This window comes from Paracoccus suum, from assembly GCF_003324675.1.
In the GTDB taxonomy this organism is placed as follows: domain Bacteria; phylum Pseudomonadota; class Alphaproteobacteria; order Rhodobacterales; family Rhodobacteraceae; genus Paracoccus; species Paracoccus suum.
The window spans coordinates 533,877-759,737 of the sequence record NZ_CP030918.1 but is presented as its reverse complement, the minus strand read 5'-3'; the positions used below and the strand labels follow the sequence as shown (position 1 = coordinate 759,737).

The 225,861-nt window shown below is 67.8% G+C and carries 214 protein-coding genes, 1 tRNA gene, 1 pseudogene and 1 riboswitch (2 of these 217 running past the window's edge); of the genes and pseudogenes, 125 read left to right on the top strand and 91 right to left on the bottom strand.

Features of this window, described 5'->3' with window-relative positions:
* From DRW48_RS03635 to DRW48_RS03605, 7 genes are all read left to right on the top strand, one after another.
* Positions 1–447: the 3' portion of a nucleotidyltransferase family protein gene (locus DRW48_RS03635; RefSeq protein ID WP_241963363.1), read on the top strand. The gene continues 222 nt to the left of window position 1, outside the view; only the last 447 of its 669 coding nucleotides appear in the window; the start codon falls outside the window, past its left edge; its stop codon occupies positions 445–447.
* On the top strand, positions 444–3,374 hold the full coding sequence (locus tag DRW48_RS03630; RefSeq protein ID WP_114075227.1) for a PD-(D/E)XK nuclease family protein: 2,931 nt from the start codon (positions 444–446) through the stop codon (positions 3,372–3,374). Before DRW48_RS03635 ends, DRW48_RS03630 begins: the two co-directional genes overlap by 4 nt.
* Positions 3,367–6,837 carry a double-strand break repair helicase AddA gene (gene addA, locus DRW48_RS03625; RefSeq protein ID WP_114075226.1) on the top strand — a complete coding sequence of 1,157 codons (3,471 nt, stop codon included), beginning with the start codon at positions 3,367–3,369 and terminating at the stop codon, positions 6,835–6,837. Before DRW48_RS03630 ends, addA begins: the two co-directional genes overlap by 8 nt.
* A 57-nt stretch (positions 6,838–6,894) precedes the next feature.
* Entirely contained in the window at positions 6,895–7,215 is a 321-nt protein-coding gene (gene trxA / locus DRW48_RS03620) for a thioredoxin (RefSeq protein WP_114075225.1), read from the top strand.
* Between the two features lie 101 nt (positions 7,216–7,316).
* The gene (gene hslV / locus DRW48_RS03615; protein ID WP_114075224.1) at positions 7,317–7,877 is read left to right on the top strand and encodes an ATP-dependent protease subunit HslV; all 561 of its coding nucleotides are present in this window, start codon (positions 7,317–7,319) and stop codon (positions 7,875–7,877) included.
* A 51-nt stretch (positions 7,878–7,928) separates the two neighbouring features.
* Positions 7,929–9,236, top strand: coding sequence for an ATP-dependent protease ATPase subunit HslU (hslU, locus tag DRW48_RS03610; protein WP_114075223.1), 1,308 nt, complete (start codon positions 7,929–7,931; stop codon positions 9,234–9,236).
* A 60-nt stretch (positions 9,237–9,296) separates the two neighbouring features.
* Positions 9,297–9,494: a PLD nuclease N-terminal domain-containing protein gene (locus DRW48_RS03605; protein ID WP_114075222.1), complete on the top strand. Its 198-nt coding sequence runs from the start codon at positions 9,297–9,299 to the stop codon at positions 9,492–9,494.
* A 51-nt stretch (positions 9,495–9,545) separates the two neighbouring features.
* On the opposite strand, the gene DRW48_RS03600 is transcribed toward DRW48_RS03605, so the two are convergent.
* Positions 9,546–10,181 (bottom strand): Smr/MutS family protein, encoded by a 636-nt coding sequence (locus tag DRW48_RS03600; RefSeq protein WP_114075221.1) that lies wholly within the window; start codon positions 10,179–10,181, stop codon positions 9,546–9,548.
* A 9-nt stretch (positions 10,182–10,190) separates the two neighbouring features.
* A complete protein-coding gene (locus tag DRW48_RS03595; protein WP_114075220.1) occupies positions 10,191–10,847 on the bottom strand; it encodes a Tim44/TimA family putative adaptor protein in 657 nt (218 codons plus the stop codon).
* A 97-nt stretch (positions 10,848–10,944) separates the two neighbouring features.
* Here DRW48_RS03595 and DRW48_RS03590 point away from each other — a divergent pair, with 97 nt between their 5' ends.
* From DRW48_RS03590 to DRW48_RS03580, 3 genes are read left to right on the top strand one after another with little or no spacing between them, the layout of a single operon-like run.
* Entirely contained in the window at positions 10,945–11,484 is a 540-nt protein-coding gene (locus DRW48_RS03590; RefSeq protein ID WP_114075219.1) for an FxsA family protein, read from the top strand.
* 55 nt (positions 11,485–11,539) lie between these two features.
* Positions 11,540–12,106 carry a protein-export chaperone SecB gene (secB, locus tag DRW48_RS03585; protein WP_114075218.1) on the top strand — a complete coding sequence of 189 codons (567 nt, stop codon included), beginning with the start codon at positions 11,540–11,542 and terminating at the stop codon, positions 12,104–12,106.
* A 54-nt stretch (positions 12,107–12,160) separates the two neighbouring features.
* The gene (locus DRW48_RS03580; RefSeq protein WP_114075217.1) at positions 12,161–12,727 is read left to right on the top strand and encodes an HD domain-containing protein; all 567 of its coding nucleotides are present in this window, start codon (positions 12,161–12,163) and stop codon (positions 12,725–12,727) included.
* Positions 12,728–12,769: 42 nt separating this feature from the next.
* Here the strand turns inward: DRW48_RS03580 and DRW48_RS03575 are convergent, their stop codons facing one another.
* The 3 genes from DRW48_RS03575 to DRW48_RS03565 all read right to left on the bottom strand — a co-directional run bounded on the left by DRW48_RS03575 (position 12,770) and on the right by DRW48_RS03565 (position 20,820).
* Positions 12,770–17,926 (bottom strand): translocation/assembly module TamB domain-containing protein, encoded by a 5,157-nt coding sequence (locus DRW48_RS03575; RefSeq protein ID WP_114075216.1) that lies wholly within the window; start codon positions 17,924–17,926, stop codon positions 12,770–12,772.
* Positions 17,926–19,797, bottom strand: a complete 1,872-nt coding sequence (locus DRW48_RS03570) for an autotransporter assembly complex protein TamA (protein ID WP_114075215.1) — start codon at positions 19,795–19,797, stop codon at positions 17,926–17,928. The genes DRW48_RS03575 and DRW48_RS03570 overlap by 1 nt, the downstream gene beginning before the upstream one ends.
* A gap of 105 nt (positions 19,798–19,902) precedes the next feature.
* Positions 19,903–20,820: a glucokinase gene (locus tag DRW48_RS03565; protein WP_114075214.1), complete on the bottom strand. Its 918-nt coding sequence runs from the start codon at positions 20,818–20,820 to the stop codon at positions 19,903–19,905.
* Between the two features lie 187 nt (positions 20,821–21,007).
* Here DRW48_RS03565 and DRW48_RS03560 point away from each other — a divergent pair, with 187 nt between their 5' ends.
* From DRW48_RS03560 to ferA, 6 genes are all read left to right on the top strand, one after another.
* Positions 21,008–21,454, top strand: a complete 447-nt coding sequence (locus DRW48_RS03560; RefSeq protein WP_114075213.1) for a hypothetical protein — start codon at positions 21,008–21,010, stop codon at positions 21,452–21,454.
* 71 nt (positions 21,455–21,525) lie between these two features.
* Positions 21,526–22,917, top strand: a complete 1,392-nt coding sequence (ahcY, locus tag DRW48_RS03555; protein WP_114075212.1) for an adenosylhomocysteinase — start codon at positions 21,526–21,528, stop codon at positions 22,915–22,917.
* Positions 22,918–23,081: 164 nt separating this feature from the next.
* Entirely contained in the window at positions 23,082–24,845 is a 1,764-nt protein-coding gene (locus tag DRW48_RS03550; RefSeq protein WP_114075211.1) for a DUF2125 domain-containing protein, read from the top strand.
* Positions 24,846–24,947: 102 nt separating this feature from the next.
* On the top strand, positions 24,948–26,306 hold the full coding sequence (locus DRW48_RS03545) for a TldD/PmbA family protein (protein WP_241963362.1): 1,359 nt from the start codon (positions 24,948–24,950) through the stop codon (positions 26,304–26,306).
* Between the two features lie 14 nt (positions 26,307–26,320).
* Positions 26,321–27,130 (top strand): 3'(2'),5'-bisphosphate nucleotidase CysQ, encoded by an 810-nt coding sequence (locus tag DRW48_RS03540; RefSeq protein WP_114075210.1) that lies wholly within the window; start codon positions 26,321–26,323, stop codon positions 27,128–27,130.
* 3 nt (positions 27,131–27,133) lie between these two features.
* Positions 27,134–27,685 (top strand): flavin reductase FerA, encoded by a 552-nt coding sequence (gene ferA, locus DRW48_RS03535; RefSeq protein WP_114075209.1) that lies wholly within the window; start codon positions 27,134–27,136, stop codon positions 27,683–27,685.
* Here the strand turns inward: ferA and DRW48_RS03530 are convergent.
* Genes DRW48_RS03530 through DRW48_RS03515 form a run of 4 tightly spaced genes read right to left on the bottom strand, consistent with a single transcriptional unit; the run spans position 27,682 to position 32,232 of the window.
* Positions 27,682–28,353 (bottom strand): PqiC family protein, encoded by a 672-nt coding sequence (locus DRW48_RS03530; protein WP_114075208.1) that lies wholly within the window; start codon positions 28,351–28,353, stop codon positions 27,682–27,684. The genes ferA and DRW48_RS03530 overlap by 4 nt on opposite strands.
* Before the next feature lie 2 nt (positions 28,354–28,355).
* A complete protein-coding gene (locus DRW48_RS03525; RefSeq protein ID WP_114075207.1) occupies positions 28,356–30,857 on the bottom strand; it encodes an MlaD family protein in 2,502 nt (833 codons plus the stop codon).
* Positions 30,857–31,534, bottom strand: coding sequence for a paraquat-inducible protein A (locus tag DRW48_RS03520; RefSeq protein ID WP_114075206.1), 678 nt, complete (start codon positions 31,532–31,534; stop codon positions 30,857–30,859). The genes DRW48_RS03525 and DRW48_RS03520 overlap by 1 nt, the downstream gene beginning before the upstream one ends.
* Positions 31,531–32,232 carry a paraquat-inducible protein A gene (locus tag DRW48_RS03515; protein ID WP_114075205.1) on the bottom strand — a complete coding sequence of 234 codons (702 nt, stop codon included), beginning with the start codon at positions 32,230–32,232 and terminating at the stop codon, positions 31,531–31,533. Before DRW48_RS03515 ends, DRW48_RS03520 begins: the two co-directional genes overlap by 4 nt.
* Before the next feature lie 182 nt (positions 32,233–32,414).
* Between DRW48_RS03515 and DRW48_RS03510 the strand changes: the two genes are divergently transcribed.
* From DRW48_RS03510 to DRW48_RS03490, 5 genes are all read left to right on the top strand, one after another.
* On the top strand, positions 32,415–33,170 hold the full coding sequence (locus tag DRW48_RS03510; protein WP_114077335.1) for a flagellar motor protein MotB: 756 nt from the start codon (positions 32,415–32,417) through the stop codon (positions 33,168–33,170).
* Positions 33,171–33,262: 92 nt separating this feature from the next.
* Positions 33,263–34,612 (top strand): flagellar hook protein FlgE, encoded by a 1,350-nt coding sequence (locus DRW48_RS03505; RefSeq protein WP_114075204.1) that lies wholly within the window; start codon positions 33,263–33,265, stop codon positions 34,610–34,612.
* 25 nt (positions 34,613–34,637) lie between these two features.
* Positions 34,638–36,083: a flagellar hook-associated protein FlgK gene (gene flgK / locus DRW48_RS03500; RefSeq protein WP_114075203.1), complete on the top strand. Its 1,446-nt coding sequence runs from the start codon at positions 34,638–34,640 to the stop codon at positions 36,081–36,083.
* Position 36,084: 1 nt separating this feature from the next.
* On the top strand, positions 36,085–37,086 hold the full coding sequence (locus DRW48_RS03495) for a flagellin (protein WP_114075202.1): 1,002 nt from the start codon (positions 36,085–36,087) through the stop codon (positions 37,084–37,086).
* A gap of 8 nt (positions 37,087–37,094) precedes the next feature.
* Positions 37,095–38,198 carry a flagellar basal body P-ring protein FlgI gene (locus DRW48_RS03490; RefSeq protein ID WP_114077334.1) on the top strand — a complete coding sequence of 368 codons (1,104 nt, stop codon included), beginning with the start codon at positions 37,095–37,097 and terminating at the stop codon, positions 38,196–38,198.
* 85 nt (positions 38,199–38,283) lie between these two features.
* On the opposite strand, the gene DRW48_RS03485 is transcribed toward DRW48_RS03490, so the two are convergent.
* From DRW48_RS03485 to bglB, 10 genes are all read right to left on the bottom strand, one after another.
* On the bottom strand, positions 38,284–39,186 hold the full coding sequence (locus DRW48_RS03485) for an NAD-dependent epimerase/dehydratase family protein (protein ID WP_114075201.1): 903 nt from the start codon (positions 39,184–39,186) through the stop codon (positions 38,284–38,286).
* 303 nt (positions 39,187–39,489) lie between these two features.
* On the bottom strand, positions 39,490–40,317 hold the full coding sequence (locus DRW48_RS03480) for a glycosyltransferase (protein WP_114075200.1): 828 nt from the start codon (positions 40,315–40,317) through the stop codon (positions 39,490–39,492).
* Positions 40,317–41,534 carry an NAD-dependent epimerase/dehydratase family protein gene (locus DRW48_RS03475; RefSeq protein WP_114075199.1) on the bottom strand — a complete coding sequence of 406 codons (1,218 nt, stop codon included), beginning with the start codon at positions 41,532–41,534 and terminating at the stop codon, positions 40,317–40,319. The genes DRW48_RS03480 and DRW48_RS03475 overlap by 1 nt, the downstream gene beginning before the upstream one ends.
* 91 nt (positions 41,535–41,625) lie before the next feature.
* On the bottom strand, positions 41,626–42,624 hold the full coding sequence (locus tag DRW48_RS03470; protein WP_114075198.1) for an ABC transporter ATP-binding protein: 999 nt from the start codon (positions 42,622–42,624) through the stop codon (positions 41,626–41,628).
* A gap of 9 nt (positions 42,625–42,633) precedes the next feature.
* A complete protein-coding gene (locus DRW48_RS03465; RefSeq protein ID WP_114075197.1) occupies positions 42,634–43,680 on the bottom strand; it encodes a carbohydrate ABC transporter permease in 1,047 nt (348 codons plus the stop codon).
* Positions 43,677–44,561 (bottom strand): carbohydrate ABC transporter permease, encoded by an 885-nt coding sequence (locus DRW48_RS03460; protein ID WP_114075196.1) that lies wholly within the window; start codon positions 44,559–44,561, stop codon positions 43,677–43,679. Before DRW48_RS03460 ends, DRW48_RS03465 begins: the two co-directional genes overlap by 4 nt.
* A gap of 149 nt (positions 44,562–44,710) precedes the next feature.
* Positions 44,711–45,970, bottom strand: a complete 1,260-nt coding sequence (locus DRW48_RS03455; protein ID WP_114075195.1) for an ABC transporter substrate-binding protein — start codon at positions 45,968–45,970, stop codon at positions 44,711–44,713.
* Positions 45,967–48,429 carry a hypothetical protein gene (locus DRW48_RS03450; protein ID WP_114075194.1) on the bottom strand — a complete coding sequence of 821 codons (2,463 nt, stop codon included), beginning with the start codon at positions 48,427–48,429 and terminating at the stop codon, positions 45,967–45,969. The genes DRW48_RS03455 and DRW48_RS03450 overlap by 4 nt, the downstream gene beginning before the upstream one ends.
* Positions 48,426–49,262, bottom strand: coding sequence for a 5-dehydro-4-deoxy-D-glucuronate isomerase (kduI, locus tag DRW48_RS03445; protein WP_114075193.1), 837 nt, complete (start codon positions 49,260–49,262; stop codon positions 48,426–48,428). Before kduI ends, DRW48_RS03450 begins: the two co-directional genes overlap by 4 nt.
* Positions 49,259–50,344, bottom strand: a complete 1,086-nt coding sequence (bglB, locus tag DRW48_RS03440) for a beta-galactosidase BglB (protein ID WP_114075192.1) — start codon at positions 50,342–50,344, stop codon at positions 49,259–49,261. The genes kduI and bglB overlap by 4 nt, the downstream gene beginning before the upstream one ends.
* Positions 50,345–50,496: 152 nt before the next feature.
* Between bglB and DRW48_RS03435 the strand changes: the two genes are divergently transcribed.
* The gene (locus DRW48_RS03435; RefSeq protein WP_199286148.1) at positions 50,497–51,453 is read left to right on the top strand and encodes a LacI family DNA-binding transcriptional regulator; all 957 of its coding nucleotides are present in this window, start codon (positions 50,497–50,499) and stop codon (positions 51,451–51,453) included.
* On the opposite strand, the gene DRW48_RS03430 is transcribed toward DRW48_RS03435, so the two are convergent.
* Entirely contained in the window at positions 51,450–51,884 is a 435-nt protein-coding gene (locus DRW48_RS03430; RefSeq protein WP_114075190.1) for a MarR family winged helix-turn-helix transcriptional regulator, read from the bottom strand. The genes DRW48_RS03435 and DRW48_RS03430 overlap by 4 nt on opposite strands.
* A gap of 147 nt (positions 51,885–52,031) precedes the next feature.
* Between DRW48_RS03430 and fahA the strand changes: the two genes are divergently transcribed.
* Positions 52,032–53,237 (top strand): fumarylacetoacetase, encoded by a 1,206-nt coding sequence (gene fahA, locus DRW48_RS03425; RefSeq protein ID WP_114075189.1) that lies wholly within the window; start codon positions 52,032–52,034, stop codon positions 53,235–53,237.
* Between the two features lies 1 nt (position 53,238).
* Here the strand turns inward: fahA and DRW48_RS03420 are convergent, their stop codons facing one another.
* On the bottom strand, positions 53,239–54,465 hold the full coding sequence (locus tag DRW48_RS03420; RefSeq protein ID WP_114075188.1) for an FAD-dependent monooxygenase: 1,227 nt from the start codon (positions 54,463–54,465) through the stop codon (positions 53,239–53,241).
* A 149-nt stretch (positions 54,466–54,614) separates the two neighbouring features.
* Between DRW48_RS03420 and DRW48_RS03415 the strand changes: the two genes are divergently transcribed.
* A complete protein-coding gene (locus DRW48_RS03415; RefSeq protein ID WP_162784666.1) occupies positions 54,615–55,070 on the top strand; it encodes a hypothetical protein in 456 nt (151 codons plus the stop codon).
* A gap of 30 nt (positions 55,071–55,100) precedes the next feature.
* On the opposite strand, the gene betC is transcribed toward DRW48_RS03415, so the two are convergent.
* The 4 genes from betC to DRW48_RS03395 form a co-directional block, all read right to left on the bottom strand.
* Positions 55,101–56,639: a choline-sulfatase gene (gene betC / locus DRW48_RS03410; protein ID WP_199286147.1), complete on the bottom strand. Its 1,539-nt coding sequence runs from the start codon at positions 56,637–56,639 to the stop codon at positions 55,101–55,103.
* Positions 56,636–57,583 (bottom strand): choline ABC transporter substrate-binding protein, encoded by a 948-nt coding sequence (gene choX / locus DRW48_RS03405; protein ID WP_114075185.1) that lies wholly within the window; start codon positions 57,581–57,583, stop codon positions 56,636–56,638. Before choX (DRW48_RS03405) ends, betC begins: the two co-directional genes overlap by 4 nt.
* Positions 57,584–57,688: 105 nt before the next feature.
* A complete protein-coding gene (locus DRW48_RS03400) occupies positions 57,689–58,288 on the bottom strand; it encodes a LolA family protein (RefSeq protein ID WP_114077333.1) in 600 nt (199 codons plus the stop codon).
* 154 nt (positions 58,289–58,442) lie between these two features.
* Entirely contained in the window at positions 58,443–60,632 is a 2,190-nt protein-coding gene (locus tag DRW48_RS03395) for a catalase (protein WP_114075184.1), read from the bottom strand.
* A gap of 169 nt (positions 60,633–60,801) precedes the next feature.
* Here DRW48_RS03395 and DRW48_RS03390 point away from each other — a divergent pair, with 169 nt between their 5' ends.
* From DRW48_RS03390 to DRW48_RS03350, 9 genes and pseudogenes are all read left to right on the top strand, one after another.
* Positions 60,802–61,506, top strand: a complete 705-nt coding sequence (locus DRW48_RS03390) for a TerC family protein (RefSeq protein WP_241963361.1) — start codon at positions 60,802–60,804, stop codon at positions 61,504–61,506.
* An 81-nt stretch (positions 61,507–61,587) separates the two neighbouring features.
* Positions 61,588–65,046 carry a chromosome segregation protein SMC gene (gene smc / locus DRW48_RS03385; RefSeq protein ID WP_114075182.1) on the top strand — a complete coding sequence of 1,153 codons (3,459 nt, stop codon included), beginning with the start codon at positions 61,588–61,590 and terminating at the stop codon, positions 65,044–65,046.
* Between the two features lie 43 nt (positions 65,047–65,089).
* Positions 65,090–65,533, top strand: a complete 444-nt coding sequence (locus tag DRW48_RS03380; protein ID WP_114075181.1) for a RidA family protein — start codon at positions 65,090–65,092, stop codon at positions 65,531–65,533.
* The gene (locus DRW48_RS03375; RefSeq protein WP_114075180.1) at positions 65,530–66,327 is read left to right on the top strand and encodes a glycerophosphodiester phosphodiesterase family protein; all 798 of its coding nucleotides are present in this window, start codon (positions 65,530–65,532) and stop codon (positions 66,325–66,327) included. Before DRW48_RS03380 ends, DRW48_RS03375 begins: the two co-directional genes overlap by 4 nt.
* Positions 66,328–66,468: 141 nt before the next feature.
* Positions 66,469–67,242 (top strand): hypothetical protein, encoded by a 774-nt coding sequence (locus tag DRW48_RS03370; protein WP_114075179.1) that lies wholly within the window; start codon positions 66,469–66,471, stop codon positions 67,240–67,242.
* Entirely contained in the window at positions 67,232–68,311 is a 1,080-nt protein-coding gene (locus DRW48_RS03365; protein WP_114075178.1) for a hypothetical protein, read from the top strand. Before DRW48_RS03370 ends, DRW48_RS03365 begins: the two co-directional genes overlap by 11 nt.
* A 78-nt stretch (positions 68,312–68,389) precedes the next feature.
* Positions 68,390–69,613: a GNAT family N-acetyltransferase gene (locus tag DRW48_RS03360; RefSeq protein WP_114075177.1), complete on the top strand. Its 1,224-nt coding sequence runs from the start codon at positions 68,390–68,392 to the stop codon at positions 69,611–69,613.
* A gap of 96 nt (positions 69,614–69,709) precedes the next feature.
* A pseudogene (locus tag DRW48_RS03355) lies at positions 69,710–71,029 on the top strand (M16 family metallopeptidase); the annotation flags it as partial.
* A gap of 380 nt (positions 71,030–71,409) precedes the next feature.
* Positions 71,410–72,735, top strand: coding sequence for a M16 family metallopeptidase (locus tag DRW48_RS03350; RefSeq protein WP_114075175.1), 1,326 nt, complete (start codon positions 71,410–71,412; stop codon positions 72,733–72,735).
* A gap of 51 nt (positions 72,736–72,786) precedes the next feature.
* Here the strand turns inward: DRW48_RS03350 and DRW48_RS16080 are convergent, their stop codons facing one another.
* Positions 72,787–72,963, bottom strand: coding sequence for a hypothetical protein (locus DRW48_RS16080; protein ID WP_199286146.1), 177 nt, complete (start codon positions 72,961–72,963; stop codon positions 72,787–72,789).
* Between the two features lie 117 nt (positions 72,964–73,080).
* Between DRW48_RS16080 and mutL the strand changes: the two genes are divergently transcribed.
* Entirely contained in the window at positions 73,081–74,844 is a 1,764-nt protein-coding gene (gene mutL / locus DRW48_RS03345; protein WP_114075174.1) for a DNA mismatch repair endonuclease MutL, read from the top strand.
* Positions 74,845–74,888: 44 nt separating this feature from the next.
* Here the strand turns inward: mutL and DRW48_RS03340 are convergent, their stop codons facing one another.
* The 3 genes from DRW48_RS03340 to DRW48_RS03330 form a co-directional block, all read right to left on the bottom strand.
* Positions 74,889–76,079, bottom strand: coding sequence for a PQQ-dependent sugar dehydrogenase (locus DRW48_RS03340; RefSeq protein ID WP_241963360.1), 1,191 nt, complete (start codon positions 76,077–76,079; stop codon positions 74,889–74,891).
* 100 nt (positions 76,080–76,179) lie between these two features.
* Positions 76,180–77,892 (bottom strand): PAS-domain containing protein, encoded by a 1,713-nt coding sequence (locus DRW48_RS03335; protein WP_162784665.1) that lies wholly within the window; start codon positions 77,890–77,892, stop codon positions 76,180–76,182.
* A 101-nt stretch (positions 77,893–77,993) separates the two neighbouring features.
* On the bottom strand, positions 77,994–79,322 hold the full coding sequence (locus DRW48_RS03330) for an ActS/PrrB/RegB family redox-sensitive histidine kinase (RefSeq protein ID WP_114075171.1): 1,329 nt from the start codon (positions 79,320–79,322) through the stop codon (positions 77,994–77,996).
* 105 nt (positions 79,323–79,427) lie between these two features.
* Here DRW48_RS03330 and DRW48_RS03325 point away from each other — a divergent pair, with 105 nt between their 5' ends.
* The 3 genes from DRW48_RS03325 to DRW48_RS03315 all read left to right on the top strand — a co-directional run bounded on the left by DRW48_RS03325 (position 79,428) and on the right by DRW48_RS03315 (position 81,112).
* A complete protein-coding gene (locus DRW48_RS03325; RefSeq protein ID WP_241963359.1) occupies positions 79,428–80,063 on the top strand; it encodes an SCO family protein in 636 nt (211 codons plus the stop codon).
* Positions 80,064–80,121: 58 nt separating this feature from the next.
* Complete coding sequence (locus DRW48_RS03320) at positions 80,122–80,676, top strand: ActR/PrrA/RegA family redox response regulator transcription factor (protein WP_114075169.1); 555 nt, start codon at positions 80,122–80,124, stop codon at positions 80,674–80,676.
* An 82-nt stretch (positions 80,677–80,758) separates the two neighbouring features.
* Entirely contained in the window at positions 80,759–81,112 is a 354-nt protein-coding gene (locus DRW48_RS03315; protein ID WP_114075168.1) for an H-NS histone family protein, read from the top strand.
* Positions 81,113–81,189: 77 nt separating this feature from the next.
* On the opposite strand, the gene DRW48_RS03310 is transcribed toward DRW48_RS03315, so the two are convergent.
* Both DRW48_RS03310 and DRW48_RS03305 read right to left on the bottom strand, forming a co-directional pair.
* A complete protein-coding gene (locus tag DRW48_RS03310) occupies positions 81,190–81,645 on the bottom strand; it encodes a BLUF domain-containing protein (RefSeq protein WP_162784664.1) in 456 nt (151 codons plus the stop codon).
* Between the two features lie 113 nt (positions 81,646–81,758).
* Complete coding sequence (locus tag DRW48_RS03305; RefSeq protein WP_114075166.1) at positions 81,759–82,541, bottom strand: SDR family oxidoreductase; 783 nt, start codon at positions 82,539–82,541, stop codon at positions 81,759–81,761.
* Positions 82,542–82,679: 138 nt separating this feature from the next.
* Here DRW48_RS03305 and DRW48_RS03300 point away from each other — a divergent pair, with 138 nt between their 5' ends.
* The 9 genes from DRW48_RS03300 to DRW48_RS03260 all read left to right on the top strand — a co-directional run bounded on the left by DRW48_RS03300 (position 82,680) and on the right by DRW48_RS03260 (position 91,876).
* A complete protein-coding gene (locus DRW48_RS03300; protein ID WP_114075165.1) occupies positions 82,680–83,657 on the top strand; it encodes an NAD(P)H-dependent flavin oxidoreductase in 978 nt (325 codons plus the stop codon).
* Between the two features lie 74 nt (positions 83,658–83,731).
* On the top strand, positions 83,732–84,169 hold the full coding sequence (gene aroQ, locus DRW48_RS03295) for a type II 3-dehydroquinate dehydratase (RefSeq protein ID WP_114075164.1): 438 nt from the start codon (positions 83,732–83,734) through the stop codon (positions 84,167–84,169).
* Positions 84,170–84,243: 74 nt separating this feature from the next.
* Positions 84,244–85,557 carry an MFS transporter gene (locus DRW48_RS03290; protein WP_114075163.1) on the top strand — a complete coding sequence of 438 codons (1,314 nt, stop codon included), beginning with the start codon at positions 84,244–84,246 and terminating at the stop codon, positions 85,555–85,557.
* 3 nt (positions 85,558–85,560) lie between these two features.
* Entirely contained in the window at positions 85,561–86,472 is a 912-nt protein-coding gene (locus tag DRW48_RS03285; RefSeq protein WP_114075162.1) for a glycosyltransferase family 2 protein, read from the top strand.
* Between the two features lie 51 nt (positions 86,473–86,523).
* Positions 86,524–86,616: riboswitch (glycine riboswitch) on the top strand.
* 151 nt (positions 86,617–86,767) lie between these two features.
* Positions 86,768–87,895, top strand: a complete 1,128-nt coding sequence (gene gcvT, locus DRW48_RS03280; RefSeq protein ID WP_114075161.1) for a glycine cleavage system aminomethyltransferase GcvT — start codon at positions 86,768–86,770, stop codon at positions 87,893–87,895.
* Positions 87,896–87,903: 8 nt separating this feature from the next.
* Positions 87,904–88,263, top strand: a complete 360-nt coding sequence (gene gcvH / locus DRW48_RS03275) for a glycine cleavage system protein GcvH (protein ID WP_114075160.1) — start codon at positions 87,904–87,906, stop codon at positions 88,261–88,263.
* 3 nt (positions 88,264–88,266) lie between these two features.
* The gene (locus DRW48_RS03270) at positions 88,267–88,635 is read left to right on the top strand and encodes a VOC family protein (protein ID WP_114075159.1); all 369 of its coding nucleotides are present in this window, start codon (positions 88,267–88,269) and stop codon (positions 88,633–88,635) included.
* A gap of 4 nt (positions 88,636–88,639) precedes the next feature.
* Positions 88,640–91,477 carry an aminomethyl-transferring glycine dehydrogenase gene (gcvP, locus tag DRW48_RS03265; protein ID WP_114075158.1) on the top strand — a complete coding sequence of 946 codons (2,838 nt, stop codon included), beginning with the start codon at positions 88,640–88,642 and terminating at the stop codon, positions 91,475–91,477.
* Positions 91,478–91,567: 90 nt separating this feature from the next.
* The gene (locus DRW48_RS03260) at positions 91,568–91,876 is read left to right on the top strand and encodes an excalibur calcium-binding domain-containing protein (protein ID WP_114075157.1); all 309 of its coding nucleotides are present in this window, start codon (positions 91,568–91,570) and stop codon (positions 91,874–91,876) included.
* Positions 91,877–91,878: 2 nt separating this feature from the next.
* Here DRW48_RS03260 and DRW48_RS03255 read toward each other — a convergent pair whose 3' ends face one another.
* The gene (locus DRW48_RS03255) at positions 91,879–92,256 is read right to left on the bottom strand and encodes a hypothetical protein (protein ID WP_199286145.1); all 378 of its coding nucleotides are present in this window, start codon (positions 92,254–92,256) and stop codon (positions 91,879–91,881) included.
* A 274-nt stretch (positions 92,257–92,530) separates the two neighbouring features.
* Here DRW48_RS03255 and DRW48_RS03250 point away from each other — a divergent pair, with 274 nt between their 5' ends.
* From DRW48_RS03250 to choX (DRW48_RS03240), 3 genes are all read left to right on the top strand, one after another.
* Complete coding sequence (locus DRW48_RS03250) at positions 92,531–92,974, top strand: thioredoxin domain-containing protein (protein ID WP_114075156.1); 444 nt, start codon at positions 92,531–92,533, stop codon at positions 92,972–92,974.
* A gap of 37 nt (positions 92,975–93,011) precedes the next feature.
* Positions 93,012–93,087 (top strand) — tRNA-Ala (locus DRW48_RS03245).
* A 299-nt stretch (positions 93,088–93,386) separates the two neighbouring features.
* Positions 93,387–94,325 carry a choline ABC transporter substrate-binding protein gene (choX, locus tag DRW48_RS03240; RefSeq protein WP_114075155.1) on the top strand — a complete coding sequence of 313 codons (939 nt, stop codon included), beginning with the start codon at positions 93,387–93,389 and terminating at the stop codon, positions 94,323–94,325.
* On the opposite strand, the gene DRW48_RS03235 is transcribed toward choX (DRW48_RS03240), so the two are convergent.
* The 3 genes from DRW48_RS03235 to bcoG are packed head-to-tail and all read right to left on the bottom strand — an operon-like array spanning position 94,314 to position 97,634.
* Positions 94,314–95,282 carry a GlxA family transcriptional regulator gene (locus tag DRW48_RS03235; protein WP_241963358.1) on the bottom strand — a complete coding sequence of 323 codons (969 nt, stop codon included), beginning with the start codon at positions 95,280–95,282 and terminating at the stop codon, positions 94,314–94,316. The two genes, choX (DRW48_RS03240) and DRW48_RS03235, sit on opposite strands and share 12 nt — an antisense overlap.
* A 16-nt stretch (positions 95,283–95,298) precedes the next feature.
* Positions 95,299–96,714 (bottom strand): carnitine 3-dehydrogenase, encoded by a 1,416-nt coding sequence (locus tag DRW48_RS03230; RefSeq protein ID WP_114075153.1) that lies wholly within the window; start codon positions 96,712–96,714, stop codon positions 95,299–95,301.
* Positions 96,711–97,634: a 3-dehydrocarnitine:acetyl-CoA trimethylamine transferase BcoG gene (gene bcoG, locus DRW48_RS03225; protein ID WP_114075152.1), complete on the bottom strand. Its 924-nt coding sequence runs from the start codon at positions 97,632–97,634 to the stop codon at positions 96,711–96,713. Before bcoG ends, DRW48_RS03230 begins: the two co-directional genes overlap by 4 nt.
* 93 nt (positions 97,635–97,727) lie before the next feature.
* On the opposite strand from bcoG, the gene DRW48_RS03220 reads away from it, so the two are divergent.
* The 6 genes from DRW48_RS03220 to DRW48_RS03200 all read left to right on the top strand — a co-directional run bounded on the left by DRW48_RS03220 (position 97,728) and on the right by DRW48_RS03200 (position 105,561).
* Positions 97,728–98,669: a GlxA family transcriptional regulator gene (locus tag DRW48_RS03220; RefSeq protein ID WP_114075151.1), complete on the top strand. Its 942-nt coding sequence runs from the start codon at positions 97,728–97,730 to the stop codon at positions 98,667–98,669.
* 474 nt (positions 98,670–99,143) lie between these two features.
* On the top strand, positions 99,144–99,317 hold the full coding sequence (locus tag DRW48_RS15835) for a hypothetical protein (RefSeq protein WP_162784663.1): 174 nt from the start codon (positions 99,144–99,146) through the stop codon (positions 99,315–99,317).
* 126 nt (positions 99,318–99,443) lie between these two features.
* On the top strand, positions 99,444–100,769 hold the full coding sequence (locus DRW48_RS03215; RefSeq protein WP_114075150.1) for an amidase: 1,326 nt from the start codon (positions 99,444–99,446) through the stop codon (positions 100,767–100,769).
* 109 nt (positions 100,770–100,878) lie between these two features.
* Positions 100,879–102,075, top strand: a complete 1,197-nt coding sequence (locus DRW48_RS03210; protein ID WP_114077331.1) for an aminotransferase class I/II-fold pyridoxal phosphate-dependent enzyme — start codon at positions 100,879–100,881, stop codon at positions 102,073–102,075.
* A gap of 1 nt (position 102,076) precedes the next feature.
* Positions 102,077–104,719, top strand: coding sequence for a DNA translocase FtsK (locus DRW48_RS03205; RefSeq protein ID WP_114075149.1), 2,643 nt, complete (start codon positions 102,077–102,079; stop codon positions 104,717–104,719).
* The gene (locus tag DRW48_RS03200) at positions 104,719–105,561 is read left to right on the top strand and encodes a DUF2268 domain-containing putative Zn-dependent protease (RefSeq protein WP_114075148.1); all 843 of its coding nucleotides are present in this window, start codon (positions 104,719–104,721) and stop codon (positions 105,559–105,561) included. Before DRW48_RS03205 ends, DRW48_RS03200 begins: the two co-directional genes overlap by 1 nt.
* 57 nt (positions 105,562–105,618) lie before the next feature.
* Here DRW48_RS03200 and ccrA read toward each other — a convergent pair whose 3' ends face one another.
* From ccrA to DRW48_RS03185, 3 genes are all read right to left on the bottom strand, one after another.
* On the bottom strand, positions 105,619–106,923 hold the full coding sequence (ccrA, locus tag DRW48_RS03195; protein WP_422385745.1) for a crotonyl-CoA carboxylase/reductase: 1,305 nt from the start codon (positions 106,921–106,923) through the stop codon (positions 105,619–105,621).
* Between the two features lie 90 nt (positions 106,924–107,013).
* Positions 107,014–108,318: an OpgC domain-containing protein gene (opgC, locus tag DRW48_RS03190; RefSeq protein WP_241963357.1), complete on the bottom strand. Its 1,305-nt coding sequence runs from the start codon at positions 108,316–108,318 to the stop codon at positions 107,014–107,016.
* A gap of 167 nt (positions 108,319–108,485) precedes the next feature.
* On the bottom strand, positions 108,486–109,139 hold the full coding sequence (locus DRW48_RS03185) for a LysR substrate-binding domain-containing protein (protein ID WP_114075145.1): 654 nt from the start codon (positions 109,137–109,139) through the stop codon (positions 108,486–108,488).
* Positions 109,140–109,367: 228 nt separating this feature from the next.
* Between DRW48_RS03185 and ffh the strand changes: the two genes are divergently transcribed.
* The 11 genes from ffh (at position 109,368) to ligD (ending at position 118,849) form a co-directional block, all read left to right on the top strand.
* Positions 109,368–110,867 (top strand): signal recognition particle protein, encoded by a 1,500-nt coding sequence (gene ffh, locus DRW48_RS03180; RefSeq protein ID WP_114075144.1) that lies wholly within the window; start codon positions 109,368–109,370, stop codon positions 110,865–110,867.
* A complete protein-coding gene (locus DRW48_RS03175; protein ID WP_114075143.1) occupies positions 110,864–111,394 on the top strand; it encodes a GNAT family N-acetyltransferase in 531 nt (176 codons plus the stop codon). The genes ffh and DRW48_RS03175 overlap by 4 nt, the downstream gene beginning before the upstream one ends.
* Positions 111,391–111,696, top strand: coding sequence for a chorismate mutase (locus DRW48_RS03170; protein ID WP_114075142.1), 306 nt, complete (start codon positions 111,391–111,393; stop codon positions 111,694–111,696). Before DRW48_RS03175 ends, DRW48_RS03170 begins: the two co-directional genes overlap by 4 nt.
* A 26-nt stretch (positions 111,697–111,722) precedes the next feature.
* Positions 111,723–112,187, top strand: coding sequence for a 30S ribosomal protein S16 (gene rpsP, locus DRW48_RS03165; RefSeq protein WP_114075141.1), 465 nt, complete (start codon positions 111,723–111,725; stop codon positions 112,185–112,187).
* A gap of 135 nt (positions 112,188–112,322) precedes the next feature.
* The gene (gene rimM, locus DRW48_RS03160; RefSeq protein WP_114075140.1) at positions 112,323–112,838 is read left to right on the top strand and encodes a ribosome maturation factor RimM; all 516 of its coding nucleotides are present in this window, start codon (positions 112,323–112,325) and stop codon (positions 112,836–112,838) included.
* A 40-nt stretch (positions 112,839–112,878) separates the two neighbouring features.
* Positions 112,879–113,754, top strand: a complete 876-nt coding sequence (trmD, locus tag DRW48_RS03155) for a tRNA (guanosine(37)-N1)-methyltransferase TrmD (protein ID WP_114077330.1) — start codon at positions 112,879–112,881, stop codon at positions 113,752–113,754.
* Positions 113,755–113,761: 7 nt separating this feature from the next.
* Positions 113,762–114,154 (top strand): 50S ribosomal protein L19, encoded by a 393-nt coding sequence (gene rplS, locus DRW48_RS03150; RefSeq protein ID WP_114077329.1) that lies wholly within the window; start codon positions 113,762–113,764, stop codon positions 114,152–114,154.
* 10 nt (positions 114,155–114,164) lie between these two features.
* A complete protein-coding gene (gene rpmE, locus DRW48_RS03145) occupies positions 114,165–114,386 on the top strand; it encodes a 50S ribosomal protein L31 (protein WP_114075139.1) in 222 nt (73 codons plus the stop codon).
* Positions 114,387–114,587: 201 nt separating this feature from the next.
* Positions 114,588–115,370 carry a division plane positioning ATPase MipZ gene (locus DRW48_RS03140; RefSeq protein ID WP_114075138.1) on the top strand — a complete coding sequence of 261 codons (783 nt, stop codon included), beginning with the start codon at positions 114,588–114,590 and terminating at the stop codon, positions 115,368–115,370.
* A gap of 180 nt (positions 115,371–115,550) precedes the next feature.
* Complete coding sequence (gene ku / locus DRW48_RS03135) at positions 115,551–116,423, top strand: non-homologous end joining protein Ku (protein WP_114075137.1); 873 nt, start codon at positions 115,551–115,553, stop codon at positions 116,421–116,423.
* Positions 116,423–118,849 (top strand): DNA ligase D, encoded by a 2,427-nt coding sequence (gene ligD / locus DRW48_RS03130; RefSeq protein WP_114075136.1) that lies wholly within the window; start codon positions 116,423–116,425, stop codon positions 118,847–118,849. Before ku ends, ligD begins: the two co-directional genes overlap by 1 nt.
* A 33-nt stretch (positions 118,850–118,882) precedes the next feature.
* Here the strand turns inward: ligD and DRW48_RS03125 are convergent, their stop codons facing one another.
* Positions 118,883–119,473 (bottom strand): GcrA family cell cycle regulator, encoded by a 591-nt coding sequence (locus DRW48_RS03125; RefSeq protein ID WP_114075135.1) that lies wholly within the window; start codon positions 119,471–119,473, stop codon positions 118,883–118,885.
* A 115-nt stretch (positions 119,474–119,588) separates the two neighbouring features.
* Here DRW48_RS03125 and DRW48_RS03120 point away from each other — a divergent pair, with 115 nt between their 5' ends.
* The 4 genes from DRW48_RS03120 (at position 119,589) to DRW48_RS03105 (ending at position 123,941) form a co-directional block, all read left to right on the top strand.
* A complete protein-coding gene (locus DRW48_RS03120; protein WP_114075134.1) occupies positions 119,589–120,374 on the top strand; it encodes an ABC transporter permease in 786 nt (261 codons plus the stop codon).
* A 154-nt stretch (positions 120,375–120,528) separates the two neighbouring features.
* The gene (locus tag DRW48_RS03115) at positions 120,529–121,725 is read left to right on the top strand and encodes an aspartate aminotransferase family protein (RefSeq protein ID WP_114075133.1); all 1,197 of its coding nucleotides are present in this window, start codon (positions 120,529–120,531) and stop codon (positions 121,723–121,725) included.
* A gap of 103 nt (positions 121,726–121,828) precedes the next feature.
* Positions 121,829–122,755: an ornithine carbamoyltransferase gene (argF, locus tag DRW48_RS03110; RefSeq protein WP_114075132.1), complete on the top strand. Its 927-nt coding sequence runs from the start codon at positions 121,829–121,831 to the stop codon at positions 122,753–122,755.
* A 175-nt stretch (positions 122,756–122,930) separates the two neighbouring features.
* A complete protein-coding gene (locus DRW48_RS03105) occupies positions 122,931–123,941 on the top strand; it encodes a TRAP transporter substrate-binding protein (RefSeq protein WP_114075131.1) in 1,011 nt (336 codons plus the stop codon).
* A gap of 93 nt (positions 123,942–124,034) precedes the next feature.
* On the opposite strand, the gene DRW48_RS03100 is transcribed toward DRW48_RS03105, so the two are convergent.
* Both DRW48_RS03100 and DRW48_RS03095 read right to left on the bottom strand, forming a co-directional pair.
* Positions 124,035–125,534, bottom strand: coding sequence for a fumarate hydratase (locus tag DRW48_RS03100; RefSeq protein WP_114075130.1), 1,500 nt, complete (start codon positions 125,532–125,534; stop codon positions 124,035–124,037).
* A 14-nt stretch (positions 125,535–125,548) separates the two neighbouring features.
* Positions 125,549–126,508 (bottom strand): LysR family transcriptional regulator, encoded by a 960-nt coding sequence (locus tag DRW48_RS03095; protein WP_114075129.1) that lies wholly within the window; start codon positions 126,506–126,508, stop codon positions 125,549–125,551.
* 171 nt (positions 126,509–126,679) lie between these two features.
* On the opposite strand from DRW48_RS03095, the gene DRW48_RS03090 reads away from it, so the two are divergent.
* The 5 genes from DRW48_RS03090 to DRW48_RS03070 all read left to right on the top strand — a co-directional run bounded on the left by DRW48_RS03090 (position 126,680) and on the right by DRW48_RS03070 (position 132,037).
* Positions 126,680–128,035, top strand: a complete 1,356-nt coding sequence (locus DRW48_RS03090) for an MmgE/PrpD family protein (RefSeq protein ID WP_114077328.1) — start codon at positions 126,680–126,682, stop codon at positions 128,033–128,035.
* A 123-nt stretch (positions 128,036–128,158) separates the two neighbouring features.
* Positions 128,159–129,319 (top strand): acyl-CoA dehydrogenase family protein, encoded by a 1,161-nt coding sequence (locus DRW48_RS03085; RefSeq protein ID WP_114075128.1) that lies wholly within the window; start codon positions 128,159–128,161, stop codon positions 129,317–129,319.
* The gene (locus DRW48_RS03080; protein WP_114075127.1) at positions 129,319–130,419 is read left to right on the top strand and encodes a CaiB/BaiF CoA transferase family protein; all 1,101 of its coding nucleotides are present in this window, start codon (positions 129,319–129,321) and stop codon (positions 130,417–130,419) included. The genes DRW48_RS03085 and DRW48_RS03080 overlap by 1 nt, the downstream gene beginning before the upstream one ends.
* Entirely contained in the window at positions 130,416–131,246 is an 831-nt protein-coding gene (locus DRW48_RS03075; RefSeq protein WP_114075126.1) for an HTD2 family dehydratase, read from the top strand. Before DRW48_RS03080 ends, DRW48_RS03075 begins: the two co-directional genes overlap by 4 nt.
* Positions 131,240–132,037 carry an HpcH/HpaI aldolase/citrate lyase family protein gene (locus DRW48_RS03070; RefSeq protein WP_114075125.1) on the top strand — a complete coding sequence of 266 codons (798 nt, stop codon included), beginning with the start codon at positions 131,240–131,242 and terminating at the stop codon, positions 132,035–132,037. The genes DRW48_RS03075 and DRW48_RS03070 overlap by 7 nt, the downstream gene beginning before the upstream one ends.
* A gap of 91 nt (positions 132,038–132,128) precedes the next feature.
* On the opposite strand, the gene DRW48_RS03065 is transcribed toward DRW48_RS03070, so the two are convergent.
* Positions 132,129–133,388: an HlyD family type I secretion periplasmic adaptor subunit gene (locus tag DRW48_RS03065; protein WP_241963431.1), complete on the bottom strand. Its 1,260-nt coding sequence runs from the start codon at positions 133,386–133,388 to the stop codon at positions 132,129–132,131.
* A 548-nt stretch (positions 133,389–133,936) separates the two neighbouring features.
* Positions 133,937–135,679, bottom strand: a complete 1,743-nt coding sequence (locus DRW48_RS03060; RefSeq protein ID WP_114075123.1) for a type I secretion system permease/ATPase — start codon at positions 135,677–135,679, stop codon at positions 133,937–133,939.
* Between the two features lie 177 nt (positions 135,680–135,856).
* Between DRW48_RS03060 and DRW48_RS03055 the strand changes: the two genes are divergently transcribed.
* Both DRW48_RS03055 and DRW48_RS03050 read left to right on the top strand, forming a co-directional pair.
* Entirely contained in the window at positions 135,857–136,558 is a 702-nt protein-coding gene (locus tag DRW48_RS03055; RefSeq protein WP_114075122.1) for an MlaA family lipoprotein, read from the top strand.
* Positions 136,539–137,147: an MlaC/ttg2D family ABC transporter substrate-binding protein gene (locus DRW48_RS03050; RefSeq protein WP_241963356.1), complete on the top strand. Its 609-nt coding sequence runs from the start codon at positions 136,539–136,541 to the stop codon at positions 137,145–137,147. The genes DRW48_RS03055 and DRW48_RS03050 overlap by 20 nt, the downstream gene beginning before the upstream one ends.
* Positions 137,148–137,255: 108 nt before the next feature.
* Here DRW48_RS03050 and DRW48_RS03045 read toward each other — a convergent pair whose 3' ends face one another.
* Positions 137,256–139,538 (bottom strand): transglycosylase domain-containing protein, encoded by a 2,283-nt coding sequence (locus tag DRW48_RS03045; RefSeq protein WP_114075120.1) that lies wholly within the window; start codon positions 139,536–139,538, stop codon positions 137,256–137,258.
* Positions 139,539–139,782: 244 nt separating this feature from the next.
* Between DRW48_RS03045 and DRW48_RS03040 the strand changes: the two genes are divergently transcribed.
* On the top strand, positions 139,783–141,156 hold the full coding sequence (locus DRW48_RS03040; RefSeq protein WP_114075119.1) for an ammonium transporter: 1,374 nt from the start codon (positions 139,783–139,785) through the stop codon (positions 141,154–141,156).
* A 65-nt stretch (positions 141,157–141,221) separates the two neighbouring features.
* Here DRW48_RS03040 and DRW48_RS03035 read toward each other — a convergent pair whose 3' ends face one another.
* Positions 141,222–142,223, bottom strand: a complete 1,002-nt coding sequence (locus DRW48_RS03035; protein WP_241963355.1) for a polyprenyl synthetase family protein — start codon at positions 142,221–142,223, stop codon at positions 141,222–141,224.
* Positions 142,224–142,298: 75 nt separating this feature from the next.
* Here DRW48_RS03035 and DRW48_RS16235 point away from each other — a divergent pair, with 75 nt between their 5' ends.
* The 3 genes from DRW48_RS16235 to DRW48_RS03025 all read left to right on the top strand — a co-directional run bounded on the left by DRW48_RS16235 (position 142,299) and on the right by DRW48_RS03025 (position 143,480).
* Positions 142,299–142,511: a putative signal transducing protein gene (locus tag DRW48_RS16235; protein ID WP_241963354.1), complete on the top strand. Its 213-nt coding sequence runs from the start codon at positions 142,299–142,301 to the stop codon at positions 142,509–142,511.
* Positions 142,492–143,244 (top strand): tRNA1(Val) (adenine(37)-N6)-methyltransferase, encoded by a 753-nt coding sequence (locus DRW48_RS03030; RefSeq protein WP_114075118.1) that lies wholly within the window; start codon positions 142,492–142,494, stop codon positions 143,242–143,244. The genes DRW48_RS16235 and DRW48_RS03030 overlap by 20 nt, the downstream gene beginning before the upstream one ends.
* Before the next feature lie 71 nt (positions 143,245–143,315).
* A complete protein-coding gene (locus tag DRW48_RS03025) occupies positions 143,316–143,480 on the top strand; it encodes a YdcH family protein (protein WP_114077326.1) in 165 nt (54 codons plus the stop codon).
* 317 nt (positions 143,481–143,797) lie between these two features.
* Here DRW48_RS03025 and phbB read toward each other — a convergent pair whose 3' ends face one another.
* A complete protein-coding gene (phbB, locus tag DRW48_RS03020) occupies positions 143,798–144,523 on the bottom strand; it encodes an acetoacetyl-CoA reductase (RefSeq protein WP_114075117.1) in 726 nt (241 codons plus the stop codon).
* A gap of 109 nt (positions 144,524–144,632) precedes the next feature.
* A complete protein-coding gene (locus DRW48_RS03015; RefSeq protein WP_114075116.1) occupies positions 144,633–145,454 on the bottom strand; it encodes an EAL domain-containing protein in 822 nt (273 codons plus the stop codon).
* Positions 145,455–145,543: 89 nt separating this feature from the next.
* Between DRW48_RS03015 and DRW48_RS03010 the strand changes: the two genes are divergently transcribed.
* Entirely contained in the window at positions 145,544–146,116 is a 573-nt protein-coding gene (locus tag DRW48_RS03010) for a DNA-3-methyladenine glycosylase I (RefSeq protein ID WP_114075115.1), read from the top strand.
* On the opposite strand, the gene DRW48_RS03005 is transcribed toward DRW48_RS03010, so the two are convergent.
* Positions 146,094–146,654 (bottom strand): TlpA family protein disulfide reductase, encoded by a 561-nt coding sequence (locus DRW48_RS03005; protein WP_114075114.1) that lies wholly within the window; start codon positions 146,652–146,654, stop codon positions 146,094–146,096. The genes DRW48_RS03010 and DRW48_RS03005 overlap by 23 nt on opposite strands.
* A gap of 25 nt (positions 146,655–146,679) precedes the next feature.
* Here DRW48_RS03005 and argH point away from each other — a divergent pair, with 25 nt between their 5' ends.
* The 5 genes from argH to DRW48_RS02985 all read left to right on the top strand — a co-directional run bounded on the left by argH (position 146,680) and on the right by DRW48_RS02985 (position 152,544).
* Positions 146,680–148,098 carry an argininosuccinate lyase gene (argH, locus tag DRW48_RS03000; protein ID WP_114075113.1) on the top strand — a complete coding sequence of 473 codons (1,419 nt, stop codon included), beginning with the start codon at positions 146,680–146,682 and terminating at the stop codon, positions 148,096–148,098.
* Positions 148,095–148,250, top strand: coding sequence for a hypothetical protein (locus DRW48_RS16075; RefSeq protein WP_199286144.1), 156 nt, complete (start codon positions 148,095–148,097; stop codon positions 148,248–148,250). Before argH ends, DRW48_RS16075 begins: the two co-directional genes overlap by 4 nt.
* Complete coding sequence (locus DRW48_RS02995; RefSeq protein ID WP_114075112.1) at positions 148,240–148,503, top strand: DUF2834 domain-containing protein; 264 nt, start codon at positions 148,240–148,242, stop codon at positions 148,501–148,503. Before DRW48_RS16075 ends, DRW48_RS02995 begins: the two co-directional genes overlap by 11 nt.
* 28 nt (positions 148,504–148,531) lie before the next feature.
* Entirely contained in the window at positions 148,532–149,797 is a 1,266-nt protein-coding gene (gene lysA / locus DRW48_RS02990) for a diaminopimelate decarboxylase (RefSeq protein WP_114075111.1), read from the top strand.
* A 77-nt stretch (positions 149,798–149,874) separates the two neighbouring features.
* A complete protein-coding gene (locus DRW48_RS02985) occupies positions 149,875–152,544 on the top strand; it encodes a DUF4175 domain-containing protein (protein WP_241963353.1) in 2,670 nt (889 codons plus the stop codon).
* A 258-nt stretch (positions 152,545–152,802) separates the two neighbouring features.
* Here the strand turns inward: DRW48_RS02985 and DRW48_RS16070 are convergent, their stop codons facing one another.
* Positions 152,803–153,702: a zinc-ribbon domain-containing protein gene (locus DRW48_RS16070; protein WP_199286143.1), complete on the bottom strand. Its 900-nt coding sequence runs from the start codon at positions 153,700–153,702 to the stop codon at positions 152,803–152,805.
* A gap of 134 nt (positions 153,703–153,836) precedes the next feature.
* Here DRW48_RS16070 and DRW48_RS02975 point away from each other — a divergent pair, with 134 nt between their 5' ends.
* The 3 genes from DRW48_RS02975 to DRW48_RS02965 are packed head-to-tail and all read left to right on the top strand — an operon-like array spanning position 153,837 to position 156,273.
* On the top strand, positions 153,837–154,511 hold the full coding sequence (locus DRW48_RS02975) for a cell division ATP-binding protein FtsE (RefSeq protein ID WP_114075110.1): 675 nt from the start codon (positions 153,837–153,839) through the stop codon (positions 154,509–154,511).
* A gap of 41 nt (positions 154,512–154,552) precedes the next feature.
* Positions 154,553–155,485 (top strand): cell division protein FtsX, encoded by a 933-nt coding sequence (locus tag DRW48_RS02970; protein WP_422385759.1) that lies wholly within the window; start codon positions 154,553–154,555, stop codon positions 155,483–155,485.
* Complete coding sequence (locus DRW48_RS02965) at positions 155,482–156,273, top strand: lysophospholipid acyltransferase family protein (RefSeq protein WP_114075109.1); 792 nt, start codon at positions 155,482–155,484, stop codon at positions 156,271–156,273. The genes DRW48_RS02970 and DRW48_RS02965 overlap by 4 nt, the downstream gene beginning before the upstream one ends.
* Before the next feature lie 66 nt (positions 156,274–156,339).
* On the opposite strand, the gene DRW48_RS02960 is transcribed toward DRW48_RS02965, so the two are convergent.
* The 10 genes from DRW48_RS02960 to DRW48_RS02915 form a co-directional block, all read right to left on the bottom strand.
* Complete coding sequence (locus DRW48_RS02960) at positions 156,340–156,573, bottom strand: hypothetical protein (protein ID WP_114075108.1); 234 nt, start codon at positions 156,571–156,573, stop codon at positions 156,340–156,342.
* A gap of 367 nt (positions 156,574–156,940) precedes the next feature.
* Complete coding sequence (locus DRW48_RS02955; RefSeq protein ID WP_114075107.1) at positions 156,941–157,255, bottom strand: DMT family transporter; 315 nt, start codon at positions 157,253–157,255, stop codon at positions 156,941–156,943.
* A complete protein-coding gene (locus tag DRW48_RS02950; RefSeq protein ID WP_114075106.1) occupies positions 157,252–158,214 on the bottom strand; it encodes an acetyl-CoA carboxylase carboxyltransferase subunit alpha in 963 nt (320 codons plus the stop codon). The genes DRW48_RS02955 and DRW48_RS02950 overlap by 4 nt, the downstream gene beginning before the upstream one ends.
* A 94-nt stretch (positions 158,215–158,308) precedes the next feature.
* The gene (locus DRW48_RS02945; RefSeq protein ID WP_114075105.1) at positions 158,309–158,743 is read right to left on the bottom strand and encodes a molybdenum cofactor biosynthesis protein MoaE; all 435 of its coding nucleotides are present in this window, start codon (positions 158,741–158,743) and stop codon (positions 158,309–158,311) included.
* On the bottom strand, positions 158,740–158,991 hold the full coding sequence (gene moaD, locus DRW48_RS02940; protein WP_114075104.1) for a molybdopterin converting factor subunit 1: 252 nt from the start codon (positions 158,989–158,991) through the stop codon (positions 158,740–158,742). Before moaD ends, DRW48_RS02945 begins: the two co-directional genes overlap by 4 nt.
* Positions 158,988–159,611 carry a CDP-diacylglycerol--glycerol-3-phosphate 3-phosphatidyltransferase gene (gene pgsA, locus DRW48_RS02935; protein ID WP_114075103.1) on the bottom strand — a complete coding sequence of 208 codons (624 nt, stop codon included), beginning with the start codon at positions 159,609–159,611 and terminating at the stop codon, positions 158,988–158,990. The genes moaD and pgsA overlap by 4 nt, the downstream gene beginning before the upstream one ends.
* Before the next feature lie 106 nt (positions 159,612–159,717).
* Positions 159,718–161,493 (bottom strand): excinuclease ABC subunit UvrC, encoded by a 1,776-nt coding sequence (gene uvrC / locus DRW48_RS02930; protein WP_241963430.1) that lies wholly within the window; start codon positions 161,491–161,493, stop codon positions 159,718–159,720.
* Between the two features lie 499 nt (positions 161,494–161,992).
* Positions 161,993–162,772 carry an SDR family oxidoreductase gene (locus DRW48_RS02925; protein WP_422385758.1) on the bottom strand — a complete coding sequence of 260 codons (780 nt, stop codon included), beginning with the start codon at positions 162,770–162,772 and terminating at the stop codon, positions 161,993–161,995.
* A 10-nt stretch (positions 162,773–162,782) separates the two neighbouring features.
* Positions 162,783–162,980, bottom strand: coding sequence for a hypothetical protein (locus tag DRW48_RS02920; RefSeq protein WP_114075100.1), 198 nt, complete (start codon positions 162,978–162,980; stop codon positions 162,783–162,785).
* Complete coding sequence (locus DRW48_RS02915; protein WP_114077323.1) at positions 162,977–163,774, bottom strand: S49 family peptidase; 798 nt, start codon at positions 163,772–163,774, stop codon at positions 162,977–162,979. The genes DRW48_RS02920 and DRW48_RS02915 overlap by 4 nt, the downstream gene beginning before the upstream one ends.
* A 221-nt stretch (positions 163,775–163,995) precedes the next feature.
* Here DRW48_RS02915 and DRW48_RS02910 point away from each other — a divergent pair, with 221 nt between their 5' ends.
* From DRW48_RS02910 to DRW48_RS02900, 3 genes are read left to right on the top strand one after another with little or no spacing between them, the layout of a single operon-like run.
* Positions 163,996–164,592: a hypothetical protein gene (locus tag DRW48_RS02910; RefSeq protein WP_114075099.1), complete on the top strand. Its 597-nt coding sequence runs from the start codon at positions 163,996–163,998 to the stop codon at positions 164,590–164,592.
* A 60-nt stretch (positions 164,593–164,652) separates the two neighbouring features.
* Complete coding sequence (locus DRW48_RS02905) at positions 164,653–166,023, top strand: glutamate--cysteine ligase (protein WP_114075098.1); 1,371 nt, start codon at positions 164,653–164,655, stop codon at positions 166,021–166,023.
* Positions 166,024–166,077: 54 nt separating this feature from the next.
* Positions 166,078–166,452 carry a hypothetical protein gene (locus DRW48_RS02900; RefSeq protein ID WP_114075097.1) on the top strand — a complete coding sequence of 125 codons (375 nt, stop codon included), beginning with the start codon at positions 166,078–166,080 and terminating at the stop codon, positions 166,450–166,452.
* Here the strand turns inward: DRW48_RS02900 and DRW48_RS02895 are convergent.
* The 5 genes from DRW48_RS02895 to DRW48_RS02875 all read right to left on the bottom strand — a co-directional run bounded on the left by DRW48_RS02895 (position 166,427) and on the right by DRW48_RS02875 (position 170,498).
* A complete protein-coding gene (locus DRW48_RS02895) occupies positions 166,427–166,825 on the bottom strand; it encodes a (R)-mandelonitrile lyase (protein WP_114075096.1) in 399 nt (132 codons plus the stop codon). The genes DRW48_RS02900 and DRW48_RS02895 overlap by 26 nt on opposite strands.
* The gene (locus tag DRW48_RS02890; RefSeq protein ID WP_114075095.1) at positions 166,822–167,559 is read right to left on the bottom strand and encodes a dienelactone hydrolase family protein; all 738 of its coding nucleotides are present in this window, start codon (positions 167,557–167,559) and stop codon (positions 166,822–166,824) included. The genes DRW48_RS02895 and DRW48_RS02890 overlap by 4 nt, the downstream gene beginning before the upstream one ends.
* A gap of 58 nt (positions 167,560–167,617) precedes the next feature.
* A complete protein-coding gene (gene plsY, locus DRW48_RS02885; protein WP_114075094.1) occupies positions 167,618–168,220 on the bottom strand; it encodes a glycerol-3-phosphate 1-O-acyltransferase PlsY in 603 nt (200 codons plus the stop codon).
* Positions 168,207–169,466: a dihydroorotase gene (gene pyrC / locus DRW48_RS02880; protein ID WP_114075093.1), complete on the bottom strand. Its 1,260-nt coding sequence runs from the start codon at positions 169,464–169,466 to the stop codon at positions 168,207–168,209. The genes plsY and pyrC overlap by 14 nt, the downstream gene beginning before the upstream one ends.
* 63 nt (positions 169,467–169,529) lie before the next feature.
* Positions 169,530–170,498, bottom strand: coding sequence for an aspartate carbamoyltransferase catalytic subunit (locus tag DRW48_RS02875; RefSeq protein ID WP_114077322.1), 969 nt, complete (start codon positions 170,496–170,498; stop codon positions 169,530–169,532).
* A 109-nt stretch (positions 170,499–170,607) separates the two neighbouring features.
* Between DRW48_RS02875 and DRW48_RS02870 the strand changes: the two genes are divergently transcribed.
* Positions 170,608–171,432, top strand: a complete 825-nt coding sequence (locus DRW48_RS02870; RefSeq protein ID WP_114075092.1) for a uracil-DNA glycosylase — start codon at positions 170,608–170,610, stop codon at positions 171,430–171,432.
* Between the two features lie 10 nt (positions 171,433–171,442).
* On the opposite strand, the gene DRW48_RS02865 is transcribed toward DRW48_RS02870, so the two are convergent.
* Entirely contained in the window at positions 171,443–172,276 is an 834-nt protein-coding gene (locus DRW48_RS02865; protein ID WP_114075091.1) for a protein-disulfide reductase DsbD domain-containing protein, read from the bottom strand.
* A gap of 133 nt (positions 172,277–172,409) precedes the next feature.
* Between DRW48_RS02865 and DRW48_RS02860 the strand changes: the two genes are divergently transcribed.
* Positions 172,410–173,003, top strand: coding sequence for a YqgE/AlgH family protein (locus DRW48_RS02860; protein WP_114075090.1), 594 nt, complete (start codon positions 172,410–172,412; stop codon positions 173,001–173,003).
* 69 nt (positions 173,004–173,072) lie between these two features.
* On the opposite strand, the gene DRW48_RS02855 is transcribed toward DRW48_RS02860, so the two are convergent.
* Both DRW48_RS02855 and DRW48_RS02850 read right to left on the bottom strand, forming a co-directional pair.
* Complete coding sequence (locus tag DRW48_RS02855) at positions 173,073–174,215, bottom strand: saccharopine dehydrogenase family protein (protein ID WP_114075089.1); 1,143 nt, start codon at positions 174,213–174,215, stop codon at positions 173,073–173,075.
* Positions 174,212–175,273 (bottom strand): saccharopine dehydrogenase, encoded by a 1,062-nt coding sequence (locus tag DRW48_RS02850; protein ID WP_114075088.1) that lies wholly within the window; start codon positions 175,271–175,273, stop codon positions 174,212–174,214. Before DRW48_RS02850 ends, DRW48_RS02855 begins: the two co-directional genes overlap by 4 nt.
* 113 nt (positions 175,274–175,386) lie before the next feature.
* Here DRW48_RS02850 and DRW48_RS02845 point away from each other — a divergent pair, with 113 nt between their 5' ends.
* Positions 175,387–176,613: a putative DNA modification/repair radical SAM protein gene (locus tag DRW48_RS02845; RefSeq protein ID WP_114075087.1), complete on the top strand. Its 1,227-nt coding sequence runs from the start codon at positions 175,387–175,389 to the stop codon at positions 176,611–176,613.
* The gene (locus tag DRW48_RS02840) at positions 176,613–178,052 is read left to right on the top strand and encodes a UdgX family uracil-DNA binding protein (protein WP_162784662.1); all 1,440 of its coding nucleotides are present in this window, start codon (positions 176,613–176,615) and stop codon (positions 178,050–178,052) included. Before DRW48_RS02845 ends, DRW48_RS02840 begins: the two co-directional genes overlap by 1 nt.
* 25 nt (positions 178,053–178,077) lie before the next feature.
* Here DRW48_RS02840 and DRW48_RS02835 read toward each other — a convergent pair whose 3' ends face one another.
* Complete coding sequence (locus DRW48_RS02835) at positions 178,078–179,040, bottom strand: L-threonylcarbamoyladenylate synthase (RefSeq protein ID WP_114075086.1); 963 nt, start codon at positions 179,038–179,040, stop codon at positions 178,078–178,080.
* Positions 179,041–179,169: 129 nt separating this feature from the next.
* Here DRW48_RS02835 and DRW48_RS02830 point away from each other — a divergent pair, with 129 nt between their 5' ends.
* The 4 genes from DRW48_RS02830 (at position 179,170) to DRW48_RS02815 (ending at position 182,943) form a co-directional block, all read left to right on the top strand.
* The gene (locus DRW48_RS02830; protein ID WP_114077320.1) at positions 179,170–180,870 is read left to right on the top strand and encodes an acyl-CoA dehydrogenase; all 1,701 of its coding nucleotides are present in this window, start codon (positions 179,170–179,172) and stop codon (positions 180,868–180,870) included.
* 140 nt (positions 180,871–181,010) lie between these two features.
* Positions 181,011–182,024: an MBL fold metallo-hydrolase gene (locus DRW48_RS02825; RefSeq protein ID WP_241963429.1), complete on the top strand. Its 1,014-nt coding sequence runs from the start codon at positions 181,011–181,013 to the stop codon at positions 182,022–182,024.
* Positions 182,025–182,090: 66 nt separating this feature from the next.
* Entirely contained in the window at positions 182,091–182,291 is a 201-nt protein-coding gene (locus DRW48_RS02820; RefSeq protein WP_114075085.1) for an aa3-type cytochrome c oxidase subunit IV, read from the top strand.
* 22 nt (positions 182,292–182,313) lie between these two features.
* Positions 182,314–182,943 carry a hypothetical protein gene (locus DRW48_RS02815; RefSeq protein WP_114075084.1) on the top strand — a complete coding sequence of 210 codons (630 nt, stop codon included), beginning with the start codon at positions 182,314–182,316 and terminating at the stop codon, positions 182,941–182,943.
* Positions 182,944–182,946: 3 nt separating this feature from the next.
* Here the strand turns inward: DRW48_RS02815 and DRW48_RS02810 are convergent, their stop codons facing one another.
* From DRW48_RS02810 to prfA, 6 genes are all read right to left on the bottom strand, one after another.
* Positions 182,947–183,354, bottom strand: coding sequence for a bleomycin resistance protein (locus DRW48_RS02810; RefSeq protein ID WP_114075083.1), 408 nt, complete (start codon positions 183,352–183,354; stop codon positions 182,947–182,949).
* On the bottom strand, positions 183,351–183,692 hold the full coding sequence (locus tag DRW48_RS02805) for an AzlD domain-containing protein (RefSeq protein WP_114075082.1): 342 nt from the start codon (positions 183,690–183,692) through the stop codon (positions 183,351–183,353). The genes DRW48_RS02810 and DRW48_RS02805 overlap by 4 nt, the downstream gene beginning before the upstream one ends.
* Positions 183,689–184,468 carry an AzlC family ABC transporter permease gene (locus DRW48_RS02800; protein WP_114075081.1) on the bottom strand — a complete coding sequence of 260 codons (780 nt, stop codon included), beginning with the start codon at positions 184,466–184,468 and terminating at the stop codon, positions 183,689–183,691. Before DRW48_RS02800 ends, DRW48_RS02805 begins: the two co-directional genes overlap by 4 nt.
* A 142-nt stretch (positions 184,469–184,610) precedes the next feature.
* On the bottom strand, positions 184,611–185,600 hold the full coding sequence (locus DRW48_RS02795) for a hypothetical protein (protein WP_114075080.1): 990 nt from the start codon (positions 185,598–185,600) through the stop codon (positions 184,611–184,613).
* 19 nt (positions 185,601–185,619) lie between these two features.
* Positions 185,620–186,090: a transcription elongation factor GreA gene (greA, locus tag DRW48_RS02790; protein ID WP_114075079.1), complete on the bottom strand. Its 471-nt coding sequence runs from the start codon at positions 186,088–186,090 to the stop codon at positions 185,620–185,622.
* Between the two features lie 177 nt (positions 186,091–186,267).
* Complete coding sequence (gene prfA / locus DRW48_RS02785) at positions 186,268–187,323, bottom strand: peptide chain release factor 1 (protein ID WP_114075078.1); 1,056 nt, start codon at positions 187,321–187,323, stop codon at positions 186,268–186,270.
* A gap of 107 nt (positions 187,324–187,430) precedes the next feature.
* Between prfA and DRW48_RS02780 the strand changes: the two genes are divergently transcribed.
* The 10 genes from DRW48_RS02780 to DRW48_RS02735 all read left to right on the top strand — a co-directional run bounded on the left by DRW48_RS02780 (position 187,431) and on the right by DRW48_RS02735 (position 194,210).
* The gene (locus DRW48_RS02780) at positions 187,431–188,174 is read left to right on the top strand and encodes a pyridoxine 5'-phosphate synthase (RefSeq protein WP_114075077.1); all 744 of its coding nucleotides are present in this window, start codon (positions 187,431–187,433) and stop codon (positions 188,172–188,174) included.
* A complete protein-coding gene (locus DRW48_RS02775; RefSeq protein ID WP_114075076.1) occupies positions 188,171–188,629 on the top strand; it encodes a hypothetical protein in 459 nt (152 codons plus the stop codon). The genes DRW48_RS02780 and DRW48_RS02775 overlap by 4 nt, the downstream gene beginning before the upstream one ends.
* Complete coding sequence (locus DRW48_RS02770) at positions 188,626–189,432, top strand: hypothetical protein (protein ID WP_114075075.1); 807 nt, start codon at positions 188,626–188,628, stop codon at positions 189,430–189,432. Before DRW48_RS02775 ends, DRW48_RS02770 begins: the two co-directional genes overlap by 4 nt.
* Positions 189,429–189,857 carry a holo-ACP synthase gene (acpS, locus tag DRW48_RS02765; protein ID WP_114075074.1) on the top strand — a complete coding sequence of 143 codons (429 nt, stop codon included), beginning with the start codon at positions 189,429–189,431 and terminating at the stop codon, positions 189,855–189,857. The genes DRW48_RS02770 and acpS overlap by 4 nt, the downstream gene beginning before the upstream one ends.
* A 175-nt stretch (positions 189,858–190,032) precedes the next feature.
* Positions 190,033–190,536 carry a type III secretion system chaperone family protein gene (locus DRW48_RS02760; RefSeq protein ID WP_114075073.1) on the top strand — a complete coding sequence of 168 codons (504 nt, stop codon included), beginning with the start codon at positions 190,033–190,035 and terminating at the stop codon, positions 190,534–190,536.
* Between the two features lie 26 nt (positions 190,537–190,562).
* Entirely contained in the window at positions 190,563–191,372 is an 810-nt protein-coding gene (gene proC, locus DRW48_RS02755) for a pyrroline-5-carboxylate reductase (protein ID WP_114075072.1), read from the top strand.
* The gene (locus DRW48_RS02750; protein ID WP_114075071.1) at positions 191,369–191,707 is read left to right on the top strand and encodes a tRNA-binding protein; all 339 of its coding nucleotides are present in this window, start codon (positions 191,369–191,371) and stop codon (positions 191,705–191,707) included. The genes proC and DRW48_RS02750 overlap by 4 nt, the downstream gene beginning before the upstream one ends.
* Positions 191,707–192,663 carry a 2-hydroxyacid dehydrogenase gene (locus tag DRW48_RS02745; protein WP_114075070.1) on the top strand — a complete coding sequence of 319 codons (957 nt, stop codon included), beginning with the start codon at positions 191,707–191,709 and terminating at the stop codon, positions 192,661–192,663. The genes DRW48_RS02750 and DRW48_RS02745 overlap by 1 nt, the downstream gene beginning before the upstream one ends.
* Before the next feature lie 97 nt (positions 192,664–192,760).
* The gene (locus DRW48_RS02740) at positions 192,761–192,958 is read left to right on the top strand and encodes a CsbD family protein (protein ID WP_114075069.1); all 198 of its coding nucleotides are present in this window, start codon (positions 192,761–192,763) and stop codon (positions 192,956–192,958) included.
* A 148-nt stretch (positions 192,959–193,106) separates the two neighbouring features.
* Entirely contained in the window at positions 193,107–194,210 is a 1,104-nt protein-coding gene (locus DRW48_RS02735) for a pyridoxal phosphate-dependent aminotransferase (protein WP_114075068.1), read from the top strand.
* 58 nt (positions 194,211–194,268) lie between these two features.
* On the opposite strand, the gene DRW48_RS02730 is transcribed toward DRW48_RS02735, so the two are convergent.
* The 4 genes from DRW48_RS02730 to lepB form a co-directional block, all read right to left on the bottom strand.
* Positions 194,269–194,592: a DUF1491 family protein gene (locus DRW48_RS02730; protein WP_114075067.1), complete on the bottom strand. Its 324-nt coding sequence runs from the start codon at positions 194,590–194,592 to the stop codon at positions 194,269–194,271.
* A gap of 205 nt (positions 194,593–194,797) precedes the next feature.
* Positions 194,798–195,766, bottom strand: coding sequence for a GTPase Era (gene era / locus DRW48_RS02725; protein WP_114075066.1), 969 nt, complete (start codon positions 195,764–195,766; stop codon positions 194,798–194,800).
* Complete coding sequence (gene rnc, locus DRW48_RS02720; protein WP_114075065.1) at positions 195,763–196,461, bottom strand: ribonuclease III; 699 nt, start codon at positions 196,459–196,461, stop codon at positions 195,763–195,765. The genes era and rnc overlap by 4 nt, the downstream gene beginning before the upstream one ends.
* Positions 196,458–197,249, bottom strand: a complete 792-nt coding sequence (gene lepB / locus DRW48_RS02715; protein WP_114075064.1) for a signal peptidase I — start codon at positions 197,247–197,249, stop codon at positions 196,458–196,460. Before lepB ends, rnc begins: the two co-directional genes overlap by 4 nt.
* A gap of 81 nt (positions 197,250–197,330) precedes the next feature.
* Between lepB and DRW48_RS02710 the strand changes: the two genes are divergently transcribed.
* The gene (locus DRW48_RS02710) at positions 197,331–197,537 is read left to right on the top strand and encodes a KTSC domain-containing protein (RefSeq protein WP_114075063.1); all 207 of its coding nucleotides are present in this window, start codon (positions 197,331–197,333) and stop codon (positions 197,535–197,537) included.
* Positions 197,538–197,543: 6 nt separating this feature from the next.
* Here DRW48_RS02710 and DRW48_RS02705 read toward each other — a convergent pair whose 3' ends face one another.
* The 5 genes from DRW48_RS02705 to DRW48_RS02685 form a co-directional block, all read right to left on the bottom strand.
* A complete protein-coding gene (locus DRW48_RS02705; RefSeq protein ID WP_114075062.1) occupies positions 197,544–200,369 on the bottom strand; it encodes a valine--tRNA ligase in 2,826 nt (941 codons plus the stop codon).
* Between the two features lie 81 nt (positions 200,370–200,450).
* On the bottom strand, positions 200,451–201,101 hold the full coding sequence (locus DRW48_RS02700) for a glutathione S-transferase family protein (protein WP_114075061.1): 651 nt from the start codon (positions 201,099–201,101) through the stop codon (positions 200,451–200,453).
* Positions 201,102–201,104: 3 nt separating this feature from the next.
* Positions 201,105–201,872 carry a YceI family protein gene (locus DRW48_RS02695; RefSeq protein WP_241963350.1) on the bottom strand — a complete coding sequence of 256 codons (768 nt, stop codon included), beginning with the start codon at positions 201,870–201,872 and terminating at the stop codon, positions 201,105–201,107.
* Complete coding sequence (locus tag DRW48_RS02690) at positions 201,869–202,675, bottom strand: VOC family protein (RefSeq protein ID WP_114075060.1); 807 nt, start codon at positions 202,673–202,675, stop codon at positions 201,869–201,871. The genes DRW48_RS02695 and DRW48_RS02690 overlap by 4 nt, the downstream gene beginning before the upstream one ends.
* 8 nt (positions 202,676–202,683) lie before the next feature.
* Positions 202,684–203,397 (bottom strand): DUF1428 domain-containing protein, encoded by a 714-nt coding sequence (locus DRW48_RS02685; RefSeq protein WP_114075059.1) that lies wholly within the window; start codon positions 203,395–203,397, stop codon positions 202,684–202,686.
* 99 nt (positions 203,398–203,496) lie between these two features.
* Here DRW48_RS02685 and DRW48_RS02680 point away from each other — a divergent pair, with 99 nt between their 5' ends.
* Positions 203,497–204,153: a winged helix-turn-helix transcriptional regulator gene (locus tag DRW48_RS02680; protein ID WP_114075058.1), complete on the top strand. Its 657-nt coding sequence runs from the start codon at positions 203,497–203,499 to the stop codon at positions 204,151–204,153.
* Between the two features lie 10 nt (positions 204,154–204,163).
* Here the strand turns inward: DRW48_RS02680 and DRW48_RS02675 are convergent, their stop codons facing one another.
* Positions 204,164–204,595, bottom strand: coding sequence for an Lrp/AsnC family transcriptional regulator (locus DRW48_RS02675; RefSeq protein WP_114075057.1), 432 nt, complete (start codon positions 204,593–204,595; stop codon positions 204,164–204,166).
* 144 nt (positions 204,596–204,739) lie between these two features.
* Between DRW48_RS02675 and DRW48_RS02670 the strand changes: the two genes are divergently transcribed.
* Complete coding sequence (locus DRW48_RS02670; RefSeq protein ID WP_114075056.1) at positions 204,740–205,882, top strand: type III PLP-dependent enzyme; 1,143 nt, start codon at positions 204,740–204,742, stop codon at positions 205,880–205,882.
* A gap of 48 nt (positions 205,883–205,930) precedes the next feature.
* On the opposite strand, the gene metF is transcribed toward DRW48_RS02670, so the two are convergent.
* Entirely contained in the window at positions 205,931–206,800 is an 870-nt protein-coding gene (metF, locus tag DRW48_RS02665) for a methylenetetrahydrofolate reductase [NAD(P)H] (RefSeq protein WP_114075055.1), read from the bottom strand.
* Between the two features lie 85 nt (positions 206,801–206,885).
* Here metF and DRW48_RS02660 point away from each other — a divergent pair, with 85 nt between their 5' ends.
* Together DRW48_RS02660 and DRW48_RS02650 are read left to right on the top strand one after the other, a co-directional pair.
* Positions 206,886–207,794: a LysR family transcriptional regulator gene (locus DRW48_RS02660; protein ID WP_114075054.1), complete on the top strand. Its 909-nt coding sequence runs from the start codon at positions 206,886–206,888 to the stop codon at positions 207,792–207,794.
* 333 nt (positions 207,795–208,127) lie between these two features.
* Positions 208,128–208,916 (top strand): inositol monophosphatase family protein, encoded by a 789-nt coding sequence (locus DRW48_RS02650; RefSeq protein WP_114077317.1) that lies wholly within the window; start codon positions 208,128–208,130, stop codon positions 208,914–208,916.
* Between the two features lie 9 nt (positions 208,917–208,925).
* Here DRW48_RS02650 and DRW48_RS02645 read toward each other — a convergent pair whose 3' ends face one another.
* Both DRW48_RS02645 and DRW48_RS02640 read right to left on the bottom strand, forming a co-directional pair.
* Positions 208,926–209,996, bottom strand: a complete 1,071-nt coding sequence (locus tag DRW48_RS02645) for a DNA topoisomerase IB (RefSeq protein ID WP_114075052.1) — start codon at positions 209,994–209,996, stop codon at positions 208,926–208,928.
* A gap of 57 nt (positions 209,997–210,053) precedes the next feature.
* On the bottom strand, positions 210,054–210,779 hold the full coding sequence (locus DRW48_RS02640) for a rhomboid family intramembrane serine protease (RefSeq protein WP_114075051.1): 726 nt from the start codon (positions 210,777–210,779) through the stop codon (positions 210,054–210,056).
* Between the two features lie 143 nt (positions 210,780–210,922).
* Between DRW48_RS02640 and DRW48_RS02635 the strand changes: the two genes are divergently transcribed.
* The 8 genes from DRW48_RS02635 (at position 210,923) to recN (ending at position 221,534) form a co-directional block, all read left to right on the top strand.
* Positions 210,923–212,194, top strand: a complete 1,272-nt coding sequence (locus DRW48_RS02635; RefSeq protein ID WP_114075050.1) for a 4-aminobutyrate--2-oxoglutarate transaminase — start codon at positions 210,923–210,925, stop codon at positions 212,192–212,194.
* 271 nt (positions 212,195–212,465) lie between these two features.
* Positions 212,466–213,398, top strand: a complete 933-nt coding sequence (locus tag DRW48_RS02630; RefSeq protein ID WP_422385744.1) for a D-alanine--D-alanine ligase — start codon at positions 212,466–212,468, stop codon at positions 213,396–213,398.
* Positions 213,386–214,495, top strand: a complete 1,110-nt coding sequence (locus DRW48_RS02625) for a cell division protein FtsQ/DivIB (protein WP_114075048.1) — start codon at positions 213,386–213,388, stop codon at positions 214,493–214,495. Before DRW48_RS02630 ends, DRW48_RS02625 begins: the two co-directional genes overlap by 13 nt.
* Before the next feature lie 19 nt (positions 214,496–214,514).
* Positions 214,515–215,849 (top strand): cell division protein FtsA, encoded by a 1,335-nt coding sequence (gene ftsA / locus DRW48_RS02620; RefSeq protein WP_114075047.1) that lies wholly within the window; start codon positions 214,515–214,517, stop codon positions 215,847–215,849.
* 217 nt (positions 215,850–216,066) lie between these two features.
* Positions 216,067–217,719, top strand: a complete 1,653-nt coding sequence (gene ftsZ, locus DRW48_RS02615) for a cell division protein FtsZ (protein ID WP_114077316.1) — start codon at positions 216,067–216,069, stop codon at positions 217,717–217,719.
* 202 nt (positions 217,720–217,921) lie between these two features.
* Positions 217,922–218,866 carry a UDP-3-O-acyl-N-acetylglucosamine deacetylase gene (gene lpxC / locus DRW48_RS02610; protein WP_114075046.1) on the top strand — a complete coding sequence of 315 codons (945 nt, stop codon included), beginning with the start codon at positions 217,922–217,924 and terminating at the stop codon, positions 218,864–218,866.
* 149 nt (positions 218,867–219,015) lie between these two features.
* On the top strand, positions 219,016–219,870 hold the full coding sequence (locus tag DRW48_RS02605; protein ID WP_114077315.1) for an outer membrane protein assembly factor BamD: 855 nt from the start codon (positions 219,016–219,018) through the stop codon (positions 219,868–219,870).
* A gap of 11 nt (positions 219,871–219,881) precedes the next feature.
* Positions 219,882–221,534 carry a DNA repair protein RecN gene (gene recN / locus DRW48_RS02600; protein ID WP_114075045.1) on the top strand — a complete coding sequence of 551 codons (1,653 nt, stop codon included), beginning with the start codon at positions 219,882–219,884 and terminating at the stop codon, positions 221,532–221,534.
* A gap of 44 nt (positions 221,535–221,578) precedes the next feature.
* On the opposite strand, the gene DRW48_RS02595 is transcribed toward recN, so the two are convergent.
* From DRW48_RS02595 to DRW48_RS02580, 4 genes are all read right to left on the bottom strand, one after another.
* Positions 221,579–221,845: a hypothetical protein gene (locus DRW48_RS02595; RefSeq protein ID WP_162784661.1), complete on the bottom strand. Its 267-nt coding sequence runs from the start codon at positions 221,843–221,845 to the stop codon at positions 221,579–221,581.
* 93 nt (positions 221,846–221,938) lie between these two features.
* Positions 221,939–222,823 carry a 3-hydroxyisobutyrate dehydrogenase gene (mmsB, locus tag DRW48_RS02590; RefSeq protein WP_114075043.1) on the bottom strand — a complete coding sequence of 295 codons (885 nt, stop codon included), beginning with the start codon at positions 222,821–222,823 and terminating at the stop codon, positions 221,939–221,941.
* 5 nt (positions 222,824–222,828) lie between these two features.
* Positions 222,829–223,842: an enoyl-CoA hydratase/isomerase family protein gene (locus DRW48_RS02585; protein WP_114075042.1), complete on the bottom strand. Its 1,014-nt coding sequence runs from the start codon at positions 223,840–223,842 to the stop codon at positions 222,829–222,831.
* Positions 223,839–225,002: an acyl-CoA dehydrogenase family protein gene (locus DRW48_RS02580; RefSeq protein ID WP_114075041.1), complete on the bottom strand. Its 1,164-nt coding sequence runs from the start codon at positions 225,000–225,002 to the stop codon at positions 223,839–223,841. The genes DRW48_RS02585 and DRW48_RS02580 overlap by 4 nt, the downstream gene beginning before the upstream one ends.
* Before the next feature lie 160 nt (positions 225,003–225,162).
* Between DRW48_RS02580 and DRW48_RS02575 the strand changes: the two genes are divergently transcribed.
* Positions 225,163–225,861 carry the 5' portion of an NCS1 family nucleobase:cation symporter-1 gene (locus DRW48_RS02575; RefSeq protein WP_114075040.1) on the top strand. Its footprint extends 738 nt past the window's final position, so the window shows 699 of its 1,437 coding nt (coding positions 1–699); it begins with the start codon at positions 225,163–225,165; its stop codon lies beyond the right edge, outside the window.

Sequence of the window (225,861 nt, the reverse complement as noted above, 5' to 3'; positions counted from 1 at the left end):
CTGCTGGAAACCGGCGGCGGCTTGCGCCGGGCGCTGCCGCAACTGGGACCGGGGCCGGTGCTGACGCTGAACCCCGATGCCGTCTGGACCGGGCCGAACCCAGTCGCTGCTTTGCGCGCCGCCTGGGATGATGCCCGGATGGACGCGCTGCTGATGCTGGTTCCGCTCGACTGCGCGACCGGCCGGCAAGGCGGCGGCGATTTCAGCCTCGATCCAGAGGGGCGCCTGATCCGCGGCGGCCTGCTGGTCTATACCGGCGCCCAGATCATCCGCCCGGACCGCCTGCCCGAGGTCCCCGAGGCCGTGTTTTCGCTGAACCGCCTGTGGGACCTGCTGATCGCCGGGGATCGCGCCTACGGATTGTTGCACCCTGGCGGCTGGTGCGACGTTGGCCGCCCGGAGGGCATTGCGCTGGCCGAAGGATTGCTCAGGGAAGGAACGCCGTGAAGCTCGGCGGTCTTTACGCGCTGCCCCCGGGGGCGGATTTCGCGGCCGGCGTGGTAGATGGTCTGCTGAAGCGCAACGCCGGCCAGCCCCCCGAGACGCTGGCGCAGGTCACGATCCATGCCAACTCGCTGCGCACGATGAACGCGCTGCGGGCGGCGTTCGAGGCGCGCGGCCCGCTGCTGATGCCCCGCCTGCGCCTGATCGCCGACCTTGGCGACGGTCCGATCGCCGCGCCGCTGGGACGGCGGCTTGACCTCGGCGCGCTCATTTCCGGGCTGGTGGCGCGGCGCCCGGCGCTGGCAGGCGGCCAGGCGGTGCCGGAACTGGCCCGCTCGCTTGCCGGGCTGATGGCCGAGATGCAGTCCGAGGGTTGCCCGCCCGACGTGTTCGACCGCCTGGATGTCGGCGATCACGCCGAGCACTGGCGCCTGTCGCAGGATTTCCTGACGATTGCTGCGCGTTTTGCCCTGACAGGCGATGTGCGCGACCGCGAGGCCCGTCAGCGTGTGGCCGCGGAATGTCTCGCGGCCGATTGGGCCGCTGGCCGCAACCGTCCGGATGGCTCCGTGATTGTCGCGGGCTCGACCGGCTCGCATGGCGCGACCCAGCTGTTCCTGCGGGCGGTGGCCAGCCTGCCGCAGGGCGCGGTGATCCTGCCCGGCTTTGACATGACCCAGCCTCCGGCGGTCTGGTCGGCGCTGGCCGGCAGCGCGGGCGATCATCCGCAGTCCCGCTTCGCGCCCCTCTTGGCCGAGTTTGGCGCCCCTGCACCTTGGACGGATGCCGCGCCGGACCAGGGTCGCAACCGACTGATTTCGCTGGCCCTGCGTCCCGCGCCTGTTACCGACCAATGGATCGCCGAGGGGCCGCGCCTCGGCGATCTGCTGCCCCCCACCGCTGCGCTGACCCTCATCGAGGCGCGGACGCCGCAGGCGGAGGCCGAGGCCATCGCCATCGCCATCCGCGAGGCGGTAGAAGCCGGGCGCCGCGTCACCCTGATCGCTGCCGACCGGCTGCTGACCCGGCGGGTGGCCGCGGCTCTCGACCGTTGGGATCTGGTGGCGGACGACAGCGCCGGCCAGCCGTTGTCGCTGACCGCGCCGGGCATGTTCCTGCGACAGGTCGCGGCGCTGCACGGTCGGCCGCTGACGCTCGATTCCCTGCTGGCGCTGCTGAAAAGCCAGGTCACGGCCAGCGGCACCGGCGCGCCGGGCGACCATCTGCGACTGACGCGTGATCTGGAACTGCACCTGCGCCGCAACGGTCCGGCCTTCCCGACCGGCGATTTCCTGCGCGGCTGGGCCGCGACTGCGGGGCGCGAGGCGTGGGGCGGCTGGCTGGCCGATCTCCTCGACCGGATCGTGCCGCTCGGCACCGACCGTGAGCCCCTGCCGCTGCCGGACCGGCTGGCCCGGCACCGCGCGCTGGCCGAGGCGCTGGCGGCCGGGCCGGGGGGCGATGCTGCGCGCTCCTCGCTCTTTGCCCGCCAGGCGGGCGGGCTGGCGCGCGGCGTTCTCGACCACCTCACATCGCAGGCCGACACCTTGCACTGGCTGACCGCGCGTGATTTCGCCGCCTTGCTGGATGCCGAATTGCAGGCCCAAGCCGTCCGGGCCGAAACGCCGCCCCACCCCCTGATCCGCATCCGTGGCCCGCGCGAGGCGCGCACCGAGGCGACCGGCCTCGTCATCCTCGGCGGGCTGAACGAGGGTAGCTGGCCGCAGGCCCCCGCGCCCGATCCGTGGCTCAGCCGGCAGATGCGCGCGGCGGCCGGGCTGACCCTGCCGGAGCGCGCCATCGGCCTTGCCGCGCATGACTTTCAGCAGGCCGTCGCCGCTGAGGCGGTAATTCTGACGCGGGCCGCGCGCGATGCCGAGGCTGAAACCGTACCTTCGCGCTGGCTGAACCGGCTCGTGAACCTGATGAAGGGATTGCCCGGTCAGAACGGGCCCGCTGCGCTGAAGGCGATGCAGACGCGCGGCCAGCGGTATCTGTCTCTTGCCGAGGAACTGGCCCGCCCCGGGACCGCGATCCCGCCCGCGCCCCGTCCCGCGCCCCGCCCTCCCAGCCCAGCCTTTTCCAGCATCTCTGTCACCCAGGTCGCGACGCTGATCCGCGATCCCTATGCGATCTATGCCAGCGCAGTCCTGCGCCTGCGCCCCCTGCCGCCCCTGCGGCCAGAGGCCGACGCCAGCCTGCGCGGCACCGTATTGCACGAAATCACCCGCCGCTTTCTATCCCCCGCGCCGGCACCGGGAACGCCACCGGATGTGCTGGCGGCCCGCTTCATGGCAATCGCCGATGACGTCCTGGCCCAGCAGGTGCCTTGGCCCTCGGCGCGCGCCTTCTGGATGCACCGCCTTCGGCAGATCGCGCCGCAACTGATGGCGGACGAGGCCGTGCGCCTCGCCGAGGGCCAGCCGATCGTGATCGAGCGCAAGACCCTCTTTGCGGTCCCCCTGCCGGACCCGGCCCTGTCGCTGCGGCTGGTCGCGCAGCCCGACCGGATCGACCTGCTGCCAGGCGGGGCGGCCCGAGTCTATGACTACAAGACCGGCAGCCCGCCGAGCGCCAGGGATATCGAGAGCCACGACAAGCAACTGCCGCTGACGGCGGCGCTGCTGACACGGGGCGCGTTCGTGCCGCCCGGCGCCGCACAGGTCGAGGGCATGGCCTACATCCATCTCGGCGGCAAAGGTATGACAGAGGACCGCACCATGTCCGAGGACGCGGTTGCCGAGACCTGGGACCGCTTTGTCGCCCTGGCGATGCGCTATCTGACTGGGACTGCCGGCTTCACCGCGCGCCGGACCGCGGGCGGCCATGCCTCGGATTATGAGCATCTGTCGCGCGCCGGCGAGTGGGGGCCGGAGACGCTGCCGACCCAGATCGCCCTCGCCCACCCGCCGGGGGCCGCAAATGACTGATGACGCCACCCGCCACCAGATCGCGGCGGCCAATCCGCTCCACTCGATCTGGCTGACGGCCAACGCCGGATCGGGCAAGACGCGGGTTCTGACTGACCGCGTCGCTCGATTACTGCTGTCAGGCACCCCCCCAGAGCGGATCTTGTGCCTGACCTACACCAAGGCCGCGGCCAGCGAGATGCAGATCCGCCTGCTCTCGCGCCTCGGCGGCTGGGCGATGCTGCCGGACGCGCAACTGGTGGCCGAGTTGGAGGCCATGGGGGCGGATGCCAGCGGCGCCGATCTGGCCGAGGCGCGGCGCCTGTTTGCCCGCGCCATCGAGACGCCGGGCGGGTTGAAGGTGCAGACCATCCACGCCTTCTGCGCGGCCATCCTCCGCCGTTTTCCGCTGGAGGCCGGGGTGCCGGTCGGCTTTGCCGAACTGGACGAGCGCAGCGCCGCTCAACTGCGCGCCGATATCATCGAGGAGATGGCCGAGGAAGGCGCGCCCGAGATCGCCGATCTGGTCAGCCTGCATAGCGGGCACGAGCTGGACCGTTTCCTCGCCGCCGTCTCGCGGGCTGAGGCACGCCTGGACACCCCGCTGGACCCGGCGGAGCTGTGGGGCTTTGCCGGCCTGCCTTATCCGTTTGAGCCTGACCACCTGCTGGCCGCGGTGATGACGCCGGGCGATGCGCAATTGCTGGCCGAACTGCAGCCACTGCTGGCGGCCAGCGGCCCCAATGATGCGAAACTGGCAAAGGCGCTGGGGACCGTGGACTGGGACCAGCCCGACCTCGCCGCGCTTGCTGTGCTGGAACATCAGTTGCTGACCGGCAGTGGCGCGAATGAGCCTTTTGCGGCCAAGGTCGGCAAGATCCCGACCAAGGGTCTGCGCGACGGGGCCTGCGCGCATCTGGTGGACCGCTTCGACGACCTGATGCGCCGGGTCAAGGGCGCCCGCCCCCGCCGCCTCGCGCTGGAGTTCTGCCAGCGCACCGCCGCGCTGCACCGCTTCGCCCATGCCTTCACCGCCCGATATGCCGACGCCAAGCGGGCACAGGGCTGGCTGGATTTCGACGATCTGATCGCTCGGGTCGGGTTGCTGCTGTCCTCGGCCTCGATGGCGCAATGGGTCCTGTTCCGGTTGGATGGAGGGATCGACCATATTCTCGTGGACGAGGCGCAGGACACCAGCCCCGAGCAGTGGCTGGTGATCGAGCGTCTGATTGCCGAGTTCACCGCCGGGGAAGGTGCGCGCGAAGCCTCCGGGACCACCGGCCGCACGCTGTTCGTGGTCGGCGATCCCAAGCAGTCGATCTATTCCTTTCAAGGCGCCGACGTTCAGGTGTTTGCCGAGCGCCGCGCGCGCTTTACCCAGGACTTTGCGGCCATCCGGCGGCCGATGCAGCAATCGGCGCTGGAATATTCCTTCCGCTCGTCGCCCGCCGTCCTGGCCTTGGTCGACCGGGTGTTCGAGGGCGACGCGGGCCAGGGTCTCGGCGGCACGATGCGGCACCGGGCCTTCAACACCGGCCAGCCGGGCCGGGTCGATCTGTGGCCTGCCGTGCCGAAAGCCGAGGCGCCGGAGGCGCTGGAGTGGGACGACACCGCCCCCCAGCCTGAGCCGCAATCGGCCGTCGTGCGCCTCTCAGCCGCGATCGCCCGGCAGATCGAAGGGATGCTCGGCACGCCGCTGCGCCATCGGGACGGCTCGGTCCGTCCGATGGTGCCGGGCGATGTGCTGATCCTGGTGCAGCGCCGCAGCGAGGTGTTCCACGACCTGATCCGCGCGCTGAAGGCCGCGCGGCTGCCGGTCGCGGGTGCCGACCGCCTGAAGCTGGCGGCCGAACTGGCGGTGCGCGATCTGCGCGCGGTGCTGTCGGTGCTGGCCACGCCGGAGGACGACCTGTCGCTGGCGGCCGCCTTGCGCTCGCCCTTGTTCGATGTCGACGAGGTCGGGTTGTGGCGGCTGGCCGCTGGCCGGCCGGCGAGTCTGTGGCAGGCGCTGCGCGAGGCGCCGGACGATCTGGGGCCGGGCATCGCCGCGGCACGGGCGCTGATCTCGGACCTGATCGGGGTTTCCGGATTCATGCGCCCGCATGATCTGCTCTCGCGGATGCTGATCCGACACGGCGGGCGCGCCCGGCTGATCGCCCGCCTCGGCCCCGAGGCAGAGGACGGAATCGACGAATTGCTCAGCCAGTCGCTGGCTTACGAGCGCAGTGGTGTGCCAACCCTGACCGGCTTTCTGGTCTGGCTGGGCGAGGACGAGGTCGAGATCAAGCGCAGTCCGGCAAGCGGCGGGGGCGGCCTGATCCGGGTGATGACCGTGCATGGCGCCAAGGGTCTGGAAAGCCCGGTGGTGATCCTGCCGGACACGGCGATGCGCAGAAAGCCGTCGTCTGGAACCGTGCTGCCCTTGGCGAAGCGCCCGGCGGTCCTGCGCCTCAGCAAGGACAGCCGCCCCCCGGTGCTTGCCGAGGCCGTGGCGGCGCACGAGGCGCGCCAGGCCGAGGAGAGCCGGCGCCTGCTCTACGTCGCCCTGACACGTGCGGAAAGCTGGCTCATCATCGCGGCCGCCGGCGAGACGGGCGCGGACACCGACAGCTGGCATGCGATGGTCACGAACGGCTTTCAGGCGACCGCATCGGGGACAGAGGGCAACGCGGGCTTCGCCTGCACCGAACTGCCGGAGATGGTCGAGGGCACCGGCCCGGTTGCTCGCCTCGCCTTTGGTGACTGGCCGGCCGAGGTGACGAAACAGCAACAGGGGGACGCGTCCGATAGCCGCCCCGAGCCCGCGCCCGACTGGCTGCGCCGGCCGCCGCAGGCAACCCCCGCGGCCGATCGCGGGCCGATTGCGCCGACTGCCCTGGGCGGGGCCAAGATCGTTTTCGGGTCGGGGACCTCCGACGCACAGGATGCCGAGGCCGCGATGCTGGCGGGCACCCGCCTGCACCTGCTGCTGGAGCACCTGCCCGACTTCCCGCCCGACGATTGGCCGGACCGCGCGGACGCGCTGCTGGCCTCGGCCGAGGGCGGCCTGCCGACCCCCGAGGCCCGCGCCGACCTTCTGGCCGAGGTGGCCGCGATCCTGTCTGCGCCCGACCTGGCGGCGGTCTTCGCCCCCGCTCCCGGCGACACAGTGCTGCGCGAGGTTGACCTCAGCGCGCCGCTGCCGGGATTGGGCACGCTGTCGGGCAAAGTGGACCGGCTGATCGTCGGCCCCGATCGCATCGTCGTCATTGATTACAAATCGAATGTCGTGGTTCCTGACGCGGCCGAGGCCACCCCGCCCGGCATCCTGCGGCAGATGGCGGCCTATCGCGCGGCCCTGCGGCTGATCTGGCCGGACCGACCGGTCGAGGCGGCGGTCCTGTGGACGCGTGCCCGCCTGCTGGTGCGGCTCGACGATGCTCTGCTGGACCGCGCCATGACGGGCGCCGTTGCCGCCTTGGCCGCAGGTGGGCCGGTGGGTTGACCATGGTCAGGTCCGATCTTAGCTCTGACCCGAACGGATGATATCAGGAGAGTGCCGATGGCCACCCAAGCCGTGACCGATGCCCAATTTGACGCCGAAGTCCGCAAGTCCGCGACCCCCGTGGTCGTCGATTTCTGGGCGCCTTGGTGTGGACCCTGCCGTCAGATCGGCCCGGACCTCGAGGCGCTGTCCGATGAATATGGCGACCGCGTCAAGATCGTGAAGATCAACGTGGACGAGAACCCCGAGGCCCCGGCCGAGTTGGGCGTGCGCGGCATCCCCGCGCTCTTCGTCTTCAAGGACGGCCAGGTTGTCGGCAGCAAGACCGGCGCCGCGCCCAAGGCAGCGCTGAAAAGCTGGATCGACGGAGCAATCTGAGAACGCCAGTACAGACAGGGGCGCGGCATCACTTGGTGCCGCGCCCTTTTCCATGACGGCCGGGAAACCTAAGTCGGCGGGCAGGCAGAATGAGGACGGACATGGCCGAGGACAGGTTTCCGGGTTGGCACGGCACGACGATCATCGCCGTGCGCCGCGGCGGCAAGGTGGTGGTCGCGGGCGACGGGCAGGTCAGCGTCGGCCAGACAGTGATGAAGGGTACGGCCCGCAAGGTGCGCCGCCTCTCGCCCGGCGGGCACGAGGTCGTGGTCGGCTTTGCCGGCAGCACCGCCGATGCCTTCACCCTGCTGGAACGGCTGGAAAAGAAGCTTGAGGCAGCGCCCGGCCAGTTGCAGCGCGCCTGCGTCGAGTTGGCCAAGGACTGGCGCACCGACAAGTACCTGCGCAACCTCGAGGCGATGCTGCTGGTGACCGACGGCGCGCAACTCTACGTCGTCACCGGCGCCGGCGACGTACTGGAGCCGGAGCATGACGTGGCCGCCATCGGCTCGGGCGGGAACTTCGCCCTCGCCGCGGCGCGCGGACTGATGGAGGGCGAGGCCGATGCTGAGACCGTCGCACGCAAGGCGATGGCCATCGCGGCCGACATCTGCGTCTACACCAACGGCAATCTGACGGTCGAGGCGATCGGCGCGCCCTGACGCCAGCCGATCCCGCCCGCTGACCACCGGGCACCCACAACGGAGTTTTCGATGACCGACCTGACCCCGCGCGAGATCGTGTCAGAGCTTGACCGCTTCATCATCGGCCAGGCCGAGGCCAAGCGCGCCGTGGCCGTCGCCATGCGCAACCGCTGGCGCCGCCAGCAACTGGGCGACGACCTGCGCGACGAGGTTTATCCCAAGAATATCCTGATGATCGGCCCGACCGGCGTCGGCAAGACCGAGATCAGCCGCCGCCTCGCCAAGCTGGCGCGCGCGCCCTTCATCAAGGTGGAGGCGACCAAGTTCACCGAGGTCGGCTATGTCGGCCGCGATGTCGAGCAGATCGTGCGCGACCTGGCCGATGCCGCCATCGTCGAGACCCGCGAGCGGATGCGCGACGAGGTTCGCGCCCGCGCCCATGCCGCGGCGGAGGACCGCGTCCTCGCCGCCCTGACCGGCGAGAATGCGCGCGAGGGCACGCGCGAGATGTTCCGCAAGAAGCTGAAAAGCGGCGAGCTGGACGATACCGTGATCGAGCTGGAACTGGCCGACACCTCGAACCCGCTGCAGGGGCTGGACATGCCGGGGATGCCGGGCGGGCAGATCGGCGGCATGATGGACCTGTCGGGCCTGATGAAGGCTTTTGGCGGCCGGCGGGTCAAGCGTAAGGTCACGGTGTCCGAAAGCTATGATCTGCTGTTGGCCGAGGAAGCCGACAAGCTGCTGGATGACGATGCGATAAAGGCGGCCGCGCTGCAGGCGGTGCAGGAGAGCGGCATCGTCTTTATCGACGAGATCGACAAGGTCTGCGCCCGCGGCGATTCGCGGGGCGGCGAGATCAGCCGCGAGGGCGTGCAGCGCGACCTGCTGCCGCTGATCGAGGGCACCACGGTCAGCACCAAATACGGCCCGGTCAAGACCGACCACATCCTGTTCATTGCGTCAGGCGCGTTCCACGTCGCGAAACCCAGCGACCTGTTGCCCGAACTGCAGGGCCGCCTGCCGATCCGGGTCGAGCTGAAGCCGCTGACCGAGGGCGACTTCGTTCGCATCCTCACCGACACCGACAACGCCCTGACGCGCCAGTATACAGCGCTGATGCAGACCGAGGGCGTCACCGTCAGTTTCACCGCGGAGGGGATCGCCGCCCTGGCCCGCATCGCCGCCGAGGTAAACCGCAGCGTCGAGAACATCGGCGCCCGCCGCCTCTACACCGTTATCGAGCGCGTGTTCGAGGAGCTGAGCTTTACCGCCCCTGACCGTTCGGGCGAGGCGGTGACGCTCGATGCGGATTTCGTCGAAAAGCATCTGGGCGATCTCAGCCGGTCGGCGGATCTGTCCCGTTACGTGCTCTGAACGGAACCGCCGGGCAGGTGCGCGGTTGAGGCGCGAGCCATCGGATATAAAGGACTGACCATGTTCAATTCTTCCTGGGGCATCGGCGGGATCATCCTGTTTGCCCTTGATGTCTGGGCGATCGCCTCGATCATCAATTCCGACGCCGCCGGCCGCTCCAAGGTCATCTGGACGCTGGTGGTTGCGATCTTGCCGGTTGTTGGCCTGATCGCGTGGTGGCTGATGGGGCCGAAGGCAAACTATAACAACAGGGTCTGACCGCGATATTATGCGCGCCGATCTCAAAACCCCCGCCGGCGGCGGGGGTTTTCATTTGCGCAGGTAGACGTAGTAGGCGCCCTCGCCCCCGTGACGGAAATGCGCGGGTGTCACCTGCTGCACCACCCGCCCTAACGGCGCGCGGCCCAGCCACATCGGCACATGATGGCGCAGCGCGCCGGGCCGCACGGGCAGCGGCGCGTCTACACCTCCCGCCTTTCCCTTGCCGGTGATAACCAGCACCAGCCTGCGCCCGGCGCTGTGCTGGGCCAGAACGAAACGCTCCAACACCGGCTGGGCGATGGCCAAGGTCATGCCGTGCAGGTCGATCCGCGCCTCGGGGGCCAGTTTGCCGCGCGACATGCGTCGGTGGGTGCGGTGGTCCATCGCCACCGGCACCGAGGCGAGGGCCTCGGCCGGGGTCGGGGCCAGACTGGCGGTTGCGCGGGGCGGCTTGACGGCCTGGCCGATGCGGAACGGCTGCATCGAGAAGCGAGGCGCATCGGGGATGGGGAGGGCGGGTTTCGCCTGCCCCTGTGCCGGTAGAACCGCAGTCGGCTTGAGTTCGGACGCTGTTAGCGGCGCATAGTTGCGGCGGACCTGGCCCGGCAAGGGTGCAGCGCTCGCCGCCACCTGCGACCAAAGCCGGCGATCCTCGTCGCTGACGCCGCCGCGCCTGCGGGACAACGCCGCGCCTCAGCCGGTCGCGACGAGGCGCCAGTTCGGGTCGCTGGCCCCCATCGAGCGAGCAAAGGTCCAGGTGTCGCGCTGCTTGCGCGACGCCTTGGGATCGCCCTCGATCACCGTGCCTGAGGCGTCCTTGATCGCAACGATCATCTCGCCGACAAATCGGACCGTGATCTCGGCCTCGCCGCTGGCCTGGTCGAACTGGGCCGCAGCCAGCGAGGTCTCACGCGTGCCGAGGAACTGGGCGTCCACCGCCTCGCCGCGCTCGCGCCGGCCGTCGATCACCGACTGCAGCGCCTCGGCCACCGGCGGGGCCAGAAAGGGGCGCACCTCGGACAGATCGCCGCGCTCGAACGCCATCAGGATCATCTCATAGGCTTGGCGCGCCCCGGACAGGAAATCGCCGACCCCGAACGACGGCTCGGCACGCTTCATCGCGGCGAGGGCATCGGCGTTGGGCGTCCCGGCCTCGACGTGGTCGGACACGTCGCTGTCATCCTCGGTCGCGGTGCCTTCGATCACCTCGAAGCGGCGCGCGGCGGGCACTTGATCCGGCGCAGGGCTTTCGAAGCCGTCGCGGGTTCCCAGCACGCCGCGCAGCCGCAGGATCAAAAAGACTGCGATCCCGGCAAGAACGAGCAGTTGCAGCATCGGGCTGTTGAACATGACGGGTTCCTGGTCTGGCAAAGCTGGATCATCGCTTTATGTAGGTAGGACGCGGGTCCAAGTCCAGTTGCCCGCCGCCTGATGAAGGAGGGGCGCGATGCCGCTGCTGTTGATTTTCGTGATCCTGCCGCTGGTCGAGATCGCCTTGTTCGTGCAGGTCGGCGGCCTGATCGGCCTGTGGCCGACGCTCGCAATCGTCATCGGCAGCGCTTTTCTGGGCAGTTGGCTGCTGCGCCGACAGGGCGCCCGGGCCATGACCGATGTGCAGCGCGCCTTGGGCGAGATGCGCGATCCCTCGGCCCCGCTGGCGCATGGCGCGCTGACCATGCTGGCGGGGGTGCTGTTGATACTGCCGGGCTTTCTGACAGATACACTCGGCCTGCTTCTGCTGATCCCTCTCGTGCGCACGGCCATGATGCGGGCCATGGGCCGGCGCATCCGCGGCGGCCGAGCGCGCGCCGGTTTTCCCGGCGAGGCTGCGGTCCACCGCTATGGCCGCGGCGCGGTGATCGACGCCGAATATGTCGAGGAGGTGGACCCCGCCCCCACCGCCGGACCCCAAAGCCGCCCGAGCGGCACTGCCAGCACTCGTCCGCACGGGCCTTCGGGCTGGACCCGCGGACCCGAGGCGCATTGAAGCAGGCAGCGGCGCGGTCTAAAAGCGCCCAGACCGAAGGATCAGGAGCCGCGTGATGAGCGACGACAGCCAGCCCAAGAACAATGGCCCCCAGAACGACGGCCCGCAGAACGGGGGATCCGCCGCCAACGGCTCGGCCCCCGCGCAGGCCGACACGCAGGTGCGCCTGCAGATTCTCGCGCAGTACATCCGCGATCTCAGCTTCGAGAATGTGGTCGCGCAGCGCGGCGTTTCCAGCGCCGAGGTCACGCCCGAGATTACCGTTCAGGTCAGCCTCGACGCCCGCAAGCGCGAGGCCGAGCACCAGTACGAGGTGATCACCAAGTTCAAGATCAACTCGGCCAATGGCGCGGACAAGGGCGCACCGCTGTTCCTGTGCGAGGTCGACTACGGCGGCGTGTTCCATATCGAGGGCGTGCCCGAGGATCAGCTGCACCCGTTCCTGATGATCGAATGCCCGCGCCTGCTGTTCCCGTTCGTGCGGCGCATCATCTCGGATCTGACGCGCGATGGCGGCTTCCCGCCGTTCAACATGGACGTGGTGGATTTCGTCGCCCTCTACCGCCAGGAAATCGCCCGCCGCGCCCAGGCCGAGCGTCCCGCCGACCAGCCGTTGAGCTGACACTTGGCCGCCACGCGGACCGCTGCCAAGACCCCGCCACGGGCGTGGCAGCGGATGCTCTCCGGGCGGCGGCTCGACCTGCTCGACCCTTCGCCCCTGGATATCGAGGTCGCGGACATCGCCCACGGGCTGGCGTTCGTGGCCCGATGGAACGGGCAGACGCGCGGCGACTGGCCGTATTCCGTTGCCGAACATTCGCTGCTGGTCGAGGCGCTGTTGCAGCGCGCGCGGCCGAACTGGCCGGTCAGCTGGCGGCTGGCGGCGCTGCTGCATGATGCGCCGGAATATGTCTTGGGCGACATGATCTCGCCTGTGAAGTCCGCGATTGGTCCCAGCTATGCCGAGCTGGATGCGCGCCTCAGCGCCGCGGTTCACCGCCGCTTCGGTATCCCCGCGGCCCTGCCCGCCGAGGCGAAACGCGCCATCAAGCGCGCCGACCGCGTATCCGCCTGGCTTGAGGCGATGCAGATCGCGGGCTTTGCCCGGGCCGAGGCCGACCGGCTGTTCGGCCGCCCGCCACAAGGCTGGCTTGATGCCGAGACGACCATCACCCTGCGCCCCCCGGCAGAGGCGCGCGATGCCTATCTCGCCCGGTTCGAGACGCTGATCGCGTCGGACTGACTGCGGCGCGGCAATCCCTTGCCCCAGCGGGATTGCCGCGGCTCAGTAGTCCTTTTCGTAATACAGCCCCAGGGTGCTCTCGCCCTCGTTGTCGACCGAACCGCGCGCCGTCAGCGCCTTGGTCACGTCGAGGTTGAGGTTCAGCTTGGTCTTGCCGTCGCCGCCGACCGCGACATCGGTGTAGACCTTGTCGGTGATGTATTTTCCGGCACGGACGGTGACGTTGCCCTCGGCATCTGTGGCAAGGTCCAGGTCATCCAGCCCGATTTGGTTGCGCAGTTTGCTGACGATGCCCTCGCCGCCGCGCCCGGCCAGGACCGCGACCGCGTTCGCCAGTTGCGCTGCCTGCAGCGGGCTGATGTTGTCCAGCCCGCGGCCGAACAGCAGTTGCGATAGGACTTCTTCCTCCGGCATGTCCGGGATCGAGCTGAACTTGATCTTGGGATCGTTCGCTTCGCCCTCGATCGAGATGATGGTGGTGATGCTGTCCTGCTCGGTCTGGGCGATCAGGCGGATCACCGGCACCAAGCTGCCCTGCAACTCGACCAGACCCTCGGTCAGATCAAACCGCTTGCCCAACAGGTCGACGCGGCCCCGGATCAGCTGGAAAAAGCCGATCGGAACGACGTTGCGAGCGTTGCCGGTCAGCCGGATCGAGCCGCCGAACTCGGCATCGACACCGCGGCCGCGCAGGAACACCTGGTTTGGCGCGTCGATGGTGATGTCCAGCTTGGCGACGACCGTAGGCGGCGTCGCGGGCGGGCCGGCGAGTCCGGCCTCGCGGCTTTCTGCGCCAGGATAGGGGGTCAGGCCGGCCTTGGCGCGGGTTGCGCGGACCGGCGGGCGGTCGCCCAGATGGGTGATCTGCGGAATGCCCTTGGCCCCGCCGAGGCCGGTCGAAGGGATGCGGATCTCGGTCCGGTCCAGCGTCAGCCGACCGGCGATCAGCGGCCCGGCGGCGAGGTTGCCGCTGACCGTCAGCGTCCCGCTGGCCGCCGTCTGGTAGAGGTTCGGATCGCGGATCGCCGCGTCGTTCAGCCGGACCGTCAGGTTGATCGGGCGCGTGCCCTCCAGCCCGATGCGGCCATCGACTGCCAGCGAGCCGCCGTCGGCGAGGTTGCCGCCGCCGTCGATGCTGATGCCGCCACCGCCAAGTTCGGCGTTGAGGCGCAGCGCCTCGATCCGGACCCCGAGTTTGGGGTCGGACAGCCGCGCCGAAGGAAGGCTGATGCGGCCCGACAGCGCCTGCAACGAGGGCTTGCCGTTCAGGTGCAGGTCAAAGTTCACCGGCCCCTCGACCGAGCGCACGCGTAGGAAGGGGTTGGCGATAGCGGCGTCGCTGGTGCCGTTCGCGCGGATATCGACGGTCGAGAAATCCTGCGCGGCGGTACCGGCGATCTTGGCTTTCGTGCCGCCGGGGGCGGTCACGTCCAGATCGAGCCCGATCTGCGAGCCGTTCCGTCGCACCGTGCCGCGCGCCTCGGCCGCGCCCGGAAAGCCGGGTGCCAGCAGGGCGAGGTCGGCCAGCCGCGCATCGACCCGGATGCCCGAGGCAAGCGCGCCTTCGGCCGTCAGGCTCAGTTGCGGGTTGCGTGCGGTCAGGCGCTGGATCGTCAGGTTCTGTCCGGCCCGCGTCGCCGCCACGTCAAAGCTGGTGGTGCCGGCCAGCAGCGGGTCGGCCTTGGCATTGCCAATGGCAAGGCCGCGCCCCTCGCCCTTGGCCGTCAGGCTGAGGTTGGTGCCCTGCTGGCGGACGCTGCCCTCGGCATTGATGCCCCCGCGCAACCCGCGCCCGAGGAAGGCGAGGCTGTCGGCGCGCAAGTTGCCGGAAATATCCGTCGCGCCCCCGCCCACCGTGCCACTTGCATCGGCCTTTAGGCGCGGGTTGTCGATCACCGCACGCTCCAGCGTCACCACGCCGCTGCGCTCGACCCCGGCGATATCGAACCGGGTCTCGCCGCGCAGAGCGGCATCGACCTGGGTCTGGCCAAGCGACAGATCGCGGCCCGTTCCCTTGACGGTAAAGTTGCGGGCCCCCGTGTTGTCTTGTTTCAGGGTGGCGTCGGCTTCGATCGCGCCGCGATAGCCCGCACCCAGCGGCGCCAATGAGGGCATCGCAAGATGCGCCCGCGCGTCGGTGCCGGCCTTGCCGACGGTGCCCTCGGCTGTGACGCTGGCTTGCGGGTTCTTGATCTCGGCGTTCTCGATGGTGAAGAGGCCATCGCGCTCGACCGCCCGAACATCCACCGCGGTCTCGCCCTTCAGCGCGCCATCAAGCTGCGGCTGGCCAAAGGCGAGATCGCGCCCGGTGCCGGTGACCGCCAGCCGCCGCGCGCCGGTACCGTCGTCGCGAAAGCTGCCGTCGATGTTCGCGGAGCCGCCCCAGCCACGCCCGAACGGCGCCAGCGAGGCGATCTGCGCGTGGCCGGTCAGGTCGGTGCCGTCTGGCCCCAGATGGCCCTGCGCGGTGACCTGGGCCTGCTCGTTGATGATCTCGGCCTGCTGGATGGCGAATCCCTTGCCGTCCGCCTGCTGGTCGGCCTTCAACACCAGCCGCGTCGTCCCGGTCAGGGCGGCATCGGCCTGCGCCTGACCCAGCGACAGGTCTTGCCCGGTCCCGCTGATGTCGATGTGCCGGCCGCCCGCGCCATCATCGGAGACCTTGCCCGCCAGATCGAGCGACCCGCGCCAGCCCCGGCCAAAGGCGGCCAGCGACTTGATCGCCAGCTTGCCGTCCAGCGCCGTGCGGTCCTTGCCGATCGGGCCGGAGACATTGGCCGTCAACTGATCGTTCGCCACGTCCAGCCGGTCGACCTGAATTTGCTCGCCCGTTTGCGTTGCATCGAGGTCGAACCGGGTCGTCCCGGTCAGCGCCTCGCCCACATCCGCCGTGCCAAAGCGCAGCCCGTCGCCGGTGCCGTTCAGCGACAGCTTGCGGGTGCCGTCGGCCTCGGTCACGCGGCCCTTGGCGGCCAGGTTGCCCGCCCAGCCGGGCTGGATGTCGCCCAGGTTGGCGACGGTTACGTCCAGCGTCGCGTCCATCTGGCCCGGTGTCAGGTTGCCTTGGCCGGCGATCGTCAGCTGCGGGTTCGCCAGCCGCGCCGTCTTCAGCAGCATCGCGCCGTTTTCCTGATGCGCCAGCACCGCGACATCGGTCTTGCCCTTCAGCGCCCCGTCGAGGGCGGCGATCCCGGTCGACAGGTCCATCGCTTGCCCGTTCACCGTGACCTGGCGCGCGCCGGCCGGACCGGTCAGCGTCGCCTCGGCCTCGAGGCTGCCGCCAAAGGCGGGGTCGACCTCGGTCAGCGAGGTCAGGCGGACATTGGCCTTCACGTCGCTGGAGTTGGTGGCCAGCAGGCCGCGCGCATCAGCGGTCAGACGTTGGCCGCTGACCGTGAACTCGCGCAGGTTGATGCCGTTCTCGTCCCGGCGGGCGCTGGCAACGATGGTGGCATCGCCCGCCAGCAGCCGGTCCAACTGCGGCTGGCCGAGGTGCAGGTCGGTGCCGACCAGCCTGGCCGTCGCGTCAAAGCCGCGCCCGAGGACGGCGTATTGGCCGCTGACATGGCCGGTGGCCTTGCCCGTCATATCGCGCCCGGCAATGCCCGACAGGCGCGCGAGATCGTCATAGCGCGCGTCCAGCTCGGCCGCGACGGTGATGCCGGTCGCCAGACCGTTGATCGCCAGGTTGCCGTTCAGGCCGTAGTCGGCGCCGGCGATGTCGAGGTTGTCGAGTGTGACCGCCTGACCCGGGGACCAGTTGAAGTCGCTGACCCCCTTGAGGGTCGGGCCGATGGCGCTGGCAAGGCCGGGATCGGTCGGGGCGATACCCTGGGTGTCGAAGGTGATCTTGCCGCCCACCATTTTCAGCTCGCCGGCCGCGAGCGTCACGGTGCCCCCGCCATCCAGGTTGACCGCCGCGATGCTCAGCGCCTGCTGGGCGAAATCCTTGAGGTTGCCTTTCAGCGTCCAGCCCGAGCCCTTGGCCGCGTCATAACCCAACTGCAGCTGGCCGCCGTTGACGGTGATCGGCGTGCCGGTGGTCGGCAGACGTACCGGCAGTTGCGTGGCGCCGGCATCGGCCCCGAGCTTGAGTGTCAGGGCGGCCGTGGTCGGCGCGCCCTGGGCGTTCGCGGCGAAGGTGCCCGAGACGTCCAGCGCCTCGGTCTTGACCGATAGAACCGGCACGTTCAGCCTGCCGTCGTCGCCGCGCCAGCCTTCGGCCATCAGCTGCGATTTCGCGCCAAAGAAGGCGCGTTGGGCGGGCGGCACAAAGGCTGCGACATCGCCGCCGATGTTCACCTTGAAGCTGCGGCCGGACATGCCGTCGGCGGCAGCCTCGGCCTTGACGGCCACGGTGCCGGTGATGCGCGGCTGGCCGTCGCTCGCGAGGGCGATGTCCGCCGCGAAATCGGACAGCGGCCCCTCGCCCTTGATCTCGGCCTTGACCGCCGGGCGACCTTCCAGCTTGATAAGGTTGACGAAAATGCCGCCGGCGTCCTCGTCCAGCGTGGTGTCTATGCGCAGGACCTGCGTTTCGTTGGAATAGTTGGCATCAACGGCGAACACGCCGCGCTTGCCGTCCACGCGGTTGATGGCCAGCTTTGCCGCGCCCTCGCCGCCCTTCAGGCTCATGGCGCCGTCGATACTGATCGAGGCGGCCTCGCCCATCACTGGCGCCCCGATGTTCACACGTTGGGCGGCGATATGCTGGATGTCGACGCCGACCGGCAGTTTGGGCAGGCTGAAGCTGCGGGCCTCGGCCTTGGGGGCGTCCTCCTCGGCCTTGGGCAGGCGCGGCAGTTCGATGGTTTCGGCCGAAAGCTCGGCGATCTCGACCCGGCGGGCCAGCAGCGCGCTGCGGTTCCACTGGATGGCGCCGTTGTGCAGGGTCAGCCACACGCCATCGGCATCGGCGATGGTGATCTGATCGAAGGTCGCACGCGAGCTGAGGGCTCCGCGAAACCCCTCGAGACGCACCTCGCGGCCGGCGCCGCTGAGGTTGCGTTCCAGAAAGCGGGTGATGAAGCCGCCGTCGTCCGCGACCTCCTGGCTGATGGAGGCCGGGTCCCGCGGCGCGTCCTGCGCAGGGGTGGCAGGGACGGGGGCGCCTGGGGCGTTCTGGGCGGACGCGATGATCGGCTGAAGCGCCAGCAGGCAGATCATCGGCAGCAGGCGCAGGCGGTTGAGAATACGCATCAGAATGCCTGCCCGAGTCCAAGGTAAAGTTGCACGCCTTTGCCGGTGTCCGGCTCGCTCTTCAGCGGCGCCGCGACGTCGAGGCGGATCGGTCCGATGGGGGTCAGATAGCGCACGCCGACGCCGGCGCCCGACTGCCACCCACTGCTGCCCTTGAAGCTGCTGTCGGCCCAGACGCGACCGGCATCGGCAAAGGCGACGAGGCCGATCTTTTCGCGCACCTGGAAGCGGGTCTCGGCGTTGATGACGGCCAGCGACATGCCGCCGGTCTTGATAGGACCGTCGGGGCCGGGGATCACCTCGGCGCCGAGGGATTCGAACGGCTGCCCGCGGACCGTTCCGCCACCGCCGGAATAGAACAGGTAATCGCGCGGCGTCTCGGCAATCTCGGGGCCCAGGACAGTGCCGAGGCGCGCGCGCCCGGCAAACGTAAGCCGGTCGTCCTTGCCGACGCTGTAGTAGCTGCGCCCCTCGAGGACCGCCCGCAGGCCCGAGCCGGTGTCGCCCAGCCCGACAAAGGGCGTCAACTCGCCGCTGAGCCAGTAGCCTTTCTTCGGATCGGTATCGACGTCGCGCTTGTCATAGATGCCGGTGACCGGCAGGGCGATGGTGCGGAAATTCGTGGTCCCGCTGTCGTCCGTGACCTTCTGGAACCGGTATTCCAGGCGGATGCCGCCGGTCAGGTTGTCGTTGCGGTAGTAATCGAGGCCGATGCCGGCAAAGGCGCTGTCGCTGTCATAGTCTTCCTCGCGCATGCGGGCGACACCGGCGGCGACATATGCGGTCAGGTCGCGGGCGAAGGTTGCCGGCCGCTCAAGGCGGATGTTGGCTTGCGCGTCCTGGCCGCTGGTCCCCGAGCCGATGTCCGACACCTTGCCGTCGATCCGCAGCCGCTCTGCCCCGCCCCACAGGTTGCGGTGCATCCAGTAGCCCGAGATCGCGGCCCCGTCCTTGTTCGAGATCTCGGCCCCGCCGCCGATGCGGCGCGGTTTTTGCTCGACCACGGTCAGGTCAACATCCAGCGTGTTCCCGTCCCGGAGGCGGTCGACCTCGGCCAAGGTGATGGCCGAGAACACGCCCGAGCGGCGCAAGCGCTTGCGCACCGCCTCAAGGTCCTCGGGGTCGAACTGGTGGCCAGCGGGAAAGCCCGCAATCTCGCGCAAGCGCTTTTCGCGCAGGCGTTCGAGGCCGGAGACATTCATCTGGCCAAAGGTGACCAGCGGTCCCGGTGCCAGCGAGATGCGCGAATCGACCTTGCGGGCAGGGTGGTCGGCCGTGATGTCGGTTTCTTGCAGGTCGGCCTTGGCGTGGCCGGCATCCCGCCAGCCCGCGACCCCGGCGGTAGCGGCGGCCTTGATCGTGCCGGTGCCCGCAACCTCGCCCAGGCGGTATTCCGGCGGGATCTTGGTCTTGCCTTGCGCGATCGGGCCGATATCGGCGCGTGAGAAATGGAACTGCTGGCCGGGCGAGATGGCGACAACCACCTGCGCGACATTTTCGGGCGCGTCGAGCGGTGCGATCTGCGCCGCCTCGCGACCGTCCAAGGTTATGTTGATGACGGCGTCGTAATAGCCCTCGTCATACAGGTTTCCCAGCAAACGCGCGTAATCGGCGCGCGCCGCCGCCAGGATGTCCTGCCCGGTATAACGCTTGTCACGCAGCGAGCCGGTCAGCAGCGAGCCGTTGCGCAGCGTTTTCTCCAGCGTCTTGTCGTCGCCCGAGATGTTGAAGGTCAGCTTGACCGGGCTGCCCTCGCCCGCATCGCGGTCACCGAACAGGCCCGAAAACGGCGAGGAGGACTGCGACGCCGCAACGCCGCCCCAAGTCACCGCCGCAAGGGCAACTGCGCCCGCTGCAAGCCATCTGCCCATCCGCCTGCCCTCGTTTTCGCCCGTGTGCCCGCGCTTTGATTTGTTATCGCAGCATCACCAAGCAAAATAAAGCGGCGGGCGCAGATCGCGCCAGATCACCGGGCACTAAGGCGTGATCGCGCCGATGCATCCTTGCAACGCGGCCATGTCGTCCTCGATCAGCAACAGCGGCGTCGAAAGGGGAATATCGCGCATCAGCGGGTTGCCCAGCATGCCGGCGGCGATGCGGTCGGTCCGGGGCACCAGCGTTCGGGCGACGCTGCCGGCCAGCCAGATCCCTTCGCGCGGCATGAATCGCAGGGCCACTTCGCGCAGCATCAGGCCAAAGGCCTCTGCATATTGGGACAGGGTCTCGACCGCCGCGGCATCGCCGGCATTGGCGGCAGCGGCAATCGCCTCGCCGGGGACCGGCGCCACGCCGCTGCGCAGGGCGTGGAACCGGGCAAGGCCCCGGCCGGCGAACAGATGTTCGACCGAGGGAAAGGCCTCCGTCGCGTCCGCGCCCAATAGGTCGGTCAGTCGGCGGGCGATGGTCAGCGGCAACGCGGTGTGACCCTCCTCCGCCTCCAGCGGCAGAACGCCCCCACCGGGTAAGGCGCGGACCGCGCAGACATTGAAGCCCGTGCCTGCACCGACGACCAGCGCCTGACCGTTGTGGGGGCGGTCATCCGATGCGGATCGCAGCACCCGCGGTGTCAGGCTTGCGGTGGCATGGCCGAGTGCCGCGAGATCGTTGATCAGCAGTACCCGCCGGGCGCCGGTGACGCGGGCCAGGTCGTCCTCGCTGACCTGCCAGGTGCGGTTGGTCAAGCTGGCCCGGCCGTTGGCGACGGGACCCGCGACCGCGATGCATGCGGCGGTGATTGCGGGACCGCCTGCATCGGCCAGGAAGGTCGCGATCAACGCCTCGAGCCCGGCGACATCCGCGCCGCTGCTGCGCCGCGCGCTGCTGGCGACCAGCCGGCCGTCGTCCGCCAGCGCCAAGCGCACGTTGCTGCCACCGACATCACCGACAAGCTGCATTCCACCCTCACTGTGCCCCGCCAAACCGCTACGCATTGTGGCCGGGGCGCCGAGCTGACGAAAGAGCGCGCGACTGCCAGGGCACAGTCAAGCCTTCTGCCGCCAATCAACCCCTTGACATCCGAGCGCCAAGGAACCGCACGACAAATGGGGCGTTGGGGGGTCGAATCAGAAGCGAGCCGAGACCATGAAAGCCGCCCCCGCCCTCACCCTTGCCGCCGCAGCCCTTGCCTCCGCCTTTGTCGCTGTGCCAGCCCAGTCCTCGGTCGAGTTGCGCGACCGGCTGGAGACCCAGCCCCGCGCCTGGTCAGCCATCGCAGGTCAAGACGCCGCCTCGGTCATGGCGATGGCGAGCGCCCTCGCGTCCGGCGCCGACGCGTCTGTCGATGCGCCGTATTGCGACAGCAACCCGATGATCGCACACACCCTGAGCCATGATTTCGGCGAATCGCTGGTGGACGACGCCAAGGTCAACAAGGCCGACACCCAGCTTTGGGGCTCCGACGTGATGGGCACCTGGACCTTGGTCATGGCGCGCCCTGACAAGACCAGCTGCGTCATCGCCTCGGGGGTCGGCTACTCGGATACCACCAATCCGGACGTGTTCTATCACAAGGCCGGCCTGCGCAGCTGAGTGCGGTTCATTGAGCCTGCATCGCTGCAATGGTAAGGCGCCCCGGTCAAATCAGAACGGGGCGCCTTACCATGACTGAATCGATCATCCGCGACCTCGGGCTGGCAGACTACGATCGCAAGGAACTGGACATCGCCGAAACCGAGATGCCGGGCCTGATGGCCCTGCGCGAGGAATACGGCGAGGCAAAGCCGCTGGCCGGCGCCCGGATCGCGGGCAGCCTGCACATGACCATCCAGACCGCCGCCCTGATCGAGACGCTGGTCGCACTGGGCGCTGACGTGCGCTGGGCATCGTGCAACATCTATTCGACCCAAGACCATGCCGCCGCCGCCATTGCCGCGACCGGCGTGCCGGTGTTCGCCATCAAGGGCGAGACGCTGGCGGAATACTGGTCCTACACCGACCAGATCTTTCGCTTTGCCGAGGGCACGGCGAACATGATCCTCGACGATGGCGGCGATGCCACGATGTATGTCCTGCTCGGCGCGCGTGTGGAGGCTGGCGAGACCGGGCTGATCGACACCCCGACCTCGGAGGAGGAGGAGGCGCTGTTCGCCCAGATCCGCCGCCGCCTGGCCGAGGCGCCAGGCTGGTTCACCCGCCAGCGCGATGCCATCCGCGGCGTCAGCGAGGAAACCACGACTGGCGTGCATCGCCTTTATGACTTGCACCGCAAGGGGCTGCTGCCGTTCCCCGCGATCAACGTCAACGACAGCGTCACGAAGTCCAAGTTCGACAACAAATACGGCTGCAAGGAGTCGCTGGTCGATGGCATCCGCCGTGCCACCGACGTGATGATGGCCGGCAAGGTCGCCGTGGTGTGCGGCTATGGCGATGTCGGCAAGGGCAGCGCCGCCAGTCTTGCCGGGGCCGGCGCGCGCGTGAAGGTGACCGAGGTCGACCCCATCTGCGCCCTGCAGGCGGCGATGGACGGCTTCGAGGTCGTGCGGCTGGAGGATGTCGTGGACAGCGCCGACATCTTCATCAGCGCCACCGGTAACAAGGACGTCATCCGACTGGAGCATATGCGGGCCATGAAGGACATGGCGATCGTCGGCAACATCGGCCATTTCGACAACGAAATTCAGGTCGCGGCGCTGCGGAACCACAAGTGGATCAACGTCAAGGACCAGGTGGACCTGATCGAGATGCCGTCCGGCAACCGCATCATCCTGCTGTCTCAGGGACGGCTGCTGAACCTCGGCAATGCCACCGGCCATCCGTCCTTCGTGATGTCGGCCAGCTTTACCAACCAGGTGCTCGCCCAGATCGAGCTCTGGACCAAGGAGGGCGAATACGCTCCGGGCGTCTACATCCTGCCCAAGCACCTCGACGAGAAGGTGGCGCGCCTGCACCTAGACCGGATCGGCGTGCGGCTGAGCGAACTTTCGCCCGAGCAGGCCGACTATATCGGCGTGCCCGCGGAAGGTCCGTTCAAGTCAGACCTTTATCGTTACTGACGGCGCGGCCGGGTGCCGTCCGGGGCCGATGCCGGGCAGAAACCCGGGAAAAAGACAATCATCCTGCCCCTCCCGGGACAGTTGCCGCTTGGACCCCCAAGGCGGCTGTGGCACAAATCGGCAAGTTTGCCGCGTTAGTAAAAAATTTCCTGAGAGGTAGTGCGATGTTCCTGCGACTGACGAGCTCGGCCCTGGCGATCTGCCTCGTGACGGCGCCTGCTGCATTCTCGCTGACGCCCGACGAAGTCTGGGACGGCTGGGTCAAATATTACAGCTCAATGGGCTACAAGCTGGCCGAGGGCGCGCGCGAGCAGGCGGGCGAGACGCTGACGATCAAGGATGTCGTGCTGACGCAAGACAATCCGACCAGCAAGATCAACATGCAGCTCGGCCAACTGGTCCTGCAGGGCACGGGCGACGGTGGCGTTCGCACGACCATGCCGGACACGATCCCGGCCCATATCGAGGTGACGCAGGACAAGGAAAAGCCTGTTCTGCTGGATCTGACCATGAAGCTGCCGGGGGCCGAGATCCTCTCGACCGGCGATCTGGACAACCGCACTGACCGCATGACGCTGCCGACCGCGACGCTGACCTTCGACAAGGTCGAGCTGCCGGCGGAGAGCCGTACCATGAACAACGTCGCGAGCGTGACTGCCACGGACATGGTGAGCGAGACCGTGACCCGCGGCGGCACTGCCTATACTAGCAACAGCACCATCGCCAAGCTGGACTACACCCTCGACGTGGCCGAGGACCCCGGCGCCAATGCCGAGGGCGATCAGGGCTCGATCAAGGGCAAGGGCTCGCTGGAAAAGCTGGCGGTCGACGCGGAAGTGACGCTGCCCGCCGGCGGCAGCATCGCCAACCTCGAGGAAAACATCGCCAAGGCGCTGAACGACGGGCTGACCATCAAGGGCAAGCTGTCGGGCGGCGCGGGCACGCATTCGTTCGACTATACGTCCAAGCCCAAGGAAGGCACCGCGAGCAACGGCACCGTCGCTGCCACGGTCGGCAGCCTTGCCGCCAGCTTTGACATGGCCGCCAGCGGAATCGGCTACAAGGTCGAGGGCACCAACAGCGAGACCAGCATCACCGACAGCCAGCTGCCGGCGCCGATCACCTACAAGCTCGACAAAGGCGCGTTCGGTGTGATGGTGCCGATCAGCAAGTCGGACGCCCCGTCGCCGTTCAGCCTGACCTATCTGGTCAGCGGGCTGACGCTGGGCGACAGCCTGTGGGATCTTGCCGATCCTGCCAAAAAGCTGCCCCGTACCCCAGCTAATATCGATATCGACGTGTCGGGCCTGGCCAGGGTGACCGACGATCTGCTGGATCCCGCGGTGATGGACAAGGCGGCTGGCGGCGACGAATCCCATGCCGCGACCTCGACGGAAACGCCGGATGCGACCACCACGGAGGCGCCGGACGCCGCGACCCCGACCGACAAGCCGGCCGAGGATGCTGCGAAGCCCGAAACGGACACGTCCGCCGCGCCGGACGCTGCGACCGAAACCGCGCCGGACGCTGCAACGAATGGTGCAACCGATACCACCGCGGAAACCGCCTCGCCCGACGACGAGGAGCCGAGCGACAATCCGATGCCGTTCGATCCGGTCGAGCTGACCATCAACAAGTTCGCGGTTGATGCGCTCGGTGCGAAGATCTCGGCCGAAGGCGCACTGAAGGGCGCGGCCGGCGGCAGCCTCAAGACCCCGGTCGGCACGCTTCACGCCCGCATGGAAGGCATCAACAAGCTGATCGACACGCTGGTCGCCATGGGCGTCGTCAAGTCCGAGCAGGTGCAGGGCTATCGCATGATGCTGGCCATGTTCACCAAGACGACCGAAGGCTCGGACGTGATGACCTCGGATATCGAGTTCAAGGAAGACGGCTCGATCCTCGCGAACGGGCAGCAGATCAAGTAAGCGCCGGCGCAGGAACGGCAGACGGACTTGCGGGGCCGGGGGATTGTTCTCCGGCCCCGCGCCATGTCACGAAGGTGCCTTCAAAGCGAACCACGAAGGTTGATGATGATAGCGACCGAAACCCTGCGCGATCTGACCCAACGCCTGCTGGACGCCGCCCGCAAGGCCGGCGCGCCTGAGGCGGATGCCATCGCGGTGGGTGCGGATGCGGTTAGCATCGATGTCCGCGCCGGCCGGCTGGAGCAGGCCGAGCGGGCAAATGGGGTCGACATTGGTCTTCGGGTGCTTCTGAACGGACGGCAGGCCTGCGTGTCATCTTCGGACACCAGCCCCGCGACCTTGTTGGAAATGGCCGAGCGGGCGGTCGCCATGGCGCGCGAGGCGCCTCTGGACGACACCCTCGGGCTGGCCGACCCGTCGGCCCTGTCGGCCCGCCGCGACGCGGACGGGTTGGAGCTGGAAGATACCCAAACCTCCGACCCCACGCCGGCTGAGTTGCAGGACCGCGCCCTCGCGGCTGAGGCGGCCGCCCTGGCCCAGGCCGGGATCACCCAGACCGAGGCGGCGAGCGCGTCATTCGTGCGCCGCGGCGTGTGGATCGCGGCCAGCAACGGCTTCAGCGGCGGCTATCGGCGCAGCAGCCATGCCACGACCGCCATCGCGATTGCCGGGACCGGCACCGGAATGGAGCGTGACTGGGCCTCGGAATCGCGCGCCCATCCGGGCGATCTGCCCACGCCAGAGGAGATCGGCGTCCTCGCCGGGCAGCGCGCGGCCGAACGCATCGGCGCGCGCCGTCCGCCGACGGGCCCTGTGCCCATCCTGTTTGACGAGCGCGTCGCGGCCACGCTGATCGGCCATCTGCTGGGGGCGATCAACGGCACTGCCATCGCGCGCGGCGCCAGCTGGCTCCGAAATGCCGACGGCCAGCCCGTGCTGCCGCCCGGCATCAGCCTGATCGAGGACCCGCTGATCCCACGCCTCGCATCCTCGCGCCCGTTCGATGCCGAGGGGCTGGCCTGCGCCCGCCGTGCCCTGGTCGAGGATGGCGTGCTGGCCGGCTGGGTGCTGGACCTTGGCACCGGGCGTAAGCTTGGGCTGGAAAGCACCGCGAATGCTGCGCGCGGCACCTCGGCCCCGCCGCATCCGGCAACCTCGAACGTGATCCTGACCCAAGGTGCGGCCAGCCGCGATGCGCTGATCGCCGATATGGGGCGCGGGCTGCTGGTCACCTCGCTGCTGGGCGCCTCGATTAACCCTACCACCGGCGATTATTCGCGCGGCGCGGCAGGCTTCTGGGTCGAGGGCGGCCAGATCGCGTGGCCGGTGAACGAATGCACTATCGCCGGCAACCTGCGCGAGATGCTGATGCAGCTGACGCCCGCCAACGACGCAAAGCCCTGGCGCGTGCAGGCCGTTCCCAGCCTGCTGGTTCAGGGCATGACCGTGGCCGGCGCGTGAGCGAGGCTGGCCGGATGCCGCCGCTGGCAACGCCGGCGGACGATCTGGCGCTGCTGAGCCGCGCCGCGCGCGAGGCCGGCGACATCGCCCGTCGCTTCTGGCGGCAGGAGCCGCGCGCCTGGGACAAGGACGGGGGCGCCGGCCCGGTGACCGAGGCCGATCTGGCGGTCAACATCCACTTGCAGCAGATGCTGGGCGCCGCCCGCCCGAGCTATGGCTGGCTCAGCGAGGAAACCCCGGACGAGCCCGCGCGGCTGGATGCGGCGCGGACCTTTGTCGTCGATCCGATCGACGGCACACGCGCCTTCATCGATGGGCAGGAGGGGTTCTCGCACGCCCTCGCGGTGGTCGAGGGCGATCAGGTGATCGCTGGCGTGGTCTATCTGCCGATCCCGGACCTGATGTATGCCGCCCGTGCGGGCGGGCCGGCGACGCTGAACGGCGCAGTGATCGCGCCGTCGGCCGCAACCGCGCCGGACGGGGCGAGCGTGCTGACCGGCAAGGCTAGCTTTGCCCCGGTCCATTGGCGCGGGGGTTTGCCGCCCGAGATGCGGCGCATGTTTCGCCCCTCGATCGCGTGGCGCATGTGCCTCGTGGCCGAGGGTCAGTTCGACGCCGTCATGGCGCTGCGCGCCTCATGGGAATGGGATATCGCCGCCGGCAGCTTGATCGCAGAACGGGCCGGCTGTGTCGTGAGTGACCGGCGCGGCCGCGCGCTGCGGTTCAATCAGCCGCAACCGCTGGCCGATGGCTTGCTGCTGGCGCCGCCGGCCCTCCACGCTGCGCTGCTGGCGAGACTCGTCCCCAATGCGGGCGAGGACTGAGGCATGGACCCGCGAAACGCCAGCGAACGCAACAGCCGCTTGGCCGAGGCCATCAGCTTTCACCCCGCGACCGAGGAGGGGCGACGCTTTCGCGAGGCTTTGGGACGCTTCGCGACGGGCGTCACGGTGATTACAGCGACCGCGCCCGACAATCGTCCCATCGGCATGACCGTCAACAGTTTCACCAGCGTCTCGCTGGAGCCGCCGCTGTTGCTCTGGTGCCCGGCACGTTCGTCCAGCCGGCACGATGCTTTTGCCACCGCGAAGGGTTGGGCGATACATGTTCTGGGCGCCGAGCAGACCGACCTCAGCCTGCGTTTCACGCGCGGCGGTGCGGGATTCGACGGGCTCGCGCATGAGGTCTCGCCCGAGGGGGTACCTCTGCTGCCGGCGGCCGCGGCGCGGTTCGACTGCCGCGCCCATGCCTGCCATCCCGGCGGCGATCATTCGATCCTGGTGGGCGAGGTCGCGCGGGTGACCATCGCAGGGCCGGCCGATCACCCGCTGGTATTCGTCGCCGGCCGCTTTGCCAGCCTCGCCGCCGAGGCGGACTAGCTGCCGGGGTTGAGCGGCGGCAGCGGGTCAATAGGGTAAAGCGGCGGGATCGCATAGGGATCGCTGCTGGCCTTGGGCGTCGTCGTCTTGACCGAACGGCCGGGTCCGCCCAGCTCTGCGATCTGCCGCGCCAGCTGGCTGATGGCAGTGCTTTGCGCCGCCGCCACGCCCGAGGTGGTGCCCGCCGGCACGGGCACGGCGATGGAAAAGCTGCGCGCCTGGCTGGTGCCGTTGCCGCGCTCGTCCGAGACATAATAGCGGCCCGTCAGGCGGTAGAGGCCGTCGCGACTGGCCAGGGCCTTTTCGACCTCGACCTGGATCTTGTGCTGCGGCGGCTCGGTCAGCGGCCAGGGCGAGGCGATCACCGTCGCCCCCGACACGTCCGAGATCGAGCGCGCGAGGGCCACCGTAAAGGCCCGCTGCGGCTTGTCCGCCCAAAGCGCGCGCGGCCCCGACCGCACGGTTCCGTCGGCCGCCTGGAACGCGACCTCGTCCGCCGCCGCATACTCGGGCAGCGAGACATCGGACAGCTCGGCCGTGCCAAGGCGATCGCTCAGCTGCTTGCCGGTTTGCGGCGCGTCGATCAGGTGCCGCCCGGTTTTCAGCGGGTTCGAGCAGGCCGCCAGCAGGACCAGCAGCGCAAGGGTGAAAAACGGGCGGCTGTGCATGGTCAACGTCCCAAGATGAAGGCGCGGGGGTTGCGCTCGATGGTCGAGGCGAGGCTGCCAAAGGCGGCCGTGGCCCGGCGCAACTCGCGCAGCGCGCCGAGAAGCTCGACGTTGAAGGCCGAGCGGTTGCCATAAGTGGCAATCACCGCCTCGGCCCGCGCGGCCAGTTGCTCGTATCGCTGCGCGAGTTGGGGCAGGCGCTGGACGGAGGCGGCGATATTGTCGGTCGCAGTCCGGGCCGAGGCGAGAAGGGCGTTCAGGCTGCCAACGGCATTGCCGTCCCGCAGATCGTTAAGCAGGCCCGATGCCGCCTTGAGCGTATCGCTGAGGTTGCGCGGCAGCTGCGCCGCGTCCTCGGTCCCCAGCATCGCGCGCAGTTGCTGCACGATGCCCTTTGCCTCTGCGCTGATACCGGCGAAATCGAATGCCTCGACGGCGGTCGCCGTATCTTCGATTTTGGTGACCATGTCGGGCACCTCGGCCGCGGCCACCTTGACCGCCTCGGCGGCGGCAGTTGCCTCGTCGACCATCAGGCCCAGCTTTTCCACCGCCCGCGAATCCTTGAGCTGGGTCGTGACCGCGCGCAGCTCGTTGGCGGCCTTGTCAAAGCTTTCCAATGCGGTGCCAAGGCGCTTGGGCAACTCGCGCGCGGCGTCCGACGCGACGACGTCGCGCAGGGCAGTTGCAGCCTCGGTCGCGGCATCGCCCAGCTTCTTGAGATCGACGGTCGCGGCATTGTCGGCGACGACTCCGAGGCGCTCGACCACCTTGGGCACGCCCTCGACCGCGTCGGCCACGGCAGTGGCGGCACGTTGCGTCGCCGCAACCGCCTCGCCGGCTTGGTCCATGGCCCCGGATTTCCGCAGATCCTCGGCGATCTTGCGAATCTCGGCCAAGGTCTTTTGCGCCTCGTCCAGCGTCGCGCGGGCGTCGCGCGGCACGTTGCGCGTTTCCTCGGACGAGGCGAGTGCGGTCACGCTGTTCATCATGTCCTGCGCCGAGCGCAGCGTTTCCTGCAGCGGCAACTGGCCGACCTTGCTGATGAAGCCCTGGGCTGTGGCAGTGAAATCGCTGATATCGCCCGGCGCCGAAGGGATCAGCGGATAGGGTTTCGCGGCCAGGTCCAGCGTGGCCGGCGCGGCATTCGGAATCTGGATCATCTCGATCATCAGGGCCGTGCCGAGGAAGCCCGCGCTGGCAACGCGCGCGCGCAGGCCCTCGCGGACCCGGTCGGCGATAAACGCCAGCGTCTGGTCAGAGGTGCTGCCGGGGGGCAGGCCCATGCGTTCGGGCGAGAGGGCGATGGTCACCTCTTGCTGCACCTGGCGCGGCTGGTCGGGCGGGGTATCGGCCACCCGCAGCCCCAGATCGGTCACGCGCCCGACGGCGAGGCCCTGGAACTGGACGTCGGCGCCCTTGGCCAGTCCGCGCACGGCATTGTCGACCAGCACGGTAAGCCGCACCTCGCCCGCGGCATCGCCCGAGAACAGGCTGTTGCGGGCCGCATCCTCGTTCGGGTTCAGGCGAAAGACATGGCCCGGCGGGACAGGGGTTCCGCCCGAGGTCATCGTCTCGAACTGCACGCCGCCCTGCAGCAGCGAGGACAGCGAGCCGACATTCAGCGCCAGCCCCTGCGCCCCCAGCGACAGCGACAGCCCGGCCGTGTCCCAGAACACCGTCGCCGTGGTCAGGCGCTTGTCATGCGGCGCCTCGATGAAGACATCGGCAAGGACGCCTTCGTCGCGGTCCGACAGGCGAATATTTTCCATCCGGCCGACGGGCAGGCCGCGGTAGAGGACCGGAGCCCCCTCACTGAGGCCCTTGGCGGTGTCGGCGGCTAGAACCACCCATCTGCCCGGTTGGTTGGCGCGGGTCAGGGGCGCGCGCTCGAGCCCACGATGCGGCCCTTGTTGGGGAGGGCCGATCTGGGAATCCCAGTAACCCTCGATGAATACACCCGTCAGCACGGTATCGAGGCGCGAGATTCCGCTGGCCGAGACCTGCGGCCGCACGATCCAGAACTGGGAATCAGCATCGATGAAGCGCTCGACATCCTTGTCGACCCGGATGTCGAGGATCACCTCGCTCAGATCACCGCTGAAGCGTACGCCCTCGACCTTGCCGACGGTGACCTCGCGGAACTTCAGGACCGTCTCGCCCGGGGTGATGCCGGTGGCGTCGTTGAAGCTGACCTGGATCAGATCGCCTCGCTGGCTCCACGAGTTCCACGCCAGTCCGAGGATGGCGATCAGCGCGATGATCGGCACCAGCCAGATCAGCGAGACCCCGGCCAGCATGGCGTTTCGCGCCGTGCGCTGCACCGCCCGGACGCCCGGACGGCGCCCGGTCCCGTCCTCGGCCGGCGCGGCAGGCTGCCGGCCAAAGCCCGCAGGCTCTGTCAGTGGCCGCGGCGGCAGGCCTTCGGCGTCGGTTTGCTGCGGGGGGCTGCCGGTTGGCCCGGAGGGCGATTGCGGCCCGCGGGGCGGTAGGGTCGGGTCGGTCATCAGGCGGGCGTGTCCTTGCGACGGCGCAGCGGCAGACCGCGCCAGATCAGCCGTGGATCGAAGCTTTGCGCGGACAGCATGGTGAAGGCAACCGACAACGCAAATGACACCGCGGCCGGACCGGGGTGGATCGAGGCGACAAAGCCCAGTTGCACCAGGGCCGACAGGATCGCAACGACAAAGACGTCGATCATCGACCAACGTCCGATGAACTCGACTACCTCGAAGACGCGCAGGCGCTGGTGCGCCTCGGCAATGCTCGCAGGGCGGCCGGCGACGATGGCGAGCCAGCTGATCGCGATGAACTTGCCGATCGGGACCATGACCGAGGCGACGAAGATGATGATGGCGATGTCCCAGTTGCCGTAGCGCGCAAGCTCGATCACGCCGCCGATGATGGTGGCCTCGCTGTTGCCCTGCAGACCGCCGAGGGTCTGCGTCTTGAGCATCGGAAGCAAGTTCGCCGGGACATACAGGACCAGCCCGGCAGCGAGCCAGGCCCAGACGGCCTGAAGCCCACGGCGGTCGGGCGGGGCCAGGCCGGCGCCGCAGCGTCCGCAATCCAGCGTGTCCGCTGGCCAGACGCGACCGCAGCGCCGGCAGCCCAGCAGTCCGGCGCGATGCGCCGTCATGACATAGCCGTCGTCGCCCGCGGGGGCGGGGTGCGGCACGCTCATGACTGGATCCGGGCGGCTTCCGGGTCGGCCGGACCGCGAACCTCGCGTCCGTCGGTGCGATGGCCGGCATCCTCGATCGCGTCCCAGATTGTCGTTGCGCTCATGAAGACGCGGCTGGCGATATTCACCAGGATCAGCGCGCAAAAGGCCCAGAACGCCGGCCCGAGGCTGACGCTGGCCATGCCCGCCAGCTTGACCATGGCGACCGCGGTGCCAATCACAAAGATCTCGGCCATCGACCAGGGGCGCATCTCCTCGGACAGGCGAAAGGCGCGGGCGGCGTGGCGCGGCGGCGCGCGGCCCAAGGCCAGCGGGCCGACGACGTAAAGGATCAGCGCCGCCCTCAGCACCGGCAGACCGATGATGGTGGCCAGCAGGGCCAGCGTCAGCGGCAGCATGAAGCCATGCGAAAACGCCAGCGCCACGCCAAAGATCGAGGTCTGGTTGCCGAACCCCATCCGCGAAATCTCGAGGAACGGAAAGAATACCGCAGCCGCCATCAGCACGACCGATGTCACGGCCAGCGCGATCACATGCGACAGCGAACCAGCGCGCGAGGTGGCGAGGACCGCGTTGCACCGTTGGCAGCGCAGGCGCTGACCGGTCGCAGGTTCAGTTTCCTGATACAGGGCATCACAGCGCGGACAGGCGATGAGCCCGGCGCCTGTCGCCATATCGATCTGAACCCCGCCGCGCATGCCGGCACCCTAGGCGTGGCACCCGGATTTTCCAAGCTGCACGCGCGGACTTGATTGGACGCTCTCTTGGTTGTGTCGGCGGCCCGGTGCCCGGCAGTGGGGAATTATGGGGCATTTGATCCGTTAACTGGATCGAAATGGCTCGCCTCTAGATGGTTGCGCTGACTGTCAGGGATTTGCTCATGACCACACCCGCCAATCGAAACGCTGCGCCGATCATTATCCGCCGCATGGCGGGTAGCGAACATGCAGCCCATCACGGCGGCGCATGGAAGGTCGCTTATGCCGACTTCGTCACCGCAATGATGGCGTTTTTTCTGCTGATGTGGCTGCTGAATGCGACCACGGAAAAGCAGCGGGCCGGCCTCGCCGATTACTTCAATCCGACCGTCGTGCAGAGCAAATCGGGCGGGACGATGGCCTTCGAGGGCACTGACACCGCGACCGAGGCAGGAAAACCGCTGGCCCCGCCCGGCTTTGACGAACTGGCGCGGGATATCGCCACCCAGCTGTCGGGCAACGGCGCGGAATCGATGCAGCAGCGCAACCTGCTGCGCCACGTGGTCACCCGCGTCACCGACGAGGGGCTGGTGATCGAACTCAGCGATCTCGCCGGCGAGCCACTGTTTCAGGCCGATACCGCCCAGCCGACCCGCGTGATGGAGGAGTTGTCGGCCATCGTTGCCCGTGTCCTCGCCCATGTCCGCAACGAGGTCGCCTTTGCCGGCCATGTCCATGCCTTCCCCGAGACCCTGATCCACTCGCCTGTCTGGTCACTGTCAGAGTCGCGCGCTCAGACCGCGCGCCGACTGATCGAGGCTGCAGGCCTTGGCGCACGTCGCACCGCCCGCGTGACCGCCTTTGGCGATCGCCGCGCGCGATCCTCCAACCCGATGGATCCGGCCAACAACCGGGTCGAACTGATCCTGCTGAGATAATTTCCGAAATCGGCCGCGCGTTAGCCGGATGTTAAGCCCCGGCGCCGCAGTCTGACCCTCAACATGCGACTCGCATCAAGGACTGACGCAACATGTCGATCTCTTCTTCGCTCAATGCCGGTGTTGCCGGTCTGGCCGCCAACGCGACCCGGCTGTCGACCATTGCCGACAACATCTCGAACTCCGGCACCTATGGCTACAAGCGGGTGCAGACGGATTTCGAGGGCATGGTGATCAACCAGTCCCGCGGCGCCGGGGTCTATTCCGCCGGCGGCGTGCGCGCCTCGACCTCGCGCGTGATCGATCAGCGGGGTGCCATGATCTCCACCGCGCATCCGCTCGATATCGCCATTGCCGGCCGGGGCATGCTGCCTGTCACGACATCGGTGGCGATCAACAGCCAGTCGGGCGAAAAGCCGATCATGATGACGACCACCGGGGCGTTCCGCCCGGATGCCGATGGCGTGCTCCGCACCGACTCGGGACTGGTGCTGCTGGGCTGGCCGGCGAATTCGGACGGCACGATCCCGGTGATGCCGCGCGATACTTTGGGCGGGCTCGAACCGGTGGTGATCAACGCCAACCAGACCTCGTCTGACCCCACGACCGCGATGACGCTGGGCGTCAACCTGCCCGCGACTGATACCGAATTCGGCGCAAAGGTCGCGTCGCGCCCGCTGAAGGTCGAGTATTTCGGCAATCTCGGGACCTCTGAATCGCTGAACATCACCTTCAAGCCGACGGTCGCGACGACGCCGGGGACCGGCACCAACACCTGGACCATCGAAATCCGCGATTCGGCGACGCCCGACGACTCGGCCACGACCGGCGTCGACGAATCCCTGATCGGCACCTACGAAGTCGTGTTCAACGACACCAAGACCTCGGGCGGCACCATCGCCTCGGTGACCAATGCTGCAGGCTTCCCCGCATATGATCCGGCGACCGGCAAGGTTCGGCTGAACGTCCTGGGTGGCAAGGGGACCATCGATGTCGCCCTGGGCAAGGTGGGCGATCCGAACGGCCTGACCCAGCTGTCCGACAGCTTTGCCCCCACCAATATCAGCAAGGATGGCTCGCCCGTCGGTAACCTGACTGCCGTCGAGGTCGACGAGAACGGCTACCTTCGTGCCACCTATGACACCGGCTTCATCCGCACGATCTATCAGATCCCGCTAGTCGATGTGCCGAACCCCAACGGCCTGACGGCCCTGAACAACCAGACCTATCAGGTCTCGCCCGACTCGGGCTCGTTCTTCCTGTGGGACGCCGGCGACGGTCCAACGGGCGCCATCCGGGGCTACGCTCGTGAAGGTTCCACAACCGATGTCGCGGCCGAATTGACGGATCTGATCCAGACCCAGCGCGCCTACTCGTCCAACGCCAAGGTCATCCAGACCGTGGACGAGATGTTGCAGGAAACCACCAACATCAAGCGCTGAACCCACTGAGAACGAGGCCCCCGAGATGAGTATTGCATCCGCACTGTCCAGCGCTGCCTCGGGCCTCGCCGCAGTCACGCGCGGCACAGAGGTTGTTGCCGGCAACGTCGCCAATGCTCTCACGCCCGGCTATACGCGGCGCGAGATCGTGCTGGCAGGCCTTGCCGACGGGGGCGGCGTGCGCATCGCCGCGGTCGAGCGTATCGTCTCTGCCGCCTTGATCGGCGATCATCGGATCGCAGGGGCCGCGCAAGGTTTCAGCGGGACGGTCGCGACCTTCCGCTCGGCGATGGAGACGGCAATCGGCGTCCCTGGCGATGGCACGTCGCTGGTCGACAGGGTCAGCGACCTGGAGGCCGCGCTCCTCTCCGCCGCATCGCGTCCCGATAACGAGGTCCGCCTAGGCGCTGTCAGGCTGGCCGCAGGTGCGCTGGTCAGTGGGATCAATACTGCGGCAAGCGCTGTCGAAGACGCCCGGACCTCAGCTGATGAAGGAATCTCCGCCGATGTCACCCGCTTGCGCAGCGCGCTGAAAGACGTCGCGCGCCTCAACAGGTCGATCATCATCGATCGCGCAAACGGCCGCGACGCCGCGACGCTGATGGACGAACGCCAACGCACAATCGACTCCATCGCCGACATCGTCGCGATTCGCGAGGTGCCACGCGATAACGGCCGTATCGCCCTTTTCACGGCTGGGGGCGCCACGCTTCTCGACGGCGACGAACCGATCGACCTTCAGTTCAGCTCCGCCGGGCGTGTCACCGCCTTGATGGAGGTCGAAACCCCGCCCGTCGGCCGCCTGATGATGAACGGCGAGCCCGTGGGTGACAGCCTGATGTCGCTTTTCGCCGGCGGCTCGCTGCAGGCAAATTTCGCGATCCGCGACACGCTCGCCCCGGAGGTGCAGGCCGGTCTTGACGCCATGGCGCGCGACTTGGTCGAGCGGTTCGCTGATCCGGCTCTCGATCCAACCCTCGCTACTGACGACCCTGGCCTTTTTACTGACGCCGGTGCTGCCACGAGCTCTGCAAGCGAGCGCGGGCTGGCCAATCGCCTGTCTCTGACGGCTCAGCTAGCGGCGGATGGCAGCGGCGACTGGCGCCTCCGCGACGGGCTTGGCGCGACCATCGCGGGGGATGTCGGACGATCAACCCAGTTGTCAGCGCTGGCGGACCGCCTGATGGCCAGCAGGCAGACTGCCTCGACCGGGGTTTCACCAGGCAGCCGCAGCGTCGCCGCCTTTGCGTCCACCCTGTCTTCTCAGGCCTCCACCGCGCGTGTCCAGTCGGCCAATGCACAGGCCCGCGACGCCGCGCATGTGGACGCGCTGAATTCCGACCTCCTCGCCGATGGCGTCGACACGGACCAGGAGATGCAGCGTCTGCTCGGTCTGGAAAAGGCTTATGCCGCCAATGCCCGTGTGATCAGGGCCGCCGATGAAATGATCGCCCGAATATTGGAGATCTGAGATGCGCTTGACTCACGCCGGTGACTTGGCCCGCAGTTTTGGCCTCAACCAGGCCTATGCGAAAACCAAGACGCGTCTTGACGCACTGACCCGCGAAGTCGCGTCCGGCCAAAAGAACGACGTTGCCGGCAGTCTGCGGGGAGACACCCGTTCGCTGGCCAGCATCGAAAACAGCCTGCGCCGCCTCGATGCATTTGATCGAAATGCAGCGGAGGCCGAGATACGCCTGACGACCGGCCAACAAGCGTTGGACAGCATGCGTAAGCTCATCGACGGGATGGGCGGACCAATGGTGTCTGCGCCCTTGATGGAGGCATCGAGTGCGCACCTCGTCGCGGGGGCCGAGGAAAAACTCGAGGCGGCGCTGAGCCTGCTGAATACCGAGGCGGCAGGGCAGTTTCTGTTCGCCGGCGCGCGCTCGAACCAGCCAGCGGTCGCCACCAAAAGTGCTTTGCTGGCGCAAATTGATGCGGTCACAGCAGGCCTCAGCACGGCGGCAGAAATTACCCAGGCCGTTAGCGACTTTTTCGACGCCCCTTCGGGGAGCGATGGATACCTGAGCAATACCGTGACGGGCAGCATAACGGGCGCTGGCCCGCTGCCGCTCACGACTGGCGAAACGATGAGCAACAACCTGACGGCGGGCAATCCGGCGTTCCGCGACCTCTTGAAAGGCTTGGCCCTTGCGGTGATCGCCAAAAGCGGCCCCCCGGGCGAAGTGGAGCGCGGCAAACTGATCCAAGCCGCCGGCACTGTGATCATCAACGCTGATGCCGGTTTGATCTCCGCCCAGGCATCGCAAGGCGTTCTGGAGGAACGCGTCGAACTGGCCAGAACCAGAAACGCGGCCGAGCGCACAACATTGACCATCGCTCGCGGCAGTATAACGGCGGCGGATCCCTACGAGGCGTCCACGGCGCTGACCAATGCGCAGCTGCAACTAGAGACGCTTTACTCCATCACTGCGCGCCTGTCGCGGATGAGCCTGGCGGATCGCCTGTGATGACGTCGATGCTGGCTCGCCTTCTGATAGTCTGCATCGGCTTGGTTAGTGCTCCTGGTGCGGCGGGCGCGCAAGCGGTCCGCATCAAGGACCTTGCGACCTTCGACGGAATGCGGGGCAACGATCTGGTTGGTTACGGAATCGTGGTCGGCCTCGACGGTAGTGGCGACAGCCTGCGAAACGCGCCCTACACGGAGGAAATGCTGGTCGGGCTTTTAGAACGGCTCGGCGCCAATGTTGGTGATGAGCAAATTCGGCCCAAGAACGTGGCCGCCGTTCTGGTGACGGCGGCGCTCCCGCCCTTTGCGCGCACAGGGTCTCAGATCGACATCTCGGTTTCGGCAATCGGGGACGCGAAAAGCTTGCTCGGCGGAACCCTCATCATGACTCCCTTGAACGCGGCCGACGGCCAAATCTACGCCGTCGCGCAAGGTTCAGTCATCGCTGGGGGCGTAACGGCAGGCGACGACACGACCAAGGTTGTTCAAGGCGTTCCAACCTCCGGCTCCATCCCCTCGGGCGCCCGCGTCGAAAGGGAGGTTGCGTTCGACTTCCAGGCAATGGAGAGGTTTCGAATTGCACTTCGCACACCAGATTTCACCACCGCCGCGCGGATCGAGAGGGCGATCAACAATGATTTGGGGGACAAGGTCGCGGTGATGCGCGATGCGGGAACCGTGGATATCGATCCCTCAGCGCTGGGAAATCCCAATCCGGCACACCTGGTCAGCCGGATCGAAAATCTGGCGGTGACGCCTGAAACGCGTGCCCGGGTGGTGATTGACCACAAGTCCGGGACCGTGGTTATGGGTGAGGACGTGCGAATATCGCGCGTGGCGGTTTCGCAAGGAAGCCTCACATTGCGTGTCCGAGATGAAAGCTACGTGGTGCAGCCCAATCCGTTCAGCGAGGGTCAAACGGTTGTTGTGCCCCGTAGTACAGCGCAGATTGCGGAGAATCCTGGGATCGGATTGGCGGAGGTTCGTGGATCGTCGCTATCGGACGTCGTGACGGGGCTCAACGCACTGGGAGTACGCCCGCGCGATCTGATCGAAATCCTCAAGAACATTCATGCGGCGGGGGCTTTGCATGCAGATGTGGTTATCAACTGATCTGAGTGGTGACGGACGATCGCGGTCGTAACTTGGCGAACTGCCTCCGTCGTCTCTTGAGTGGAGGTAGTGCGGCGAGTTCAGATCATTGAGCGCCCGGGGATTTGACAGCCACATTTTCCAGCATCGTCGACAAGCGTGCAAGGCCGCCCGGCCTCCATCCGATTTCCTCGGTGCGCTGGCACCTAAGAATTTTTAGCCCCTGACGATCTTTCGCAGGCGGGAGGTTCTCTCCCGACAGACTATTTTTAGCGGCGTAGAGTTTCAGAAGCTCTCGTCTGTCCAACACCAGGTCCGAGACATTGAAATTGCGATTTGTGGGCCCTCGGGCGTCTTTCGCACCCGCGGTCAGGTCGTTTAGGGCCAGTAGCACCGCCGAAGCGAGGTCGCCTGCATGGACCTCGGTTGCGACGTGCGGCTCGATTTCCTGCCCGGCACGGAACTCGGCGAAGAGTTTTGCCCATTTATGCTGCGATCCGTCGAGGGGCATCCCATAGACGCCGGTTGGCCGGAGATTGGCGGTGCGGAACGTGGCGGAGGAAAGATCAGCGAGGGCGGACTCCGCCTCGGCCTTGACCCGGCCATAGAGTGTTGTTGGCAGCGGTGTCAGGTCTTCGGTGAGGCAGGTTCCGGGCGGGTAGCCATCGAATACCGCGCGTGATGACAAGAACAGGCAGGCTTCGAGACCTGCCGCTTTTGCAAATTCGAAAAGCGCGATGCTGCCACTGAGGTTGGTTTGAACGAAGCCCTCAGGGTCATTACCTTCGCCGCCGCGATAGCGTCCGGGGGCGTGGTGAAAGGCGGCATGTATGAGCGCGTCGTGGCCAGAGAGGTCGGGAATTTCGCCCAACAACCAAGAGTTGTGGGTCACCCCCGGGAGCAAGGGTCTGCTGCGTCCGAAGGATGTGACCTGATGGCCGGCGTCCATTGCGGCTTGCGTTATGTATTGGCCGACAAATCCGTTTGCGCCAGTTATCGCGATCTTCATTTGACCCCCGAGTGCTGGTGTTGCTCTCGCCCCGATATTGAAGACTTGGCCAGACCATCATGCTGGCCGATCAGCTCCAATTTCCACGTATCCGACCAAGGAAGCGTCAGGATCGTCAGAGAGGAGTTCTTGCGAACAAGAGCGGGCCCCAGCGGACCCAACGCTGCGCGCATCATATTTTTGCCGTCAATCTCGGAAATTCAGGTTTGTTTTTTTGTGGGAAGCAGATCGGTTACAATCCTGCGTCCTGGTAAGCCATCGCTGGTTGTCACAAGGTGACCATCACCGGTTCCACCCCCAGCGCTAACCCGGTCCCTTTAGCCCAGCTATGTCGGGCGCATCCCGCCCCTCCGCAAATCCCCGCCAAAGTTCAATCAGCGGGCGCACCCGGTCCGCCTTGGCGTGATCCTGCCACGGCTTCTCGTACTGAAAATGCAGGATGCGGATGTCCTTCCATGACCAAAGCCCGGGCAGGTTGAACCACACATATTGCAGCATGTTGTCGAAAACCGGGAGGCCGTGCCAGTCGGGAAAGAACGCCTCGAGAAAGGTCTGGTCCGTGCGCCGCCAGAAGGCGTCTGGCACATCGAGCCGGGCCAGCATGGCGGCGAAGGTTTCCGCGTCGGGCCGGGCCGTGAACACGCCACTGTTCAGGCGATGAAAATCCGCAAGGCTTTCGTAGACATTGGGCGCCGCTGAAAACTCGGGATAGTCGAACAGCCGGTCCACGGATTTCAGCACGATCGCATCGGCGTCGATGAACACGACCCGGGCATAGTCCAGCTGCCACAGCCGCAGCTTGGCGAAATTGTCCAGCGGCGTGTGAAAGGGGGGCTTCTCGCCCTTGGTAAAGGGCGCTGACCCGTGCAGCCTGGCGCGGGCGTGGGCGGTGTTGAACGCGGCGGAGGTCGGCAACAGTTCGACCCGCACCAGCCGCGCGCCGAGGGCCGACAGCGGCGCCAGAGCATCGGCTGCAACTTCGGTGTGCATCACGACCAGATCGGCGGTGGTACCCGTCAGTCGCAGGGAATGCAGCAGCGCTTTGGCGCCCAGCGCATAGTCGGCATTGGTGACCAGCGTCACATAGGCCCGCTTGTCGCGCGCTGGCCGGTCGGCCAACCAGCCCGGCATCACGAGACCTGGCGCAGCCGCTTGCCCTCGGGGTCGCGGTCGACGCGCTTGGCGATGTCCTTTGTCCAGGCGCTGACGGCGGGAACGCGGCTGCGGTCGATGCGGTGGGCGTATTTCCTGGCCACATCCACGACCTCGGAGAGCAGGCCCTGCTGCAGCCGGATCGGCTCGAGGCCCAGCGCCAGGAACTGGTCGTTCTTGACGATCAACTCGTTCTCGTCGGCCTCTTTGCGCGGGTTGGGCAGATAGACCGTCTTGGCGCCGGTCATGCCGGCGATCATTTCGGCCAGATCGCGCACCCGGTGCGTTTCGGTCATCTGGTTGAAGATGCGCACCCGTTCGCCAGAAGCGGGGGCGTCCGACAGTGCCAGCTCGATGCAGCGCACGCTGTCCTGGATATGGATGAAGGCCCGCGTTTGGCCGCCGGTGCCATGCACCGTCAGCGGATAGCCGATGGCCGCCTGGATGAGAAAGCGGTTCAGCACCGTGCCGTAATCGCCGTCATAGTCGAAGCGGTTGATCAGCTGCTCGTGGCGGCGGGTCTGTTCGGTATGGGTGCCCCAGACAATGCCCTGATGCAGATCGGTGATCCGCAGGCCGTCGTTCTGGGCGTAGAACTGGAACAGGATCTGATCCAGCGACTTGGTCATGTGGTAAACCGAGCCGGGGCGCGTCGGGTACAGGATCTCCATCCCCTTCTTGCCAGTCGGGGTGTCGATCTCGACGTCCAGATAGCCCTCCGGGATCGGCGCCCCGACCGAGGAATAGCCATAGACGCCCATGGTTCCCAGATGGACAAGATGCGCATCGATCCCGGTTTCCACCAGTGCCGCCAGCAGGTTGTGGGTCGCGCTGACGTTGTTGTCGACCGTGTAGACCTTGTGGCGGTCGGTTTTCATCGAATAGGGGGCGGCGCGCTGCTCGGCGAAATGGATCACCGCGTCGGGGCGGTACTCCGCCAGCCATGCCTTAAGCCGCTCGTATTCGGTGGCAAGATTCAGCAGGTGGAACTGGATCTGGTGGCCAGTCTCGGCCTTCCAGATGCGGCACCGCTCCTGGATCGAATCCATGGGGGTCAGCGACTGCACCCCCAGTTCGGTGTCAATCCAGCGGCGCGAGAGGTTGTCGACGATGTGAACCTCGTGCCCGAGGTTCGACAGATGCAGCGAGGTGGGCCATCCGACGAAACCGTCGCCCCCGAGAATCGCGATCCGCATGATGATGCCTCCCGTTACCTGCGTCTGGACCGGGTTTAGCCATGATTTTCGCGACAGTGGAATGACAAATCGGCCAAGCGGCCGGATGGGGTCAGTCCAGCCGGCGGCCTTCGGGGTCGAAGTAGTGTTCGTTTTCCGGGTCATGGGTGAGGGACAGCCGATCCCCGCGCGCCGGGCGCAACTGTCCCGGCAGCAGTGCCGTCAGCACATCGCCGGTCATCGTGCGGCCGTGGATCAGCGTTTCGGCCCCCAGGTTTTCCGCCGCCTCGACCGCGATCCCGAGGCCCTTCTCGCCAAGGCGCAGGTGCTGCGGACGCAGGCCCAGTGTGACCGCGCCGTCACGCCGTGGCACTGGCAGCGTCAGGAAATTCATCGCCGGCGCGCCGATGAAGCCGGCCACAAAGCGGTTGGCGGGGCGATTGAACAACTCGAGCGGCGCGGCGCTCTGCTCGACCTTGCCGCCGCGCAGCACGACGATGCGGTCGGCCAGCGTCATCGCCTCGATCTGGTCATGGGTGACATAGATCATCGTCCGCCCGAGCCGCCGATGCAGCGCCGCAAGTTCGGCCCGCATCGCGCCGCGCAACTCTGCGTCGAGGTTCGACAGCGGCTCGTCCAACAGAAAGGCCACCGGCTCGCGCACGATGGCGCGGCCTATGGCGACCCGCTGCCGCTGGCCGCCCGACAGCTGCCCCGGGCGGCGGTCCAGCAGCGGGGTCAGTTCCAGCATCCGGGCTGCCTCGGTGATGCGCGCCGCGATCTCGGCCTTCGGCAGGCGGGCGTTCTCAAGGCCAAAGGCAAGGTTCTGGCGCACCGTCATGTGGGGGTAGAGGGCATAGCTCTGGAACACCATGGCGAGGCCACGCTCGGCCGCGGAACGTGCGGTGACGTCCACCCCGTCGATCAGGATGCGCCCGACGCTGGGCTGATCGAGGCCCGAAATCAACCGCAGCAGGGTCGATTTACCGCAGCCCGACGGACCGACGAACACCGCCAGTTCCCCCTCGGCGATGTCGAGCGAGATGTCCCGGATGACCTCGACGACGCCGAAGTTGCGCGACACCCGGTCCAGCGTAATCGCCCCGCTCATGGCCGCCCCCTATTTCAAGCCGGTGCCGGCGATGCCGGTGGTGATGAACCGCTGCAGGAACACGAACACCACGACCACCGGGATCATTGCGGCGACAGTCATGGCGAGGATGAAGTGCCACTGCACGTTCAACTCGCCCGCATAGGTATTCAGCCCGATCTGCAGTGTATAGTTCTGCTTGCTCGACAGCACGACCAGCGGCCACAGGAAATCGTTCCAGCGCCAGACCACGCTGAAGATTGCCAGCACGGCGAGCGCGGGGGCGGCCAGCGGCAGCACGATCCGCCAGTAGATCTGCCATTCCGAGGCATGGTCCATCCGCGCCGCCTCGAGCAACTCGTCCGGGATGGTCAGCATGTATTGGCGCAGCAGGAACACGCCGGTGGGCGTGGCAATGGTCGGCAGGATCACCCCCCAGAGGTTGTCGAGCAGCCCGACCGCCGAGACCACGGAATAGAGCGGCACCAGGATCACCGACAGCGGCACCATCAGTGTCGCGACGATCACCAGCAGCACGCTGTTGCGGGCGCGAAAGTCGTATTTCGACAGCGCAAAGGCCGCCATCGAATTGGTCAGCAGCGTCAGCGCGGTCGCCATCAGCGTCACAAAGACCGAGTTGCGGAAGTACAGCCAGAAATCGAACTTCAGGAACGGCTCGGTATAGTTGCCGGTGGCAAATGTGATCTGCCGCAACGGCTGGCGATCCTTGATGTTGACCTTGACCGGCGGCGCCTCGGGCTGGTCCGGGTCAACCATCTGCGCGACGATGCCGACACGACGCAACTCGGCCATGGTTCGGGTCTGGCGATCGGGCAGGGTGACGGTGAACAGGCCCTTGGGCTTGCCGTCGATGGTCGCGGTCTGCTGGGCATAGGGCAGCAGGGTCGGCGGAAACTCGGCCAGGGCGGCTGGGGTCTTGAAAGATGACAGCACCAGCCAGGCCGCCGGTCCCAGCATCAGCAGCAGCCCGGCCAGCAGCCAAACCCAGCTGAGGATATCGGTCCAGTCCCAGCGCGCGCCGCCCCGCCGACGGCCAAGGAATGCAGCAGGGCTCATCGGCCCTCGGCCTTGCGCAGGCGCTGCTGGATCAGCGTCAGGACGACCAATACCCCGGCCATCAGGATCGACGCCGCAGCCGCCAGCCCCGGATTGCGGACCGGCGAGGCAAAGCCGGTCTCGTAGATATACTGCGTCAGGAACATGGTCGCGGTGCCCGGCCCCCCGCCGGTCAGAACATATGCCTCGTCAAATATCTGCACCGCGCGGATCACCGCCAGCGTGATGACTACGACCAGGTTCGGCATCAGCAGCGGCAGGGTGATGCGCCAGAAGACTCGCGCCGGCGGCGTGCCGTCCATCTCTGCCGCCTCGTAGAGATCGCGGGGAATGGCCTGCAATCCGGCCAGCAGGATCAGCGCGTAAAAGCCGACATGCGCCCAGACGCTGACGCCTACGGCGGCGGCAAAGGCCCAGCCGCGCTCGGTCAGCCAGTTGACGGGGGGCAGGCCGGCCTCGACCATCATCAGGTTGGCAAGGCCCTGTCGTTGCAGGATCCAGCGCCAGATCAGGCCGACCACCACGGGCGAGAGCAGAACCGGGAAAAAGAACACCGCCCGCCACAGGCCCTTGGCCGGGATGCGGCGATTCAGGATCAGCGCGGTGATCATCGCCGCGACCGTCATCAGGGACACCTGAAAGACCGTAAAGCGCAGCGTGTTCCACACGGCGGTCCAGAAGCTGTCGTCGCGGCAGGTTCGTGGCTGCAGGGCGTTGGTGCAGTCCATCAGCCGCGCGTAATGCGCGGCGCCGACGAAGCTGCGGTCGGGCAGGAATACCTCGGCGCCCCCGGTCAGCGAGTAGGCGACGTTGAGGCCGATCGGGATCAGCACGAACAGCGCAAAGATCAGCATGTTGGGCAGCAGGAACAGGGCGATCATGCCGCCCTGTCCGGTCAACCTCTGCCATGCACGAAAGGCAGGATCGATGGCTGTCGCAAGCCCCCGGAGCGGTGCGGTCAGGACCCCGGCGACAGACCTGCCGGGGTTCAAGCCTTCGCCCTCACCAGGTGATCCTCACGGCAAGGTCCTCATTGGGCGACCTTGGCGGCGGCCTCGGCGATGTCCGCGTCAATGCGGGCAAAGGCATCCTCGGGGGACAACTCGCCCGCCATTGCCTCGCCGACCCGCTTGACCAGCGCCGCATAGACGTCCGAGGCCGGGGTCCAGGCCGGAATCTGCTGCGCCTCTTCGGTCAGTTGGCCGGTGGCCTTGACGAACATGTTCAGCGCCGCCTTGGCATGGGGGTCCTCGGTCTTGAAATCGAGGCCCTTCTCCAGCACCGCCTTGTGCGCCGGCAGGAACAGCGCGCGCTCCGAGAACTCCTTGACGATGTCCTCGCGCGCGAACCAGTCCATTACCTTGCCGACGTCCTGCGGGTTCTTGGTCGACTTGATCGCGACCAGCGCGGCGCCGCCCGGAAGGCCGGTGCAGCCCGCGGCACCGCAGGGCGATCCGGTGGCCACCCAGTCAAAGCCGTCGCCGATCTTTTCGCTGAGGTTCGCGACCTGCCAACTGCCGGAGTAGTAGAACGGCACCGCGGCATTGATGAACTCATCTGCGCCGGCGCGGTAGGTTGCCCCTGCGGCGCTGACCCACACGTCCTTGAGGTTCTTGCCGTCAGCGGTCCAGCCGATCAGCTTGGTCAGAAAGCCCTTGCCGGCATCGTCCAGCGGCGCCGGCTTGCGGTCCGGTCCGATAAGCTTTGCCCCTTCCGAGATCATCGGTCCGGCGATCCGGTGGCCCGAGCGGTCGATGGCCATGGCCGCCGCGGTCTGCTGGCTGGCCTGCACCTTGGCCGCGGCATCGACCCACTCGTCCCAGGTTGCGCCCTCGCCGGGCAGCGGCACGCCGGCCTGCTCGAACAGCGTGGCGTTGGCAAAGCCGCCGGTCAGCGTCAACTGGGTCATGAAGCCCGTGATGGCATCGCTGCCATCGGGTCGCATCCAGTCCATCTGGGCGCCGAAATTGGTTTGCCAGTAGGCCGGGTCCGCCAGATACGGCGTCAGGTCCAGGAAATGGCCGGCCTCTTTCTTGATGTCGGTCATGCGGGCGATGTCGGGCCCCTGGCCGGCCGCCAGCTGGATAGGCAGTTGCTCCTTGATGACCTGGTAGGCGACGTTGTCGAGCGTCAGCTTGATGTCCGGATTCTCGGCGTTGAAGCGGCTGACCAGGTCGGCCATCACCTCGCCCTCGTTGCCGTCCGAATACCACATCATCCGCACGTCCCCCGCCCATGCGCCTGTGGCGAGGGCGGAGCCGAGCAGCAGCGCGGTTACAGTCGTTTTCATGGCAGATCCTCCCCGGATCGGTTCTTGGGCGCGATCTTGTGGCGCGTCCCCGTCAAGGTCCACTGTGCCGGGTCGAGCCGGCGTCCTTCCGCCTCCACGGTGCCGTCGCGGTTGAAGGCGACGCTACCGTATTCAGGATCGATGACGCAAAGATTGCCATCCGCGTCCTCGCGCGCCGTGACGCCCGCGAAATGCTCGAACAGGCGCTCGGTCGAGGGGGCGTCCTCGGTGACGCGCATCAGCCACCAGCCATCGCGCCCCGTCAGCCGCAATTCGCAGCCCGCGCTTGGCCCCTCGGTGACCATATGCAGCGGGCCGGAGGCGATCAGCATCAACCCGGCCCGGTCGAGGACGGCGCAGGCGCGATCATCTGCAACCTCTGCGGCGTCGAACACCTGCGCGGGAAACCACGCGTGGGTCAGGTCGGGCTGTGGCGGCACGCCGGTAAAGCGGACGAGGGCGAGGCCGCGATACTGCTGCACCCGCGGCACACTGGCGGAGCCGCCCCAGTAACTCGGCCGGCCATAGCCTGACTGGATCATCTCGCCCGGCTGGTTGATCCAGACCTGGGCTTGCGGGTCGCGTCCGATGCGCGCATGAACCAGCGTTTCCTGATAGCCCCAGTCGCCCCAGCGATAGCCCGCGGCGCTGCCCATCGCGGTGCCGCGGGTCTTCCAGTGATAGAGCCGGGCAAAGTTTCCCGCCCCTTGGGTAAAGGTCCATTCCTGCCCGTCATCCCGGTCCCACAGCGCCCGCGCGGTCAGGTCCGGCAGGACCAGGTCGTGATCGCGCAGGCACAGGGCCAGTAGCGGCAGGCAGTGGAACCGCGCGCCAAAGCTGCCCGCCCCCCACAGCAGCCGCGCCACCGCTGACAGCTCAAGCGTCGCGCCGGCCCGCAGGGTATGCTCGTAACTGCGGCCTTGGGCGGCGGTCAGCACACCCTGATGGGCGCTGTTCGCGACGATCTCGACGAGCCGCGCGATGCCGCGGGCCGCGCGCTCGCGGATGTCGGCATCGGGCGCGAGCGCCTGCAGGGCGCAAAGGCCCTTGAGGTCGATGGGGAAATAGGGGGCCGAGTTGAACTCGGCCATCTCGGCTGCCTCGAAATGATCCAGCCATGCGCGCACCCGCGCAGCGCCGGTGGCGGATTGCTGCGCCCCCGTGCGGCCCGAGCGAGTGAAGATCGCATCGCGCAGCAGATTCCCGGCCAGATAGGCCGCGGTGTGAAACAGCAGGGCGTGGTTCTCGCTGAAATACCACTGAACATCGTTGCCCGGCTCGTCCATCCAGTAGCGATAGTTCAGGATCGCGGCGTCGATGCGCGCCAGCGTTTCCGGCGCCAAGCTCTCCGCAAAGCGGATGCGCGACCACAGCAGCGGCACCAGCTCGAAATCTGCGCAGTCCCAGCAATCTTCGATCGCCGGCAGCGCTGCGAGGATCATGGCATCGGCGGCCCGGCCAGTGGCAAGGCAGGCAAGCGCGCGCACGCAATCGCCCTCGGCGCCGGTGGCCACGGCCTCGAGTGCCTCGGCGATCCGGGCAGATTGGGTCGCCGGCGCCGGGCCGGCGGGGTGCGCGATCTCGACTCCCAGGGTGCGCATTGAGGCAAAGCCGTCCTGGGTCAGGGTCAGGCGGAAGTGCCGGAAATCGGCGGGAAAGTCCGCCACCTCGCCCAGCACGAGCCGGGTCTGGCCAACGGCAAGTTGGTAGCGCCGCCGCAAACGCTGGTGCGACATGAAATCGCCCTCGACCAACAGATCGACCTGCGCCGGGGCCACCATCGGCGGCAGGATCACCGCGACCTCGCCGCCGTCATAGGCGGGGGCGTCGAAATGGGCCGACTCCAGCGCCGCCTCTACGCCTGCAACCACCCCGGCGGGGGCGGCGAACGGCATTCCGGCCCGCGCGGACGGTCCGTCCAGCCAGTCCAAGCGGATCAGATAGCGGGTATCGCGCTCGGCCAGATCATCGAAAAACACCAGGAGTTCATTGTCGCCCTCGGTCAGGGGAACGTCGAAATCCGCCGACTGGGCGTAGTTCCGGACGTAAGGCGCGGTCCATCCGACTTCGGTGCCGTTCACCCACAGGACAGCGCCTCCGCAGGTCGTCAGGCGCAGCCGGGCGGTGCCGGCCTCGTTCGCTGCGATGACCGTGCGTGCCCAGGCGGCAAGGCGCGTCGGCCGGAACCAGAAACCCGACAGATCCAGCACCTGCTGGCCGAAAGGCAGCCAGTTGCGCGTCCAGTCCGGCTCGCCGCGCACCTCCGGGCGGTGGCCGCGAAAGCGCTGCGCAAACTGCGTCCGGCACGGGTATTCATGCGGGATGAAGTTCTTGTCCTTGGTCAGGAAAAAGAACGGGTCCATCTCGCCCTGCAGCGGCGCGTCGGGCACGTCGAACCGCGCCTCGGCGATGTCCGAGACCTGCCAGCGGGTCAATGCATCACCGGGCGCCAGGATCATCGCAGAGCGCTCACCGGGATGGGCTCGACGTCGCCGTAAGCCTGATTTTCGCCGGTCATCCCCCAGACAAAGCCGTAGGGACCGGTGCCGGCGCCCATGTGGATCGACCAGGCGGGCGAAAGGACCACGTCGCCGTTCTGGATCACCAGATGGCGGGTGTTGTCGGGCCGGCCCATGAAATGGAACACCCGATCCTCTGGCGCGAGGTCGAAGTAGCAATAAGCCTCCATCCTCCGCTCGTGCAGATGCGGGGGCTGGGTGTTCCAGACCTGCCCCTGCGGCAGATCCGTGATGCCCATCAGCAGCAGGCACGAGGGCGCGACTTCGGGGTGGATATACATTCGCAATTCGCGAAAATTGCCCCGGTCCTTGTCGCCGAAGGTGACTCCCGTGGCCTCCGCCCGGGGAATCAGCCGCGTCGGGTGATCGGCGCCGGCCGGCACGCTATTGATGTAGAACCGCGCCGGCGCCTCGGAATCATCGCTGCCGAGCTTGAGCGAGCCGGTGCCGCGCCCGACATAAAGGACGTCCCGGTTACCCAGGGCAAAGCGCGCGCCATCCACCTCGGCCCAGCCGGGCTGGCCGAGATTGGCGATCCCCATCTCGCGCGCGTCGAAAAAGCCGGGCGTGCCGACATCGGCGCCGCTGGCGATCTCGACCGGGGCGGCGGTCGGCATGGCCGCGCCGACAATCATCCGGTCCAGATGGGTATAACACAGCCGCAACTGGCCGGGCTGAAACAGCGCCTCGACCATGAATTCCGCGCGCAGATCGTCGGTCCCCATGCCGTCGATCTGGGCAGGCGAGGCGCCATAGCGAACTTCAAGGCTCATCGGTCTGTCTCCTTACAGGCTTCGGCCAAGGCGAGGATCGCCAGCGACTGGCCATATCCCGTCGGTTGGATCGGGATATCGCGGTAGTGTTGCAGATCGTGGCCCATGCGCGTGCCGTAACTGACGCCGCCGACCACGCCCTGATCGTCAATCGCAGCCAGAACGGCACCGATGGCCCGGTTCCCGGCCGCGCGCCATTCCGGGCCGCCGAGACCAAGCCGCGCCCCCTTGAGGAGGCCGTAGGCGATGCCGGCGGTGGCCGAAGTTTCCTCGTAACTGGTCGGATCGTCCAGCAGTGTGCGCCACATGCCGCTGTCCGCCTGCAGCGGCAGCAACGCCGCCACCTGATCGGTCAGCAGATCGGCCAGATAGCACGCGACGCCGCTCGACAGTGTGCAAAGCTGCGGCAGGTCGACCAGGCAGACGGTAATCCAGGCATTGCCCCGCGCCCACCGCGCGCGGCCAAAGCTGTGCCGCCCCTCGAACGACCAGCCGTGGAACCAGAGGCCGGTCTCGCGGTCGGTCAGGAACTGGGCGTGGACCAGGAACTGGCGCTCTGCCTCAGCCACAAGTTCGGGCCGGCCGGCGGCCTCGCCATAAGCGGCCAGGAACAGCGCGACCATGAACAGCGTATCGTCCCACATCTCGCCCGGATTGAGCCGGTCCGAGACGTCGTGCTGGAACCCGCCGAGGGGCGTGCGCGGGGCGTCCCGCAGCAACCGGTCCGCCCAATCGTCCAGGACTGCGCCATAACGCGGCTGCCGTCCCTCGCGCCACAGCAGGGTCAGGGCCAGCATAGGCGCGGTCGTGTTGACGTTCATCGAAGGCAGGCCCCGGGCGAGGGCGCGATCGTACCAGCCGGTCAGTATTTTCCCCAGCACCGGATCGCAGCCGCGCGCCAGCCACAACTGCGCCAGACCGTAAAGGCCAACGCCCTGCGGCCATTCCCAACTGTCAAAACTGATGTAGTCGCCGGCCGAGCCATCTAGGTTCGGCTCGTGATAGCGGCCCTCATCGCGCAGCGTGCCGAGGCCGGCGACCAGCCGCTCCAATGCCTGCGCGATATGGGCCTGCGTGTTCACTTTGGCGTCCCCCCATCGCTAGACTGGCGGCGGGGGCCCGCGTTACACAATATGAAAATCTGTTGCAGGCGGAGTCGGCCATGCGTCCGGACGGGAAAAGGGCCGCGATTTCAGGCAGGGTGCGGCTTAAGGACATTGCCGAGCGGGTTGGCGTGTCGACCGCCACCGTGTCGCGGGCGTTGTCGGCGCGCGGTTATGTCGAGGCCGGGCTTGCAGCGCGCATCATGTCGGCGGCGGCCGAACTGAATTATCCGATGCCGACCAGTCTCGCCGGGCAGACGGTCTGGCTGGCCGCCTCGGCGCCGGCGATGCTCGATTTCGCCCGCAACCAGTTCACGCTGCATGTCCTTGAGGGGTTGCGCGACCGCGCCGCCACCCTCGGGATGGCGGTCGAGGCCCGCAGCCTGCCGGACCGGGACGTGGCGGCCGGCCTGCTGGCGGACGCCGCCGCCGATCCCGGGGTCGCGGGCGTTCTGCTGCTTAGCATTGATGACGACGCGACGTTGGCAGAGGCGCGGGCGGCGCCGGTCCCGGTGGCATTGGTCAATGCCGACGACCCCGAGATGCAGTTGAGTTCTGTCGCGCCCTGTAATCGCAGCGCCGCGGCGCTGGCGACGGACGCGCTGCGGCAACTGGGGCACCAGCGCATCCTGCTGCTGACCCACCCCGGGCGGCGGACCATCCAGCGCCGGCTGGAGGGGTGGCGCGACGCGATGGGGGGTGATGCGGACCCCGATCTGGTGGTCGAGGTCGGCGACTGGCTCGCTGAGGCAGCCGCCGCGGCCATCGCCAGCCGGCTGGAACGCGGCCGGGACTTCACCGCCATTCTTGCCTGCGGCGATGCGCTGGCGGTCGGCGCCTATGCAGCACTGCGCGGGGCGGGGGTCGCGATCCCGGGCGAAGTCTCGGTCCTCAGTATCGACGGCCTGCCACAGGCGGCATTGCTGGACCCGCCGCTGTCGACGATGGAAATCCCGATGCGGGCGGTCGGGGCCGTGGCCCTCGATCTGCTGAAGGAAGCGCGCAGCCGCGGCCTGCCGCCGCGCCGAGTCGAGCTTGCCTGCGAGCTGGTGCTGCGCGGCTCGACCGGGCCAGTCGCGGCGTTCTAGTCGGCGGCCGCCAGTGCCGCCTCAAGATCGGCAAGGGCCGCGACCAACCGGGCGCGTTGAACGGGGTTCAGCCCGGCGAGCACCTCAGCCTCGCGGGCCGTCATCACCGGAGCGAGGCCATCCAATGCCGCTCGTCCCTGCGGCGACAGCGCCAGGCGGCTGATGCGTCGGTCGCGATCATCAGTGGTCCGGGCGATCCAGCCCCGTGTCTCCAACCCCGAAATGGCACGGCTGACCTTGACCTTGTCCATTGCGGTCAACCCGATCAGCGCCGACGCGGTCGAATGTCCCCGCGCGCCCAGATGGGCCAGCACGCGCCATTCGGCCCGGCTGAGGCCATGGCTGTCACGATAGACAGGCTGGACCAGCCGGCTGATCCGTTCCGCGAGCAGGTTCAGACGAAAGGGCAGAAAGGCGTCGAGATCGAACATCGGCACACCGGCAGGGGGTCGGTGCACCCTATCGGCCGTGGGCGCCAGCCGTCGAGGGCGGCGATCCGCGCGCTGGCCAATCGTTGCAAATGAAACCGTTTCCGCGCTATCGCTGCCAGGCCATGCCGCAGCCCTTCGGAGCCGCCGATGATCGCCACGTCCCGTCGTAGCTGGGTTGCCACCGCGAACGCCCCGGACAGCGATTTTCCCCTGCAGAACCTGCCTTATGGAGTCTTTGCGACCCCCGGCACCGCGCCGCGTTGCGGGGTGGCGATCGGCGATCAAATTGTTGATCTGGCAGCCTGTGAGGCTGTGGGCTTCCTTGACGCTGGTGGCGCATTCGCAGCGTCCGCGCTGAACGCGTTCATGGCGCAAGGCCCGGCGGTCTGGGAACGGGTCCGCGCGCGGCTCACCGATCTGCTGGCCGAGGATGGGGGAAACCGCGATCTGCCGCTGTTCCCGATGGTGGGCGCGACGCTGCACCTGCCCATCACCGTCAGCGAATACACCGATTTCTACGCATCGCGGAACCACGCCTTCAACGTCGGCGCGCTGTTTCGAGGACCCGAGAATGCGCTGCCACTGCAGTGGACCCATATGCCGATCGGCTATAACGGCCGCGCCTCGTCCGTGGTCGTCTCGGGCACGCCGGTACGGCGTCCGATGGGCCAGTTGCGGGGCGAGGACGGTCCGCGCTGGGCAGCGAGCGCCCGCCTGGATCTGGAGCTTGAATTGGGCGCCATCGTCGGCCAACCCTCGACCGGGCGCGTCAGCGTCGCCGAGGCCGAGGCGATGATCTTTGGCTATGTGCTGCTGAACGACTGGTCCGCCCGCGACATCCAGGCCTGGGAATACCAGCCGCTCGGCCCGTTCCAGGCTAAGGCCTTTGCCACGACGATCAGCCCCTGGGTGGTGACCCGCGCCGCGCTCGAGCCCTTTCGCCGCGCAGGCGCGCCCCGGGAAAACCCGCTGCTGCCCTATCTGGCCGAGGCTCGGCCGGGTCTCTACGACCTGGATCTGTCCTGGTCGCTTAATGGCGAGGTCATGGCGCGGGTGAACTATGCCGTCATGTATTATTCCAGCGCCCAGCAACTGGCGCACCACACCAGCTCGGGCTGTCCGATGCGCATCGGCGATCTGCTGGGCAGCGGGACTATTTCCGGCCCCGCGCGCGATCAGACCGGCGCGCTGCTCGAGATGACCGAGGGCGGCAAGTTTCCGGTAGAAACGGCTCGGGGTCGGCGCACGTTTCTGGAGGATGGCGACAGCGTCACGCTGGAGGGCCATTCCCAAGGCCCAGGCTACCGGATCGGCTTTGGCCGTTGCGAAGGCACGATCCTGCCGGCTGAATAGGCTAGAGGGGCCGCCCAGTCAGCAGGCGCGGCATTGGATCGATGGAGAGGCCTGCCGCCTGCCGCATGAAACCCCGGCGCAGGGCCGGAACTGCCTGGACCGCGCCCATGCCGAGGCCCCGCGCCATCCGGAGCAAAGGGTTGTTGTTCGAGAACAGGCGGTTGACGGTGTCCATTCCCAGCGCCAGCGCGGTCGAATCGAACCGCCGCCAGCCTTGATATCGGGCCAGCACTGCTTCGCTGCCGATATCCTCGCCGCGGCGGGCAGCCTCGACCAGCACTTCTGCCAGTGCGCCTACGTCGCGCAGCCCCAGGTTCAGACCCTGGCCGGCAATCGGATGCACGCCGTGCGCGGCGTCGCCGATCAGGGCGCGGCGCGGGGCGACGTAGCGCTCGGCCAAGGTCAGGCCGATGGGATAGCTGAACCGCGCCCCGGCCAAGCTGATTTCGCCTAGCTGGGTCCCGAAGCGGGGGCGCAGCGCTGTCATGAACGCGTCATCGGGCAACGCCGCCAGCGCCTCGGCCTGGGCGCGCGCCTCGGACCAGACGATGGAACTGCGATTGTCGGTGAGCGGCAGGATCGCCAGCGGTCCGCCCGGCAGGAAAACTTGCCGCGCGGTGCCGTGATGCGGCTTCTCGTGCGCGATGGCGCAGACCAGCGCGGTCTGGCCGTAATCCCAGCCGATCCGCTTGATTCCGGCTCGCTGCTGCACGCCGGAGGCCCGGCCATCGGCCCCGATCAGCAAACGTGACGTAAGGTCACTTCCGTCCGAGAGGTGCACCGTGATGCCGTCCGGACCACCGGTTTCGCCGATGACAGCGCGGCCGTCGAGGTGCCGCACGCCACGGTCGGCCATCGCGCCGCGCAAGGCAGCGTACAGGTGGCGATCCTCGATCATGTAGCCGAGCGGGCCTTCCTCGATCTCCGCCGCGTCGAAGTGCAGGCCGAGCAGACCGGCCGCCTCCCCACTGCGGGCCTGCACGGCCTCGACATGCAGAATCGGCTGCGATTCCGGGGATAATTCGGGCCAGATGCCCAGCGCGGCCAGCAGCCGCTGGCTGGCCAGCGCCAGCGCATAGGCACGGCCGTCAAATCCGGGTGCCGCGCGCGACTCTGCGGGGCGAGGATCGACCACGGTGACCGACAGACCCGCACCCGCCAAGGCGATAGCCAGCGCCGGGCCATTCAGCCCGCCACCGGCAATGACGACATCTTGGCCTACGCTCATGGTGATGCAAGCTAGTCGCAGTTGCCAGCTTCGTCCATGCCATGAGGGATCGAACGCTGGCGGTGCGGCGTTACGCCCCCACGCGCGCAGACCAAATCTGCGCCGAAAGCCGACCTGCTAACTCGGCGTATCAATGGAGGAAATGACCTATGCGCGCTCTCATTCTTTGCGCTTCCGCCGCCGCTCTGGCCGTTGCCGGCTGCACGATGGATAACACCGGCGGTGAAAAGACCATCGTGGGCGAGGCAACCACGGTTGCCGTCCCGGGTGGTCCCGGCGAGGCCCCGACCGTGAGCACGGTTGTCACCCCGACCGAGCCGACCCCGATTGCCGGCTCGTCGCCCGATGCGACCGCGCCGCTGCCGATCCTCGGCAACTGGCAGTGCGGCGAGAACTCGTTCACCGTGACGCCGGGCACCTACCGCAGCCAGGGCGGCAACCCCGTCCGCATCACCACGATCGAGCGTGTCGGCGAGGACTATCGCCTGGTGCTGGCGGACGGTCAGAAAATCCGCCTGTCCAAGCCCGTGAACGGCAAGGCCACGATGATCAACGAGACCAAGGAAGGCACGCCGGAGACCGCGTCCTGCACCCTGATGCTCTGATCGGTCTGGCCGGCGCGAAGCCGGCTGCACTCACTCTCCTCGAGGGAAGCGTTTGCTTTCCTCGAGGATATTCAGGTCCATATGGTTGCGCATGAACTGCTCTGACGCCGCCATCAGGGGCTCATAATCCCACGGATAATAGGCGCCGTTGCGCAGCGCCTCGTAGACGATCATCCGCCGCGCCTGGGATTGGCGCACCTGCGCATCGAACGCCGCCATGTCCCAGCGCTCTGCCGCCAGCTTGCGGAAATGGTCCAGTCGCTCTGCACAGGTTGGATCGCCCGCGCGGTTTGCCAACTCGCCCGGATCGCTGGCCACATCGAACAGTTGTTCGGGGTCGGCGGGGCAGGCGGTGTATTTCCACCCCCCTTCGCGCAGCGCGACCATCGGTGCGATGCTGCCCTCGGCCGTGTATTCCATCGCGACGGGTCCGTGGTCCGCGCCCGACGCCACCGGAACAAGGCTTTCGCCGCTGATCCAGGGCGTCAACGGGTCCAGGTCCAGGCCGGCAACCTCGGCCAGCGTCGGCACCAGGTCGATGGTCGACACCGGCGTGTCGATGCGTCCGCGCGCCATGCTTGGGGCGGCAATCATCAGCGGCACGCGCGCCGAGCCTTCGTAAAAGCTCATCTTGAACCACAGTCCACGCTCGCCCAGCATGTCGCCGTGGTCGCTGACAAAGACGATGATCGCCTCCTGCCGCGTGCGCTTCAGTACATCGAGGATCTGGCCGATCTTGTCGTCGATATAGCTGACCGACGCGAAATATCCGCGCCGCGCGCGGGCGATCTGATCGGGGGTCAAATCATAGGCGCGCCAATCGCAGGCATCCATCAGCCGCTGCGAATGCGGGTCCTGGTTGGCGTAGGGAATGGCGGGCGGCGGCGCACATTCCGGGCAGTCCTCATAAAGGTCCCAGAACCTGCGACGGGCGACGTAGGGGTCATGCGGATGGGTAAAACTGACCGTCAGGCACCACGGGCGGCCGTCGTCAGCCCGTGAATAGTCGTAGAGCTTGCGGCAGGCGTGGTGCGCGACCTCGTCGTCGTAATCCATCTGGTTGGTGATCTCGGCCACGCCGGCGCCGGTGACGCTGCCGAGGTTGTGGTACCACCAGTCCACCCGCTCGCCGGGGCGGCGCCAGTCGGGGGTCCAGCCGAAATCGGCGGGATAGATGTCGGTCGTCAGGCGTTGCTCGAAGCCGTGCAACTGGTCGGGACCGACGAAATGCATCTTGCCGCTGAGGCAAGTGGCATAACCCGCCCGGCGCAGGTGATGCGCATAGGTCGGTATGTCCGAGGCAAATTCCGCCGCGTTGTCATAGACCCGGTGCCGCGACGGCAGCAGGCCCGACATGAACGAGGCGCGCCCCGGCGCGCAGAGGGGCGAGCCGGTATAGGCATTGGCGAACCGGGTAGACCGCGCCGCCAGCGCCTTCAGGTGGGGGGCGCGCAGGAAGGCGGCCGGACCGTCGGGAAACAGCGTGCCGTTGGCCTGATCCACCATCAGGATCAGGATGTTAGGACGCGCTGCACTACCCGTGTTGCCGGCCTGGCCGCCTTCGATCATTTCAACGCGGCCTCGACGGCGGGCAGCCCCGGCTGTCCGTCCAGCGTCGTGACGCCGTCGAGCCAAGGCCCGAGCACATCGGGATTGGCCTTCAGCCAGGCGCGGGCGGAATCGGCCGGCGCCTCGCCATTGTTCAGGATGCCGTCCATGATCTGGTTTTCCATCGGGACGGTAAAGGTCATCTGCTTCAGCAGTTTGGCGGCATTGGGGCATTCGGCCGCCCAGCCCTTGCGCGCCAGGGTAAAGACCTCGGCGCCGCCGTAGTTAGGCCCGAATTCCTTGTCGCCGCCGGTCAGGTAGGTGATCTGCAGCGTCTCGTTCATCGGGTGTGGGGCCCAGGCGAGGAACACGCTCGGCTTTCCGGCGGCATCGTTGCGCGCGACCTGCGCCAGCATCGCCTGCTCGCCCGTCTCGACCAGTTCCCAATCGCCGAGGCCGTGGGCGTCTGCCTCGATCATCTTGCCGATGGACTGGTTCGCCGGGGCGCCCGGCTCGATGCCGTAGATCTTGCCCTCGAAGGCGTCGCGATGGGCGTCGAGGTCGTCGAAATCCTTGACGCCCAGCTTTGCGCCCGGGCCGGTCACGGCCAGCGTGAACTTTGCCCCCTCGAGGTTGCGGTTCAGCACCTCGACCGCGCCGGCCTTGTCCAGGTCGGCGCGAAAGCTGGCTTGCGCAGGCATCCAGTTCCCCAGGAAGACGTCGCTCTGCCCGGATTTCAGCGCCTCGAACCCGATCGGCACGGACAGTGTCGTGACCTGCGCGTCATAGCCGAGCGCATCCAGCACTGTCTTGGCAATGCCGTTGGTTGAATTGATGTCGGTCCAGCCGGGGTCCGACATGCGGATCGTTTTGCACGCGGCCGGATCGTTGGCGCCTTGGCCCAGCGCGGGACCGGCCACTACGGCAACGGTCACCAGCGCGAGGATGCGGTTCAGCTTGAGCATCGCGGAAATCCCCAATGTTGCGGCCAGTGCCGCCCCGCGGGCGACGTCCTGCCATGGCGCCAACGTGCAACGCCATGGGCCTCGCCGCCAGCGGATTGCGACGGTTTATTTACGGCGTGCGACCTCGTTGGCGATCGCAAAGGCGGACGGCGCGATCTTCACACCCTTCTGCATCTCGCCCAGCACCACAGTGGTCTTCTTGCCGGTGTCGTCGGTGATGATCCACTGGCGCAGTTCGGTCGGGTTGGCGGTGAACACCATCTGGATATTGCCGTATTCCGGATGTGCGGGGTCCTGCGCCTTGACGATGGTGGTGTTCTTTTTCTCGGTGTGGCTGGTCACCATGTTGGCCCGTCCGAGGTTCACGTTGTCGGCCAGGATGATCGACAGCGGCGTCTTGGCCAGCGGGTATTCCTGGTGTGGCTGGTTCGACTTGCCGTCAAACACCGCGACCTGCCCGCCCGAGGCGAGCACCAGCGTTTTGTTCTTGCCGCCGTATTCGAACCGCACACGGTTCGGGCGCTGGATGTACAGCTTGCCGGCCGTGACCGAGCCATTGCTGTTAACCTGGCTGAAATCGGCGACTGCCGACTTGAGGCTGTTGAGGTAGCGCGAAATTTCGTTGAGCGAAATCTTCTCGGCCGAGGCAGGGGCCGCGGCGAGAAGGGCGAGGACGGGCGCGAGGGCGATGCTGCGAATGTTCATGGCATCATGATAACGCCGGAAAAGCATTTTGGATCATCACGATGTGCCGAAAGGATCGTGAGCGTTCCGGCACCCCTGGCGGCCGCGAGAAAACGCCGCCCCCCGCTGTGGGGACGGCGCGATTTTTAACGATATACGGCCGCCCTCGCGGACGTCAGAACTGCGGACGGACCTGCGGCTCGCGGGCCCAGGCGCGCTGCGACAGCTTGTCGACCACGCCCTTGGCATCGCTCGCCGCAAGGATGAAGTCGTCCTTGCCGACATTGGCCTTGTCCAGCAGCGGCTGTGCCTCGGGCGAGGCGGCGATCGCCTTGAGATGCGCCCAGGCAAAGGCGGCAAAGTCGATACCCGCGGCGTCGGCCGCCAGCTGCTTGCCGCCCTCGGCTGATGCGACGATCGCCACCGCATCGAACACCACAGAGGGCGTTCCGTCGAGGCGGGCGTCGGCCGGCAGCTTGCTGCCGTCCTTCAGCGTGACGCCGCCGATCTTCGGCGCCACGATGGTGACCGCCGCGCCGCCGGCCTCGGCCGCCGATTTCAGCGCATCGACCGCCGCCTTGTCGATCCCGTCGGTGACGAGGATCCCCAGCTTGCGGCCGGTGCTGATCGGGCGCGCCTGCTTGAGGATCGACAGCTTGTCCGAGGGCTTCATGTCGACCGGCTTGACCGCGGCCTTGGCAGCCGGGGGCAGGTCCATCGCAAGACCGTTGGCGACACGCTGCGCCATGCCCATGTCGATGTTCTGGATCTGCGCCAGCACCGCCTCACGGATGCCTGCGATCTCGACCTTGGACAGCTCGAAGATCAGGGCGCTGACCATGTGGCCCTGCTCGGTCTCGGTCTGCGACTTGTAAAATAGCCGCGCCTGGCTGAAGTGGTCGGCAAAGCTCTCGGCCCGGATGCGCAGCTTTTCGGTCGGCTCGTTCCCGAGGTCGGTCGCGCTCTTGATCGTGCGATAGCCGCCGACCGCGTCGACGCGCGGGCCCCCGATCTCGCCCCGCTGACCCAGCGAGTTCGGCTCGTAATTGGCCCGGCCTTTGGGGATCTGGGTCTGCATCATGCCGTCACGCTGGAAGTTGTGCATCGGGCAGCGCGGCGCGTTGATCGGGATCTGGTGGAAGTTCGTCGTCCCAAGCCGCGATTTCTGCGTGTCGAGGTAGCTGAACAGCCGTCCCTGCAGCAGGGGGTCATCGGAAAAGTCGATGCCGGGTACGACGTTCGAGGGCAGAAACGCCGCCTGCTCGGTCTCGGCAAAGAAGTTGTCGGGGTTGCGATTCAGCGTCATCGTGCCGATCAGCCTCACCGGGCAATCCTCTTCCGGGATCAGCTTGGTCGCGTCCAGCACATCATAGGGCTGAGCATCGGCGAAGGCCGCGTCAAAGGTCTGGATGCCAAGATCCCACTGCGGGAAGTGGCCGGCGGCAATGGACTCGAACAGATCGCGCCGGTGGAAATCATTGTCGGCGCCTTGCAGCTTGGCGCTTTCGTCCCAGACCAGTGACTGGATGCCGAGGCGCGGCTTCCAGTGGAACTTGACGAAGGTCGCCTTGTCCTCGGCATTGACCAGCCGGAAAGTGTGGACCCCAAAGCCCTCCATCATGCGGAAGCTGCGCGGGATGGCGCGGTCGGACATGGCCCACATGATCATGTGCATGGCCTCGGGCATCAGGCTGATCCAGTCCCAGAACGTGTCATGGGCCGTGGCGGCCTGAGGATAGGCGCGGTCCGCCTCCATCTTCACCGAATGAACGAGGTCAGGGAACTTCATCGCGTCCTGAATGAAGAACACCGGGATGTTGTTGCCGACCAGGTCCCAGTTGCCCTCGGGGGTATAGAACTTGGTCGCAAAACCGCGCACGTCACGCGGCGTGTCCACGCTGCCGGCGCCGCCTGCCACGGTGGAAAAGCGGACAAACACATCACAGCGATTGCCGGCCTTTTGGAACAGCGCGGCGCGGGTGAACTCGGGAATTGCCTCGGTGACCTCGAACACGCCATGCGCGGCGCTGCCGCGTGCATGGACGATCCGCTCCGGGATGCGCTCGTGGTCGAAGTGAAAGATCTTTTCGCGGAGGGCAAAGTCCTCCAGCAGGGTCGGCCCGCGAGCGCCCATACGCAGGCTGTTCTCGTTGTCGCTGATGGGCACGCCGTGGTTGGTGGTCATCCGCGCCGGATCGCCGGGCCGGGTCACCTGCTGCAATTCGTCGCCATTTCCGCGCTGCGATTCGAACTGCGCAGTGACGGGGTCAGAGTTGGTGGGGAAATTAAGATCGTCGGCGGGGTTCGGCGGCAACCCCTTAGGGTCAGCGGGCTTTCCTGCGGACGAAGGGGGGGTCTTGGCCATGACGTGATCTCCTCGGATGGCTGCATGCGGACTGAACGCCCTGCCGGCGGCGGGGAGTGCCCGACCGTGAACGCCGCAACCGGGCAGGATGTTCACCGACCTTCCGGGTTCTGGGACAGGTTATTTCCCGACCGGCGCGCCTTTGCCAACTCCCCGGGGAGGGTGGGGCTTGACCACCACTGCAATTGCAGCCAAGTCGAACCCGCCCGAACCGAGTGGACCGCAGATGGAAATCTTCACCCAGGCTGGCTTAATCGCGCTGATGCAGGTCATTGCCATCGACCTGGTCCTGGCCGGTGACAACGCCATCGTCATTGGACTCGCTGCTGCCGGTCTGCCCAAGGAGCAGCGCAACCGCGCCATCCTGGTCGGCATCATCGCTGCCACCGTGCTGCGGATCATCTTTGCGCTGATGACCACCTGGCTGATGGGCATCACCGGCCTGCTGATCGCTGGCGGCATCCTGCTGCTGTGGGTCTGCTGGAAGATGTTCCGCGAGTTGCGCGAAGGCGCGCACGAGCAAGATCTCGACGAGGCACTGACCGGCGAGGACGGCAACGCCGACGGCACGATCGCGCGCGCCCCGCGCAAGAGCTTTCGCCAAGCGGCGATGCAGATCGTGCTCGCGGACGTGTCGATGTCGCTTGACAACGTGCTGGCCGTGGCGGGCGCGGCGCATGGCCATCCGACCGTTCTGATTATCGGCCTTGTGGTCTCCGTCGCGCTGATGGGACTGGCCGCGACCTTTGTTGCGCGGCTGCTGAACCGCTTCCGCTGGATCGCCTATGTCGGCCTTGCCATCATCTTCTACGTGGCGCTGAAGATGATCTACGAGGGATTTCATCAGGTGCACGCTGCAGGGTTTTTCAACTAACTCTGCACCAGACAGGGGACAACACCCCCCACATCTTGCGTTTGCGTTGACAGGACGCTGGCATGGCCCGACAGTCGGGCCATGCAGTTCGACCGCCTTCGCCTGACCGGCTTCAAAAGCTTCGTCGACACCACCGACCTGATCATCCTGCAAGGGCTGACGGGGGTGGTCGGGCCGAACGGCTGCGGCAAGTCCAACCTGCTGGAGGCGCTGCGCTGGGTCATGGGAGAGAACCGGCCGACCGCGATGCGCGGCGCCGGGATGGAGGATGTGATCTTCGCCGGCAGCGGTCGCCGCCCGGCGCGCGCCCAGGCCGAGGTCACCATCAGCGTCGACAACTCGGACCGCGTGGCGCCCGCAGGCATGAACGATGCCGACCGGCTGGAAATCACGCGCCGCATCACCCGCGACGCAGGCAGCGCCTATCGCATCAATGGCCGAGAGGTGCGCGCCCGCGACGTGCAGATGCTGTTCGCAGACGCCTCGACCGGCTCGCATTCCCCGGCGCTGGTGCGCCAGGGCCAGATTGGCGAGCTGATCAACGCCCGTTCGCAGGCCCGCGGCCGCATCCTCGAGGAAGCGGCTGGTATCAGCGGACTTTACCAGCGGCGGCACGAGGCGGTGCTGAAGCTGGATGGGGCCGAGGCGAATCTCAAGCGCGTGGATGAAACGCTGGACGGACTGGCCGCGCAGGCGGCCGCGCTGGCGCGGCAGGCGCGGGCGGCGGCACGCTATCGCGAGATTGGCGCTGCCCTGCGCACAGCCGAGGGTCAGTTGCTGTGGCGCCGCTGGGCCGATGCCGAGGCGGCGCGGCGCGAGGCGGCCGAGGCCCTGACCGCCGCACTGCGCAGCGCCGATGGGTCCGAGGCCGCGGCACGCCGCGCCAGCGCCGCGCGCGAGGCGGCCGAGGCGGCGTTGCCGCCGCTGCGCGAGGCCGAGCATGTCGCCGGCGCCATCCTGTCGCGCGCCGTGGCGCAGCGCGAGGCCCTGGACGAGGCCGAGGCCCGCGCCGCAGCCGCTATCGCCCAGCTGAGCGGCCGCGTCGCGCAGTTGGATCGCGACATCGCCCGCGAAGCAGTGCTGAACACCGACGCCGGCGAGGTGCTGGCTCGGCTGGAGTGGGAGGCGGCAGAACTGGTCAAGGCCGGTGCGGGCCATGAGGATCGTCTGGCTGCCGCTACAACCGCCGCCGAGGCTGCTGCGGGCGCCCTGGGCTCGGTCGAGGCAGCGCTGAGCGCGGCGCAGGACGAGGCGGCGCGCCTGGCCGCGCGGCACCAGTCGGCCGAGCGGCTGGCCAGTGATCTGCGCGCCATGGGCGAGCGCGCCAGCCGCGCCGCGACCGAGGCCGAGGCCGTCCGTGCCCGCGCCGAGGCGGCCGGTCAGCAGGCCGAGGCGACGCTGAAAGCGGCAACTGCCGCCCGGACGGAGGCGTGCAAGCGCGCCGATGCCGCCGATGCTGCCCTGGCTGCGGCGGAGGCCGCTCGAACCGGGGCCGAGCGCGCCGAATCCGCCGCCCGCGCCACCCGCGCCGAGGCGGAGGGGGAGGCCGGCGCGCTGGAGGCCGAGCGCGCGGGCCTGGAACGGCTGGCCCAGCGCGGCGCGGCCGATCAGGGCGCATTGCTGTCGCAGATCAAGGTGGCCAAGGGCTGGGAATCGGCGCTTGGCGCGGCGCTGGGGGATGACCTGCGCCTGGGTATTACCGTTTCGGATGCGGAAGACGCTGCTGGCTGGCGCGCGCTGCCCGGCTATGACGCTGACGCGCCTTTGCCCGAGGGTGCCGAACCCCTCGCGCCGCAGGTCACTGCGCCCGCGGCCCTGACCCGGCGGCTGTCGCAGCTCGGCGTCGTCGCCGATGCGGGATCCGGCGCCGCCCTGCAGGCCGCGCTGCGTCCCGGCCAGCGGCTGGTGACGCAGGCGGGCGATCTGTTCCGCTGGGACGGGCTGGTGCTGCCTGCCTCCGGCCAGACCTCGGCCGCCGCGTTGCACCTTCAGACCATGAACCGGCTGGCGGAGACCCGCACCCAGGCCGAGGCCGCCTCGGCCCGCGCCGCGGCCGCGCGCACCGAGCACGAGACTGCGCGCGCGGCACTCGCCGCGGCCAGCAAGACCGAGACCGCAGCCCGCGAGGCACGGCGCGAGGCCGAGCGCGCGCTGTCGGACGCCGGCCGGGCCGAGACGCGGGCCGAATCCGATCTGTCGCTCGCCACCGGCAAGGCCGAAGCGGCGCGTGCCGAGCTGGCTCGCCACCGCGCCGATGCCGATGACGCGGCCACCCGCCTCGCCGACGCTGACCGGGCGCTGGCCGCGCTGCCCGACCGTGGTGCCGCCGCCAACGCAGTCGAGCAGGCCAAGACCGGGGTCGAGGCGGCGCGGATCGCCCTGATCAGCCGCCGGGCGGCAGCGGACGAACTGCGCCGCGACGGCACCGCGCGCGTCAAGCGCCAGCAGGAGGTGACCAAGGAATCGCAGGGCTGGCGTGCCCGGCTGGAGCAGGCCGGCGCCCGCGCCACCGAGCTTGGCCAGCGCCGCGATGCGGCGGCGGCCGAACTGGCCGAAGCCGAGGCCCAACCGGCCACCCTGGCGGCCCGCCGCGCCAGCCTCGCCGAGGCCGAATCGGCTGGCACCGCACGGCAGTCCGCCGCCCGCGATGCTCTCGCCACCGCCGAATCCGCCCTACGCGAGGCCGCCGGCGCTGAGCGTGAGGCCGAGCGCGCCGCCTCCGAAGCGCGTGAGGTCCGCGCCGCCCGCGAAGCCCGGGCCGATGCCGCGCGCGAGACCGAGGCAGCCGCCCGCGCCCGTATCCGCGACGAGGCCGAGGCGACCCCTGACAGCCTGCGCGCCAGCTTGCCCGACGGCGAGGCGCCGCCGACCGCCGCGCTGGAAGAAGCGATCGCCCGCCTGCGCGCCAGCCGCGAGGCGCTGGGCGCCGTCAACTTGCGCGCCGACGAGGACAAGCGCGCGCTCGAGGCAGAGCGCGAGGCGCTCGCCAAGGAAAAGGACGACCTCGAGGCCGCGATCCGCAAGCTGCGCGGCGGCATCGGCAGCCTGAACCGCGAGGGACGCGAGCGCCTGCTGGCTGCGTTCGACACGGTTAATGGCAATTTCAGCGCCCTGTTCACGCACCTCTTCGGTGGCGGCGAGGCGCGGCTGGTGATGGTCGAATCCGATGACCCGCTGGAGGCCGGGCTGGAGATCATGTGCCAGCCGCCCGGCAAGAAGCTGGCCACCCTGTCGCTGCTGTCGGGCGGCGAGCAGACGTTGACCGCGCTCGCGCTGATCTTTGCCGTATTCCTCGCCAATCCGGCGCCGATCTGCGTACTGGACGAGGTCGACGCGCCGCTGGACGACGCCAATGTCACCCGCTTTTGCGACCTGCTGGACGAGATGACGCGGCGCACCGCCACGCGCTTTCTGGTCATCACCCACCACGCCGTAACCATGGCGCGCATGGACCGCCTGTTCGGCGTTACCATGGTCGAGCAGGGGGTTAGCCAATTGGTCAGTGTCGATCTGCGGCGCGCAGAAGCTCTGGTCGCCTGATTGCGGACGCGATAACCTCCGCCCGATCTGCAGGAGGACGACCATGAGCTACGAGACCCGTTTGACCGAGCTGGGCATCACCCTACCGCCAGCGCCGGCGCCGGTGGCAAGCTATGTGCCGACTGTCCAGACGGGCGATCTGCTGTTCGTGTCGGGCCAGATTTCCGACGCCAAGGGCTGCCTCGGCGACGATCTGTCGGTCGAGGCCGGCAACGCCGCGGCCCGCGACTGCGCGCTGAAGGTACTGGCGCAGGTCAAGGCCGCGCTGGGGTCGCTGGACCGCGTCGCACGCGTCGTGCGCCTAGGCGGATTCGTTGTCTCGAACGGCGCGTTCACCCAGCAGCCCGAGGTCGTGAACGGCGCCTCTGACGTCATGGTCGAGCTGTTCGGCGACGCCGGCCGGCATGCGCGGGCCGCGGTCTCCGTCTCGGCCCTGCCGCGCGGTGCGGCGGTCGAGCTTGAGGCCGTGTTCGAGGTAACGCGATGAGCGACAAGCCCGACACTGCCCCAGCGCCGCCCCGTCCGGCGCCCTTGCACCCGGATTTCCTGCGATTGCCCATCGCCCATCGGGGGCTGCACGGGCCGGGCGTTCCCGAAAACAGCCTTGCCGCCTTTCGCGCCGCGATCGAGGGCGGCTACGGGATCGAACTGGACATCCAGCACAGCGCCGAGGGCGAGGCCGTGGTGTTCCACGACTATGACCTTGCGCGCATGGTCGGCAGCGAAGGCTTTGTCGCCGATGTCACGCTGGACGAGCTGGCCAAGATGCGCCTCGGCAAGTCCGACGAGGGGATCCCGACCCTCGCGGCGGTCCTGCGCGAGGTCGCGGGCAAGGTGCCGCTGCTGATCGAGATCAAGGACCAGGACGGCCGCCTGGGCGAGAATATCGGCGATCTTCAGGATCGCGTGGCGACCGTGCTGGCGGGCTACGACGGCCCGGTCGCGGTCATGTCCTTCAACCCCGAGACGGTCACCCGGTTTTCCACCGTGGCCCCGCAGATTGCCAGCGGCCTCGTCAGTTGCGCCTTCAGCGAGGACGACTGGCCGATGCTGGATGACGAGACCCGAACCCGCCTCGCCACGTTGGCGGATGTGGACCGCAGCGGCTCCTCCTTCATCTCGCATGATCGCACAGACCTCGGGAACCCCGCCGTCGCTTCGCTGAAGGCGCGGGGCATACCGGTACTCGCCTGGACGATCCGCACGCCCGAGGCCGAGGCAACGGCGCGGCAGATTGCGGATAACATAACATTCGAGGGCTATCCGGCCGCACGGCCGTGAATTTCGCTGGGGCGCGGGCATCCCTGGCAGTGCGGCGTGCTTCGCCAGTCACCACCCGCGGCGTTAGCAAGCGGCAAGGGTTGTGCGGCGACTAAGGATTCTTCTCGCCCCAAGCGGCCAATGCAGTAAAGGAGCGGACTTATGCCGGAAGACTGCACTATTTGCGTTCGTGGGGTCTTTCGCTCGGGCACGAATTTTCTGAAGGCGCTGCTCGAAGTCAATTACGACTGCGTTGTCAGCTATGACAGCCTGGGCTGGAAGCACGGTTTTTTTCCCATCCCGTCAACCAATCAGGGCCGCCTGCGTTTGCCGAACGTTCCTGTGGTCACGATGGTCAAGAACCCGCTGCACGCGGCGGTGTCGCTTTACAAATACGTCAACAGCGGCCAACCGAATATGCTGTCTGAAAACACCGGCACAATCAGTCAGTTCATTCGCAGCCCCTTCACCATCCAGAATGGCGACGTCGAAGGCGGCAGCCAATTGTGGTTTCCCGACCTGCCCACGTTTTGGGCGCAGATGAGCTGGAATGCCCTGTCTGCCTCGGACGGCCGCACCCCGCGCTTCACGTTGCGCTACGAGGACCTGCTGGAAGATGCCGAGGCCGCGGTGGCGCCGATTGCATCGGCATTTTCGCTCGCGCGGCGCAGTGCCGATTTCGAGCAGCCGGATCGCCGACTGAAGCGGCTTCGCGATGCGGATCACGATCCCGAAAAATTTTATCACAAGAAAAAATTCGATCGGCAGGGTGTGATGCAACACAGCTATCTGGCCGAGATCCCCTCTGCCGACATCGACTTCATTGCTCAACGCTTGCCTTATTCGCTTCTGGAGCGGCTGGGTTACGCGACCCTTGTGCGCGACGCAGTATCCGACGAAGCACTCTCTGAGCGGGCCCTCGATCATGCCGATTGACGTTACCGCATTCTTCATCGTTCAGCCCGGCTCGCTGTCACTGCGCGCGCGCTTTCTGGTGGCGTCGCTGCGGGAGCAGACCAGCGATGCCTTGCCCTTGCATGCCTTTTTACCACGTGGGCGGGGACAGCTGGACGACGCCACGATTGCCTTTTTGCGAGACATGAATGTCGAAATCCGCGAGTTCGAGCCGCAAATCTGGGACCGCCACTCATACGCTATCGGCAATAAGGTTGATGCGGCGAGACAGGGGTTCGATTCGCGCTTCGCGATCTTCCTGGATACCGACATCCTTGCCGTCGGCCGGCCGGAGTTCTGGCGACTGACGGGCCACTGGACGGCGGCCACCACCAATTTCGGCGGCCAAGAGTTCGACAGTGATCAATTGATGAAGCTTGGCAAAGAGGCGCTGAAGCTGGGTTCTCCGATGACCGACAGTATCGACGATGACCGGGCGCTGGAGGCGGCCCAGCGCATTCGCAGTTTCAATTCGGGCGTGGTCTGGTTCGACGTCAATGGTGGCTTCCCCGAGGAGTGGTGGCGCGCCACGAGTGCCGTGCTCGAATCGGATTTGCCCGATTCAGCAAAGCGGCCGTTTGCCGATCAGACCGCCTTGATGCTGATCTCTGCGCAGGCCGAAGATCGGATTGGCGTGTTGGACTGGCGCTGGAACCGTCTCATCAAAGGCTGGCGGCCAGACCGGCGCGACGTCTTTGTCCACTATTTCCGCTTTCCATCGCTTTTTCTGAGGCCCGAACTTTGCCGCCGGATTGTGGACCTGCATCGGCGCCACGCGGAGAACGGCCATAACCTTTTGGGCGAACTCACGGTGAGGGATCTTTACGAGTTTCAGAACGGGGCGGTTCGTCCTGGACGGGAGAGACTTCCGGTTTTGCCCACCGCAGCAGAGCTTGCTGAACCAGACGAGCCGAATCCACGTAATGAGGAGGCCAACGAGGTTGGGGGCGCCGGCGGCCGGACGAGACCGCCGCCCGACGATGCGGTGTCCCGGAAAGCGCGGCCACGGGTCTCTCGAAAATCGAATGCGGCCCGACCCGTGCAGAGCTAGCGCACGGCCAGCCTACGATTGGCACCTCACCCCCCGCAGTCGGTTGTATCGCGGGGTGGACCGCCTAAATCTGTCCCGATGACCTTTCCCGCCTCCCAGCCACCCGCCTTGACCGTCTGGGTCCTGTCCGCCCTGTCGGGGATCGACGCGTCCGAATGGGACGCCACCGGTGCGGGCGATAACCCATTCACGACGCACCGGTTCTTGTCCGCGCTGGAACGCTCGGGTTCCGTCGGCGGCCGCAGTGGCTGGACCCCGGCCCATCTGGTCGCGCGGCTGGATGAAGCGGTCGTCGGGGTCGCGCCGATGTATGCCAAGACCCACAGCCAGGGTGAATACATCTTCGATCACGCCTGGGCCGATGCCTATCAGCGTGCCGGGGGCGAGTATTACCCAAAGCTGCAGATCGCCGTGCCGTTCACCCCAGCCACCGGTCCACGCCTGATCGCTGCCGACCCTGCCGTTCAGGCGGGCCTGCTGCAAGCCATTCAGTCGGTCGCCAATCAGGCGGGCCTTTCCGGCGCACATATCACCTTTTGCACCGCCCAGGAGCGTGCGCTCGGCGAAGCGGCGGGCTGGCTGGCGCGGACCACGCAGCAGTTTCACTGGATGAACGACGGCTATCGCGACTACGATGATTTCCTAGGCCGGCTCAGTTCGCGCAAGCGCAAGGACCTGCGCAAGGAGCGCGCGCAGGCGCAGGCCTTTGGCGGCGCCATCCGCGCGCTGACCGGAGATCAGATCGAGGCCGCGCACTGGGATGCCTTCTGGACGTTCTACCAGGACACGGGCGCGCGCAAATGGGGGCACCCCTACCTGACCCGTGCCTTCTTTGACGAAATGCAAGCGACGATGCGCGATGACATCGTGCTGATCCTGGCCGAGCGCGAGGGCCGCCCGATCGCCGGAGCGCTGAACTTCATCGGGCCTGACTGCCTTTACGGCCGCTATTGGGGCTGCATTGAGGAGCATCCGTTCCTGCATTTCGAGCTTTGCTATCACCAGGCCATCGATTGGGCGATCGCGCATGGCCTTTCTCGGGTCGAGGCCGGTGCGCAGGGCGGGCACAAGCTGGCGCGCGGCTATGTCCCGGTCCCGACCCATTCGCTGCATTGGGTGGCCGATCGCCGCTTTCGCGCCGCTCTCGCCGATTATCTGACGGATGAGGGCGAGATGATGCAGGGCGAAATGGACGAACTCGCCGGGCATGCCCCTTTCCGCCGCGGCCCCATTGGCGGCGGCGCGGACAGTGAGCACGGTCCAGCAGACTGCAGACCCTCGCGCGAGACCTCGGAGGGCTGACGCCCGATCAACCGAGTTTGACCCAGCCGCCCTTGCGGCCCCCGGCTGCCCGCTGCACCGTCACGCGCGATACCGGCCCCGATCAAGGAACATCCCATGCGCCACACCCTCGCGCCGCTGCTGCTGGCGTCCACGGTCGCCACGCCGGCCTTGGCGGACGCGCCCCCGGGCATCAGCCATTTCACCCTGCCCAACGGCCTCGAGACCGTCGTGATCGAGGATCACCGCGCCCCGGTGGTGGTGCAGATGGTCTGGTACAAGATCGGCGCGGCGGACGAAAAGCCCGGCAAATCGGGGATTGCACATTACCTGGAACACCTGATGTTCAAGGGCACCGACAAGGTCGCCGCGGGCGATCTGTCCAAGATCGTTGCCAAGAATGGCGGCATGGACAACGCCTTCACCTCGTCCGATTTCACCACCTATTTTCAGCGCATTGCCTCGGACCGGCTACCGCTGGTGATGGAGATGGAAGCCGACCGGATGCAGAACCTGCGCATCGGCGAGGACGACTGGCAGGCCGAGCGCCAGGTCGTTCTCGAAGAGCGCGCGCAGCGCACCGACAGTGATCCGGGCAGCCAGTTCGGTGAGGAGCGGGACGCGGCGCAGTATCTGAACCACCCCTACGGCCGGCCCGTGATCGGCTGGAAGCAGGAGATGGAGGGGCTGACCCGCGAGGATGCGCTCGCCTGGTATCAGGCCCATTATGCGCCGAATGATGCGGTGCTGGTGCTGGCGGGCGACGTGACGCCGCAAAAGGCGCGCGAACTGGCCGAAAAATTCTATGGCCCCATCCCCGCCCGGGGCGAGACCGCCCGTGCCGCCCGCCCGCAAGAACCGCCGCAGCGCACCCCCCGCCGCCTGACCTTGTCGGACCCGCGCGTGCCGCAGCCGACAATGATCCGCACGATCCTCGCGCCGGAACGCAACCGCGGCGATCAGGCCCGCGCCGCGGCGCTGACGGTTTTGGCCGAGGTGCTGGCAGGCTCGCCTCAGACATCGGTACTGGGCCGCGAGTTGGTGCTGGGCGGCACGGCGCTCTCGGTCAATGCCTCCTACGACGGCACATCGGTTGACCCCACCACGTTCGGGCTGAGCCTGGTTCCGGCCGACGGCGTCACTCCCGAAGATGCCGAGGCAAAGCTGGACGCGGCGCTGGCGAAGTTCGCCCAGGAAGGCCCCAGCGAGGCCGAGATGGCGCGCGTGCGCGTCGCGATCGAGGCGCAGCGCATCTACGCTCAGGACAGCGCGCATGGCCGCGCCTACGAATATGGGCAAGGCTTGGCGGTCGGTCTGAGGGTCGAGGATGTGAATGACTGGCCGGACATCCTGTCGGCCGTCACAGCCGACGACGTGCGGCTTGGCGCAGCCGAGTTGAACGCCAGCCCGGCCCGTGTGACGGGCTGGCTGATGCCGGGCGAGGCGATCCCGGTCGCCGCGTCGGGTGCTGATCCCCTGCCCGCGCCGCCCGCCGCAGGGCCTGCAGAGGTCCCGCCCGCGCAGGCGCAGGGCGCCGCGCCTTCGCCCGGCCGAACCGAGCCAGCCCCCGCCGGAACCCCGCCCGCATCGGATGGCCGGCCGCCGGAAATGCCTGACGCCGTCGCCCCCGAGGCGCGCGCGGCAGACGTCCCGACGCCCGCAACGCCTGACGGTGCGGCCCCGACCGACACGCCCAAGACCGTGGCCCCGCCGTCGGTCCCCGTCGATCCCCCCGCGGCCCCAATCCCGGCGCCTGCGCCCAATCCGGCCCAGGATCCGGCCGCGCCGGCAGCCCAGAATTCCAGCGAGGTGCCGTCGTGATCCGCGCCCTTTGCTCCGCCCCCATCGCGGCGGCCTTCCTGGCCTTCACCCCTCTGCAGGCCAGTGCCATCGACATCCACGAGGTGCGCTCGCCCGGCGGGATCACCGCCTGGCTGGTCGAGGATCACTCGATTCCCTTCACCGCCCTCAGCATGGCTTTCAAGGGCGGCGCGTCCATGGATGCCGAGGGTAAGCGCGGCGCGGTCAACCTGATGACTGCCACGCTGGAGGAAGGCGCAGGCGTGCGTGACGCGGTGGCCTTCGCCGAGGCGGTCGAGGAAACCGGCGCGGTGCTGAACTTCAACGCCAGCGACGATGCGGTATCCGTCACCGCCCGGCTGCTGACCGACACTCGCGATGGCGCCGCCGATCTGCTGTCCGAGGCGCTGTTCAAGCCGCGGTTCGACACGGTTGCTGTCGATAGGGTGCGCGGCCAGGTGCAGGCCATCATCCGTGCCGAGGCTACCGATCCTGGCAGCATCGCGCAAAAGGAACTGGCGCATCTCGCCTGGGGCGACCACCCCTATGGCACCTCGATCAACGGTACAGCACAATCGGTCGCGACATTGACGCCAGACGATCTGCGCACCGCGCGCGAGCGTGTCATGGGTCGCGACCGACTGGTCGTCGCGGCCGCCGGCGACATTACGCCGGCCGATCTGGGCGCGCTGCTGGATCGCGTGCTTGGAAGCCTGCCGGAAAAGGCGAGCGCCCCATTGCCGGGACCGGCGAGCCCACAACTGACCGGCGGCGTCACCGTGATCCCGTGGGACAGCCCGCAGACCGTGGTGCAGTTCGCCGCGCCCGGCCTTCCGATGGACGATCCGGAATATTTCGCGGCCTTTGTTGGCAACTACATCCTCGGGGGCGGTGGCTTTTCCAGCCGGATGACCGACGAGATTCGCGAAAAGCGCGGGCTGACCTATGGCGTGTCGACCGCGCTGTCGACCGGGCTGTTCGGCGATCTATGGGTCGGGGGCATGGCAACGGCCAACGCCAACACGGGCGCCGCCGTTGATCTGGCCAGAACCGAATGGGGCCGTTTGGCGGATGGCGTCACCGAAAAGGAACTCGCCGATGCCAAGACATATCTGACCGGCGAATACCCGCTGCGTTTTGATGGCAACCGCAAGATCGCCGATATCCTCGCCGGAATGCAGCTCGTCGGTCTGCCACGCGAATACGTCAACACGCGCAATTCGAAGATCGAGGCAGTGAGGGTGGACGATGTCGCCAAGGTCGCAAAACGCCTGCTGGAACCGGAGAAACTGCGTTTCGTCCTTGTCGGCAAGCCGGACGGTGTCACCTCGACGAACCCTTAGGAGCACCCGTCGGTATCCCGGCGGCCCGAAACGCGGGCCACCGGCCCTTGTCTATTTGACCTGAACAGCCCCGGTTCCGCCCAGCGCGGCGCCCGCAACCGCACCGACTGGACCAGCGACAACTGCGCCCGTCGCTGCGCCTGTCGTGGCGCGGGTGGCGGTGTTGGGACCGCAGCCGGCGACGCTCAAGGCAAGACCGGCGGTGAGGATCATGGCGATCGTCTTCATCTCATATCCTTTCAAATCGTCCGGGTATAACCTTTGGCCGGCCGCACGAGTTTCCCCCTGCCGCTCAGTAAGGCGAATCATTTCCCCGGCGACCCTGCCTCTGCTAGATATGGGGCCATGAACAGTCCGGCCCCCCACATCCAGCCCGGTCCAACGCGGCCTGTGATCCGTCAACTGGACGAATCCGCCGCCAACCGTATCGCGGCGGGCGAAGTGGTCGAGCGGCCGGCCTCGGCTGTGAAGGAACTGGTCGAGAATGCGCTCGACGCCGGGGCCCGCCGGATCGAAGTCACTATCGCCCGCGGCGGCAAGGGGTTGATCCGGGTCAGCGACGATGGCTGCGGCATGGCGCCCGACGATCTTCCGCTGGCGCTGGCGCGTCACGCGACCTCAAAGATCGATGGCAGCGACCTGCTGAATATACGCAGCTTCGGCTTTCGCGGCGAGGCGCTGCCCTCGCTGGGCGCCGTCGGGCGGCTGACCGTGACCACCCGCGCCGAGGGCGAGGCCGGCGCGACCATCACCACCGAGGGCGGCCTGACGGGTCCCGTGCGTCCGGCCGCCGCAAATCGCGGTACGGTCGTCGATCTGCGCGATCTTTTCTTTGCCACCCCCGCGCGGCTCAAGTTCCTGCGCACCGACCGGGCCGAGACGCAGGCCATCGCCGAGGTGATCCGCCGCCTCGCCATGTCCCGGCCCGACATTGCCATCACGCTGCAGGGCGATGACGGCCAGATGCTGTTTCGCGCCGATGCGGAGGATCTGGCGGCCCGCCTGTCGCGGGTTCTGGGCAGTGATTTCATCGACAGCGCGCTGCCGGTCGAGGCCGAGCGTGACGGGGTGGCGCTGACAGGCTGGGCCGCGCTGCCGACCTATTCGCGCGGTGCGGCGGTCGCGCAGCATCTGTTCGTGAACGGCCGCCCTGTGCGCGACAAGCTGCTGACGGGCGCGCTGCGCGCCGGCTATTGGGACGTGATGTCGGCCGGCCGGCACCCCGCGGCCGCACTGTACCTGTCCTGCCCGCCCCAGATGGTTGACGTCAACGTCCACCCCGCCAAGACCGAGGTCCGCTTTCGCGAACCTGATGCGGTGCGCGGGCTGATGGTCTCGACCCTGCGGCGGATGCTGGGAGGCACCGGTCAGAGACGCAACTCCGCTCCGCTCGCCGCCGCGACGCTGGCGGCATTCCGGCCGGAGCCGGAAATGGCCCGCGCGCCCTTGAAAGCTACCGCCCCGCTGGCCCCCGGCTTTGCAGAAGCGCAGGCCCGCATCGAGCCGCAGGCCGATGCGCCGCTCGCCGATCAGCCGCTGGGCGCCGCCCGGGCGCAACTCCACGGCAACTGGATCATCGCCCAGACCGCCGAGGGCATGGTGATCGTCGACCAGCATGCGGCGCATGAACGTCTGGTGTATGAACGGTTGAAGGCCGAGGCCGAGGGGGCCGCCGGTGTGCCGCGCCAGGGTCTGCTGATACCGCAGATCGTTGAACTGCCCACGGATTCCTGCGCCGCACTGTTGGCCGAGGCTGAAAGTTTGGCCGAACTGGGTCTGGTGATCGAGGCATTCGGGCAGGGGGCCGTGGCCATCCGCGAGGTACCCGCGGCCATCCCGCGGCTGGACGGTGCTGCGCTGCTGCGCGATCTGGCTGACGATCTGACCGACGGCAGCGGCGCCGCCCGGATTACTGCCCGACGCGAGGCGGTGCTTTCCTCCATGGCGTGCCACGGCAGCGTGCGCGCCGGACGACGCCTCAGTGGTGACGAGATGAACGCTCTGCTGCGCGAGATGGAGCGCACGCCCCGCGCCGGCCAGTGCAACCACGGTCGCCCGACCTTCGTGACACTGAAGCTGGCGGATATCGAACGCCTGTTCGGCCGTTAAGAGCCTGCCGCGGCGCGCCTGGGCACGCCGCCGGCGATTGTACTCTACTTGCGCGTCACGCGGATCAGCGCCCCGTCATCTGCGTCCGTCAGCAACATCAACGCCCCGTCCGCCGCGACGGCGACGTCGCGCACCCGACCGATGCCTTGCAGATCGCGTGCCTCGCCCGTGACCTTGTCCCCTTCCAGCGCCAGCCGAACGATGCTTTGGCTCACGAGGCCGCCCGCCACGATCTGGCCCTTCCACTCCGGGAACATCGCCCCGTCATAGAAGGTCATGCCGGACGGGCCGATGACCGGGTCCCAGTAGTATACGGGCTGCTCCAGCCCCTCTTGCGACGTGATGCCTTCGCCGATCGGTGCGCCGCTGTAATCGGTGCCATAGGTGATAATCGGCCAGCCGTAGTTCACGCCGGGGCGGATATGGTTCAGCTCGTCCCCACCCTTGGGGCCATGCTCGATGGTCCAAAGCGTGCCGTCGGGCGCCAGCGCGGCGGCTTGCAGGTTACGGTGGCCATAGCTGTAGATCTCGAGGCGACCGTTCTGGATTTGCGGATTGCCGGGCGCGGACTGGCCGTCCGGGGGGATGCGGATGACCTTGCCGAGGTCGGTGGTCACGTCCTGCGCAAGCTGCCGCGGCTCGGGGTTGGAGCGCTCGCCGGTGGTGACGAACAGCATCCCCTCGCGGTCGAACACGAGGCGCGAGCCGAAGTGCTTGTCGGAATCCCAGGCCGGCTGCTGCTGGAAGATGACCTTGGTCTCGCCCAGCGTGGTCATGGCATCATCCAGTATGCCGGTGCCGACGGCGGTGCCGTTCTTGCCGTCTTCGCGCGGCTCGGAAAAGCTGAAAAAGATGCGGCGGCTCTGCGCGAAGTCGGGTGCCAGTGCAACGTCGAGCAGTCCGCCTTGGCCGCGGCTGTCCACCTTTGGCAGGCCTTTGATTGGCGCGGACATCTTGCCGTCGGGACCGATCAGGCGCAGGCGGCCGGGTCTTTCGGTGACCAGCCAGCCCTTTGCGTTCGGCAGTTCCGCCATGCCCCAGGGATGCTCCAGCCCGGCGGTTACGGTCTGGGTTTCCAGGGCGACATCGCTGGCCATGACCGGGGCGCGGGTCTGACCGGGGAAGGCCGGTTGCTGGCCCTTTCCGTTCGGTGGCGCTGCGTTGAAATCCTGCGCGGCGGCGGGGGCGGCCAACGCCAATGCGGCTGCAATGCCAGCAATGATACGGGTCGTCATTCCACGTCCTCCCATTTTTACGTGGGCAGCCGGCTCCGGGGCGCGCGGCGTCCCGGGGTCTAACAAATTATAACCCTCGGGGTGGCCTTGGGACAAGCAGCTAGCTGATCGAGGCCGATGACGGGTTCGTTTGGTGCGCCGCGCGCGCCGGGGCGGCTTCTTCTTCGGCCAGGCCGGTCGATGGGAGGCCGAGGGGGGCAAGCGCTTCCCGTGGAGTCGCCTCGCCACCACCCGCCTGCGGCAGGCGGGCGGGGTTGGTCGAAAAGCCGACCATCACCTGGCCACCTGGCAGGGGCGTGACCTGCCAGCCGAGCAGCCCGTGCGGCCCGAGCATCGCGCCCGAGGCGGGGCGGCGTTCCTTGTCTTGGGTCAAATGCTGAGTCAGGCGGGCGAGGCCTGGACGGGCGCCGGCCCCGCCGCTGGCATCGAGCGCAGCCTCGATCGCGCGCAGCCGCTCGGGCAGGGGCAAGGCGCCCCCGCCCCATAGCCGGCGCCAAGCTTCGTTTTCCAGCACCATCTGTCCATCGGGGGCAAAGACGCCCAGCGCCTCGTCCAGTGCGTCGACGACCATTGCCCCCAGCGTTAACTGCGCGCGAAAGCGCCGGGTCAGCGACATCTCCGAGGTGATATCCTCGAACAGGAAGGCCAGCGCCCCATCCGGATGCGGGCGCCCGGTGACGCGGTAGGTCTGGCCGCCGGGCAGCGACCAAGTCTCGACATGGTGTCCGGAGGCGGCGGCGGCCTCCAGCGTGCTCATCTGCTTGCGCCAGGTACGATAGTCCCGCGGCTCGGGGACCATCCGCGCCTCCCGGAGGCGGTCGAGGAAGGTGTGCAGGCTGGGCCGCGCAGTGAGAAAGCTGATCGAGAGCGTCGTCAATTCGGTCAGCGCCGGGTTGAACAACTGAAGCTTGCGCTGGTTGTCGAAGATCGCGAGGCCGATCGGCAGGTCGGCAAACGTCTTGGTCAGCGTTTGCACGAACTCGCGCAGGTTGCGCTCGGCCTTGACGGCGGCATCGGCGGGCAGGGCAAAGCACAGCGTTTCCCCTCCTGAACTGAGCGCGTGGCAGTCGAACCAGCGTAGGGCCTGCGACGTGCCAGCGGGCCGCAAGCCGCCTTCGAGCTTGGCGCGGTGGGGGGGAGACCGTGCGGCCCCCGGGTGGTCAGCGGCCGCAAGGTCGGCAGCGAGGATGCCCGCCAGTGGCAGATCGAACAGGCGCGGCAGAGGCCATGTCGCGCCGCCGGTGTCGCGGCTGTGCGCCTCGGCCTCGGCCAGGTATGGGGTATTGGCCCAGGTGACTTGGCCGTCTGCCCCCTGTCGCCAGGCCAGCATCGGGGCGTTGTCGATGCCATCGCGCAGCATCGACGCCTCCTCCTCCAGTGCGGATTGCGAGAGCGAATCGACCAGGATCCCGGCTGATTCCGCCATCGGGTCGGCCAGTGTCAGCCGGGTCATGCCGCCACCCAGATCCTCGGCCGTCAGGCGCAGCCGGGCGCTGCCCCGCCCCTGACCGCCGTCGACCTCGATCCGGCCGACGCTCGGAAGCGCCGCAAGGGCGGATAATGTACCAGGCACCCGACCCTCGATCCAGCCGAGCAGGCTGGTGCGGTCGGCGCTGGCGAGGCGGGTCAGCAGGGCGCGCGCCGGCGGGGTGGCGTCCACCAGTTGCTCGCCGCGATACAGAAATGCGGTGGGCGCGATCCGCTGCTCCAGCCGGCGCCCACGCCCCGCATCGCCCGGTTCCAGATAGCGCGAGAGCATCAGGGCCAAAAGCAGCGACAGCGTTGCCGCACCGACTGCTATGATCGACGTCACCCACACTTTCGCACCGCCATCGCGATTCCATCCTGCAACCGCAGGGGTAGTTTCGATCTATTAATAAGCGATTAACGATTCACAAGGCGCGAATGGCTGTGTCAGGCGGTAATTTCCGGGTTATCGCCAAGGGGTCCGCGGATATCGCTTTCGATCCGGGCGCGCGGCCAGGCGACTTCGACCACCGCGCCGGGGCCGCCGTTTCGGAACGTCAGCGTCGCGCCCGAGCGTTCGAGCAGCGTCTTTGCGATGAACAAACCCAACCCCATGCCCTCGTAGCCGGGCCGGTCGTCGTCGGGGCGGCGCGCGCGCAGGAACGGCTCGCCAATCCGGGCCAGCATGGCGGGCGAATAGCCGGGGCCGTCATCCGAGATCGTGACCATGACCCGGCTCGCGTTCCATGCCGCCTCCACGCGCACAGTATGGGCGGCGAAATCGACCGCGTTCTGGACCAGATTGCGCAGCCCGTGGATCACGCCCGGGTCGCGCTTGACCATCGGCTCGGGCGAGGAACCGTCCGCAGACATGCTCTGCACAATCCGGCCGCGGGCGGCGTGGGGGGCGGCAGCCTCCTCGATCAGCGCGCCGAGCGGCGCGTTGTGCAGCATGACGTCGTCCTTGCCGGCCCGTCCCATGCTGCGCAGGATATCGCGGCAGCGGTCGGCGGACTGGCGCAGCAGTGCCAAGTCACCCGCCAACTCCGGGCGATCTTCCAGAATGTCTGAAAGCTCATCCGCAAGCTCTGTGCTGATCAGCTTGATGGTCGCGAGCGGTGTGCCCATCTCATGCGCCGCAGCGGCGACCACCCCGCCCAGGTGCTGCAGCTTCTGCTCGCGCGCGAGGGCCATCTCGGTCGCCGACAGGGCGGTGGCGCGGGCGCGCAACTCGTTCGACACGCGCAGCGCGTAGGCGGCGAAAAAGCAGATGGCGATGACCAGCGCGAACCAGTGCCCGACCTCCAGCAGGTGCGGCATCTTCAGTTCATGGCCGGCGCGGTCCACCAGCGGCAGCGACATGACGGCCGCGAACGAGACCATGGCCGCCGTCGCCAGCCCCAGAAACAGCACGTTGTTGCGATTGAGGGCGGTCGCGGCAATCGTCACGGGCGCCAGGATCAGCAGCGCGAACGGGTTCGACATGCCCCCGGTCAGCACCAGCAGCGCCGCGACCTGCGCCACGTCGAGCGCCAGCTGGGCCGTCACCTGCCAGCCATCCGGCCGCACTCCGCGCCAGGATAGCACGAGGTTCAGCCCCGCCCCGATCGCGATCACGCCAAGGACCATGCCATTCTGGAAATGCAGCCCCAGCGCCACAGCCACGGCGACCGCAACCAACTGGCCAAGAATTGCGACCCAGCGCAGCAGGATCAGCGTGCGCAGGCGGATCGGCTCGTTATGGGGGTGCGGTATCGGGCGGTCGGTTCTGTCCATCTCGCCTTACCCTTGCGTCGCACGTGCGACATGGGCGCGCTTGATACGCCCGCGGCGATCAGCGATCAATGCCCGCGACATCAGCCAGACCAAAAGGACGCGGTCGTGACGAAGAGCCGCCGGATCATCATTGCTGCAACCATCGCCGCGCTCGCGCTGCTGGGGATCGGCGCCTGGGCGCTGGGCCAGCGGGCCGGGGGGGATCGTTTCGCCGGTTGCACCCAGGGCGCGGCGGGCGGCGGCATGGAGAGCTTTGGTGGCCCGTTCACCCTGACCGATGAGAATGGCAAGCGCGTCACCGACCGCGAGGTCTTTACTAAGCCGACGCTGCTTTATTTCGGCTATACGTTTTGCCCCGATGTCTGCCCGATGGATGGCGCGCGCAATGCGCAGGCCGTCGATCTGCTGAAAGAGGCCGGCCATGACGTCGGCACCGTGTTCGTGACGGTCGATCCGAAACGCGACACCCCCGAGGCGCTGCGCGATTTCACTGATGCGCTGCATCCGAACATGCTCGGCCTGACAGGATCGCCCGAGGAAATAGCCGCGGTGAACAAGCAGTGGCGCAACTATTTCAAGGCGCATGACGACGGCGATCCGTATTACCTGGTCGATCACATGACCAATACATTCCTGGTGCTGCCCGACGCGGGCACGGTCGAATTCTTCACCCGCGAAGTCACGCCCGAGGATATGGCCAGCCGCGTCGCCTGTTTCGTGAAAGCCGACCGCAAAATTTGACCACGACGCTCCCGGGTCATAGTGTCGCGCAAAATTCGCGGCGGCACGGGGGTTGCACATGGGCGCGCAGGTTGAACTGGGGCCAGATCAGGACCGCTCGCTGCTGCTGGTCGACGATGACACCGCCTTTGTCGAGCGCCTGGCGCGGGCCATGGAAAAACGCGGTTTTCAAACACGTACCGCGGCCTCCGTTGCGCAGGCACGGGCCGCCGTTGCCGACAGCGCGCCGGCCTTCGCAGTCATTGACCTGCGGCTGGAGGACGGCAGCGGCCTCGATGTGGTCGAGGATCTGCGCACCGCCCGTCCCGACGCGCGAATTGTCGTTCTGACAGGCTATGGTGCAATCGCGACCGCCGTTGCCGCGGTCAAGATGGGCGCCACCGACTATCTGTCCAAGCCCGCAGATGCCAATGATGTGACTGCGGCATTGCTGGCTTCTGGCGAAATGCTCCCGCCGCCCGCGGAAAATCCGATGTCCGCCGACCGTGTACGCTGGGAACACATCCAGCGCGTGTTCGAGCAATGCGATCGGAATGTCAGTGAAACGGCCCGACGCCTGCATATGCACCGTCGCACATTGCAGCGCATTCTGGCCAAACGCGGCCCGCGCTAATCGCAGAACCCTTGCGCAGGCCGTGTAATATGGTTAACGCCGGCTTACATGGAATGCTGACAATAAGAATGGGGGAACGCAAATGATTGATGATTCCAACCTGGAAGACATGTCCCAGGAAGAATTGCGCGCCTTGCGCGCGAAGGTTGATCGTGCCCTTTCCAGCTTTGCCGATCGAAAACGCCGCGAGGCGATGGCCGCCGCTGAGGAGGCCGTTCGTGCCCACGGCTTTTCCAGCCTGGCCGAAGTGACACGTCAACGTCGCGGCTCGCGTGCCACCGGCACCCGCGCGGCGCAGGGTGCGCGCCCGGCGGGTGATGCCCGCTACGCCAACCCCGACGACGCCAGCCAGACGTGGTCGGGCCGTGGGCGTCGGCCGCAGTGGGTGAAAAACAGCCTAGAGGCTGGCAAGGCCTTGGAAGATCTGGCGATCTGAAAGCCCAAGGCTGCAGAATGGAACACCCACCGGCCCGCGCGCCGGTGGGTGTTCTTTTTTGCTCATTGCGTAATGAGTTAGGCGGGCACGCGCGCGCCGGCGCTGGCATATTCCAGGAATGCGGTCAGCACCTGGGCATAGTGCCGGCCCTTCAGTGACAGCCCCGAACGCGCCGTCCAGTCGAACAGCGAGCGGTGGTCGGAGGCATTGTATCCCATCGCCCAGCGATCGAATCGGCGAGTCGCAATGGCGCCGCCGCCTATTTCCGTTACGTCACGATGGCGCGGGTCGGCAGCGATTGCATTCCACAGCGGACCGATGGCCCCGGCTTCACCCTCGAGATGCTGATAGAACATCCCATCCTCGATATGCAGATAGCCCGTGATTCCCCGCAGGCGATTGTTGGCCGCGAATTGGGCCGGTGCACCCGACGCCTCGAACGCATCGCGAGAAAGCAATGCGTGGCTGCGATACAGCACCGAGACGAGTTGACCCGCCGTCGACGCGCGCAGCGTTCCTGCCTGAGTATTCATCTGCCTGTCCCTGCGGGCACTTTGCCCATTCGGACGAAGATACATCCGGCCGGGCCGACATGCTCATCAAATTGCGTGACATTTTCGCAATTTGCCCGCGAGCGGGCGAAATGTCACAGGGTCGCGCGACTTGCCCCGCCGTCGAGCAGGATGTTCTGGCCGACGATAAAGCGCGCCTGTTGCGAGCACAGGAACGCGCATGTGGCGCCGAAATCGGCGGCCTCGCCATAGCTGCCAGTGGGGATGGCGCTCACGCGGCGGGCGCGCGCCTCCTCGGGCGTGATGCCCTGGGATTTAGAGGCATTTTCGTCCAGCTGGACCATCCGGTCGGTCGCATGCATCCCCGGCAGCAGGTTGTTGATGCACACCCCTTGCGGCGCAACCTGGCGCGAGACGCCGGCAACAAAGCCGGTCAGCCCAAGGCGGGCAGTGTTCGACAGGCCAAGCTCCGGGATCGGCGCCTTCACCGATTGCGAGGTGATGTTGACCACCCGGCCCCAGCCGCGCTCCGCCATGCCCGGCACCAGCGCCTGCATCAGCGCCACGGCCGACAGCAGGTTGCCGTCGAAGGCGCGGATAAAGTCGTCGCGGCTCCAGTCGGTCCAGTTGCCGGGGGGCGGGCCGCCGGCGTTGTTCACAAGGATATCGGCCTGCCCGCCGAGGGCGGTCAGCACCTTGTCGCGGCCCTCCTCGGTTGTGATGTCGCCGGCCACAGGCTCGACCATGACGCCAAAGCGGTCGGCGAGGCTGTAGGCGGCTCGGGTCAGGGCATCGCGCCCGCGAGCGTTGATGACCAGATTGACCCCGGCTTCGGCCAGCGCCTCGGCGCAGCCAAGGCCGAGGCCTTTTGACGCGGCACAGACCAGTGCCCGCTTTCCCTTGATCCCCAGATCCATTCCGGCCCCCATGCTCTCGTTGCCCGGCAGATTGCGACGGCGACGGGCGCGGGGCAAGGCGCCGCGACGTCGGCACTTGCACCCTTGGCGCGATCCCATCCACATGCCGCCGAGCCGTCTGCGCGAAGGAAAGCCGCCATGTCCCTGCCTCCGATCCTCAGCCGCCTGCGCCTTCCGGTCGTCGCCGCGCCGATGTTCATCGTATCGGGGCCGGACTTGGTGATCGCCCAGTGCAAGGCCGGGATCGTCGGCAGCTTTCCGGCGCTGAATGCGCGCGAGGCCGCCGGCGAGCCGCCCCGGTTGGAGGCCTGGCTGACCCGGATCGAGGAAGAACTGGACCGCCACAATCAGGCCAATCCCGACAGCCCGGCTGCGCCCTTTGCGGTCAACCAGATCGTTCACAAGACCAATGCCCGCCTGCAGCGCGACATCGAGATCTGCCATCGCCACAAGGTGCCGATCTGGATCACCTCGCTGGGTGCGCGCCCCGAGGTGAACGAGGCCGCGCACGACTGCGGCGGCATCACCCTGCACGACATCATCAACGTGACCTATGCGCGCAAAGCCCTGGAAAAGGGCGCTGACGGGCTGATCGCGGTGGCGGCCGGGGCGGGCGGGCATGCCGGCCCGCAATCGCCCTTTGCGCTGGTGCAGGAAATCCGGGCGTTCTTCGATGGACCGCTGCTGCTGTCGGGCGCCATCGCCACCGGCGGCGCGGTTCTGGCGGCGCAGGCGATGGGGGCCGATCTGGCCTATATCGGCAGCCCCTTCATCGCGACGCCCGAGGCGAACGCGGATCCGGCCTATAAGCAGATGATCTGCGACAGCGGGGCTGAGGATATCGTCACTACCGCCGCGATCACCGGAATCTCCGGTAATTACCTTGCCCCATCCATCCGCAATGCGGGGCTGGACCCGGTGGCGCTGGGGACTGGCGATCCCGCGCAGTTGGACTTCGCCTCGCCCGGCGGCAGCGGCAAGCCCAAGGCTTGGAGCCAGATCTGGGGCTGCGGCATGGGAATTGGCGCTGTCGAGGCGGTGATTCCGGTGGCAGACCGCGTGGCGCAACTTGCCGGCGAATACGCCGCGGCGAAGGCTCGCATCGCCGCTCTCTGAGCCGGCCCTGTCAGGCGCTTGCCCTCGGGCGGCGCTTTCGCCAAGCATGGCGCAGCAGTTGCAAAAGGCGCGCCATGCCCTCGATCCTCATCCTCAACGGCCCGAACCTCAATCTGCTGGGCGCCCGCGAGCCGCAGATCTACGGCGCCGCGACCCTCGCCGACATCGAGAAGATGTGCGCGGAGGCAGCCGCGCGCCTCGGGCTGACGGTCGAATGCCTGCAATCCAACCATGAGGGCGCGCTGATCGACGCGGTCCACGCCGCCCGCGGCAAGCACGACGGGATCGTCATCAACGCCGGCGCCTACACCCATTCCTCGCTCGCCATCGCTGACGCCCTGTCCGCCGTGGGGCTGCCGGTGGCAGAAGTGCATCTGTCCAACATCCACAAGCGCGAAGCGGTGCGGCATCATTCCTTCATCGCCCCGGTGTCGGTCGGCATGATCTGCGGCTTTGGCCCGATCGGCTATGTGCTGGCTCTCGAGGCGCTGACGCAGCATCTAACCCTGTGACATTCGAGCACTTTCGCGATTGACGCTTTCGTGACATCAGCGGCCGACATAGCGGCGGGACCCGGGGGCGAGCCATGCAGATGACCATCGACGAGGCGCTTGCCCAGGGCGGCACCGGCAGGTTCCAGCGGCGGCTGCTGGGCATCTTTGGCCTCGTCTGGGCCGCCGATGCCATGCAGGTGATCGCGGTCGGATTTTCCGCCGCCTCGCTGGCCGCGCATTTCGGGATTTCGGTCCCGCAGGCGCTGCAGACCGGCACGCTGTTCTTTCTGGGCATGTTCCTCGGTGCTACGGGCTTTGGCCGGCTGGCCGACCGCATCGGCCGGCGCAACGTGCTGCTGCTGACGGTCGGGCTGGACGCGATCTTTGGCCTCGCCTCGGTCTTTGCGCATGATTTCACCGCGCTGCTCGCCTTGCGCTTCCTGACCGGCATGGCAGTCGGCGGCACGCTGCCCGTCGATTATGCGCTGATGGCAGAGTTCCTGCCGCCAAAGAACCGCGGGCGCTGGCTGGTCATGCTCGAGGGGTTCTGGGCGCTTGGCACCATCGCCATCGCCCTGACCGCATGGGCGGCATCGCGCGCCGGCACGCCCGAGGCATTCCGCTGGATCTATTTTGCCGCCGCCATTCCCGCGCTGATCGGCGTCGGCCTGCGCCTTTGGGTGCCCGAATCGCCGATGTTCCTGCTGCGCCGGGGCCGCGAAGCCGAGGCGCGCGCGGTCGTCGGCCGGGTGCTGGCGACTAACGAGGCCCCGCCCCTCGCGCCCGAGGTCCGGCTAGTGCTGCCGCGGATCGAGCCGGTGACGGGCGGCCTCTTCAGCCCCGCCCTGCGGGCGCGCACCCTGTCGGTGCTGGCGCTGTGGTTCCTCGTCTCGCTCGCCTACTATGGCGTGTTCACCTGGCTGCCGCCGCGGCTGGCGGGCGAAGGCTTCGGCTTTGTACGTGGCTATGGCTTCCTGGTGATCCTCGCGCTGGCGCAACTGCCGGGCTACGCGCTCGCCGCATGGGGGGTTGAGGCTTGGGGCCGGCGGCCGACGCTGACCGCGTTCCTGATTCTCAGTGCCATCGGTTGCGCAGGCTTTGCCCTCGCGCCCTCGCCGACGGTAATCGCAGTCTCGCTGTTGGTGATGAGCTTTGCCCTGCTCGGCACCTGGGGCGCCCTCTACGCCTTTACGCCCGAGATCTACCCGACCGCGCTGCGCGCCTCGGGGATGGGCACGGCCAGTGCGGCGGCGCGTGCCGCTGGTCTGCTGGCACCCTCCGCGCTCGTGCTGGTGATTGCGCAAGGGTTTGGGGTTGCCGGGGGTCTTTTTGCGGCGTTGCTGCTGGCGGCCGCGGTGATTGCAGCGCTGATGCGGATCGAGACGCGCGGCCGCGCGCTGGGCTGAAGGGTGGCGACGACGGCAATCCTGCTGGGCACCTACAACGGCGCCCGTCACCTGCCGGCGCAGTTGGACAGCATTGCTGCGCAGACCGCGGACTGGCAGCTGATCGCCAGCGACGACGGCTCGACCGACGCGACCGGCACGCTACTGCAGGGGTTTGCGGCCCGTTATCCGGAACGCGTGACTGTTCGGCGCGGGCCGGGGCGGGGGTTTGCCGCCAATTTCCTGTCGATGCTTCCGCTGGTGCCGGCGGGGATGTCGGCCGCATTCTGCGATCAGGACGATGTCTGGTACGCGGACAAGGTGTCCCGCGCGGATGCGGCCTTGGCGGCATCGGCCGGACCAGCCCTCTACGCCGCGCGCACGCGGCTGGTGGATGATGCGCTGGACCCCATTGGCCTCTCGCGCGGGCTGTCGCGCCCACCGGGGTTTGGCAACGCGCTGGTGCAGAACATCGCCAGCGGCAATACCATGGTGCTGAACCCGGCCGGCGTCGCAGCCCTGACCGCGGCACTGGCGGATGGCGGCGCGCCGCCTTTGCATGACTGGTGGGCCTACCAGATGATTACCGGCATCGGCGGGCGGGTCCTGTTCGACCCCGAGCCGGCGATGGATTACCGCCAGCATGGATCGAACCAGATTGGCGCCGGGCGGGGCCCGGTCGCGTTGGCGCGGCGCGGGTTGCGGCTGTTGCGCGGCCAATCGCGCGGGTTGATGGCATCGCAGGCGGCGGCGCTTGCGGCCTCGGCTGCGCGCCTCACGCCAACCCACCGCGCCCAGCTTGCGGCGCTGCAAACCGGCTTGGCCGCCCGCAGCTCACTGGCCACCGCCCGCGCCATGCGCCGGGCTGGCGTCTATCGCCAAGGCTTCAGCGGCGATGCGGTGTTCTGGACGGCGGTGGCCCTCGGCCGGCTTTAGGGGCCGCTTACAAGGGGCTTGCCAGAATCCTGCCGCCCGGCTACGCCGCTGGCACGGAAATCGGGAGACACCGGGCCTCAGCGCCCGGGGCCGAAGGAGCAACCGCCCCGGTAAACTCTCAGGCGAAAAGACCGTTTCCGTGACGGACTCTGGAGAGAAGGCGCGCGCCGCAAGGCCGCGTCCGCCGAAGGGATAACGATCTCAGGCGCAAAGGACAGAGGGGGCATCGGCGGGCGATCGGACCCGCATCGATGACGCCGGCCCGCATGGCGCGCGGCCGGACCGGGAGGCTGGGATGACCGATCAATCCGCGCTGCGGCGCACCCCGCTGTACGACCTGCACGTGGCGCAAGGCGCGCGCATGGTGCCCTTTGCCGGCTGGGAGATGCCGGTCCAGTATCCGCTGGGCGTCATGGGCGAGCATCTGCACACCCGCGCCAAGGCCGGGCTATTCGACGTTTCGCACATGGGCCAGGTGCTGGTGCGGGGCACCCCCGGGGGCGCCCCGGCCAGCGAAATCCTCGAGACACTGGTGCCTGCCGATGTCATCGGGCTGGCCGAGGGACGCCAGCGCTACGGCCTCTTCACCAGCGAGGATGGCGGCGTGCTGGACGATCTGATGATCGCCAACAAGGGCGATCACCTGTTCCTCGTGGTCAATGCCGGCTGCGCCGATCAGGACATCGCCCATCTGCAAACCCTCGATGGCGTCGCGGTCGAGGTCGTCAGCGACCGCGCCCTGTTGGCGCTGCAGGGCCCCGAGGCAGAGGCCGTTCTGGCCCGGCTGGTGCCGGGCGCTGCCGACATGCGCTTCATGGACGTGGCCGAGCTCGATTGGGACGGCGCCACGCTGTGGGTCAGCCGTTCGGGCTATACCGGCGAGGACGGGTTCGAGATTTCGGTCCCCTCGGATCGTGCGGTCGAGTTGGCCGAGGCGCTGCTGGCCGACGAGGCGGTGGCGCTGATCGGCCTTGGCGCGCGCGATTCCTTGCGGCTCGAGGCTGGAATGCCCCTCTACGGGCATGACATGGACCTGAACACCACGCCGGCCGCGGCTGGCCTTGGCTGGTCGATCCCCAAGGCGCGCCGCACCGGCGGGCCGCGGGCAGGCGGTTTTCCCGGAGCGGACAAGGTCCTGGCCGAGATTGCAGAAGGCGCCAAGGCGATCCGCCGCGGACTGCGCCCCGAGGGCCGTGCCCCGATCCGCGAGGGCGTGCCCCTGTTCGCGGCCGAGACCGGCGGCGAGTCCATCGGCACCGTCCAGTCGGGCGGCTTTGGCCCGACCGTCGGCGCGCCCATCGCCAGCGCCATCCTGCCGGCCGACCTGGCCGATGGCACGACCATCTATGCGGAACTGCGCGGCAAGCGCGTTCCGGTTACGATCGCCCCCATGCCTTTCGTCAAACCCTCCTACAAACGCTGAGGTCTGCCATGCTGCGCTATACTGAAAATCACGAGTGGCTGCGCCCCGAGGGCGACGAGCTTGTCGTCGGCATCACCGACCATGCCGCCGAGCAACTGGGCGATGTGGTGTTCATCGACCTGCCCGAGGTCGGCCGCGAGGTCGCTGCGGGCGACGAGATCGTGGTGATCGAATCGGTCAAGGCCGCGTCCGAGATCACCGCCCCGCTGGCGGGCACGATCACCGCCGTCAACGACGTGCTGGGCACCGATCCGGGCAGCGTGAACACCGACGCCATGGGCGCGTGGTTCTTTCGCATCAAGCCGGCCGAGGCCGGTGCCGCGGACGGTTTCATGGACGAGGCCGGCTATCAGGCGCTGATCGGCTGATCCATGGCGGTGCGGCGCATCATCGCCAACCTGCCCGCCACCGATCCCGTGCGGCTCGCGCGCTTTTACTGCGACGTCTTCGGGCTGGCGATCCCGCTCGAGATGGGCTGGATCGCCTTCCTGAAGGGCGATGCCCGCCCGGAGATCGAGCTGCACACCGCGTCCGAGGGTGGCTCGGGGACCGCGATGCCAGCCATCTCGATCGCCGTCGATGACCTCGACGCGGTCGAGACCGCCGCTCGCGCGGCGGGGGCAGCGCCCGTCTACGGCCCCGTGACCGAGCCCTGGGGCGTGCGCCGCTTTTACCTGCGCGACCCCGAGGGCAACCTGATCAACGTCCTCGCCCATACCGACGCCCATCACGAAGGTTGACCCGATGTCCCTCCCAGTCACCGACTACGATCCCTATGATTTCGCCAACCGTCGCCATATCGGCCCGTCGCCGGCCGAGATGACCGAGATGCTCTCGGCGCTGGGCCTCGGCTCGCTGGAGGCGCTGATCGACGAGACCGTGCCGGGCTCGATCCGCCAGGCGGACGTGCTCGACTGGCCTTCGCTCTCCGAGCATGAGCTGCTCTCGAAGATGCGCGATCTGGCCAAGGCTAACCCGCGCATGGTCAGCCTGATCGGGCAGGGCTATTACGGGACCGTCACCCCGCCGGCGATCCAGCGCAACATCCTGGAAAACCCGGCCTGGTACACGGCGTACACCCCCTACCAACCCGAAATCGCGCAGGGCCGGCTTGAAGCGCTGCTGAACTACCAGACCATGGTCACCGACCTGACCGGGCTCGACGTGGCCAACGCCTCGCTGCTGGACGAGGCAACGGCGGCAGCCGAGGCGATGACCATGGCGCAACGTTCCGCCAAGGCGAAATCGCTGCGCTTCTTTGCCGACGAGGCGCTGCACCCGCAGACCTTGGCCGTGCTGCGCACCCGCGCCGAGCCTCTGGGGATCGAGGTTGTCAGCGGCCGGGCGAATGAGGTCCCCGAGGGCATCTTCGGCGCGATCTTCCAGTATCCGGGCACCTATGGCGAGTTGACCGACCTTACCGCGCCGATCGAGGCGGTCCACGCGCAGGGCGGCCTTGCCATCGTGGCCACCGACCTGATGGCGCTCTGCGTCCTGAAATCGCCGGGCGAGATGGGCGCCGACATGGCTGTCGGCAGCGCCCAGCGGTTCGGCGTGCAGATGGGGTATGGCGGCCCCCACGCCGCCTTCTTTGCCTGCCGGGACGCGCTGAAACGCTCGATGCCCGGCCGGATCGTCGGCGTCAGCGTCGACGCGCGCGGCAACCGCGCCTATCGCCTGTCGCTGCAGACGCGCGAGCAGCACATCCGCCGCGAAAAGGCGACCAGCAACGTCTGTACCGCGCAGGCGCTGCTGGCGGTCATGGCCGGGTTCTATGCCGTGTTCCACGGCCCCAAGGGCCTGCGCGCCATCGCCACCCGCATCCACCAGCGCACCGCGCGCCTCGCTGCAGCCCTGCGCGAGGCCGGCGCCACCATCGTCAACGACAGCTTTTTCGACACCCTGACCGTCGAGGTCGGGATCGGCCAGACCGCGGTCCTGACGGCGGCGCGCGAGAACGGCATCCTGCTGCGCAAGGTCGGCAATGATCGCGTCGGCATCAGCGTCGATGAGACGACGACCGATGAAGTGCTGAACCGCCTCCTGGAGGTCGCCTTTGGACGCGACGCCGGACTGCCCGCCGAAGCCCCCGAGGGCGTGCCGGAGGGATTGGTTCGCACGTCTGACTACCTCGCCCACCCGGTGTTCCAGATGAACCGGGCCGAATCCGAGATGATGCGCTACATGCGCCGCCTGTCGGACCGCGACCTCGCGCTGGACCGGGCGATGATCCCGCTCGGCTCATGCACGATGAAGCTCAACGCGGCCGCCGAGATGATGCCGATCACCTGGCCGGAGTTTGCAGACGTCCACCCCTTCGCGCCGAAGGAGGTCGTGGCCGGTTACGGCGCGATGCTCTCGGACCTTGAGGCGAAGCTCTGCGACATCACTGGCTATGACGCCTTTTCGATGCAGCCGAACAGCGGCGCGCAAGGCGAATATGCCGGTCTGCTGACGATCCTGGCCTATCACCGCGCCAATGGCGACGATCAGCGCCGGGTCTGCCTGATCCCGGTCTCGGCCCATGGCACCAACCCGGCCTCGGCGCAGATGGCGGGAATGGAGGTCGTGGTGGTCAAGTCCACCGCGACCGGCGACATCGACCTCGACGACTTCGCGGCCAAGGCCAAGGCCGCGGGCGACCGTCTGGCGGCCTGCATGATCACCTATCCCAGCACCCATGGCGTGTTCGAGGAGACGGTGCGGGACGTCTGCCGCATCACCCACGAGCATGGTGGCCAGGTCTATCTGGACGGCGCCAACATGAACGCCCTCGTCGGTCTGGTGAAGCCGGGCGAGATCGGCAGCGACGTCAGCCACCTGAACCTGCACAAGACCTTTGCCATTCCACACGGCGGGGGCGGGCCGGGCATGGGGCCGATCGGCGTCAAGGCGCATCTGGCGCCGTTCCTGCCAGGCGATCCGCAGGCGGCGGATGGCGGCGCGGTTAGTGCGGCGCCGTTCGGCAGCGCCTCGATCCTGCTGATCTCGTGGGCCTATATCCTGATGATGGGCGGCGCCGGCCTGACCCAGGCGACCCGCGTGGCGATCCTGAACGCCAACTACATCGCCACCCGTCTGAAAGGCGCCTATCCGATCCTGTTCCTCGGCAACCGGGGCCGCTGCGCGCATGAGTGCATCCTCGACACCCGGCCCTTTGCCGCCCATGGCGTGACCGTCGACGACATCGCCAAGCGCCTGATCGACAACGGTTTCCATGCCCCGACGATGAGCTGGCCGGTGACCGGCACGCTGATGGTCGAGCCGACCGAATCCGAGACCAAGGCCGAACTGGACCGCTTTGTCACCGCGCTGTTGGCCATCCGTACCGAGATCGAGGACGTCGCCCAGGGGCGCGTCGAGGCCACCGCCTCGCCGCTGCGGCACGCCCCGCACACGGTCGAGGATCTGGTCGGCGATTGGGACCGTCCCTACCCGCGAGAGCAGGGCTGCTTCCCCCCCGGCAGCTTCCGCGTGGACAAATACTGGCCGCCGGTCGGCCGGGTGGACAACGTCGCGGGCGACCGCAACCTCATCTGCACCTGCCCGCCGCTGGAGGACTACGCCCAGGCGGCCGAATAAAACCAGCGGGCGCGCCGGGATTAGATCACCGCGCTTGTCACAGCGCCCTCCCGTTAACCATTCTTAACGAACGGTTAACGGGAGGGCCCAATGATTCGTGCCACGATCATTGCGCTTGCGGCCCTCGCCGTTGGCGGGGGACCCCTTCTGGCCCATCCCGGCGGCCTGAACGCAGAAGGCTGTCACTACAACCGCAAGACCGGGGACTATCACTGTCATCGCAAGGGCGCCTCCGCTGCGCCGCGCGCAGCGGGTGGGGGCAAGAGACCAGCAGCCCCGGCCAGCGGCTACCGGAACTGCGCCGCAGCGCGCGCCGCGGGGGCGGCCCCGGTGCACAGGGGCGATCCGGGCTACCACCCGCGGCTTGACCGCGACCGCGACGGGATCGGTTGCGAATAGCTTCAGCCGCCCCAGTCCCGGCGCAGCCCCTCGACCCAGGCCCGCCCGGGGTCCCCGCCCCAGAGCTGCCAGGCGATAAAGCCGGTGGACGGGCGCTGCGGGTCGTCCCAGGCGCCTTTGCCATGCAGGTAGGCGAACCGCGCAAACCATGCGGCGATGACCCGCATCTCGACTGGCGGGACCGGCCGGCTTGCCGCTAATCCCATCGCGCGGGCAAGCCCGACCTCGGTGCCGCCGCGCCCGTGCAACGCCCGCAAACGCAGCCCTTCGGCGGCGGTGGCCGACACCTCCGGCGGCGGGAGAAAACCGTCGTCGCCACTCTCGATCAGCCCAAGCGCGGCGAGTTGCGCGCTAAGTGGCGCGGGCAGGCGCGCAGTCAAGACATCGCGCCTTGATGCGGGCGGCTGCGAGCGAGCATCAACGAACCGACTTCGCGAGCCACTGGGCCCCTCTGCGGACGCGGACCGGCAGGATCGTTAGGATTAGTCAGATCGGCCACTGGCTGTCCTTTATGGAGTTGGGATCAACCTAGTCCGCGCCGCGCCACTGGACCACATGGTCCCACCGTGTGCCATCCGACGTCCGCGACAAGCCGCGAACTTGCTCGCCGCCCGCCGCGTTCCCACATCACCGACATCCAATCCGAGGTCGATCATGCCCAGCACTCCCGATCCCGCCACTCTGACATGCCTTGTATGCGGGCAGCGAAACCGCGTTCCTCTCGCGCGGCTTGGGCAGGCGAAATGCGGCACCTGCGGCGCGCGACTCGCCGAGGGCAAGGTGGCCGAGCTGGACCTTGCCATCCATGACAAGGCCGCCGGGGCGGATGATGTGCCGCTGCTGGTCGATTACTGGGCGCCGTGGTGCGGGCCATGCCGGGCCATGGCTCCGAACCTCGCCGCCGCCGCCACCCAGTTCACTGGTCAGGTCCGGTTTGCCAAGATCGACACCCAGTCGTTTCCACAAGTCAGCCAGCGCCTGCGCATCCAGGGCATTCCGCTGCTGATCCTGTGGCACCGCGGCCGCGAGATCGCCCGCCTGCCGGGCCTGCGCCCGGCGTCCGAGATTGCCACCTTCCTGCGCCTGAACACCGCTTGACAAGCCGCCGCCGCCGGTCCAAATCGCCCCCCGGTGCGGGGCAGTAGCTCAGTTGGTAGAGCGCGTCGTTCGCAATGACGAGGTCAGGGGTTCGATCCCCCTCTGCTCCACCACCGTATCCATTTTTTGGGTAACCTGTCCTGCGGAAGGCGCCCCTTCTTCGCCGCTCACCGTTGCACAAGCGGCCGGAGGCTAATGTGCGATTGCGGGCCGCTCATTTGGTGTTGGGTCCAACACAGAACAGCGCTTCGATCTATCAGCAAGGCACGCCCTCGCATCGCCTCCTTGACCTTGGCTTGTTTCGCAATCGGCCAAATAAACCACGCATCCGGATAAGTGCGCCTCCCGATCCGCGCTATGCTTCGCGCATGCCGCCGGACCGCGCGGCCAGTCCAAACCCGGAGGTCAAGAAATGAAGCGCAAGCTCGTCGCTACCATGCTCGCCTGTATCGCCGCGGCCCCGCACGCCTATGCCGCGGAACCCGAGACCTGCCAGACCCCAAGCTTTTCCGATGTCGGCTGGACCGATATTTCCGCCACGACTGCCACCGCCAGTACCGTGCTGAAAGCTCTCGGCTATGCACCCGAGACGCAGATCCTCTCCGTCGCGGTGACTTTTGAATCGCTGAAGCAGGGCGATACCGACGTCTTCCTCGGAAACTGGATGCCGCTGCAGGAGCCGATCCAGAAACCGCTGGTGGATGCCGGAGATATCGAGGTCGTCCGGCCCAACCTGGAAGGCGCGCTGATCGGTTTCGCGGTACCGAAGACGACCTTTGATGCCGGGCTGAAGACCTATGCCGACATTGCCAAGTTCAAGGACAAGCTGGATGGCAAGATCTACGGCATCGAATCCGGCAGTAGCGCCAACACCACCATTCTGAAAGCCATTTCCGACAACACCTTCGATCTTTCCAAGTTCGAGCTGGTCGAGTCGAGCGAGCAGGGCATGCTCGCTCAGGTCGAACGCGCCATCAATGGTGGCAAGGACATCCTGTTCTTTGGCTGGCGCCCCCATCCGATGAACGTCCGCTACGAAATGGAATACCTGACCGACGGCAAGGACATGTTCGGGCCGAATGATGGTGCGGCGACGGTGCTGACCGATACCCGCAAGGGCCTGTCGGCCGAATGTCCGAACCTCGGCAAGTTCCTGTCGAACCTCGCCTTCACCGTAGAAGCCGAGGACAAGATGATGGCCTATGTCCTCGATGACGGGCTGGAGCCGGCTGCGGCCGCAGAACGCTGGCTGAAAGAGAACCCGGCCGCCCTCGATGGCTGGCTGGACGGCGTGACGACCTTCACCGGCGAGCCTGCGCTGCCGGCGGCGAAAAAGGCGCTAGGACTGTAACGCGCGCCGGGCGGCGGTCGGGGGATGCCCGAACCGCCGCCGATAGGCCCGCGATAGCGCCGAGATGGACGAAAAGCCTGTTCGGATGGCGATCTCGACCATCGACAGGTCCGTGTCGACGATCATCCGCCGCGCGACCTGCAGGCGCAGCGAGGCATAATAGTCGGCCGGCGAAGTCTTGACCGCCTCGCGAAACAGCAATTCCAGCGTGCGGCTGGAGCAGCCGATCTCGGTCGCGATCGCACCGACGGTGCGCGGCGTATCCACATGCTCCTCCATCAGGCGGATCGCGCGAGCCACGCGGCGGTCCAGGCAGTCGATCCGGCCCAGCGACACCAAAGGCTGCGCGTCGGTCGGCAGTCGCACCTCGTCATAGACGTAAAGGCTGGCGACGTTCATCGCGGCGCCGATCCCCTGGCGGGCGCGGATAAGCGCCAGCATGAAATCCAGTGCGGGTGCAGCCGCCCCGGTAGTCACGACAGAGCCGTCCACGACCCAGCGATCCGGCAGCACCTTGATCTGCGGAAAGCGGGCGGCGAAATCCTCCAGGTCCTCCCAATGGGTGGTGGCCGCGCGCCCGTCGAGCAGCCCGGCCAGGGCGAGGACCCAGCTGCCGGATTCGACCCCGCCGACCATCCGCGCCCGTCGGGCGCCTTGCCGCACCGCCGCCAAGGTGGGTGCGGTGGCGTGGCGGGCAGCATTGAACGCGGCCACGACGAGAAGCAGGTCGCAATCCTGCGCAGGCTGAAAGGCGGCGTCGACCTGAACCATCAACCCGCCGCTGGTCGCGACGGGCTGGCCGTCCATCGATACGACGCGCCAGCGATAGGGCGTGCCGCCAGTAATGCGGTTTGCCGCGCGCATAGGATCGACCGTGGCCGCGAGGCTCATCAGCGAAGCCTCGGGCAGTACGAGGACCGTGACGTCCAGCGGCGCCGTGTTGGGTTGGAAGATCACGCCGGTTCGCGCAGCCTTACGGCCGCTGCCCCACGAAGCGGCCTGCCCCTTCGGCCTCGATCCCGGCATGGCGCGCGGCCCAGTCCGCCAGCTTTCGGGCAACGGCCTCGTCCGGCAGGCTGGTGCGGCGGGTCTGCAGATCGGTGTGCAGCAGCAGCGATTCGACCGTTGCGGACAAGCGCTTGCCATCCTTCCACAGGCGGTGGAGCAGATGCAGCCGCTTGCCCTCGCCCGCCAGGACCTGCGTCGTGACCGTCAGCATCTCGCCGGCCAGAACTTCGTCCAGGTAGCGGATGTGGTTCTCGACGGTGAAATAGCTTTTGCCGGCAGCAATATAGTCGGCATCCGCACCGACCATCGCCATGAAGCGGTCCGAGGCCAGCGAGCCCGCCTCGAGGTAATGCGTCTCGTTCATGTGGCCGTTCGCGTCGGTCCAGGTCACCGGCACCGGCCGACGCATTGTCACCGGCAGGCCGTCTTGCTGGCCCAGGTCGGGCAACGATTCCTCATGCGCGGTAATTACCCCCCCTGCGCCGCTGCCGGAGCGGCGCAGCGCGCGCAGGATGCCGACGATATTGTCGTCACGCAGCCGTTCGAGCCCGCGGATCGACAGGTGACCCGATTGCGCGTCGGACTGGCCCGCGATCAGCGCGACAAGCTCGTCGTTGAATTCGGGCACGTCCATCAGCTTGGTCCAGGGCCAGGCGAGGGCCGGGCCGAACTGGGCCATGAAATGCGCCATCCCGGCCTCGCCCCCGGCGATGCGGTAGGTCTCGAACAGGCCCATCTGCGCCCAGCGGATGCCAAAGCCCATGCGTATGGACTCGTCGATCTCCTCCGTGGTGGCGATCCCGTCCTTGACCAACCACAAGGCCTCGCGCCAGACGGCCTCGAGCAGACGGTCGGCGATATGGGCGTCGATTTCCTTGCGGATGTGCAGGGGGAACATGCCGATGCCGCGCAGGATTTCCGCGGCCTTGGTGCAGGTGGCGGGATCGCCGACCAGTTCGACCAGCGGCAGCAGATAGACCGGGTTGAACGGATGGGCGACGATGGCGGCGGTCCCGCCCGCGTTCAACTCGGACGGTTTGAAGCCTGAGGTCGAGGAGCCGATGATCGCATCCGGCGCTGCAGCGGCGATTGCGGGCAGGACCTTGTGCTTGAGGGCCAGCGTCTCGGGCACGCTCTCCTGCACCCAGGCTGCTCCGGCGACCGCATCTGCCATGTCGGCATGGAAGCTCAGCAGCCCCTCGGGCGGCAGGGCGCGGTCATAGACGGCGGGCAGGGCGCGGCGCGCGTTGGTCAGCACCTCGCCGATCTTGCGTTCGGCCTCCGGGTCCGGGTCGAAAACCGCGACGTCCCAGCCGTTCAGAAGAAAGCGCGCGGCCCAGCCGCCACCGATGACGCCACCACCGACGATCGCGGCCTTCATGCCGCCGCCGCCCGCGGCGCGCGCTTGGTCAGCCCCAGCTTCTCACGCACCGCATCGGGACCGATCACCCGGCCGCCCATGCCCTCGATGATGTTGGCCGCCCGTTCAACCAACTGCGCGTTGGTCGCAAGCTGCCCCTTGCCGAGCCACAGGTTGTCCTCAAGCCCGACGCGCACATTGCCGCCGGCCAGCACCGATGCTGCGACATAGGGCATCTGGTCGCGGCCGAGGCTGAAGGCCGACCAGCACCAGTCGGTCGGCACCGCATTTACCATCGCCATGAAAGTGTTCAAATCGTTCGGTGCCCCCCAGGGCACGCCCATGCACAACTGGACCAGAGCCGGGCTGTTCAGCACCCCTTCGCGCACCAGTTCCTTGGCGAGCCACAGATGGCCGGTGTCAAAGGCCTCGATCTCGGGCGTTACGCCAAGGCTGGTCATGATCCCGCCCATAGCGCGCAGCATGCCGGGCGTGTTGGTCATGACGTAATCGGCCTCGGCAAAGTTCATCGTGCCGCAATCGAGGGTGCAGATTTCCGGCAGGCATTCTGCGACGTGGGCCATTCGTTCCGTCGCGCCGACCATGTCGGTGGCCGCGGCATTGACCGGAAATGGCGCCTCGGGCGGCCCGAAAATGATGTCCCCGCCCATCCCGGCGGTCAGGTTCAGGACCACGTCGACCGATGAATCGCGGATCCGCTCGGTCACTTCGCGGTAAAGGGCGGGGTCGCGCGCAGGCTTTCCGGTTTCCGGGTCGCGGACGTGGCAATGGACGATTGCCGCGCCGGCCCTGGCCGCCTCGATGGCGCTTTCGGCGATCTGCGCCGGGCTGCGCGGCACGTGGGGTGAGCGGTCCTGCGTGGCGCCGGAACCAGTCACCGCGCAGGTGATGAAGACATCCTTGTTCATGCTCAGCGGCATCGCTCTCTCCCTCTTGTGGCGGCATCCTAGGGCGGCCAGCCGCGCCAAAGATTGTCTTTATCCACTCGAAATTGTCCAATACCATCAACTTTGATGACGCGGGTCGGCTTCCTTCTGTTCGACGGCTTTTCCAACATGGTCCTGTCGTGCCTGCTGGAGCCGCTACGTGCCGTGCGCGACCAGACCGGCCACGATATCAGCTGGCAGGTGCTGACGCCGGATGAACGGCCGGTCCGCTCCTCGAGCGGGCTGCAGATTGCGCCCGACGGTCCAGCGGCAACGGGGTACGACATGCTGATCCTGGTGGCGGGCTACGGCTATGCGGACCATGCCAGGCATGCCCGCCACGTGCGGCGCCTTGCGCGCGCGGCGGCGATTGTCGTCGGTGCCGATACCGGCGCCTGGATCATCGCCGCGGCTGGCCTGCTGTCAGGCCAGCGCGCCACGCTTCACTGGTCCTTGCTTGCGGATTTCGCCGAGGCCTTCCCGGAGGTGCAGGTCGCTCCCGACAAGCACGTCACCCAAGGCCGCATCTGGTCCTGCGGCAGCGCGTCGGCGGCGCTCGACCTGATGCTGGTCTTCATCGGCGAGCGGTTCGGACAGGCCAACGCCTTCCTCGCGGCCAACATGTTCCTGCACGACGCCAGCCTGACGCCCGACCAGCCCCGCGCCCGCCTTCCGGGCAGCGGCAGCGCCCGCCTACGCCAGATCGTCGCCCTGATGTCCAGCCAGATTGAGGCCGCGCCGCCGCTGGAGCGGATCGCAGCCGAGGCCGGCGTTTCGCTGGGAAAGCTTGATCGCATGTTCCGGTTCGAGGTCGGCATGGCGCCCGGCCGCTACTTCCAGATGCTCCGCCTCGCCCGTGCGAGGGATATGGCGGCCAGCACCGACCTGAACCTGCGGGAAATCGCGTTACGGTGCGGGTATTCGGGGGCGCCAGCACTGAGCAAGGCCCACCGCCAAGCTTTTGGGCAGCCGCTCAGGCAGGCAGGAAAATCCCGGTCAATTTCTTTGGCGCAACCACTAAACCCATAGAAAATTTAGAACTTCACTTTCCGAGCAGCTTGGAGGAGGGGGAAGGGAGCGCGATTTATCCGCCACCGGCCAATCTTCGCCCCAATACTAAAATTAAGCGCTCCTTGCCGTGGATCCGATATCTGGCAACATCCGGCAATGGCCGCCATGATGTTGGAAGCTGACTGGGGCTCCTTTGACTCACGGCGTAAAGGTATTTTAAATCCCAAACTAATTCCGCAATCTACCAAAAAGTTTATAAGATATTTTTGTGCCACAAGCAAACCTGTTCCCTCCCCATAGCCAAAGCGTTCGCAGTGTGATCCTTCAAAAATGGCAGCCTTTCGCTCGGGTATTCTCTTAGCATGTTGTCTACAATAGGCAGTCGATCTCCAAACGAATCAGCGTTCCGGTCATTTCGGGCCAAGCGTCGAAAAATTTTGCATTTCATGGCTGCCAATTCCTGCCCGCGTCTCTTCGCCGAGAGGTCTCTCCATGGGTATCTGGCGTGTAGCCACCGCCTTGGACACGCTGCCGGTCACGGTACGTGACGCCAACAAGCTTCGCGGCTGGATCGTCGAGGTCGCGCCATCCGACCTGCCCTCACTGGCCAGCAACCCGATCGTGGAATCGATCTATGCGGCGCCGGGGGAGGGCGCGCTGCGTTAGGATCGTTGCGTCGGACCGACCACCGCGGGCGCTCACCATCCTAAGTGATTGCCCCGGTCTGTGGCGCGTTGCGCGGCGGATGTGTGCCGGGTTAGCCTGTGCGCCTGGCCGGGAAGGGGGATGCGCATGGACTGGTTGAAGGCGACTGCGGTCGAGCAAGGGCAGGCGATGATGGCCGGCGTGCTGGACCCGGTGGACCAGACCGAGGCTTACCTCGCCGCCGCCGCGGCCCATCCCTATGGCACGCGCATTTATGCCCGGATGACGCCCGAGCGCGCACGGGCCGAGGCGATTGCGTCGCATGACCGGGCGCGGGCCGGTCTGCGCCGCGGGCTGCTGGACGGGGTCGCCCTCAGCTGGAAGGACAATATCGACAGCGCCGGGGTTGCGACCGAGGCAGGCTCGCGGCTGCTTGCCGGGCGCGTCCCCGATCGTGATGCGGCGGCACTGGCGGCGGCCACGGCCTCGGGGCTGGTCTGCCTCGGCAAGACCCATATGACGGAGCTGGCCTTTTCCGGCCTGGGGGTGAACCCCTCGACCGCGACGCCGCCGAATGCCTATGACCCGGACCTCGCGCCCGGCGGCTCCAGCAGCGGCGCGGCTGTTTCCGTTGCGCTCGGCCTCGCGGCGGCTGCCATCGGCAGCGACACTGGCGGCTCGATCCGGTTGCCGGCGGTGTGGAACGGCGTGACCGGCTTCAAGCCGACGCCGGGCGCGCTGCTGGCCGAGGGGGTGGTGCCGCTCTGCCGGCGGTTCGACGCAATCGGACCCATCGGCCGCAACGTCGCCGATTGCGCCGCGATTTTCGCGCTGCTGGCCGGGCAAAAGGCACCCGACCTGGACGGGCTCGGCATCGGTGATCTGCGCCTGCTGGTGCTGGAGGGACTGCCCTTTGACGAGATCCGCGAGGCGCCGGCAGCGGCCTTCGAGATGGCGATCGATACGCTCGGCCGTGCAGGCGCCCGCATCAGCCGCGCCGCGCCTGATTGCGTGCGCGAGGCCGCGGCCCTGACCCCCGTGCTGTTCACCCCCGAGGCCTACGGGCTGTGGAAAGCGCAGATCGAGATCGCGCCTGACGTGATGTATCCGCCGATCCTGACCCGGTTCCGGGCCGGGCGCGATGTATCGGCCGCCGACTATGTCGCGGGCTGGGACCAGCTGAACAGGCTGCGGCTTCGCTGGGCCGAGGCGGTGGCGGGGTATGACGCGGTGCTGCTGCCCACCAGTGCGATCTTGCCGCCCGATGCGGCAAAGCTGGCAGGGGACGAGGCGTTCTTCGCGGCGGAAAATATCCTGGCGCTGCGCAACACGCGCATTGGCAACCTGCTGGGGCTGCCGGGCATCAGCCTGCCCACCCAGCAGCCCGCGTGCGGCCTGATGGCCATGGGCGCGGTCGGCGATGACCGCCGCCTGCTGGTCGTTGCCGACGCGCTGGAGGCGGCCCTCGCCTGAGGCAGCCCAGAATTTCCCACGCCGCCCTGCCGCGTGCTGGACGGACACGCGCGATTTCGTTACCTTGACACACAAACGGGGCGAGATGACCCCGACGAGCGAGGCAGACATGGCATCACCCGAGCGGTTCGCGAACCTGCCGGAATACGCGTTTCCGCGCCTGCGGAAGCTTCTTGCGGGCATCGAGCCGGGGGGCGACCCCGTTATCATGACCATCGGCGAGCCGCGCCACGCCTTTCCCGAATGGGTGCCCGAGGTGATGGACGCGTCCGTTGGCGAGTTGGCGAAGTACCCGCCGAACGAGGGCACGCCGCAACTGCTGGCTGCGATTTCTGGCTGGCTTTCAACGCGTTACGGGATTGACGTCCCCCCGTCGCAGATCACAGCGCTGAACGGCTCGCGCGAGGGGCTTTTCAACGCAGCGCTCGCTCTTTGCCCGCAGGAAAAGGCGGGGGCGCAGCCTGCGATCCTGATCCCGAACCCATTCTATCAGGTCTATGCCGTCGCCGCCGCCGCGGTCGGCGCCGAGGCGGTGTTCGTTCCGGCCTCGGCCCACACCGACGACCAGCCCGATTACGCCGGCCTGCCGCCCGAATTGCTGGCGCGCACGGCGATCGCTTACATCTGCTCGCCGGCCAACCCGCAAGGCTCGATCGCGTCCGAGGGGTATCTGCAGACGCTGATCGAGTTGGCGGAAAAGCATGATTTCCTCGTCTTTGCCGATGAGTGCTATTCCGAGATCTGGCGCGATGCGCCGCCTCCGGGCGCGTTGGCGGTTGCGCATCGCATGGGGCTGCCGCACCGCGTCGTGATGTTCAACTCGCTCTCCAAGCGCTCGAACCTGCCGGGCCTTCGCTCTGGTTTCGCGGCGGGTGGACCGGATCAGATCGCCCGCCTGCGGGTGCTACGCAGCTATTCGGGCGCGCCGGTCGCCCTGCCGTTGCAGCGCGTGTCCGAGCGTGCGTGGTCGGACGAGGAGCACGTCACCGCCAACCGCGCCCTCTACCAGGACAAATACGCCATCGCCGACCGCATCCTTGGCAACGTGCCTGGCTATCGCTCGCCCGCCGGCGGATTCTTCCTGTGGCTGCCGGTGCCCGAGGCGCTGGGCGATGGCGAGGCCGCGGCCGTCCATTTGTGGCGCAACGCCGGCATCCAGGTCCTGCCAGGAGCTTACCTCTCGCGCGACACCGAGACGGGCAATCCGGGCGACGGCTATATCCGCGTGGCACTCGTCGATGACGCGCCGACGACCGAGGCTGCCCTGACGCGGCTGCGCGACACGCTCTACGGGGCGAGGGGGTAAGATGGCCAGCTGGCAAGCGAAACACCGCGATCCGCTGTTCGACCAGAACACCCAGGCCGCGCTGGAGCGCCGGGGCAAGGAACTGGTCGGTGCGGTGCTGATCACGCTGGGCATCGCGGTTGCGATGATGCTCGCCAGCTTTTCGCCGGATGATCCCGGCTTTCTGGCGGCGACCGACCAGCCTGCCGCGAACTGGCTGGGCGGGATCGGTGCCTATGTTGCCTCGGCCCTGCTGATGATCGCTGGCAAGGGCGCCTGGGCCCTGGTCGCGGGCGGCCTCGTCTGGGGTTTACGACTGATGACGCACCGGGGCGAGGACCGCGTCATGCGCGCGATCTTCCTGCCGATTCTGGTGGCGCTTGTCTCGGTCTGGGCGACCGCGATGACGCCACCCACGGGCTGGACGCCCAATTACGGCCTCGGCGGCCATTTCGGCGACATGGTCACCGGCGCGATCCTGAACATGCTGCCACTGCCGGTCGCCATCGGCATCCGGTTTCTCGAAGCCGGCGTCGCGATCGCGACACTGGTGTTCGGCGCCTTCGTTCTGGGCTTTGACCGACGCGAGTTGCTGTCCGTCGGCCGTTTCCTGGCCGCCGGCCTCGCCACGGCCTATGCCATGGCGATGACCGTATTCGGCCGCGGCGCCGTCGCCTCGGTCGCCGCGGCGCGCGGGGTGCAGGCCAAGGCCGCCGCCCGCCGCACCCGCAAGATCGAGGGCGAGGTCTCGGGTGCCGCCCTCGCCGACGCGATGAGCGGCGATGCCCCACGGCGCGGGCTGCTGTCGCGGCTACGCCCCGCGGCACCGGTGCTGGAACCGGAGCTGGTCGAGGACGAGGTCGAATGGGACGGCACTGCGCCCGAGCCGGAAAGCATCCGCAGCAGCGTGCTGGCCGCCGTCACCGCGCGCCTTTCCCGGCCAAAGCCTGTGCGCGCCATCAGCAATACCGGCTCGGCCGGCGATTGGTCGGCCGATGATCTGGACGACACCGATGTGATCGTCCCGAACGGCCCGGCGGCCGCGCCTTTTGGCGAAGGGCGCAGCCGCGTGGTCGTCGCTCCCTCGCGTGCGCCAGCGCCCTCGCGCCAGGCGCGGGCCGAAGCGCAGCCGCAACTGCCCCTGTCGGCCCAGGACAGCCATTACGAACGTCCGCCCCTGTCGCTGCTGAGCGCGGCCGTCCCGAACGAGCGCTATCAGCTGAGCCAGGAAGCGCTGATGGAAAATGCCCGCATGCTGGAGGCGGTGCTGGACGACTATGGCGTCAAGGGACAGATCACCGAGGTGCGCCCCGGCCCGGTGGTGACGCTTTATGAGCTGGAGCCTGCGCCCGGCCTCAAGGCGAGCCGGGTCATCGGGCTGTCTGACGACATCGCCCGCAGCATGTCGGCCCTGTCGGCGCGCGTCAGCACCGTGCCGGGCCGGACCGTCATCGGCATCGAGTTGCCTAACGCCCGCCGCGAAAAGGTCGTGCTGCGCGAGATTTTGGCAGCGCGCGCTTATGGTGACGGGACCCAGCCGCTGCCGCTGGCACTGGGCAAGGACATCGGCGGCGAGCCGGTGGTCGCCAACCTCGCCAAGATGCCGCATCTGCTCATCGCCGGCACCACCGGCAGCGGCAAGTCGGTTGCCATCAACACCATGATCCTGTCACTGCTCTACAAGCTGACGCCCGAGGAATGCCGGCTGATCATGATCGACCCCAAGATGCTGGAGCTGTCAGTCTATGACGGCATCCCGCACCTGCTCTCTCCCGTTGTCACCGACCCTAAAAAGGCAGTTGTCGCCCTGAAATGGGTCGTGGGCGAGATGGAGGACCGCTATCGGCGCATGTCCAAGATGGGCGTGCGCAACATCGAGGGCTACAACGGCCGCGTTCGCGAGGCGCTCGCCAAGGGCGAGATGTTCCGCCGCACCGTCCAGACCGGCTTTGACGAGGATACCGGTGAGCCGGTGTTCCATACCGAAGAGTTCATGCCCGAGTCGGTGCCCTATATCGTCGTGATCGTCGACGAGATGGCCGACCTGATGATGGTCGCCGGCAAGGAGATCGAGGCCTGCATCCAGCGCCTGGCGCAGATGGCTCGGGCCAGCGGCATCCACCTGATCATGGCGACGCAGCGTCCCTCGGTCGATGTCATCACCGGCACCATCAAGGCGAACTTCCCGACCCGCATCAGCTTTCAGGTCACGTCAAAGATCGACAGCCGCACCATTCTGGGCGAGCAGGGGGCCGAGCAACTGCTGGGGCAGGGCGACATGCTCTACATGGCGGGCGGGTCCAAGATCACGCGCGTTCATGGCCCGTTCGTCAGCGACGAGGAGGTCGAGGAGATCGTCACCCACCTGAAGTCCTTCGGGCCGCCCAGCTATATGTCCGGCGTCGTCTCCGGTGGAGACAACGACAGCGAGGTCGATATTGACGCGGTCCTCGGGCTTGGCGGGGACGGCGGCGACGATCAGCTTTACGATCAGGCGGTGGCGATCGTTGCCAAGGACCGCAAATGTTCGACCAGCTACATCCAGCGCAAGCTGGCAATCGGCTACAACAAGGCCGCGCGACTGGTCGAGCAGATGGAAGAGCAGGGTGTGGTGTCAACGGCGAACCATGTCGGCAAGCGCGAAGTCCTGGTGCCGGAGGTCTGATGTCAGGGCAGCCCGACGACAAGGACGCAGCCGTCGAAGCGGCGGCGACGGATGATGCTTCGGCCGCGGGCGTAGCGGTGCCCGATGGTGCTGAGGGTCCCGTCGCCGTGGTCGATGTCGAGAAGGCAGCCGACGCGCCTGCACCGGTGCCGGAGGCCGCGCCGGTCTTCTGTCCCCTTCCCATCTGGAACCTGCACCCGCTGAACGCGCGCCTTGGGCTGACAGCTATTCTGTCCGACCTGCGCGTGGCCGCGCGCGAGGCGGTTGCGCTCGCCTCGGCAGTCACCGCGGTGCCCGATTTCGACCTGATCGTCCGCGGCCAGCCTGGCGCGGGGATCGCCGAATGGGGCCTTGGCGGCTGCGCACCGATGCCGGGCGTCATCGAGATCACCATCGATCCGCCCCGCTACAATCGCGAGCGCTTTGTGCGCACCCTGATCCACGAGATCCACCACCTGATCCGCTGGGATGGTCCCGGGTATGGCCACAGCCTGGGCGAGGCCTTGGTAAGCGAGGGGCTGGCGGGGCATTTCGTCGTGCAGGTGCTGGGCGGCGCGCCAGATCCCTGGGACATGACCCCGCCCTCGCCGGGCCTGTCGCGGCGGGCGATGAATGGCTGGTCGCAGCGCGACCACGATCACGCGGCCTGGTTCTTTGGCAAGGGAACGATGCGCCGTTGGGCCGGCTACGGCCTCGGCCACCGCCTGATCGCCGCGCATCTCGAGCGGCATCCGGACGCCACCCCGGCCTCGCTGGCCTCCGCCCCGGTGGATAGGTTTCGCGAGGACATGCGGCGCCTTGCCCAGGCAGAGGACCGCGAGATGCCCGCGCCGCAGGCATAGGGGATCATCTGGGCCGAAGAACGGGCCGTTCGATCAAAGCCACTGACGCAGCGACCCTTAGTCCGAGTTCCGTCCCGACATGCGGCCGGCCTCGAACGCATCCTCGAAGGTGCGCAGGCCGGTCCGGGGGGACTGGACCAGCACGGCCATGTTGCCCGGCTTGTGCGCCCCCTGCAGCATCTTCATGTGCGCGGCGGGGATTTCGGCAAATGGGAACACTTCGCTCATGCAGGGATCAAGGCGCCGCTCCAGCATCAGCTTGTTCGCCGCGGCGGCCTGTTTCAGATGGGCGAAGTGGCTGCCCTGCAGGCGTTTCTGGTGCATCCACAGGTAGCGCACGTCAAAGGTGCAGTTGAACCCGGTGGTGCCGGCGCAAATCACCACCATCCCGCCCTTGCGGCAGACGAAGGTGCTGACCGGAAAGGTCGCCTCGCCGGGATGCTCGAACACGATGTCGACGTTCTCGCCCTTGCCGGTGATCGCCCAGATCGCGGCGCCAAAGCGGCGGACTTCGGCCAGCCAGGCGTGATATTCGGGCGTGTGCACCTGTGGCAACTGGCCCCAGCACGCGAACTCGCTGCGGTTGATGACGCCTTTGGCGCCGAGGCCCATGACGAAGTCGCGCTTGTCCTCATCGCTGATGACGCCAATGGCACTGGCGCCGGCGGCATTGATCAGCTGGATCGCCACCGACCCCAGGCCGCCCGACGCGCCCCAGACCAGCACCGTCTGGCCGGGTTTCAGCTCGTGCGGGTGGTGGCCGAAGAGCATGCGGTAGGCGGTGGCGAGTGTCAGCGTGTAGCAGGCGCTTTCTTCCCACGTCAGATGGCGCGGGCGGGGCAGCAACTGCTGCGCCTGAACGCGGGTGAACTGGGCAAAGCTGCCGTCCGGCGTCTCGTAGCCCCAGATCCGCTGGCTGGGGCTGAACATCGGATCGCCGCCGTTGCACTCCTCGTCGTCGCCGTCGTCCTGGTTGCAGTGGATCACCACTTCGTCGCCGACGCGCCAGCGGCTGACCTTGTCGCCGACCGCCCAGACGATCCCTGCGGCGTCGCTGCCGGCGATGTGCAGGGGCTGGCGGTGGATGTCGAACGGGCTGACCGGCTGGCCGAGCGCGGCCCAGACGCCATTATAATTGACCCCTGCGGCCATCACGAGGACGAGCACCTCGTAACTGTCAATCGTGGGCACATCGACGATCTCGGGCTGCATGGCGATGTCGGGCGCGCCGTGCTGGCCGGGGCGGATCACCCAAGCGTGCATCTGTTGCGGCACGTAGCCGAGGGGCGGCATCTCGCCAACCGCATAGAGGCGCTTTTCCGCCGCGTCGTAGGGGGCAATGGACGAGCGGTGGTCGGGCACCAGGCCGGCTCCTCATGCGGGGGGCGTCGCGTCACCCGACTAGCCGCGGGGACAGGGTGATGCAACTGCCGTGACTGGGCCGCCTTGGCCTCAGGCCAGTTGGCCCGGGCCGCGCCCCTGTCTGGGTCCTTGGGCCGGTTGGTGCCGCAACTCCAGCCTTGGCGCCGGTACCGGCGTGGCGCCGCGGACGCGCACTGGGAGGGCAGTGCGCGATGGCCGCGCGTCCCACCGCGCCAGGACTTCGGCGATTACCCACAGGGCGGGGATGGTCCAGAGGTCAACCAGCAGGCGGGCCGCGGCCGCGGGGACGATTGCGTTCTGGCCGGCATCGCCCAGCACCGACAGCAGCACGCAAGCGACGAAGCTGACCAGGCCGCCGCGACCGATCGTCGCCAGGGCCCGGCCCGGACCGGTGCCGGCAAGCCAGCCGAACAGCCCCGCGAGGGGCGCGGCGACAAGCCAGGCCGCCGCCAGGATCGAAAGATAGCGCGCGCCGTCCATCGGCCATTTGTCGATCACGCCATGGACCGCGAACAGCGCATCGCGCAGCGGCTGCAGGGGTTGGCCAACTCGCCAGCCGATCAGCACCAGCGCGCCGAATATCAGGGTGCAGACGGCAAGCAGGGTCACCAGTGGCGCGATCGGCCGCAGCCGTGCCATCACCGCGGTGCGATAGACCCCGAGGGCGGCCCCGGTAAAGAACAACGCCTGCCAGCCGAACGGGTTGAACAGCAGCCCGCGCGCGCCCGGGCGTTCGTTCGGCAGCAGGTTGTTCAGCGGCACGGCATACCACCAGACTGCAAACAGCACCGCCGCCGTCAGCAGCGGCCAGCGCATGATCCCGGGCAGGACAAGCGGCACAAAGGCGAGCACCAGCGCATAGAGGGCAAGCACGTCCAGCAGGTTCGGCTGCATCCACAGGCTGCCTACTGCCAGCAGGTACTGTAGCGGTTGCGTCGCCAGCATCTCGGCATAGCCGTTCCAGACGGCAGTGTGCGTCAGGTCAAGCGCCTGCAGGCCCAGCGACAGCAGCGCCATCAGGACCGCGGCGACCATCATGGCGCGCCAGACCTGAAAGGCGCGAATCGCGAAACGGCGCTGCGCGGCGCCGGTGCCGTCCCGCGCCGCGACCTGGCGCCAGACCAGGCCGACCAGAAAGCCCGAGAGCAGGACGAAAAGCTCTGCCGCGTCAAACAGGAAAAAGTTCGAAATGGTGGCGTTGCGCGCCACGCCGATCGGCATGTGGTCGAGCATGATGCAGACCAGCGCAAAGCCGCGCAGCATGTCGAGCGCGAGGATTCTCCCGCCCGCAGCGCCCACGGGACTGCCGGCCGAGACGGCGGGAATACCGTCATATGAGGGATCGGGCAGCGCCTGCCCGTTACCCCCGGGCAACGATCCTCGGTCCTGTCATCAGTCTGTCGTCCTTGTCCGATATGAAAGGCGCCCGGCGGGCCGGCGTGTGGACGAAATAGTGGCGGGGACGGTCAAGGTCCACCGACGCTGGACGAAACGTGAAAAACCCGCGGGCCTCCGCCTATTCCCGAGGGCGAACCACCCCTTCAGCTGCCTCCGAGCGAGCGTGACAGCCGGTCGCCCAACATCGCGACCGCGGCCAGCACGGGGTCCGGCATCGACAGGCAGGCAGGGGTGACCAGCCAAAGCGGAGCGGCCCATTCGTCACGCGGCGCCATCACCGTGCGCAACTGCGTGTTGAAGAGACGCGCCGCGATCGGCATGAACGCCGCGCAATGCCCCGAGCGGACGGCGGCGCGCTGCGCCGCCTCGTCATCCGAGCGGAGGATGAATCGCACCTCGGGCGCGTGCAGGGTCAGCCAATGCTCCCACGGGGCGTTATCGGACGCGTCGCGATGGACCAGCACGTGACCGGCGAGGTCGGCAGCCTCCTGCGCCTTGCCGAATTTCATGACGTAGCTCTCCGCAGCATAAAGCCCGACCCCCAGCAGTCCCAGCCGGCGCACCGAGATGCCGTCGGCCTGCGACGGCTCGGCCCCGGCGCGCAGGCTGAGCGCCAAGGGAGGCTTTGCCCCCGGCGAAGGCGCATGCAGGCACTGGATCGCGATCGCCGGGCGGTAGCGAAAGCCGATCGTGGGGTGGGCGATCGCGACCTCCATCAGCGCGGGCAGCAGAAAATCACTCAGCATCGGCACGGCATTGATCGCGACATCGTGCCGGCTGTCGTGATCGCAACTCATGCCGCACCCCTTTCCACAAGCCCCTTGCCTAGCGACTAAGCCTGAATATGCGGTTAATCCTGCCCGCCTTGACTCGCGAGGCGCAGAGGCGTAGGGGCAAGCGCAACTCCCGGAAGGTCAGCCTTCCGGTCCCCGCGCGGTCGGGGATCGCCCCCCGTCAGCGCGATGCGCCCACGGGGGCGTTCCTGCATTGCGCCCCGCCATTGCTTTCGCCCGCTGGAGGCCCCGATGTTCGAGAACCTGTCCGACCGCCTCGGCGGAGTGTTCGACCGCCTGACCAAGCAGGGCGCCCTGACCGAGGATGACGTGACCGCCGCGATGCGCGAGGTCCGCACTGCCCTGCTGGAGGCGGACGTCTCGCTGCCGGTGGCGCGCGATTTCGTCAAGCGCGTGACCGCCAAGGCGACCGGCAGCGCGGTGACCAAGTCGATCACCCCGGGCCAGCAGGTGGTCAAGATCGTTCATGACGAACTGATCCGCGTGCTGCAGGGCGAGGACGCGCCGGACTCGCTGCGCATCGACAACCCGCCCGCGCCGATCCTGATGGTTGGCTTGCAGGGCTCGGGCAAGACCACGACAACGGCAAAGCTGGCCAAACGCCTTAAGGACCGAGAGAAAAAGCGCGTGCTGATGGCCTCGCTCGACACCAACCGCCCTGCGGCGATGGAACAGCTGGCGATCCTCGGAACGCAGATCGGCGTCGATACGCTGCCGATCGTGCCGGGCGAAAGCGCGGTGCAGATTGCCCGCCGTGCCAGGACGCAGGCGTCCTTGGGCGGCTATGACGTGGTGATGCTGGACACCGCCGGCCGGCTGCACATCGACCAGGTCCTGATGGATGAGGTTCAGGCGGTCCGCGACATCGCCCAGCCGCGCGAGACGCTGCTGGTGGTCGACGGCCTGACCGGCCAGGACGCCGTGAACGTCGCGACCGAGTTCCAGGACAAGGTCGGCATCAGCGGCGTGGTCCTGACCCGGATGGACGGCGATGGCCGTGGCGGCGCGGCGCTGTCGATGCGGGCTGTCACCGGCAAGCCGATCCGCTTTGTCGGCCTTGGCGAAAAGATGGACGCCATCGAGCCGTTCGAGGCGAACCGCATCGCCGGCCGCATCCTCGGCATGGGCGATATCGTCAGCCTCGTCGAGAAAGCCCAGCAAACGCTTGAGGTCGAGCAGGCCGAGCGCATGATGAAGCGCTTTCAGAAGGGATTGTTCAACATGAACGACCTTCGCAGTCAGCTGGAACAGATGCAGAAGATGGGCGGCATGCAGTCGATCATGGGCATGATGCCCGGCATGGCAAAGATGGCCAAGCAGGCCGAGGCCGCCGGGATGGACGACAGTGCCGTGCGCCGCCAGATCGCGTTGATCAACTCGATGACCAAGCGCGAGCGGGCCAACCCCGACCTGCTGCAGGCCAGCCGCAAGAAGCGCATCGCCGCCGGCGCCGGTCTGGACGTGGCCGAGTTGAACAAGCTGCTGAAGATGCAGCGCCAGATGGCCGACACGATGAAAAAGCTGGGCGGCATGAAGGGCGGCCTGCTGCGCCAGGCGATGAAGGCGATGGGCGGCAAGGGGGGCGCCGGTCTGCCCGACCTAGGCGAGGTTGACCCCGCCAAGATGGCTGAAGCCAGCAAGCTGCTGCAGGACCCCAAGGGCCTTGGCGGTCAACTGGGCGGCCTGAACCTGCCGGGCGGGCTGAGCGGCCTGTTCCCGGGGCGCAAATGACGGCTGACGTCACCATCAAGGTGATCGTGCCGGTGGTCGAGACCGACCGCCTGATCCTGCGCGAGCCGCGCGAGAGCGATTTCGAGACGGTCGCCGCCTTTGCCGCCAGCGATCGCACCGCGTTCATTGGCGGCAAGCAGAACCGCTATGAGGCGTGGCGCGGGCACCTTGCCGGCATCGGCCACTGGATCGCGCGCGGCTATGGCTTCTGGATGGTCGAGGACAAGGCCAGCGGCAAGCCGGCCGGCCGCCTGGGCTTTATCTACCACGCCGGCTGGTCCGAGCCCGAACTGGGCTGGCACATCTATGACGGCTTTGAAGGTCGCGGATATGCCTTTGAGGGCGCCATGGCCGCGCGGCAAACGGGCGCGCGCCGGTTCGGCCTCGACGGCGTGATCTCGCATATCGACCATGCGAACCTGCGCTCGCGCAAACTGGCCGAGCGCATGGGCGCGACCATCGAGCGCGAGGCCGTGCTGCTGGAAACGCCTGTCCTGATCTATCGTCATCCGAAGGTGCTGGCATGATCGCCGATAACCCTACCACAGCCCGTGCCGCATCCCTGCTGGCCGAGCACCGCGCCAGCATCGACCGGCTGGACGCGATCCTGGTCTTTACCCTGGCCGAGCGGTTCAAGCACACGCAGGACGTCGGCCGTCTGAAGGCCGAACATGCACTCCCTCCCTCTGATCCGGGGCGCGAGGCGCATCAGATCGACCGGCTGCAGCGCCTCGCGCGTGAGGCTGATCTGGACCCGGATTTCGCTGCAAAATTCCTCAATTTCGTGATCTCGGAAGTCATCCGTCACCACGAGAACTTCCAGAAATAACGACGCCATACCAAGGAGATACCACTATGGCCATGAAGATCCGTCTCGCCCGTGGCGGCAGCAAGAAGCGCCCGCACTATGCCATCGTTGCGACCGACTCGCGCATGCCGCGCGATGGCCGCTTCCTGGAAAAGCTGGGCACCTACAACCCGCTGCTGCCGAAGGACAGCGAGGACCGCGTGCGCATGAACGTCGAGCGCGTGCAGCACTGGCTGGGCCAGGGCGCGCAGCCGACCGACCGCGTCGCGCGTTTTCTCGAGGCTGCTGGCGTCAAGGAAAAGACCGAGCGAAAGAACCTGAAAAAGGGCGAGCCGGGCAAGGCCGCCAAGGACCGCGCCACCAAGCGCGCCGAGCGTGAGGCCGCGGCCGCCGCTGCCGTTGCCGACACCAGCACCGCCGATGCGGATGCCGCTGCTGCTGCCGAAGAGCAGGCCAGCGTGGACGCGGTCGACACCGCGGCGGCGGACGCAGCCGAGGCCGCAAGCGAGTGATCCCGGCCGCCCCCCGGACCGGCGCCTGCGCCCGAAACGGGGGGCGCGCGCTGACGTCATCACGCTTGCAATCGGCGCGACGTCCCGCACCGGCGGGGCGGCGCATGTCTTCGCCTTCCGCGATTTGTCCCCGCCATGGCTGAGGCGGATCGCAAAGAAGCCCGCATCTGCGTCGGTGCCATCGCCGGCGCCTTTGGCGTACAGGGCGAGGTGCGGCTGAAAAGTTTTTGCGCGACCCCGTCCGATATCGCCAGCTATGGCCCGCTGACCAGCGAGGATGGCAGCCGCAGCTTTACCGTGCGCCTGACTCGTCCCGTGACGGGCGGTCTCGGGGCGCGGCTGTCGGGGATCAGCAACCGCGATCAGGCCGAGGCGGCCAAGGGTGTGACCCTGTGGGCAGATCGCGCGCGGCTGCCTTCGCTGCCCGATGACGAGTTTTACCACGCCGACCTGATCGGCCTGCTGGTCAGCGATCCTGGCGGGGCAGAGTTGGGCCGCGTGCGCGCCATTCACGACCACGGCGCGGGCGACATCATCGAGGTGGCAGGACCCAAGGGCGTTCTGCTGCTGCCGTTTACCCGCGCAGTCGTGCCGACGGTCGATCTGGCCGTGGGCCGCATCGTGGCAGACCCGCCCGAGAGCGACGAATGAGCCGCTTGGCGCAACTGCGCCCTGAGACGTGGCCGACGCCATGAGCGAACCTGACGGTGCAGGCCTGACCCGATCCCATGGCCGCCTGAATGCCCGCCCCAGCGCCCAACCGCGCGACCTGATGGCCGAGCCCGCGGGCGACCGCGGATGGATGGCCCAGATCGTCACCCTGTTCCCCGAGGCGTTTCCCGGCACGCTCGGCCTGTCGCTGACCGGCAAGGCTCTGGCCGAGGGGCTGTGGAGCCTGCGGACCATCGCGCTGCGCGAGCATGGCCTGGGGCGGCATCGCAATGTCGATGACACGCCGGCGGGCGGCGGCGCCGGGCTGGTGATCCGCCCCGACGTCCTCGACGCAGCGCTGGGCGAGGCCGCGCCGCATCTGCCAGTCATCTACATGTCGCCGCGCGGCGCGCCGCTGACCCAGGCCCGCGCCCGCGCGCTGGCCGAAGGGCCCGGCGTCACGCTGGTCTGCGGGCGTTTCGAGGGCGTGGACGAGCGCGTGCTGCAGGCCCGCGGCATCGAGGAGATCAGCATCGGCGATTACGTCCTGACCGGCGGCGAGCTAGCGGCGCAGGTCTTGATCGATGCGACCGTCCGCCTTATACCGCGCGTGCTGGGGAATCGCGATTCGCTGGCCGAGGAATCCTTTTCCGACGGTCTTCTCGAACATCCGCAGTATACGAAGCCTTCCGACTGGGACGGCCGCACGGTGCCCGAGGTTCTGCTCTCTGGCAATCACGCGGCCATTGCCCGTTGGCGGCAAGCCGAGGCCGAAAGGCTGACCAAGGAACGCCGCCCCGACCTGTGGCGGGCATACCAGGACCGCCATGCGGTTGGTATCGACCCGGCAAAGGACCGACAGCTCTCGGGCGCATCACACCAATCGCGGAACCACCGCGAGCAAGATGAAGGATGAACCCGCGATGAATCTGATCGCACAGCTGGAGGCCGAGCAGATCGATGCGCTCGGCAAGACCATTCCCGATTTCAAGGCCGGTGACACCGTGCGCGTTGGCTACAAGGTGACCGAGGGCACTCGCACCCGCGTGCAGATGTACGAAGGCGTCTGCATCAGCCGCAAGGGCGGGGCCGGCATCGGCGCCAGCTTCACCGTGCGCAAGATCAGCTTTGGCGAGGGTGTCGAGCGGGTGTTCCCGCTGTATGCCACCAACATCGACAGTATCGAGGTTGTCCGCCGCGGCCGCGTTCGCCGCGCCAAGCTGTACTACCTGCGCGATCGCCGCGGCAAATCTGCCCGCATCGCCGAGGTTACCAACTACAAGCCCAAGACCGGCGCTGCCGGCGCCAAAGCCTGAGGGTCCAGCCATGCGCAGCGATATTCATCCCGAATACCACATGATCACCGTCAAGATGACCGACGGCACCACCTATCAGGTCCGCTCGACCTGGGGCAAAGAGGGCGACACCATGACCCTCGACATCGACCCGACGGTGCACCCGGCCTGGACTGGCGGCAACGCCAAGCTGATGGACTCCGGCGGGCGCGTGTCCAAGTTCAAGAACAAATACGCGGGCCTCGGCTTCTGAAGCCCGGCCCTTGGCAGATAGCAGCGCCGCCCCGATGGGGCGGCGCTTTTGGTTTGTGACTGAAGGACGGTATCTGCCGGGGACATGCGCGAAAGCCGCCCTCCGCTGATCACGCCGTCTGTCCACAGCTTTCGATATCGGGCGGCTTTCCCACACGCTTTCGTGCGTCTAGGGTCCCGCCGTCGCAGGGAGGTCCGTGGCGTGGCGCATATCATCGTCATCGGCAACGAAAAGGGTGGGTCGGGCAAGTCCACCACCTCAATGCATGTCGCGACTGCGCTGGCGCGGATGGGGCACCGGGTGGGCGCGCTGGACCTCGACGTGCGGCAGCGCAGCTTTGGCCGCTACCTGGAAAACCGCGCGGCCTTCTCCGCGCGCGAGGGGCTGGCCCTTCCCACCCCGCGCCTCGGCATCCTCGAGGCGCGCAGCACCGACGACACCGACCCCCTGTCGGCTGCCATGGCCGAGCTGGAGGGCGAGAGCGATTTCATCATCCTCGACTGTCCGGGCAGCCATACCCGGCTGAGCCAGATGGCGCATACGCTGGCCGACACGCTGGTCACGCCCATGAACGACAGCTTCATCGATTTCGACCTGCTGGCGCGGCTGAACCCGGACGGCAAGGTGCTGGGCCCGTCGATCTATGCGGAGATGGTCTGGACAGCGCGGCAGATGCGGGGGCAGGCCGGCGCGGGCCCGATCGACTGGATCGTGCTGCGCAACCGTCTCGGCACCACCGAGATGCACAACAAGCGTAAGGTCGGCGCGGCGCTGCAGAACCTGTCCAAGCGCATCGGCTTTCGCGTGGCGCCAGGCTTTGCCGAGCGGGTGATCTTTCGCGAATTGTTCCCGCGCGGCCTGACGCTGCTGGACCTCAAGGACGTTGGCACGGCGCAACTTTCGATGTCGAACATCGCCGCCCGGCAGGAATTGCGCGACCTGATTACCGCGCTGAACCTGCCCGGGGTCAAGGTCGCGTTCTGACCGACGCCTCGGCGGCGCACCCCCGGGCGGAACTTTAGCTAACTTCAAATGGTTGGCCTTCGGGTACCGGGCTTTGGATAGCCCGCGCTGGCGGCGCTCGGGAATCTGCTCCCCCGTGCCGATCGGGCGAAACCGCCGCGCGGGATGTGCGTTGCCCATTGTCCATCGAAAGGAACCGCCATGGCCTCGCGTGCGATCTGGAAGGGACAGTTGCGCCTGTCCCTGGTGTCGATTCCGATCGAGATTCACAGTGCCACGCAATCGGGCCGGGCCATCAGCTTTCGCCAGATTCACGGTCCCACAGGCAAGCCGGTGCGGTATGAAAAGACCGTCGCCGGCGTCGGCCCGGTCAAGGCCGACGAGATCATGAAGGGCTACGAGGTCGGCGACAACGAATACATGCTGCTCGAGCCGTCGGAAATCGACGCCATCCGGTTGGAGACCAAAAAGACCTTTGAACTGGTCCAGTTCGTCGGCGCCTGCGAGATCCCCCCCCTCTATTTCGAGAAGCCTTATTACATCGTTCCCACCGACGAACTCGCTGAGGATGCCTACAAGGTCGTGCGCGACGCGCTGCGCAGGACGGAAAAAATCGGCCTCGGGCAGCTGACCCTGCGCGGGCGCGAGAGCCTGTGCGCAGTCAAGCCCTGCGGTGACGGCCTGTTGATGGAGACGCTGTATTACGCCGAGGAGATCCGAAAGGCCGACCCGCTGTTCGCCGAGATCGGCGACGATGACCCGGACGAGGACCTGCTGGCCGTCGCGACCCAGTTGATCGAGAAAAAGACGGCACCCTTTAAGGCCGACGCTTTTACCGATCACTACGACACCGCTCTGCGCGCGCTGATCGAGGAAAAGCGCAAGTCCGGCAAGGTCAAGCGCGCCCGGACCAGCGATGATACCGAGGGCCCGTCCAAGGGCACCAATGTCGTCGACCTGATGGCAGCACTGAAGGAAAGCCTGAAGTCCGCGGGCGGTGACAAGGCCAAGGCCCCGGCCAAATCCGCCAGGAAACCGGCAGCCAGCAGGGCGGCCGCCAAGAAGGCCAGCTGATGGAATCGCTCGCCACCTATCGATCCAAACGCAATTTCGGCGACACGCCCGAACCTGCGGGCGTCGCAAGGCCGCGGGGGCTGGGGCTGCATTATTCCATGCAGTGCCACGACGCGACGCGGCTGCATTACGATTTGCGGCTGGAATGGGGGGGCGTGCTGCTCAGCTGGGCAGTGACGCGCGGGCCGTCGCTGGACCCGGCCGACAAGCGGCTGGCCGTGCGGACCGAGGATCATCCGCTGGATTATCTGCGCTTCGAGGGCACCATTCCGGCCGGCAATTACGGCGCCGGGGTCGTCATGCTGTGGGACATCGGCACGTGGCAGCCGGTCGACGACATCGACCGCGGCCTTGCCAAGGGCCACTTGCGGCTGCGGATCATCGGCCGGCGCCTGACGGGCGAGTGGCACTTGGTGCGCATCAAGGGCAAGCCCTCCGACAAGGGCCGTGAGAACTGGTTGCTGATCAAGCAGGAGGACGCGGCCGCGCATCAGCCCGATCCGGTCGCGCGGTACACCAGCTCGGTGCTGACAAATCGCGATCACGCCCAGATCGCCGCTGATGCCGAGCCGCGGCCCTTTGGCCCGCCCCGCAAGGCGCCCGCGCCGGCATTCGAGGCGCCGATGCTGCCAACGCTGGTCAAGGATGCCCCGGGCGCGGATGGCTGGTGGCACGAACTGAAGTTCGACGGCTATCGCGGCCAGATCCAGATCGGCGCGGAGGGGGCGCGGTTCCGCACCCGGTCCGGCCTCGACTGGTCGGACCGTTTTGAATCGCTGCTGCCCGCCTTTGAGGAACTGCCCGCCAAGACCGCGCTGATTGATGGCGAGGTCGTGGCCGGCGCCGACCTGGGCGGTTTTGGTGCGCTGCAACGTGCCATCGGCGAGGGCGGCCCGTTCCGGTTCTATGCCTTCGACCTGCTTGAGCGCGATGGCTGTGACCTGCGGGACGAGCCGCTGAGCAAGCGGCGCAAGGCGCTTGAGGCGCTGCTGAAGGACGCGCCCCCCATGGGGCTGATCGAGCTGTCGACCGTGATCGATGGCGACGGCGCGGAAGTGCTGGCGCCGATCTGCGAGGCCGGCGGCGAGGGGATCGTCAGCAAGCGCAGCGACTCGCCTTGGCGCAGCGGGCGCACGACCGCCTGGCTGAAGACCAAATGCGAGCGCCGGGCCGAGTTTGTGGTCCTGGGCTGGCAGCCGTCTGACAAGCGCGGGCGCGAGTTCTCGTCCCTGCTGCTGGGCACGCATGAGGGCGGCAAATGGATCTATCGCGGCAAGGTGGGCACCGGGTTCGACATGGCCACGCAGGCCGATCTGGCCGCCCGGCTGGAGCGCCTGAAAGCGCCGATGGTGCTGGACAAGCGCCCGGCGGATGCGCGCGGTGCGGTCTGGGTCAAGCCACAGTTGACGGTCGAGATTCGCTATGGCGAGGTGACCGATGATGGCCAATTGCGCCACGCCGCCTATGTCGGGCTGCGCGAGGACAAGCCCGCCGAGGAGGTCGTGATGGATAGCGAGGCCCCCACAACCGTCAGCGACGGCGAGCGCGTCATCGTCGCCACCATCGGCGTCTCGCACCCCGAACGGGTGCTGTTCCCGCCCAAAGGCCCGACCAAGCTGGAGTTGGCCCAGTATTACGCCGATATTGCCGACCGTATGCTGCCGATGACGGCGAACCGGCCATTGTCGCTCGTGCGCCTGCCGGACGGGTTGGGCGGGCAGGCCTTCTTTCAAAAGCACCTGCGCAAGGGTTGGCCAAAGTCGCTGAAGCCGGTCCCGGTCGAGACCTCGTCCGGCGTCGAGGACTACATGTACGTCACCGACGCTGCGGGCCTGGTCGGCGCGGTGCAGATGGGGACGGTCGAGTTTCACATCTGGGGCAGCCGCCGCGACAATCTGGACCGCCCCGACCGCATGGTATTCGACCTCGACCCGGATGAGGGCCTCGATTGGGAAAAGGTGCGCACTGCCGCGTTCGAGATGCGGGACGTACTGGCAGAACTGGGCCTGCCGAGTTGGCCCATGCTGACCGGCGGCAAGGGCGTGCATGTGGTGATCCCGCTGCGCCGCACGGTCGGGTGGGACACGGTCAAGCTGTTCTCGCATACGGTGGCCTCGCACTGCGCCGAGCGCTGGCCGGACCGTTATCTGGCCAACATGTCCAAGGCCAAGCGCAGCGGGCGCATCTTTATCGACTACCTGCGCAACGAGCGCGGCTCGACCGCCATCGCGCCCTTTTCGGTCCGGGCGCGGCCGGGGGCAACGGTCGCGTTCCCGCTGTCGTGGCAGGCGCTCGAGGATGCGCCGGGTGCCAATGCCTATGACATGAAACGCGCCCTGGCCGAGGGCAACTGGGACAATGTCGGCGTGCCGGCCCCGGCAAGCCTGCCCGCCGCGATCAAGAAAATGGCCCAGCTTTGGGGCTGAGCCATCGGTGTCTCCAGGTCTGGCAGGCCGGTGTCAGCGGCGGCGGTCGCGCCTCGCGCTCATCGGCTGGAAGGCGACACCGACATGGGCCTCGCAATAGGGCTTGCCCGCCTGCGAGGGGAGGCCGCAGAACCAGAACTTTTCCGTCGCCGGATCGCCGATCGGCCATTTGCAGGTCCGCTCGGTCAACTCCATCAGGGTCAGCTTGCGGGCGCGCTTTTCGACCTCGCGGACCGAGGCGAGGGCCTCGGGGCTGATTTCGTTGGCCGAGGGTTGGGGCGGCAGCGGCTGGCCTGCGGGCACGATCGGCCGCCGCGGGGTAAAGGTCGCGACCGGTGCGGGTTCGGCCTCGGGCTCCGGCTCGGGGGCGGACTTGGCCGCCACGGGCTCGTGGCGCGGCGCCTCGGGCGCAGATGCAGCGGCGGCTGCGGGCGCGGCGGCAGCGGCCGGCGCCTCGGGGGCGGCCTCACCTTCCTCGGTGCGGTTCGACAGGCCCAACCGATGGACCTTGCCGATCACGGCGTTGCGCGTGACACCGCCAAGTTCCTTGGCGATCTGGCTGGCCGACTGACCCTCGGTCCACATCCGCTTCAGCGTTTCGACCCGCTCGTCGGTCCACGACATCGCGCCCACCCTTGCATGTTTTCGGCTGGCCCGGTCTAAGAACCGGGATGCCCGGATATATCCCCACGAACACATGACTTCAAGGCAAGCTGACGCAACGGCTGACCAGCGCCCCATGGGCGTGCGCCGGTTCGGAATGATCAACTGGCTCGGCCTGTGGACGCTGGCCATGCGCGAGGTTCGCCGGTTCATGGCGGTCTGGCAGCAGACCATCTTTGCCCCGCTGATGACGGCAGGGCTATTCGTCATGGTCTTCGCGCTGGCCCTCGGGCGCGGCCGGGGCGAGGTAATGGGGCTGCCTTACCTTGCCTTCCTTGGGCCGGGCGTCCTGATGATGACCGTGATCCAGAACGCCTTTGCCAACACCTCGTCCTCGATCATCTCGGCCAAGATGCAGGGCAATATCGTCGACACGTTGATGCCGCCCCTGTCGGCCGGCGAGATATTGGCCGGCTACCTCGCAGGATCTGTCATACGGGCTGGACTGGTCGCCTCGGTCATCACGCTAGGCATGGCCGTGACGCTCGGCTTTGGCGTCGCGCATCCGCTGTGGGCGATCACCTTCGTCGTGCTGGGCGCACTGCTGATGGGCGGCCTCGGGATCCTCGCCGGGATCATCGCGCAAAAGTTCGACCAGATGGCGGCGATCACCAACTTCATCGTGACGCCCCTGTCGTTCCTGTCGGGCACGTTCTATTCGGTCGAAGCGCTGCCGCCGGCGTTCCGCGCTTTCAGCCACGCCAACCCTATCTTTTACCTGATCGACGGGGCGCGCTACGGCTTTGCCGGGGTCAGCGACGCCTCGCCCGTCCTCGGGCTGGGGGTCTGCCTGCTCGCGCTGGCGGTGGTGCTGGGCCTTGGCTGGTGGTGGCTGCGATCCGGCTATCGGATGAAGGCCTGACGCCCGCCCGGGGCGGAGGATTGCGTCATGCGTCCGCCCGCGCTAACCGTGCAAACCGACTGCAAGCCGCGCCTGAAAACGTCGCGCCGGCGCATTGGCAAGCCCCGCCGGGGCCCATGCCGGCCCGCCGCGCCCTCTACCGCAAGGGACCGCCATGATCGACGCCATCCTGCCGACCTATAATCGCGCCGACCTGGCGTTTGAACGCGGCGAGGGTGCCTGGGCGATTGCCGAGGATGGGACGCGCTATCTGGACCTCGGCGCCGGGATTGCGGTGAACGCGCTGGGTCACGCCAATCCGGCGCTGGTCGCCGCGCTGACCGACCAGGCCAGCCGCATCTGGCATGTCAGCAATATCTACCGCATCCCCCAGCAGGAACGGCTCGCCGAAATGCTGGTCGAGGCCACCTTCGCCGACACCGTTTTCTTTACCAACTCGGGCACCGAGGCGGCCGAACTGGCGATCAAGATGGTGCGCAAGTACTGGGACGCCGCCGGTGAGCCCGAGCGGATCGAGATCCTGACCTTCGAGGGCGCCTTCCACGGCCGCTCGACCGGCGCGATCGCCGCCGCGGGCTCCGAGAAGATGGTCAAGGGCTATGGCCCCTTGATGCCCGGTTTCCGCCAGCTGCCTTGGGGCGACATAGCGGCGTTGAAGGCCGCAATCGGCCCCCAGACCGCCGCCGTCATGCTGGAGCCGGTGCAGGGCGAGGGCGGCATCCGCGTCATGCCCGATGCCGACCTGCGCGAGATCCGCGCCCTGTGCGACAGCACCGGCGCGCTGCTGGTGCTGGACGAGGTGCAATCGGGCATGGGCCGCACCGGCCGGCTGTTCGCGCATGAATGGGCCGGCATCGCGCCCGATATCATGATGGTCGCCAAGGGCATCGGCGGGGGCTTCCCCCTCGGCGCGGTGCTGGCCACCGAAAAGGCAGCGCTGCCGATGACGGCCGGCAGCCATGGCAGCACCTATGGCGGCAACCCGCTGGCCTGCGCCGTCGGCACCGCGGTCATGGGCATCGTCGCGGAACCGGAGTTTCTGGCCGAGGTCGGGCGCAAGGGCGCGCTGCTGCGCCAGCGGCTCGAAGGGCTTGTCGCGGCTCACCCCGCGGTGTTCGAGGCCGTGCGCGGCCAAGGCCTGATGCTGGGCCTGCGCTGCCGGGTCGCGCCGACCGATCTGGTCAAGGCGGGCTATGACCAGCACCTGCTGACCGTCGCCGCCGCGGACAACACCCTGCGCCTGCTGCCGCCGCTGACCATCACCGAGGACGAGATCGCCGAGGCGGTTGCGCGGCTGGACCGGGCCGCGACGGCTGTCGAGGCCGCCCTGCCGACGGAAAGCCATGCTTAGGCCGATGCGCCGGGGCAGGCCGCGAAAGCCGCGACGAGGGGAACGCCAGCCGGACCCCCTCGCCTGACGTTTTCGCAGCCGCCGCGGCGGCAGAGTGCCCGATATGACCAATTTCCTCGACATCCACACCACACCCAAGCCTGACCTGCGGTCGATGATCGACGCCGCGCGAGTGATGAAAGCCGCGCGCGGCGATGCACCCAAGGCGACGCCCGACGCCGAGCAGCCGCTGGCCAACCGCATGGTCGCACTGATCTTTGAAAAACCCTCGACCCGCACGCGCATCAGCTTTGACCTGGGGGTGCGGCAGATGGGCGGGCAGACCATGGTGCTGTCCGGCGCCGACCTGCAGCTGGGGCATGGCGAGACAGTCGCCGATACCGCGCGCGTGCTGTCGCGTTATGTCGACCTGATCATGATCCGCACCTTCGAGGAGGCGACGTTGCATGAGATGGCCGAGCACGCCACCGTGCCGGTCATCAACGGGCTGACCAACCGCACCCATCCCTGCCAGATCATGGCCGACGTGCTGACCTTCGAAGAGCATCGCGGGCCGATCGCCGGGCGCAAGGTGGTCTGGTCGGGGGACGGCAACAACACCTGCCATTCGCTGATCGGCGCGGCCGGACAGTTCGGCTTTGACTTTACCTTCACCGGCCCGCCGCCGCTGGACCCCGAGGCGGCCTTCATGGATTTCGCCCGCGCCCAGGGCGTGCGTGCCGAGATCGAGCGCGACCCCGTCCGCGCCGTCGAGGGCGCCGATCTGGTGGTAACCGACACCTGGGTCAGCATGCACGATCCGGTTTCGGCCCGCGAGCGGCGGCACAATCAACTGCGCGGCTACCAGATCAACGAGGCGCTGATGGCGCAGGCCGGCCCGGACGCACTGTTCATGCATTGCCTTCCGGCGCACCGCGATGACGAGGTCACGAGCGCGGTCATGGACGGCCCGCAGTCAGTCGTCTGGGACGAGGCTGAAAACCGCCTTCACGCGCAAAAAGCCGTGATGCGCTGGTGCCTAGGGGTCTGAAACGTCCCCAAAATTCTTAAAAAACAACGCCTCAGAAGTTGGACTGGACGTTATAGCTGATCGCTATGGCGTCCAGATATTTCATATATTTGAAATATCACGCCACCGCCGACAATCCGGTCATGAGGGCTGCCGGGGGGAACCGCGCGGCCCAACCGACATGGAGGGGAGAGGCATGTTCGAATTTCGCAACCTGACCAGGGCTGCGGGCATCGCCGCAATGATGGCGCTTTGGTCGGCCGCACCGGCCGCCGCCCAAGACCAGATCACGATCAAGTTCAGCCACGTCGTCGCGCCCGACACGCCCAAGGGCAAGGGCGCCGAAAAGTTCAAGGAACTCGCCGAGAAATACACCGAGGGCAAGGTCAAGGTAGAGATCTACCCCAACAGCCAACTCTACAAGGACAAGGAAGAGATGGAGGCGCTGCAATTGGGCGCCGTCCAGATGCTCGCCCCATCGCTGGCCAAGTTCGGCCCGCTGGGCGTCCCCGAGTTCGAGCTGTTTGATCTGCCGATGCTGTTCAAGGACAGTGCTGATCTGCGCAAGATCACCGAGGGCGATGTCGGCAAGGGCCTGATGGCCAAGCTGGATGCCAAGGGCATCAAGGGCCTCGCCTACTGGGACAACGGCTTCAAGATCATGACCGCGAACTCGCCCGTCGTGAACCCTGATGATTTCCTGGGGCTGAAGATGCGCATCCAGTCCTCGAAGATCCTCGAAGCGCAGTTCCAGGCGCTGGGCGCCGTGCCGCAGGTGATGGCCTTCAGCGAGGTCTACCAGGCGCTGCAGACCGGCGTGGTGGACGGCACCGAAAACACGCCGTCGAACACCTATACCCAGCGTGTCTATGAGGTGCAGAAATACGCCAATGTCTCGAACCACGGCTACATCGGCTACGCCGTGATCGTGAACAAGAAGTTCTGGGACGGCCTGCCGGATGACGTCCGCGCCAACCTGGACAAGGCCATGGCCGAGGCGACCGCCTATGCCAATGGCATCGCCGAGGAGGAGAACGCGACCGCCCTGCAGGCCATGCGTGATACCGGCAAGACCGAGTTCCACGACATGACCGAGGGCGAGCGCGCGGAATGGTACAAGGTGCTGCGCCCGGTCCATGAGAAGATGGCGAACCGCATCGGCGCCGACCTGATCCAGCAAACCTATAAGGCGCTGGGAACCCAGTAAGATCGGGGCGCGCAACTACGGCGCCCCTTTTTCCCATTAAGCCTGCCCCTCCGCACAGCTTTGGTCGGGGGGCAACGCCCGCGCCGTTCCGCTTCAGGCGGGGAGCCTGCGCCATGCCTTCGGGCCGGTGACATGGACCGAGGTGCCACGCGCATCGACGGCGACGGTGACAGGCATATCCTTGACGGTGAATTCGTGAATCGCCTCCATCCCGAGCTCGGCAAAGGCGATCACGCGGGCCTCTCGGATCGCCTGTGAGACGAGATAGGCCGCCCCGCCCACCGCGATCAGGTAGGCGGCGCCGTTGCGGGCGATGGCGTCCAGCGTTTGCGGCCCGCGCTCGGCTTTGCCGATCATCAGCGCGACCCCGAGGCGGTCCAGCATCATGTCGCTGTAGCCGTCCATTCGACTGGAGGTGGTGGGACCCGCGGGGCCAACGACCTCGCCCGCAACGGGGTCGACCGGGCCAACATAATAGATGGCGCGATCGCGAAAATCGACCGGCAGCAGTTCGCCCGCGGCCAGCATCTGCTGGATGCGGCGATGGGCGGCGTCGCGGCCGGTCAGCATCCGGCCGGACAGCAGCAGCGCCTCGCCGGGCTGCCAGCTGGCGATCTCCTCCCGGGTCAGGCCGTCCAGATCGACGCGTCGGGCATCGCGCCAGGCGTCGCGGAAATCCAGTTCGGGCCAGTCGGACAGATCGGGCGGCGTCAGCCGCGCCGGGCCGCTACCGTCCAGTTCGAAATGCACATGCCGGGTAGCCGCGCAGTTCGGCACGACGGCAACCGGCAGCGAGGCTGCATGGGTCGGAAAGCTGCGCACCTTGACATCCAGCACGGTGGTCAACCCGCCAAGGCCCTGCGCCCCCACTCCAAGGGCGTTGATGCGGTCGATCAACTCCAGCCGCAGCTCCTCCTCCGGCGTGGCGGCGCCGCGGGCGCGAAGCTGGTGCGCGTCGAGCGGCTCGTTCAGGGCCTGCTTTGCCATGACCATCGCCTTGTCGACGCTGCCGCCGATACCCACCCCGAGGATGCCCGGCGGGCACCAGCCGGCGCCCATCCCGGCCACGGCCTCGACCACCCAGTCGGCGACCGAAGCCGAGGGATTCAGGACCGCAAAGCGGGACTTGTTCTCGGATCCGCCGCCCTTGGCCGAGACGTCAAAGGCGATGCGATCGCCCGCGACCATCTCGACATGCAGCATGGCCGGGGCATTGTCGCCGGTGTTGCGCCTTTGGCCGAGCGGGTCGGCAACGACCGATGCACGCAGCGGGTTGTCATTCTGGCGCCACGCGCGGCGCACGGCGTCATCGACGATCTGCTGCAGCGGCCGGTCCCAGTCGAGGCGCGCGCGAACGCCGATGCGGGCGGTGATGTTGGCAACGCCCGTGTCCTGGCAGATCGGGCGATGGCCGAGGGCGGCCATGCGCGAATTGACCAGGATCTGGGCCATGGCCCCCTTGGCAGCCGGGCTCTCCTCGGTCCGCCACGCATCGGACATGGCGCGGATGAAGTCCGCCGGGTGGTAGTACGATATGAATTGCAAGGCGTCCGAGACGCTGGCGATCACATCCTCTTCGCTGATGGCCGGCATGGCTGTCCCTCTGGTTAGCGGGCGGCGTCGGCAGGTTCGGTTGCGCCGATCCAGCGGCCGGTTCGGGCCAGGTCGTGCAGCGTCTCGCGCGCCAGGGCGAGCACGGTTGACACGGCGCTGGTCATCGGCCGGCTGGCGGAATGGGCGAGGTAGATGCCGCGCGTGATGCCCGGCGCGGCAACCGGCCAGCTGCGCAGCCGCGCCTCCGCAACCTCAGCCGCGATGGCGTGCTCGGGCAGGATCGAATAGCCCAACCCCTCGGCCACCAGTGCCTTGATGTTGCTGTAGGATTCGACGTCGATCACGGTGTTCAGTTCCACCTGATGGACCTGGGCATGGCGGCCGAGCAGGTCACGCAGCCCGTGGCCGATGCCCGGCAGGATCAGCGGCAGGCGGGCGATCTCGGCAAAGGCCAGCGGGCTGTGGGGCGGCGGCAGGACCTCCGACCGCAGTCCCTCGGCGGGCCCAAAGAACTGCAACTGCTCGTCCAGCAACTGCTCGGTCCGGATGCCGTGCTCGGCCGCCTGGCCGTAAAGCACCGCCAGATCGATCCGCCCTTCGCGCATCCATTCGAGGATAAAGCCGCTCATCGCCTCGGCGATGCGCAGCTTGATCCGCGGGTAGCGCTGGTTGGCGGCGGTGATCAGTGGCACGGCAAGGATCTGGCCGATGGTGCCGGGCAGGCCGAGGCGCACGTCGCCCGCGGGATCGCTATGGCGGCCGCGCACCTCCTCGGCGGCGACGGTGATCTGGTCCATGATGATGCGTGCATGGCGCAACAGGATGGTGCCGGCCTCGGTCAGCTCGACCCCGCGCGGGGTCCGCACCAGCAGCGCGGTGCCGAGGGCGGCCTCCATGTTCCGCACGTGCAGCGACAGGGCGGGCTGCGCGACATGCAGCACCACCGCAGCCCGCGAGAACGAGCCTTGCTCGGCAATGGCGATGAAATAGCGAAGCTGGCGAAGGTCCATCATCGGCGGGGTCCCGGCAGGCAGAGGGCATGGAAGCACAAGGCGACCCTGACGGCAAACAAGGGATTGCCTGCGGCGCCATGCCAGAATGTTATGGCGCGCCTGTCGAAGCCCTATTGGACAAGTGGCGGCCATTGCCGTCCTGATCACCGGCGCATCCAGAAGGGGCAGCCAATGACCATCACGCGAACCCTGGCCGATTTCAGCGTCCTGACGCCGGCCGCCACGATTCCCCGGGAAGTTACCACGAGGGCGCTGGCGCTGGTGACCGATCTGGCCGGCTCGGCCATCCGTGCGTCGAACGACAGCGCTTCCAGCCCGGCCATGCTTGCGATGCTGGACCGGCTGGGGCTTGCCGGCGGGGGCGATTGCACCGTCCTGGGCCTGCAGCGCCGCTTTGGCGCAGGGGCGGCCGCACTGCTGAACGGCGCCTTCGGCCACTCGCTGGATTTCGACGACACCCATTCCGATAGCTCGCTGCACCCGAGTGCGCCCGTGGTGCCGGCGCCACTGGCCGCGGCGGAGCTGACGGATGCCACCGGGCAAGAACTGCTGGTCGCCACCGTCATCGGCTTCGAGGTCTGCTGCCGCCTCGGCATGGCGCTTGACCCGACCGCGCATTACGCACGCGGGTTTCACCCCACGGCGACGGCCGGCACCTTCGGCGCGGCAGCGGCGGCGGGCCGGCTGCTGGGGCTGTCGCCAGAGGCGATGGTCTCGGCCTTCGGCATCGCGGCGAGCCAAGCCTCCGGCTCGCTGCAGTTCCTGGAAAATGGCGCCTGGAACAAGCGCTACCAGGTGGGCGAGGCGGCGATGAAAGGCCTGATGGCGGCCACCCTCGCGGCCGAGGGTTTCCGCGGCGCGACCGAGGCGCTGGAGGGCACGCATGGCTTTCTTAAAGGCTACAGCGACGGCGCCCAGCCGCTGCGCGCGACCGCCGATCTAGGCACGGTGTGGGAGACTCTGCGCATCGGCGTGAAACCCTATCCCGCTTGCCGCTATACACATGCCGCCGTTGACGGACTGCTCGCCCTGCAGCGGACGCATGGCTGGACGCCAGATCAAGTGACGGCGGTTCGGGTTGGCCTGCACCGCAACGGCATCGCGCTTGTCGGCGCGCCGCTGGCGGAAAAGCAGCGTGCACGCAGCATCGTCGCGGGCCAGTTCGCGATGCCCTTCACCGCGGCAGTTGCGCTGCTGCGGGGCCGCTTCGGCTGGGACGATTACGATCTGCTGGGCGATGCGGAGGCCGAGGCGCTTGCCGGGCGGGTGGATGTCTGGCGCGACCCATCGCTGGAGGGGCTGCGCCACCCGTTCGGCGCAACGCTCGAGGTGCGGGCCGATGGCGCAGTGCATCACCTGCGCATCCCCGATCCGTCGGGCGAGCCGGAGACCTTCCCCGATGCCGCTGCGCTGGCAGCCAAATTCCGGTCGCTGACGGCGCCGGTCCTGAACGGTGCCGATGGTGAATGGCTGGAACGGCTGGCCAGCCTAGGGCAGGGCGCGTGCGTCCGGCAGGTATTGGCCTGATTGGCAGCGCCTTAAACTCTGAACGTGTCATAGCCTGATGCTCTAACGGCCATCGAATTCATATATTTGAAGTATCGCTCGGCTTTGGGCAGTTTGCCGGGCAACGCAGAACCGGAGGAGCGCATGGATCATCGCAGCGACGCCCATCAGGAGATCCGTGACGCCGTGCGCGCCCTTTGCGCGCAATTCCCGGACGAATATCATCGCAAGGTCGACCTCGCTCGCGCCTACCCCGAGGAATTCGTCGAGGCCCTGACGAAATCCGGCTGGATGGCTGCGTTGATCCCCGAGGAATACGGCGGATCTGGCCTCGGCCTGACTGAGGCGAGCGTCATCATGGAGGAAATCAACCGGGCCGGCGGCAATTCGGGGGCCTGCCACGGCCAGATGTACAACATGAACACGCTGGTGCGTCACGGATCACCGGCGCAGCGCGAGAAATACCTGCCCAAGATCGCCAGCGGCGAATTGCGGCTGCAATCCATGGGCGTGACCGAACCCACGACTGGAACCGATACGACCAAGATCAAGACCACGGCCATCAAGAAGGACGGCCGATATGTCATCAACGGCCAGAAGGTGTGGATCAGCCGGGTGCAGCATTCCGACCTGATGATCCTGCTCGCGCGCACCACCCCGCTGGCCGAGGTCGCCAAGAAAACCGAAGGACTGTCTATCTTTATCGTCGATGTGAAGGCGGCCATGGCCTCCGGCATGGAGGTGCGCCCGATCCTGAACATGGTCAATCACGAGACCAACGAGCTGTTCTTTGACAACCTGGAAATCCCCGAGGAGAACCTGATCGGCGAGGAGGGTCAGGGCTTCAAATACATCCTGACCGGCCTGAATGCCGAACGCGCGCTGATTGCCGCGGAATGCATCGGCGACGGTTATTGGTTCATCGACCGCGTCACTAATTACGTCAAGGAACGCGTCGTTTTTGGCCGTCCGATCGGCCAGAATCAGGGCGTGCAATTCCCCATCGCCGAAAGCTTCATTGAAATCGAGGCCGCCAATCTGATGCGCTACGAGGCATGCCGCCTTTATGACGCGCAATTGCCCTGCGGCGCGCAGGCGAACATGGCCAAATACCTGGCGGCAAAAGCCTCGTGGGAGGCGGCGAATGCCTGCCTGCAATTCCACGGCGGTTTCGGCTTTGCCTGCGAATATGACATCGAGCGCAAGTTCCGCGAAACGCGCCTTTACCAGGTCGCGCCAATCTCGACCAACCTGATCCTGTCCTACGTCGCTGAACACATGCTCGGCCTGCCGAGGAGCTTTTGATGGCCACGCTGCCCCTGGATGGGCTGACTGTCATTGCCATCGAGCAGGCCGTGGCCGCGCCCTTTGCCACGTCGCGCCTTGCCGATGCCGGCGCCCGGGTCATCAAGGTCGAGCGGCCCGAAGGCGATTTCGCGCGCGGTTATGACGATGTCGCCAAGGGTCAGGCCAGCTACTTCGTGTGGCTGAACCGCGGCAAGGAATCGCTGGCGCTCGACTTGACGCGCGCCGAGCACAAGCAGCGGCTGGAGGGCCTGCTGGCGGGCGCCGACGTCCTAGTCCAGAACCTCAAGCCGGGTGCGCTCGCGCGGCTGGGCTTTGGCTTCGAGCGGCTCGCGGCCGACTTTCCGCGACTGATCGTCTGCTCGATCTCGGGTTATGGCGAGACAGGGCCGATGGCGGATCGCAAGGCCTATGACCTGCTCATCCAGGCAGAATCGGGGCTGTGCTCGATCACCGGTGGCCCGAACGAGCCGTCGCGGGTGGGGGTCTCGCTGGTCGATATCGCAACCGGGGCGACCGCGCATGCTGCGATCCTCGAGGCGCTCATCCGGCGCGGGATCACAGGGCAGGGGGCCAACATCCAGGTGTCGATGTTCGACGTCATGGCCGACTGGCTGACGGTTCCGCTGCTGAACCACGAGGGGGGTAAATCGCCCCGCAGGCTCGGCCTCGCGCATCCTTCGATCTCGCCCTACGGGGTGTTCACCTGCAAGGATGGAAGCCAGATCCTGATGTCGATTCAAAGCGATCGTGAGTTCGCCAAGCTGGCGAAGGTGTTTCTCGGCGATGCCCAACTGGCCTGCGATCCGCGATTTGCGACCAATGTGGCGCGCGTCGCCAACCGGACCGAGACCGACGCCATCGTGGCAGGGGCCTTTGCCCGGCTGACCGAGGCTGAGGCAACAGCGCTGCTGATCGCAGCCGACGTGGCCTTCGCCTCGGTGAACGACATGGCGGCCCTGTCGTCGCATGCCCAGTTGCGCCGCATCACCGTGGACACGCCCAACGGCCCGGTCAGCTACCCCGCGCCGGGTGCAGTCTTTGCGGGTGAGACGCGGGAATACGGCCCGGTCCCGGCCCTGGCGGCGGTCGAGGGATGAGCGCGCTCGATCTCGGGCACCTCCGCGACTGGATCGGTCGCGAGGAAGTTGCCGCCGAGCGCGTGACTGCCGCCCTGGTGCAGCGCTTCAATGCGACATTCGACCGGCAGGGCGAGGTGCGCGAGGGCAATATCGCGCCGGCGATGATCCACCTCTGCCTTGCCCCGCCGACCGCGCCGACCGCCAGCCTCGGCCCCGACGGCCATCCGGCGCGAGGCGGTTTTCTGCCGCCGGTCCCACTGCCGCGCCGGATGTGGGCAGGCGGGGCACTGACCTTTCAGGATGCGATCCGCGTTGGCGATCTGGTCACGCGCCGGTCGACGATCCGCGACGTGACACTCAAGGAGGGCCGCAGCGGCAGGCTCTGCTTTGTCACCGTCGAGCATCGGATCGACAGCGCCGGCCGGCTGGCAGTCCACGAGCGTCAGGACATCGTCTATCGCGACATCAGCACAGCGGCCCGAGCGCCCGAGCAGGCGCCGCGGGGCACGCATCGGCAGCGCGTCACCCCCTCGGCCGCATTGCTGTTTCGCTACTCGGCGCTGACCTTCAACAGCCACCGCATCCACTACGACGCCCCCTATGTGCGGGACGAGGAGGGCTATCCCGGCCTGATTGTGCACGGGCCACTGCAGGCGACGCAACTTGTGCAACTGGCCGAGGCGTTGGGGGGCAGCCCTCCGGCGCGGTTCGAATTCCGCAGCCTCACGCCAATCTTCGACACCCAGGACTACGTACTGAATGCCGCGGCAGATGGCGACGGCATGCGGCTGTGGACCGCGGCCGTCGATGGTCCTGTGGCGATGGAAGCGCGGGCGACATGGTGACTGGCATCCGAGCGCCGCTATTCGTGCCGGCTGACCGGCCCGAACGATTTGCCAAGGCCGCAGCCTCGGGCGCGGATGCCATCATTCTTGACCTGGAAGATGCGGTTGCGCCTGACTCCAAGGACGCCGCGCGGGCTGCGCTTCGCTGCGATTTCACCGACCTGCCGGTCATCGTGCGGATCAACGGTCATGGCACGCCATGGCACGAGACCGATCTGGCAGCCGTCGCCGCCCAGCAATTTGCGGCGGTGATGTTGCCCAAGGCCGAAGCCCCGGCGATCTGTGGCGACGTTGCTTTGCGCGCAGCAAAGCCGTTGATCGCACTGATCGAGTCAGCAACCGGACTGGCACATGCGCGCAGTATCGCGATGGCGTCGGGCGTGATCCGGCTGGCCTTCGGCTCGGTTGATTTCTGTGCCGATCTGGGGTGCGCGCATCTGCGCGAGGTGTTGCTGCCGGCGCGCTTCGAACTGGTGCTGGCGTCGCGGCTGGCCGCGATCGCGCCGCCCCTCGATGGCGTCGCACTGAACCTGGACGATCCGTCCGCCAGCCATGACGATGCGGCCCATGCCAAGGCACTGGGGATGACGGGCAAACTGTGCATTCACCCCCGGCAGATCGCCGAGGTGCGCCGCGCGTTTGTCCCGACCGCGAGCGAGGCTGCCTGGGCCGAGCGGGTGCTTTCGACGCGTGATGGCGCGGTGGCGCTCGATGGGGCGATGGTCGACGAGCCCGTGCGCATCCGGGCACGGGCGATTCTCGCGGCTGCCGCGCAGCTTGGCGAGAGCTAGTCCGGTGACACCCTCCGAGCTTTAAGCCGCCGACGGGCCCGGGCGCCGGGAGTTCGTCCCTGAACCGGATCAAATCACGCGACGGCGGGCATCACGTCTCGCGGAATGCGCGTGTAAAGTAGTCGGTCAACGGTTTCAGAAGATAGGCCAGCGGGCTGCGCTCTCCGGTCTGGACATAGATCTCGACCGGCATGCCGGGCACGAGGGACAGCTGGCCCAGCTTTGCCAACTGATCGGCGCCGATGGTCACCTCGGCCCGGTAGTAGGGCAGCTTGGTACTCTCGTCGACGACCGAGTCGGCCGAGATCTGGGCAAGGACGCCGTCGATCTCGGGTGTCGTGCGCGAGGAAAAGGCAGAAAAACGCAGCACGACCGGCTGCCCGATCCGCACCTCGTCGATGTTGATTGGGGCGATGCGCGCGGCGATCACCAAGGGACGGTCCTGGGGGATCAGATACATGACCGGCTCGGCCGCACGGATCACGGACCGGGGGGTGGTGATCTGCATCTGGTGGACGATACCGGCAACCGGGGCGCGGATCTCCAGCCGGGCGATCTGCTCGGTCAGCGAGCGGCGACGCTCGGCCAGTTCAAGCGTGCGATAGCCGAGATCGCGCAATTCGACCTCGGCCTTTTCCCGACGCTCGGCAGATTTTTGCAGACGCTCAATGCCGATTTCGGTGATCTTGATTTCGGCCTGGGCACGGTCTGAAGTCAGCTCGCCCAGCTGCCCGTCAAGCGCGGCAGCGTTGCGTTGCAACGCGAGTACCCGTGGCGCCTGCGCGAGCCCCTTTTTCAGCAGGGTCTCGGCGTCGGTCAATTCTTCGCCGATCAGCGCGCGCTGCTGCGCCAAGGCATCCTTTTGCGCGTCGATGCCGACGATCTGGGAATGGATCTGGTCGATCTGCTTGTCGAGCTGGTCCAGCGATTGGGTCAGTGTCGCCAAGCTGGCTCGGAACAGATCCTCCTGTCCCGCGATCAGGTCGCGCGCGTCGGTGTTGGTCTTGGCGGCCACGACCAGTTCTTGGGGGAAGGTCAGGGTGGTGCTGTCGGCGCGCTCTGCCTCAAGGCGGCCGCGGCGGGACAGCAGTTCGAAATACTGGCCTTCGACGATCGCAAGTTCAGTGCGCAGCAAGCTGCCGTCGAGGCGGATCAGGGGCTGGCCCGCTTTCACAGACTGCCCGTCGCGGACCAGTATCTCGTCGACCACGCCGCCGTCCGGGTGCTGGACAATCTGGCGGTGCTGCTCGACCTCGACCTGGCCGCTGGCCACCACGGCGCCGGCGATGCGTGCGCCCCACGCCCAAGCACCAAAGCCGCCAAAGAGGATGAACAGAGCTAGGAAACCCATGAGCACCGCGCCTTGGGCCGACCAGCGGCGGGGAGGGGGCGGGGGCGGCAGGTCGGGGGGCGGCCTATGCGCAGGCGGCAAGGCGGGGGGGGCCGGCGGGCCGGCGGTTGGAACCGGGCGCAGGCTGGCCTGCCGTTCCGTCAGCGCGGTCGAGGCGGCCCGTGGGGCAGGCTCGCGCGGAGCGGCGGTGGAGGCCGCTTGAGAAGTTGCTGCTGCATCAGCTTGGGCTTCCTTGGGCTGTCGATCGCCAAGATGCGGCGCGTCCCGCCGGGTAGCGGCGCCGAGGTGAGGCGCGTTCGGTCTAGTCCCCGTGCCGGGCGGCGTATCCGATTCGGGCCGCACACCTGCAGCGGCCGCCTCGGGCAATGGCGCGCCGGCAGCCGACGTCCGCTCGGTGGCCCCCTCGATATGACGGGTGCTGCGTCCCGACTGATACGGGGCGGCGGTGACGCCGGCGATGCGGTAAGGCTGCACCGACGGCTTGCGGGCCGCCGCCTGGTCAGTCGGCGAGGCGGCGACCGCATCGTCGGGTTCTTTGCGCGAATCGCTCATGCGACCCCTGTCCCCGTCCCGGCGCCGCGGCGGATTTCCTCGGCGTTCTTAACCATCGACTTCAGCACCTCGTCGCGCGGGCCAAAGGCGCGGCGCATCCCCGAATCGAGCATCAGCAGCACGTCGCATTCGGAAATAGCGGCGGGGCGGTGGGCCATGATGATGACCGCCCCGCCGCGCGCCTTGATCGCGCGGATCGCCTGGTTCAGCGCCAGTGAGCCGTCATTGTCGAGGTTCGAGTTCGGCTCGTCCAGAATGAACAGCACCGGCTCGTCATAGAGCGCGCGGGCGAGGCCAATGCGCTGGATCTGCCCGCCCGAGAGGCGCCCTCCGGTCTGGGTGACGCGCGTGTCGTAACCCTGCGGCAGGTCCAGAATCATGCGATGGGCGTTGGCGGCGGTCGCAGCGGCGACCACGCGCTCGGCGTCGGGACGCTCGCTGAGGCGAGCGATATTCTCGGCGATGGTGCCGTCGAACAGCATGACCTGCTGCGGCAGATAGCCGATCAGGCGGCCGAGAACGTCAGGCTCGTACTGGTCGAGCGTGGCGCCGCCAAGGCGGATGGTTCCAGCGCCCGGCGGCCAGCCGCCGATCAGCGCCTTGGCGAGGGTCGTCTTGCCCGCGCCCGAGGGGCCGATCACGCCCATGGCCTGACCGGGCGAGAGGGAAAAGCTGACCCCGCGCAGGGTGGCGATCTGCTGGCCTGGCGGCACGACCGACAGGTGATTCACCTCCAGCCGGGCGGGGGGACGGGGCAGCGCGGTACGGCGCTGGACCGGGGGTTGGCGCGACAGCAGCGCCGCAAGGCGGGCCCAGCCATCCTGGGCGCGCTGGACCATGGACCAGCCGCCGACCACCTGCTCGACCGGGGCGAGGGCACGCCCCATCAGGATCGATGAGGCGATCATCGCACCGGGCGTGACTTCCTGGCGCAGGACCAACCAGGCGCCGGCGGCGAGCAGGGCGCTTTGCAGAAACAGGCGGAAGGTGCGCGACATGACGGTAAAGGTCGCCGCGCGGTCCGCGCCCACGACCGAGGCGCCGGTGGCGCTGTCCCGGGCCGCCTTCCAGCGCGCATAGGCGGCGCCACGCATGCCCAGCGCGCCGACAAGTTCGCCCGCGTCGCGATAGAGTTCCGACATGCGGTCCGCCTGCGCGCCGCTGAGCATCGCCTGGTGCAGCGGAGCCCGCGACAGCCACTGGTTGAGGAGCGTGACCACCACCAGGAATGCCGCGCCGGCCAGGGCGACGTAGCCGAGAACCGGGTGCAGCAGGAACACCGCCGCCATGAAGAACGGCGCGAAGGGCAGGTCGAACAGCGCCAGCAGCAACGGCGAGGAAACCAGCCGGTAGATCGAGTCGAGATCGCGCAAGCCGGCCTTGACCACATGCTCGTTGCCGCTCTCGCCGCCCTCCTGCAGAGAGGCCGCGAAAACCCGACCCTCCATCCGTTCCTGAAAGCGGGCGGCGACGCGCAGCATCACCCGGTTGCGCATCAGGTCGATCACGCCCATCAGCAGGAACAGGAAAGTGATCAAGGCGAACAGCGCCGCGAGCGTCGGCACCGAGCGGCTGGACAGCACCCGGTCATAGACCTGCAGCATGAACAGCGGGCCCGTCAGCATCAATATATTGACTGCAATGGAAAAAAGCCCGACCGGGACCAGCAGGGACCAGCCTGTGGCACGGGCTGAAGCCAGCTCTTTGCGTCCATCGTGCCGCATTGGCGCCTGCGCCATTCAGAACTCCGCCCGTGAACTGGCCGCGCAAAACCGGCGCTGGGCCGCCAAAACCCCCGAGGGTGTCGAGACGATGTCTAGCGCGGGCCATCCGGATTCGCTACGTCCTAGCGCCAAATGGTTCACAAATCTTTACCCCCCGCCCCTTTCCTCGGCCGCTGCGCGGCCATTGGCGCCATGCTGGTGCTGTCGGCCTGCGCCGGCAGGGGGGATGACCCATATGCGCCCTTCAACCGGCAGATGCATGCCTTCAACGCCGGCGTCGACGCCAAGGTCGTGCGGCCGCTGACCTCGCCGCTGAAGCGGGGTAAGGCGCAAGGCGCGCCCTCAGCTGATGCCGCGGCTGCGCCTTCGCTGATGGACGGCATTACCAATATCGGCGGCAACCTGTCGCTGCCCGGCAAGGTTGTGAACCATCTACTGCAGGGACGGCCGCAACCCGCGGCGCAGAATGCGGGGCGGTTTCTGGTGAACTCGACCCTTGGCCTCGGCGGCCTGATGGATCCGGCCGGGCGCGAGTTCGCGCTGACCGAGGTCGACACCGATTTCGGCGAGACTCTGCATGTCTGGGGCGTGCCCGAGGGCGCCTACCTCGAGTTGCCGATTCTCGGTCCCTCGTCCGAGCGTGACGCGGCCGGCCGGGTCGTCGATTGGCTGATCGATCCGATGGACCAGTGGCTGCCAGACGACGCGCGGGTGGCTGCGCGGGCGGTCAAGATCGTGGCCAAAGTCGGCAAGCGCGCCAAATACGGCGATACCGTGGATAGCGTGCTGCATGACAGTGCCGACAGCTACACGCAGACAAAGCTGCTGTATCAACAACATCGCCGACATGAGCTGGGGCAGGAGGCCGAAATCATTGACCCATATAGCGACTGAAACGCGGCGCGGTTTTCTTGGGCTGATGGCCGGGGCAGGTGTCCTGGCGGTCGCGCGCCCCGCGCTGGCCCTGTCAACCGACGGGGCCCGCACGCTGATCCAGCACGCCGTGGCCGATGTCTATTCGGTCATCAACTCCGGCCTTCCGGCGCCGCAGATGTATGCCAGATTCACGGACATCTTTGTGCGCTACGCCGATGTGCCGGTGATTGCACGCAGTTGCCTGGGCCCGGCGGCGCGTCAGGCCCAGCCGGCAGCGCTGACTAATTATACCAACGCTTTCACCGGCTATATCGGCCGCAAATACGGCAAGCGTTTCCACGACTTTGTCGGCGGTCGCATCGATGTCGGGCAGGCGGCGCCGGTCAAGTCCTTCGTCGCAGTGCAGTCGACCGCCTATCTGAACGGACAGGAGCCGATCGCCGTCGAATGGCACGTATCCGACAAGTCGGGGCAGGTGCGATTCTTCAACCTGATCGTCGAGGGTGTGAACATGATCTCGACCGAACGGGCCGAGATCGCGGCGCTTCTGGGTCGGCACAAGGGCGATATCAACGCTCTGGCGAGCGATCTAGCCCGCGCTAGCTGACGTGCCGTAACAGGACCGGCGCTTCAGCTGGTTTGTCACACGCCATGGATTCAAAAAATGCGGGCGCCGGGGGTCAGATCCTGGCGCCCGCTCTGAACTGACAGCGCGTCAGGTCCCGCCCAGAATGCCGCCCAGCGCGTCGGCCAACGGGTCGCGCGCGCCCTGTGCGCCCTGGCTTTGCGGCACGACACGGACCGGGCGGGTCGGGGCGTTGGTCGGGTCAGAGGTCTGGACGTTGCCCGCCACCTGCGGGGCCGCCAGCTGGCCGCCCGGCTGGCCAAGCGCCTCGCCCAGGGCCGCTGCCAAGGGATCGCCGCCCTCGATGGCCACCGGGGTGATCTGCGTTGCGCCCGCGCCGTCCGGGAAATCGGTGCCCAGCGGCACGTTCGGCAGACCGTCACTGATCTCGGCCATGACGGCCTGCCAGATTTCGGCCGGCAGGCCGCCGCCGGTGACGCCTTTCAGCGGCTTGTTGTCGTCATAGCCCATCCAGACGCCGGTCACATATTGATCGGTAAAGCCAATGAACCACGCATCGCGATAGCTGGAGGTGGTGCCGGTCTTGCCCGCGGCATCGCGCCCGCCCGGCAGCTTGGCCCGGGTGCCAGTGCCGTGCTGGATGACGTTGCGCATCATGCCGATCAACTCTCCTGCCGCCTTTTGCGAGATGACGCGGGTACCCATGCCGCCCGACTGGCCGATCAGCGGGCGCTCGTCGGATTTCAGGCGGAGTTCGATCATCCCGTAGGGGCGCACGGCAGTACCGCCGTTGCGGATGCCGGCATAGGCGCCGGTCATTTCCAGCAGCGTGGTCTCGCTGACGCCGAGGCCGAGGGACGGGCCGGAGGCGAGGTCATGGGCAAAGCCGAAATCTTCGGCGATGCGGCGCACGGCATCGCGGCCAACAGCCTCCTGCAGGCGGATGGTGGCGGTGTTCAGCGATTGCGACAGCGCGGTCGTCAGCGTCACCTCGCCCCGGTAGTTGCGGGTATAGTTCTGCGGCGACCACGGCCCCGAGCCGCGGATGTTGATTGTCAGTGGCGCATCCAGCACCCGCGAATCGGGCGAATACCCCTGGTCGAGGGCCGCCGCGTAGACGAACGGCTTGAAGCTGGAGCCGGGCTGGCGCCGGGCCTGCGTTGCGCGGTTGAAGGTGCCGTCGGCGGTATTGCTGCGGCCGCCGATCATTGCCCGGACGGCGCCGTCGCTGCTCATGACCACGACCGCGGCCTGCGCCTTGGAGCCCTCGTTGACCTTCTCGTCAAAGATCTTGTTCAGCGCGCGCTCGGCGGCGCGCTGAACCCGCTGGTCGAAGGTCGTCTTCAGCGTCACGTCCTCGGTCGTCTCGCTGGTCAGGAAACCGGGCCCGCTCTCCATCAGCCAATCGGCGAAATAGCCGCCGGCGCGAGCGGTGGCGGCGCGGCTCAGCTTGGCGGGCTCGGCCTTGGCGGCGGCCAGCTGCTCGGGGGTGATGTAACCTTGGCTCGCCATCAGCCCCAGCACTACACCCGCCCGGTCACGCGAGCGGGCAATGTTGCTGACCGGCGAGAAATAGCTGGGCGCCTTCAGCAGGCCGGCCAGCATCGCCGCCTCGGGGATGGTCACGTCGGCCGCGGGCTTGTTGAAATAACGCTGTGCCGCAGCTTCGAAGCCGCGCGCACCGGCGCCCAGGTAGCTGCGGTTCATGTAGATGTTGAGGATGTCGTCCTTGGAGTATTTCACCTCCATCGCCATGGCGTAAGGGACTTCCTTGATCTTGCGCCACAGGCTGCTGGCGCGGCAGTCGGCCTCGAATGCGGCCTCGTCCTTCCAGCGGGTCGGATCGAAGGTCTCGCCCAGGCACAGCAGTTTGCTGACCTGCTGCGTGATGGTCGAGCCCCCGTTCCCCTCCAGCGCGCCGCGCCCTTCGGCGAGGTTGATCTTAATCGCGCTGGCGATGCCGCGCGGATCGACGCCGAAGTGGCGATAAAAGCGCCGGTCCTCGGTCGCGACGACGGCCTGGCGCAAGACCGGGGCGATCTTGTCCGAGGTGACCATGCCGAAGGTCTCGCCGCGCCAAGCAAAGACCCGGCCGTCGGTGTCGAGCATGGTGACGCTGCCGCGGGCGCGCCCGTCGAACAGCTTGGATGCCTCGGGCAGGCCCTGGTAGAAATAAGCGACGGCAAGGCCGAGGATCAGGAACATCGTCAGGCCAAGCCGCCAGACCGAGCCCCACAAGATCCGCCAGAGCAGCACGAAGGTGCCGGTCACGCCGCGCGTGATGGCATTGCCGCGGCGCGGTCCGCGCCCGCCCCGTCCGCCGCGCCGCGGCTGGCCCGAGGCAGTCTTGGACGGCGCGGAATAGCGCTGGTCGGCGGCGATGCGCCGGGGATTACCAGTCGGTTTCTTCATGTACTGAGGTCTGCCCGTCATGCGCGGCCGCTTTACTGCGGCCTGTTGGCCGCGACGATACAGCAATGCGCCGCGCGTGGGAACGGCCCTGACCCAACCGTGACCTGCCGTCTTTGCGGGCAGTTTCAGGAGATTCTGCCCAAGGAGGCGGCGTTTCGCCCAATGCGGCGCGACAGGGGCCATCCCGCGCTTGAGCGCCCTGCTGCCCGCGCCGCTGAGTTGCCGGACAGACAAGAGGTGACACATGACCCGATACCGGCCCCGGCCAATCCCCACGCCCCCAACAAGTGCGATGTTCACCCTCGCGTTGCTGATAGCGGGTGCGCTGCCTGCTGCAGCGCAAGACACCGTGGTCGCCATGGGCACCGGCTCCGTCGACAAGGGGGACGTGACCTGGATGCTCGTCTCGACCATCCTCGTCGTAACGATGATCCTGCCGGGGCTTGCGCTGTTCTATGGCGGACTGGTCCGGGCGCGGAACATGCTCAGCGTGCTGATGCAGGTTTTCACGATTTTCTGCGTGATCACCTTGCTCTGGGTGATCTACGGCTACAGCCTCGCTTTTACCGGGCCCGAGGCGGGGGGCGGCGTCGCCTCGTTCATCGGTGGGCTGGACAAGGCGTTCCTGCGCGGCGTGACGCTGGACTCGACCGTCGCCACCTTCAGCGACGGCGTGCGACTGCCAGAACTTTCATTCGTGGCCTTTCAACTCACGTTCGCCTGCATCGCCCCGGCGTTGATCGTCGGCGGCGTCGTCGAGCGGATGAAATTCTCGGCCGTGCTGGTATTTGCGGTGCTATGGTTCACTTTTGCCTATCTGCCGATGGCGCATCTGGTCTGGTACTCGGGCGGGGCGCTGTTCCGCCTCGGCGCTCTGGATTTTGCGGGCGGCACGGTCGTCCATATCAACAGCGGCGTCGCGGCGCTGGTGGCGGCGATCATGGTCGGCCCGCGCCTTGGGTTTGGCCGTGACCAGATGCTGCCGCACAACCTGACCTTCACCATGATCGGCGGCTGCCTGTTGTGGGTCGGCTGGTTCGGCTTCAACGCCGGCTCGAACCTCGAGGCGAACGCCCTGACGGTGCAGGCACTGCTGGCGACGTTGGTCGCACCGGCCGCCGCCGCCCTCGCCTGGACGCTCGCCGAATGGGCGTATCGCGGTCACCCAAGCATGCTCGGCGCGGTATCGGGCGCAGTCGCTGGACTGGTCGCGATCACGCCTGCGGCGGGCACTGTCGGCACCATGGGCGCGCTGGTGATCGGACTGGCCGCGGGGCTGATCTGCCTGTGGGCGGTCGTCGGGCTTAAAAGAACGCTGGGCTATGACGACAGCCTCGACGTATTCGGCATCCATGGCGTCGGCGGGATCGTCGGCGCAGTACTGACCGGCGTCTTTGCCGCCCCGGGCCTCGGCGGCTTTGCTGGCGAGGCATTTTCGATCGGTGCGCAGGTAGCCAAGCAACTCATCGGCGTCGGGGTGGCGGTGCTGTGGTCAGGCGCGGTCTCGGCCGTTATCCTGGTGGGCCTGCGCGCCATCCTGGGCCTGCGGGTGACCGAAAACGACGAGCGTGAGGGGTTGGACCTGACCACCCATGGCGAGCGGGCCTATTCCAACTGAGCCACAGGGGCACGAGAATGGCCGCGCGCCGTTTGGCCTGCGACCCTATCGTCCGCAACGACGGGTCAGGCGATCCGCTGGACGACGAAATCGCTGAGGTCCTGGAGCGTCGACTTGATCTTCCCATAGGGCAGGGGCGCGAGGGCCCCGCGTGCACGGGCGGCCCAGCCGAGGGCATCGTTCCGCGCCGCCGCCATCGCCCCAGTCGCGTCCAGGCGGCGCATCGCCTCGTCCAGATCGCCGTCCCGCTGCTCGCCCGCCTCTATCACCCGCGACCAGAAGGCCCGGCCCTCGGCATCGGCGGCGGCGACTGCCTTGATGACCGGCAGTGTCACCTTGCGCTCGCGGAAATCATCGCCGGTATTCTTGCCGATGGCGGCGGCGGTCCCGCCGTAATCCAGCAGATCGTCAGCGATCTGGAACGCGATCCCCACTGCATCGCCATAGTCGCGCAGGCCGCGAACCTCGGCCTCGGTGCCGCCGGCGATGATGCCGCCAACCTCGGCCGCTGCCGCGAACAGGGCCGCGGTCTTGCCGCGGACGACCTGCAGGTAGATTGCCTCGTCGGTCTTCAGGTCCTGGGCCGCGGTCAGCTGCAGCACCTCGCCCTCGGCGATGGTGGCCGAGGCGTCGGCCAGGATGTCCAGCACCCGCAGGTTCCCGGTTTCGGTCATCAACTGGAACGAGCGGGCGAACAGGTAATCGCCGACCAGCACGCTGGACTTGTTGTCCCACAGCAGGTTGGCTGTCGGCCGGCCCCGGCGCTGGCTGCTTTCATCGACCACGTCGTCATGGAGCAGGGTCGCGGTGTGGATGAACTCGACCGTCGCGGCGAGGCGGACGTGGTCGTCGCCGTCATATCCAAGCGCCCGCGCGGCGGCGAGGGTCAGCATCGGACGCAGTCGCTTGCCCCCGGCCTCCACCAGATGAGCCGTGACCTCCGGGATGCGGGGGGCGTGCCGGCTGGCCATGCGTGTGCGGATCGCGGTGTTCACCCGCGCCATGTCGTCGGACAGGATCGCGCTGAGGCGGTCCATCGGGCTGAGCATGCGGTCGGAACTGTCCATGGTGGCGGCTGAACCTTTCGGGCCGTCCCATGCCACGCCATGGACAGCATCGCAACCGCCGCCTAGCCTGCCGCCATGCGCGAGTTGATGAAAAGCACCGACCCCCTCCGCCTGACGCACGCGGTCGATGTGCTGCGCGCCGAGGGCATCCCGGCGTTCGAGTTGGACCGGCACATGAGTGTGCTCGACGGCTCTATCGGGATCCTGCCGCGACGGCTGATGGTCGCGGATCGCGATCATTTTCGGGCCACGGCGATCCTGCGCGACCATGGCCTCGCTGACGACTGAAACCCGTTGCGATGGATTCCTGGGCGGCGGGTTGCGCCTGGCGCAGCCGGTCCACGGCTATCGTGCCGGCACCGATGCGGTCATGCTTGCTGCTGCCTGCCCCGCGTGCGTCGGGCAATCAGTGCTAGAGGTCGGCTGCGGCGTCGGCGCCGCCGTGCTATGCTTGGGCTATCGGGTGCCGGGGCTGGCGCTGACCGGGCTCGAGGTGCAGCCCGCCTATGCCGCGTTGGCGCGGGAAAACGCCGCCCGTAATGGCCTGCCGCTGCAGGTGGTGCAGGGTGACCTGCTGGCCATGCCGCCGGGCCTTCGCGGCGAGAGTTTCGATCATGTCCTGATGAACCCGCCGTTCTTTGTCACCGGGACGGTTGCCCCCGACAGCGGAAGGGGCATCGCCCGTCACGAGGCGGTGCCCCTTCGGATCTGGATCGACGCGGGGTTGCGGCGGCTAAACCCCGGCGGCTGGCTGACGCTGATCCACAAGGCCGAGCGTCTCGCATCGATCCTCGCCGCGCTAGAGGGGCGGGCCGGCGACATGCGGGTGCTGCCAATTGCCGCACGGGCCGGGCGCCCGGCCGGTCGTGTGATCGTTGTCGCCCGCAAGGGCGCGCGGGGGCCGCTGGCCCTGCTGGCGCCATTCGTTCTGCACGCATTGCCCGACCACGCTTCGGACGCCGAGGACCTGACGCCCGCCGCCCAACGGGTCCTGCGGCATGGCGGCGCAATTTTGCTTTGATCTGTGACAACCGGGTGACAGACGCGGCGATTCGTGGTGGACTGGATCACGGGCTTAACAGGAGGATGACCATGACCGTCGCGTCCCATGTCCACGAACTTCGTCGCAAGCACCAGGCCTTGAGCGAGCAGGCCGAGAGCATGCAGCGCAGACCGGGCCATGACGAATTGGACCTTGCCCGAATCAAAAAGGAAAAGCTGCGCTTGAAAGAGGAAATCGGCCGGCTGTCTCATTAGCGAACGGCGCCCGCGGCTGATGAGGCCGCGGGTGTTCGCCTGGGCGTCAGGTTGCTAGCAGCTGGTTTCACAAATCTGTAAAAACTTGTCGCCCCTCTTCTCGAGCGCGACAACGTTTTGATCGCTAGATGCGATGCAATTGTCCCTCGGTCGACGCAAGTTTTAATTAACTTCCCGAGGCAGGAAATGATCCCGCGGGCCAGCGCGGGGATTAATGCCGCTGTTCGCCGCTCGCCCGAGCGTCCGAATACAAATCATCCAAAAAGAAAGCGGCGCCCTCGCGGACGCCGCCCTGCAGATGTCTCGGTATTTACGCGTCAGGTAAAATACTGCCCACCATTGGCACTGATAGTGGAGCCGGTGATAAAGCCGGCGTCGTCCGAGGCGAGGAATACGGCGCAGCGGGCGATCTCCTCGGGCTCGCCAAGCCGCCCGACCGGGATCTGGGGGATGATGCGCTCTGCCAAGACGCGCTCGTCGATAGCGCGGACCATTTCCGTGCCGATATAACCCGGCGCAATGACGTTGACCGTGATGCCGGCGCGCGCGCCCTCCTGCGCGAGGGCACGGGTCAGGCCGATGTCGCCTGCCTTTGCGGCCGAGTAATTCGCCTGGCCGGCCTGGCCCTTTTGTCCATTGATCGAGCTGATGGTGATGATCCTGCCGAACTTGCGATCGCGCATGCCGCCCCAGACCGGGTGGGTCATGTTGAAGACGCCGGACAGGTTGGTGTCGATGACTTCCTTCCACTGCGCAGGGGTCATCTTGTGAAACATCGCGTCGCGGGTGATGCCCGCGTTGTTGATCAGGACGTCAACGGGGCCCAGTTCCGCCTCGACCTTGCGCACGCCCTCGGCGCAGGCGTCGTAATCAGCGACGGACCATTTGTAGGTCTTGATCCCGGTTTCGGAGGTAAAAGCCTCGGCCGCGGCGTCATTTCCCGCGTAATTTGCGGCGACGTGATAACCCGCCTCCTGCAATGCCTTGGATATTGACGCGCCGATGCCGCGCGACCCTCCGGTTACGATAGCAACCCTCGCCATAGTCTTCCCCCCTTGAAGCAGTGGCCTTGGCTTCATTGAGGCATGGTGTCGCGCATCGCGCAAGTCGTAGCTGGCGCTTGTCGCAAGAACTCTGGGCTCGGGCAAAGCCCTAGCGGCGGGCCGAGGCGTTGGGCGTGCGCCAGGGCGGCACGATCGTCGGCGCGCCGAAATAGAAGCCTTGCAAGCAATCGACACCCATCTGGATCAGGAATGCGGCATCATCCGCAGTCTCGACCGATTCCGCCACGGTGAACATGTCGAAATGATGGGCAATGCGGATGAGTGCCTGGGTCAGCACCTGATTGTCCGGCCGGGATGCGATTTCCCGGACGAACTGGCCATCGACCTTGATCATGTCGAAATTGAAATCGCGCAGATAGCGGAAAGAGGTGTAGCCCGCGCCAAAATCGTCCAGCGCGAAACTGACGCCGCGCGCTTGCCAATCGCGCATGAAACCCGTCACCAATTCCGGCTCGTCCATGGCAGAGCTTTCGGTGATTTCCAGGACCAGCCGTTCAGTGATGCGATCATCGCCGCCGGTGAAATGCTGCATCGTCGCCAGCCAGTCGGGATAGCCGATGGATCGGGCCGACATATTGATGGACAGGCGCATGGCCGGATCTTCGGCCAGTGCCTCGAGGCCCAGCGCCAGGGAGAGGCAGTCGATGCGCCGGCCGAGGTCCGTGGTTTCCGCCTGGGGCATGAAATCGCGCAGCGGCACGAACCGCCCGGTTTCGTCGATGATGCGGATCAGCCCTTCGTGAAAGGCCGCGCGGGACGGACGGTCGGCCTGGACCACGGGCTGGAAGGCCAGCACCGCATCGCGCCGGTCGACCGCGCGGCGCACGGTGGCCATGGTCAGCCGCGCCTGCTTGGCCATCGCCTGATCCACAGGCGAGCTGCCTAATGCCCTGTCATGTCCGTCGTCCATCTGGCAGCCTCCCACACTCAGGGCCATTTAGCCCAGGTTGCCCTAACCGCCGGTAAACGGCAGCGCCAAACTGCGGAGAAGTTTAACGAATGGAGGATCGTTGCGCCTGGTGTGGAACCGACCCGGTCTATGTCGCCTACCACGACGAGGAATGGGGTGTGCCGGAATACGACCCGCGCGCGCTATGGGAAAAGCTGGTGCTGGACGGATTCCAGGCCGGCCTCAGTTGGATCACCATCCTGCGCAAGCGCGCCGCCTTCCGCGAGGTATTCGAGGGGTTCGACCCCGAGCGCGTGGCCGCCTGGGGCGACGCTGAGGTCACCGCCGCGCTGGCAAACCCCGGCATCATCCGCCACCGCGGCAAGATCGAATCGGCCATCAGGGGCGCCCGCGCCTTTCTGCAGATCGAGGCGGCCGAGGGGTTTGCCCCCTTCCTGTGGGATTTTGTCGGGGGCGCGCCCGTCCACAACACCTTCCGCCCGGGCGAGATCCCGACAAGTAGCCCCGCCTCGAGCGCGATGAGCAAAGCCCTGAACCAAAAGGGTTTCCGCTTTTGCGGGCCGGTCATCACCTATGCCTTCATGGAGGCGACGGGCATGGTCAACGACCATGTCGTGACTTGCCCGCGTCACGCGGCGGTCAGGGCGCTGTCAGCTGGATGATGACTGACTTGCCGGCCTCGGACGACCAGTCGGCATCGCCGATCAGGCGCGCGACCTCGCGCCCCTCGGTGTCGAGGATCACCGACACCGGCAGGCCCAGAACGCCCATCGCACGGGCCAGCTGCTGGCGCTCGTCGCGCAGGATGGGCAGGTCCTTGACGCCGATCTCGTCATAGAACTTTTCGATGGCCGGAACCGGGTTGCGGCCGGTGGCGATGGTCACGACCTGGAAATCATCACCCCCCAACTCGCGCTGCAGGACGTCGAGCGAGGGCATCTCCGCCCGGCAGGGCGCGCACCACGTCGCCCAGAAGTTGACCAGCACGACCTTGCCCTTCCAGTCGGCCAGGCGGACCTTGGCGCCGTCCTTGTCAAGAAAGGGAATGTCGGGCGCGAGTGCGGGCTCGGCTGTCTCGGCCAGCTTCGGCAGACCGGCGGCGCGGGCGGCGTCCCAGTCGACCGCACCCGCCGCGCCGGCCCCCGGAAGGGCAAGGTTTGCGAAGCCGAGAAGCGCCGTGATAAGGACGAGCCGAGCCATGTATTTACCTTCCAAAGGACCTGCGATGACCGACCAGTCCGCCACCCCGCCCCGGCCGGATACCGGGGCCAACAGCATGTGGGGCGGACGCTTTGCCGCCGGGCCGGACGCGATCATGCAGGCGATCAATGCCTCGATCGGGTTCGACCAACGAATGTTCGCCCAGGACATCCGGGGCAGTCGGGCCCATGCGGCGATGCTGGCCGCACAAGGCATCATCAGCCCTACCGATGCCGAGGCGATCGGGGAAGGCCTGCTCACCGTCTTGTCAGAGATCGAGGCCGGCGCCTTCACCTTCCGCCCCGAGCTTGAGGACATTCACATGAATGTCGAGGCGCGGCTGAAGGACCTGATCGGCGAGCCTGCGGGGCGCCTGCACACGGCGCGCAGCCGCAATGACCAGGTGGCGACCGACTTCCGCCTGTGGGTGCGCGATCAGTGCGACGCTGCGATCTCCGGGCTGGAGGCGCTGATCGCCGCCGCCCTGGCGCAGGCCGAGGCCGGCGCGGACTGGGTGATGCCGGGCTTTACCCATCTGCAATCGGCCCAGCCCGTGACCTGGGGCCATCACATGATGGCCTATGTCGAGATGTGGGGCCGCGATCTGTCGCGCTTTCGCGACGCCCGAGCGCGGATGAACGAATCCCCGCTGGGCGCCGCCGCGCTGGCCGGGACCGGCTTTGCCATCGACCGCCGCGCCACCGCCGCGGCCCTCGGTTTCGACCGGCCCATGGCAAACAGCCTCGATGCGGTCAGCGACCGTGACTTCGCGCTGGAATTCCTGTCTGCCGCCAGCATCTGCGCCATGCACCTTTCGCGCCTTGCCGAAGAACTGGTGATCTGGTCCAGCGCCCAGTTCCGCTTTGTCGCGATGTCGGACAAATGGTCCACCGGCAGCAGTATCATGCCGCAAAAGCGCAACCCGGACGCAGCCGAGCTGATCCGCGCCAAGATCGGCCGGATTCTCGGCGCGACGGTAGCGCTGTTCACCATCATGAAGGGCCTGCCCTTGGCCTATTCCAAGGACATGCAGGAGGACAAGGAGCAGACCTTCGACGCCGCCGACAGCCTGATGCTGGCGCTGGCCGCGATGGAGGGGATGCTGCGCGATCTGTCCGTCAACCGCGACGCCATGGCGGCCGCGGCCGGCGCGGGCTTTTCCACCGCGACGGACCTCGCCGACTGGCTGGTGCGCGAGGCCGGCCTGCCGTTCCGCGAGGCGCATCACGCGACCGGCGCGCTGGTGGCGAAGGCTGAGGCGCGCGGAATCGATCTGCCCGAACTGACCCTGGTCGAGATGCAGGCCGTCAATCCGGCGATCACCCAGGAAATTTACGCCGTGCTGGGGGTCGATAACTCGGTCGCCTCGCGGACCAGCTACGGCGGCACCGCCCCGGTGCGTGTGCGCGAGCAGATCGCGCAATGGAAGGAACGACTGGCATGAAAACCCTGCTTCTGGCGGCGCTGACCTGTGCCACGCTGGCCGCCTGTGGCGTCGGCGGCCCGCCGATCCAGCCGACTGCCTACCCGGCGCCTGCGCCCGGGATCACTGTCAGCGGCGATGCGTCCATCGGCATGCGGACGAATGATCTCTGAGCTGACGCCGCTGCGGGTCTTCTGGCTCGCGGCGGCGCTGGCGGGGGCGGCGCTGACCCTTTTCGCGGGTCCGCCCCACCTGCCGCACGCCGCCTCGGACGGGGTTGCGGCGCTCGTGCTTGTGGTTTGGTCGGGCCTCGAGGTGATGGTCCGGCGCAATTGGCTGGCGCTGCTGACCTGGCCGGCGTTGCTGCTGGGCATGGGCTGCGCGCTGCCGCTATATCTGTTCATGCGCTCGCGCCCCGTGCTGTAACGGCCGGCGCCGCCGCAATCGGGGTGTGATGGATCACTTCAACTATCATGGCGGCGTCCTGCACGCCGAGGGCGTGGCCCTAAGCGACATCGCGCGGCAGGTCGGAACGCCGGTCTATGTCTATTCCGCGGCCACCCTGCGCCGCCATTTCAACCTACTGACCCAGGCGCTGGACTGGGGCCCGCACCTGGTCTGCTTCGCGGTCAAGGCGAACAGCAACCTGGCAGTGCTGAAGCTGCTGGGTGATCTTGGCGCCGGGATGGACGTCGTCTCGATCGGCGAATACGCCCGCGCCCGCGCCGCCGGTGTGCCGGGCGAGCGCATCGTCTTTTCTGGCGTTGGCAAGACCCGCGCCGAGATGCACGCGGCTCTTGAAGGCGGCATCCGCCAGTTCAATGTCGAATCCGAACCCGAGTTGAGGGCCTTGTCCGAGGTCGCGCATGCCATGGGCCGCAGCGCGCCGATCGCGTTGCGCGTCAATCCCGATGTCGATGCCCGCACCCATGCAAAAATTGCCACCGGGAAGTCGGAGAACAAGTTCGGCATCCCGTTGGCCTGGGCCCGCGATGTCTATGCCGAGGCGGCAACGCTGCCTGGCATCGAAGTCGTCGGGATCGACATGCATATCGGCAGCCAGCTGACCGATCTGGAGCCATATCGCCAGGCCTATGCGCGCATGGCCGACCTGACCCGGACCCTGCGCGCCGACGGACACGACATCCGCCGTCTCGACATGGGCGGCGGCCTCGGGATTCCCTATCGCCGCGACAACAGCGCGCCGCCGCTGCCGATGGAGTGGGGCGCCGTGATCCGCGAGGCGGTCGGCGATCTGGGCTGCGAGATCGAGGTCGAGCCGGGACGCAACATCACCGGCAACGCCGGCATCCTGCTCTCCGAGGTGATCTGGCTGAAGCGCGGCGAGGGCCGCGATTTCCTGATCCTTGATGCCGCCATGAACGACCTGATCCGCCCGGCAATGTACGACGCCCACCATGACATCGTGCCGGTGATCGAGGCCCCGCCGGGTGCCGCCGTCGCGCCGCTGGATGTGGTCGGTCCGGTCTGCGAGACCGGCGACACTTTTGCCCGGGCGATGCAACTGCCGCCGCTCGAGGCGGGCGATCTGGTCGCGTTCCGCTCGGCCGGGGCCTACGGCGCGGTTATGGCGAGCGAGTACAACTCGCGCCCGCTTGTGCCCGAGGTCCTGGTTGACGGCGATCACTTCGCCGTCATTCGCGCGCGTCCCAGCCTCGATGAGATGCTGGCGCGTGATAGCATCCCGGCATGGCTATAGCCGGAAAACCCCACCGGGATTCCCCGGCCCCGACCGCCGACGACGGCCCAAAGGCGCTGTCTCCGCCCAATATTGATATGCGCCCGCGCGAGGCCCTGCGCGCCCTTCGCCTGACCCGATGGGGCATGTGGTGGGAGGGGATCGCGCGCGGTCTGTGGCTGGCCTTTGTCTGGGCCGCGCTCGGGATCGCAGCCTTCGCGCTTGGCGCGGGCAACCTGCTGGCGCCCGATCCACTGGGTTGGGTCGTGGCAGGCTGGCTCGCGCTGCTGGCGCTGGCCATTGCCTGGGGCCTGTGGCGCCTGCGCCGGCCCAGCCCGGGTGCCGTGCAGGCGCGGGTCGATGCGGCGCTTCCGGGGCGGCCGCTCTCGGCCCTCGGGGACGAGATTGCCGTCGGTGCGGGCGACGGCGACAGCGCGGCGCTGTGGCAGGCGCATCGCGTGCAGATGTGGCAAGCGGCGCAACGGGCGCGGCCGGCGCGGCCCCGGCCGGGCCTTGCCCGGCGCGATCCGATCGGTCTGCGGCTGGCGGCACTGACTGCACTCGCAATGGCGGTGCTGTTCGGCAGCACCACTCAATTGGGCCACGGGCTTGGCGCCATTGCAGCGACCCTCGGCGGCCCGCTGGGCCGCACCCCCGCCGTCGGCCCCGGCTGGGAGGGGTGGGCCGCCCCGCCGGAATACACTCGCCGCCCGGTCATCTACCTCAGCGCCCTGCCCGAGGACGAGGTGCTGCGCCTGCCCAAGGGCAGCCGCGTCAGCTTTCGCCTTTATGGCGGCGACGCCGGGCTGACGCAGGACATCGGCCCCGCCGCTGCTGACACCCCGCCCGAGGCGCCTGTCTTCACCGCCGAACACACCGGCGCGATCACCGTTGCCGGCCGCCGCTTTGCGGTCGAGGTGCTGCCCGATGATCCGCCGGTGATTGCTGCCGGCGCCGCGCCCCAGCGGCGTGCCGATGGCCGCCTGGTGCAGGCCTTCACTGCCGGTGACGACAACGGGGTGGTCTCGGCCGAGGCCAGCGTCGTGTTGGACCTCGCCGCGGTCGACCGACGCTATGGGCTGGCCGTCGATCCCGACCCCCGCGATCCGCTGGTTCTCGCGCTGCCGCTGCCGGCCCGCGGTAGCCGGACCGACATCAAGGGCAGCCTGATCGCCGATCTCTCGCGTCATCCGCTGGCCAACTTGCCGGTGACGGTCAGCCTGCGCGCACGCGATGGCATCGACCAGCAGGCCGAGGCGCCGCCCATGCATACCATCCTGCCCGGCCGCCGGTTCTTTGACCCGCTTGCCGCTGCGCTGATCGAGGTCCGGCGTGACCTGCTGTGGTCGCGCACCAATGCCGGCCGCAGCGCCCAGATCCTGCGCGCCATCAGCTGGCAGCCGCAGGGCCTGCTGGAGCAGCCGGCCGTCGACGCGCTGCGCGGCGTGATCGGCAAGCTGGAATACGTCTCGATCACCCCGCAGGTACGCGACGACATCGCCGAGGTGCTGTGGAACACGGCAGTTCAGATCGAGGACGGCGGCCTTGCCGACGCACTCGAGGCGATGCAGCGCGCGCAGGAACGCCTGTCCGAGGCGATCCGCAACGGCGCGACACCTGACGAGATCAAGCGCCTGATGTCCGATCTGAAGACTGCGACCGACGCCTATACACAGATGCTGGCCGAGCAGGGCGAGGCCGATCCGAACGAGAAATTCGTAAAGAACCAGCCCGGCCAAAAGATTACCGGCGATCAGATCCAGGCGATGATGGATGAGATCGAGCGACTGATGAACGAAGGCCGGACAGCCGAGGCGCAAGAGCTGCTGGAGCAGTTCAACCGCATGATGGAAAACCTGAAGGTCACCCAGGGCCAGGGCGGCGAGGGCGGCCAGGGCAGCCCGCAGCGACGCCTGGCGGACACGCTGCGCGAGCAGCAGCGGCTGGCAGATGACGCCATGCGCCAGCTGCAGGACGATTTCATGGGAACACCCGGGGATTCCGGGCAGGCGGGGCAGCCCGGCGGTATGGCCGGCGAGCAGCCCGGCATGGGTCAGTCGGGCGAGGCCCAAACCGGCGAGGCCCAAACCGGCGAGGGCCAAACCGGCGAGGGTCAATCCGGGCAGGGCCAGTCCGGACAGGGCGAAGTGCAAGGTCAGCCGGGCGGCGGCCAACCGGGCGAGGGCCAGTCTGACCAGCCGGGGGGCGACGGCCCGGGAGGCCTCGCTGACCGCCAACGGGCCTTGCGCGACCAGCTCGGCACTCAGCGGGGGATGTTGCCCGGCCCCGGCTCGGACGAGGGCGAAGCCGCGCGGCGCGAACTCGATCGCGCCGGCAAAGCCATGGGCGAGGCCGAGGATGCCTTGCGCGGCGGCGATCCGGGCGGGGCGATGGACCGCCAGGCGGAAGCCATCGAGGCGATGCGCGAGGGCCTGCGCGCGCTCGGCCGTTTGCAGGGCGAGGGCGAGGGTCAGGGCCAAACCGAGGGCGCGCCCGAGCAGGGCCCCGAGGGCAGTCGGCCCGGCGGCCGCAGCGATCCCGGCCAGGCCCCTATGCCCTATCTGCCGCGGCCTCCCACCGACCCGCTGGGGCGCGACACGACCGGCAGCGGCAGCACCGTCACCACCGGCGACGGCCTGCCTGAAACCGGCCGCGACCCTGCCCGCCGGGCGCACGAGCTCCTCGACGAAATCCGCCGCCGCAGCGGCGAGCTGACCCGGCCCGAGGACGAACGCAGCTACCTGCGGCGGCTGCTGGACCAGTTCTAGGTGCCGGGCCCTCTAAGGGGACCGGCAGCAGGTGACGCGTTGTTTTCGACACCCCGGATTACCGCGCCGAGCGGACGAGGCTCGAGACGGAGTCGACGCCTTGGCGCCGACGGCCTCGGGATCCCAGGGAGGACTTCGTCGCTCCTAGACAATGTGGACGGCCGCCGATGGAGCGGCGAGTAGGGCTACCAAATGTTCGGGCCGGGAGAATCTGGGCCGCCGAACAGCCTGAGGATTCTTTGCTTGGCGAGCGAGCTGTCAGCGCAGCCAGTGGGCAACCGTTGCGACCGCTCCGTCGACCAGGGGCGCGGCGCGGTCGTAAAGGGCGAGACGGCCACGATCCGCGCTGCGGCGCAATTCCATTATCGCGGCGCCGGGGCGGCCGGCATCGGCGACGTGCGGCGCGGCGATGTAGCCGACCAGAAGCAGCGCCGACAGACCTGCGGCCACGGCGAAGCCGGCGTTATAGGCAGACCGGTCCTCGCGCGCAGCGGCGGGAACCGGTACCGCGACGGCGGCCGGGGACCATTGCAGGCTGGCAGCCCAGGCGCTCGCGTCGGGCAGCGGCAGGCTGGGGCGCGGCGGCGGCAGTTCGTCGTCGTCGATCAGTTCCGCGACGATGACTTCCGGGGCGGCCGGCTCGGTGGCCGGACGAACGCCCTGTGCCGTGCAGTCCCTTGGGCCCCGGGTGTTTGAGGCAGCGCCGCTTCCCGGCCGATCCCGCCCGCCCCCGCCACGCCTGATGCCATCATCAGCCCCGATCCAGTCGTCCTCGGCGACCTCCAAATCCTCTTCTTCGACAATTGCGCCCGGCCGCTCCGCCCCTGCCCGGGTCCATTCGCGCGCGCGCTCATCGGGCAGGGTCTCACCGCGCTGCGCCAGCTCTCGAGCGGCCTCCTCGCGGAGGATGTCGAGGACCGAGGCGCTCGGCCGGGGAGGTGGCGGCGGTGCGGGCGCCTCCGTGACGCTTCTTGCCTCCGTGGCGGACGCCACCTCGGGGCTCAGTACCGGATCGCCCAGCACGAAAGGCTGGTGGCCGCGGCCGGGCTGGTGCCAGTGATGCCCGCAGGCAGCGCATTCGACCTCGCGGCCGGCGGCCGGGATCAGGGCCTCGTCGATCTCGTATTCCGCGCCGCAGTCGGGGCATGTCAGCCGCATCGCATCCGCCCTTTCGCCTCGCATCGCCCGTGGTCATCGCCGCTGGGACGTTCTATCAACGGCCGACCCCGCTTGAAAGACGCGAGACGCATGCGGGGCCGTAACGGGCACTCAACGCAAGAGGCGTCGCGAACGTGATCGAGATGCAGGACGTGGGCTTTGGCTACCGCGGCGGGGACCAGTTGCTGTCCCATGTGTCGCTGGTGTTGCAGCCGGGGTCGTTTCATTTTCTGACCGGCCCCTCTGGCGCCGGCAAGACCACTTTCCTGCGGTTGTGCACCGGCGAATTGACGCCGAGCGGCGGTCGCATCGGTGCCTTCGGTCGCGACATGGCCGAGCTGTCGCGCGACGGCATCGCCCTGCTTCGCCGCCGGATCGGCGTTCTGCACCAGGACACGCAGTTCCTCGATCACCTGCCGCTGGTCGAAAATGTCGCCCTGCCCCTGACGGTCAGCGACCGGCCGATCGACATGCCGGCGCTGCGGGGGCTGCTGGCCTGGGTCGGGCTGACAGCCCACGCCCGCGCCCTGCCGCCTTCCCTGTCGGGCGGCGAGCGGCAGCGCGCCGCGCTGGCCCGCGCGGTGATCCTGTCGCCCGATCTGGTGCTGGCGGACGAGCCGACCGGCAACCTCGACGAGGAGATGTCGATGCGACTGCTGGAATTGCTGGTCGAACTGAACCGCTCGGGCAAGACGGTACTGGTCGCGACCCATGACCTGAACCTGATCCGTGCGATCAAGCCGCAGGTCCAGGCGCGGGTTCTGCGCATCAGCGGCGGCCGCGTCCAGCTGGCGGGGGCGGACCTTTGACCCGGCTGGCGGACCGCGCGGCCGGACTGGCGCGCAAGACCATGGGTCAGGCGCCGCGCCTTGGCTCGCTCCGCCCGCGCGAGGTCTTGGGCGGGCTTCTGGGACGCGATGCAGGTGCTTCCGGCCGGGTGGTGCCGCCAACCGGCGCGACGGCCGGGCTGGTGGTTGCGACCGCCGCCTCGATGGCGTTCCTGGCGGTGTTCGCACTGGCCCTGGCCCTCGCGACCGGCCGCCTCGCGGAACGCTGGTCCGAGGGGCTGGCGCAGTCCCTGACCATCCGCATCAGCGCACAGGCGGACAAGCTGGACGAGCAGACCCGCACCCTCATGGAGATCCTGCGCACCACCCCCGGCCTCGGCGAGGCCAAGGCGCTGACCGATGACGAGATGCAGGCCCTGCTGCAGCCGTGGTTCGGCCCGGACATGCCGGTCGACGCGCTGCCGATCCCCCGCCTGGTCGAGGTTCCGATCATCGGCCGCGGCCCCGACATCGACGGGCTCGAGTTGCGGCTGGAGGGCGAGGCGCCCGACGCCGTGCTGGACGATCACACCGACTGGCGCCGGCCGCTGGTCAACGCCGCTCATCGGTTGCGCCTGCTGGGCTGGCTGTCGCTGCTGCTGATCGGGGCGACGGCCGCGGGCATGATCACCCTGGCAGCCCAGGCCTCGCTGGCGGCCAATGGCCAGGTGATCCGCGTGCTGCGGCTGATCGGGGCCAAGGACATCACCATCGCCAATGCCTTCGTCCGCCGCTTTACCAGGCGCGCGGCCCTGGGCGCTGCAGGCGGCACGCTGGCCGGGGTTCTGGCGATCGCCGCGCTGCCGCGCATGGATGTGGCGGGCAGCTTTCTGACCGGGCTCGGCTTTACCGGATGGGGCTGGCTGTGGCCGCTGCTGATCCCGGTGCTTGCGGCATTGATCGGCTTTGTCGCCACCCGCCGCGCCGCCATCCGGCGCCTGGCCGAGGCGGCATGAGAGCCAGGGAGCAATATCGTCCCGGCCCGCTCGGGCCACTGGCCTGGCCGCGGGCGATCCTGTTCTATCTGCATATCGCGTTTGCGACGATCCTGATCGGCCTCTGGGGCCTGCCGCAGGTGCTGATCGACCGCCACCGGGCGCAGCGCGTCGCCACCATCTGGGTCGGTTATCTGATCCGTTGCGCCCGCTGGCACCTGGGCCTGACCTGCGAGGTGCGCGGCACACCCCCGCGGGGCGATTGCATAATCGCCTCGAAACACCAGAGCTTCTGGGACATTCTCGTTCTCGCCCATGTCCTGCCGCGCCGCGCCTTCATCATGAAGCGCGAGGTGATGCGGGTGCCGATCATGGGCGCCTATGCCAAGGCTGTCGGCTCGATCCCCATCGACCGGGCCAGCGGCGCCAGTGCGATGGGCCAGATCATCGCCGCGGTCCGGAAAGCGATGGCAAGCGACGACGGGCTGGGCCAGCTGATCATCTATCCCGAAGGTACCCGCACCCGCCCGGGCGAGCGGCGGCGCTACAAGCACGGCGTTGCCACCATCGCCGAGGCGACCGACCTGCCGGTCCATCCGGTCGCGGTGAACGTCGGACTGTTTTGGCCAAGGAAGGGCATCCCGATCCGTTCGGGCCGCGCCGTGATCGAGTTCCTGCCGCAGCTTCCACCCGGCCTGTCCCCGCCCGAAATCATCACCGCCCTGCAGCAGGTGATCGAACCCGCCTCGGATGCACTGATGGCCGAGGCCGGTTTTGTGCCGCCGCCGGCCACTCCGACCCAAGCGTAGCATCACCCGCCAGTCTCCCGCCCCGCCCAGTGCCAGCCGCCGGCGCATTGCCGGCGGCGGACACCGCTAGAGGAACCGCAGATGGTCGTTGCGCCCGCGCGCAGGCGAAGGCGGCAGGCCGATGTCGCGCTGCAGATACGGGCTGAGATCGGTTGGCCCCACCACGCGCACTCGGAAGCGCCGGCGATAGACAAGCGCGACGAGCAGCATGCCGGCAATCCGCGCCGGGCCGTATTGGGCAATCAGACGATCAAGCTCGTCGCGCGGCAGGCCGGGGCCTGTCTCGATTCTGGCAATCATGGTTGTAACCCGCCGGCCACGGATCGCGTCCGCACCGGTCCTTCAGCAATGAACAATGGGGGTGATTGCGCGTGCTCGCGGCAATCAGCACCGGTCCAGGATCAGTAATACGGGCCCGCAGGCCGGCATCACGTCAGTCGCGAAATCCTGCCTGGAATCGCGAGGAATGATCCCGACGGAAGGCGCGATTAGCGGTGTTGTTCACAGTCATCTTCGCCCTCCTTCAGTTGCTGGTGGCGTGGGTATCGTTACGCGCGGGCACTTGCGCGGCGCAACATATTTTTCGCGTGCAATCTGCGCGTCGGTGCAAAGCTGCCACAGGAGCGGCGCTGGCCGCTCTGGCAGCGCGTGCGGTGTTCGCCGAAAGTCAGCCCAGCTTCAGCGCGGCGATCCCGCTGATGATCAGGGCGATGCCGGCAAGGCGCAGTGGCGTTGCCGCCTCGCCCAGCGCCGTGATGCCCAGCAGTGCGACGCCGACCGCACCGATGCCCGTCCAGACCGCATAGGCGGTGCCCGCCGGGAGTTCTTTCATGGCGAGGGCGAGCAGCCAGAAACTGGCAATCGCGGCAATGGCCGTGATCGCGGTCCAGCCCATCCGACTGAAGCCGTCGGACATCTTGAGGCCCATGGCCCAGACGACTTCTAGCATGCCGGCAAGGATCAGGAGGACCCAGGGATTCATGCGCCGAGGCCCCGCGCGCCCATGTTCAGGAACTTCTCGCGCCGGCCCTGAATAAGCCTGGCACGATCGAGGCCGTCCAGTTCGGCCAGCATGGCGGCAATTTCCTCGCCGACCAAAGCGATGGACTCGTCCTTGTGCCTCTGGGCACCGCCCGAGGGCTCGGTGATGATATGGTCGATCACGCCAAGCTTTTTCAGGTCCTGTGCGGTCAGGCGCAGCGCCTCGGCGGCCTCGCGCATCTTCTCGGCGTCCTTCCACAGGATCGACGCGCAGCCTTCGGGCGAGATCACGCTGTAGATCGAATGTTCAAGCATCAGGATCCGGTCGGCAGTGGCAAAGGCGACGGCCCCGCCCGAGCCACCTTCGCCGATGATGACGCTGACGATCGGCACGCCGATCTGCAGGCATTTCTGGGTCGCGCGGGCGATGGCCTCGGACTGGCCGCGCTCCTCCGCGCCCTTGCCTGGATATGCGCCGGGCGTGTCGACCAGGGTGATGACCGGCAGGCCGAAACGATCTGCCAGGTCCATCAGCCGGATCGCCTTGCGGTAGCCCTCGGGGCGGGCCATGCCGAAGTTGCGGAAGATGCGCGACTTGGTGTCCTCGCCCTTCTCGTGACCGATGACCACGACCGGACGATCGTTGAACCGGGCGAGGCCGCCCATCACCGCATGGTCGTCGCCAAAGGCCCGATCGCCAGCCAGCGGGGTGAATTCGGTGAACAGCGCCTCGATGTATTCGCGGCAATGCGGGCGGTCGGGGTGGCGCGCGACGAGGGTTTTGCGCCACGGGTCGAGGTTGCGATAAAGCTCGCGCAGTTGTTCCTCGGCCTTGCGGTCAAGGGCTGCGGCCTCCTTTTCGAGGTCGACGGCACCCTCGCCCTTGCTGGCCAGGGCGCGCAATTCGCTGGCCTTGCCTTCGATATCGGCAAGCGGCTTTTCGAACTCGAGGTAGGTCATCGTAGCGCCCCTGTCGGTTGCGTGGGCCTATATGATTGGACGGGCGATGGATTGCAACGCGGCGCGCGGCGTCGGCCGCTGCGTCCCGAATGCGCTACCACCGTCCCAGCGCATCCTCGTCATCCGCCTTGGCCGCCACCCAGTCCCCGGGGCCGTCCGCCGTAATCTCGCGCTTCCAGAAGGGGGCGCGGGATTTCAGCCAGTCCATCAGGTAGTCGGCTGCGTCGAACGCGGCGCGGCGGTGGCGGGCGGCAGTGGCGACCATCATGATCGGCTCGCCCACGGCGATGCGGCCGTAGCGGTGGACGATGCGCCAGTCGGTCAGCCCGAAGCGCTCGGCGGCCGCAGCGCCGAAATCGGCCAAGGCGCGCTCGGTCATGGCGGGATAGTGCTCGATCTCCAGCGCAATCAGCCGGCCGTCCTCGGACCGGACGAGGCCGGTGAAGGTCACGACCGCGCCTGCGCCCGCGCCAAATCCCGCCAGCTCTGCCGCCGGATCAAAAGGCTGCGATTGGACCCGCGCGCTCATCCGCCGGTCATCGGAGGAAAGAACGCGACCTCACGCGCGCCGGCCAGCGGTGCGTCGAGGTCGGTCAGCACCTGGTCGACCGCTGCGCGGACCGCGGTCATGTCGGCAAAGGCGGCGGCATGCCAGTCGTCGCGTGCGGCCAGCTCGGCAACCAGTTCGCGGACGGTCGTGGCCTCGGTCTCGACCGCCTCGCGGGGCAGGCCGATCCGCTCGCGGAGCCAGGCGAAATAGAGGACATCGAGTCTCATCGCGGGTCCCGCAGGAAAGGCATCGCCTTGCGGAAATAGTCAAAGCCGGTGATCGCCGTCAGGGCGGCGGCGATCCAGATGATCAGCAGCCCGGCCTGCGTCGCGAGGTCCGCCCAGCTGAGCGACCATGGCAGGCCCGGCTCGCCCACGCGGGGCGGGCTGCCATGCTCGACATAGGCAAGCCCCGTGCCGAGGAACAGCACCGCAATCGCGACCATCTGCGCCGTGGTCTTCCACTTGGCGAGCTTGGTTACCTTCAGGGTCGAGGCGTTGCTTCCCAGGAACTCGCGCAGGCCGCTGACGAACACCTCGCGGAACAGGATGACGGTGGCAGGCAGGATCAGCCAGGGGTTCATGCCCGAATAACCGGTGATCACGACGATGGCGATCACCACCATGGCCTTGTCGGCGATCGGGTCCATTGCCGCGCCAAAGCGGCTCTCCAGCCCCCAGGCACGGGCGACGCGGCCGTCGATCCAATCGGTCGCGGCGGCGATCACGAACAGCGCAAGTGCCGCCCAGTCCGCGAAGGGACGGGTGAAATAAAGGAACATCAAAGGCACCGCGGGCGCGGCGACAAGGCGCAAGACAGTCAAAGTGTTGGGAAGGGTCCACCGCATGTGACGAAACTAAGGGTCGGGCGGGGGAAGGGAAAGGGCCAAGCGCAGCGCCGCGGGCGGCGCGCGGTGGCGACGGCGAGGAAACGACCGGATTTTCCGTCGCGGGTCACGTGCCCGTGTGGAAATGGTCATGCACCTTTTGCGCCATCGCGGCGCTGATGCCCTCGACCGCCTGCAATTCGGCCACGCTTGCGCTGGCGACGGCCTTGGCGCTGCCGAAATGGGCCAGCAGGGCGCGCTTGCGCGCGGCGCCGACGCCCGCGATTTCCTCGAGCGGGGTGGCGCTGATCGCCTTGGACCGCTTCGCGCGGTGGGCGCCGATGGCCCAGCGATGCGCCTCGTCGCGCAGACGCTGGGTGAAATACAGCACCGGATCGTTCATCCGCAGCGCAAAGGGGCGTTGGCCGGGGCGGTGGAACTCCTCCTTGCCGTGATCGCGGTCGAGGCCCTTGGCAACGCCAAGGACCGGCACGTCCTCGACCCCCAGGTCGGCGAGGATGCCGGCCACGGCCGAGACCTGCCCCGCGCCGCCGTCGATCAGCAGAAGATCGGGCCAGCAGCCATTCTCGCGGTCGGGGTCTTCCTCCAGCAGGCGCTTGAAGCGGCGGGTCAGGACCTCGCGCATCATGCCGAAGTCGTCGCCTGGGGTGATCTCGGTCCCCTTGATGTTGTACTTGCGGTACTGGCTTTTGACGAAACCCTCGGGCCCAGCAACGATCATTCCGCCGACGGGGTGGCTGCCTTGGATATGGCTGTTGTCATAGACCTCGATGCGGCGGGGCGGTGCGGGCAGGTCGAACGCCTCGGCCATACCGGCCAGCAGCCGCGCCTGCGTCGCGCTTTCGGCCATGCGCCGGGCAAGGCTTTCGCGCGCGTTGCGGTGCGCGTTCTCGACCAGTTCAGCCTTTTCGCCGCGCTGGGGCACGCCGACCGCGACCTTGCGTCCGGCGCGCTGGGACAGCAGCTCGGCCATCAGGTCCATGTCCTCGATTCCCTGGCTGAGCAGGATAAGGCGCGGCGGCACCTTGTCGTCGTAGAACTGGCCGAGGAACGCCTCCATCACCTCGGCTGGGCCCGCGCCCTCGCCCGTGCGCGGGTAAAAGTCGCGGTTGCCCCAGCTCTGGTTGCCCCGGATGAAGAAGACTTGGACGCAGGCTTGGCCGCCGTCCATGGCGAGGGCGATGACATCGGCCTCGGACACGCGTTTGGGGTTGATCGCCTGGACCGACTGCACGGCGGTCAGCGCACGGATGCGGTCGCGCAGCGCGGCGGCGCGCTCATACTCCATGTCGCGGGCCGCCTGCGCCATCTCGGCGGCGAGGTCGGACTGGATGCGGGTCGTCTTGCCCTTGAGGAACAGTTCGGCATCGGCGACGAGGGCGCGGTAGCTGGCCTCATCCACGCGGCCGACGCAGGGCGCGCTGCACCGCTTGATCTGGTGCAGCAGGCAGGGCCGGGTGCGGGACGCAAAGGTCGCATCGGTGCAGGAGCGCAGCAGGAACACGCGTTGCAGCTGGGTCAGCGTGCGGTTGACCGCGCCTGCACTGGCGAACGGGCCGTAATAATCGCCCTTCTCCGATTTCGCGCCGCGATGCTTCTTGATCTGCGGAAACGGATGGTCCTTGGTCACGAGGATATTGGGAAAGCTTTTGTCGTCGCGCAGCAGCACGTTGTAGCGTGGCTTGAGCTGCTTGATCAGGTTCTGCTCGAGCAGCAGGGCCTCGGTCTCGGTCCGTGTGGTCAGGAACATCATCGAGGCGGTGTCGCGGATCATCCGCGCGATCCGCGGCGAGTGGCCGTTGCCCCGGGCATAGCTGGACACCCGCGCCTTCAGGTTGCGCGCCTTGCCGACATACAGAACCGCGCCCTGCGCATCGAGCATGCGGTAGACCCCCGGCTGCGTGGTGAGCCGCTTCAGCTGATCGGCGATCAGCTGCTGGCCGCGCAGGACCGGCGCGGCAGTGGCCGGCGGGGTCGTGCTTGGCGAGGGGGGAGGGGTGTCGGTCATCGGTCGGATCGGGCCCTTGCGTTACTGCCGATCAAGTCCCTTGGCCGCCGCACGTCAAGGGCGACAGGACAGAACCGGGGATGCCTCTGTGGAGGAATCGGGCGACGGATCCCGGGGTACGACTTCTGGAAAGCCAAGGAGAATCTCGTCCACGATTCCTGTGGATAACCCTGTGAGTGCGCAGTGGGCCGGATACCCCTTTGCCAGCAAACGCAGGCTGGCTGCCGCTCTGCCTCTATTTTAGGCACATCAGTAAGTATCTGATTATGAAAGAAAGTTTTTTATTCTGACAACTGTCTGTGATAAGTCGTTCATTTCTGTGAAGGATTTGCGTAGGGGCGGCCGCGAGGTGGACAACTCGACGCGGCGTTCCTCAGCCGGCGAGCGGATCGTTCCCGCCGAGGATGTCTGCGGTGCGCCATTGCAGGTGCTGTCCGCCATCGACGCATATCATCTGGCCGGTCACCGCACGGGCATCCAGCAGATAGCCGAGCGCGGCGCACACATCGTCCGAATCCGCCCCGCGCTGCAGGATGGTCGCCGCACGCTGGCGGGCAAAATGCCCCTCCGACTGGCGGTCGGCCCGCATCGTGGGGCCCGGCGCGATGGCGTTGACGCGCACCGCCGGGGCGAGGGCCTGTGCCCCCATCCGGGTCAGCGACCACAGCCCCGCTTTGGCGAGGGCATAGGTCATGAACTCGGGCGTCGGCTTCAGCACGCGCTGATCGACCATGTTGACGATCAACCCGCGCGCGAGCGGCTCGCCGGCCGTGTCGAGCGGCGGGGGAGGGACTTGCGCGGCGAAAGCCTGGGACAAAAAGAACGGCGCGCGCAGGTTGCTGCCGAAATGGCGGTCCCAGCTTTCGGCCGTCGCGGTCTGCAGTCGGTCGTGTTCGAAGATCGAGGCGTTGTTGACCAGCACCGTCAGCCCACCGAGGGCCTTGGTCGCGGCCGGGACGAGCGCGCCGGTGGCCTTAGCGTCAAGCAGGTCGGCCTGCAGGGTGACCGCGCGCACGCCGAGGGCCCGCGCCTCGGCCGCGACCTCCTCGGCGGCGGCGGCCGAGCGGTCGTAATGGATCGCGACGTCATGGCCGCGCCCGGCAAGCGTCAGGGCCATCGCCCGCCCCAGGCGCCGGCCGGCGCCGGTGACCAGGGCCGCGCCCCTAGCCGTCACGGCGGCGGCCCGGCGGTTTCGTCGGCGGACGATTTGCACGCACGTCGAGGTGACGGGGCAAGCGCGGCGGCAGGGGCCGCACGGGCAGCCCCAGCAGGCGTGCGACGATCCGGCGAAAGCCGGGACCGGCGATGATTCCAAGCGCGCAGATCAGCAGCAAAAACAGGATGACGGCCTTGATGCTCATGTCCGTGCCTCGAATCTTGAAAAGGCCAGGCGCTCGTCGGCCGCGTCCAGAACCCCCTCGGCCGCCGTCAGCCCCAGCCGCCGCAGCAGCGGCGGGCGCATGCCGTAGGGCAGCAGGCGCACGTCGCGACCGTAAAGCTCGCGCAGGCGCGGGACCATGTGGCCGATCCCGTCGGCAAGGCCCAGCGTCACCGCCTCGCGCCCAGCCCAGATATCGCCAGTGAACAGATCGATGCCCTCCGCTAGCCGCTTGCCCCGCCGGGCGATCACCTGCGCCTTGAATGCGGCATGGATCGGGCGCAGCAGCGTCTCCAGCCGGGCGACGTCCTCGGGGCGCTCGGGCCGGAACGGGTCCATCAGCGATTTCGAGCGTCCGGCGGTATGGACGCGGCGCTCGATCCCGTAGCGGGCGATCAGGTCGTGAAAGCCGAACCCGGCCGAGATCACCCCGATCGAGCCGAGGATCGAGCTTTCGTCGCACCAGATGTCGTCCGCCGCGCTCGCCAGCCAGTATCCGCCCGAGGCCGCCATGTCCTCGACAAAGGCATGCACCGGAACGGAATGATCCTCCGCCAGGCGGCGGATGCGGGCGGCGATCAGCGAGGATTGGACCGGCGATCCACCGGGTGAGTTGACGGCCAGTGCTACCGCGACCGGCCGCTTGCGACGAAACGCGCGGTGCAGGATGGGCGCGACGCCGGCATCCGACAGCCCCGGTCGGCCGGCGCCGATCAGCCCCTGCAGGCGGATGACGGCAACGGCAGGTGGCGATGGGGACAAAAACGGGATGCGCATCATCCGCAGATAAGCGCCGCCGGGCCGCGCGGCAAGCAAGCGGTGGACCGCGTCAGGGGCGCGCAACGGAGTGCCTGAAGCCTTCGCCGCACCTCAGCGTGCCGCCGGTCGTTCTGCGGGAGCCTCTCTCGCGATGCGCCCGCTTTGAGCAAACGTGACGGGCACCCGGCTCGCAACGACCTGCGATCCGCGCTAACACGTTCGCAACCTTGGGAGGCTGCATGCTGATCCGTCCCGATCTCGCCCGCCGGCTCGCGCCGTGGCGCCCGGCGCTTGTTGCCGTGGCCGCTATGCTGCTGGGCGGCTGGGTGTTCAGCCGCGGCGGCTGGGTGTTCTGGCCGCTGGGCACGCTGGTCTTCGCCGGGGCGGGCGGCTGGCTGGCGGTCGAACTGGCCCATCTGCGTCTGCGCGGGCGGGCGGACGGGCCGGGCATGGTCGAGGTCGAAGAAGGAATGGTTCGCTACTTCGCGGCCCGCGTGCTGGGCGGAGAGGTCTCGCTTCGCGATCTCGCCGAGGTTCGCGTGCTGCGCCTGAATGGCAGGGCGCATTGGCGGCTGCGCACGCGCGGCGGCGAGGCGCTGCTGATCCCTGCCGATGCCGCCGGGGCCGAGGTGCTGGCAGATGCCTTTGCCGGCCTGCCGGGGGCCGACCTGACCCGTATCGCCGCCGCCCTGGCCCGGGCCGAGGCGGAGGGCGGCCCGGCCGTGCTGGTCGCCTGGACCGCGCCGCGCTCCAACATCCCACCCCCAGACCGGGCCCCGGGCCAGCCGCCGTTCCCGCCGCAAGCCGGGCCAACCTCCCACCTGCCGCCGGGTTGACTCGGCCCCATGGGCGGGCCACCTGTCTGGCCACGTCATGCACCACGAGAGGCTAGTGCCATGTCCATTCCGCAGCAGGGCGGTGGCCTGATCGAACGGCCCGAAGAACTGGCCGAATACATCGCCTCGGGTGAAAAGCCCTCCGCGGATTGGCGCATCGGTACCGAACACGAAAAGTTCGGCTATACCCGCGATGACCTGCTGCCGCTGCCCTATGACGGCCCACGCTCGATCAAGGCGATGCTCGAGGGGATGCAGGCGCGCTTTGGCTACGAGCCGGTGCTGGAACAGGGCAACATCATCGGCCTGACCCGCGACGGCGCCAACATCAGCCTGGAGCCGGGGGGGCAGTTCGAACTGTCCGGCGCGCCGGTCGAGACGATCCATCACACCTGCGAAGAGGTCAATCAGCACCTGCGCGAGGTCAAGACCGTGGCCGATTCCATCGGCGCCGGCTTCATGGGCCTGGGCGCCGCGCCGATCTGGCGGCTGGACCAGATGCCGATGATGCCCAAGGGGCGCTATCGGCTGATGACCGACTACATGAAGCGCGTCGGCACCATGGGCACCGACATGATGTATCGCACCTGCACTGTGCAGGTGAACCTCGACTTCGGCAGCGAAGCCGACATGGTCAAGAAGATGCGCGTTGCCCTTGCCCTGCAGCCGGTGGCAACGGCGCTGTTCGCCAATTCGCCGTTCCTTGATGGCAAGCCGAACGGCTACAAGTCATGGCGCGCACATATCTGGCAGAACCTCGACGAGGACCGCACCGGCATGCTGCCCTTCGCCTTCGAGGACGGTTTCGGTTACGAGCGTTGGGTGGACTATGTCCTCGATGTGCCGATGTATTTCGTCTACCGCGACGGCAAGTACATCAATGCCTTGGGCCAATCCTTCCGCGACTTCCTGAAGGGCGAGCTGCCGGCACTGCCGGGCGAGCGGCCGACCCTGTCGGACTGGGCCGACCACATGACGACCGTGTTCCCCGAGGCGCGGGTCAAGAAATTCATCGAGATGCGTGGCGCCGATGGCGGCCCTTGGGCCCGCCTTTGCGCGCTGCCGGCGCTGTGGGTCGGTTTGCTGTATGATGGCACGGCGCTCGATGCCGCGTGGGACCTGGTCAAGGGCTGGGATCACGAGACGCGCGAGGGGCTGCGCCGCGCTGCCGCCCGCGATGCCCTTCAGGGCGAGGCGAACGGCGTCTCGCTCCACGAGATCGCACGGCAGGCCGTCGACATCGCTCATTCCGGCCTGAAGGCGCGCGCGCGCCCCGGATCGGATGGGCTGGTGCCAGACGAGACGCGGTTTCTGGAGGCGTTGCAGGACAGCGTCGAGAGCGGCCGCGTGCCGGCGGACGAGTTGCTGGCCAAGTATCACGGCGAATGGCAGGGCGATCTGTCCCGGGTCTACGCCGAATATTCCTATTGAACCTTCGGCCCGGCGGCGGCGCGGTCCGTTGGGCAAGGCAAAGCGAGTGATCTGATGCGCGATTTCTTCATTACCTGGATGGAACGGCTGCTGGGACTGTTCGTCGTGCTGTCAGTGCTGGGTGTGCTGACGACGGCTTACTTCACGGCAATCTCGGACCGGCCACAGGCGCTGATCGCGGCCGTTGCGGTCGTCGTCGCCGGGGCGGTGTCCATCATCCTGACCTTCGGCTTTGCCTATATCGCGCTGGGGATTCACGCCAACACGCGGCGCACGGCCGAGGCGGCCGAAGCTATCGCGCGCGGCGGCAGTGCCGGCCGCGGCGCCCCTGCGCCGCAGGGGCTTGTCCCGCAAGCGGGCGCCGCGGTCCGCCGCGCCGGTCCGCCCATCGTTCAGGGCCCGGTCAAGCCCGATAATCTGCGGCGCTGACCGGCTCCAGCCAAGTCACAGCGCTGCCATCCTCGCCGGCTTCCTGCAAGGCGAGGTGGGTCATCGCCGTGTCCGGGGCTGCGCCGTGCCAGTGCCGCTCGCCCGGGGCGAACCAGACGATGTCGCCGGGCCGTAATTCCTCGACCGGGCCGCCCTCGCGTGCCGCGCGGCCGAGGCCAGCGGTGATGACCAGCGTCTGTCCCAGCGGATGGGTGTGCCAGTTGGTTCGCGCCCCGGGCTCGAACGTCACGCTTGCGCCAGCAAGACGCGCCGGCGCCTCGGTGGCAATCGGCGCATCCAGCCGGACACTGCCGGTGAACCATTCCTTGGGCCCGGGTTTCGAGGGCTGGCTGCCCGCCCGCGTGATCCTCATTTGAAGACCTCGGCAAGGAAGGCCTGGAACTGCGCCCAGCTGTCCTTGTCATCAGCCTCGACGTAATCCTTGGTGCCGGGGACGGTGAAGGTGTGGCGCGCGCCGCCATAGATCGTGGCGCGCCACGGCGTTCCCGCCGCATTCAGCTTATCGCCCACCACCGCCAGAGCGGTCAGCGGGGCCGAGGCGTCAGCGCCGCCATGCCATAGCCGCACCGGTGCCTTGGCGGCGGCAAAGTCGGTGTCCTTTAGCTGCCCCAGACCGGCATGGAAGGTGCCGTAGCCCACCACGCCCTCGGGCTGGGCGGCTGCAAGCTCCAGCGCCGCCGCGCCGCCAAAGCAGTAGCCGATCACGACGGCCGACTTCAGCCCCTGCTTCTGCGCCTCGGCCACGCTGGCCTCAAGCAGCTTCACCATCATTGGCCGGTCGCCATACAGCTTCGCGGTCTCGGCCTTGTTGCCTTCCATCGTGGTCGGGCGAACGCCCTTGCCATAGATGTCGACGGCAAAGGTGCTGTAGCCCAGTGCGGCCAACTGGTCGGCGCGCGACTTCTCGTATTCGTTCAACCCGTCCCAGTCGTGGATGAGCACGACGGCACCCTTGGGATTGTCGGCCTTGGCCAAATAACCCTCGAATTCGCGCCCTTCGGCGGAATAGGTCACGGCCTCGCCGGCGGCGGTGGCGGCCGGCAAGCCGGCGGCAGCGATCATGGTCATGGTGAGCACGGCTTTCATTGGTGGTCCTCCCCTAACGGGCGCAACCTAGGCAATGGCGCGGAGGTTCCCCCAAGTATCAGCCCTTGCGGCCGATCCTCGGTTCGGTTCCGGCGCGGAGGCGGGCGATATTGGTGCGGTGCCGGACTGCGATCAGGACCGCCATGCCAAGGCAGGCGAGTGCGATGCCCGGGCGGGCCATCATCAGCGCAATCACCGGTGAGAGGCCGGCTGCCGCCAGTGCCGACAGGCTGCTGATGCGGCTGACCGCCGCCGTCAGCGCCCAGGCGGCGCACGCGGCCAGCCCCAGCGGCAGATGCAGCGCCAGCAGGGTGCCAAGGAAGGTCGCGACCCCCTTGCCGCCCCGGAAGCCCAGCCAGACCGGAAACAGGTGGCCGACGAAGGCGGCGGTGCCGGCGACGATCCCCGCCACCTCGCCACCGAAATAGCGGGCGATCAGCACGGCAATGGCGCCCTTGCCGCTGTCCAGCAGCAACGTCGCCAAGGCGGCACCCTTGTGGCCGGTACGCAGCACATTGGTCGCGCCGATATTGCCCGAGCCGATGGTACGCAGATCACCGAGGCCGAGGGCCCGCGTAATGACGATCCCGAACGGCACCGAGCCGAGCAGGTAGCCAAATATGGCCGCGAGCGCCCAGACCAGCACCTCACTCATGGGCATAGACCTGCGCACCGCCGACCCATGTGCCGAGCACCCGCCCCTCCATCCGCGCTCCGTCAAAGGGCGTGTTCTTGGATTTCGAGCGCAGCGTGAAACGGTCGAGGATGAATGGCGCGTCGGGATCGAACAGGACCAGATCCGCCGGCGCGCCGGCGGTCAGGCGCCCGCCCGGCAGTCCCAGCCGGCGGGCCGGGTTCAGCGACATCGCCCGCCAGAGTTGCGGCAGGCTGAGGCCGCCCTGATGGTAGAGCCGCATCGCCGCCGGCAGCAGCGTCTCCAACCCGACGGCGCCGGGCGCGGCGGCGGCAAAGGGCAGGCGCTTGGATTCCTCGTCCTGCGGGGTGTGAAAGCTGCCGATGACGTCGATCCGGCCATCGGCCACGGCCTCGATCATTGCGACGCGATCATCCTCGGACCGCAGGGGCGGGGTGAAGCGGAAGAAGGTGCGATAATCGCCGACGTCGAACTCGTTCAGTGTCAGGTGGTGGATCGAGGTGCCAAAGCTGACGTCGAGGCCGGCGGTGCGCGCGCGCTCGATCGCGGGCAGGGCGCAGGCGGCGGTGATCTGGTCGGCGTGCCAGCGCGCGCCGGTCAACTCTACCAGCGCCAGGTCCCGCTCGAGGCCCATGCGCTCGGCCATGGTCGAGACGGCTGCGAGCCCGTAGAGCGAGGCGAACTTGCCGCTGGTCGCGGACGCGCCGCGCGACAGGTCCGCATCCTGAGGATGGCCGACGATCAGAGCGCCGATGCCGCGGGCATAGGTCATGGCACGCGACAGCAGCCGGGTGTTCGTGGTGACGCGTACGCCATCGGTGAAGGCGATGGCCCCGGCATCGGACAGGAATGCCATCTCGACCATCTCGGCGCCCTCGCGTCCGCGGGTCAGTGCCGCCTGGTGGCGCACGCGCGCGGACACTTCGGCCGCGCGCCGGGTGGCAAACTCCAGCGCCTCGGGGCTGTCGATGGGGGGCAGGGTGTCAGGCCGGGCGATGATCGTGGTGACGCCGCCCGCGACCGCGGCCGCGGCCGCGCTGCGCAGGGATTCCTTGTGCCGCTCGCCCGGCTCGCCGATCTTGACCCCCCAGTCGATCAGCCCCGGGGCGAGGCACTTGCCGCCGCAATCGATGGTGGCCGCCCCCTCGGGCGCGTCCGCAACGATCACGCCATCGGCGACCGCCAGGCTGCCGATGGCGTCGGTCTGCGCCTCGGGGTCGATCAGGCGGGCGTTGATGAAGTGGAGGTTCATCGCGGACTCCTGAACGGGGCGCGGCAGATCGCGCGCAGGTGCGTGCGGGGCAAAGGGCCAGAGCTACACATCGATGCTCTCCTCCGCCGCCCGCGCGCCGCGCTCGGCACGCAGGTTGCGCGCCAGCAGGTCCATCGCGGCCATCCTGACCGCCACTCCCATCTCGACCTGGTCCTGGATGACGCTGCGGTTGATGTCGTCGGCGATGGTGCCGTCAATCTCGACCCCCCGGTTCATCGGGCCCGGGTGCATGACGATGGCGTCGGGCTTGGCGCAGGCCAGCTTTTCGGCATCCAGTCCCCAGCGGTGGAAATATTCGCGGGCCGAGGGGATGAAGCCGCCGTCCATGCGTTCCTTTTGCAGGCGCAGCATCATCACGACGTCGGCGCCTGCGAGGCCTTCGCGCATATCCTCATAGACCTCGCAGCCGAGGTCGGCCGCGCCGGCGGGCATCAGGGTGGCGGGACCGACGAGGCGCAGCCGGTTCTCCATCTTGCCGAGCAGGATCAGGTTCGAGCGTGCAACGCGGCTATGGGCAATATCGCCACAGATGGCGATGGTCAGGCGCTGCAGGCGGCCCTTGGCGCGGCGGATAGTCAGCGCGTCCAGCAGCGCCTGGGTCGGGTGTTCATGGCGGCCATCGCCGGCATTGATGACGGCGCAATCGACCTTGGAGGCGAGCAGGTTCACCGCCCCCGAATCCTGGTGGCGGACCACCAGCAGGTCCGGGCGCATGGCGTTCAGCGTCAGCGCCGTGTCGATCAGTGTCTCGCCCTTGGTCAGGCTGGACTGGGCCATGGCCATGTTCATCACATCCGCGCCCAGCCGCTTGCCCGCCAGCTCGAAGCTGGACTGGGTGCGGGTCGAGGGTTCGAAGAACATGTTGATCTGAGTGAGCCCCTCCAGCGCGTCGGAATGCTTCACCGTGCGCCGGTTGAAGGCGACGTAGGTTTCGGCCAGATCCAGAAGGCTGACGATTTCCGGCGGGGAGAGCGGCTCGATCCCCAGCAGATGGCGCGCGCGGAACGTCATGGCCTGCCCCTCGATCACGGTCACGTGGGGTCTATCGCAGATGCCGCGCGACCCTTCAACCGGGCGATACCAACTGGCCCCCGAGGCAGGCCGGGGATAGCCTGCGGCCATGATGTCATTGCCCCGATTCCATGGCCACGAGATCGATGGCGCGCTCGCGCTCGCGCTGCTGGAATGGCAGTGCGAGATGGGCGGGGACGAGGCGATGCTGGACGCACCCGTTGACCGGCTGGCCGAGGCGGCAGTCCCCGCGCCGGTTGCGCCGACCGCCGCGCCGCAGGCGCAGCCAGCGGCCCCGGCCCTGATGATGGCGGGCGAAGGCGAAGGCGAAGCCGATGTCGTTGCGGCGGCGCAGGCGCTTGCGGCGGCGGCCACCGATCTGGCCGCCCTTGCCGCCGCACAGCAGGCCTTCGACGGCATCTCGCTGAAGCGGGGGGCGCGGAACTTCTGCTTTGCCGACGGAAATCCCGCCGCGCGGGTGATGGTGATCGGCGAGGCCCCGGGCGAGGGCGAGGACGCGCAGGGCAAACCCTTCGTCGGCCGCGCCGGCCAGTTGCTGGACCGGTTGCTGGCCGCCATCGGCCTGAGCCGCGATGCCGAGGACCCGGCCCGCGCATTCTATGTCACCAACGTGCTGACCTGGCGTCCGCCCGGAAACCGCCGCCCCGATGCGGCCGAGATCGCGGCCTCGGTGCCTTTCCTCGCACGCCATGTCGAGCTGGCAAACCCCGAGGTGCTGCTGCTGATGGGCAACACGCCCTGCCAAGCGGGGTTGGGCCGTGAGGGCATCCTGCGGCTGCGCGGGGCATGGACGGAATGCTTTGGCCGCCCGGCGCTGCCGATGACACATCCGGCATATCTGTTGCGCAATCCGGTTGCCAAGCGCGAGGCATGGGCCGATCTGCTGGCGGTTGCGGACCGGCTGGGGCTGTAGAGGGCCGGCGCTAGCCCGCGCAGCCATCCACTTCGACCGCACGGCCGTCTGCGTCGATCAGGGTCAGCCGCACTTGCGAGGGGTCGAGGTCGAAGGGTTCGCCCGAGGGCGGCACGAAATCGGCGGCGGCGGTGATGGTCGGGCCGTCGACGCTGACCTCGGCCTCGGACACCCAAACCGGCGGGGCACCGGGCGGGGTCATCAGCTCCAGCGCCGCCTTGGGCTGCGGGCCGAGGTCCTGCCTGACGGCGGCGTCGATCCGCAACCCGTCCGCGATCGGGGAGACATGGCAGGCGGCCTGGCCGGACAGTCGCAGCGGCGCTGCCTCCAGTGCGGCCTCGATCACCGGATCGGGCGCGGCGCCAGGCGGGGGTGCTGTCAAGGTGACATGCGCGGGCACGCAGATCTCGCGGCAGAGGCCGAAATCGATGGCGACCTTCAGGTCCGGGGGCGCTCCGGGGGCGGCCGGCGCGACCTCGATCGGCAGGACCAACCGGTCGTGAAAGCCGAGCGTCCGGGTGCCGTTGCTGTCGATCACTTCGGGCGCGGGCCAGTGGAACACGACCGCCCCTTGGTTGGTCGAGCCGGCCCAGTCGAACTCCGGCGGGATGCCGGCATCGCCAGGCGCGCGCCAGTAGGTCTTCCACCCCGGCTGCAACTGCAGGTCCAGCGCGATCATGCGCGTGCCCGCTGCCGTGATCCAGCCGGGCAGCAGCGCCGCGCTGGCAAGGCCGGGGACAGTAGGCGCGCCGGTCTGTCCGGTGCCCGGCGCGGCCGCCGCCCCGCCGGCAATGGCCAGCACTGTCAGAACGGCGGCAGCGGCATGAAACAGGCGGATTTGCATGGCACGGGCTTAGGCGACCGTCCCCCTTGGGAAAAATCACATCTGCGCCACCCGGACCCGAGCGGGGGCCAGCGGGGTTGTGATCCCGACGCGCGACCCCGACTCTTGAGGTTCGCGAGAGGGAAGCGTGGCCATGGACCAGACCGACAACCTTACTGGAAAGCTGCTGATTGCGATGCCGGGCATGGCCGATCCACGGTTCGACCGCTCGGTCGTGCTGATCTGCGCACATTCGGACGACGGCGCGATGGGCCTGGTCGTGAACCGCCCGCTGCGCGAGTTGCAGTTCGACGAGTTGCTCGGCCAGCTAGACATAGACCGCGGCCCCAGCGTGCAGCAGATCGCCGTGCGCTTTGGCGGCCCGGTCGAGCCCGGGCGGGGCTTCGTGCTGCACAACACCGAAGCCGCGGCCAGCCGGGACGAGGACGCGCCCGAGCCGCCGGAGGGGCAACTGGCCATCGCACCCGGCCTTGCCATGACCACCACCCGCGACATCCTCGAGGAGCTCGCACGCGGCTCGGGTCCGTCCCAGGCGGTGCTGGCGCTGGGCTATGCGGGCTGGGGTCCGGGCCAGCTGGAGGGCGAGATGCTGGCCAATGGCTGGCTGACTGCCGAGCGCAGCGATGCCATCCTGTTCGGTGCCGATGACGATGCCAAATGGGCCATGGCCCTGCGGCAGATGGGGGTCGATCCCTCGGTCCTATCGGCGGCTGCGGGGCGTGCCTAGGGGCCCCGTTTAGCGGGCGAGCGCTTCCCTGCCCACGGGGGCGGCGCATTGCATTGCGCAAGCCCGGCTTCAACCTGCGACGAGGTGGTCTACGCGCTGCATATGCTGGGCGATGCGGCCCACTTCGGCAAGCCATTCCCTCGTCAGCGCCGGATCGTCCGGTGCGGCGTGAACGCCCGGCGGGATGCGGCCGGCGGCGACCGCTTCGACCGCGAGGGCGACAGGGGTCGAGACCAGCTGCGCCATGGCGCTGCCACCCTCATTGCCATGGGCGTCCAGCACCCATTCCTTGTGATAAATCGCCTTCCCGCCGCGCTCGGCCCGCAGGCCGACGCACAGGATCACGCGGTCGGCCTCGCCCTCGGCATAGGCATTTTCGCGCCAGAACTGGTCGGCCATTTCGGCGAGGCGAGCCTCGCCCTCGGGGCCGTGCAAGGTTTCGACCTCGCAAAAGACCGGGGTCCAGGCGTCCTGCCAGCCGGCCAGGCGAATGGTGCCGCGGACGAAATTCCGGATCTGCCAAGCGGAGTCAAAACCGTATTGCGCGACGAACGGCAGCGAATCGCGGTTCGGATAGACCTCGAAGCGCTCGGGCACAGGCAGCGGGGCGTCATAGCTGCTGATCGCGTCCCAGGGCCGCGCAGCGGCCAGCTGCTGGCCGTCCTTCAACGACAGCGAGGGCGAGCGCAGTGCCCGCAGAACCCCCAGGGGCGACCAGCTGAACTTGTAGCGAAAATCATTCGGCTCGGCCGGAACGCCGCCGCAATACGAGGTGAAATCGACGGTGTCGCCTGGCGCAGCAATCGCGCGGTAATCGGCCACCAGATCATGCGCCATCATGTGATCGATGCCGGGATCAAGGCCGACCTCGTTCACCAACGCCAGCCCGGCGGCCCGCGCGGCTCCGTCCAGATCGCGCATCGCCGGCGAGACATAGGACGAGCTGACGAAATTCGCGCCCTTGGCGATGCACATTTCGGCCAGCGGGACATGCATGTCCGCCGGCAGCATCGAGACCACGATATCGCCGGGTCGGACCGCCTCAGCCAGCGCCTGCAGGGTATAGGTGCGAATCTCGGCTTCGCGGTTGCCCACGGTGGCCCGCGCCGGTTCGGGATCGCGGTTCCAGACCGTCACGGCCAGCGGCCCGTCCAGCAGCCGGCGCAGGCCCGGCGCTGACGAAAGACCCGTCCCGACCCAATGCACCATCATGACCGGCCACCCTTTGCATGTTCGTCGAACAGGGCGCTCGCGCGGCCCCAGGCGCCGTCCTCGATCTGGTCCAGCCGCGCCAGCACGGGCAGCAGTTGCGCCGCGAAATCGGCGCTGCTTTCGGCCGGCAGCATCGACGGAAGGTTGTCGATCGCCATCACGTCCAGTGGTGGATTCTCCGCCACGCGCAGGGCCGGATGCGCCCAGGTCGTGGTGCGATCATAGACCTTGATCGGGGAAAAATCGCTGGTCGGATCACACGCGATATCGCCGATCACCGTCAACTGCCGGCCGGGATTTTTCGCCTCGGCCGGGACAAACACGGGCGCGCCGGGCTGGGCGAGGATGCAGTTCAGGAACACCTCGTGCTGCAGAACCTCGGGGAAGGGGCCGCCATGCGCGGTCTCGGCCATGTCCCAGCGGGTCACGGGTACACCGACGGCGGTGCAGAAATCCGCCGCGCCGCTGCCCACCCGGCCGCGCGCGCCGATCACCAGCGCGTGCGGGCGCGGGGCGAGGATCGCGTCCAGCTCTGCCCGCACCTCGGCGATCAGGGCATCCTTGCTGGCATAGACCCCGACGGGCCCGCAGATGCCGCCGCGGGCCTGCGCCGAGCGGCATTTCAGCGACACGGCTGCGCCTGCAAAACCGGCCCAATAGCCGAATGCCGCCAGCCGCCGCCCATCCTCGCCCGTCAGGTATTCGAGGTCATAAAGCCGCCCCCCGCCAGCGCGGAAGCGGTCCAGCGGGGCCGCACCCGCCGGCTGGCCCTTGTAGGCATGACCGAACATGATGTGCCGGTGTGGCAGGGGCGTGCCGTCCTCGGGCAATTCCTTGAGGCCGAGGATTATCGCATCACCGGGGGCGGTGACCCAGCTTCCCTCGGAGGCAACGGTCGCACCGGCGCGGGCATAGGCGGCGGTCGGGATCACGCGGCGCGGGCTCTCCTCGACCGTGACGGCAAAGCCGCGGCCCAGCAGTTCGGCCACGCCCTCGGGGGTGATGCCGACCCGGTCCTCGTTCGCCCGGCTCTCGGCCCTGACCCACAAATGCACCATCGCTCGCCCCCCTCATACGTTCTTTGGGCATAGCCTTGCGCTGACAGGGCGACAACGGGTGACAATCCTGTCCAGAGCGACTACAAAAAGAGAACACTGAGGGAACACCACGCATGAAGCCCGACCTCGCCCGCAAGCTTGCCATCCTGTCGGATGCCGCGAAATACGACGCCTCCTGCGCCAGCAGCGGTACCACGCGGCGTGATTCGCGCGCCGGCGGCCTAGGCAGCACCGAGGGCAGCGGTATTTGCCACGCCTACACACCGGACGGGCGCTGCGTCTCGCTGCTGAAAATCCTGATGACCAACTTCTGCATCTTCGACTGCGCGTATTGCGTCAATCGCGTGTCCAGCCAGGTCGAGCGGGCGCGGTTCAGCGTCGAGGAGGTCGTCTCCCTGACGCTGGAATTCTATCGCCGCAACTATATCGAGGGGTTGTTCCTGTCGTCCGGCATCATCCGCAGTCCGGACCAGACCATGGCTGACATGGTGCGTATCGCAAAGACGCTCCGCATTGATCACGGCTTCAAGGGCTACATCCACCTCAAGACTATCCCCGACGCCTCGCCCGAGTTGATTGACGAGGCGGGGCTGTTCGCCGACCGCCTGTCGATCAACATCGAGTTGCCGCAGGACACGTCGATCCGCGAGTTGGCCCCCGAAAAGCGGCCGGAGACGATCCGGGGCGCGATGGCGAGGGTCAAGGTCGCGCGCGAGGCCAGTCGCGAGCGCAGCCACAAGGGCAGGCGCCCCGCGCGCTTTGCCCCCGCGGGCCAATCCACGCAGATGATCGTGGGCGCGGACGGGGCCTCGGACGCGCGGATACTGGACGCCTCGGCCCGGCTTTACACCGGCTATGGCTTGAAGCGGGTCTATTATTCCGCTTTCTCGCCGATCCCAGACAGTTCGGCCGTGTTGCCCCTGATCAAGCCGCCGCTGATGCGCGAGCATCGGCTGTACCAGGCCGACTGGCTGATGCGGTTCTACGGGTTCGAGGCAGAGGAGATCGCCTCGGGCGGGGATGGGATGCTGGACCTTGGGGTCGATCCCAAGCTCGCCTGGGCGCTGGCGAACCGCGGCAGCTTTCCGCTGGATGTGAACCTCGCCCCGCGCGAGATGCTGCTGCGTGTGCCGGGGTTCGGCACCAAGACGGTCGAGCGGATCATCGCCGCGCGGCGCAACCGCAGCCTCGGCTGGGACGATCTGGTGCGGATCGGCGCGCTTATGAAACGCGCGCGGGCCTTCGTCAGCCTGCCCGGCTGGACGCCCGGCGCGATGACCGACGCCGCCGACCTGCGCGCCCGCTTCGCGCCGCCGCCCGAGCAACTGGCCCTGATCTGATGTATCGCGTCGCTCTGCCAGCCGAGCGACTTATGGCGGCGTGGCGCGAGGCGGCGCGTGGCCTCGCCGCCGCCGGGGTGCCGGCGGCCGACGTCGCGTGGCACGGCGGCGAGGGCGAGGGCGATCTGTTCGCCGCCTCGGCCCCGGCACCGCGGGCCGCCCAACCGGGTGGCGGCGGCTTGTCCGTGCCCAAGGACTTTCTGTCCCTGGCCGAACTGGTGCTGGCGCATCGTGACCCGGAGGCGCCGGGCCTCCTCTACACCCTGCTGCTGCGGCTGCAGGCCGAGCGCGGGCTGCTCGCCGATCCTGCCGATCCGTTGGTGCGGCGGGTGCAGGTCCTCGCCAAGGCGGTGCGGCGCGACATGCACAAGATGCGCGCCTTCGTGCGGTTCCGCGAATTGCCGACCGACCAGCCGCGCCGCCGCTTTGCCGCCTGGTTCGAGCCGGATCACCGCATCGTCGGCCTGAACGCGCCGTTCTTTGCGCGCCGCTTTGCAGACATGGACTGGGCGATCCACACGCCCGACGCCTCGGCGATTTTCGAGGACGGGACCCTGCGGATGGCCGCCGGCGCGGATCGGCCGGACCTGCCGGACGACGCCCACGAAGCGTTGTGGGCGACCTACTTCGCCAATATCTTCAACCCGGCACGGATCAAGCTTGATGCCATGAGGTCCGAGATGCCGCAGAAATACTGGAAAAACCTGCCGGAAACCAACCAGATCCCGGCAATGCTCGCGGCGGCAGAGGGCCGGGTTGCCGCCATGCGCGCCGCGGAGGCCACCGAGGCGCCGGGCCGCGCCAGTGCCATCAGCGCCCGCTATCGCAAGGGAATGCCGGCCGCGCCGGCCGAGATCCGCTCGCTGGACGATGCCCGCGCGGCCTGCGGCCTTTGCACCCGCTGCGATCTTTACCAGCACGCAACCCAGGCTGTGTTCGGCGAGGGCGCGCCAAATGCGGCGCTGATGATCGTCGGCGAGCAGCCCGGCGATCACGAGGATCTGGCCGGCCGGCCCTTCGTCGGCCCTGCCGGGCAGGTGCTGGACGAGGCGATGGCGAAGGCCGGCGTGCAGCGTCCCGCCACCTGGCTGACCAATGCGGTCAAGCATTTCAAGTTTACCCCCCGCGGCAAGCGTCGCCTGCACCAGACCCCGAATGCCGGTGAGGTCCAGGCCTGCCGCTGGTGGCTGGCCGAGGAGTTGCGGCTGGTGCGCCCGAAACTGACCATGGGTCTTGGCGGGACCGCGGCGCTGGCGCTGACCGGCCGCAAGGAGGGCATCACGCGCCGCCGCGGCAAGATCGAGGACACGCCCGACGGTCCGGTTCTGCTGAGCTGGCACCCCAGCTATATCCTGCGGATCCCCGACGCGGCAGCGCAGGAAAAGGCGCGGGCGGAGTTGCTGGCCGACCTGGAAATGGCGCGCGAGGTCGTGGGCTAGCGCGCGTCCGTGCGCAGGGGGACGGCTAGCGCGGCGCGGCAGCGCGCCTCAGTCGGTCGTTGATCGCCTCGCCGAGGCCCTTGTCCGGGATCGGGGCGACGGCGATCGGACGGCCGAGGCGGTCGGCCTCGCGCAGACGGTCGAAGAGGGCGGCCGCGGCCTCGGGCAGATCGCCCGTGGCGGACAGGGTCAGCGGGCCGGGGGCGCCGAAGGCAATGTAGGTCTCGTTTTCCTCCGGGTCGATGACGTCCAGGCGCAGTGCGGCGGCGGTGGCGTAGTGGCTGGTCAACTGGCCCGGCGCGGTTGGCTTGTCCCCGGTGCCTGGATCGGCGCGGCGCAAGGGGCGGCCGAGCGCCGCGTCGATGGCGATACGGGGCAAGCCGCCCGGGCGCAGCAGCACCGCCTCGCCCGTCGTATCCCAGCCGATAATCGTGGATTCCAGGCCAACAGGGCAGGACCCGCCATCCAGAACGGCCGCGATGCGCCCGTCCAGCCCGTCAAGCACATGCGCTGCCGTGGTGGGGCTGACGCGGCCCGAGAGGTTCGCGGACGGCGCGGCTAGGGGTGCCCCGCTCGCGGCAAGCACCGCCTGGGCCAGCGGGTGGCCCGGCACGCGCAGAGCCACGCTCGGCAGGCCGGCCGTTACCAGCCCGGCGATCCCGGAATCCTCGCGCAGCGGCGCCAGCAGGGTCAACGGGCCGGGCCAGAAGGCATCGGCCAGGGCCTCGGCATCCGGCGGCAGAACGGCGATCCGGCGGGCGGCCTCGACGTCGGGCACATGGACGATCAGCGGATTGAACTGCGGCCGGCCCTTGGCGGCATAGATGCGCGCCACCGCTGCGCCGTTGCGGGCATCGGCGGCGAGGCCGTAGACCGTTTCGGTCGGAATGGCGACCAGTTCGCCCGCCTGCAGCAGCGCCGCCGCACGGGTGATGCCGGCCGCGTCGTCGCGCAACAATTCGGTCTGGCTCTCGCGGTTGGGCGACATGACGCGGCGTCCGGTTCAGGGCGGCAGGGCTTGCGGCGCCGGGTCCCGACGCGGCAATCTATCGTGATGCGCGAATACGCGGACGGGCGATCATTCTCAAGCGCCGCGCTGAAAAGGGATATTTTTCCGATGGCCTATGTCGCCCCGGTCGAGGAGACGCTGTTCATCCTCGATCACATCGTCCCGCTTGAGGAAATCGTCGCAACGCCCCGATTTGCCGATGCCACGCGCGACACAGTTGCCGCCGTGCTGGGCGAGGCAGGGCGCCTTGCCACGGACATCATTGCCCCGCTGAACCGCGGCGCCGACGCGACCCCGGCGCGGCTTGAGAATGGTCGCGTGCGCTCCTCCCCCGGGTTTGCCGGGGCGATGGCTGCATTGGCCGAGGGCGGCTGGGTCGGGCTTGCCGCCAGTCCCGAACACGGCGGCGCCGGGCTGCCGCAGATCGTCAACCAGTCGGTCGCCGAATACCTGTCGGGCGCAAGCCTTGCCTTTCAGCTGAACCCGCTGCTCAGCCAGGGGCAGATCGAGGCGCTGGAACAGCACGCAACGCCGCAGATGCAGGCCCTGTACCTGCCGAAGCTGATCTCGGGCGCATGGAACGGCACAATGAACCTGACGGAATCGCAGGCCGGCAGCGACGTTGGTGCCCTGCGCACAAAGGCCGAGCCGCAGGGCGACGGCACCTATCGCATCACCGGGCAGAAGATCTTCATCACCTGGGGCGACAGCGACATCAACGAGAACACCTGCCATGCGGTGCTGGCGCGGCTGCCCGGCGCCGCGCCCGGCACGCGCGGCATCAGCCTTTTCATGGTGCCGCGGCTGATCCCCGATGCGGATGGCAAGCCGGGTCTCGCCAACGCGCTGCGGGTCGTCAGCCTCGAGCACAAGATGGGCATCCACGGCAGCCCGACCTGCGTGATGAGCTTTGAGGGCGCGACCGGCTGGCTGATCGGCGAGGAGGGCAAGGGCATGGCGGCGATGTTCACGATGATGAACAACGCGCGCCTCGCGGTCGGGGTGCAGGGGGTCGGTATCGCCGAGGCGGCGCTGCAGGCCGCCACCGCCTACGCCGCCGAGCGGGTCCAGTTCGGCCCGATCATCGCGCACGCCGACGTGCGCCGCATGCTCGCTACCGCGCGGGCCGAGGTCTTTGCAGCCCGTGCCATCTGCCTTGCCTGCGCCGCCGCGATCGACCTCGCCCGCGCCTCGGATGATCCCGAGGCCGCGGCCCGGGCGGCCTTCCTGACGCCGATCGCCAAGGCCTATGGCACCGATGTCGGCTGCCGGGTTGCCGATGCTGCCGTGCAGGTCCATGGCGGCATGGGCTATATCGAGGAAACCGGCGTTGCCCAGTATCTGCGCGACGTGCGCATCACCCCGATCTACGAAGGCACGAACGGCATCCAGGCCATGGACCTTGTCGGTCGCAAGCTGGCGGATGGCGGGACCGCTGCCTTTGCCCTGATCGACGAGGTGCAGTCCGGCGCCAAGTCCGCGCAGGAGGCGCTGCCTGCCCTAGCCGAAGCCGTTTGGCAGGCGGCGGAAAGCCTGCGCGAGGCGACCGTCCTGATGCTGGACGCCGGGGCCGATGACCGCAACGCCGGCGCGGTGCCCTTCCTGATGGGCTTTGCGCGGGTGCTGGGGGCGCATTTCCATCTGCGCGCCGCGCTGCTGCGCCCCGGGACCAACCGCGAGGTTCTGGCGCAGATCTTCATCACCCGCGTCCTGCCCCGGCTGTCGGGGGATCTCGCCGAGGCGCGGGCGGGCGTTGCCGATCTGCAGGCGCTCGATGATGCTGCCTTTGCCGGGGTTCTTGTCGCGTGAGGGAACGGGCTGGTGCGGGGACCACGGCCGGCCCCGCGTCTACTGATGTCGCCGAGGCGCAGATCCCCGCGCCATTTGCCGAAACTGAGGGGCGGGCAGGCGGGGCAGCCGGCCTTGCCTACCCATTCCCCGAGCCGCCGGTGCCCGGCGCCGCGATCACAGTCGCGCCGGGCGTCCTGTGGATGCGGTTGCCACTGCCGATGCGGCTCGATCACGTCAATATCTACGCCTTGGCCGATGATGACGGCTGGACCGTGATTGACACCGGCTTTGACGACGCCCCCAGCCGCGCGCAATGGGCGGCGCTGCGGGCAGGGCCACTGGCGGGCAGGGTCGCACGTGTACTGGTTACCCATTCCCATGCCGACCACGTCGGCCGCGCTGGCGCGCTACAGGTCGAGGGCGCCGAGGTCCTGATGAGCCGGACGGCCTGGCTGACCGCACGCATGTTGTGGCTGGACCAGCCCCGACACCCGCCGCCCGAGCAGTTGCAGTTCTGGCGGGCCGCCGGCATGCCTGCCGAGATGCTGGCCCGCCGCGCTACCGAGCGGCCGTGGCATTCGGCGGATGTCGCGGCCCCGCTGCGCCCCGGCTTTCGCCGTCTGCAGGAAGGCCAGTGCCTTACCCTCGGCAGCCGACGCTGGGCGGTGCGTATGGGCGAGGGGCATGCTGCCGAACACGCGACCCTGTGGTCGGATGATGGCATCGTGATCGGCGGCGACCAGCTGCTGCCGCGGATCTCGCCCAACCTTGGGGTCTATCCGACCGAGCCGCTGGCCGACCCGGTCGGCGACTGGATGGACAGCTGCGCTCGGCTGGCGCGGTTTGCCCGGCCCGACCAGCTGGTGCTGCCCGGCCACGGCCTGCCATTCACCGGCCTGCCGTTTCGCCTCGCCGCGCTCATCGGAAACCACCGCGCGGCGCTCGATCGGCTGGTCTCTGTGCTGGCCGAGGCGCCACGCACTGCGGTCGGCTGCTTTGACGTCCTCTACCGCCGGCGCATCGGCGAGGGCGAGTTCGGCCTCGCCCTGGTCGAGGCGGTTGCCCACATTAATCGTCTGCGGGCCGAGGGGCTGATCGAGGCTGCCGGCACCACCGCAGATGGCGGAACCCTGTGGGGCGCGACGGGCGCGGGTGCGGCATCAGGGACGTGACAGGGGCCGCGGCTTGGGGTATCGCTGCGCCAACCATTCATCACAGATACATCGAAGGGACGCGCCATGGCCACGACCGTCACCACTACCCACACGACCACCGCCACGCACGGCACGTCCCATGCCCATGACCACGCCGCCCACACCCATGGCACGATGGACGTGCAGGAGCATGAGCGCATGTTTGGCTACTTCGTCCAGTTCCTCGCCTGGAATGCGGTCGCCATGTCGGCCGTGCTGATCTTCCTCGCGCTCGCCAACTCCTGATCTTTTCCCACGGGGTCTTATCATGCTGCGCCGCGCCTTCCTCGCGCTCTCTCTGACGGCGGGCCTGGCGGCCTGTGCGGACAATATCTATGCCTCGGACGAGGCGGTGCGCAGCGCGCGCTTCGTCTCGAACGAACCGCCCTCGATCACGCTCTACACCGTGATCGGCATTCCCCGGGGCGAGGGTGCGCATTCGGCCCTGATGATCAACGGCAGCCAGCGCGTGATCTATGACCCGGCCGGCAGTTGGTCGCACCCGCAGGCGCCCGAGCGGCATGACGTGCTGTACGGCATCACCGACAACCTGCGGAACTTCTACATCGACTACCATGCGCGCGAGACCTACTGGGTCGCCGCCGATACGGTCCCGGTCAGCCGCGAAGTGGCAGATGCCGCGATCCGCGCGGCCGAGGCGAACGGCGCTGCGATGAAAAGCTTCTGCGCGAACGACACCAGCGCGGTGCTGCGCAAGGTGCCGGGCTTTACCGGCGCGCCTTCGGGCTTTTCGCCGCTGAAGCTGCGCAACTGGTTCCGGACGCTGCCGGGCGCGACCGAGAAAAAGCACTACGACGGCGACCCCGCCGACAACCATGACGTCCTGCTGCGCCAGCGCGGCGAATTGACCCGCGCCGGTAATAAACCGGTCCAGTAAGCGTTAGGCGGACGCGGTCACTTCGGTGAACGGCCGCGCCAAATAACCATCGGGATCGGCAAGCACCAGTTGCCGCTGGCCGACCACGCCCGTCCCGGTGCGATACCAACGTGTCTCCAGCGGCAGCAGCGGTGTCAGCCCGGAGCGCGTCGCCCGGCCGACCAGCGCATCCAGGTCCGTGACTTCGATTTCCAGGTTCATCCCGAGGCCCAGCGGCGCGCCCTCCGCGCGCACGCGCGCGGCATCGAAGGTCCGCCCGAGATTGATGCTGGCCAGCATCAGCCGGGCCGGCCCGAGGCCGAGCATCGCAAACCCCTCCTCCGGGCGAGTGTAGCGCACCGCAAAACCGATGATGCCGACCCAGAAGTCGAGGCTGCGCTTCAGGTCACGGATTCCAAGTTCTGGCGTCATCCGACCAGCCACAGGCCGAGGTAAAGCGACACCAGCCCCGCGCAGATCGCCGCCACCGTGCTGCGGGTGGCGATACCGGTGACGACCGTGATCAGGGCGGCAAAAATCCGGGCCGGATCGGCATGGCCGCCGGTCGCGGCGGGCCAGATCACACCGGGCGCGATCAGCGCCGGCAGCACTGCGACCGGGGTATAGCGCAGGTGCCGCAGCAAACCCTCCGGCAGCTTGCGCCGGCCAAGGGGGCCGAGGAAGGACAACCGCAGGAAATAGGTGCCGGCCCCAAGCAGGATGATGACGAGCCAGATTTCGGCAGTCGATGCGGTGGCGGTACCGGTCATGATGCGCCCTCCGGGGCGGGTTGCTGCGCTTGCCGCCGGGCCTGACGGCGTTCCAGCTCGGCGCCGACGGCCATGGCGATTGGGGCGGCGATCATCAGACCGGTGCCCGACGGCATGTGCCGCAGCGCCGCCGCCACTGCAAAGCCAGTGACCGCGGCCGCCAGATGCGGGCGCGAGCGCAGCAGCGGCGCGATCATCGCCAGAAAGGTGATCGGCACTGCGAAATCGAGGGCGAATTCCGGCGGGATTGCCTGCCCGAGCGTGGCGCCGATGACCGAGAAAACCGGCCACGGCAGGGCCAGTACGACAACGACGCCAAAGAAGAACGCCAGCCGTTCGGGCAGCGTCATGCGCGGGTTTTCCTCGTAGCGGCGGATCGACAGGGCATAGGTCTGGTCGATCAGCACATAGGCCAGCAGCGCGCGCATCCGTGGCGAGGCTTGGCCGACCCAGGGCACGAGCGAGGCCGAATACATCGCCATGCGTAGATTGACCGCCAGCGCCGACAGGATAACGATCGGCAGCGGCGCCTGCTCGACCAGCAGTTGCACCGCGGTGATCTGCGATGCGCCGGCCAGCACGATGGTCGAAAAGCCCAGCACCTGCCAGAGGTCCATGCCGGCGTTGACCGCAGTCACGCCGAACACCAGCCCAAAGGGCAGCAGGACGATCAGAAACGGCAGCGCCTGCAGCATCCCGGCAAGGAACGCCGCCCGGTTGCGCGAGGTCGGGGCAGAGGCAGGCACAGCGGCGCCGGGCACGGAATCGGGGGGCATGGTGGGTCTCGGCTGGTTTCGCCGACAGTTCCCGGATTTACCGCAGGGGCACAAGGGCGGAACGCCCGGTCAGGACTGATGGAAGCCCGGGGGCCGCCTGCCGTTGACGTGGGGGCGCGCGCGACTGCGGAGCAGGTGGCCGTCAGCCGAAAATCCCGGTGGACTGCGCCAGCGTTGCGAAGGCCCGGCCTGAACGGGTGGCCGCCAGATGACGAACGCCGTTATCGTCCAGTTGCGGTACGGCCCGGCCCAGCAGCTTGTCCCAATGGCGCAGGAAGTGGTGCGCCGCGTCGCGGAATACCTCGTCGCTGCGCAGGGCCTCGGCCAGAGCGGCCTCCGCATTCGGGTCGGGCTGCGGCAGGTCCATGCCGTCCAGCGCCGCCCCGCGCGCGCCGTCGACAAACCGGCGCCACGATTCGGCGGGTGCGTTCGGGGCCGGCACGTCGTCCATGTAGAGGCCGCGCGCAGCCAGCAGGGTAATGACATCCTGCGCGGCGCGGATCAGACGCGCCGTCTCGCCATCGGCGAGGGCGCGGCGCAATGCGTCGACTGCGTCGTGATCGTCGGGGCCATCGGGAAAGTTCAACGCAAGGATCAGGTCATGCGGATCGACCTCGACGGCCGGCGGCGCACCAAGATCGAGGCTCGGCTGCGGCGGCGCGGCTGCGGCCGTCGTGCGGGCGCGGCCAGCCGACGCCCGGGGGGCGGCGGCAGTGCGCGGCGTGGCCTCGCGCCGGGGCTGGGCAACGGCGCGCGGGGCGGGCGTGTCCAGCGGCAGCATCTGCGCCTCGGCATCCTCCATCCCGGCTTGCAGCTCAGGCGGCAGGTCGGCGGGCGCACCGCGGCGCATCGCCAGCAACTGGGCGCGAAGGTCATGCGCCTCGTCCCGAAGGCCGGCGAGGGCGCGGGCGGTGCCGACGGCCATCCAGATCAGCACCAGCGGCACGAACACGCCGACCAGCGTCACCAGCCGGGCAGCCCCACTGCGGGCCGCGCCGTCGCCGGCGGGGCCGAACAGCCAGACAAGCAAAAACAGCACCACCCACGCCGCGCTGACCAGGAGGCCCGCAGCGATGGCGCGGTCCTCGGCTGCTGCGCGGCGCAGTCCTTCTACCTTGCTCAAGGCCGACACTGCGGTCCCCTTTCCAACTTCATGCGTAGCGCACCGCGAGAATTTCATAGCTGCGCTGACCGCCGGGGGTGACCACCTCGACGCTGTCGCCTTCGTCCTTGCCGATCAGCGCCCGCGCCAGCGGAGAGCGCATGTTCAGCAGCCCGCGTTCCAGATCGGCCTCGGCTTCGCCGACGATCTGGAAGGTCTTGCGCTCGTCCGTATCCTCGTCGACCAGATCGACGGTGGCGCCGAACTTGATTGCGCCCGACATGCCGGCGACGTCGATCACCTGCGCGCGGCTGAGGATCGCCTCAAGCTCCTTGATGCGACCCTCAAGGAAGCTCTGCTTTTCGCGGGCAGAGTGGTATTCGGCATTCTCGCTGAGATCGCCATGCTCGCGCGCCTCGGCGATCGCCTTGATCACCGCGGGGCGCTCGACCGATTTCAGCTGACGCAGCTCTTCCTCGGCCTGGGCGAAACCCGCCCGCGTCATCGGTATCCGTTCCATTCATCGGTCCTCAGAACCGCCTCGTTCACGGCGGGGGCCACAGTCACGCAGCTTGCGCGAACGCCCCCGGCCTTGGGCCGGGGGCGTCCGTCAAATGCAGGGTCATGGTGTGCCCATCGGGGCGGGCAGCGCAACCCCCTTGGTGCCTGGCGCCGGATCGCGCCCGGCGAGGCGGTGCTAGCCCTCGGACGCGGCGAGGCGCGCAGCCTGGTCATGCGCGGTCAGCGCGTCGATCACCTCGGACAGATCGCCCGCCATCACCTTTTCGAGCGCGTAAAGCGTCAGGTTGATGCGGTGGTCGGTCAGTCGCCCTTGGGGAAAGTTGTAGGTGCGGATGCGCTCGCTGCGATCGCCGCTGCCGACCTGGGTGCGGCGGTCTGCGGCGCGGGCTGCATCGACGCGCGATCGTTCCAAGTCGAACAGCCGCGCCCGCAAAACGGCCATGGCGTTGGCACGGTTCTGGTGCTGCGATTTTTCGGACGAGGTGACCACGATCCCGGTCGGCAGGTGGGTGATGCGGACGGCCGAATCGGTGGTGTTGACGTGCTGGCCGCCGGCCCCGCTGGCGCGCATCGTGTCGATGCGGATGTCGGTCGCGGGGATGTCGATCTCGACGGCTTCGGCCTCGGGCAGGACCGCCACCGTCGCGGCCGAGGTGTGGATCCGCCCGCCGGATTCGGTTTCCGGCACGCGCTGGACGCGGTGCACGCCGGATTCGTATTTCAGCCGCGCAAAGACCCCTTCGCCAACGATCCGCATGACGGCCTCGCGCACGCCGCCGAGTTCGGTCGCGGCGAGCTCCAGCACTTCGACGCGCCAACCCTGCGCCTCAGCGTGGCGCTGATACATGCGCATCAGGTCGGCGGCGAACAGGGCAGCCTCCTCGCCGCCGGTGCCGGGCCGGATTTCCAAGATCGCCGGGCGGGCGTCGGCCGCGTCTTTCGGCAGCAGGGCGAGGCGCAGGGCCTGCTCCAGTTCTGGCTGGACGGCGCGCAGGCGGGCCAGTTCGTCCGCGGCCAGGTCGCGCATCTCGGCATCTGCCAGCATGGCCTGGGCCTCGGCAATGCCGGCCTCGGCTTCGTTCCAGTCGGCAATCAGCTGCACGACCGGTTTCAGCTCGGCGTATTCGCGGCTGACGTCTGCGATCTCGTCGGGCGCCGGACCGGCATTCAGCCGCGCCTCGAGATATTCGAAGCGGCGGGTGATCTGGTGAAGGCGCTCGGTGGGCAGCATGGGCTGGGCTTAGCTCGCAGCGGTGGGGGCGGCAAGGCGCGCTACGGGGACTCGCGCCCCGCGGGCGCGCAGGCTAGTCTTTGCGCGTCCCAACCGGAGCCCTCGCCATGCTGCGCCTCGGCGTCAACATCGACCATGTCGCCACTGTCCGAAACGCCCGCGGCACGCCCTGGCCCGACCCGGTGGAGGCCGCGCGCGTCGCCGAGGTCGCCGGCGCTGATGGCATTACTGCCCATCTGCGCGAGGATCGCCGCCATATCAGCGACGACGACATCGCCCGGCTGATGGAAACCCTGAGCGCGCCCCTAAACCTCGAGATGGCGGCCACGCCCGAGATGCAGGCCATCGCGCTGCGCCACCGCCCGCATGCCGTCTGCATCGTGCCCGAAAAGCGAGAGGAGCGGACGACCGAGGGCGGCCTCGACGTTGCTGGCGATGCCGGGCGGATGGCCGATTTCATCGCCCCCCTGCGCGAGGCCGGCAGCCGGGTGTCACTGTTCATCGGCCATGATCCGCGCCAGATCGAGGCCGCGGCCAAGGCCGGCGCCGCGGTGGTCGAGCTGCACACCGGCGCATGGTGTGACCTGGGGATCGAGGGCCGGTTGGCCGAGCAGCAGGCCGAACTGGAAGGGTTGCGCGCCGGCGCCAGCCTCGCCGCCGCGCTGGGGCTGGAGGTGCACGCCGGCCACGGCCTGACCTATCAGAACGTCGGCCCGATCGCTGCCATGCCCGAGGTGCTGGAGTTGAACATCGGCCATTTCCTGATCGGCGAGGCCATCCTGCGCGGCCTTGGGCCGGCAATCGCCGAAATGCGCCGCTGCATGGACGCTGCGCGCGGGAACGCCGGATGATGGGCGGCCGGCGCAGCACTCGGCTGGCCGCGATGCTTGCGCTGCTTGCCCTCCCGGCCGGGGCCCAGTCGGTTACGCCCTGCGGTGACGGCCCTCGCGCCGACACGATTGCCGAGCCGTGGGAGGCGAACACCGCCACCTATGCCGACGGTGCGATCCGCCTGACCGCGATCGACACGGTCGAGCCAGCCGGCGCGCCATTCTATCTGATGGTCCAGTCGCCGCCGCTGGACGAGCTTGGCCTGCGCCGTTGCCGGCTGGTGGGCGAGGCCGAGGGCTCGGGCTTCTTCGGTCTCGATTTCGCCGCGCGCCGGGCCGAGTATCAGGCCGGCAAGGGGCTGGTCGTGACCGTGCCTATCAAGCGGGTCACGCCGGGCGAGAGCGACGCCCACCCCGCGACGCTGCGCCTGACCATCAACCAATCCAGCGGCGAGATCACCGCCGACGCCCGATGAGGGCGATCCGCCTGATCTGGCGCACGCTCGGCGGGTTGTGGTCGGTGCTGATGATGTTGCTGATGGCGGCGTCGTTGGCGCTGAATGTCGCTATGGCGGTCTCGCCGGTGGTGTTCGCCGCGGTCGCCGGCGCGGTCGAGGCGGTCAGCGGCGTGCGCAGCCTTGCCACCCGCAATGCCGCGCGGACCACCGCGCTGGAAGCACGCGCCACACGGGCCGAGGCCCGTGCCGCCAGCGAGGCGGCCGAGGCCGCCAAGGCGCGCGCGGCGCGGCAGGTGACCTATCGCGGTGCGCGGCGGCCGGCGGCCGAGGCTGTGGCCGACACCTCGGACCGGCTGGCGCGGCGTACGGCGCGCGGGGCGGCGCGCAACATCGGCAGCGTGGCGGGTGAGGCGATCCCGGTGATCGGCGTCGGCGTGATCGCCGCTGCCACCGCGTGGGAGCTGCACGACGCATGCGCCATGATGAGCGAGGTGCGCGAGCTGGATGTCGCGCTGAACCCGGAACGTGCCGTCCCGCCCGAAGCCACCCAGGTCTGCGGGATGAAGGCCCCGACCCGGGCCGAGATCTGGGCCGCAGTCGCATCAAGTCCCGGCGCCGCCTGGGACGAGGCGCGCGGCCTTTACGAAGGGCTCCCGGCGCTCGATCTGGGTGGCACCTGGGGCGCCAGCCTCGGCATGTTCCGCGCGATCTATGACTGGGCCTTTGGCAGCCCTGCGGGGCCGGTCGCGCCCGACGGCACTGCGCCCCTGCCCGGGCCGGGGTCGGACTGGAACCCGCTCAACTGGTGGGATGGGCAATGATCCTCGGCATCGGCACCGACCTCGCCAATATCGCGCGCATCGCCGGCGTGCTGGACCGCCATGGGGACCGCTTTCGCACGCGGGTCTTTACCCCGACCGAACTGGCCCGCGCCGCCCGCCGACCGCACGAGGCTGCGACGCTCGCCAAGCGCTGGGCCGCCAAGGAGGCGTGCAGCAAGGCGCTGGGCACCGGGCTGCGCATGGGCATCGCCTGGCGCGACATGGCGGTGACCAACAACCGCGCCGGCCAGCCGCAGATACACCTGACTGGCTGGGCGGCCGAGCGGCTGGCAGCGATGACCCCGCCGGGCCATGTCGCGCGCATCCATGTCACGCTGACCGACGATCACCCATGGGCCCAGGCCATGGTGGTGATAGAGGCGCTGGCCGAAATTAGTGGCGCGGCTGCCGAGAACATGTCATGAACATCGCCTGAACGACTCGCCAGCCCCGCCTGCGTCACGGAAAATTAGCTTTACTCGCTCCAGGCTTGGCACCACGATATCTGGTAGTTACTGGCACCTCAGAATGCCGGGACTTGTGAGGATCACCACAGGTAGGGGCACCCACCCCACCTTTGCGAGAGGGCAGGGACGGCTCATGGCACTCGCCGAACAGTTCATTCCCAGCGACGACATCCATCCGATCGACATCGCTGAAACCGTCGCCAACCATCATGAATGGGAGTTTGATCGTCTCGCCGATGACCAGATCGCCATGGCCGTCGAAGGTCAGTGGCGGACCTATTCCATCACCCTCGCCTGGTCGGCGCGCGAATCCGTCCTGCGGCTGGTCTGCACCTTCGACTTCGACCCGCCGGTCGAGCGCCTTGGCGATCTCTACGAGGCGTTGAACCTCGCCAATGACGAGGTCTGGGATGGCGGCTTTACCTTCTGGGCGCCCCAAAAGCTACTGGTCTGGCGCTATGGCCTGATCCTCGCCGGCGATGCCATGGCCGAGCCGAGCCAGGTCGATCACATGGTCTGCGCCGCCATCACGGAGGCCGAGCGGTTCTACCCGGCGTTCCAACTGGCCTGCTGGGGGGAATCCACCCCAACGGCAGCGATGGCGATTGCCATGTCGGCAGCCTACGGTCGCGCCTGAGGGCTGACTGAAGAGCGGGGCTGCGCATGGATCTGGCGAAACTGAATGATCGGGGGCTGGTCCTTGTCGGGGCCGGCAAGATGGGCGGCGCACTGCTGGACGGCTGGCTGGCGCGCGGGCTGGACCCAGCCTCGGCGCATGTCATCGACCCCAAGCCCGATCCGCGCTGGGCGGCGCGCGGGGTCAACGTGAACGCGGACCCCCCAGCCGACCCGGCGGTGCTGGTCCTCGCCGTGAAGCCGCAGATGATGGGCGACGTGCTGCCGACGCTCGCCGCATGGGGGCAGGGCCGCACACTGGTCGTCTCGGTCGCGGCCGGCACGCGCATCAAAACGCTGGAGTCCAGCTTTCCTGCCGCTCCCATCGTCCGCGCGATGCCGAACACCCCTGCCGCCATCGGCCAGGGGATCACGGCCGTCGCCGGCAACGCCCGCGCGGATGCTGCGGCGATGGACCTTGCCGCCGCCCTGATGGGCGCGGTCGGGCAGGTGGTGCAACTGGATGACGAGGCCCAGATCGACGCGGTCACCGGCCTTTCTGGCAGCGGCCCGGCCTATGTGTTCCACCTGATCGAGGCGCTGGCCGAGGCGGGCGTTGCGGTCGGCCTGCCCGCCGACACGGCCATGACGCTGGCACGCGCCACGGTTGCCGGCGCCGGCGCGCTTGCCCTCTCCGGCGACGAAACCCCGGCGAAGCTGCGTGAGGCGGTAACCTCGCCCGCCGGAACCACGGCGGCCGGGCTGGCCGTCCTGATGGACCCCGATGCCGGCCTGCGCCCGCTGATCGCCCGCACCGTCGCGGCGGCCACCGACCGCGCCCGCGAGCTTGCGCAATGACCACCGCCAGCTTTGACGATTTCCTGCGTCTCGATATCCGCGCCGGCCGCATCACCCGCGCCGAGCCGTTCCCCGAGGCACGCAAGCCGGCGCTGAAGTTGTGGGTCGATTTCGGTCCCGACCTGGGCGAACGTCGCAGCTCGGCCCAGATCACGCGCCACTATACCCCAGAGGAACTGGTCGGCCGGCAGGTGCTTGCCGTTGTCAATTTCCCGCCGCGCCAGATCGGGCCGGTCATGTCCGAGGTCCTGGTCCTCGGCCTGCCCGATGCCGAGGGCGAGGTCGTTCTGATCGCCCCCGACCAGGACGTCCCGCTGGGCGGGCGGCTTTTCTGATGCGCCGGCTGCTGGTGACGCGGCGCATGACGCTGGAGGCGGAGGCCGCCATTGGCGCGGTGTTCGAGGCCATTTTTCGCGACGAGACCGTGCCGCTGACCGAGGCCGAGGCCGCCGAGGCGCTACGTAGCCATGACGCGATCATCCCCACGCTGGGCGATGCTTTCACCGCGGCGGCCTTTGCCGGGGGCGGTCTGCAGACAAGGGTGCTCGCCAACTTCGGTGCCGGCTACAACCATATCGATACAGACGCCGCGCGCGCCGCCGATGTGATCGTTACCAACACCCCCGAGGTGGTGACCGAGGCGACGGCCGACATCGCCGTGATGCTGATGCTGATGACCGCCCGCCGCGCCAGCGAGGCCGAGCGCGTGCTGCGCGCGGGCGCGTGGACCGGTTGGACACCGACCCAGTTCCTTGGCCGCCATCTTGGCGGCAAGACGGTCGGGATCATCGGCATGGGCCGCATCGGCAAGGCCATCGCCCGGCGCTGCCATTTCGGGTTCGACATGCGGGTCGTGTTCTTCAACCGCTCGCCAGTCAGTTCGCTGCACACGCCCGCGGCGCAACTTCCGACGCTTGAGGCCGTGCTGCGCGAGTCCGATTTCGTCGTCCTGGCCGTGCCCGGCGGTGCCGGCACCCGGCACCTGATCGACGCCGCCGCCCTGGCGACGCTTGGGCCCAATGGCATCCTGATCAACATCTCGCGCGGGGATGTCGTCGACGAGTCGGCACTGATCGCCGCGCTGGAGGCCGGGACGATTGCCGGCGCCGGCCTCGATGTGTTCGAGCACGAACCAGAGGTCCCAGCGCGCCTGCGCGAGACGCGCAACACTACGCTGCTGCCGCATATCGGCACGGCCGCCGAGGAGGTGCGCACCGCAATGGCGATGCGCGCCCTCGACAACCTGCGCGCGGTTGCGGCCGGTCGCCCCGCGCCTGACCGCGTGGCCTGAGCGGTCAGCCGTCAGGCGCGCGTTACCGCCCCGGAACCACCCCGATGCCAAGGCGTTATTGCGATGTACACGCTGAAACCTGAAGGGGACCAAGCGAATGAATTGGGATATCGTTGAAGGCAAGTGGGAACAGCTCAAGGGCTCTGTCAAAGAGAAGTGGGGCGATCTCACGGATGACGACCTGACCCAGATGGCGGGCAATCGCGACAAGATGGCTGGCAAGCTGCAGGAACGCTATGGCTGGACCAAGCAGGACGCCGAGAAAAACGTGGACGACTTCTTCCGCGACCGCTGATCGGCTTGACCCGCTAACCCTGTAATTGTTCACGAGTAGGCGACGATGTTTAGCCGCCAGGAAGGCGTCTCTTTGGAGACGCCTTTTTCGCGTTGCGGTCTTTCGTTCACCGCTTGCACCGACCCTTAGTTTGGGCTTGCGTGCGCGCATGACAAACTCCCTGCGTTTTGCCCCCATCGCCGCCGACCTGCCGCCGACCGTGCCCTTTACCGGGCCCGAGACGCTTGCCCGCCGAAGCGGCCAGCCGATACTCGCCCGCCTCGGCGCGAACGAAAACGGCTTTGGCCCTTCGCCACGTGCGATCGAGGCGCTGGCTGCTGCCGCCAGCGAGATCTGGCAATACGGCGATCCTGACGCGCATGATTTGCGCTCGGCCCTTGCCGCGCGGCACGGCGTGCCGACGGACAACATCATGCTGGGCGAGGGGATCGACGCGCTGCTGGGCCTGACCGTACGCCTTTTCATGGCGCCGGGCGAGGCGGTGGTGACGTCGGAGGGGGCCTATCCGACCTTCAACTACCACGTTGCGGGCTTTGGCGGGGCGCTGCACAAGGTGCCCTATCGCGACGATGCCGAGGACCCCGAGGCGCTGCTGGCCCGCGCGGGCGAGATCGGGGCACGCCTGATCTATCTGGCCAATCCCGACAACCCGATGGGCAGCTGGCTGCCCCGCGAGCAGATCGAGGCTATGCTGGACCGGCTGCCATCGGGCGCCTTGCTGCTGCTGGATGAGGCCTATGCCGACTTCCTGCCGCCCGAGGCGCTGCCCCGGATCGACGCCGAGGACCCGCGCGTGCTGCGCTTTCGCACCTTTTCCAAGGCCTATGGCATGGCCGGCGCGCGGATCGGCTATGTCATTGGTGCGGCTGCCGCCGTCGCCGGGTACGAGCGCATCCGCAACCACTTCGGCCTGAACCGGATCGCCCAGGCCGGCGCATTGGCTGCCCTCGGCGACCAGGCATGGCTGGCCGAAATCCTCGCACGCGTTGCGGCGTCACGCGCGCGGATTGCAGCCATTGGCCACGCTAGCGGCCTACAAGCTCTGCCCTCGGCGGCCAATTTCGTCGCGCTCGACTGCGGTGGCGACGGCGCGCGGGCGCGGCGGGTGCTCGAAGGGCTGGCGCAGCGCGGGGTGTTCGTGCGGATGCCAGGCGTCGCGCCGCTGGACCGCTGCATCCGTATCAGCACCGGGCCGGAAGCGGCAATGGACTTGCTGGCCGATGCCTTGCCGGGCGCGGTGGCGAGCGCTTAGCCGTATTGACTCGCCCCGACCTGCTACGGGCGCGCTCTACCAGTCCGGTTGCCGGCGCCTAGTCGATCAGCATCGGATCGCCGTTCCGCGCCTCGGTTTCGAGCAGCCATAGATCGGGATCGGCGGCTCGGGCGCGGGTCATGATGGCGTCAATCTCGGCCTCGGTCCCCTCGTCGCGGCGCTGCCATTCGGTCGTGTCGGTCTTGTAATCCCACTGCCGCGCCCACAGCGCCGCCCGCCCGTCGAGACTCGCGCATTTGACCAGCACGGCGCCGGCCGTGCTGTCGCCACGCCGCAGCACATAGCCAGCCCGCCCCGCCAGATCGAGACCGTGCAGCCAGGCCGAGACCCACAGGCCGGTGGCAAGCCGCGGGGTGCTCATGCGGACGCCCCGGGCATGCCAGGGCGGTCGGACAGCAGCCCCAGTGGCACAGTGAAAATGCCGGCGACACTAAGGATGGCGACGCCGGCCCGGCAAGTTCTCCAGCGACGCGTCAAGAAGCTCGAAGCCGGCGCAGCAAACAACCCGCGGGGACGAGTTGACCTCGCCGTTTTCACGGAACAATCAGCCCGTCCCACCCGGAAACCTAGTCGCCGTCACGGTAATCGAGGCCCATCTCACCGTAACGCTCAGCCTCGTTCAGCCAGTTCTCGCGCACCTTGACCTGCAGGAACAGGTGAACCGGGCGGCCCATGAACTCGGTCAGTTCTGCCCGCGCCTGCTTGCCGACCGCCTTGATCGTCTCGCCGCCATGGCCCAGCACGATACCTTTGTGCCCGTCGCGGACGACGTAGATGATCTGGTCCACGCGGGCGCTGCCGTCCTCGCGCTCTTCCCACGCTTCGGTCTCGACCGTCAGCTGGTAGGGGATTTCCTCGTGCAGGCGCAGTGTCAGCTTTTCGCGGGTGATCTCGGCCGCGATCTGGCGCATCGGCAGATCGGCAATCTGGTCCTCCGGGTAAAGCCACGGCCCCTCGGGTACCTGCTCGGCGAGCCAGGCCTTCAGATCGTCGCAACCGTGACCGCGCTCGGCCGAGATCATGAAGGTGCGGGTGAACGGAAAGGCCTCGTTCAGGCGCTGGGACAGGGCCAGCAGCGCCTCCGCCTTGACCCGGTCGATCTTGTTGATCGCCAGCGCCACCGGGGTGCCGCGCGCCTTGTTCATCAGCGAATCGAGAATTTCCGCGACGCCGTCGGTCAGGCCGCGCTGCGCCTCGACCAGCAGGACGATCACGTCGGCATCGGCAGCGCCTCCCCAGGCGGCGGCGACCATGGCCCGGTCGAGCCGTCGGCGCGGGCGGAACAGGCCGGGGGTATCGACGAACACCAGTTGGCTGTTACCCTCCATCGCGATGCCGCGGATGCGGGCGCGCGTGGTCTGCACCTTGTGCGTCACGATCGAGACCTTGGCCCCGACCATGCGGTTCAGCAGGGTGGACTTGCCGGCGTTGGGCTCGCCCAGCAGGGCTATGAACCCGGCGCGGGTGGCGCCGGTGGGCGCCGCATCCTCACGCGGGGATTGCGGGTCGTCGGGCTGATCGATGTTGTCGGTCATGTGCTGGTCCTCTCTGCGGCCAGGCTGTCCAGCAATGCGCGAGCGGCGGCCTGCTCGACGCTGCGTTTGGTGCCGGTGCCCTCAGCGGCCGCCTCGCGGCCGTCCGTCAGGCGCGCGGCGATGTGGAAATGGGGCGCGTGGTCGGGGCCGGTGCGGGACAGTTGCACGTAATCCGGCGGCGGCATGCCCTGCGCCTGCGCCCATTCCTGCAACTGGGTCTTGGCATCGCGGGCGTCGTCGGCAACGCGCGCCAGATGGCCGGACCAGAGGCGCAGGACCAAGGCTCGCGCAGCCTCCCAGCCGGCGTCCAGATAAACGGCGGCGATCACCGCCTCCAGCGCATCGGCCAGCAGCGCGTCCTTGCGCCGGCCACCGGACATCATCTCGGACCGGCCCAGCTTCAGCACCTCGCCAAGACCGATCTCGCGCGCGATCCTGGCGCAGGTCTCGCCCTTGACCAACGCATTGTAGCGCGGCGCGAGCTGCCCTTCGGAGGCGTTGCTGTCCGCGAGGAACAGTGCCTCGGCCACGGTCAGGCCCAGAATGCGGTCGCCCAGAAATTCCAGCCGCTGGTTGTCGGGGCGGGTCGTCGTCGCGATGGAGCCGTGGGTCAGCGCCCGGACCAGAAACTCGGGCCGGGCAAATTCATGACCGAGCCGTTGGGCAAATTCCGCGATATCCGCGCCAGGTTTCAATGCACCGCCTTGAAGAATCGGTCGGGGCGCCAGGTCCAGATGAACAGAAGCGAGCGCCCGGCTGAGCTGAACATGATCCGGTCGGCGCGGCCGATCAGGTATTCCTCGGGCACAAAGCCGAGACCGCCGGTGGCCGGGTCAAAGCGCGAATCCTCGGAATTGTCGCGGTTGTCGCCCATCATGAAGTAATTGCCCGGCGGCACGGTGAAGACGGGCGTGTCGTCGGCCATCCAGCCATCAAGGATGTTCAGCACATCGTGCTGGCGGCCACCCGGCAGCGTTTCGGTGGCACGGGTCTTGATGCACTCGCCCCCGGTCGGCACCGGGTCGTTCGCGCAACGCGGCATCAGTTGCTGCGGACCCTGCGGCAGCTTGGCCTCGACGAACTCGCCAGCCTGGGTCTGGGGAACTTCCTCGCCGTTCAGGTAGACGATACCACCGCGAACCTGGACGGTATCGCCGGGCAAGCCGATCACCCGCTTGATGAAATCGACATTCTGGACCGGGTGGCGGAATACCACGACATCGCCCCGCTCGGGCTGCGAGCCGAGGATGCGCCCGGTGATCGGGCACATTGAGAACGGGCACGAGTGGCGGGAATAGCCGTAGGCCATCTTGTTGACGAACAGGAAATCGCCGATCAGCAAGGTGTCCTTCATGCTGCCCGAGGGAATCCAGAAGGGCTGAAAGAACAGCGTGCGGAAAATGCCGGCGATCACCAAGGCCCAGAACACCGTCTTGACGGTCTCCCACAGGCCGCCTTCGGTCTTTTTGATCGTGTCGGCCATGCTGCTTCCAGTCCCTCGCTTTGCCGCGTTCTTGAGCGCGCCCGCACGGCGGAGTCAACCCGCGCCCGGGCGGACGCTCTGATGCCTGTCCTTGATTCCAGCGCCATCCTGCAGGCGGAATGGGCCGACGGCCGGCTGGTATTATGGTTTCCGGATGGCGACCGCTACGCCTATCGGGACGTCCCAGAAAAGGTTTATCACGCCCTGCTGGCCGCCGGATCAGCCGGCGCGTTCTTTTCGCAGCATATCCGCGACGCCTATCCCGCGCAGCGGATCGGGCGCGGCTGAGGGCCGCTACATCGCGGCCAGCTGCGCGATGGCGGCGCGGGCGCGGGCCAGATCCTCGTCCAAGGCCGCAAGCTTGGCCTCGGTCTCCTCGATCACCTCGGGGTCTGCGTTCTGGGCGAACTTCGGATTGCCGAGGCGCGCGCGCAGGCCGCTTGCGTCCTTGTCCAGCTTCGCGGCCGCCTTTTCCAACCGCGACGCCTCGGCCGCGGGGTCGATGACGTCGCCGATCGGCAGGCCAAAGCTGGCGCCGGGCGCGGCGACGGCGATCATGCCGCGGGCCATTTGCCCGTCCTGCGCCGGGTTTACCCGGGCGAGGCGCTCGATCAGCGGGGCATTGGACGCCAGCGCCGCGCGCGCTGCCGCATCGGCCTCGGTCACGACCAGATCCAGCTTAGCACCGGCCGGCACGCCCATTTGGGCGCGGGCGCTGCGGACCGCGTCTATCAGGGTGATAACCCAGTTCATCTCGCGGTCGGCATCCGGGTCGATCTGCGCCGCCTCAAGCGCGGGCCAGTCGCTGACGGCCAGCATCGCATCGCGCTCGCCAGTCAGGCGCCACAGTTCCTCGGTGACGAAGGGCATGAAGGGGTGCAGCAGGGCAAAGGTCTGGTCCAGCACCCAGCCCATGGTGGCGCGGGTTTCCTCGGCCGCCTCGCCGTCGAACAGGGGTTTGGCCGCCTCGACATACCAGTCGCAGAGCTTGCCCCAGGCGAAGGCGTAAAGGGCGGCCGCGGCGTCGTTGAACCGGAAGGCCGTCAGCGCCTCGTCGACCTGCGCCTGAGCCCGCGCCAACTCGCCCATGATCCAGCGGTTGACGGTATGGGCCGGCGCCGGCCGCGCGACACCGCCGCGAACGCCGTTCATCTCGGCAAAGCGGGTGGCGTTCCAGATCTTGGTGACGAAGTTGCGGTTTCCCTCGACATGCTTCGGCCCCAGCTTGGGATCGCGTCCCATGGCCGCCATCCCCGCGAGCGTAAAGCGCAACGCATCGGCGCCGAAATCGTCGATCAGTGTCAGCGGGTCGATGACATTGCCCTTGGACTTGGACATCTTCGCACCCTTCTCGTCCCGCACGAGGCCGTGGACGTAGACGGTTTCAAAGGGCACTTTTCCGGTCAGCTCCAACTGCATCATCATCATTCGGGCGACCCAGAAGAAGATGATGTCAAAGCCCGTGACGAGGGTGGAGGTCGGGAAATACTTCCGCAGTTCCTCGGTATCGCCCGGCCAGCCCATCGTGCCGATGGGCCAGAGGCCGGACGAGAACCAGGTGTCGAGAACGTCGGGATCACGCGTCAGCTTGCGGCCGGGCGCCATCGCCTGCGCCTCGGCCTCGGTCGCGGCGCAATACTGTTCGCCGTCTTCGTCGTACCAGACCGGGATCTGGTGCCCCCACCACAGCTGGCGGGAAATCGTCCACGGCTCGATGTTCTCCAGCCAGTGGAAATAAACCTTCTCGTGCTGCTCGGGCAGGATCTTGGTTCGGCCGTCTCGGACCGCGTCGATGGCGGGCTGGACGATCTTTTTGGTGTCGACGAACCACTGGTCGGTCAGCATCGGCTCGATCACCACGCCCGAGCGGTCGCCATGCGGCTGCATGATCGGCTTGGCGTCGACCACGGGATTGCCCTCGGCATCGGTGACGGCGAGGCCTTCGCCGGTGATCTCGGCGATCACCTGCTTGCGCGCCGCCATCCGGTCGAGGCCGCGCAGATGTTCGGGGACGAGGTTCACGGCGGACACGTCCCCCACATCCTCGCCGCGGGCGGCGCGCGTCGCGATGGCGGCGCTTTCCGCGTAGGGCAGGCCGTCGGCCCGCATCTGCGCCTTGGTGTCCATGAGCGCATAGAGGGGGATGCCGTTGCGCGTTGCGACGCCGTAGTCGTTGAAATCATGCGCGCCCGTGATCTTGACCGCGCCTGAGCCGAAATCGGGGTCGGGATATTCGTCGGTGATGATCGGGATCAGGCGGCGATGCTCCTTGGGGCCGACCGGAATTTCGCACAGGATCCCCACGATCGGGGCGTAGCGTTCGTCCGACGGATGGACCGCGACCGCGCCGTCGCCGAGCATCGTTTCGGGACGCGTCGTGGCGATGGAGATATAGTCGCGTGTCTCGCGCAGGGCCTCGACTCCGTCGGCATCGCGCTCGACATATTCATAAGTGGCCCCACCGGCGAGCGGGTATTTGAAGTGCCACATATGGCCGGGAACCTCGCGGCTCTCGACCTCCAGATCGCTGATCGCGGTTTCGAAATGCGGGTCCCAATTCACCAGCCGCTTGCCGCGGTAGATGATGCCCTTGTTGTAGAAATCGACAAAGACGCGGATCACGGCGTCGTGGAAATTGCCCTCTTCGCCGGCCGGCGCGCCGGGGGCGCCCGACATGGTGAAGGCGTTGCGCGACCAGTCGCAGCTTGCCCCGAGGCGCTTCAGCTGGCCGATGATCGTGTCGCCGGATTCCTGCTTCCAGGCCCAGATCTTCTCGACGAACGCCTCGCGTCCGATCTCGCGCCGGTTCGGTTCCTGCCGTTCGGCCATGCGGCGCTCGACCACCATCTGGGTGGCGATGCCGGCATGGTCCTGACCGGGCTGCCACAGGGTGTCAAAGCCGCGCATCCGGTGCCAGCGGACCAGAATGTCCTGCAGCGTGTTGTTCAGGGCATGACCGACGTGCAGGCTGCCGGTGACGTTGGGGGGCGGGATGACGACGCTGAACGCCTCGGCGCCGGGGCGGGCATGGGCGCCCGCCTTGAATGCGCCTGCGGCGTCCCAGTCACGGGCAATGCGCGCCTCGGCGGTGGCGGCGTCGAAGTTCTTGTCCATCGTCATCGGGGCGGCTTTCCTTTGTCCGCACCCGACATAGACAAGCCGGACGGTCCGGCCAAGGCCCCTAGAAGGCGGCGTCCGCCATCATGCGTCTACCTTGCGCGCCGCGTCGGCGGCGGCAAAATGCGCGATCTGGTCGGCATGCGCCTTGGCAAAGGCCGGGCGGCCGGTCGCGCGCGCCACATAGGCGGTGAGCGCGGGATAACCCGCCAGCCCGCCCATGTCGCCGACGATACGCAGGACATCGGCCATCAGCAGGTCTGCCACCGTAAAGCCGCCCCCGACCAGCCAGTCGCGGCCGGACAGCTGCGTGTCGAGTTGCGCCAGCCGCTGGTTCATCCGCTTGGCAGCACGCTCGGCCGCCGCCTCGTCGTGGTCAAAGACCTTGGCCGTTTGCCAGGGCAGCGTCGCGGTCTCGATCGAGTTCGCGGCGGCGAACAGCCATTGGGTCACCTCGCCGCGCAACGCCGGATCGTCCGGCATGAGGGCAGGGGATTTCTCGGCCAGGTGCAAAAGGATGGCGCCGCTCTCGAAGATCACCTGATCGCCCTCGTGCAGGACCGGCACCTGCTGAAAAGGCTGCATGTCGCGGTGTGCCTCGGTCCGGGGATCGATCGGCACGGTCTCCACGCGGTAGGGCAGCCCGGCCTCCTCGCAGGCCCAGCGGGGGCGCAGATCGCGCACATAGCCGCGCGCGAATTCGGGCACCCAGTCATAGGTTGTGATGGTCAGCATGGCTCATTTCCCCGGACGCACGGCGAACTCGGCGTCGATCTGGATGGTGATGGGATCGGTGAAGAACGCGTTCAGTCCATAGGCCTGCGGGTCGATCTGGGTTTCCGCATGGGCGCCGATCAGGTCGGTGATGACCGGGTTACCGTTATCGTCGCCGGTAAACCCGCGCCCGGCGCCGACCAGCGTCAGTTGGAAGGTGGCAGGGTGGGTCTTGCCCATGATCTGCAGATCGCCGGTCATCGAGCCCTGAGTAGGGCTGTCGGCAACAAAGCCAGTCGTCGTAAAGGTCGCCTTCGGATGGGCAGGGGCGTTCAGGTAGTCCGGCCCGGTCAGCACCTCTGCAAAGCCCGCGAGGGGATGGCTGATCGAGGCAAGCTCGACACTGGCGGTCAGGCGGCTTTGCGCCGGATCGTCCGGCACCCAGTCGAGCGTCGCCTCGGGCCGGTCAAATCGGAACAGGCTGACCGAAAAGCCCATGTGCGGGACCCGCGCGACGACCGCCGTATGAGCGGGGTCCATGACGTAATGACCGGCAGCGGCGGCATGATAGTCGGCAACGCCATGCGGCAGGTCGGCAGGGGTCGGGGCCGCGGCGGGAGCCGCCGCCGGGGCGGGCGACGCTGGCGGTACAGTTGCGGCAGGTGCCGATGCGTTCGCGGCCGGAGCCTCTGAAGTCGCTGCGGCTGCAACTGCGGGCGCTGCGCCCTGCGCGAGGGCCGGACCGGCGGCAAGAAGTGCCGCCAGTCCAAGGGATGCGGCGCGAACCATCATTTCGTCACGTCGCGCGGGCCGACGACGGCGAACCAGCCGCCCTGGGGGTCAGTCGCGACGGCGATGTAGGCGCCGCCGGGAACCTCTATGGGGCCGCGATGCAGCTTGCCGCCGCCATCGGTGATGCGGCTGATCGCGGCGTCGATGCCGTTGGCGCCGAAATAGGGCAGCCAGGTCGGCATCGGGGCCGAGCCGAGGCCCATCATTGCGCCGATGTCCCGCCCCTTGTGGGCGATCAGCTGGTAAGTGCCCATGGCGCCCATGTCCATCGCCTGGCTCTTGGTCCAGCCGAAGAGCCCGGAATAGAAGTCGAATGCCGCTGCCGGGTCGGTCGACATCAACTCGTTCCAGTTGCCGTGGCCGGCCTTGGACTGGTCAAAGGCGCCGCCGCCGGCCTCGGCCTTGGCGCGGTCCTCCGGGGACATTCTGGACATGTCCGGCTGCAGGATGCCGAACACTGCGCCCTGCGGGTCGGTGGCGACGGCAAAGCGGCCGGTGCCGGGTATATCGGCTGGCGGCTTCAGGATCGAGCCGCCGGCCGCGGTGATGGCCGCCGCGGTGGCGTCACAATCGTCGGTCGCGAAGTAGATCAGCCAGTTTGTCGGCGGGGCGCCCGCCTGGCCTTCGGTGGACATCATGCCCGCGACCATGTCGCCGCCGGCGCTGGCGAGGCGGTAGTCGAACCCCTCCATCGGGGCGCGGGCGATCTGCCAGTCGAGGGCGCCGGCATAAAACCGCTGCGCGCCATCCAGGTCGGTGGTGCCCAGTTCGTACCAGCAGGGGTTGCCTTGAAAGCTCGTCATGATGGACCTCAGTTTTTGGCGGAATCGAACAGCGGGGCAAAGCCGCCGTAGACCATGCGGGCCCCGTCGAAGGGCATGTCGGGCATCGGCTTGTCCGCCATCTCTTTCTCCATCGCCTTGCCGGCGGCCTCGCAGGTGGGACGGTCGGGCCAGGTCATCCAGGAAAAGACGACCGTCTCGTCGTCCCTGGCCTCAATGGCGCGGTAAAAGTCGGTCTGTTTCCCGTGCGGCACATCCTGCGCCCATGTCTCAACGACGCCGAGGCAGCCTTTGGGCTGGAACATGTTGCCCCAGGCGTCCTCGGCCACCTTGGCATAGGCATCGCGCTTCGCGGTCGGGACGGGGACGATAAAGCCCTGCAGCCAACCCGCGCCGCGGTCGGTGCCCTCGCTGGTGAGCGGGGAAAACCCGCCAAAGATCATGCGTTTGCCGTCGAACGGCATCTCGGGCATGCCCGTCGGGTCCACCTGCGACCACGCCTTGTCGGCGGTGGCGCGGTCGGGCCATTCAATCCACGAGAACACGACAGTCTCGTCATCCTTGGCGGCGACGGCGCGGGCAAAGTCGGTTTGTTTGCCGGGCGGAATATCCTCGCCCCAGGTTTCGACCATGCGCGTTGCGCCGGCCTTCTGGAAATAGGGCCAGGCGGCCGTGGCGTGGTCGAGGTAGGCCTGCCGATTCGCCTTGGGAACCGCGCAGACGGAGCCAGTGTAATAAGTCACTTTCAATCCTCCCCTTCACTTGTTGGGCAAGCCTGCGAGCTTCACTTGCAAAATGCAACTAAGAAATTGTAATATGCAAGTACAGGCGGAGAATGGATCATGGCAAAGCCGAGGCGCAGTTATCAGCAAGGGTGTCTGGCTGCCCATGCGCTGGACCTGATCGGCGATCGCTGGGCGCTGCTGATCGTCCGCGAGTTGATGCTGGGGCCGCGCCGGTTCCGGTCGCTTGCGGCCAATATCGCTGGCATCGCCACCAACATGCTGACCGCCCGGCTGGAAGGGCTGGAGGCGGGCGGCGTGATCAGTCGCCAGGTGCTGCCGCCCCCGTCGGGCGTTGCGGTCTATGCGCTGACGCCCGCCGGCCACGGCCTGACACCGGTGATGGATGCGCTCTGCCGCTGGGGCGCCTCGATGCCGGGGCATGATCCGCGCCTGCCGATCAGCCCGGCCTCGCTGATGCTCTCGATGCGCGCGCAGTTGCGGCGCCAGGCCGCGGATGCGCTGCCGATGGAGGCGGGATTCCAGCTTGGCGAGGAAGGATTCGTCGCCAGCATCCGGGACGGGCGTTACGAAGTCGTGCGCGCCGACCCGCCGCAAAGGCCGCTGCTACTGACGGGCGCGCCCGGCGCCATGGCGATTGCCGTCTACGGCCCGCGCCCGCTGGCCGAAATGGCCGCCGTCGGCGCAATCAGCGTCACCGGCGATCTGGCGCAGGCGCAGCGCTTCGTCGACCAGTTCAGCCTCGACACCCGCTGAGGCGCGTTCGTCAGACGGCGCGGTCCAGCTTGGTTGACAGGTGAATCAGGCTCTCGCTGCTGCGCACGCCCTGCAGACCGCCGATCTGGTCCAGCACATCATCCAGTTGGCTGGTGGAAGCGGCCGCGAGTTGCAACAACAGGTCCACCCGGCCACTGGTGGTGTGGATGCGCTCGACCTCGGGGAAGGCTTTCAGCTTGGGGAGGATCGCGACCTGCGCGCGCGGCTCGACCGTCAGCAGGATGGTCGCGCGGATCCGGCCCTCGCGCGCTGCCTCTCCCAGGCGAACGGTGTAGCCGGCAATCAGCCCGCCTGTTTCCAGCTTTTCCAGCCGCGCCTGCACAGTCGAGCGCGCAACCTTCAGCCGCCGCGCCAGCACCGCAACGGAAATACGGGCATCCTGCCCAAGTTGCGCGAGAATGCGCCGGTCTAGGTCATCCAAAGCTCACCTGTCGAACTGACGCGCGTTTCGGCAGTTTAACCGTCTTGTCGCGCTATTCCACCCTTTTCATTGATGAAACGGTAACCCATAGCGCGCATCTTTCCGGTTCAAAGACCGCAGGCGCCGTACGAAAGGGCATGACGCATGGACGACAGGAAGACCGTCTGGAGGAATCCGGCTGATATCATCCGCAGCCTGCGGCCCGAAGATCCGGTCATGGTTTTCGCGCCGACCGTTCTGCAAGACGCCGCGCGCCGATTCCTTGAGGGCTTTCCGGGCCTTGTGACCTATGCCGTCAAGTCGAATCCGGGCGAGGCGGTGATCCAGAACCTGGTTGCTGCCGGCATCTCCGGCTTTGACGTCGCCTCGCCCTTCGAGATCGACCTGATCGGCCGCCTCGCCCCCGGAGCCGCGCGCCACTACCACAATCCGGTCCGCAGCCAGGCGGAGATCGAACTTGCTGTCGCCGCCGGGATCACTTCGTGGTCGGTCGACAGCCGGACCGAACTCGACAAACTGTTCGCGAAGGTGCCGACGGACGGGGTCGAGATTTCGCCCCGCTTCAAGCTGCCAGTCGCGGGTGCAGCCTATGATTTCGGCGCCAAGTTCGGCGCCTCGCCCGAGCTTGCGGCCGAGTTGCTGCGCGCTGTCGCGGACCGCGGCCATGTTGCCTCGCTGACCTTCCATCCGGGCACGCAATGCGTCGATCCGTCGGCCTGGGAGACCTATATCCGCACGGCCGCCGAGATTGCCCAGATGGCAGGCGTGCGGCCCAAACGGCTGAACGTCGGCGGCGGCTTTCCCTCGTGGCGGGTCCACGGGATCGAGCCGGACCTCGACGCGATCTTCGCCCGCATCGGCGAGACGACGGCCGAGGCGTTCGGCACGGACGCCCCCGCGCTGGTGTGCGAGCCGGGCCGCGGCCTCTGCGCCGATGCTTTTTCGCTTGTGACCCGGATCAAGGCGATCCGCGACGGCGGTTCGGTGTTCCTGAACGACGGCGTCTACGGCGGCCTGACCGAGCTGCCGTTGATCGGCAACCTCGACCGGCTGCAGATCCTTGCGCCCGACGGCACCCCGCGCGGCGAGCCCGCGGTGCCGCGCCCAGTGTTCGGCCCGACCTGCGATTCGGTTGACCGGCTGCCTGGCGAGATCGCGTTGCCCGAGGACATGGCCGAAGGCGATTACCTCGTCTGGCACGGCGCCGGCGCCTATTCCGTGGTAACCAACACCCGCTTCAACGGCTTTGGCGACATGCAGCACCTTACCGCGATGTCACTGAGCTGAACCGCGTTCGCGCCGGGGCGCCCATGGCCCGGGTGCGAACCTGAGGTATCAGGCCACCGCCGCGAGGGCATCGCCCTCCGGCGGGATGCCGAGCCGGTCCAGTACGGCGCGGGTCATCTCTGGCCGGTTCAGCGTATAGAAATGCAGGTCCTGCACACCGCCGTCGCCCAGACGGCGGCAAAGGTCGGCGCAGATGTCGGCGGCCAGGTCCTGCTCGCGGCCCTCGGCCTTGGCGGCAGTGAAGGCCTCATCGAGGCCCTCCGGAACGGAGGTACCGCAGCGCGCGGCAAAGCGCTTGGCCCCATCCCAGGACTGGATCGGCAGGATGCCCGGCACGATGGGCGCATCGACCCCTGCTGCGGCGCAAGCATCGCGAAAACGAAAGAAGGTGTCGGCATCAAAGAAGAACTGCGTGATGGCCGAGGTCGCGCCCGCCTCGATCTTGCGCTTGAGCCAGGCGATGTCGGCGGCAGTGCCCTGGCTGTCGGGATGCGGCTCCGGGTAGGCGCCGACGCGGATCGTCATGTCGCCGCGCGCGGCGATCGCCTCGATCAGATCGACGCTGCCGGAAAAGCCGTCGGGATGGGCCACAAAGGGGCCGCCGCCGGGCATGTCGCCGCGCAGGGCGACGATCTCGCGCACGCCCTCTTTGGCGTAGCTGTCGACGATGGCCAGTGTCTCGTCCCGCGTTGCCTCGACGCAGGTCAGGTGGGCGGCGACGTTCAGGCCGTAATGCGTTCCGATGGCGGTCACCGCCTCATGCGTCAACTGCCGGGTCGTGCCGCCGGCGCCGTAGGTCACCGACACGAATCCCGGCTTGTAAGGCGCCAGCATCCGCGCCGCCTCGGACAGGCGAAAGGCCCCGTCGAGGGATTTGGGCGGAAAGAACTCGAAGCTGAGGCGCGGGCGCGGGGACATGGCGGACTCCTTGGACGGGTCGTTGTGCCGCAAAGACGAGCATGAGACAAACGCGACGTACTCAACCCTTTCATGAGTAACGCTCATGCACCTCGATCTGCGCCACCTGCGCACCATTGCCGCGATTCACGAGCATGGCGGCCTTGGCCGGGCGGCAGAGGTGTTGAACCTGACCCAGTCGGCGCTGAGCCATCAGCTGAAGGCGATGGAAGCGCAAGCAGGCGTGCCGCTGGTGGTGCGGCGGGCCAGGCCCCTGCGGCTAACGGCGGCCGGATTGCGGCTTTTGCGCACGGCCGAGGCGGTGCTGCCGCTGATCGCCAATGCCGAGGCCGAGTTTCGCGATGTCGAAAAGGGTCGTGCCGGACGGTTGCATGTCGCGATGGAATGTCACGCCTGCTTTGACTGGTTGCTGCCCGTCATGGACCGCTTTCGCCGCAACTGGCCGGACGTGGACATCGACATCCGCGCGGGGCTGGCCTTCCAGGCGCTGCCGGCGCTGGTGCGCGAGACGGCGGATCTTGTCATCACCTCGGACCCCGAGCCGCTGGAGGGGATCACCTACCAGCCCCTGTTCGATTACGCGCCGACGCTTGTTGTGCCCGCCGGTCATCCCCTGGTGGCCAAGGGCTATGCCGAGGCGGCTGATTTCGCCGACCTGACGCTGATCCACTATCCCATGGACCGGGCGCGCCTGGACATTTTCTCGCACCTGCTGACCCCGGCCAAGGTAGAGCCCGCGGCGCTGCGTGAAGTCGAGCAGACGGCGGTTGCCCTGATGCTGGTCGCCGCCGGGCGCGGGGTGACGGTAATGCCCGACTGGGTGGTGCGGCGCGAGGCCGCGAACCCGGAGCTTGCCTTTCTGCCGATGACCCGTACTGGCCTGCGACGCCGGATGTACGCGGCACTGCGCACTGAGGCGTTGGCCTTGCCCTATATGGCCCATTTCCTGCGCCTCGCCCGGACCGACTCCTTGCAGCTACAGAGTTCTGATTAGCTCTCCGTTACGGTCGTACTAGGATTCCTTCGGGCGTAGGCCTTGGTCACAAACCTTCCCGTCGAGGCGCTTCGGCTCCTTCCGGTAGCCCTCCCTCCGCGCCTTTCGCTGACTGTCCTGCTGGGATGTCGAGCAGCCGTGCTGGCCTTGACAAAGCGCCCACTAGATGCGCTGCGATGCATTTTCGCCATAGCTACCTCCTGATGTGGTAAGCGACTCGCGTCGCTCAACATATAGCAGGGAAGGGCCGGTACGAAAAGTGAACATCTTGTTGGTCTTCACTTCCCTTTTCCTCCAGCCTAAACACACCGCTTGTCCGCACAGGAAACCGCCATGCCCAGCGCCAATATGAACGTGATGATCAAGGCCGCGCGCAAGGCCGGCCGCGGGCTGGTCAAGGACTTTCGCGAGGTCGAGAACCTGCAGGTCAGCGTCAAGGGCGCGGGCGACTTTGTCAGCCGCGCCGATCGCGAGGCCGAGCGGCTGATCAAGGAAGAACTGCGCGGCGCCCGCCCGACCTATGGCTGGCTGGGCGAGGAAACCGGCACCGAGGCCGGCGAGGATCCGACGCGGCGCTGGATCGTCGATCCGCTGGACGGGACGACCAACTTTCTGCACGGCATGCCTCACTGGGCCGTCAGCATCGCGCTGGAGCACAAGGGCGAGATTGTCGCCGGCGTAGTCTTTGACCCGGCCAAAGACGAAATGTTCTGGGCCGAGAAGGGCGCCGGCGCATGGATGAACGACCAGCGGCTGCGCGTCTCGGGCCGCAGCCGCATGATCGAGGCAGTGTTTGCGACCGGCGTGCCATTCGGCGGCTCGCGCCATCTGCCCGCGTTCCTCAAGGACACCGCCCGCATCGCGCCGATCACCGCCGGCGTGCGGCGCTGGGGATCGGCGGCGCTGGACCTCGCCTATGTCGCTGCCGGCCGATTCGACGGCTACTGGGAGCGCGGCATCCAGCCCTATGACGTGGCGGCCGGGGTCGTTCTGGTGCGCGAGGCCGGCGGCTTTGTCGAAGGGCTGCGCAAGGGCGAAAGCCCGGTGGAATCGGGCGCGATCCTGGCCTGCAACGCGGGGCTTTTCACCACCTTCAGCGAGACGCTGCGCGCGGCCGACTGACGGCGCGCTTCAGGCCTTCTTGTGGTCGGCCTCGAGGCGGCGGTGCAGGAAGGCCAGCACGAGCGCCTCCTCCGGACGCAGACCCTCGGGGGCGGCGATCTGGTCCTCGATCTCGTCGCGCAGGTCGGGGGCGAGGCCTTCCTCCAGATAGCTCTCGATCACGGCCGGGTGGACATAGCACTTGCGGCAGATCGTGGGCGTATTGCCGAGGCGCGCCGAGACCTTTTCGATCGCGTCGCGGACATTGCGCTTGGCCGCAGCCTGGCTGTCCACTTGCTCGTATTCCGCCAGTGCCAGCGCCGCGAGGACCGTCCCGGTCCAGGTGCGGAAATCCTTTGCGGTGATGTCGCTGCCCGAGATTTCGCGCAGGTAGGCGTTGACGTCACCCGAGCTGACGTCGTGCCGCCCGCCCTCGTCGTCGATATACTGGAACAGGTGCTGGCCGGGCAGGTCCTGGCTCTGCTTGACGATTCGCGCCACGCGTCGATCCCTGAGGCCGAGGTTCCATTCCTTGCCGCTCTTGCCCTTGAAGCGAAAGCGGATCTCGCTTCCGTCGATGTTCACATGGCGATCGTTCAGGGTCGTCAAACCGTGGCTCTTGTTCTGCTTGGCGTAATCGGTGTTTCCGACACGGATCATCGTATGTTCCAGCAGGTGCACGACTGCGCCGATGACCTTTTCGCGCGGCATGCCCCGGCGCGCCATGTCGGCGTCGACGCGGGCGCGGATGCCGGGCAGGGCCTTGGCAAATTCCAGCATGCGCTCGTATTTGGTGCTTTCGCGGACTTCGCGAAAGGCGGGGTGATAGCGATACTGCTTGCGCCCCTTGGCGTCGCGGCCGATGGCCTGGATGTGGCCGCGCGGATCCGTGCAGATCCAGACATCGGTATAGGCGGGTGGGATGGCGAGGCTGCGGATGCGGGCGAGTTCAGCTTTGTCGCGGATTAGGCCCTTGGGGCCGCGGTAGGACCAGCCCTTGCCCGCGCGGCGTCGCGTGATCCCCGGCTCGGTGTCGCTGACATAGGTCAGGTTCGCGCTCTCGGCCGCATCGCGCGGATCGATGATGTTCTCGCCGTCCATTCCCTGTGCCCTGCCACCTCATCCCACCCCGGGGCAACGCAGCGTCCGCGGCGTGGTTCAGCGGCGCACGACGGGAATGCGTGAGGTCGCGAAGGCGGTCGGCGGGTTCGGGGGCCGGCCGTGGGTGCGGTCCCAGAACGCGCGCCCGCCGCGCCGAATCAGCAGGGGAAAGGTCAGCACCAACCCGACCAGGAAGCCGCCGGTATGGGCAAGGTAGGCCACGCCCGATTCCGCGCCCATGGTCGAATAGGTGCTGAACAGCTGCAGCCCGAACCACAGCACCAGCACGACCCAGGCGGGAATGGTGAAGCGTTTGATGAGGATGATGATGATCGCGATCACGTCGACGCGGGCCTTGGGAAACAGCAGCAGATAGCCGCCCATTACCCCCGCGATCGCGCCCGAGGCGCCGACCATCGGCACATTGCTGGACGGATCGGCGGCGATCTGCGCCGCGGCCGCCACCAAGCCACAGGTCAAATAGAACAGCAGGAACCAGACATGCCCCATCTGGTCCTCCAAGTTGTCGCCGAAGATCCACAGGAACAGCATGTTCCCCCCGAGGTGCAGCAGTCCCGCATGCAGGAACATGTGTGTCACCAGACCCCAGACATGAACGCCGTGCATCACCGCGACGGGATACAGCGCGCCCTCGATCCACCACTGAAGGAAACCGCCCAGGTATGGCTCGGTCAGCACGAAGGCGGCGATGTTCAGCGCCACCAGCATGTAGGTGACATAGGGCGTGGTGTCGGACGGATTGTGATCGCGGATCGGAAACATGGCACCAATATCGCCTTCGGTGCGCGACCCTGACCGAGGGCGGGCGCCAGCGCAAGCGCGGCGGCGGCAGCACGCCATCTCTGGCAGTGGCAGGGCGGGCGCGGTAGAAGCGTGCGACAATTGTACCGCGAGGGGGAACCGCGATGTCCACGATGACCGACCGCAAGAACGCCGCGATCTCGCGCGGGGTGGGAATGACGACGCAGATCTACGCAGATCGCGCCGAGAATGCCGAGATCTGGGACAAGGACGGCAACCGCTACATCGACTTTGCCGCTGGTATCGCCGTGGTCAACACTGGCCACCGCCACCCCAAGGTGATGCAGGCCGTCAAGGACCAGTTGGACCGCTTTACCCACACCTGCCACCAGGTCGTCCCCTACGAAAATTACGTCGCCCTGGCCGAGCGTCTGAACGAGCTGACCCCCGGCGATTTCGAGAAGAAGACCATCTTCGCTACCACCGGCGCCGAAGCGGTCGAGAATGCCATCAAGATCGCGCGCCACTACACCGGCCGCCCCGGCGTCGTCGCCTTTACCGGCGCGTTTCACGGACGGACCTTCATGGGCATGACGCTGACCGGCAAGGTCCAGCCCTACAAGGCCGGCTTCGGCGCAATGATGCCCGATGTCTGGCACCTCCCCTTCCCCAACGACCTGCACGGCGTCACCCAGGAGGACGCGGTCCGCGCCCTCGACAAGCTGTTCAAGGCCGATGTCGATCCGCAGCGCGTCGCGGCGATCATCGTCGAGCCCGTGCAGGGCGAGGGCGGCTTTTACGAGGTGCCGGCCGGCTTCATGAAAAAGGTGCGCGAGCTTTGTGACGAGCACGGCATGCTGCTGATCGCCGACGAGGTTCAGACCGGCTTTGCCCGCACCGGCAAGCTGTTCGCGATGGAACACCACGGCGTCGCCGCCGACATCACCTGCATGGCCAAGGGCCTTGGCGGCGGCCTGCCGATCAGCGCAGTCACCGGCCGGGCCGAGGTCATGGACAGCCCCATGCCGGGCGGCCTCGGCGGCACCTATGCCGGCAACCCGCTGGGCGTTGCCGCGGCGCATGCGGTCCTCGACGTGATCGAGGAAGAAGAGCTTTGCGACCGCGCGACCCGCCTCGGCCAGCGGCTGAAGCAGCGCCTTGCCGGCCTGCGCGACAGCGTCCCCGAGATCGTGGACATCCGCGGCCCGGGCTTCATGAACGCGGTCGAGTTCAACGTCGCCGGCACCGACAAGCCGAACCCCGAGATGACCAACCGGGTCCGCGAGGAGGCGCTGAAGCGCGGCCTGATCCTGCTGACCTGCGGCGTCTACGGCAACGTTGTGCGTTTCCTCGCCCCGCTGACCATCCCGGATGCGGTTTTCGATGAGGCACTGAACGTGCTGGAAGAGTCGGTCATGGCGGCCCGCGCCGCCTGATCCGCGCGCGGCAACAGCCGCAACCACGGTATCCCTGAAACCGCAGCCCCTTCGCCGGGCTGCGGTTTCTTTTTTCCGGGCCGGCGCGTCCGGCACGATCCCTGCCATGTGCGGCGCGATCCACATTTATCTGCCGACGCCGTATTCCCCGCTTCCCCGAACTTCACGATTCAGCTACCGTGGCGACACCGACACACGACCTCGGACAAACCGGGGCGGGGATCGGCAACCAGACCCCGGCGCCAAAGCCGGGGCGTGAGGCAAAACGAACGTGGCGGGCATGTCGAGCAGGGCAGCCCAGACCGTCGCCGTCCTGTCAGGCGGACCCTCGGCCGAACGCGAGGTGTCCCTGTCGACCGGACGTGAATGCGCGAATGCGCTGCGGCGGGCGGGCTTTGAAGTCATCGAGGTCGCTTTGGCGGCCGATGCGGGCGCGAGCCTGCAAGGTCGGCTGGCTGAAGCCCAGCCCGACGTCGTGTTCAACGCCCTCCACGGGCGTTGGGGCGAGGATGGTTGCGTGCAGGGCCTGCTGGAATGGCTGGGCCTGCCCTACACCCATTCGGGCGTGCTGGCCTCGGCCCTTGCCATGGACAAGACCCGCGCCAAGGCCGCCTTCCGCGCCGCCGGTCTGCCCGTGGTGGAGAGCGTCATCGCCCCCGCTCACGAGATCGCCAGCCGCCACGTCCTGCCGCCGCCTTATGTGGTCAAGCCGAATGCCGAAGGCAGCTCGGTCGGGGTGCATATCGTGCGCGAGCGCAGCAACGGCTTTGCCCCGGTCGCCGGTGCCACCGCCCCGCTGATGGTCGAGACCTACGTGCCGGGCCGCGAACTGACGGTTGCCGTCCTCGGTGATCGTGCGCTGGGCGTGACCGAGATTCTGACGAATGGCTGGTACGACTACGACGCGAAATACGCGCCCGGCGGCTCGCGCCATGTCTGCCCGGCCGATATTCCCGCCGACATCGCCGCGCTTTGCGCCGATTATGCCCTGCGTGCGCACCGGGCGCTGGGCTGCCGCGGCCTCAGCCGCACCGATTTTCGCTGGGACGACGCGCGCGGCTCTGATGGCCTGATCCTGCTGGAAATCAACACCCAGCCCGGCATGACCCCGACCTCACTGGCGCCCGAACAGGCGGCGGCTGCGGGCATGGATTTTCCCGCGCTCTGCCGCTGGATCGTGGAGGATGCGCTGTGCAAGGACTGAGGCCGTCGTTCTTTGGCGATGAGGGCGCCGCGCGTCCGGCACCGATCCGGCCGGCCGGTGCACGCCCCGACCCGCTCAAGCGCGCGGTGCGGCGCGATCCCGCACCCTCGCGGCTGGCCTATCGCCTGAACCGGCTGTGGCTGACGCCGATCTATCGCAAGATCGTCCGCGTCGGCCTGCCGGCCTTCATGATCGCGATGGTCTGCGGGCTGTGGCTGTCGGACCCTGACCGCCGTGCCGGGCTGACCGGTAGCATCGATGGGCTGGTCGACCGCATCCAGCACCGGGACGAATTCATGGTCAGCGCGATGCGCATCGACGGCGCCTCCGAGGCGGTCGACCGGGCGCTCCGGGCCATGTTGCCGGGGCCGCTGCCGGCCTCCAGCTTCGACATCGACCTCGAGGCGCTGCGCGCCAAGGTGCTGAAGCTCGATGCAGTCAAGACGGTCGAGTTGCGCATTCAGCCCGATGGCGTCCTGTCCGCCGTTGTGACCGAGCGCGCGCCGGCGATGCTCTGGCGCCATGCCCGGGGCCTCGAGGTGCTGGACGATACCGGACACCGAGTCGCCTCGGTCACCGGCCGCGACGTGCGGGGCGACCTGCCGCTGATCGCGGGCGAGGGCGCCGACAAGGCCGCCCCCGAGGCAATGGCGCTGATCGACGCCGCCGGTCCAATTCTCCCCCGCGTGCGCGGGCTCGAGCGGGTGGGCGAGCGGCGATGGGACGTGACCCTCGACCGGGGCCAGCGGATCATGCTGCCGGCCGACGCGCCGCTGGTTGCGTTCGAGCGCGCGATCGCCATGCAGCGCGATGCCGCAGTGCTGGACCGCGACGTCAGCGTGGTCGATCTGCGCGATACCGGCCGGCCGGTGCTGCGCCTCGGCCTCGATGCGCAGAACGCGATCCGCCGCGCCCGCGCCCAGCCCGAGCTGGGACCAGACGGCCAGCCGATTGAGCCAAAGGCTGAAGCGGTCGCGTCCAAGGGGAAGACGGGTGGCGCCAAGACCGCCAAGACCAAACCCGCCAGCAGCAAGACCAAGACCGCGCCGAAAGCGGCAGCGAAAACCAGCAAGCCCGGCGCGAAGCCGGCGGCGTGATGAGGGGAAAGACGCAGGCATGAGCGAGCTTTATCAGGTCCAGCGAACCATGCGGGCGATGCGCCGCGCCGCGCTGCAACGCGGGCTGATCGCGGTGCTGGACGTCGGCACCAGCAAGATCGCCTGTCTGGTGCTGCGGTTCGACGGTCCCGGCCAGTTTCGCGCCGATGGCGGCGTCGGCCCGATGGCCGGCCAGTCCAATTTCCGCGTCATCGGCGCCGCCACCACCCGCTCGCGCGGGGTGCGCTTTGGCGAGATCGACACCATGACCGAGACCGAGCGGGCGATTCGCACCGCCGTCCAGGCAGCGCAAAAGCTGGCCGGCGAGCGGGTCGATCACGTCATCGCGTGCCTCTCGGGCGGCCGGCCAGCATCCTATGGCCTCGCCGGAGAGATCCCGCTGCCTGCCGGCAAGGTGGCCGAGACCGACATCGCCCGCGTCCTGTCGGCCTGCGACACGCCCAGCTTCGGCAAGGGCCGCGAGGTGTTGCACGCCCAGCCGGTCAACTTTGCCGTCGATCACCGCAGCGGACTGAACGACCCGCGCGAGTTGGCGGGCAATCGCCTCGCGGTCGATCTGCATGCGCTGACCGCCGATGGCGATGCGCTGGGCAGCCTGGTTCACTGCATCCGGCGCTGTGATCTGGAACTGGCCGGCGTTGCCTCGTCGGCCTATGTCAGCGGCCTCGCCAGCCTCGTCGAGGACGAGCAGGAACTGGGCGCGGCCTGCATCGACCTCGGAGGCGGCAGCACCGGCGTTTCGGTCTTCATCCGCAAACACATGATCTTTGCCGACGCCGTGCGGCTGGGCGGCGATCACATCACCGCCGACATCGCCAAGGGGCTGCGCGTCAGTCATGCGGTGGCCGAGCGAATCAAGACCCTCAACGGCGGCATCGAGGCGACCGGCCGCGACGACCGCGAGATGATCGAGCTTGGCGGCGAGACCGGCGACTGGGAAACCGACCGCCGCAGCGTCAGCCGCGCTGACCTGATCGGCATCATGCGCCCGCGGGTCGAGGAAATCCTGGAGCGGGTGGCCGAGGTGCTGCAGGCGGCCGGGTTCGAACACATGCCCAGCCAGCAGATCGTACTGACGGGCGGAGGCAGCCAGATTCCCGGCCTCGACGGGCTGGCAGCCCGGATGCTTGGCCCCTCGGTTCGCATCGGCCGGCCGCTTCGGATCCAGGGTCTGGCGCATCAGTTGACCGACCCTTGCTTTGCCTCGGCCGTCGGTCTGGCGCTGTTCGCGGCCCATCCGCAAGACGAGTGGTGGGACTTCGAGATGCCCGCCGACCGATACCCCGCGCGCAGCCTTCGCCGGGCCTATCGATGGTTCCGCAACAACTGGTAATGTCTGCCGGCGCTTGCGGCCCCATATGGTGACGAGTCGGCAAGATACCGCCGATTCGCACAGAACTGCCCACATGATTTTGTGGCCAAGTTGTGGTTTTCGGGTGACGCGTCGGCCATTAGCGGGCAAACTACAGGCAATGAACCGGGGGACGGTTCGGACGGCGGTGGCAGCGCGATCGGGCGAAAAGTCCGGCAGGAACAAGGATACGGGCCAGATGGGACTGAACCTGATGATGACGGATGACGAAGAGCTGCGGCCGCGCATCACGGTCTTTGGCGTCGGTGGAGCGGGCGGCAACGCGGTCAACAACATGATCGAGAAGCAGCTGGATGGGGTCGAGTTTGTCGTCGCCAACACCGACGCGCAGGCGCTGGCCCAGTCCCGTTCGACCAACCGCATCCAGATCGGCCCCAAGCGCACCGAGGGTCTTGGCGCCGGCGCTAACCCCGCCATCGGCGCTGCCGCCGCCGAAGAGACGATCGAGGATATCGTCGATCACCTGATGGGCGCCCATATGTGCTTCATCACCGCGGGCATGGGCGGCGGCACCGGCACCGGCGCCGCCCCGATCATCGCCCAGGCCGCGCGCGAGATGGGTATCCTGACCGTCGGCGTCGTGACCAAGCCGTTCCAGTTCGAGGGCTCCAAACGCATGCGGCAGGCCGATGCCGGCATTGAAGCGCTGCAGAAGGTCGTCGACACCCTCATCATCATTCCCAACCAGAACCTGTTCCGGCTGGCGAACGAGCGCACGACCTTTACCGAAGCCTTTGCCATGGCCGATGACGTGCTGCACCAGGGCGTCAAGGGTGTGACCGACCTGATGGTCCGCCCAGGCATCATCAACCTCGACTTCGCCGACGTTCGCGCTGTGATGGACGAGATGGGCAAGGCCATGATGGGCACTGGCGAGGGCGAGGGCGAGAACCGCGCCGTGCAGGCCGCGGAAAAGGCCATCGCGAACCCGCTGCTCGATGAAATCAGCCTCAACGGCGCCAAGGGCGTGCTGATCAACATCACCGGCGGCGACGATCTGACCCTGTTCGAACTGGACGAGGCCGCCAACATCATCCGCGAGAAGGTCGACCCGGACGCCAACATCATCGTGGGCTCGACCCTCGACAACTCGCTGAACGGCGCCGTGCGCGTCAGCGTCGTGGCCACCGGTATCGACGCCGAGGTCGTGACCGAGGTGCCGCACCCCCGCCGCACGATGTCGGCGCCGCTGACCCAGACCCCGCCGGTCACCCAGTCGCGCGATATCGCCGCTGCCGAGGACGATCTGGCCGTGCCGCCGCGCCGCACTGTCGCGCAGCAGCAGCACGCCGCCCCCGTGGAGGCGCCTGCCGCCCCCGCGCGTGCCCCGCTGGAGCGTCCGCAGGCGCATAACAGCCGCGCATCCACCCCGGCCGCTGACGACCTGCCCGAACCGGCCTATCGCCCGGCGCCAGAGCCGCGCATGGCCCCGGTGCGCTTGACCGACGATGCCGCCAGCTTCACCGCCCCGGCCCGTCCGGCGGGCCAGGCCAGCCAGCAGGTCATGGACCGCCTGTCCGCCGCCGTAAGCCGCCACAACGACGCCCCGCGCGCCCGTCCCGCTGCCGCGCCGACCCCCGCCCCGCAGCAGCACCAGCAGCAAGCGCAGAACGGCCGCATGGGTGGTCTTGCCCGCATGCTTGAGCGGATGTCCGGGCATGGCGACGCCCCGGCTGCCGAGCGCCCGAGCGCCGCGACCTTGGCCGAGCGGGTCAGCGAGCGGGTCGCTGCGCGCCGTCCGCAGCGCGACGAATTCGAGGGAATCGATGACCCTGACCGCGCCAGCGATCCGGTTGAAATCCCTGCTTTCCTGCGCCGCCAGGCAAACTGAGGCGCAAGCCGCCGTCACATCCGTGAGAGCGAGAGCATCAAGGGCCACCCGCAAGGGTGGTCCTTTTCGCATTCCGGCCCCGCGTGCGGGCTTTCGTGTTTCATCCGGTTACAAATCGTTAATTGAGGAGCGACGGGCGGCCTCCTAGCTCTTGTGACAAGGCGCCGCGGACAAGGACGGCGCAGTACAAAGGACGTCGGCCATGCAGGCAACTCTCAATCAGATCGCGCGCTTCCGGGGGGTCGGCCTTCACTCGGGCGCCTCCGCACGTCTGGCGATCAACCCTGCACCCGAAAACCATGGCATTGTCTTTCGCCGCACTGACCTGCCCGGTCGCCCGACCATCCCGGCACTGTGGGACCGCGTGGTGCCGACCCCGCTCTGCACCCGGCTGCAGGGCGAGGACGGGGTCACCATCTCGACCATCGAGCATGTCATGGCGGCGCTGGCTGGCACCGGCGTGCACAACGCGCTGATCGACCTCGACGGGCCGGAAGTGCCGATTCTCGACGGCTCGGCCCAGCCCTTCGTCGAGGGCATCCTGGATGCCGGCATCCGCCGCCAATCCGCCCCGCTGCGCGTCATCCGCGTGCTGCGTCCCGTCACCGTCAGCGAAGGCGGTGCCACCGAAACGCTGGAGCCCGCGGACCAGTTGGAGATCGATTTCTCGATCGACTTCACCGAGCCCGCGATCGGCCGCCAGCACAAGCGCCTCGACATGGTCAACGGCAGGTTCGTCAGTGAGTTGATGGACAGCCGCACCTTCTGCCGCCAAGCGGACGTGGCCGCGATGCAATCGCGCGGACAAGCGCTCGGCGGCACGTATTTCAACGCCGTCGTCGTGGACGGCGCGCGCGTGCTTACGCCGGGCGGGCTGCGCCACGCGGACGAGCCGGTGCGCCACAAGATGCTGGACGCGATGGGCGATCTGGCCCTGGCCGGGGCACCGCTGTTGGGACGTCTGACCGCCAATCGCGGCGGTCACGCGCTGACCAACCGGCTGCTGCGCGCGCTGTTTGCCGACCCCGAGGCCTATGCCTGGGAGGTCTGCGCCCCCGCCCTGACATCCCGCCTGCCGGGCGCCGGGCTGGACCTGCACCCGGTGCCCTCCGCAAGCCAGGGGCTGCGGGCGCTGGCGACTGCCTAAGGGCTGGCAATTGCCGCTGAACTTTTCCCGCGAATGCCATTTTGCGCCCCCGGTTTTTCTATGCTAGCAGATCGGGGCTGCGCGCGGGCCGGGGCCATATTGCATGGCCCCCGCCCGGTGCGGTGGACGTAATGGACAGGCGGGACGGCATGGCGGGAATCGCATCCAAGGCAACCCTCGTCGCGCTCACCGTCTCGGTGGCGCTGCTGGCTGGCTGCGGCCAGCGTGGCGGCGGGGCATCGGGCACGCGAGCGCCGCTCGACGCGTTCACCGCCGAGCAGATCTACAAGCGCGGCGAGTTCGAATTGGAAAACTCGCAGCGGCCCAAGGAAGCGGTCTATTACTTCTCGGAAGTCGAGCGGCTGTATCCGTATTCGGACTGGGCCAAGCGCGCCCTGATCATGGAAGCCTACAGCTACCACAAGGCCCGCAACTACGAGGAGGCGCGGGGCGCCGCTCGACGGTTCATCGACAGCTATCCGGGCGATGACGACGAAGCCTACGCGAAATACCTGCTGGCCCTCAGCTATTACGACCAGATCGACGATGTCGGCCGCGACCAGGGCCTGACCTTCCAGGCCCTGCAGGCACTGCGCGAGGTGATCGAGCAGTATCCCGACAGCGAATACGCGCGCAGCGCGATCCTCAAGTTCGACCTGTCCTTCGATCACCTCGCCGCCAAAGAGATGGAGATCGGGCGCTTCTACCTGAAGGGTGGACATTACACGGCGGCGATCAACCGCTTCCGTGTGGTGGTTGAGGAATACCAGACCACGACCCACACCCCCGAGGCGCTCCTGCGCCTGGTCGAAGCCTATCTGGCCCTTGGCCTGACCGACGAGGCACAGACCGCAGGCGCGATCCTGGGTCACAACTTCCAGTCCTCGCCCTTCTATGGTGATGCCTTTGCGCAGCTGCGCGGTCGCGGCCTCGCCCCGCAGGCGCGGGGCAAGAGTTGGCTGACAGACGTCTATCGCCAGGTGATCCAGGGGCGCTGGCTGTAAGGGACGCGCCGATGCTGCGGAATCTCGAGATCCGCGACATGCTGCTGATCGACCGGCAGGCGCTGGAGTTTGGCCCGGGCCTGAACGTGCTGACAGGTGAGACAGGCGCGGGAAAGTCGATCCTGCTGGATTGCCTCGGCTTTGTGCTGGGCTGGCGCGGCCGCGCCGATGTCGTGCGCGTGGGTGCTGCGCAAGGCGAGGTTACGGCGGTTTTCTCGCTGCCTGCCGGCCATCCCGCGCATGAACTGCTGGCCGAGGCCGGGCTGTCCGGCGATCCGGGCGAGGACCTGATCCTGCGCCGCACTGCAAGCCCGGACGGGCGCAAGACCGCCTATATCAACGACCGCCGCAGCAGCGCTGAGGTGCTGCGCAGCCTGTCCGATGTCCTGGTCGAATTGCACGGCCAGCAGGACGACCGCGGCCTGTTGAACCCGCGCTGTCATCGGGCGCTGCTGGACGCCTTTGCCGGCCTCGATCTCGCGCCACTTCGCGCCGCCTGGACCGCCCGGCGCACGGCCGAAGCAGCGGTCGAGGCGCATGTCGCCCAGATGGCCGCCGCCCGCGCCGAGGAGGATTTCCTGCGCCACGCCGTGGCCGAGTTGGACAAGCTGGATCCGCAGCCGGGCGAGGATGCCGTTCTGGACACGCGTCGCCGTGCCATGCAAGGGGCCGAGCGGATCCGCGGCGATATCGTCAAGGCGCTGTCGGCCCTCGGGCCGCAGGCCGCGGAGGGCCAGTTGATCGACGCCAGCCGCTGGCTGGAAGGCGCGAGCGACGCCGCGCCAGAGGGCAGCCTGGACGAGCCCATCGCCGCCCTTGGCCGCTGCCTGATCGAACTCGGCGAAGCTGCGTCCGGCGTCGAGGCGGCGCTAGCCGACATGGACTTCGACCCGTCCGAACTGGAGGCGGCGGAGGAGCGGTTGTTCGCCATTCGCGCCTTGGCCCGCAAGCATGATGTGCTGGCCGACGATCTGGGAACGCTCGCCGCCGACCTGCGCGAGCGGCTCGGCCGGCTTGACGCGGGCGAGGGCGATCTGGCCCGCCTGCGCGGCGCGGCCGCCGACGCCGAGGCCGCCTACGCCGAAGTTGCCCAGTGCGCCACCGCCCAGCGGACCAAGGCCGCCAAGGCGCTCGACAAGGCCATGGCCGGCGAGCTGGCGCCGCTGAAGATGGAGCGCGCGCGGTTTGAAACCCTGATCGAGCCGGGCGAGCCGGGCCCTTCCGGGCAGGATGCGGTCAGCTTTTCAGTCGCGACCAACCCCGGTGCGCCGGCCGGGCCGCTGGACAGAATCGCTTCGGGCGGCGAGCTATCGCGTTTCCTGCTGGCGCTGAAGGTCTGCCTCGCGCGGGGCAACGAGGCGGTGACGATGATCTTTGACGAGATCGATCGCGGCGTGGGCGGCGCCACCGCGGACGCCGTCGGGCGTCGTCTGGCGCGGCTGTCCGAGGATGCCCAGGTGCTGGTCGTCACCCACGCCCCGCAGGTCGCGGCGCGTGCCGGGTCCCACTTTCGCGTGTCGAAGGCGGTGGCGGGCGGCGAGACGCGCTCGCAGGTGGTGCTGCTGGATGAGGCCGAGCGGCGGGACGAGATCGCGCGCATGCTCGCGGGCGAGCGGATCACCGATGCGGCGCGCGCCGCAGCTGACGCCCTGCTGGCTGGCTGATCCCGATGACATAAGCGCTAACTGCGCTGAGCGGGAAATGGGCGTTAATCGAGCAGCCGCGTCACCGGGCGCAGGATCGCGCGCAGCACGCCATTGTCCAAATCGATCCGCACCAACTCGCCCGCCACAACGGCGTATTGGGTGCCATCCGGCACCGTTCCCAACCCGTAGCGGCCAGGATTGCTGACCCAGTGAATCTCGTCAGGCGCGATGTAGCTGCCGACCTCCAAAGGGGCCGGGGCCGCGGGTGCGGTCGGGGCTGGGGACTTCAATGCCAATAGGGAAGAGCTGCCGATGACGACAGCGGACATGCCAGCTGCGACCAAACAGGGGATGCGTCTCATGTCTTTGCCGGTTCAGAACGATTTGGAACCTAATTGAGTCTCGTGCGATTAGGTTCCGTCCTAATCATTCAGCTGTCCGTGTGCGCGCGCCAGAAAGCGGGGCAGCATGGCAGAAAAGTCACGTCCGCGGCCGCCCTCGGCTTCAACAAAGCTCGCGTAAAGATCGGCGGCCATGGCGCCAAGTGGCGTGTCCGCGCCAGCGCCCGTTGCCGCATCTTGTGCCAAACGCAGGTCCTTCAGCATCAGTTCCGCGGCAAATCCGGGGCGATAATCGTTGTCGGCTGGGGTGGTCGGGCCGACGCCGGGCACCGGGCAATACGTGTTCACCGACCAGCTGGACCCTGACGAGGTGGAGACCACGTCAAACAGACGCGCGGCATCCAGCCCGAGCTTGCTGGCCAGTGCAAACGCCTCGCAGGTGCCGATCATGGTGATCCCGAGGATCATGTTGTTGCACAGCTTTGCGGCCTGACCCGCCCCGGCATCGCCGCACAGAACAGTCTTGCTGCCCATCACGTCGAAGAGGGGGGTGACGCGCCCGAACACTTCTGGCGGGCCGCCAACCATGAAGGTTAGCGTGCCGGCCGCTGCACCGCCGACCCCGCCCGAGACTGGAGCATCCAACGCGCCGATGCCCTTGGCCTGCGCCTCGGCCGCCACATCGCGGGCGCTGGCGACATCGACGGTCGAGCAATCGCACAGAATCGTGCCGGCGCGCATCGCCGGCAGGACCTGCGCCGCGACGTCGCGCAGAATGGCGCCGCTGGGCAGCATGGTGATGACGACCTCGGCGTCACGCACGGCGTCCTGCGCGCTTTGTGCGGCGAGGACCCCGTCCGGCACCTCGACCGACAGATCGAACCCGGTCACGACATGGCCGGCCCGGGCGAGGTTCGCGGCCATCGGGCCACCCATGTTGCCCAATCCGATGAAACCGATTTGCATGGCCGTTACCCCTCGTCCCGCTGCCAATCCAACTCGCGCGTGCCCAGCGGCGCCAGCATCGCATCGACCGCCGCCCGGTCCGATGGCGCGGCCCAGGCAGGCTTGCGGTCCTTGTCGATGATCTGGGCGCGCACGCCTTCGACGAAATCCGCCTGCGCTGTGGCGCGATGGGAAAAGCGATACTCGCGCGCCAGCGATTGTTCGATGCGACGGTCGCCGCGGGCGGCCCGGATCATCGCCAGCGCGGTCGCCATGCTGAGCGGCGAGTTCCGGCGCAGCGGCGTCAGCGCGCCCTCGTTCCCGGCGTCAGCCAGCGCGGCGGTGATATCAGCCACCTGCGCGCCGCCAAAGGCCGACAGGTCGGCGCCCTCCAGCGGGGCCGGCGGGGCGGGGTGCTGGGGCAGGGTGCCGACATCGCCGCTCTCGGCCAGCCGGTCGATAGCGGCGGGCCATTCGCCCTCGGGGATGTAGCGGTCGGCAAAACCCGCGTGGATCGCGTCGCCCGGCCCCAGGCGCGCGCCGGTCAGGCCCAGATACTCGCCGATCCGGCCCGGCGCGCGGGCCAGCAGCCAGCTGCCGCCGACATCGGGGATCAGGCCGATGCCGCATTCGGGCATGGCGACCTGCGTGCTGTCGCCGACAATCCGCTGGCTGGCATGGCCGCCGACGCCGACGCCACCACCCATGACAAAGCCCTGCATGAAGGCGACGACGGGCTTGGGGTAGTTCGCGATCTGCGCGTTCATGCGGTATTCGTCGGCGAAAAAGCGACGGCCAACCTCGTGATCGCCGGCCGTGGCGGCGTGCCAGAGTGCGGCGATATCGCCGCCGGCGCAGAAGGCGCGCTCGCCCGCGGCGTCGATGATCACAAGCGCGATTTCCGGGTCGTCCTGCCACTCGGTAAGGGCCGCGGCGATCGACAAGGCCATCTGATGGCTCAGCGCGTTTAGCGCCGCTGGCCGGTTCAGGGTGATGCGTCCGGCGCGGCGGTCGCGGCGGATCATGATATCCTCGGTCATGCCCGGCCCCCCATGGCGTCGCGTTCCGCCAGCAAGGCGCGGCTGATGATCACGCGCATGATCTCGTTGGTGCCTTCGAGGATCTGGTGCACCCGCAAATCGCGCACGATCTTTTCGATGCCATAGTCGGCCAGATAGCCGTAGCCGCCGTGCAGTTGCAGGCAGCCATTCGCCACCTCGAAGGCCCGGTCGGTCACATGCAGCTTGGCCATCGCGCAGAACTTGCTGGCATCGGGCGTCCGGTGGTCCAGCTTCCACGCGGCCTGCCGCAGAAAGACGCGCGCGGATTGCAGGGCAGTTTCCATTTCAGCGAGCCGGAACTGCAGCGCCTGGAAACGGTCAAGGCTTTGGCCAAAGGCCCGCCGCTCGCCCATGTAGGCGACCGTGGCGTCCAGTGCGGCCTGCGCCCCGCCAAGGGCCCCGGCCGAGATGTTCAGCCGGCCCCCGTCCAGCCCCGCCATGGCATAGGCAAAGCCGCGCCCTTCCTCGCCCAGCAGGTTTTCCGGTGGGATCACGCAATCGTCGAACTGGACCTGCGCGGTGGGCTGTGCGCGCCAACCCATCTTGTCCTCAAGCGCGCCGAAGCTGAGGCCGGGTGTGCCGTCCTCGACCACCACGGCGCTGATGCCGCGCGGCCCCTCGCCGCCGGTGCGCACCATGGTCAGGTAGACGTCCGAATATCCCCCGCCCGAGATGAAGGCCTTGGTGCCATTCAGCCGCCAGCCCTCGTTCGTCCGCTCGGCCTTGGTGCGCAGGGCGGCGGCGTCGCTGCCGCTTCCTGGCTCCGTCAGGGCATAGCTGAAGATCTTGTTCAGGCTGGTCAGGTCGGGCAGCCAGCGGGCCTTGTCCTCGGCCGAGCCGAACTTGTCGATCATCCCGCCGCACATGTTGTGGATCGACAGAAAGCTGCCGACCGCCGGGTCGGCCATGGCCAGCGCCTCGAACACGAGGGTCGCATCGAGGCGTGAGAGGCCGGCGCCGCCCCATTCCTCGCTGACATAGATCCCACCGAGCCCAAGCTCGGCTACCCTGGCCCAGAGCGCCTTGGGGATCGTGCCCTCGGCTTCCCAGCGGCGCGAATTGGGCGCGATATGTTCGGCCCCGAAGTCGCGCGCCATGTCAAAGATGGCCTGCTGTTCTTCGCTCAAGCCGAAATCCATGATGCCTCCGGGAAATGGCGCGCCGCAGGGCTAGGGCGCAAGTGTTGCAGCAGTGTTGCAATGCGCACCCGCGCGCGACGTTGCCGCAGCCATCCGTCGACGGGGCAGCATGACGAAGGCAATGTGACAACAGGCTGACGCCGCGCGAGGAACCCGACCCATGTACAACATACCAGACGCCTCCCCGTCCCTCATCAACGAGGACCTTGCCCCGGCCACCGAACGACGCTGGGGCGCTTTTTCGATCTTCAACGTGTGGACATCGGATGTCCACAGCCTGTGGGGGTACTACCTCGCAGCCTCGCTGTTCCTGCTCTGCGGCAGCCTGCTGAACTTTGTCATCGCAATCGGCCTCGGCTCGCTGGTGATCTATGGGTTGATGACGCTTGTGGGCAACGCAGGCGTGCGGACCGGCGTGCCGTTCCCGGTGCTGGCGCGGGCCTCGTTCGGTACCTTTGGGGCCAACGCCCCGGCGCTGATCCGCGGCGTCGTGGCCTGCTTCTGGTATGGCGCCCAGACCGCGGCCGCGTCAGGCGCGCTGGTGGCGCTGCTGCTGCGCTATCCGGACATGCTCGCGTTCCACGAATCCAGCCACATGCTCGGCCATTCGACGCTTGAGGTGATCTGCTACGTGATCGTCTGGGCGCTGCAGTTGCTGATCATCCTGCGCGGCATGGAAACGGTGCGCCGCTTTCAGGACTGGGCTGGACCCGCAGTCTGGGTGATGATGCTGTTCCTCGCGATCTACCTGGTGGTGAAGTCCGGCACCTTCAGCTTTGGCTCGGAGATCCCGCAGGACGTGCTGGTCAAGGCGACGGCCGAGGCCGGGATCACCACCGCGCCCGGCACCTGGCCGACG

Coding starts and splice junctions, on each gene's coding strand:
- gcvP (WP_114075158.1), top strand. CDS start 88,640: ATGTCCCTCCCAGTCACCGACTACGATCCCTATGATTTCGCCAACCGT.
- DRW48_RS02680 (WP_114075058.1), top strand. CDS start 203,497: ATGGCAAAGCCGAGGCGCAGTTATCAGCAAGGGTGTCTGGCTGCCCAT.
- DRW48_RS02985 (WP_241963353.1), top strand. CDS start 149,875: ATGCGCCCGCGCGAGGCCCTGCGCGCCCTTCGCCTGACCCGATGGGGC.
- DRW48_RS03415 (WP_162784666.1), top strand. CDS start 54,615: ATGCGCGCTCTCATTCTTTGCGCTTCCGCCGCCGCTCTGGCCGTTGCC.
- DRW48_RS02965 (WP_114075109.1), top strand. CDS start 155,482: ATGAGAGCCAGGGAGCAATATCGTCCCGGCCCGCTCGGGCCACTGGCC.
- DRW48_RS16235 (WP_241963354.1), top strand. CDS start 142,299: ATGCGCGAGTTGATGAAAAGCACCGACCCCCTCCGCCTGACGCACGCG.
- DRW48_RS02850 (WP_114075088.1), bottom strand. CDS start 175,273: ATGGTGCATTTGTGGGTCAGGGCCGAGAGCCGGGCGAACGAGGACCGG.
- DRW48_RS03185 (WP_114075145.1), bottom strand. CDS start 109,139: ATGAGTTGCGATCACGACAGCCGGCACGATGTCGCGATCAATGCCGTG.
- DRW48_RS03510 (WP_114077335.1), top strand. CDS start 32,415: ATGACCACACCCGCCAATCGAAACGCTGCGCCGATCATTATCCGCCGC.
- DRW48_RS03430 (WP_114075190.1), bottom strand. CDS start 51,884: ATGTTCGATCTCGACGCCTTTCTGCCCTTTCGTCTGAACCTGCTCGCG.
- lpxC (WP_114075046.1), top strand. CDS start 217,922: ATGCAGGCAACTCTCAATCAGATCGCGCGCTTCCGGGGGGTCGGCCTT.
- DRW48_RS03575 (WP_114075216.1), bottom strand. CDS start 17,926: ATGCGTATTCTCAACCGCCTGCGCCTGCTGCCGATGATCTGCCTGCTG.
- DRW48_RS02900 (WP_114075097.1), top strand. CDS start 166,078: ATGCGCGATTTCTTCATTACCTGGATGGAACGGCTGCTGGGACTGTTC.
- bcoG (WP_114075152.1), bottom strand. CDS start 97,634: ATGCCGCTGAGCATGAACAAGGATGTCTTCATCACCTGCGCGGTGACT.
- ahcY (WP_114075212.1), top strand. CDS start 21,526: ATGACTGAATCGATCATCCGCGACCTCGGGCTGGCAGACTACGATCGC.
- DRW48_RS03570 (WP_114075215.1), bottom strand. CDS start 19,797: ATGGGCAGATGGCTTGCAGCGGGCGCAGTTGCCCTTGCGGCGGTGACT.
- rpmE (WP_114075139.1), top strand. CDS start 114,165: ATGCGCAGCGATATTCATCCCGAATACCACATGATCACCGTCAAGATG.
- DRW48_RS03580 (WP_114075217.1), top strand. CDS start 12,161: ATGCTCTCCGGGCGGCGGCTCGACCTGCTCGACCCTTCGCCCCTGGAT.
- rplS (WP_114077329.1), top strand. CDS start 113,762: ATGAATCTGATCGCACAGCTGGAGGCCGAGCAGATCGATGCGCTCGGC.
- DRW48_RS03005 (WP_114075114.1), bottom strand. CDS start 146,654: ATGGCTCGGCTCGTCCTTATCACGGCGCTTCTCGGCTTCGCAAACCTT.
- DRW48_RS02950 (WP_114075106.1), bottom strand. CDS start 158,214: ATGACCTACCTCGAGTTCGAAAAGCCGCTTGCCGATATCGAAGGCAAG.
- DRW48_RS03125 (WP_114075135.1), bottom strand. CDS start 119,473: ATGTCGTGGACCGACGAGCGGGTCGAAACGCTGAAGCGGATGTGGACC.
- DRW48_RS03205 (WP_114075149.1), top strand. CDS start 102,077: ATGGCCAGCTGGCAAGCGAAACACCGCGATCCGCTGTTCGACCAGAAC.
- DRW48_RS02800 (WP_114075081.1), bottom strand. CDS start 184,468: ATGCCCCCCGATTCCGTGCCCGGCGCCGCTGTGCCTGCCTCTGCCCCG.
- DRW48_RS02905 (WP_114075098.1), top strand. CDS start 164,653: ATGTCCATTCCGCAGCAGGGCGGTGGCCTGATCGAACGGCCCGAAGAA.
- trmD (WP_114077330.1), top strand. CDS start 112,879: ATGAGCGAACCTGACGGTGCAGGCCTGACCCGATCCCATGGCCGCCTG.
- DRW48_RS03055 (WP_114075122.1), top strand. CDS start 135,857: ATGCTGGTGCTGTCGGCCTGCGCCGGCAGGGGGGATGACCCATATGCG.
- DRW48_RS03015 (WP_114075116.1), bottom strand. CDS start 145,454: ATGGACGACGGACATGACAGGGCATTAGGCAGCTCGCCTGTGGATCAG.
- DRW48_RS03085 (WP_114075128.1), top strand. CDS start 128,159: ATGGATCATCGCAGCGACGCCCATCAGGAGATCCGTGACGCCGTGCGC.
- DRW48_RS03330 (WP_114075171.1), bottom strand. CDS start 79,322: ATGGACAGAACCGACCGCCCGATACCGCACCCCCATAACGAGCCGATC.
- DRW48_RS02915 (WP_114077323.1), bottom strand. CDS start 163,774: ATGCGCATCCCGTTTTTGTCCCCATCGCCACCTGCCGTTGCCGTCATC.
- DRW48_RS02855 (WP_114075089.1), bottom strand. CDS start 174,215: ATGATGGTGCATTGGGTCGGGACGGGTCTTTCGTCAGCGCCGGGCCTG.
- DRW48_RS02970 (WP_422385759.1), top strand. CDS start 154,553: ATGGGTCAGGCGCCGCGCCTTGGCTCGCTCCGCCCGCGCGAGGTCTTG.
- pgsA (WP_114075103.1), bottom strand. CDS start 159,611: ATGCGGTGGACCCTTCCCAACACTTTGACTGTCTTGCGCCTTGTCGCC.
- betC (WP_199286147.1), bottom strand. CDS start 56,639: ATGATCGAAGGCGGCCAGGCCGGCAACACGGGTAGTGCAGCGCGTCCT.
- trxA (WP_114075225.1), top strand. CDS start 6,895: ATGGCCACCCAAGCCGTGACCGATGCCCAATTTGACGCCGAAGTCCGC.
- ffh (WP_114075144.1), top strand. CDS start 109,368: ATGTTCGAGAACCTGTCCGACCGCCTCGGCGGAGTGTTCGACCGCCTG.
- fahA (WP_114075189.1), top strand. CDS start 52,032: ATGATCGCCACGTCCCGTCGTAGCTGGGTTGCCACCGCGAACGCCCCG.
- DRW48_RS03070 (WP_114075125.1), top strand. CDS start 131,240: ATGGTGACTGGCATCCGAGCGCCGCTATTCGTGCCGGCTGACCGGCCC.
- DRW48_RS03605 (WP_114075222.1), top strand. CDS start 9,297: ATGTTCAATTCTTCCTGGGGCATCGGCGGGATCATCCTGTTTGCCCTT.
- DRW48_RS02875 (WP_114077322.1), bottom strand. CDS start 170,498: ATGACGTTCCGCGCGCGCCATCTGCTGGGGATCGAGCCGCTCTCCCCG.
- DRW48_RS03460 (WP_114075196.1), bottom strand. CDS start 44,561: ATGATCGCCCTGTTCCTGCTGCCCAACATGCTGATCTTTGCGCTGTTC.
- DRW48_RS03540 (WP_114075210.1), top strand. CDS start 26,321: ATGCCGCCGCTGGCAACGCCGGCGGACGATCTGGCGCTGCTGAGCCGC.
- DRW48_RS03045 (WP_114075120.1), bottom strand. CDS start 139,538: ATGAAGAAACCGACTGGTAATCCCCGGCGCATCGCCGCCGACCAGCGC.
- DRW48_RS03200 (WP_114075148.1), top strand. CDS start 104,719: ATGTCAGGGCAGCCCGACGACAAGGACGCAGCCGTCGAAGCGGCGGCG.
- argF (WP_114075132.1), top strand. CDS start 121,829: ATGACCAATTTCCTCGACATCCACACCACACCCAAGCCTGACCTGCGG.
- DRW48_RS02780 (WP_114075077.1), top strand. CDS start 187,431: ATGCTGCGCCTCGGCGTCAACATCGACCATGTCGCCACTGTCCGAAAC.
- DRW48_RS02810 (WP_114075083.1), bottom strand. CDS start 183,354: ATGACGCCAGAACTTGGAATCCGTGACCTGAAGCGCAGCCTCGACTTC.
- DRW48_RS03220 (WP_114075151.1), top strand. CDS start 97,728: ATGACGCGGGTCGGCTTCCTTCTGTTCGACGGCTTTTCCAACATGGTC.
- smc (WP_114075182.1), top strand. CDS start 61,588: ATGCAGTTCGACCGCCTTCGCCTGACCGGCTTCAAAAGCTTCGTCGAC.
- DRW48_RS03115 (WP_114075133.1), top strand. CDS start 120,529: ATGATCGACGCCATCCTGCCGACCTATAATCGCGCCGACCTGGCGTTT.
- DRW48_RS03550 (WP_114075211.1), top strand. CDS start 23,082: ATGTTCCTGCGACTGACGAGCTCGGCCCTGGCGATCTGCCTCGTGACG.
- DRW48_RS03495 (WP_114075202.1), top strand. CDS start 36,085: ATGCGCTTGACTCACGCCGGTGACTTGGCCCGCAGTTTTGGCCTCAAC.
- DRW48_RS03475 (WP_114075199.1), bottom strand. CDS start 41,534: ATGCGGATCGCGATTCTCGGGGGCGACGGTTTCGTCGGATGGCCCACC.
- DRW48_RS03490 (WP_114077334.1), top strand. CDS start 37,095: ATGCTGGCTCGCCTTCTGATAGTCTGCATCGGCTTGGTTAGTGCTCCT.
- DRW48_RS02695 (WP_241963350.1), bottom strand. CDS start 201,872: ATGATGGTTCGCGCCGCATCCCTTGGACTGGCGGCACTTCTTGCCGCC.
- DRW48_RS02690 (WP_114075060.1), bottom strand. CDS start 202,675: ATGACGAGCTTTCAAGGCAACCCCTGCTGGTACGAACTGGGCACCACC.
- DRW48_RS03095 (WP_114075129.1), bottom strand. CDS start 126,508: ATGATGGACCTTCGCCAGCTTCGCTATTTCATCGCCATTGCCGAGCAA.
- DRW48_RS03230 (WP_114075153.1), bottom strand. CDS start 96,714: ATGAAGGCCGCGATCGTCGGTGGTGGCGTCATCGGTGGCGGCTGGGCC.
- greA (WP_114075079.1), bottom strand. CDS start 186,090: ATGGAACGGATACCGATGACGCGGGCGGGTTTCGCCCAGGCCGAGGAA.
- aroQ (WP_114075164.1), top strand. CDS start 83,732: ATGCCCTCGATCCTCATCCTCAACGGCCCGAACCTCAATCTGCTGGGC.
- rimM (WP_114075140.1), top strand. CDS start 112,323: ATGGCTGAGGCGGATCGCAAAGAAGCCCGCATCTGCGTCGGTGCCATC.
- DRW48_RS03545 (WP_241963362.1), top strand. CDS start 24,948: ATGATGATAGCGACCGAAACCCTGCGCGATCTGACCCAACGCCTGCTG.
- era (WP_114075066.1), bottom strand. CDS start 195,766: ATGACCGACAACATCGATCAGCCCGACGACCCGCAATCCCCGCGTGAG.
- DRW48_RS02815 (WP_114075084.1), top strand. CDS start 182,314: ATGCTGCGCCGCGCCTTCCTCGCGCTCTCTCTGACGGCGGGCCTGGCG.
- DRW48_RS03010 (WP_114075115.1), top strand. CDS start 145,544: ATGGAGGATCGTTGCGCCTGGTGTGGAACCGACCCGGTCTATGTCGCC.
- prfA (WP_114075078.1), bottom strand. CDS start 187,323: ATGCTGCCCACCGAGCGCCTTCACCAGATCACCCGCCGCTTCGAATAT.
- DRW48_RS02955 (WP_114075107.1), bottom strand. CDS start 157,255: ATGAATCCCTGGGTCCTCCTGATCCTTGCCGGCATGCTAGAAGTCGTC.
- DRW48_RS02605 (WP_114077315.1), top strand. CDS start 219,016: ATGGCGGGAATCGCATCCAAGGCAACCCTCGTCGCGCTCACCGTCTCG.
- gcvH (WP_114075160.1), top strand. CDS start 87,904: ATGCTGCGCTATACTGAAAATCACGAGTGGCTGCGCCCCGAGGGCGAC.
- DRW48_RS02645 (WP_114075052.1), bottom strand. CDS start 209,996: ATGGACGGCGAGAACATCATCGATCCGCGCGATGCGGCCGAGAGCGCG.
- DRW48_RS02735 (WP_114075068.1), top strand. CDS start 193,107: ATGACAAACTCCCTGCGTTTTGCCCCCATCGCCGCCGACCTGCCGCCG.
- lepB (WP_114075064.1), bottom strand. CDS start 197,249: ATGGCCGACACGATCAAAAAGACCGAAGGCGGCCTGTGGGAGACCGTC.
- ftsZ (WP_114077316.1), top strand. CDS start 216,067: ATGGGACTGAACCTGATGATGACGGATGACGAAGAGCTGCGGCCGCGC.
- argH (WP_114075113.1), top strand. CDS start 146,680: ATGACCGACCAGTCCGCCACCCCGCCCCGGCCGGATACCGGGGCCAAC.
- DRW48_RS03520 (WP_114075206.1), bottom strand. CDS start 31,534: ATGAGCGTGCCGCACCCCGCCCCCGCGGGCGACGACGGCTATGTCATG.
- DRW48_RS02640 (WP_114075051.1), bottom strand. CDS start 210,779: ATGTTTCCGATCCGCGATCACAATCCGTCCGACACCACGCCCTATGTC.
- phbB (WP_114075117.1), bottom strand. CDS start 144,523: ATGGCGAGGGTTGCTATCGTAACCGGAGGGTCGCGCGGCATCGGCGCG.
- mmsB (WP_114075043.1), bottom strand. CDS start 222,823: ATGCAAATCGGTTTCATCGGATTGGGCAACATGGGTGGCCCGATGGCC.
- DRW48_RS02700 (WP_114075061.1), bottom strand. CDS start 201,101: ATGCTGACCATCACAACCTATGACTGGGTGCCCGAATTCGCGCGCGGC.
- DRW48_RS03505 (WP_114075204.1), top strand. CDS start 33,263: ATGTCGATCTCTTCTTCGCTCAATGCCGGTGTTGCCGGTCTGGCCGCC.
- DRW48_RS02820 (WP_114075085.1), top strand. CDS start 182,091: ATGGCCACGACCGTCACCACTACCCACACGACCACCGCCACGCACGGC.
- lysA (WP_114075111.1), top strand. CDS start 148,532: ATGGATCACTTCAACTATCATGGCGGCGTCCTGCACGCCGAGGGCGTG.
- uvrC (WP_241963430.1), bottom strand. CDS start 161,493: ATGCTCGATGCGCAGGGCGCGGTTCTGTATGTCGGCAAGGCGCGCAAC.
- DRW48_RS02960 (WP_114075108.1), bottom strand. CDS start 156,573: ATGATTGCCAGAATCGAGACAGGCCCCGGCCTGCCGCGCGACGAGCTT.
- DRW48_RS02870 (WP_114075092.1), top strand. CDS start 170,608: ATGATGTCATTGCCCCGATTCCATGGCCACGAGATCGATGGCGCGCTC.
- DRW48_RS02635 (WP_114075050.1), top strand. CDS start 210,923: ATGTCCACGATGACCGACCGCAAGAACGCCGCGATCTCGCGCGGGGTG.
- DRW48_RS03175 (WP_114075143.1), top strand. CDS start 110,864: ATGACGGCTGACGTCACCATCAAGGTGATCGTGCCGGTGGTCGAGACC.
- DRW48_RS03100 (WP_114075130.1), bottom strand. CDS start 125,534: ATGCCGGCCATCAGCGAAGAGGATGTGATCGCCAGCGTCTCGGACGCC.
- DRW48_RS02670 (WP_114075056.1), top strand. CDS start 204,740: ATGGACGACAGGAAGACCGTCTGGAGGAATCCGGCTGATATCATCCGC.
- DRW48_RS03320 (WP_114075169.1), top strand. CDS start 80,122: ATGGGCGCGCAGGTTGAACTGGGGCCAGATCAGGACCGCTCGCTGCTG.
- DRW48_RS03030 (WP_114075118.1), top strand. CDS start 142,492: ATGGCCTCGCTGACGACTGAAACCCGTTGCGATGGATTCCTGGGCGGC.
- DRW48_RS02890 (WP_114075095.1), bottom strand. CDS start 167,559: ATGAAAGCCGTGCTCACCATGACCATGATCGCTGCCGCCGGCTTGCCG.
- moaD (WP_114075104.1), bottom strand. CDS start 158,991: ATGAGACTCGATGTCCTCTATTTCGCCTGGCTCCGCGAGCGGATCGGC.
- DRW48_RS03310 (WP_162784664.1), bottom strand. CDS start 81,645: ATGAATACTCAGGCAGGAACGCTGCGCGCGTCGACGGCGGGTCAACTC.
- DRW48_RS03590 (WP_114075219.1), top strand. CDS start 10,945: ATGCCGCTGCTGTTGATTTTCGTGATCCTGCCGCTGGTCGAGATCGCC.
- DRW48_RS03455 (WP_114075195.1), bottom strand. CDS start 45,970: ATGAAAACGACTGTAACCGCGCTGCTGCTCGGCTCCGCCCTCGCCACA.
- DRW48_RS02585 (WP_114075042.1), bottom strand. CDS start 223,842: ATGACCGAGGATATCATGATCCGCCGCGACCGCCGCGCCGGACGCATC.
- DRW48_RS02830 (WP_114077320.1), top strand. CDS start 179,170: ATGGCCTATGTCGCCCCGGTCGAGGAGACGCTGTTCATCCTCGATCAC.
- DRW48_RS02895 (WP_114075096.1), bottom strand. CDS start 166,825: ATGAGGATCACGCGGGCGGGCAGCCAGCCCTCGAAACCCGGGCCCAAG.
- DRW48_RS03360 (WP_114075177.1), top strand. CDS start 68,390: ATGACCTTTCCCGCCTCCCAGCCACCCGCCTTGACCGTCTGGGTCCTG.
- DRW48_RS03210 (WP_114077331.1), top strand. CDS start 100,879: ATGGCATCACCCGAGCGGTTCGCGAACCTGCCGGAATACGCGTTTCCG.
- DRW48_RS03485 (WP_114075201.1), bottom strand. CDS start 39,186: ATGAAGATCGCGATAACTGGCGCAAACGGATTTGTCGGCCAATACATA.
- DRW48_RS03060 (WP_114075123.1), bottom strand. CDS start 135,679: ATGGCGCAGGCGCCAATGCGGCACGATGGACGCAAAGAGCTGGCTTCA.
- DRW48_RS02710 (WP_114075063.1), top strand. CDS start 197,331: ATGCCTGTCCTTGATTCCAGCGCCATCCTGCAGGCGGAATGGGCCGAC.
- DRW48_RS02740 (WP_114075069.1), top strand. CDS start 192,761: ATGAATTGGGATATCGTTGAAGGCAAGTGGGAACAGCTCAAGGGCTCT.
- DRW48_RS03465 (WP_114075197.1), bottom strand. CDS start 43,680: ATGAGCCCTGCTGCATTCCTTGGCCGTCGGCGGGGCGGCGCGCGCTGG.
- DRW48_RS03420 (WP_114075188.1), bottom strand. CDS start 54,465: ATGAGCGTAGGCCAAGATGTCGTCATTGCCGGTGGCGGGCTGAATGGC.
- recN (WP_114075045.1), top strand. CDS start 219,882: ATGCTGCGGAATCTCGAGATCCGCGACATGCTGCTGATCGACCGGCAG.
- DRW48_RS03365 (WP_114075178.1), top strand. CDS start 67,232: ATGCCGATTGACGTTACCGCATTCTTCATCGTTCAGCCCGGCTCGCTG.
- DRW48_RS02845 (WP_114075087.1), top strand. CDS start 175,387: ATGAAGCCCGACCTCGCCCGCAAGCTTGCCATCCTGTCGGATGCCGCG.
- DRW48_RS16080 (WP_199286146.1), bottom strand. CDS start 72,963: ATGAAGACGATCGCCATGATCCTCACCGCCGGTCTTGCCTTGAGCGTC.
- DRW48_RS03250 (WP_114075156.1), top strand. CDS start 92,531: ATGCCCAGCACTCCCGATCCCGCCACTCTGACATGCCTTGTATGCGGG.
- ferA (WP_114075209.1), top strand. CDS start 27,134: ATGGACCCGCGAAACGCCAGCGAACGCAACAGCCGCTTGGCCGAGGCC.
- DRW48_RS03120 (WP_114075134.1), top strand. CDS start 119,589: ATGGGCGTGCGCCGGTTCGGAATGATCAACTGGCTCGGCCTGTGGACG.
- DRW48_RS02860 (WP_114075090.1), top strand. CDS start 172,410: ATGGACCAGACCGACAACCTTACTGGAAAGCTGCTGATTGCGATGCCG.
- DRW48_RS02775 (WP_114075076.1), top strand. CDS start 188,171: ATGATGGGCGGCCGGCGCAGCACTCGGCTGGCCGCGATGCTTGCGCTG.
- DRW48_RS03080 (WP_114075127.1), top strand. CDS start 129,319: ATGGCCACGCTGCCCCTGGATGGGCTGACTGTCATTGCCATCGAGCAG.
- DRW48_RS02840 (WP_162784662.1), top strand. CDS start 176,613: ATGTATCGCGTCGCTCTGCCAGCCGAGCGACTTATGGCGGCGTGGCGC.
- DRW48_RS16075 (WP_199286144.1), top strand. CDS start 148,095: ATGAAAACCCTGCTTCTGGCGGCGCTGACCTGTGCCACGCTGGCCGCC.
- DRW48_RS02730 (WP_114075067.1), bottom strand. CDS start 194,592: ATGAGCACCCCGCGGCTTGCCACCGGCCTGTGGGTCTCGGCCTGGCTG.
- metF (WP_114075055.1), bottom strand. CDS start 206,800: ATGTCCCCGCGCCCGCGCCTCAGCTTCGAGTTCTTTCCGCCCAAATCC.
- DRW48_RS02805 (WP_114075082.1), bottom strand. CDS start 183,692: ATGACCGGTACCGCCACCGCATCGACTGCCGAAATCTGGCTCGTCATC.
- DRW48_RS02835 (WP_114075086.1), bottom strand. CDS start 179,040: ATGTCGCCCAACCGCGAGAGCCAGACCGAATTGTTGCGCGACGACGCG.
- DRW48_RS03075 (WP_114075126.1), top strand. CDS start 130,416: ATGAGCGCGCTCGATCTCGGGCACCTCCGCGACTGGATCGGTCGCGAG.
- ftsA (WP_114075047.1), top strand. CDS start 214,515: ATGAGCGAGCTTTATCAGGTCCAGCGAACCATGCGGGCGATGCGCCGC.
- DRW48_RS15835 (WP_162784663.1), top strand. CDS start 99,144: ATGGGTATCTGGCGTGTAGCCACCGCCTTGGACACGCTGCCGGTCACG.
- DRW48_RS03270 (WP_114075159.1), top strand. CDS start 88,267: ATGGCGGTGCGGCGCATCATCGCCAACCTGCCCGCCACCGATCCCGTG.
- DRW48_RS02650 (WP_114077317.1), top strand. CDS start 208,128: ATGCCCAGCGCCAATATGAACGTGATGATCAAGGCCGCGCGCAAGGCC.
- ku (WP_114075137.1), top strand. CDS start 115,551: ATGGCCTCGCGTGCGATCTGGAAGGGACAGTTGCGCCTGTCCCTGGTG.
- DRW48_RS02770 (WP_114075075.1), top strand. CDS start 188,626: ATGAGGGCGATCCGCCTGATCTGGCGCACGCTCGGCGGGTTGTGGTCG.
- DRW48_RS03565 (WP_114075214.1), bottom strand. CDS start 20,820: ATGCAGCTTGTCGGTGATGTCGGTGGCAGCAACGTGCGCTTGGCGCTG.
- DRW48_RS03315 (WP_114075168.1), top strand. CDS start 80,759: ATGATTGATGATTCCAACCTGGAAGACATGTCCCAGGAAGAATTGCGC.
- choX (WP_114075185.1), bottom strand. CDS start 57,583: ATGCTCAAGCTGAACCGCATCCTCGCGCTGGTGACCGTTGCCGTAGTG.
- DRW48_RS03105 (WP_114075131.1), top strand. CDS start 122,931: ATGTTCGAATTTCGCAACCTGACCAGGGCTGCGGGCATCGCCGCAATG.
- DRW48_RS03560 (WP_114075213.1), top strand. CDS start 21,008: ATGAAAGCCGCCCCCGCCCTCACCCTTGCCGCCGCAGCCCTTGCCTCC.
- DRW48_RS03400 (WP_114077333.1), bottom strand. CDS start 58,288: ATGAACATTCGCAGCATCGCCCTCGCGCCCGTCCTCGCCCTTCTCGCC.
- DRW48_RS03530 (WP_114075208.1), bottom strand. CDS start 28,353: ATGCACAGCCGCCCGTTTTTCACCCTTGCGCTGCTGGTCCTGCTGGCG.
- DRW48_RS03300 (WP_114075165.1), top strand. CDS start 82,680: ATGTCCCTGCCTCCGATCCTCAGCCGCCTGCGCCTTCCGGTCGTCGCC.
- DRW48_RS02745 (WP_114075070.1), top strand. CDS start 191,707: ATGCGCCGGCTGCTGGTGACGCGGCGCATGACGCTGGAGGCGGAGGCC.
- rpsP (WP_114075141.1), top strand. CDS start 111,723: ATGGCCATGAAGATCCGTCTCGCCCGTGGCGGCAGCAAGAAGCGCCCG.
- DRW48_RS02920 (WP_114075100.1), bottom strand. CDS start 162,980: ATGAGCATCAAGGCCGTCATCCTGTTTTTGCTGCTGATCTGCGCGCTT.
- mutL (WP_114075174.1), top strand. CDS start 73,081: ATGAACAGTCCGGCCCCCCACATCCAGCCCGGTCCAACGCGGCCTGTG.
- DRW48_RS02705 (WP_114075062.1), bottom strand. CDS start 200,369: ATGACGATGGACAAGAACTTCGACGCCGCCACCGCCGAGGCGCGCATT.
- DRW48_RS03170 (WP_114075142.1), top strand. CDS start 111,391: ATGATCGCCGATAACCCTACCACAGCCCGTGCCGCATCCCTGCTGGCC.
- DRW48_RS03065 (WP_241963431.1), bottom strand. CDS start 133,388: ATGGGTTTCCTAGCTCTGTTCATCCTCTTTGGCGGCTTTGGTGCTTGG.
- acpS (WP_114075074.1), top strand. CDS start 189,429: ATGATCCTCGGCATCGGCACCGACCTCGCCAATATCGCGCGCATCGCC.
- DRW48_RS03040 (WP_114075119.1), top strand. CDS start 139,783: ATGACCCGATACCGGCCCCGGCCAATCCCCACGCCCCCAACAAGTGCG.
- DRW48_RS02750 (WP_114075071.1), top strand. CDS start 191,369: ATGACCACCGCCAGCTTTGACGATTTCCTGCGTCTCGATATCCGCGCC.
- DRW48_RS03370 (WP_114075179.1), top strand. CDS start 66,469: ATGCCGGAAGACTGCACTATTTGCGTTCGTGGGGTCTTTCGCTCGGGC.
- DRW48_RS03515 (WP_114075205.1), bottom strand. CDS start 32,232: ATGCGCGGCGGGGTTCAGATCGATATGGCGACAGGCGCCGGGCTCATC.
- DRW48_RS03290 (WP_114075163.1), top strand. CDS start 84,244: ATGCAGATGACCATCGACGAGGCGCTTGCCCAGGGCGGCACCGGCAGG.
- proC (WP_114075072.1), top strand. CDS start 190,563: ATGGATCTGGCGAAACTGAATGATCGGGGGCTGGTCCTTGTCGGGGCC.
- hslU (WP_114075223.1), top strand. CDS start 7,929: ATGACCGACCTGACCCCGCGCGAGATCGTGTCAGAGCTTGACCGCTTC.
- DRW48_RS02945 (WP_114075105.1), bottom strand. CDS start 158,743: ATGAGCGCGCGGGTCCAATCGCAGCCTTTTGATCCGGCGGCAGAGCTG.
- DRW48_RS03450 (WP_114075194.1), bottom strand. CDS start 48,429: ATGATCCTGGCGCCCGGTGATGCATTGACCCGCTGGCAGGTCTCGGAC.
- DRW48_RS03035 (WP_241963355.1), bottom strand. CDS start 142,223: ATGGACAGTTCCGACCGCATGCTCAGCCCGATGGACCGCCTCAGCGCG.
- addA (WP_114075226.1), top strand. CDS start 3,367: ATGACTGATGACGCCACCCGCCACCAGATCGCGGCGGCCAATCCGCTC.
- DRW48_RS03380 (WP_114075181.1), top strand. CDS start 65,090: ATGAGCTACGAGACCCGTTTGACCGAGCTGGGCATCACCCTACCGCCA.
- DRW48_RS03215 (WP_114075150.1), top strand. CDS start 99,444: ATGGACTGGTTGAAGGCGACTGCGGTCGAGCAAGGGCAGGCGATGATG.
- gcvT (WP_114075161.1), top strand. CDS start 86,768: ATGACCGATCAATCCGCGCTGCGGCGCACCCCGCTGTACGACCTGCAC.
- DRW48_RS02865 (WP_114075091.1), bottom strand. CDS start 172,276: ATGCAAATCCGCCTGTTTCATGCCGCTGCCGCCGTTCTGACAGTGCTG.
- DRW48_RS02910 (WP_114075099.1), top strand. CDS start 163,996: ATGCTGATCCGTCCCGATCTCGCCCGCCGGCTCGCGCCGTGGCGCCCG.
- ligD (WP_114075136.1), top strand. CDS start 116,423: ATGGAATCGCTCGCCACCTATCGATCCAAACGCAATTTCGGCGACACG.
- DRW48_RS03470 (WP_114075198.1), bottom strand. CDS start 42,624: ATGAGCGGGGCGATTACGCTGGACCGGGTGTCGCGCAACTTCGGCGTC.
- hslV (WP_114075224.1), top strand. CDS start 7,317: ATGGCCGAGGACAGGTTTCCGGGTTGGCACGGCACGACGATCATCGCC.
- DRW48_RS02595 (WP_162784661.1), bottom strand. CDS start 221,845: ATGTCCGCTGTCGTCATCGGCAGCTCTTCCCTATTGGCATTGAAGTCC.
- flgK (WP_114075203.1), top strand. CDS start 34,638: ATGAGTATTGCATCCGCACTGTCCAGCGCTGCCTCGGGCCTCGCCGCA.
- DRW48_RS03525 (WP_114075207.1), bottom strand. CDS start 30,857: ATGACCGACCCGACCCTACCGCCCCGCGGGCCGCAATCGCCCTCCGGG.
- DRW48_RS03025 (WP_114077326.1), top strand. CDS start 143,316: ATGACCGTCGCGTCCCATGTCCACGAACTTCGTCGCAAGCACCAGGCC.
- DRW48_RS03260 (WP_114075157.1), top strand. CDS start 91,568: ATGATTCGTGCCACGATCATTGCGCTTGCGGCCCTCGCCGTTGGCGGG.
- kduI (WP_114075193.1), bottom strand. CDS start 49,262: ATGAGCCTTGAAGTTCGCTATGGCGCCTCGCCTGCCCAGATCGACGGC.
- DRW48_RS02580 (WP_114075041.1), bottom strand. CDS start 225,002: ATGGATTTCGGCTTGAGCGAAGAACAGCAGGCCATCTTTGACATGGCG.
- DRW48_RS02660 (WP_114075054.1), top strand. CDS start 206,886: ATGCACCTCGATCTGCGCCACCTGCGCACCATTGCCGCGATTCACGAG.
- DRW48_RS03305 (WP_114075166.1), bottom strand. CDS start 82,541: ATGGATCTGGGGATCAAGGGAAAGCGGGCACTGGTCTGTGCCGCGTCA.
- DRW48_RS03090 (WP_114077328.1), top strand. CDS start 126,680: ATGACCATCACGCGAACCCTGGCCGATTTCAGCGTCCTGACGCCGGCC.
- DRW48_RS03480 (WP_114075200.1), bottom strand. CDS start 40,317: ATGCCGGGCTGGTTGGCCGACCGGCCAGCGCGCGACAAGCGGGCCTAT.
- choX (WP_114075155.1), top strand. CDS start 93,387: ATGAAGCGCAAGCTCGTCGCTACCATGCTCGCCTGTATCGCCGCGGCC.
- DRW48_RS03395 (WP_114075184.1), bottom strand. CDS start 60,632: ATGGCCAAGACCCCCCCTTCGTCCGCAGGAAAGCCCGCTGACCCTAAG.
- DRW48_RS03375 (WP_114075180.1), top strand. CDS start 65,530: ATGAGCGACAAGCCCGACACTGCCCCAGCGCCGCCCCGTCCGGCGCCC.
- pyrC (WP_114075093.1), bottom strand. CDS start 169,466: ATGAACCTCCACTTCATCAACGCCCGCCTGATCGACCCCGAGGCGCAG.
- DRW48_RS02760 (WP_114075073.1), top strand. CDS start 190,033: ATGGCACTCGCCGAACAGTTCATTCCCAGCGACGACATCCATCCGATC.
- plsY (WP_114075094.1), bottom strand. CDS start 168,220: ATGCCCATGAGTGAGGTGCTGGTCTGGGCGCTCGCGGCCATATTTGGC.
- secB (WP_114075218.1), top strand. CDS start 11,540: ATGAGCGACGACAGCCAGCCCAAGAACAATGGCCCCCAGAACGACGGC.
- DRW48_RS03595 (WP_114075220.1), bottom strand. CDS start 10,847: ATGTTCAACAGCCCGATGCTGCAACTGCTCGTTCTTGCCGGGATCGCA.
- DRW48_RS03340 (WP_241963360.1), bottom strand. CDS start 76,079: ATGACGACCCGTATCATTGCTGGCATTGCAGCCGCATTGGCGTTGGCC.
- DRW48_RS02995 (WP_114075112.1), top strand. CDS start 148,240: ATGATCTCTGAGCTGACGCCGCTGCGGGTCTTCTGGCTCGCGGCGGCG.
- DRW48_RS16070 (WP_199286143.1), bottom strand. CDS start 153,702: ATGCGGCTGACATGCCCCGACTGCGGCGCGGAATACGAGATCGACGAG.